This window comes from Thermodesulfobacteriota bacterium (genome assembly GCA_031082315.1).
Taxonomy (GTDB): domain Bacteria; phylum Desulfobacterota; class QYQD01; order QYQD01; family QYQD01; genus QYQD01.
Window position 1 is genome coordinate 115,343 of record JAVHLC010000001.1, and the last position, 230,686, is coordinate 346,028.

Here is a 230,686-nt window from a genome sequence, read left to right on the forward strand (position 1 = left end):
CAGGAGAAGCTTGAAATTCACGGCCTAAAGGTATGCTGTTGTTAGGCGCCTGGCTCGATGTCGTCTCCACTGATAGGAGGTAACCCTCGGTTTGCAGCGTCCATAGGCTACAGGCGTCCCGATTCCAGAAAACTGAAGTACCCGCTCCGGTTGAATATGATGTGGTCCAGCAGCGCAATACCGACGACGGAGCCTGCGGCCTTGAGCTGATTGGTGATCTCAACGTCGGATGCTGATGGCTCCAAGCTGCCCGTGGGGTGATTGTGGGCAACTATGATCGCCGAAGCACGATCCGACAGCGCGTCCGCGAACACTTCGCGCGGATGAACCGGCGTCCGGTCAATCAGCCCAATGGATACGACCCGTATGTTCAGAATCTCGTTTGCCCCATTAATGCTGGCGCACAGGAAGTGCTCTTGTTTGCGGTCCGCGTAGTGCCGCACATGGGGCAGCAGGCCGGCCGGGGTCTCGATCTTCGCTCCCTCCGGCTTGATGCGCCGTCGGGTGAACTCGATGGCCGCGAGTATCAGCGTTGCCTTTGCGACACCCACACCCTCGTACTCGATGAGATCCTCGGCACGGACGTTCAGACCCTTCTCGTCGATGATCCTCGCAAGTTTGCCCGCCAGCTTCATCACATCCATACCCGGCGTGCCTTTGCCAAGCAGCACAGCGAGCAATTCCTGGTCACTCAGGGCTGCTGCCCCCTTGCGAAGGAGTTTCTCACGCGGGCGATCCTGTTCGGGGATGTCGATGATGCGCTTGCTCACGGCGTTACGCTGCCTCCATCAGATGGGTTTTAATCACTGTCACGGCCATGATGTCAAAAATACCACCTGTGTCCGTGTACTTAGGGTCCGCCAATTCCTCGTAGCGAGCCAGCCCGTTGTAAACGTCTTGTATCTCGCCGTTCACCTGACCCCGGTAGGCGCCTTCCAGGTAAATTAAGTCGGCGCGATGGGCCTGCACGGTGCTGCGGATAGTCGGGTCGGCCACCTTCAGCTCAGTAACCTGCTTAATGTAGAGCGCCTCCTCATCGCTGATATTGAACCTGGTCCGAATCTCATTGATCATGTCCTGCACGGAGACCTTCTTCGGGGGCGGGGCCACACCCTTCTTGCCGCCGGCCGGCCGTAGCTTCACCGCGCCACCACCGCTCCGCACCTCGCCCTGGTATTCGACAGCCGCCTTAACGACCTCGGTCTGGCGGATCTGCTTCATCAATTCGGAAACGCTGCCCTGCTTGATGAGCTGAGGGCCCACATACTCGGCGAATGCCACGAATTCTTTCACCTCGTCGGGATAGGAGAAGAAGCAGGTCAGGAAGTGGAAGCTCTTTGCAAACCGTGCAAGCAGGTATACGAAGGTCTTGCGGTCCTCGGGCGACGTGAGCTTCGCCTGGAATCGCACGCGCAGGCCATTGACTGCGAATTGCACCTGGGCGTCCGTCCCCGATGCCACAAGCTTCAGGAAGTCGTGCGCGTCCATCTGTGTGAAGACTCCGGCCGCGAGGATCTCGGCGTGCAGCCTGGTGCAGAGCTCCGGGTCGGGGTCGTCGGGCACAAAGGGCGTGCCCTTTCGGTACTTGGTGAACGCCTTAAGGATGGCCGAGGCGTTGTTGGTGAAGTCAACTACGACGACATCCTTCTTGCCTTCATGACAACGGTTCAGGCGGGACACCGTCTGCACCGCGTTGCGGTCAACCACCGGCTTATCGAGAAACATGCCGGCGAGCAGGGGCTGGTCGAAGCCCGTCAGGAACTTGTTGGCTACGATCATCAGTCGATAGTCGTCGCCCTTGAAGCGGTCCTCGATCAGCTCACCGTCCTTCAGTTCGTTGACGGCATGCTCGCTGATGGCTTCATTGGTCTCGGGATGGACGAAGTCTGAGAAGGCGTACAGCACCTTGTAGTCCGCCCCGCGTTCCCTGAGCTTCTCCTTGATAATGTTGAAGTAGCGCAGGCCCGCCACTCTCGACGTGGCAACAACCAGCGCCTTGGCGCGTCCACCGACGAGCGGCTTCACGTCCTTCTCGAAGATGCGGAGCATCACTTCCGACTTGTACTGGATCAGACCGTCGTCCTGAAACGCGACGTTCTGCAGTGCCTTGGAGACAACGCCCTTGGGGTAGAGCTGCTCTTCGTCCGGCTTGGGGACGATCGGGCAGTGCAGGTTGTAGAGCGTCTTGTAGGAGATGATGCTGGCCGCCACGTCCACGATGTAACCCTCGGCGATGGCTTCAGCCTCGGTGTAAACGTCGAACGGCGCACCGAACAAGGTGACCGTGGCCGGGGCGGGCGTGGCGGTGAAGGCGACGAAAAGCTGGTTGCGGTCATGCTCGCGGATGATCTTGGCGATTTTCTCTTCTTCGTCCTTCCCCTCGTCCGCCGCATCCTCAGCGTCGGGGTCCCCGGAACTGCGGAAGGGCACGCGAATGGCCACGCCCATCCGGCCCTCCTGTGATCGGTGTGCCTCGTCGATGAGGAACGCCACGCGCAGGTTCTTCAGATCGGGGTTCTTCTCGATCTCCTCCAGCACCCAGACAAACTTCTGCTGGGTAGTGACAATGATGGGTTTGCGCCCCTTGAGATATCGCGGCAGGTCGTCGGCCTTGCGGGCCAAGCCTACCACGTCCTTCAGGTGCGTGAACTTCTCGATATCCTCACGGATGTTGGTGTCGAGCGACTTGCGGTCGGTCAAGATGAAGATGATGTCCACCAGCTTCTCGCTGGTGCCTGGTTTGAACAGGCTGTGCAGGCGGTCCGCCAGCCAGCAGATGGAGAGCGTCTTGCCGCTGCCTGCCGAATGGTGGATGAGGTACTTGCGGCCGATGTCGCCAGACGCAGCGAAATGCGCCACCGCATCGTCGGCTACCTTCCGCACCATGCGGCTCTGGTGATACCGGGGAAGGATGGTGAAAGCCGGCCGTTCCGGCTTTCCCTCCTCCGCCTCCCGTTTGGGTACCCGAATCAGGAAAAATGATAACGCCTCCAGCAATTGGTCCCTCGACAAGACCTCGCGGTACAGGAACTCGACCGGGTACTCGTTCGCCGTCTGTGGGGTGTTGGTTAGCCCGGTGTTATGCCACCGGAAGTTCTCAACTCGTCGCGGGTCGCTTCCGGCCATCACATCGCTGGTGTCAGCGGCCAGGTAGAGAAACGGATGCTGGAAGATCTTGCGGGCGTGTTCGCGACCGGCGAACTGCGCCACGGCGTCGTGAACGTTCTGGTTCTTCTCGTGCTTCACCTCCAGCGCCACGATCGGCAGGCCATTGAGGAAGAAAACGAAGTCAATTTCCTGGTTCGTCTGGCCGAAATAGAAGTGGGGGCGAAAGGTAATGCGGTTCTCCCCGTGCTTCTTGACGGCAGCACTCTCCATTGAACGTGGCTTCGGGTAGTAGAGGCGGAATTCCAGTCCGCGCACGTTCAGGCCATGGCGCAGGATCATCCAGAGTGGCGTGTGTCCAAGTTCCTTGCGCAGCGCCCGAAACACCTCTTCCCGCGCATCGGTCCCGTAGTCATCAGCCAGTTTCTTGAGCGTATCGGCCTGCGTGGCGTTGAGAAAGGCCCAGAGCTGGTCCTCGGCGATGAAATGCTCGGTGTCTGTGATGTCGGTCTGCTCGAGCACCCCATATTTGTGTTCCCGGACAAGGAACCCCGCGATGTGCTGCTGAAAGGTCAGCTCTGGGGCGTTTTTGCGCTTGGACACGGTCAATCCCCCGTACCTTTGAGCTTCTTGGGCTTCTTGCCGGCCAGCCGCTTGAAGTTTTCGGGGGAGACCACCGGCTTACCTATCTGACGTTCGATGTCCTTGCGCGTCCTGCCTGCGACCGCGCCGCCGTCTTTGGCATCTTTCTTGAGCGGTTCCATGCCCTGCGAATCCCGATCCCGGTGCAGTGTGGTGGTCGTCGCTTCGGCCAACATGGTGAGAATGAGCTCGATATCGGTCATGTGGTCGCGCAGGTTCTCCCGCTCCAGAGCTTTCACCTGCTTGTACTCATCGACTTTGAGATCAAAGGTGCCCTGCATGATCTCATTGGTCAGGATGGCGAATTCCAGGCGGGTCGCGGCGCCGCGGTCTTTCCACTCATCGGTGAGGTCCTGTCGCACGGCAATGCCTCGCAGCCGTTTGTCGATCCACTCTTTCGGATAGCCCTTCTTCTCATAGAGTTCCTGCATGCGGCCCATGGCCAGCTCGGGGTTCTCAATCTCGTCGATGCGCTCTTTGCCGACGCGGGCCAGCCAGCGCTTGAACGGTTCGGCCTTGGGGCTGGGGATGGACTGGATCAGGCGGAAGATGCCTTCGGTATTCCAGCACAGGCTTTTCTGAGGCCCTCCGGCCGTGGCAAACTCCAAGGCAAGGGGGGGGACAAACTGTCCCCCCCCTTGGAGGGCTTTGCCCAAATCCGGATCCCGTTTGCGCATCTTCTTCCAATAGTCGGAAGGATTGGCGGAATCGGTCAGGGCGGCGATGATGTCCGTGATGACAAACCACCATTCATCGTTGTGCAGCGTGCGGCGGATTTCGCGCCTCTGAAACAGGGCAACACGGGTCTCGGGATTATTACCGGATTCATTCATGCCAATTCCTCCGCGTTCATGGCCGGGGCCTCCGGCCCGCTTTGGTGTGATCGTCAAAAGCTGTCCGGTCGTCCCCACCAGCCGGTTTCAACCGTCCGATATTCTCGGACGGTTCCAGGTTCAGTTGTCCGGTCTTTTCGGACAGCTTGATGCGTGCAACATCCGCCTCGGAAATTCGCCGCTGCCCGGTAACGCATTCGTGGATCAGAGACTTGCGGTAGGCGGTCAGGATTGCAATCTGGCTCGAAAGTGTCTCCCGCAGCGAAGCAAACAGTACCGTCCTATTCTCGATGAAAGCGACAATCTTCTCTTGCTCCGTCAACTGGGGCATGCCCACGTAAGTGTTCTTGATCTGCGTGCCAGTAACCAAGGGCTGGGCGGTCTTCTTGGCCGTGTTATTGAAGTCGAGCACGCGGATCAGATGGGTGAGAAAGCGTTTGTCGTGGTTCGACTCCACGATCAGCGCGTTGTCGCTTACCCACGCACGGCCTTTCACATAGTGCGCGTTGCCGCAGTACGCACCAACGCGCCCCACCACTACGATCTCCCCGTCGACGTTGTATCCGGCTGCCCGCCCCATTTCCCCATTTCCGCCAATAACGGGATACTCGCCGTCGTCTTCAAGCTTGTCTGACGCAAAATCGCCGCTGCGAACAGAGATCTCGTAGCGTAGCTTCGTTCGTCGCCAGTGAGCGGGGATTTGCCCGAGTTCAAGAACGCCCGAGTCCTTCAACTTGACTGATTCGCCCAGGCCACGGGTAACCGCCTTGGCGATCATGACGCTCTGCAAGTCATCAAGAACGCTTATCTGCCGGCGCTTGGCCGCTACTGCCGCGTCAAGCGCCACGCAACTCGCATCCAGAAACGCGGCAATCCGCTCTTGCTCCGGGAGCGGAGGCAGCGGTATCGGAAACGAACCGAAGTCCTTGTCATCTACCGCCGGATAGCCGACGCCCTTGGCTGTTGCCTCGAAGTACTGCCGACATCCTTCTGAGACGAGCGTATAATAAACGAATTTCGGATGGAGCGTCTTCTCGTGTGCCTGCACGACATTGAATCCGGTTGAACACACTAAGTCGCTTCGACCGTCGAGAAACGCCACTGCCTGAAGATTCGGCCTGACCGATGACATTATTGTGCTGTTCTTGCCAACACGCCTGCGAGCTCTTGATGGAGCATCTTCGTAACGTAACCGTTCGATAGCGTCAGAGTCAATGACTCCGTAGTAGTTGACATTCGATATTTCAAGGTAATCGAACTCGTAGTCTGGGTCCGTGTTTGCGGGTAGCGAGACTCCGTTAATCAGCGCCACATCCTTCAACCGATCAACCTTCCAATCGCCGGTTAGGTGGTTCATCTCGCCAACCCCTCCAGCATCTTCTCCGCCTCTTTCTCCAGCTTCCAGAACTCGGCGAGCAACTCCTTTGCGGGCGTGGGCGGCTGGTAGCAGTAAAAGTACTTGTTCGGCAGGATCTCGTAGCCGAGCTGCGGGCTGTCCTTCCAGCGAATGATGGGCTTGGCAATCTCCCGTTTCAGGAAGGCTTCGATGTCCTCGCCGTGCGGGACGTACTCGTCGTCCTTCACGTAGTGGCGGTGCGTCCACTCCACCGAGACAATCTCCGGTTTGTCCTCCATCAGCGCCTTGAACTTCTTGGCGGCATTGTCCTTCGGGCCGAGCGTCAACGTCGCCGTCTTCTCACCCTCACCTCCGACCCCTCTCCCATTGAGCGAGAGCAGTGAAAGGCGCACACGGAAGGTCAGGTCGCTGTCGTAGAAGTCCTGCTCCTTCTTCAGGTTCGCGGCGGTGAATGCCTTCTCGTAGGGCTCGGTGACAGTCGCCGGCTGGTCGTGCTCGTCGAACTGCCAGAAGACGACGCTTACCTTGTGGTAGGAGAAGTCCTCGCGCCGGAAGATCTTCACCTGCTCGTCGGTGTAGCCCTTCTCCCAGCCGTCGCGGTAGCGCTCCTCGATCCATGCCCGGTGGGCATCGGTGATGCGGTTGCGCTTGTTGCCGAAGGACTTCGGCTCCTTCTCGTATTGCCGGCGGGCATCAATCAGCATCACGCGGCCATGGTGCGAAGCAGGCTTGTCGTTCCTAAGCAGCCAGACATAGGTGAAGATGCCGGTGTTGTAGAAGAGCTGGTCGGGCAACATGACAATGGCGTCTAGCCAGTCGTTCTCCAGTATCCAACGGCGGATCTCGCTCTCGCCCGACCCGCAGTCACCGTTGGAGAGCGGCGAGCCGTTGAAGATGATGGCGATGCGGCTCGCGCCCTGTCCGGCCGGTTTCATCTTGGCGAGCATAGTTTGCAGGAAAAGCAGCGCTCCGTCGTTTACGCGCGGCATGCCTGCCTGGTAGCGGGTCTTCTCCAGCTTGCGCGCTTCGGCCTCGTAGCCGTCCTTGCCGCCCCAGGTCACACCGAAGGGCGGATTGGAAAGCATGAAGTCGAAGCGGAACTTCGATTCGGGCAGTTGATCGCCTGGCTCCTTGCTGTGTGGGTCGTACGGGATGAGCGAGTTGCCGAGATGCACCTTGGCCTGCTGGTCGTTCTTGATCAGCAAGTCGGCCTGGCAGATGGCGTAGTTGGTCGGCGACAGCTCCTGTCCGTGGACGGTTACGTACTTCTCGACGTTCGCTTTCTGTTCGGGCGTGGCGGCGCGGTCGAGCAGGTGTTCCTTGGCAACGGACAGCATGCCGCCTGTCCCGCAGGCCGGGTCGTAGATGGAGCTGTGCCGGTCAGGGATGGGGATGTCGAGCAGTTCGACCATCAGCCGGATCACCTCGCGGGGCGTGAAGTGTTCTCCGGCCTCCTCGCCGCTTTGTTCCGAGAAGCGCCGCAGGATCTCCTCATAGATGTAGCCCATCTCCAGCGGCGACAGCTTGTCCGGACCGAGCTCCAATTCCTTGTACTGGTTCAGGATCGGGGCGAGGCGGTTGTTCTTCACGATCTGGCCGACGGTGGCCCGGTAGTTGAAATGCTCGATGATGTCGTCGACGTTCTTCGAGAAGCCGTTGATGTAGGCGCGGAAGTTCTCCTCGAGGAGCGTGTGGTCTTCCTCGTAGACCTTCCGCAACGTCCAGTCCGTCTTGTTGGAGAACGGGGCCGTGCTGATTTCAAGCCCCTTCACGAGCTTCGCGAGTTCCTTCGCGGTCAGTTTGGGGCGCTTGGCCAGTACCTCGGCAGCCTTGTCCTCCCGCCATTTGATCAGCACGCACTCCAAGCGGCGGATCACGATGATCGGCAGGACGACGTTCTGGTACTCGTAGGCCTTGAACTTGCCGCGCAGCCGTTCGGCAGACTTCCAGATATCACCGGCGAGATTATCGAGTTTGGGCTTGTTCAGGGCAAGGGACATTGTTTCGTGGTTCCTATGGTCTGGTCTTCGATCAGCACTCGGTCTTACAGCCGCCCAATAAGTTATTCTATAGTTTCTTAATAACTCCACAACCCAAGGGGTTCTTTTAGGGCTCTATGCAATAAAAATTTATGGTCCCAATCCAGTCCATGGTCCCCTAACATATCATATCCCATTTAACTCATTATTATAAATGACAACGCTGGGATGGAGTAATTAAAAAGCAAATTCTGATCAAACAGTTAGATGTCAAAAAATTAACCCTCGGAAAAGGTATAAAAACAGATACGGAAAATCAAGTAAAAAAGAAGGGTCTTGAGTGTTTATTTGACTTTACTTTGTCCTCCCTGGATAGATATACTCCGAAAAAGCTGAGGGAGTTTCATTCCTTAATCTATAGCGGGACATTAGTGCAGAACCTGCATAGAATAGACAAAAAGAGGCAATCTCCGAAGCCGAAAGCCTGATTCAGAAATCGGGAACTCATTGGTTTATAAGTTTCTGTTTTTCGATAAGCGAATATTAATTAAGTTTAGCGGGCTCTTCGCCTCGTTTTACCGATTGGCCCCTTGATCTCTTCTACCGGTCAGATCGCTCTGCGATCCAAACTGCGGTACTGGATAGCCTCGGAGATATGAGCAGATTTGACGGACGCCTCCCCTTCGATATCTGCAATAGTGCGGGCAATCTTTAATATGCGGCTGTAGGCCCGGGCGCTCAGGCCCAGCTTGTTGACCGCCACCTCCAGAAGCTTGTGTGATTCGGCGTCAATAGCGCAAAATTTCTTGATAAGGCGGGTATTCATCTGGGCATTACAGTGGATGGGCTTGCCCTCAAATCGTTCCTTTTGCCTCCGGCGGGCCAGATCAACCCTCTTTCTTATCTCTTCTGACGACTCGCCGGGATGGATAGAGGCCAGGTCTTTATAGTTGAGGGCGGGCACTTCTACGTGGATATCTATGCGGTCGAGAAGCGGGCCGGAGATCTTTGAGCGATATTTTTGTATATAAAGATGCGTACAACTGCACGTATGTTTAGCGCTCCCGTAATATCCGCACGGGCAGGGATTCATGGCCGCTACCAGCATAAACCGGGCCGGATAGGTAAGGGACATAGAGGCCCGCGCGATCGTAACCTGCCCATCCTCTAATGGCTGCCGCAACACCTCCAGGACGTTCTTTCTGAATTCCGGCAGTTCATCCAGAAAAAGCACACCATTGTGGGCCAGACTGACCTCTCCGGGTTTAGGAATCTGGCCGCCCCCGATCAGACCGGCATCAGAGATGGTATGATGCGGCTGACGAAACGAACGGGTAGCAATAAGGGCGCTTCCCTGGGGCATTAGTCCCATGACACTAAAGACCTTAGTCGTCTCCAGGGCCTCCTCAAAGCTCATGGCCGGTAATATGGTCGGCAGGCGCTGCGCCAGCATGGTCTTGCCTGAGCCCGGGGGGCCGATCATTAACAGATTATGACCTCCGGCCGCGGCAATTTCCAAGGCCCTTTTGACGTGTTCCTGCCCCTTAACCTCATTAAAGTCCATATCGCTTTTACCGGCGGTGCAAAAGAGGGCATCCGTATCCACATCTGCCGGGGTCGGGATTCTTTTTCCATTGAGTAATTCCACTGCCTCGGAAAGCCATTCTACCGGCAATACCTCGATGCCCTTTACGACCGCTCCTTCCAGGGCATTTTCTTTGGGCACTACGATGCCGGACAGCCCGGCGGCGCGTGCGGCCATAGCCATAGGCAGAACACCTTTCGTAGCTTTTATGCGGCCATCAAGCGAGAGTTCGCCGGATAACATATAATGGTGGAGATTATCTTTGCTTATGGTTCCGGTAGCGGCCAGAATACCAACAGCTATGGGCAGATCATATCCTGTGCCTTCCTTCTTTATATCCGCCGGGGCCAGATTAACCGTGACGCGATGGGTTGGAAACTCATAGCCTGAGTTCTTGATAGCGGATTTGACCCGGTCCTTGCTTTCTTTTACTGCGCCCTCGGGTAAGCCAACGGTGGAGAAGGCCGGCAGCCCGAAGGCAATATCCACTTCCACTTCGACTACATAGGCCTCAACACCCAGCACGGCGCTGCTCAGGATCTTTGCCAGCATGAAAAACTCTCCCGTCTTATGTCCACCTCGTATTTATCGGCGATGAAGGGTGGGAACTTAACGGAAGCACATATAATTTTAAAGGAACCCCTACGTTTCTGAGCGAAACTTGCTGGAGCAGCGGGGTACCCATCTAGGGCTAGCAGGAAGGGGAAAGCCAGCCCTTTAGTGGCTGGAAGAGGTAAGCATTCCCCACCTGCGAGCCCCGAAAGGGTCGCTGCGCAAGCCGTGAAGCGAAGAGACCAGGGGTTCCCTAAAAACTCAGGAAACTCCCGTTATGATCTGCTGTAGGTGGAGATTATCTCCATAACCAGTTGAACGGTCCGGACCATGTCTTCGAGATGAATATATTCATTTGTGGTATGAACGGACTGCATGCCTGTGCCCAGTATTACGGTGGCAATGCCGTGGGCGTTAAAGATGTTGGCATCGCTCCCGCCGCCGCTTTTTTCCGGCGTGAGCCGGCGTCCCAGATTCTTTCCTGCCTCCTGCGCCAGGACAACGACGGGATGGCTGTCAGGAATGGCCATTAATGGATACTCCTGAGTTACATCCAGGTGCAATGCGGGAAGGTCGCCATCTATCTTGCTCTTCTCTTTATAGGCTGAGACCGCTCTTTCAAGACATCCTCTTATGTGTTCGGTGTGTTCGGCCAGTTTTCGCCGGTCGTGGCTGCGCACCTCACCTTCCAGCTCTACATATTCCGGTATAATATTACGGGCCGTTCCCCCGCGAACCACCCCGATATTAGCTGTAGTCTCATGGTCGATACGGCCCAACTGCATGGCGGCCAGGGCCTCACCGGCAATCTGTATGGCGTTTATGCCTTTTTCAGGTTCGAGGCCGGCATGGGCGGCCAATCCCTGTACCTTGATGCTAAGGCTGTTGGCCTCTGGGGCCCCGCTTATGATGCGGGTAGTGGAGCTGGTATCCAGGGCATAACCCATCCGGGCCTGGAGCAGATTGTAATCAAGGGACTTGGCCCCGAAAAGCCCTATCTCTTCACAGACCGTAAAGACAAACTCCAGCGGACAATGGGCTATCTCCCCCTCCTGTAAAAGCCTTATTGCTTCAATCAAAATAGCTATGCCGGACTTATCATCTGCCCCCAGGATGGTTCGACCATCACTCCTAAACGTTTCATCCTCTTGGATTACTTTTATGCCTTTTCCCGGTTCCACCGTATCCAGATGGGCGTTGAACATAAGGGGCGGGAGGTCTCTCCGTGCGCCCGGTATGCGGACGATCAGGTTACCGCTTTCGCTGCCGATGAGCGGTCCGGCCCCGTCTTCTATTACCCCGGGGGCCAGGGATTCAAATGTCTTTCGTACATATTGCGCGATAGCGCCTTCCTGCCTCGAAGGGCTGTCAATCTGCACCAGGCGCAGAAACTCCCCGGCTAGTCGCTGTCTGTTTATCATCTTCCTGACCCTTCCGTTTAACAATAACTTCCACTTCTTCTATGCCTCTGGCCTCGGCCTTCCGTATAATAAATTGTAAATGCCTGTAAGAAAAAATATGACCTTGTTTAGGGATTAACCCCAATTCTTTTAAGATAAAACCGGCTATGGTTTCATAGTCGCCTTCCGGGATTCCCAGATGTAGCTGCTCATTGGCCTGGCTTACCTCCATACGCCCTTTGATCAAATAATGGTTTGGGCCCAGCCTGGTAAAGGGGGCGGCCTCCTTGTCAAACTCATCCGCTATTTCCCCCATTACCTCTTCGAGGATATCTTCTACGGTGACCATTCCTATGGTGCCGCCATACTCATCGACCACTATGGCTATAGTTTTGCCTTCTTTTTGTAAGTCAAGCAGCAATTCATCTACCGGTTTGGTCTCCGGTACATAGTAGGGTTTGTACATAAAACTGCTGACCGGCAGGCTTTCATCTGCCACGCCGATTAAATCAAAGGCGTTTAATATCCCGACTATCTTATCGATACGCCTGCGGTAAACAGGCAGTCGCCCGTAACCCGTTTCCCGGAACTTCCGGACGGCATCGGCCACAGGCGCGCCCTCCGGCAAGGCCGAGACCTTAACCAGCGGAATCATCACCCGGCTCACGTCTGTCTCCATGAATGAAAACATCTTTCGTATGAGCCGCTTCTCGGCCTTGTCCAGCTCGATCTCGTCTTCATCCATACGAAGGGTCAGTTTCAGCTCTTCGCGCGTGACAAAAGGCTGCTCCCTTCTTTCCGATATATTTGTCAACAAATGAGAAAAACGGGCAAAGATCCAGACCAGGGGATAAAGAACATAAGATGCCGCCGTAATGCCATAGGCGGCCTTCGGGGCGAGCTGTTGTGCTTTTTGCTGGAATATAGTCTTTGGGATAATCTCTCCAAAAATGAGGACGAAAGGCGGCATGAGCAAGACAGCCAACCATTCACTCCCATATCTCCACTGCTCTACCATCCAGGCCGTCGTCAAGACGGTATTGGTGGCCATGGCCAGATTGGTCCCAAGAAGCGTAGTGGAGAATAACCAGGTCGGCCTTCCCAGGAGTTTCAGAGCCGCAGTTGCCCCTTTATGACCGTCAGAGGCCATTTGTTGCATTTTCTTCCGGTCAGCGGCTACCAGGGCTATCTCTGAACCGGAGAAAAGTGCCTCCAGAAATAACAAGCCGATAAACCAGGAGAGCGGATAAACCATATCACTTACGGTCATAGGTCATGGAAAGCTGCCTTGCCTTCCCTCTCCACCTTCAGTTGTAAGATGCGGGTCCCTTTTATTTTGGTTACGGTAAAGCGGAGGTCGTTATAGGCGGCGCTGTCTCCCTCCCTGGGCAATTCGCCAAAAAGGTTGAGCACGAATCCACCAATGGTTTCCACCTCATCCGAAGGGATATGCGCGCCGGTTATCTCGTTGAAATCTTCTATAAGCATCCTGGGAGAGACCAAATAAACGCCTTTCCCTTTCTCTTCAAAAGCCATCCTTTTTTGGTCATATTCATCATATATTTCTCCAAAAAGTTCTTCCAGAATATCTTCCATGGTTACCAGTCCGGCTAAATCTCCGTATTCGTCCACCACCATGGCCAGATGGATGCGGCGCTTCTGAAACTCTTGAAAAAGATCCTCAACGTTTTTTGTCTCCGGGACGTAATAGACCGGCTTAAGGCGGGAACTCAAGTCAGCTACTGTGCCTCCGGCGTATTTTAACTTTATGCCCACAAGATCTTTAACGTGAAGGATCCCGACCGGCTTGTTGATCTCATGCTCATATACAGGCACCCGTGAGAACCCTCGCGTTTTGATTTTCTCTATAGCGAGAGAGAGGTCGGCATCAAGAGGCACGGCAAATATATACGGACGGGGGGTCATGATAGCCGCTACCTTTGTATCGCCGAATTCCATCGCCCTTCTTATAAAATCCCTCTCCAGGCGCTCAATAATCCCGGCGCGGTGCCCGTGTTCGACCAGACGCAGAAAGTCTTTTTCCAGTATAAACTTTGTCCTTTTCCCCCTGGGTAATCCGGCTACTCTAAGAATAACATCTACTGTGGACTGCGCAAGCCATCGTACCGGAGCAACCCATTTTACAAACAAAGACATCGGCCTTGCCGCGAAGGAGGCTATAGATACCGGGTGGGATATAGCCAGTACCTTGGGGGAGATATCACACAATATGATTATAACGCCGGTCATGATGACTATGGCTACCCACCGCCCGGACGCGCCAAAATGTTTGACGGCAAGAGGGGTAGCCAGGGCAGAGGCGACCACATTACACATATCGTTGCCGATGATAATAGATATCAGGAGACGCCGCGGCCGGGCCAACAGGCCGTCTATCAGGCTGTACTTTGGGTGACCTTCCTCCCGGAGACGAATCAAACGCCATCGCCCCAAAGAAAAAAGAGCTGTTTCTGAGCCGGAAAAAAAGGTGGAACAAAGAAGACAGAAGATGATTATTGATATATAAATGGACGGTGAAGGGTCCAAATGTCTTTCCCTATTTCTTGTTTTGCCTGCCGGATTTCGTCTTTACAAGGGCTAATTCCAGGATTTCATCAACGTTCTTAACCGGATAAAAGGTGATGCGGCGGCGGATTCGATCCGGTATTTCCTCTAAATCTTTAGTGTTTTGCTCCGGTATGATAACCTTTTTTATACCGGCCCGAAGCGCTGCCAGGGCCTTTTCTCTCAACCCCCCGATCGGTAACACCCTGCCCCGCAACGTTATTTCTCCTGTCATAGCCACTTCCCTGCTCACCGGCGCCCTGGTTAAGGCGGAAACAAGGGCAGTGGCCATAGTAACGCCGGCTGACGGGCCGTCTTTAGGAATAGCGCCGGCCGGGACGTGTATATGGATATCCAGCTCTTCGTAAAATTTCTTATCAAGCTTAAGCTCATCCGCACGGGACCGGGTATAGCTAAGAGCGGCCAGCGCAGACTCTTTCATTACCTCCCCAAGCTGTCCGGTGAGATTGAGATTCCCTTTTCCTTTCATGGTGGTGACTTCGATATGGAGGACTTCTCCGCCCTCCTGGGTCCAGGCCAGGCCGGTTGCCAGTCCTATCTGGCTGGCCTCCTGCTCCGCTTCCGGCAGGTATTTCGGGACGCCCAGGTATTTGTGCAGATTGGCGCGCGTTATGAGAAACGGCCCTTTTTCGCCTTCGGCCAGACGCCGGGCCACCTTTCGGAATACAGACCCGATTTCTCTCTCCAGGTTTCGCAGACCGGCTTCCTTTGTATATTGTGAGATAATGTGAAGGATGGCGCTGTCAGCAATCTTTATTACATCCTTGCTGATTCCATTTTCTTTGAGCTGGCGGGGAAAAAGGTATTTTCTGGCGATAACCAGTTTTTCTTCGGCCGTATATCCGGGGAGTTCTATCACCTCCATCCGGTCTTTCAGGGCGGGAGGAATAGTATCCGTTACATTGGCCGTAGTGATAAACATAACCTTTGAAAGGTCAAAAGGCACGTTCAGATAATGATCGCTAAAGGAATAGTTCTGCTCCGGGTCAAGAACCTCAAGCAGCGCCGCCGATGGGTCCCCCCTGAAGTCTGCGCCGATCTTATCTATCTCGTCCATCATGAAGATTGGATTATTAGTGCCCGCCGTGTTGATCCCCTGGATAATCCTGCCCGGGAGGGCTCCCACATACGTCCTCCTATGCCCGCGTATCTCGGCCTCATCACGCACTCCACCCAGGGAGATGCGCGCAAACTTCCGTCCCATAGCCTTGGCGATAGAACGTCCTAAGGAGGTTTTCCCGACGCCCGGCGGGCCGACAAAACAGAGGATAGGCCCCTTGCTCTCTTTGTTCAATTTGCGGACACTTAAATATTCCAGTATCCGATCCTTGACCTTATACAGACCATAATGGTCTGCATCCAGTACCTTCTGGGCTGCTTTTATATTAAGCTTATCTTTTGTTGTCTTACTCCAGGGCAGCTCGACCAGCCAGTCGAGATAAGTGCGAACTATAGAGGATTCCGCGGCATCCGGATGCATGAATTCGAAACGATTTAGTTGCTTAAGGGCCTCTTCCTCTACCCCCTGGGGCATCCCGGCCTTTTTTATCTTGGCCTTGAATTCTTCTATCTCCTTGCCCCGTTCGTCAATGTCTCCCAGCTCCTTTTTAATCGCCCGGAGCTGTTCCCGCAGAAAGTATTCCCGGTGCGTCTTGGACATTTCCTCTTTGGCCTCGGATTGTATCCTGGCCTGCACTACGGAGACCTCCAGTTCTTTGTTCAGATACTCGTTTACCTTTTGCAGTCTCTTTATCGGGTCAATAGTCTCCAGAATAATCTGCGCCGCCGCAGTCTTTAGGCGAAGATTGGATGCAACCAGGTCAGCCAGTTTGTCGGGCTCTTCTACGCTGTTTAAAATAGCCCCAATATCTGACGAAAATATCCCTTTTATAGATAAAAACTTTTCGCTTTGCTCCCGCACATTGCGCATAAGGGCCTCGAGTTCAACAGAGATTTCCGCCGGCCCTTTTTCTTCAATTACTGCCAGTTTGACCATATAATAAGGCTTTTCCCGCACATATTTTAATATCTTCGCCCGGGAAAGGGCCTGCACAAGTATCTTTTGGCGGCCGTCCGGCAGCTTAAGGGAGCGCAGGATTATGGCTACAATGCCCATTTTATATAATCCGTCCGGCCCCGGATCATCTTCCATCTGGTCTTTCTGCGTTACCAATACAATGAGGCGCTTTCCCTCCAATGCCTTATTCACGGCGTTGATCGAGGTCTCCCGTCCCACAAATAGCGGCAACATCATCGAAGGTAAAATAACCACATCCCGCACGGGCATAAGCGGCAATGAATCCGGTATCTTAATCTCTTCCTGGTCTTTGGTGTCGCCGAATCCAATCAGACTTTCGTTAATATCCACCATCAGTTTCTCCGCATTAAATCTATAATGACTGCATCTTAACAAAAAACCCCTTGAAGTCAAGCAAGGTGTCCATAACCCATTCCTGGCTTGACATTTGCAAGGCCTCCTTGCTATATTTACCACATTATGAAAAAGTCTGAACAGACGTCAACTGAAAGTCGCATGTCTCCTAAGGCAAAATTCATTTTTATTACGGGCGGAGTTTTATCTTCCCTCGGCAAGGGCCTGGCCGCTGCCTCCATCGGGGCGCTCCTTGAAAGCCGCGGCCTCAGGATAACCATCCAGAAGCTGGATCCCTATATCAACGTTGATCCCGGCACCATGAATCCCTTCCAGCATGGCGAGGTTTTCGTCACAGATGACGGAGCCGAGACAGACCTCGATCTGGGCCATTACGAACGCTACACCCGCGCCAGACTCGATCATAACAGCAACTATACCACCGGACGAATCTATTATTCAGTAATCACCAAGGAACGCCGGGGTGAGTACCTGGGCGGCACCGTACAGGTTATACCCCATATTACGGATGAGATTAAGCAAAGCATATTAGCGGTTGCCCATGACGTAGATGTGGTCATCGTCGAGATCGGAGGCACCGTAGGTGATATAGAAGGCCTGCCCTTTCTGGAGGCCATCCGGCAATTTAAGCAGGATGTGGGAAAGGAAAATGTGCTTTATATACACCTTACGTATGTCCCTTATATCAAGGCTGCCGGTGAAGTCAAGACCAAACCCACCCAGCATAGCGTAAAGGAACTGCGTGAAATAGGTATTCAACCGGACATCCTCCTCTGCCGTACCGAGCAGTTTCTAACCAGGGATCTTAAGGCCAAGATAGCCCTTTTCTGTAATGTAGAGGAAGATGCGGTAATAACCGCCAAAGATGTAGAAAGCATCTACGAGGTGCCGTGTGTCTTTCACAAGGAAGGTCTTGACGACAAGATAATAGAAAAGTTGAATATCTGGACCAGGGCCCCGCGGTTAAAAGATTGGGAGGACCTGGTCCATCGGCTAAAACACCCGGAATTTACGGTGCGCATTGCTATTGTGGGTAAATATGTCGGCCTCAAAGAGTCATACAAGAGCTTAAATGAGGCCCTGGTTCATGGCGGGCTGGCCAATCGCGCCGGCGTAGATCTGGTTTATATACGTTCGGATGAAGTAGGTGAAGACGACCTAAAAGATTCGCTGGCGGAGGTAGATGGGATATTGGTTCCGGGAGGGTTTGGCGCACGCGGCATAGAAGGTAAGATCGCCGCCATCCGTTACGCCCGGGAGAATAAGATTCCCTTTTTGGGTATATGCCTCGGGATGCAGCTTGCGGTGGTGGAATTTGCCCGCAACGCCGCCGGCCTTTCCGGGGCACACAGTACAGAATTTGATACCGAGACCCCCTATCCGGTCATCTATCTGATGAAGGAATGGTACGACTTCCGCACCCAGCAGGTTCAGGTCCGGGATGAAGGCAGTCAGAAGGGGGGGACCATGCGTCTGGGGGCCTACCCCTGCCGCCTGGCCAATGATTCTCTGGCCTTTGCCGCCTACCACACCGGGGAAATTTCCGAGCGCCATCGTCACCGTTATGAGTTCAATAATCTGTACCGGGAAGTCCTGGAAAAGACCGGCATGAGGATAACCGGCCTTTCGCCGGACGGAGAACTGGTTGAAATAATAGAGCTTTCTGACCATCCATGGTTTCTGGCCTGTCAGTTTCACCCGGAATTCAAGTCACGCCCCATGTCTCCCCACCCGCTGTTCGGGGCCTTTATCAGGGCCGCATTAGAACAGAGGCAGGTGGTGGCCGAACGACAAAGAAAAGTTGTTGGAAAATGATACCGGAACTGGCTATTGGACCGATTAAGGTAGGAGGCGTCAACCCCCCTCTGTTAATTGGAGGGCCATGTGTCTTGGAGTCAGCAGAGTCTGCCCTGCATATAGCCGATACCTTGCAAGAAAGCGCCCATCGCCATGGTTTTTCTTACATATTCAAGGCGTCTTATGATAAGGCGAACCGCACCTCGCTGCATTCTTATAGAGGGCCTGGTTTAGAAAAGGGTCTGGAAATGCTGGCCAGGATCAAAAATAGGGCGGGGGTTTTGATCCTTTCCGATGTGCATAGCCGCGCGGAAGTAGCCCCTGCTGCTGAAGTATTAGACGTCCTCCAGATTCCCGCTTTTCTCTGCCGGCAGACAGACCTGGTGCTGGAAGCGGCGGCTACCATGAAACCCCTAAATATTAAAAAGGGGCAGTTTCTGGCCCCATGGGACATCGGGCAGATAGTAGAAAAGGCTAAATCCACCGGTAACTCGCGCATCTTGCTTACAGAGAGAGGGACTTCATTCGGCTATAATAACCTGGTGGTGGATATGCGCTCTCTGGTTATCATGCATCAGTGTGGCCTGCCGGTCATCTTTGACGCCACACATAGTGTACAGCTTCCTGGCGGAAGCGGTACATGCTCCGGCGGTCAAAGGGAGTTTATTCCTCATTTGTGCCGGGCGGCCCTGGCCGTAGGGGTGGAGGGCATATTTATGGAGGTACATGCGGACCCTGACCGGGCACTGTGCGACGGCCCTAATTCCTGGCCCCTGGATAAGGTAGATGAATTACTGGCAGGGCTCATGCGGATATATAACGCTATGCGGGATCTCAGGTTTGACGGCTTCGTAAAAAGTAAAAATTACCGCAGAGGCCGCCGAGAACGCTGAGATAACCTATTGAACATGCATAGCGAGCGCATTCCTCGCTGCTTGCAGCGGGGTTAGCGAGCGGATACAATGCATTTTCCCTTGCATACGGAGATTCCCCGCAGCTTGCTGCGGGGAGCTTCAATAGTTTACAGTTTTTCTCTTCGGCCTCTGCGGGCTCAGCGGTGAAAAAGCTTTTTGATGAAAACGGAGATTTCAAAGAGGCTTTCGGCTAAGGCGAGACAGGTCAGGGTCTTGCTTCTGGATGTGGATGGCGTCTTGACCGATGGGAGGATTACCTATAATGACCGCGGTGAAGAGATAAAATCCTTCCATGTACGCGATGGTCTTGGTATAAAGTTGCTACAGCGGTGTGGAATAGAAGTGGCCATTCTGACCAGCCGAATCTCTGAGGCGCTGCTCCATCGGTGCAGGGAACTCAAGATTGAGACCGTACTGCAGGGTATGGAACCCAAATTAGCCGCCTATGAATGGCTTCTCCATAATAAAGGATTGGTGGACAGCCAGGTAGCTTATATCGGCGATGATTGGGTCGACATACAGATATTGAAGCGCGCGGGATTGCCTGTAGCAGTGAAAAATGCCGACAAAGGAGTAATGGCATACGTTGACTACGTAACTCAACAAGATGGGGGCCAGGGAGCGGTACGAGAGGTATGCGAGTTGATTTTAGAGGCTAAGGAACTTAAGAAAAAGGTGCTGGTGGCTTTTACTTAGTGTTCATCCGGAAACTACTGTTTCCGGCCTACGGTCGGCCTAAGGCCGGATTTACGCTTTTAGCTCTGGACTTTCAGCAGTCAGCATGTTTGTTATCCGTTAACCGTTGTCCGACATTTTCTTCCGGTGAACGGTGAACCGGCTTCATGCCGATAGCTGAGTGCTGAGAGCACATCTGGAATTTTTGGTATAGAGAGGTAAGAAAGCATAAAGTTGACCGCTAAAAGGCTATCATGGGCTGTGTTGGCCACTGTAATTATTCTGGCAATCGGATTTTTTTTAATGTGGCCACGGACCCGGCGAGCAGATTACCCTCCAGATATGCCTAAATGGTTTCTTAACTCGGAACAAAGGGATGCCGATCTTAAAATGGAGAACGTTGAGTATACAAATAATCGGGATGGAAGGGATGAATGGGTACTCTATGCCAGGTTTGCCCGGTACTTTAAAGGGGAAGAAGAGGTCCTGTTGGATAGCGTGCGGACAAATTTTTTCTTAAAGAGCGGCAAGACGGTAACCGTATCCGGTGAACACGGCACCTACGATACTCAATCTAAGGACATCGACCTTTGGGGCCACGTTTCAGCGATAGATTCGGACGGAGGACGTTTTTACACCAACGCTATCACTTATAATAGCAAAGAGCGTGTGCTCCGCACACCGGAAGAAGTAACCGTCCTCGGTTCAAAGATTGACCTGAAAGGTACGGGTTTGCTTTATGAACTGAATACCGGTAAGATGTCTGTGCTGAAAGAGGTACGGGTAGTTACACAAAAAAATTTAAAATAAGCGCCCGGCTTTTAATCCACCCAGGCAACTCGGTCGCTGAGTGCGAATGCCTGAACACGTACAAGAAGGGAATCCATGGATTTAAAAGGTTGTTTTCTTCTTTTTAAAATGTTTTTAGTGTGCACCCTGGCATTCTTTGCCCTGAGCACGGCTTCGTATGCCACGGAGACCCCGAATCGAAAGGCCGTACCTATACATATTAAGGCCACCCGGCTGGATTCATACAATAAAGAAAATAAAATTATATTTACCGGTGATGTTATAGCTAAAAAGGCCGAATTGACTATCTATGCCGACCAGATGACTGTCTTTTACCGCAAGGCCGAGGGAAAAGAGGGTAGCCAGGGAGAAGGTGGAGACCAGGTGGAAAAGATTTTTGCCAAGGGACATGTCAAGATTACAAAAGGCAAACGTATTGCCACTGGCGACGAAGCGGTTTATTATGAGGCCGAACAGAATGTTATCCTGACCGGTGACCCAAAGGTCTGGGAAGGTAACAGCATGATTAAGGGCAGCAAGATTACCGTCTTCCTGGACGAAGACCGCAGTATAGTAGAAAGCCGGGAAGAAAATAGGGTTGAGGCTATAGTTTACCCGGAAAAATGATGCAAAGGTTGATTTATGGGTACCCTTGTCGCTAATAACTTGGTCAAATCTTACCGCCAGCGCCGGGTCGTGGATCACATCAGTATCAGGGTCGAATCCGGCTCAATAATCGGCCTGCTTGGACCCAATGGAGCAGGGAAGACAACGACTTTCTACATGATTGCGGGTCTGATCAAGCCGGATGAAGGGCAAGTGGTCTTGAATGGCGAAGACTTGACCCAGTATCCCATGTATCAGAGGGCCCGTCGCGGCATCACCTACCTGGCACAGGAACCGTCTGTCTTTCGTAAGCTTACAGTTGAGGAAAACATATTAGCTGTGCTGGAAACGATGAAGCTGCCCCAGGAGGAAAGAAGGGCCCGCTTAAGAAGCCTGTTGGAAGAGCTAAAAATCGAACATCTGGCCAGGCACAAAGCCTACTCACTTTCCGGTGGAGAGCGGAGACGGCTTGAGATACTGCGCGCGCTGGCTATTCAGCCATCGTTTATTTTACTTGACGAACCATTCGCGGGCATAGATCCCCTGGCCGTTTCGGATTTGCAGGCCATCGTCCGGCAACTTAAAGAAAAGGGCCTGGGCATACTCATCTCTGATCACAATGTACGGGAAACATTGTCTGTTTGTGACTGGGCCTATATCCTGACCGAAGGAAGGATTCTGGAGGCCGGGGATTCGCAGCATATCGCTGCCAGTGAGGTGGCGCGCAAGATTTATCTGGGCGAACAGTTCACGCTGTGATGAATAACTTATTGCTACGACAATTAAAAAGCCTAAATCCCCTCTCGCCCCCCTTTGCTAAAGGGGGGAACATCTTTAACCTCCCTCAAAAAGGGGGATACAGGGGGATTTGGTGAATTCATGTATTTAAATGCGGTTGTAATAAAAGTCTGGCTTATCCAGGTCGGGGATCTAACGTGGGGTTAGAACTCAAACAACAGTTAAAGCTTACCCAACAATTGGTGATGACCCCGCAATTGCAGCAGGCCATCAAGATGTTGCAATTGTCCCGGTTAGAACTGTTGGATAGCATCTACCAGGAATTGGAGGCTAATCCGGTACTGGAAGAAGGACCAGAGGAGGACGCCGAGGATTCCCTCGCACCCTCCGAAGAAACTTCAAATGAGGAGATAAGTGTTCAAGACAGAGTGCTCCCTGAAGTGATGGATAGCCAGCGAGCCATGGAAGAACTTAACTGGGAAGATTATATTGATGAATATAACACCAGTAGCGGCGGCTATTCCGCCTATTCATTTGAGGAGAAAGAATCAACTTCTTTTGAGGCCACGTTAAGTCGAAAACCCTCCCTATCCTCGCACCTCATGTGGCAGTTTATTCTGTCACCTTGTACAGAGGAAGAAAAAATTGTCGGTGAGTTGATTATCGGCAACCTGGATGCTGATGGTTATCTTAATGCCTCCCTCTCAGAGATTGCGGCTACTGCACATGTCCCTGAAGAGCTGGTCTTAGAAGTCCTTAAAAAGATTCAAGGGCTTGACCCGGTCGGAGTTGCCGCCCGTGACCTTAAAGAATGTCTGTTGATACAGACCCGGCATCTGGGATTAGAGGGCACGTTAGTCGAGACCATCATATCTAACCATATCCATCAACTAGAGGTCAAAAACTACCAGGCCATCGCCAAGGAGACAGGAGCTTCTTTGGCCGATGTTATCAAGGCCGTGGAGGTGATAACCCGGCTGGAGCCAAAGCCGGGACGGGCTTACAATGGCGAAGAGACCCACTATATCAGCCCGGACATCTACGTCTATAAGGTGGGAGATGAGTTTGTTATCGTCTTAAATGACGAGGGACTGCCGAGGTTGCGGGTAAGTCCATTTTATCGGGGCATCTTGAACCAATCATCGGATGGTGCCGCCCCGGTCAAGGACTATATCCAGGGCAAATTGAGGTCCGCGGTCTGGCTGATCCGAAGCATTCATCAGAGACAGCGCACCATCTATAAGGTAACCGAGAGTATCGTCAAGTTTCAGCGGGAATTTTTGGAAAAGGGCATAGCTTATTTAAAACCGCTTATACTAAAGGACGTGGCTGAGGATGTGGAAATGCACGAGTCAACCGTAAGCAGGGTGACCACGAATAAATATGTTCATACCCCTCAGGGCTTGTTGGAGCTTAAATTCTTTTTCAATACCGGGATCAGTTGTGCACATGGAGAAGTTATGGCTTCAGAAGCGGTAAAAGATAAGATTCGACGTCTGGTCCAATCCGAGAATTCAAGTCATCCGTATAGCGATAAGGAAATTGCCAATATGCTAAATAAAAATGATATTAATATTGCGCGGCGAACAATAGCTAAGTATAGGGAAGTGATGGGAATACTCCCATCTAACCAGAGAAAAAAATTCGCACAATAGCAGTCAGCAAAAACCTCAAGGCTGATAGCTGAAAGCTAAAAGCGCGAAGCCGGAAATAGTTGTTTCCGGATGAGCGCAAAACTGGTTAATCTGTAAAAAGTCAAAATCTTGGACGGCACAGTAAAAAGTTCCAGTTGCAAGGCGCACAAATCCTGAGGAATGAGGCGTAGTTGTAGCTACGCCGCAGTGACGAAGGATGCCGCGCAACGCAGCAAATGGACTTTTTACGAAGCCGTCAAATTTGAATTCAGCCACATGGAGGATTGATCTATGCAAATTTCGGTGACTTTCAGGCACATGGAACCATCAGAGGTTTTACGCAATTACGCTATTGAACGGGTGAAAAAAGTTAAAAAGTTTTTAGAGGGATTTGCCGAGGCCAATGTAACTCTTTCTATCGAGAAGTTTAGACATATAGCCGAGGTAAATATCCTGGCCAATGGAGCAAAAATAGTAGGCCAGGAAGAAACCAACGATATGTACTCGGCCATTGATCTGGTCATGGATAAAATAGAAAAGCAGGTCAAAAGGCACCGGGAAAAGGTAAAAGATAAAAAATCTGTATCCAATACCAGGCCCCCCCGGACCGTGGGCATAAATATCTTAAGTTATGACCGCTCCGAAGGAAAAAACGCCCCCAGAATAATAAAAAGCGAGAGATACCTGGCCAAGCCCATGTACCTGGATGAAGCAGTGATGCAGCTCGACGTCTTAGATAACGAGTTTCTGGTCTTTACTAACGCCGAATCAGAAACCATTAATGTCATTTATAAACGCAAAGATGGTGACTATGGGCTTATTGAGCCGGAGCTAAAATAGATGAGCTCTCGTAAAAAGTCAAAGTTTGGACGGCACAGTAAAAAGCTCCAGTTGCAAGGCGCTCAAATCCTATTATCCGTTGTCCGTCAACAAACCATGCACTTACGGTGAACTGTGAACGGTGAACTATTTCCATAGCTACGCCGCAGTGACGAAGGATGCCGCGCAACGCAGCAAATGGACTTTTTACGAAGCCGTCAAAATAAGATTAATAGAGAAACCAATATGCAAATCAGTGAGTTAATATCTTCGGACCATATAATAACCAACCTTAGAGCCAATTCCAAGCAAGATGCCCTGGCAGAACTGGCGGAAGTGCTTGTACGTAAAAATAAGATACTGGATAAAGAGACCGTGGTCTCCATTTTGCTGGAAAGGGAAAAGTTGGGTAGCACCGGAATAGGAGATGGAGTAGCCATACCCCACGGCAAGTTAAAGGGCCTGGACCGGGTTATCATAGCCCTGGGGCGCAGTCTTTCCGGTGTGCCTTTTGATTCTGTCGATGGGAAACCCGTGCGGCTCCTTTTTCTACTTCTAGCCCCGGAGGAATCGGCCGGCCTGTATCTGCGGATTCTGGCAAAGCTTTCGCGTTTTTTAAAGAATCCCGTCTCTAAGGAAAAATTGCTGGGTGCAAAATCGGCAGAAGAAATGGCCGAGATCATTAAGAGCGAGGGCGAAGAAATTTAATGATTTGGTGTGTATGTTAAAACCGGTCCAGGTTGTTATCATTACAGGACTTTCCGGATCCGGCAAAAGCACTGCGCTTCGCGCCTTTGAGGATCTTGGTTATTATTGTGTTGATAACCTCCCGGTTGTCCTTCTTCCCCAGTTCTTGCACATCCAGGAACCCGCCCCCGGCCAAACTGTCCGGGCGGCGCTGGTAATGGATATGCGCGAACAGGATTTTCTGAAAGAGTATACTGCTATCTTTGCTGACCTTAAAAAAGAGGGCTTTAAATTAGAGATACTTTTCCTCGAGTCTTCAGACGATGTACTGTTAAGAAGATTCAGCCAGACCAGGCGACACCATCCTTTGATCCCTTCTCCGGTAACGACAGTTATGGATGCCATCGCCCTGGAACGGAGGCAATTAGCCCTTCTAAAAGAAGAGGCAGACCGGGTCTTAGATACGAGTTTCTATAATCTCCATCAACTCCGTGGGGCCATTGGCAGTCTGTATGGCTCCCGCGTTGATCTCAATCGTCTGCTCGTTAATCTCCTTTCCTTTGGCTTTAAATATGGCGTCCCCGGCGAGGCAGACATGGTCTTTGATGTGCGTTTTTTGCCTAACCCTTTCTTTGTGCCGAATTTAAAGGAGCTTGACGGGACAAGCCCGCAAGCCAAGGACTACGTCCTAAAAGACCAGACCACACAGACTTTTTTAAGCAAGGTCTCCGAGTTATTGTTTTTTCTTATCCCCTTTTTTAAAAGAGAAGGTAAAATGTACCTTACTATAGCCACCGGTTGTACTGGCGGCAGACACCGCTCGGTGACGGTCACAGAGGAATTAAAGAATATTCTTACGGAGAAGGGCTACGAGGTTGTAGTCCATCATCGGGATATTTTACTGGGCTGATTTTACGGGGGTAACGATGGTCGGTATAGTGTTGGCCACACATGGCAAGCTGGCAGAAGAATTAGTTAAGGTATCTGAATTCATCGTGGGACGGATGGAGCAGGTTACAGCCGTGTCCATAGACCCGACACAAGATGTAGAGATGTTGCGTAAGGAAATCCAAAAAGCTATTAAAAGGGTAGACAGTAGTAACGGCGTTCTCATTTTGACGGACATGTTTGGAGGAACCCCTTCCAATATTAGCCTTTCCTTTCTGGAAGAAGGGAAGATTGACGTCGTCACCGGTGTTAACCTGCCTATGCTGATGAGGTTGACCCATTCTCGTGAAAAATTAACCCTGGCTGAGGTAGCTGAACAGGCTAAATCTTACGGCCGCAAAGGCATCTCTCAAGCCAGCGAAGTACTCAAGAAATAACGGTCTCGTAGAAAGTAAAATTTTACCACAGAGGTCGCCGAGAACGCTGAGATAACACATTAAATGTTTTACAGTTTTTCTCTGCGGACTCTGCGTGCTCAGCGGTGAAAATGTCCGAGGTCACCTCTCACAAGACTTTCTGTAAGATCATCCGGATGACTGAAGATGAGTTACCTGAGATTATGCTCATTGAAAAAGCCTGCTTCCCTGCCCCTTGGACCAAACAAGCCTTCCGTGACGAATTAGTCTGTCCTTTTTCTTATCCTTACGTGGCAAAAGTCAGAAATATTCATCCCTCCCCTGTCCTGGGATATATCTGTTTTTGGATAGTCCTGGATGAACTCCATTTGCTTAACCTGGCCGTTCATCCGGCCCACCGCCGGCAAGGAATCGGCCGAGAACTACTTTCCTTTGCGCTTAAGATGGGAAAAACGGCGGGTACAAAGTTCGCCACCCTGGAGGTCAGACCATCCAATGTTGCAGCCATAACTCTTTATAAAGATGCAGGATTCATTCCGGTAGGCCAAAGGCCGGGATATTATTCAGATAGCCATGAAGATGCAGTTATCATGGAGTATGACTTTCTTAAAAAGGTGCCGGATACGAAAGATATGAGTTGACTTAACTAGTCAAATTTTCTAATATTTTTATATCAGTTCAGTTGGTTGAGAAGTATTTTAAAATCCCTCCCAACCTCCCTTTTCCAAAGGGAGGATAAACATCCCCCTTTGAAAAAGGGGGACTAAGGGGGATTTTTGAGGCGCCGTTTTTCGGACGACTACCTCTTTTCAAGCAGCTAACTGTCACATTTTTTTTATGTTCTCTGTGTGCTCTGTGGTTAATCTTTGACAATACTCTAAACATCGAAGGGGGGAAATATGCCTATTAAAGTAGCCATTAACGGATTTGGTAGAATAGGTCGATTCTTATTACGTATTATTGCCCAACGGCAGGAGAAAGACATAGAGGTAGTAGCCATAAACAGCCGGGCTGATTCTTCAGTCCTGGCTCATCTGCTAAGATACGACTCGGTACATGGCCCGTTTAGCGGCGTTGTGGAGGCAAAGGCCCATGCCCTGACCGTCAATGGCAAAGAAGTCGCTATTACCGGGATTACCGATGACCTGTCCCGTCTGCCATGGCGTGACCTTGGAGTGGATATCGTCCTTGAATCTACGGGTAAATTTAGAGATAAGGAATCGAACCTGAAACACTTACAGGCCGGAGCGCGGAAGGTCATAATTGGCGCGCCGGGCAAAAACGTAGATGCAACAATAGTCATGGGTGTAAATGAAGATAAATATCAGCCGGACAAACACCACATTATCTCTAACGCCTCCTGTACTACCAACTGCCTGGCGCCGGTGGCCAAGGTACTCCACGATGCCTTTGGCATTGAACATGGTCTAATGACTACGGTTCATTCTTATACCATGGATCAGCGCATTCTCGATGGCTCCCATAAAGATCTACGCCGGGCCCGTGCTGCCGGAATGTCTATAGTGCCGACTACCACAGGCGCGGCCGCAGCCGTAGCCAAAGTCATTCCAGAACTGGAAGGAAAGCTGGATGGCCTGTCCGTACGGGTACCCACTCCTGACGTCTCATTGGTTGATCTGGTCGCCGAGATGTCCAGAGAGGTTAAAAAGGAAGATATTAACAGTGCCTTTAAAGAAGTGGCACAGGGTAAGCTGAAGGGGATTTTGGCATATAGCACGGAACCCCTAGTTTCTATTGACTATGCCAGTAGTCCTTACTCAGCCATCGTGGATGCCCCCTTAACCAATGTTATTGGTGGGCGGATGGCCAAGGTTATCGCCTGGTATGATAATGAAAGCGGCTTTTCCTATCGCATAGTTGATCTGGCGCTTTACATGGGCAAGTATCTTAACTAGTTTCCATCCGGAAACTGTCGTTTCCGGATCAAGCTTTCAGCCCTCAGCGATCAGCTCTCAGTTAAAAACTAGGATAAACAGTATGTTAAGCTGAATGCTGATAGCTGAAAGCTGACTGCTTATATAAAACTAAGAAGGGGGTTTTGCGTGAAATACATAAATGAGGTCGATATCAGGGAAAAACGCCTTTTAATCCGCGTGGATTTCAATGTCCCCTTAGACGAGCATGGCAATATAACCGATGACGTTCGCATTCGAAGCGTCTTGCCGACTATCAATCACGCCCTGGATGAACATGCCAAAATCATCCTTACCTCACATATGGATCGGCCCAAGGGGCAGGTGATGGAAGAGTGTCGACTTACACCGGTTGCCAAGCGGCTTTCCAGATTATTACACAAGGATGTAACCATGGCGCCGGACTGTATAGGTGAAAAAGTGAAGGCGCTTATTGCCAAAATGCAGCCCGGAGACATAATACTTCTCGAAAATTTACGATTTCACCCGGGTGAAGAAAAAAACGATCCTGAATTCGCAAAACAATTGGCTGAACTGGCAGACATCTATGTAAACGATGCCTTTGCCGTGACCCATCGGGCCCATGCCTCGGTAGTCGGTGTTACGGATTATTTCAAGGAATGTGTGGCCGGTTTTCTTATGAAAACGGAGATGGACTATTTCCATCGTTCCATGGAGGATCCGGCCAGGCCCCTGGTAGCGGTCATTGGCGGGGCCAAGGTGTCCGGTAAACTAACCGCTCTGGAAAATTTACTCTATAAAGTAGATAAGATGATTATCGGCGGGGCCATGGCCAATACATTTCTTAAAAGTGTTAACTGGAACGTTGGGAAATCAAAGGTAGAAGATGCCCTCCTGGATACTGCCAAACATTTGCTCATGCTGGCCAAAGAGAAAGGGGTCAAGCTTTACCTTCCGGTTGACTGCGTAGTGGCTGAACGGCCTGACCCCAAGGCAGAGACAAAAATTACCACCGTTCAGGAGATACCCTCTGACTGGTATGTAATGGATATCGGACCGGCAACCGGGACTCTCTTTTCTGAGGCCTTACAGGGCGCCAAAACCATTATCTGGAACGGGCCTATGGGGGCCTTTGAGATGGATGCCTTTAGCCGCGGCACCATGTCCATGGTGCGGGCTATCGCCAATTCCTATGCCCTGACCATTGTCGGCGGCGGAGATACGGACGTAGCAGTGCACAGGGCCGGCGAGACAAATAATATTTCTTATATATCCACCGGCGGCGGGGCCTTCCTGGAACTCCTGGAAGGGAAAAAACTGCCGGGGATTGTCGCATTGGAGCGTTTCAACTGGAACATGGAGGACTGACAGATGGCCCGCAACCCCATAGTGGCCGGTAACTGGAAGATGTATAAGACCATCCCGGAGGCCGTAGCCCTGATCAATACGCTAATATCCGGGGCGTCCGGGATTTCGGATCGGGAAATAGTCGTGGCCCCACCCTTTACCGCCCTTGCGGCCGTAGCCAGGGCGCTCGATGGCAGTGGAATCTCCCTTTCCGGCCAGAATACCTGCTGGGAGAATGAGGGGGCCTACACGGGAGAAGTCTCTCCTGCAATGTTGAAGGATGTCGGCTGCCGGTATGTTATCATCGGGCATTCCGAGCGCCGCCATATTTTTGGGGAGAGGGATGAGACGATTGCCCGGAAAATAAGGGCTGCCCTGGATGCCGGTCTTCAGCCTATTTTCTGTATCGGAGAAATCTTGGAAGAGAGAGAAACGGGAAAAACCCTAACCGTTCTCAGAAGGCAGGTTAAGAAAGGTCTTAAACTGATACAAGGCGCGGATATGGACAAGGTAGTCATTGCCTATGAACCCGTGTGGGCTATCGGCACGGGAAAAACCGCGACCAATGAGCAGGCCCAGGAGGCGCATTCCTTCATTCGCACGCTGCTGGAAGGGCTGTTTGAGAAAAATATTGCGTCAGATTTGAGAATATTGTATGGTGGGAGCGTTAAAGCAGGGAATGTGGACGGTCTCATGGCCCAACCGGATATTGACGGTGTGTTGGTTGGGGGAGCTTCACTTGAGGCCGATTCTTTTTTACGCATCATTAAATTTGAGCGTTAGGGTCTAAAATGTATACGCTGGTTGTTGTTTTGCATATCCTGGTTTGTTTGTTTCTGATTGCCATCGTACTCTTACAGACGGGCAAGGGTGCGGATATCGGGGCGGTTTTCGGCGGGTCAAGCCAGACGCTTTTTGGGAGCGCCGGTCCAGGCACGTTTCTTAGCAAACTTACAGCCATAGCGGCAGTTATTTTCATGGTGACTTCCCTAGGGTTGGCCTATCTAATCAGTCATCGCGAGAGCGCCTCAGTTGTGAAGGGCGTACAGTCGGCGCCGGTGGCCCCGGCTCCGTTACAGACACAGCCGGCTTTTCCTGAGCCGCCCATGCCAGCACAGCCCAAGACTAAGTAAAGGGTCGTATAGAGCAGCGAGCTTTGCCGAAGTGGTGGAACTTGGTAGACACGCCATCTTGAGGGGGTGGTAGGCCATGCCTGTGCGGGTTCGAGTCCCGCCTTCGGCACCAAAGACCATAAAATCCCTGAGATTTTTAAGTCTCAGGGATTTTTTTACAACCGCATCATCTTGAACATGCATAGCGAGCACTAACCCCGCTGCAAGCTGCGGGGAGCTTCAATCCGGCAACGTTACCTCTTTATCACCCCAGGTTATCACATCCGGCACGTAGAAAAGTTTAATGGCCTTATGCGCTTTCTTGCGTAGATACTCAAAGAGGCCCTCGGCCAGTGTAACCCTGGTCATATCCGGGCCGCATTCCCAGGAAGCCAGACAGGACAATTCGACCAGATACCAGTCGCCCCTTGTTTCGTGGCGATAAATCCCCCAGAGGAGTTTGGACTTCTCTCCCCCTTCTTTATCCTTTTCATACTCATAAAGCCTGAGAATCGGCCCGTAATTGCGTTCAAATCCCTCGTCTTCAAGCGGAATAATGGCCGGGAAATGGAGAAAGGCCGAGCCATCCCGCCGGGTTTTAAGATAAAAGAGCGGCCAGACCCGGGCAACGCTTTCCTCTTCTTTTTTCTCCGGCCAGACCGTGGTTTCTGACTTGTTGATGATTAAAAAACGGTAGGTGGTCTTTTCTGCCTTGTCCTCCTCCATATTCTCCTTAGAGTACTCATAAACCGGCCAGAGGAGAGAAAACTCGTAGCTGTCCGGCTTTTGTTTCTCCGAGAAAATGGGCCAGAACTTTTTGACGTTATAATCTTCACTTTTTGCATACTGGATAAATGGCCAGGGCATATCCCATTGCGTGTAATCATTACGCCGGTCATGGTAGTAATTGAAAAAAGGCCAGAGGATTATCTTCTTATTTTCTATATCCGATGTTTCTGAGATATAAAGCGGGAACAGCATCCACTTCGTCTTTGGCGCGTCGGTATCCAGGTCTTCCCTGTAGTGAAAGAAAAAAGGCCAGAGGACAAAGGAGCGGTCATATTCACCCCCTTTTTTCTCATACCCGTAAAGCGGCCACAAGCGGAAGGCCTGCTCCTCGTCGCCTTTTGTCCAGGAAAGTATCGGCCAGAGGATGGTCGTCTTTTTGTTACCTTCCCATCTGGCTGTTGAGTAGAGAGGCCAGAGGACAAAGGTTATCTCATCTCTTCCAAACCGCTCTTTGAACCGGCCGTAGATAGGAAAAAGCCCGGCGTAGGGATCACCCGTTTTTGTCCTGCCCCAGAAGACCGGAAAGAAGCCAAAGTCTTTTTTTTGTCCGTCTTCCGGCGTTTCCTTGAGGTTCTTATGGCCGGAAATAATCGGTATGAACTGGGTGTACTTTTCCTCCGGGGTGAGCCTGTACTTGCCAAGGGGATAGAGAAACTGCCATTCTTTAGTCTCTTTTTCGCGATCGTGATGATAAGAGAGAAGGGGTCTTACGGCCCACCCTTCTTCCTTTGAACTTGAATAGGCGCTATAGAAAGGACCGACAGCATCCACTTCTTGTTTTGCCTCTTTCCGGTCGGACTGGTGAAAAAAAACAGGAGAAAAATTATCACGCCGGCCCTGCCCGTTGAAAGCGGCACAGCCCATGCCAAGCAAGCCGAATATGAGCGCTATGGCTAAGAGAAATCCGGACTTTTCCCATTTTAAATGGAACCCGATGTTTCTGAGCGAAACTTGCTCCACTAACGCAACACCGTTCCCACCACAGTCCCAAGGACGCTTACAGGCACCTGCTCCTGTATGCCGGTAGTGGCCTTGGTCACGCTTTTAACGGCCTTCTTAGTCTCATCATAAAGGCTGGGATCATTGACCAGTTTGCCGAGAGTGCCTTCGCCTTTATCCACCTTCTGAGCCACATTATGCAGTGTATCCACGGTATCTTTGGCCTTGTTATAGAGAGTTTCATCGTTGACTAATTTACCCAGTGTGCCCTCGCCTCTTTCTACCTTCTGGGCCACCTCGCTTAATGTCCCCATCGTCTCTTCCAAGTTGCTCATTGTTTTTTCCGCCTTGTTATACAAGGTCTCATCTTTGACCAGCTTGCCCAGCGTACCCTTGCCGGCCTCTACGTCGCCGGATATGTTTTTAAAAGAGGCCGAGGCATCGCGCAGATCCGCCATAAGGCCCTTAAAATTTGTCTGGTTTTCTTCATCACCCACAAACTTATTAAGGCCGGCAGCCACGGACTGGATATCATCCAGGGCCGGTTCCACCTTGACCAAAAGCTGGTCAAGGTCTGCAGCAGAAACGGTTTTGGCAATAGCGCCTTCAGGAGGGATATAAGCCTCTTCTCTCCCTTGCATTATTTCAATGAATTTGTCGCCCAGGACTCCCTTGGTGCGGATCATGGCCTTGGCATCTTTCCTGATCTTTACCTGGGGCGAAATCACCATATCCACCCTGGCCTGACCATCTTTCAGGGTAACGTCTTTAACCCGCCCGATCTCTATCCCGGCCATTTCCACCGGACTGTCCTTTACTAACCCGGAGACGGAATCAAAGACCGCGGATACATGGTAGCCCTTCTCTCTACCCAGATCAACCTTACCGAGGCGTATGCTCATGTAAGCCAAAATTATCAGACCTATCAGCACAAAGACGCCGACCTTAATCTCCGGACCAAAACCTTTTTTATCCATAAACAGTCCTCCTTACTCGGCTTCACGCTTTCAGCGATCAGCGATTAGCTGTCAGCAGAATCTAAGACAAACAAGACATTAAGCTGAATGCTGATTGCTGATTGCTCCATCCGGAATCCTTGGGTTCCGGATGGAAAATAGTCAGGAGCTAATAATTTTGTCCTCGGAAATCCCCTGCAGGAATCCCTGGACGATCGGGTTCTCAGAATTACGGAAACTCTCCGGGTCCCCGGTCTCTATAATCTTCCCCTTGTAGAGCATGGCTATCTTGCTTGCTATCTTAAACGTACTCTGAATATCATGGCTGATAACTACACAGGTGAGGCTAAGCCTTCTCTGTATGCCCAGAATAAGCTCGTCTATAGCCGCGGTCATTATGGGATCCAGACCGGTAGTCGGTTCATCAAACAAAATTATCTCCGGATCCATGGCAATAGCGCGGGCCAGCCCCACCCGCTTTTTCATACCCCCGGAAAGTTCTGAAGGATATTTGTCTTCAATCCCGGAGAGACCTACATCGGCCAGCTTGCCGGCAACTATTTGGGCTATTTCTTTTTTGCTCAGATCGGTATGCTCAGCCAGGGGGAAAGCTATATTTTGACCAACCGTCATAGAATCAAAAAGAGCTGCATCCTGGAACAACATACCAAAGCGGTGCCGAATCTTATAGAGTTCTTTCTCTTTTAGCTGCGTAATATCGACATCATCGATGAAGACATGCCCGGCATCCGGCCCGATAAGGCCGATGATGTGCTTTAAGAGGACGCTCTTGCCCCCGCCGCTCCGCCCGATGATGACCGTTATCTCTCCCTTGTTTATCTCCAGGTTGATCCCGTCGAGCACCTTAAGCTTATTGAATGACTTATGTAAATCCACCAGCTTGATCATCGTGGACGCCTTCTTAGAAAAGCAGTGAGGTCAGTATGTAGTCTCCAACCAGTATGCTGACAGAGGACACGACTACGGACTCAGTAGTAGCCCGCCCCACCCCTTCCGCGCCGCCTCTGGTATGGTAACCCTTGTAACAGCCGATTAACGTAAGAAGCAGCCCGAAACATACGGACTTGAAAAGGCCGTTAAAAATATCCGACAGCTCCACCAATTCTATCATCTTAGCCATGAAGATGCCGGGGTTGATCTTAAGCAGGCCCACACCAATTATATATCCCCCCACAATGCCGACAAAGTCATCAATAACCGTGAGGATGGGGACAACCAGAATACCGGCAATAATTCGCGGCACAACCAGATATTTGACCGGATTTATGGCCATAACCGCCAGGGCATCGATCTGTTCCGTAACCCTCATGGTCCCTAGCTCCGCGGCTATGGCCGACCCCGCCCGTCCGGTAACCATGAGTGCGGTTAAAACCGGACCCAATTCCCGTGTCATGGAAAGGGCGACAGTAGCCCCGAGGAGCGACTCGCCGCCGAATTTGCGGAAGGCATAATAACTCTGTAAGGCCAGAACCCCACCGGTAAAGAGGCCTGTAAGTATAACGATAAAAATTGATTTAACGCCTATGAACTCCATTTGCTTGAAGATATTACGTATGCGCAAGGGTGGTATGAATGCCCAGCTAAGGGCGCTTATAAGCATAATGGCTATGTCGCCCATCTGGCTAATGGCGGAGAGTGTTTTGTGGCCGATAGCAAAGAAAAATCTGCGCATAGTAATCAGTACATCGGAACAGAGGATTTTTTACCTAAATTGTTTTCATCCGGAAACTGCCGTTTCCGAATGAAAGCTCTCAGCGATCAGCTTTCAGCCGTCAGCAAAAAATAAGACAAACAACATGTTAAGCTGAACGCTGATAGCTGACTGCTGACCGCTTCATCCAGAAAACCGGGGTTTTCGGATGGAAACTAAATTGTTTTTCTACTATACCTCAAGAGGACAGTCCAACAATTTTTTAAGCAGGGCAGGCCGAAGATCCGCCCCTAGCGGTGCGGGCAGTGATAAGCTGATTTATCGCTTTCTGTATCCCGGCCTGGACGGCATCGATGACATCATGTCCATCAATCCGGCATATGAACCTATCGTTAAGACTCAGGAATATATCCTGCACTCGCCTCAGGTAATCTTCCTTTTCGAAATTATTAGGCTTTTCCCTGCGATTATTTCTGATACGTTCAACGGTTTCATCCGGCCGGGCTATGAGCAGGATGACCAGGTCGGGAACAGGCGCGAACTCCTCATTTCTCCGCCTGATATCCGGCACGGACAACCCCATCGCCCCCTGGTAGGCCATGGTAGAAAAATAATAACGGTCGGTGATAACAATCCAGCCCTCATGCAAGGCCGGTTTTATGACCTCTTTCACATGCTGCCTGCGGTCATTGATAAACAAATCCAGCTCTTCCTGAGGGGTAACCTTCTGTCTGCTCACGAAGAGTTCACGGATTTTCTGCCCATAAGGGCCATCTGTGGGTTCCCGGGTCAGAAGGACGTTATGACCCTGGTCTTTAAGATAGTTGTAAAGTAACCGCGCCTGAGTCGTCTTACCGGCGCCGTCAATCCCTTCAAAGGCAATAAGGCATCCGCCTGCGGAGGACATCTTCAAAAGGCCGTCCCTTTGCATTAGTGACGGAAAATCTTTAGCATTAGTCTCTTTGGACATGGATTATATATCTCCGTAGTCTGCTGAAGGCGGACAGGTTGCAGCCATTATATCCGAACCCTTGCCAACTTCTTAGCATTTTCTTGTGTCCCGTCCTATGGTTTTTTATCATAATCAGACTATTTTATTCATAACCATCTAAAATAATTAACTATTATTTGAATGGCCGGGCATCCCGCCTCTATTCCAACCCCCGGCCGTGCAGATAAAGCATTTAATTTTATGTTCGAAAAATTAGTAAATTATGATTTAGATAAATTTTTTGATTGACATACAATATATGGTACGTTTATCATCTCTCACATACTAAATAAAAGATGGGAAGAAAAATGGGCACTGTCGCAGAAATAAACAAGATGGCAACCACATCGGCCTCAATCAGCCAGGAGAGGGTGGTTATAAACGAAACCACAGATATGGCGCTTTTCGTGCGTACCTCCCAGGAAGATATCATGGGCTGGGACCGCAAGCGCATCGTAGAGGCCCTTCTCCGGGAGACGTTCATCGATAGAGATACGGCGGAAAACATCAGTTGCCAGGTAGAAGAGTTTATTCGTTCATCCAGCATAAAGATGGTGACCGGCCCTCTTATTCGTGAACTGGTAAACGCCAAACTCCTGGAGCTTAACCTGGAGGATACCCGGCGCATGCACACCCGCCTGGGGGCCCCGCTTTATGATGTTGACCAGCTTCTTGTCCACCCGAACAAGGAAAATGCCAACGTGCCGCATGGTCCGGAGGCCACCAATCTGACCCTGGCCGAGTGGATTAAGAAAGAGTACGCCCTCCTGCATGTCTTTACTCCTGAGGTAAGCGATGCCCACCTCAAGGGCGACATCCATTTACATGACCTTGGTTTTATTGACCGTCCTTATTGTTCAGGGCAGTCATTGGAATACATTAAAAAATTTGGGCTGAACCTTCCCAACTCCCTGGCTATGGCCAAGCCGGCCAAACATCCGGAGGTCCTCCTGGCCCACATGGTAAAATTCGCCGCCGCTCTCCAGAGCCACTTTGCCGGGGCTATAGGCTGGGATGCGGTTAACCTCTTCTTCGCTCCCTACCTGGTGGGCATGAGTGATAGAGAAGTCAAACAGATAGCCCAGATGCTGGTCTTTGAGTTTTCTCAGCAGGCCGTCGCCCGCGGAGGTCAGGCTATATTCTCGGACATCAACCTCTACTGGGAAGTCCCCAAGCACTTTGCGGACGTACCGGCCATCGGTCCGGAGGGGAAATATACCGGCAAGACCTATGGAGAATACGAAAAAGAGGCCCAGCGTTTTGTCTGGACGATATTTGACGTCTATAAAGAAGGTGACGGGGCCGGACGTCCGTTTTTCTTCCCCAAACCCCTGGTGCATATTACGGAGAAATTTTTCCAGACCCCGGGACACATGGAGTTTCTGCATCATATCTGTGACGTGGCCTCAAGTATGGGAAATACGTATTTTGTCTTCGATCGGGGCGATACGGCCAAAATATCCGAGTGTTGCCGCCTCAGCTTCAAACTGGAGGCCTCGGACCTTGAGGATGCCCGTGAGCCATGGCGCATGCGTTATTGCGCCCTGCAAAATGTGACCATTAACCTGCCGCGTATTGCCTACGAGGCGAACGGTGATGATACTAAATTCTTCACGCTTCTGAACGAAAGAATGAAGCTCGCAGTAAATGCCCATCGCCAGAAGAAGGGTTTTATTGAAAAGCTCCTCTCATACGGGGAAAAGGGTCCGCTGGCCCTTTTGATGATGGACCAGGACGGATCCCCCTACCTCCGCCTCCAGCGAGCCACCTATCTTCTGGGCATGGTAGGACTCAATGAGATGATCCAGTATCATAAGGGCGACGAACTCCATGGGTCACCCGCAGCCATGAAGTTTGGCCTTAAGATCATCGCCCATATGAAGCTCCTGGCAGACAAGTTATCAAAACAGCATAATATGCGGTTCGTTCTGGAGCAGACGCCGGCCGAGAGCACTTCTTACCGCTTTGCCAAACTGGATCAGCGGTATTATCCTTCGGCTGCACAGAAGGTAATCAAGGGAACCCTTGCCTACGGTGAGATTTACTATACCAACTCCACCCTGTTCAATGTCTCCCATCCTATGAATCCTATAGAACGCGTCCGGGCAGAGGGACTTTTCCATCCGCTCATCGAGGCCGGGTCGCTTACCCATATCTGGTTGGGCGAATCCCATCCTGATCCCAAGGCCCTAGCCGATTTTGTCATAAAGGTCTTCCGCTGGACACAAAATGATCAGATCACGTTTTCTCCTGAGTTTACTTCCTGCCGTGACTGCGGGAAGACCAGCCGGGGCCTCAAGGAAGCGTGTCCTTACTGTCAGTCGAGGAATGTGGATGGCATTACGCGCATCACCGGTTATTTCACCAAGGTATCCAGTTGGAATAAGGGCAAGCTGGGAGAACTTAAAGACCGTTACCGGAGTACGATGTAGGACAATTAATAATTTGAGATTTATTTAGGGAGGTATTCAGTATGACTCTCTTCACCAAGTCGGACTGTACCCGCTGTATGGAATTAAAAAATCAGTTTGATATGAGGGCCCTGGGCATTAAGGTCGAGAAATTAGACTCTGATAATGCCGAGGCCCTGTCGCACCTGGCCTGGCACGGGCTGGTAGAGGCCGCCCGGAAGCATCTGCCGATACTTGTCCTCGATGATTGTTCTTCGCTGACCGACTATAACGAGATCCGCAATCACCTTGCTCAGGAGGCCCAGAAAACCGGAATTGCCTGCGTCAACCTGTTCGTATAAGATCAAGGGGTTTATTGAGACCTCGTTTATCGATTGGCCGGGCCGGCTGACCGCCGTCCTGTTTCTACCGGGCTGTAATTTCAGGTGCCCTTATTGCCATAATGCCGACCTGGCCTTGGGCGGTCGAGGGCTTCCCACCTGGCCCATATCATCCATATTGGAGCGTCTCAAGCAGCTTCGGGGCTGGGTGGATGGCGTTTGTATAACCGGAGGGGAGCCTACCCTCCATTCCTGCCTTCCGGAGATCTTTGCCCTTCTTAAAAATCAGGGCCTTAAAACCAAGCTCGATACCAATGGCTCAAACCCTGAGATGCTGGAAGGGCTTATTGACGGAGGCCTGGTGGACTATGTGGCCATGGATGTCAAGGCTCCCCTCAACAGATTTGCCTATGCGCAGTGTACCGGTGTCGTCCCCCCACTGGATAATATCCGGGAAAGCATCCATATACTGATGAAAAAAGATATTCACCATCAGTTCCGCACGACCATTTTACCAAAACTGCACTCCATAGAAGATGTCCTGAGTTTAGCCTGTCAACTGCGCGGAGCTATGGATTACAAGCTTCAGAATTTCAATCCGGGAAATACCCTTGATCCTGCCTTTGAAAAAGAACCCCCTTATGACCATACGATCTTCCGCGAATTACAGCGAAGGTCTCAAGATATAATATCCCTCTCCGGCTTGTCACTGGCAGGCCGTGGCTTGGAGGCCAGCCTTCAGGCGTAGCGGAGGTCTTTGCATAATATCCACGCTGTCATTGCGAGGCAATCTCGTCCTCAGATTACTTCGTTCGCAATGACAATTTGGGAAAGGGTAACGCTTAGCCCTAACCTTTAGAAGCCCGGGGCCGCCAGCCCCATAACACTAACAAAAACAAGGAGGAAAAGGCATGGCTACTAAGACAACGACCAAAAAGACAACGACCAAAGCCAAAAGCACCACCAAAGCCAAAAGCGCTGCTAAGCCCAAAGCCAAGAAGAAGTAATGCCAACCCCCGGAATCCCCCCTCCCTCGCCCGCCTCTGGCGGGCCGAGGACGGAGGGGGGAGGGCCGGGATGGGGGTGTACGCACACTTAACGCCCCCCCGCCAAACCACAGCCTGCCCGTCCGCCTACGGTGGACCGCAGGCAAGGTCGGTGTTTTCATATCTGCCTCAGGCGGAGCACCTGGGCGGCTGCAGGCAGGGAAGGAGGCCTCGAAGGGAAAACTTCAGGAGAAAATCTAAACAAGATTGGAAACGGGTAAGTTATAAACTATTCACGGCTCCGGGCTTTTTTTTTGCTTACCCTGAATCCCCACAAGGATCGCCGATGTCTCGGAAGGACAGATTTCAGGGTATGGGGGGAGAAGTGTACGAATTGTCTTTTTTATAGGTCATTCTGACATACATAATGGCCGCCTTCTTAATATTGAGCATCATGGTAAAGGGGCATATCTACTTTTGACTCATTTTAATTTGCGTAGACTTAACCTAATGAAGAGAAATATTCCACAAGCATAAATCCCCAAAGCAGCAAGGCAGAAAAAGGAGACGGGTCTATGTCGTTAAACATTTTCATAGTCCTTTTCGCAGTTGTTGCTTTTGGCTCTGTAATCATTATTCCGAAATGGCAATCTCGGAAGGTCACAAACATCAAAGAGCGCATTGAGCTTGAAAACAAACTCCGTGCTACGCTCGCTCAGATGTTAGGTGCCGCTATCCTTCTATGTGGCCTTTTCTTTACATGGGAGGAATTAAAAGATACTCGGAATTTTTCTAACGAAACGCTGAGGATTTCTGAGCAAGGACAAATTACAGAACGCTTTTCTCAAGCCATTGAGCATCTGGGAAGCGACAAGCTTACTGTGCGTCTGGGTGGAATTTGCGCTCTTGAACGCATCGCAAATGACTCGTCCAAGGATCACTGGCAGGTTATGGAAGTTCTTACTGCCTATGTCCGGGAAAACGCTCCCTTCAAGGCTAAAAGAAAGCAATTCTCACAAACCAATGAAGTCAGCGGGCAGAAAATCGAAGAATCAGGCGAACCACCTGCCCTCGATATTCAAACGATTCTCACTGTGCTCGGAAGGCGCAAATGGCAAGGGCGAGAGGGAGAAGACCAACGCCTCGATTTGACCAATACAGACCTTAGAAATATTAATCTTGAGCACGCTAACCTGAGTAATGCGAATTTCAGGGGGGCTAATTTAATGAACGCGAGCCTCAGCGGATCCAATCTGAAGAAAGCAGAGCTTAGATTTGCCAATCTTAAAAAAGCAGATTTAAGCAAGGCGAACCTAGAAGGGGTGGATCTCTTTGGAGCAAACTTAAATGAAGCATATCTAACCGATGCTAATCTAAATAACGCGAACCTTGTTTCAGCTTATTTGATAGGTGCATATCTCACAGGAGCAAGCTTAAAAAAAGCAAGCCTCCTGAAGGCCAATTTGGAGAAAGCGGTTCTCGCGAGTGCCGATATGGAGTATGCTAAGCTCATGAGAGCTAACCTTAAGAAGGCAACTCTGACAGGAGCCAACTTGGAGGGGGCTAACCTATCAGGAGCCAACTTGGAGGGGGCTAACCTATCAGAAGCCAATTTGGAGGGATCCGTTCTTGGGCAGTACCTTTTGTTGCCCAAAGGTCTCAGTCAGGACTTTGTGAAGGGATTTAGAGAAGCGACGGGAGATCTTGGGGCTAACTTGGCGAAAGCAGATATGAGCAGCGCCAATCTCACAGGGGCGCATCTCAGAAGTGCTAACCTAAAAGGGGCGAACCTAGAGAAAGCCAGCTTGGCAGGGGCAGACCTTGTTAAAGCCAACCTTAAAGAAGCGAAAAATCTGTCTATCGACCAGCTCTGTCAAGCAGCGACTCTATTTGAGGCTGAATTAGACCCAGAACTTGAAAAAAGCATCCAAGAGGCTTGCCCTCTTGTTATGCGGGAGCCGAAGCCAGATGAGCTAAAGCCTCATAAAGCTTTTGAGGAAATCGATAAGGCATTTGAGGAAGTTGATGACGCAATTGAGAGAAAGTGGGAGAATCATTAGGTACCAGCACTGAAGCCATCCACCCAGTAGGGGACAGGTTGCAAGGGTATCACTTTAAATTGGAATACCTTTATTATAAGAAGCTCCAACGCCTCGTCAAAGTAACAAATTTCCCCTCCCCTTCATACCCTCCCGCCAGTGGAAGGGAGTTTACGGATGGGGACTAACTAGTAACTATGTCTATGCCTACTTTTGCGATGCCTTTTTCATTGACATATAAACGTCCTTATCCCTATACTCTCCAGCCAAAACCGAATCCTGCCACTTTAATATACAAATGAACTACCCGGCAGCAAGCTGCAGGGAATTATCCGGTTAAACCATGCCTCAAAACAGGTTTGGCAGTAAAAACAAGCCCTTGTGCTTGTTCTGAGGGAAGCAAAATGAAAGTTGGAGTGGGATACTGCAACGAAGAAGACGCCACTTTGTCGGGTAGGACAATAGCGGAAAATGCAAAAAAAAGCGCTATCCTGGGGAATGGATAGATTAGACTATATGAACACATGGAGGAACAGATGGAACTAAAAGGAAAGAAGGTCATCATCCTCGTGGAGGAGATGTTCAACGATCAGGAGTTCTGGTATCCCTATTACCGGCTTAAGGAGGCCGGAGTTGAAGTGGTGGTAGTTGGGTCTGGCAGCGCCAAAGAATACACCGGAAAATCAGGAACGCAGACCAGGGTAGATGCTGATGCGGACAAGATTTCATCTTCAGAATTTGACGGCATCGTCATCCCCGGCGGATACGCGCCGGATCATATGCGCCGTTATCCAGCCATGGTCAGGTTGGTGAAGGACGTCTATAAAGCAGGAAACGTTGTAGCAGCCATCTGCCATGCCGGCTGGATGCTCGCTTCCGCTGGCATACTTAAGGGCCGCACTGTGACCTCATTTTTTGCCATTAAGGACGATCTCATTCATGCCGGCGCCAACTGGGTAGATCAAGAGGTAGTTGTGGATGGGAAACTGATCACCAGCCGGAAGCCGGACGATCTCCCGGCCTTTATGAAGGCCATTCTCCATGCCTTAACGTAGGTCGGTCTTTGCGGCCCATAGCCATGGTAACATTTCGCTCCGTCACCACAGGAAGGGCGACCGAACATCCCCGCCTTACTCTTTTAGGAAGTTAAGCAACCAGCCCTCTTAATTTCTATCGGGCAAAATAATTAGTGCTCATCCGGAAACTACCGTTTCCGTCTTCACGCTTTCAGCGATCAGCGATTAGCTGTCAGCATGTTTGTTATCCGTTAACCGTTGTCCGGCATTTTCTTTCGGTAAACGGTCAACAGTGGACCGGCTTCATGCCGATAGCTGATTGCTCCATCCGGAATTTTTGGGCTTCCGGATGGAAACTAATTACCCAAGCAGAACTTCTTTAGCATATTTAACATATTGCCGATAGGACAATATGATAAGAACACTACTCTCAATCGAACCCGCCCAGGGATAAGGGGACTGAGATTGCGGTCTAATCTGGCTGGTAATGAAATGAAAGCTGAATATAAGGCAAAAGAACGGCTGATAGATGAGTTGTTGGAATTGCGCCGGCAAATCGCTCGACTGGAGGCAGCACAGAACGGGCACAAGGAGACGGAAGAGGCGCTGCGGAAAAGCGAGGAGAGATATCGGCGCATCACCAGGGCAGTAACGGATTACATCTTCACAGTCCGTATCGAGGATGGGCGCCCGGTAGAGACCATTCATAGTCCTGCCTCTGTCGCTGTGACCGGCTATACCCCTGAGGAGTATGCTTCCAACCCCTACTTATGGTTTCGCATGGTACATGAAGAAGATCGCTCCGCCGTTCAGGATCAGGCCACGCAAGTCCTTTTAGGGCAAGATACTCAGCCCATTGAGCACCGCATCTGGCGAAAGGATGGCATCCTCCGTTGGGTAAAAAACACGCTCGTTCCCCATTACGACGCACAGGGCAGGCCCCTATCCTACGATGGCCTGGTTAGCGACATCACTGAGCGTAAGCAGGCCGAGGAAGCTCTCCGCAAATCAGAAGCGCTCTTGCGTAATACCTTTGAGGCCATCCCCGACCTCCTGACCGTTCATGACAGAGATCTCCGCATTGTCTTAAGTAATTGGCATGGACATGAATTCGTGCCCATGGAACAGCGCGATAAACGGCCGCATTGCTATTGGGCTTACATGCACCGCGACACCCCCTGCGAGCCTTGCCACGCACTCGAAGTGTTTAAAACCGGCAAACCCAAGACGGTAGAATTCTTTAACCCGGAACCCGGGGTTGGATTTCTGGAAATCAACGTTTATCCTGTATTTGATGACCGTGGGAATGTCGTTATGGTAACAGAGTATGTCCGCAATATCACTGAGCACAAGCGGGCGGAGGAGGAAAAGAAGAAACTGGAAGCCCAGCTCCAGCGTGCCCAAAAGATGGAGGCCATCGGCACCCTGGCCGGAGGAATCGCCCATGATTTTAACAACCTGCTCATGAGCATCCAGGGCAATGTTTCTTTGATGCTTTTAGATATGGATCCCGAGCAGCCCCATTATGAAAGGCTGAAAAGGACTGAAGAGCAGGTGCAAAGTGGGGCGAGGCTGGCCAAACAGCTTCTCGGCTACGCCAGAAAGGGACGATATGAAGTCAGGCCAACCAGTTTAAACCAACTGATAGAAGAGACTGCGGAGACCTTTGCTATGACAAGAAAGGGAATCACTGTTTATAAAGAGCTTGCCGAGGGCTTATTTGATATAGAGATAGACCAGGGACAAATAGAGCAGGTCCTGTTGAATCTGTTTATCAATGCTGCTGATGCCATGCCTAAAGGTGGAAAGCTTATGTTAAGAACCAGAAATACGACCCACGAGGGTATAAAGAACATGGTATATGATGCCCGGCCAGGGAATTATGTCCTGTTAACAGTGACTGATACCGGCACGGGCATGGACAAAGAGACACAGGCACGCATCTTTGAGCCATTCTTTACCACCAAGGAAATGGGCCGGGGCACTGGTCTTGGCTTGGCCTCAGTCTATGGTATCATAAAAGCCCATGCAGGATATATCAACGTTGAGTCTGAAAAGGGGCATGGAACTATTTTCAGTATTTATCTGCCTGCATCAGAAAAAAAGGCCCAGAGGACGGTAAAAACGGTCGAACAATGCGTCAAAGGAACCGGAACCATCCTTATGGTGGACGATGAAGACGCGCTCCGGGAAGTAGGCCAGGAATTGTTAACGGCCATGGGCTATAGGGTACTGGTAGCCAGGGATGGAAAAGAGGCTGTCGAGGTGTATAGAAAAAATTGGCATAACATAGACCTGGTTCTTTTAGACATGATTATGCCCAACATGGGCGGTGGTGAGGCCTATGACTGCATGCAGGAGATCAATCCGGATATAAAAGTCTTGCTTTCCAGTGGTTATAGTGTTGCTGGCGAAGCCGGTGAGATATTAAAACGAGGATGCCACGGTTTTATTCAAAAGCCCTTCAAGGCCTCGGAACTCTCCAGAAAAATAGAGGAAATCCTCCAGATGTAGTCTGCCGGCTCACCCACGGGCCATGTTATTTAAACAGCCTGTCGCCTTAACTAATTCTTCAAAAGAGCTACAAAAGCTCTAAATAAACATTGACACTCGGCGGCTAATTTATGTTATAAGCTGGGCAATCACCATTTCGTTGGGTAATTTATCATCTATAACCAAAAGATCGAGAAAGGCTCCTTATGGGTGCGGAAGAACTCTTAGAGATAGTCGACAGACATGGCAATACCATAGACATTGCCCCCCGCTCTGTAATTCACGGGAATCCCTCATTGATACACAAGGTGGTCCACGTGCTGGTCTTTAACGAACGCGGCGAACTCCTCCTGCAAAAACGCTCCGCCAATAAAGACGTGGCCCCCGGGAAATGGGATACCTCCGTCGGCGGCCACGTAGCGCCGGCCGAGAGTTTGCTCGTAGCGGCCCGGCGGGAGATGCAGGAAGAAATCGGTATTATTACCGATAAAATAAGCCCCCTTTATTCCTACGTCCTTTCAAATTCCTATGAGACAGAGTTGGTCTATTCCTATGTGTGTATCCATAATGGGCCGTTTTCGTTTGACAGGGAAGAGATAGACGAAATCCGGTTCTGGGATATCCCGGAGATAAAAAAGGTAATCGGACAAAAAATCCTGAGTGATAACTTCGAGTTCGAAATAAACAGATGCCTCTCATTTTACCCTCAGATGGCCGCCGCTCCGGCCGGCGGGCCGATGCCGGACATCTTCAGGGGCACGCCTTTCCCGCAATCCAGATAGAAGACTGATCAGCTATCAGCATTCAGCTGTCAGCGCTCAGCTTTCAGATTTGAGCCTTCAGCCCCGAGCTTTGATCCCTCCCGATTTCTGCCATGAAAGACACAAAAATTAGAATCAGGTGACCGGCGGGACACCCATCCTGCCTTGCCGATGCGCGTGCTTGACAACGAATGGATAATAACATAGAGTCAGCAGCTAAAAGTCTTTAAAAGGGGTTATTTCAGGTGGCTGGCGAGGGGAGGCTCAAAAAAATACGCGATATCGGCATCATTGCCCATATTGATGCCGGCAAGACTACGGTTACCGAGCGCATCCTCTTTTACACGGGCCGCATCCATAAGATGGGCGAGGTACACAATGGTCAGGCCGTGATGGACTGGATGCCCGAAGAACAAGAACGGGGTATCACCATCACCTCGGCCGTGACTACCTGTCATTGGCTGGGGCACGAGATACATATTATCGACACACCCGGACATGTCGATTTCACTATCGAGGTAGAACGTTCCTTGCGCGTATTGGACGGGGCCATCGGTGTTTTTTGTGCCGTCAGCGGCGTCGAGCCCCAGTCTGAGACGGTATGGCATCAGGCAGATAAGTATAAAGTCCCCAAGATTGCCTTCATCAATAAGATGGACCGCATTGGCGCTAATTTCTCCGGCGCCGTGGAGATGATGCGGGAGCGGCTGGGAGTGAGGCCCGCATTACTCCAGTTACCGATAGGAGCGGAAGACAGTTTTCGCGGGATAATAGATATTATCGACCAGAAATCCCTCTACTGGGATGAGGGCACACAAGGCGCCGTCATCCGCCATGAAGAAATCCCCCCTGATTATCGGGAAGAGGCATTAAAACAGCGCAACCAGCTCTTAGAAACCTTGTCCGAAATAGACGACGTCATCCTGGAAAAGTACCTGGATGATTCAGAAATAACCAGAGATGATATCCTTCGCGCGGTGCGTCAGGGGACCGTCTCCCTCAAAATCGTGCCCGTTTTGTGCGGCTCTGCCCTGAGAAATAAAGGGATACAATCTCTGCTGGATGCCATCGTGCAGTTTCTCCCCAGTCCTCTGGACATAAAGGCCATCACCGGGGTTAATCCGAAAACCGGAGAGACAGAGGAGCGACCCGGCCGCGACGACGCCCCCCTGGCGGCGCTGGCCTTCAAAATTATGATGGAGCAGGGACGAAAAAGGACCTACGTGCGCGTCTATTCCGGTGTATTACGCGAAGGCACCGAGGTTTATAATGCTACCAAACAGATAAAACAAAGGGTAGCCCGCATACTGAACATCCATGCCAATAAGACAGAACGCCTGGATGAGGCGCGGGCGGGTAGTATTGTCGGAGTTATGGGCCTTAAGGATGCCTCTACAGGCGATACCTTATGCGATCCGGATCATCCCATTCTCCTCGAAAACATAGATACCTATGAGCCGGTCATCTCTGTGGCCGTGGAGCCCAGGACGAGGGTCGATCAAGAAAAGGTGTCGGAGGCCTTGAATAAATTGGCGGATGAAGACCCCACATTTCGGGTGCGGGTTGACGATGACACCGGCCAGACCATTATAGCGGGCATGGGAGAGCTGCACTTAGAGGTATTGGTACACCGCATCCTGCGGGAATTTGGTGTGCCGGTAAACGTGGGCAAACCCCAGGTAGTCTATCGGGAGACCATCGAACATGAAGCCACGGTAACAGAGAAGTTTGACCGGGAGATAGGCGGAAGCCGCCAGACAGCAGACATAACCATAAAAGTCTCGCCGCGTCCCCGCGGCGCCGGCAACCTCGTAGAAAATGGGCTTCCTGCGGATAAGATACCGCCGCAATTTGTACCGGCCATTGTGTCCAGTTTGAATGAATCCCTGGAAGGCGGCGTTATACAGGGTTATCCTCTATTGGATGTCGGTGTGATCTTGCTTGATTCCTCTTATATCGAAAACAGTTCCACCGAACTGGCCTACCGGGCCGCGGCCTCCGTCGCCCTAAAAAGGGCTTGTAGCGCTGCCTCGCCGGTCCTGCTGGAGCCTATCATGCGGGTGGAGGTAACCACCCCGGAAGAGTTTATGGGAGAAGTCATCGGCGACCTGAATTCCCGCGGCGGCAAAATAGAGGCCATCACGCCCAAGGGGCGGGTACAGGTGATAAAGGTGGTTGTGCCCCTTTCCAGCATGTTCGGGTACTCGACTGCATTACGCTCCGTTACGCAGGGACGGGCTACCTTTAGTATGCACTTCTCCCGTTATGACCGCGCGGGTAAGGAAAAAAGGACGCCCTGATACCGTCTATTGCCCGGCGGGAAACGCCTCTGTTGATATTTATCCCTTGCCTTAAAGCCTGCATTATGATAAGTTCATAATGACATTACCATAAAGGGCCCGCCGAATGTCAAATCCGTTTTGTTTATACACTCTTCCACCCAACGCCCCTTTCTGTAACAGAGAGCGGGAAATCAAGGAACTCCTGTCTTTTGCCAAGTCCGGAACTAATGTCGTTCTCTATTCTCCCCGGCGTTACGGAAAGACGTCGTTGGTAAACAAAATACAGTACAATTTAAAAAGGCAGGGCGCAATTACGCTGTTTGCAGACTTTTTTGGGGTTACCTCGATTGATGACGTTGCCGCCCGCCTTGCCAAGGCAACGTTTTCCGTAACTCACAAAAACCGCTCCCTTTGGAAAACGGCACTGCAAACCATAAAGTCATTTCGCCCCGTGCTCAAACCTGATCCGCAAAGCGGGGTATCTCTTAGTGTGGAGCCGGCATCCGCCGGCACGCGGGGGATAGAACTCCTCAGCGAAACCATGGAGTCGTTGGGGCGGTTTATTGAGGCCGGTGGTAAGCTGGTTCATATCGCTCTTGACGAGTTTCAGGAAATTGTCGAGCTGAAAGAGGCTTTGCAGATAGAAGCCACCATGCGAACCCATATTCAGCATCACAAGGGTTCCTATTTCTTCATCGGAAGCCGACGCCGCGTTCTACTCGGGATATTCAACGAACGGCAGCGTCCCTTTTTCCAAAGCGCCATCAATTACGAACTCGAGCTTCTTCCTGTCGATGAGATCACTTCCTTTGTAAAAGAGCAGTTTGAATCCGGCGGTCTGAAAAAATGCACGGTTGAAACGGCACGCAAAATTGCCGTAAGCGTTTCCTGTCACCCCTATTATGTGCAAAAGCTTGGTCATTTTGTCTTTGAACTGTCGGGGGAAACAGTGACCTCAGACGACATTACAGCGGCAATGGCCGGAGTCCTTCTATCAGAAAAGCCGGTTTTTGAGGCCATCCTCCAGGGCCTGTCCCTGCAACAAAAACTCGTTTTACGTACAATTGCTGTAGAACCCACCGCCACACCGCTTGCACATGCCTATATTGGGAGGCATCGATTGGGATCGACCGGAGGGGTGCAACACTCGCTAAAACAACTGACGTTATTGGATTTAATTGAAAAGGAAAAAGAGTGGCGGGTTGTAGATCCGCTTTTTGCTGCGTTCCTAAAGAAGCAGGGTGAAGATTATTTGCAGTAGTTTAGACCCCTTGGGAACACCCGTCTTAGTGAAACAAAACATACTATTTTGTTTCACATCAGAAGGAAAAAGGTAGGAAATTACCTCTTCAATTGTCCTTCCCCCCGGAAAGCCCCAAAATGAAACACTTCTCAAAATCTGTTTCACGATTACAAAAATGGCTCCAAAGAGAATCAGCTTTAATCGCTTGCAAAATTGCCTTCTGCTGAACATAACAACCCATAAAGTATAGAAGCTCCTGTGACGTTGGGATGGCGGGTGTGACCACGGATCATCCGTTTCTGGATGAAGTCCAGGAGCGTCAGATTTTTCTCGATATGTATCTGCGTTAAAAACTCGATAGCTTCGGGCCGTTTTGCGTTTATACCTTTCCTGAGGGCCATAATTTCGGTTCTGTCCCGGACGAACAGGTTAATCATGTCCTCTACTTGCTGGTGCCAGAGGAGAATTCCCCTGGTGTCTTTCAGCATCAACTCTATAACCCCGGCAGTAGCTGACCGGCCCGCACGGAAATCGCCGATTATTTCTTCCGGCTTATGGGGATAAAGATCCAAATAAAAGAGCGTCTTCTTAAAACTCCGGGGATGGTACTTTTCAATATACCGCGCAAAGGCATTTCTTTCCCGAGTCCACTCAGCCACGAAGGATGGGTTTATTAGGGTCCCGTATATGAGTTTTATCTCGCTGGTTCTTTCCGTGTAAATGCAGTAAGCATAAAATCCGTTTCCTACAGCCCAGTCCAAGGCTTCTTTAGAGAAAAACCGCCGGAGCCAGGGTCTGCTGTTCGCGGGAAATATCTCTTCTTTAAGGAAGCTCAAGGTCTCCCTGGAGACCGGGTGTTTTCCTTCGTGGATATCCCCTGCAACATCGAAATTCAAAATAGAGGCAAGGCCGCTACCTACGACAGTTCTCAAAAAGTCCCTTCTGCCCAGCATCATAAAACCCTCCCCACAGCTTTGTCAGCAGATTTACCAGCCAAAGCAAATATAATACGGGACATAGGACAGATAGCGTCCGAGGAGGAAATTGACTTAAGAAGGAGCCTCTTGCAAAACTCCATTTTTTGTCATTCCCGCAACGCTTTTGAGCGGGAATCTGGTTTTATTCAAGTAAAAACCATATCCCCGATAGAATCATTCGGGGATGACAGACAATTTTGCAAGAGCCTCGAAGGATAGGTTATTAATCCGGCACGTAAACACATAACAAATGTCATGCCGGATCAAGTTTATCCGCCGCAGGCGGGCGGGAATGACGGCATTCGGGTATTTTGTTGCCGGAGTAATAAGATCAAGACACTGAGGGGAGTGGGCCTTTTATCTTGCTAGGAAAACGCGGAAGGTATGGACAGGGCCGTTGTTCTTGTGTTGACCTGATAATTGAAAAATAAAAACGTTCTCGTGCGCTAAGGACAGCGCAGGGTATTTGCACAGAGCAGCGCTGTGCTTTCAGGCGTCATAGCCAAGTACGTACCCATGACCGTCCTACAGTTTGTGTGTCTTGGTGAAATTACTGTAAAAGAAACTGGATTACGATCCAGGTCAGGTTTGTATTTCTAAAACTCGATACCAAGTTTTATACTGCCCAGAACCGGCTTCATAATCCTTTGACGTTATTCTATTTTTGCCCCACTTTAAATAATACCACTTTACGCCAGTGTCGAAAGGAGATCGGTCTGTGTAAAAACTAATCACAGCTAGACCTTTTGTTCTCAATGTGTTCTGAGACTCGGCCAATTGTCCCAGGCCTGCTGTGATTTGTCCCGCATTAAATACGCCCCACTCTTTTTTTCCGTATTCCTTTGATCCATGAAAATGGGCGTTATCAATTACAACATTATAGAGATCACGTTCCCATTTCATCGAATCAGGATAGGTGCCCCCGCGAAAAGCACAGCCGTCCATGCAGCACAGGGGAAAAACCTTTTGACCACCAAAATGATAGGCCCTGGGGTCGTCACGATTACCAGGATTGTCCTCCGTCCTGAACTTCTTAACAAATTGCCACTCGTAGTTAGCGAGATCCATAAGATAGCTGTACTGTGATTTGTCTGGACAGTCCGCTCCCGCGCTTATCAATATTTTATGGCCCCTAAAGGTCCTCATTGCATTAGCGACTCGCTTTTTTAGTGTTTTCAAATCACTCGTATGGAATCCGGCGGGCAGAACTATAATTTCTTCAGAATCGCGCCGTTTTGTATTGATTACTTCTTGAACATAAGATACCGCCATTCGAACTCGCAAATCATCGTCAAAGCAGTTACGAATGTCTGAATGGGGGAAGACTAGATGAACCCTAAGCCGTTTTTCTGCTTTATCGAGGTGGGGTGGCTGGTAGTTAAAAACGGCCCTTTTTCTTTTTGGGGTTTGCGGTCGTGTTATTGATGTTGTTTGAACCATTGTTTACTCCTCCTGCTCTGTAGTTTTTGCCGAAAAATCTTTATGTGTAGTAGTGGGGGCACCCCTCTAGTCCTCTAGTAATTTTAATAAGATATTCGGTCTCTTATCATGGATAAAACTGTGCCGCTGTCTTCTTCACACCAAATCTTTTCATTCGACAAGAGTCTGATTGTGGGATTCAATCCAAACGAAGCGGGTAAGAGGTCTCGAAGGGTATCATACCAGGCTCTTGTTTCATCTCTATGAGCGGGATCGTTATCGTGTCTATTCAACGCTAGGCATTTCTCATGCCATGTCTTTCGCCTGTATCCAATTTTCACACCCGCCGGATACATCGATAAGGTTAACGCCCTTGGAGCCGTGAAGTGTTGCGGTTCGTCCAACTCAATCAGGCAATTTAAGGCCGGTACATAGTGATCGCACGGGGGTAGCCTGGATTTGCCGACAAAGGTATGGTATCCACGATGGCCTTGAAGCGCCATATATATTTTTTCTAATGCCTGCGCTGTTTTTCTTTTTATTGAGGAGTGACGGAGAATATCCTCAATCCGGCACGGCCAACCTGATTTCCATGGGTTTTCAACTCCACCAAATTCTTCTTCAAGGCTTTTCAGAAACGCCGACTTACACTTCGTGCAATGTGCATAATGGCCCATCGTCTGCTCCTTGTTTTTAAAAACTCATGCTATCTTATCGGGTTAAAATGGGATATGGTAAATCTTTGTGGTTAACTCATCTCCCTCAATCTCTCCAAAATCCTCACCATCCCCAGGGTATCCAGCTTGCAATAGTCGAGGAGGGCCTTGCGGATGGCTTGAATCTCCGATTGATCCTGGGACTCGCATGTCCTGAAATATGCCTGCACCGCCATGCCCCCATTGCTTATCTCCATCTCATCATAGCTCAACTGCGGCACCAGGGCCGGAAGGACGTATTTTTGCGAAGAACTTCCTTTCATCTTCCAGTGGTACACGTCCTTCTTTTTGAAAGGGACTTCCAGATCCCTTACATTTTCAACAATCCTTTGCAGCTTTTTACGGTATCGGGGCAACCAGGCCGCAAGGTCTTTCAAGACACCGATTTCAAAACTGGCGTGGTAGGCCAGCACACACGCATTATCCGGGATTTCGCTGGCGAGATTTCCTGCCAGTTCCTCTCGTGGGTCAATATTCGGCTCGGCCAGGAACGCGTGGTGCCCCAGCCGGGCCCCTTTCCGCTTCAGATAATGAAGCGAATACTGATGCGGAACATTTTGATAGGGCCTTGTGCCGCTAAAGGCGGGTATGGCACAGGAAAACGTCTCAAAATCGAGGAAGTACAGCGGATACCAGAGTGAGTCCAGAAATTGTTTCAGTCCCCCCTTGTTGACATACTTTTTCTTCTGCAGGAAGGACTCCAACTGGATATTTTGTTTTTTGGACAATATCTCCTTTGGGGCATCCCTGAGGTCCACTATTCCTTGCCGATATAGGTCGAAGGGCTTTACCCGGCCGCGGCCATCCAGGTTAAAGACAGAGTATTCCGGTATATGCTGCCAGCAATGTCCACAGAAGTCGCAATAGTAAGGGTCTTTACAATACTCACCGATGTCGATGGCCGGAACCCCTTTCCTGAGCGCCTTTCTCATTTTGGTGATCTCATCCGCCACAAAGCGTTGCTTGTCCCGGACCGCCTTGGTGACATCATCGATAACGAAGAGCGCGGATGGGTCTATGTCGCCATTTCTTACATATTGGTTGTTAATATAAACGACCGAGGCCTTGCTGATGCGGATTCCGGCCCCCTTCAACACATAGTATTGCACGGCAACATCGTTTAGGTATCTCGGTTCCAACTTGGTTGATCCCTTCACCTCATATAGTTCCCAACCCTGTCGTGCCTTGCGTAGAATATCCGTTTTTACGAATACATTGTCGTAGCTGAAAGCCGGCTCATAAAGGATTCGTGCGCCGCCCTTGATCTCTTCTTTCGTCAGATTGAGCTGTTTTTCCAGGGATAGGTCCTGGTATGGAACTTCAAACCCTCCCGGAAAGATCTGCCGGGCGTAGGTCCCGACCTCGCGACCGCTCTGGAACAGCGCTTCCTGTGATTCGGAGACCTCATCTCTGAGTTCCGGATGAAATTTATGCAGATAAAGAGCCTTGTGGCACTGAAGCCCCTTCATGACCAGCGACTTGCTGAGATACACCTTATGGATGTTTTTCAGATACATGATTTACTCTCCTTTCCCACGGTCATTAAATGGCAGTTTCCAGCCCATAGCTATTTATCGGTACAAAGCGCCGATTACTTGGCAACTGGTTTCTTACGCCAAACCGGTCTGAGACAGGCGGGCGATCACGACCAGCAAGGTTTTTAGGCATTTCTTTGCAACCTCAAATCTGTTTTCGATTGACTATCCGCCCGCCAGTTGATGAGATCTGAACAAATGATCAATCTCTAGCACTAAAGCCCTATGGCTCTTTGAAAAACCCCTCTCTTTTTCCAGAAAATCCCGGCACCTTTGAAGCAGCCGAATAAGGTCATCCGGGTTAGGTCCTGGTTTATCGTCGAAGCTGTGGGCATTCCAGCCCTCCTCCACCGTCTTCTCGCAGCCGAAGTGCTCGAAGACTGTTTCCAGGTGAAATCTGGCTTTGGAGTTACAGCAGAGTCCCCAGTCCTCATTAAACTTGCCATAGTAGGAGCAACCGCCGCACTGTTTCTCGATCCACCCGGGCTTACGGCACAGCTCGTTGTACAGATGTGCCGTAAACTGGTTTGAAAAACCGCGTGTTATGATATGGTTTCTGTTAATGTTTATCATTGACCTTGTCCTGCCCGACATTATAAAGAGGTAGGCTTCCAAACATACGCGCCTGTCTTGTCGATATAGCCAAGCCTGTCCTCAAGCCTTACCGCCGCCAGTCCGTTATCGAAGGACCAGGCACAATCAAACTTAAGGTCTATTACTGCCTCCCCGCTTTTGTTTATAAAGCCGTGCCTCCCGCCGACGGCTACGCTTGCCAGACCTTCGTGAAAAGGCCAATAAAAATCAAACTGAGGAGTTATTACAATTTCCCCGCTGGCGTCGATGAAACCTTCCTTGCCGTCAATGGACATGTCCGCCAGTCCTTCAGAGAAAGAACCTACATAAAACGGCAAAGGGGGGATGCTCACTCTGCCTGTACGGTCAATGAACCCATATCCACCCTTAAGAGATACGCGCGCCAGGCCGTCAGAAAAGGATTGCGCGTCCCGATAGTCTGCGGGTATGATTATTTTTCCCGTCTTGTCAATAAACCCCTTCAATGCTCCGATCCTAACGCAGGCCAGACCTTCAGAAAAGTTTCTGGCACGGGTGAACTGCGGATCAATCGCCACCTTGCCGAATCTGTCCAGATATCCCCAGCGACCGTCAATCATCGCAGCGACAAGCCCTTCTGCAAACCATCCCTCAATCCCTCTGTATGTTTCGTATAAAAGCTCAATAACAAATGTGCCTGTTTGATCAATGTAACCATGCTTGCCGCCGATCTCTACGCACGCACGACCTTCATTGAACTCATAAGCGTCATCAAATTGTGGTTCAATAACCATTTGTCCCATCCGGTCTATGTATCCCCATTTATTGTTAACCTGGACTCCAGCTAACCCTTCGCTGAAATCCCATGCGCGGTCAAATTGAGGTTCAATCACCAGGTTGCCGTTCCGGTCTATGAAACCGGTCTGGCCATCGACCCCGACCGCGAATAAAGGGTCTGCTCTCTCGCCATTTGTGTATAACCTGTTAGAATCTTCGGCAATGGCGCCGAATACCGTTGTGTGGGCCAAGGCCATACCCGTTCCTATCAAGCCTTTTAAGAAGTCTCTCCTGTCCAGCATAATGTAACCTCCTTTGACACCAGCGTTCTGCGAATCTCTGCACAGCATACCTGTTATTATAATACACAGGGTGGGACAGATAGCGTCCGACCTCTCTGCTACCACAGCCCGGCCTTGTGAAATTCTTCGCCGTCTTTCGGAATAGGCCGGTCTTCAGGCCAGCCCTCCATTTCCAGGTCCTGGCGGATGTGTATTTCTGCCGCAAGAGCGGCCCGATCGCCCCATAAACGCCTGACTTCTTCTATTCCCTGGCGATGGTGACGCAAATGCCGGTGCCGGGTGCCCCAGGGCGGCTTCAGGAAAAACTCATCCAGCCAGAGATGTACCTTGGGAAAGGGTTCCCCCAGAATTTCTTTGCACCGTTGACAATGTTCCTCGAAAGAAGCCATACCGGTCAGTTCCTCAAATGTAGTTACTTTTATGGCTGTTTTGGTCACAGGCAAAGGGTCTCATCGGCGAGCCTTTTAATCTGGTTGTAGTGCGGGTATTTCCCGGCCTGGGTCATGGCGACTATAGTGATGTTCATATTTCTAGCCAAAGTCTTGAGGTATCCGACTGTCTGCATAACTTCCTCAGACCCGGCCATAGGCCCCAGCGCTTGAAGATAATCAACCAATACCAGCCCAATATCCAGACCATCGAGCCTTTTGATCTCGCAGATTACATGCCGGATTTGAGCAACCTCGATCAAGGCGGCATCGTGTACATAGAGAGGACTCTCTGCCAGACCCCCCGCACTTGTCGCTATCCGGCCCCAATCAGACCCGGTCGAACTGTGATGCCCTGTCCCCTGGACTCCTGACATATAAGCCAGAAGTTCAAGGCTGAGATCTTCTTTTGCGATAGACGGGCTTAAATATGCCGTCGGGATTTTCTTCTCTATAGTAAGCTCTCTCATGGCGCTGTACGCAAATCTACTTTGCTCCACCTCGGAGCGACTACCGACCAGGACAACATAGCCTTTCTTGAACCACGTTGCAGTTCCTGTCTTATACGGCAGCGACTGACGTTCATCTCCTGCAAATACCCTGCTTATCGCTCCCAGCCCATCACCGATTAGGGTCACGAAAACACTAGCTCCCATAGTAACCTTAATGAAGTCTCTTCTGGTCAACATCTGAACCTCCGGTTCTGCATGAAGTAGGCAAATAAGAGCACGGCCCAATATAGACCCGGTCAATATCTCCGATGGACGCCGGCTAGAGCCGATCACACAAATGTAGCTAACGGTCGGTGGCCATTCACCGAACTGACTTCCCAACACGAAGGTGAATTTTGGGGTAATATAACGTGGCGGGTAGGACAAATAGCGTCCGCCTGGGGAAAACGTGGAGGTTATAACCTCAGGTTTGCAGGTTCATTTAAATGCGAGGCTGTTTATCTGAAAATTCCGGTCGCCATATACGCAAAGTAGTTTCTCTGATCACAAATGCAGACTCGGCACATAGGACAAAAATGTCTAAAGAAACAATGGACGAAGGAACCATCCGTAAGATGAGAGCTTGCTTTATCGTATTACGATGCTCGGATTTCTTTTGTTTTGTTTCACTGCATCCGATAAGAGTGTTATATCGTATGCATACATAAGTCATGGGAAGGGGGAGGATGATAAAAATGCCTTGGTTAGCGATTAGAAACTGTGGCCATGCTTTGATACTGAGCGACTGCGGTGAGGACATAAATGCAGATTTCTTAACTGATATGGTACTGGAATTTGCAAAAATTGCTACTCGATTTTATAATGCCGTTTCTGAGTTTCCTTTTGTGTACAAGGAAAAACAAATACGTTCTGTTGTTACTCCTGCATTAATGAATTCAGCAAAGGTTGTATTCGAGGAACAACCGGCATTAAGAAAGGCGAAAGGTATGAAAGGTATATCAAGGCGTAACGGCTGGATTGATTATTGGGTACTAGTCGAAAGGATGACCTATCTCGTGGAACTGAAGTATGCTGGATTTTCATCAGACAGAAACCAGCTGACCGATAAGGCCCAAAACGAATGGAGTACTGCTATAAACCAGCTGAGTATCAGTAAAAAAGAGGCTAATCAACTTGCTTTCGACGGGCAGTTAGCCACTGTGGCACTCCAAATTATGCCTATATGGCAATGCAGGGATGCTGCGGACTCGATAACGATTCCACCAAAGGAAAAAGTTCAGGAATTCTTGACCATGGCCAGAGAACAGCTTACTCCACAACCAAATTGGTCTGCAGTTTGGTACTTGCACGGGAGACTGCAAAACAGTCCACAGCAGTATGATAGAAAGTTTTTTAACTATCCAGGGGTCATGTTCTTCGCCCGACTGGAAAAGAGGGCCTAGTCCGACGGATTAAGGGGGACGTATTTGTCCAAGAAAAGCCTGCGCGCGGAATTAGATGCCTTGGTGTTTGCTAAATTACAATATACTGGTGTGATCAATGGTTGTGAGTCCTGAAATAACCATCTGTTTCCAGTAATAACGCCAAGCGAGTTTTGAAAACCTTTCTTTCCAGAAGAACTCTGCATTTTTCCAATAAGGCAAGAAACTCATGAACATCAAGTGTCAGCTGAAAACTGTGGGGACCTCATCTTCTGTACGATCTTTCCATGGCCAAAATGTCCAAACACTGTTTCCGGACGAAATTTTGCTTTCCGGGTGCAGCACAGGCCATAATTGGCGTTGGATTCGGTATTAAAGGCGCGGACGCCTCACTGCTTTTCGATCCTCCACGCTATCGGCCAGTTTACCGTACAGACCTTGAGTCATTACATCCGCTGATCGAAGTCGCTCTGTTTCATGAAGAAACAACCATGGATACCCCGTGCGGAAGCACGGGGTTCTTTACGATAGTTTCTTAATGGTGTCCAGGACTTTCGTGGAATCTATCTTCATATACCAGTAATCAATAAGCAAACTCTTATTAAGGGCTATCCACTTTTTAACTGCCTCAAGATAAGAAGGTTTTAATGGTCGTTCGGGCTTTGTGCCATCTATGGTAACATTGACTGCTCGTAGTTCATCAACTAAATCAGGATCAGTTGCGACCTTAATACGTGGTTCGGTATTCTTAAAACCAATCTGGTCTAGCCAGACCCTAGTAGGTAAGCCAGTTTGGGCAACCCTTAATCCTAAGAGGAATGTGTTTTGAAAGTCCTCCGTTTCCTCCCGACCCCACTTTTCCATACCCTCAGAATATGGACGCGCTCTAGCCTTAAGCTCTGTTAGATCGATTTTCTTGTTCCAAAAATCTAAAAGAGGCTGCTTGTTGGCTACAATCCAAGCTCGAACCGCATTGAAGATATCTGAGCTGACATTAACACTTACCTTTACATTTTGCTCCCTTTTCAGTTGTGGTTCATCACTAATTGTTATAGATACAAAGTCTTTTTGAGAGAAGTGTTTTTCCTTTAGCGTAATTTTGACCCTGGGTCCGTCTTGCCGATTTTTAACCCCCTTCTGATCTATCCAAACAACTACTGGTAACTTAGTATCCCGTCTTGGAAGATCAGCCATAGCCACTACAGTTTCAACTATACGCATAGCCTGTTCCTTTCTTACCTTAACGAGTCGCTTATTAACCGCCAGTGCCTTATGTGATCCGTGGATTTCCGCATTTTGCATTGGTCCGCAAACTGGTTTCCGAAACTCACAGGTATTATCCGCTGTTCCCGGCCCGCTGTGCGCGTCGGGAACAGCGGAGATAGCGGAAGGCAAAAAACAGTGAAACTCCCCCGGCAGGAGCCGGGGGCATCTTGGCTTACAATGTTAGTTGCAGTTGCCCTTTGTCTTCTTTTTCTTGGTGTTCCACATAGGCGAGAATTTCCTTTTCATCCAAGCCTATGCACGATACACAGTAACCACGGGACCAGATGCCTTCTTTGGCAAAATATATCTTTTGCAGAAAAGGAAATTTCGCCTTAAGCGCTTTTGCTGACCGCGTCTTGAGGTATTGAACTACACGGGCAACTGCATATTTCGGGGGAATCACGACTACCATATGAACGTGATCCTCCTGCACATTGAGCTTAACAACCTCGATATCGGGATCAAGTTCTGGGATGTGAGAGAGCAGCTTCTCCGTGTATTCCTTCACACCCTTAACGAACACTTTCCGCCGATATCGAGGGATCCAGACGAGATGGTATTCCGTCTTATAGATAGCGTGGGCACTCTTTCGAAATTTCATGCCCCATCTTATCAGAAACCCGCTCGTCTGGATAGCCGCTACATCTCCAGACAGGAGTCTGGAGTTTTATGCGGCCGAATAAACCTCCGAGCACTTGTGCGTCACCGCCCGAACCCTATCTTGGGTTTAGGGCTCTCACCCCTGTATTCGACTTCTTTCTCAATGGCCCCGATAATATCGTCGTGACTTACGTCTTTCTCCGACGAAAATCTATATCGCTGCCACACGGCCTTTATGTCTCCCGGGCGTAAGGTTGTTTAGGCCTGTGATAAGGTTTTTTTCTGCTTAGCGGTGGAGGACGTTGAAGAGAATTTATGTAAAGGCATTACTGTTACACCGCTATTACGATGGCATTTAATACATAAGCTTGCCAAATCCCCCCCATCCCCTTTTTCTAAAGGGGGGGTGAGGGGGGATTTAAGCCTTTTCATTATAAAAAAATTCGATAGTCGGTATTCAGCGCTTCTGCGAAAATTTTGGCGTTCTTTTTGCCGATCGGCCTTTTCCCGTTTTCCATTTCACTGATGTGACGCTGTGGAATGTCCGTCATCTCGGCAAGTTTTACCTGCGACATTCCTTCCTTGCCCCGTGCTCCGGCCAGAATACGACCCGGTAATTGTTCATCAGCATATTCCGGGAATGCCGCACGCCAGGGAATGGCATCACCGGGAAAAGACAACTCTGTGAAGCCCAAAGACTTCAATGCATTAACGGCCTTCTTTTTGTGTTTCACTGGCCCGCTAAAACGCAATTCAACGTTTCTGATATGGCGCTTTTTCATGAGTTCCGGCATAAACCACCTCGACTTCATGGAAATATATACCACTATTTAGTATAGGTCAAGAATTTAAATTAACTTTGACAGGGATAAAAGATGATCCACTTATCGGTTGAAGGGTGGCCTTATTAAACCCCTCGTCTTCCGGAATCGGCCAGCCTCCAGCCCCGCCCTTTACATTCTACCGCCCGAACCCTATCTTGGGTTTAGGGCTTTCCCCCCTGTATTCGACTTCTTTCTCAATGGCCCCGAGAATATCGTCGTGACTTACGTCTTTTTCGGACGAAAATCTATACCGCTGCCACACGGCCTTTATGTCTCCCGGAGTGAGGCTGTTTATGCCTATAATACGGTCTTTCTGCTTAGGCATAAGCCTCCCTCGCACTGTCCCGAAATACTTCTGATACAGACTTATCTTGCCTTCTCTGGCTAAGGGCTTGAACTCCACCTTCCACTGAAAGCGCCGCATGGCGGCCTTATCCAGGTTGTAAAGCAGATTGGTGCAGCATATCAGAATGCCCCGGTAATTCTCCATCTGGGTCAAAAGTTCATTTGTCTGGCTCACTTCCCAGGAGCGGTGGGCGCTCTCCCGGTTGATGAAAAAGGAGTCCGCCTCATCCAGAAAGAGCACGGCCTTCTCGCGTTCGGCCTCATCAAAGGCATCGCGTATGTTTTTCTCTGTCTCTCCCACCCACATACTGACGAGTTCAGAGGCCCGCTTTATAATCAGACGCATACCGAGTTCAGCCGCCAGATATTTGACAAACTCGGTCTTTCCCGTGCCGGGCCTGCCCCAGAAAAGGAGATTCAGCGAACCCCTTTCTTCCTGAGCTTTCTCACTATCCCGTCCGGCAAAGGCACGCGCGGCCTGTAACAGCAGATTGATCTCCACATCCACATTAAGAGCGCTTATGTCGTAACGATCCGTCAGTGGATTAAGCGGCCGCTTGAATCCCTGACCTATGAGTTCCTCATGCCTGGTGAGCAACTCTTCCAGCATCCCCCGGACGGCCTTTTCATTTGCGTTTTTCGGCGGCAGGATGGATTTTGCGGCATCCAGGGCAGAGGCGATACCGGCGGCATTGACCTCGTACTTTGCCGCCAGTTTGCGGATAACATCTCCGGTGAGAAACCGCCTTAAGGGATGCTTTGCTGTGAGATTGATCCAGACATTCTCCCTCTCACGGCCGGTAAACTTTTTAAAGTGGAGGCTATACGAGAAACGTCTTAGAAGGGACGTCTCCATAAAACGCCTCTCGTTCGTAATCCAGATAACCCTTGCCCTGACGTGATCAAAGAAATCATTCAGCCAGCCCTTTTCCACGGTATCACGGGTCGTTAGGAACATATACCGGGTATTGAGGAGTGTATCCGCCTCATCCACGATCAGCACGCCCCGGTCCGGCAGCACTGTCGCCGTAGCCGCATGCAGGGCCAGCCGTCTGTCAGAAACATCGCCGTCTTCTCCATACTGGACAAAAAAGGCCTGTTTTCTGCAGCCAGCAACCACTGCCCTGGCAAATTCCGTTTTTCCGGTTCCTGCCTCTCCATAAAGCAGGATATGGCACGGCTTGGTAGAAGAGAGAAGCGAACGTATGATATTTATCCTGGGTTCGGATATATTAAAGCTCCCGATAGGATACGTGGTCCCCGTATCCTTCCGGCAGTATTTTTCGGCCAGAGGCACGTCCGTCATGCCGGACAGATATTCGACAATCTCATTAGATAATGAATAGTACGGGGCATGTTTTACGCTGGTATCCTCAATCACCCCGGCCTGGATGAGTCTGCCTTTCCTTCCCAGCGCCTTAGTCACCCTCGTGAGCGGGATGCCTGTGACGGCAGAGATAAACTTAAGGTACTCAGGCAGTTTGTAGCCATCGCAAAGATTGTCAAAGGCCTCATACTGTGTATAGCAATAAAGAAGAAAAAGTATCTCGGTCTCATCTTCGTTGAGTTGGAACAGGCTCTTGAGATTCGAGACCTCCCTTGCAAAGAGATCGCCGGCAAGGTCCCCGGCGGTTCCATGTTCGTCGTCCCACAACCGGCCAAGAAATTTCTCCAAATTCCCTTCCTTGATTTTTATCTTATGGCTATCTACGTCCCTGATAATATAGGGTGCCAGGCTGCCCGCCTCGGACAAATCTTCGATACGTTCCTCGTACAAATCTGAGTGGCCTCTTGTGCACTTTTCTATATACAGGTATTCCACGAGACTGCGCCTTGCCTCTATGCTGAGCAGAGAGAGCACAAACTCCAGGAATCTCGCTGTAAGGTTATGCCTCCCCAGCAACCTGCCGGCGTATCCAATCAACTTGGCCCGGACGGGGAACCCCGATTCTATCCCGTTTTCTATTTTGATCATTGCGTCTTCTCCTGACGCCCTTCTTCTCCTGCGTCGCATAAAACGCACCTCCCCAAGTTTATTTTTTGGGCTAATATAACCGATGAGGTAGGACAGATAGTGTCTTATCAAAAAATTTTTGGGGAGGAGTGCAATCAATGACCAAATTTAAACCTCAGCACCAGAGATTACTCTTTATTGACGCGGAGGTCCGCAAAGGGGCGTATCCGAATTGCAGCACCCTGGCGGAGAGATGGGAGACGAGCACCAAGACCATTCAGAGGGACATAGACTATCTCAAATGGCAGATGGAAGCGCCTATAGCCTACGAACCGGCCAGGCGCGGTTATTACTACACGGAGAAGACTTACCGGCTGCCCGCCATAGACATAAATGAGAGCGACCTCTTTGCCATATACATCGCGGAAAAGGCGCTCAAGCAATACGAAAATACCCCGATATACCGGAAGCTCGTCTCGGTATTCGAGAAGATAGAAAATCTGCTGCCGGGAAAGGTCTCTATCCGTCCCGCCTGGGTTGACAACCGGTTCTCGGTCTTCTGCGACCAGATGACGAGGATCGATCCGGCCATCTGGGACACCGTGTTTACCGCACTCCGGGAACAAAGGGGCCTTAAGATACATCACCGCGCTCCGGGGTATGAGAAACCCCTGCCGCGGGAAATCGATCCTTATCATGTGGTAAGCTATCAGGGCGAATGGTATGTGGTTGGCTTCTGCCATTACAAGGAGGAGGTGCGCACCTTCGGTATGTCGCGTATCAAAAAGGCGGACATACTTGAGCGGCAGTTTGAAATCCCTACGGGCTTTGATTTTGAAAAACTCGCCGGAAGCCACTTCGGCATAATCTGGGGAGATACAGAGTATAAGGTCAGGATTTGGTTCTCGGCCGACCATGCGCCTTACGTCAAGGAAAGGGACTGGCATCCCACGCAGACCATCAGGGAAAATAAAGACGGCAGCATTGTCCTCTCTTTTAAAACCAACCACCTCTTTGAGGTGAAACGCTGGGCGCTCTCCTGGGGCGCCGGGGCCAGGGTGCTGGGGCCGAAGGAGTTGGTAGAGGAGATGAAGGGGGAGATTGGGTCTGCTGCGAGATATTACAAGTAAGCGCAGGACCTTTTTTGTGGGGGTCTCGGTAGAGACGTTTAGGGCACTGTATGCAGGAAAAATCCCGGCCTTAGTTATTGAGGCACGTCCTTCATGTCCTCCAGGATTTCCTGAATCACTTTTCTCTTTCCCGGTGATAGGGCCTTGTCCTGCAGGGCCTGTTTCAGGTGGGTTACAGCGCTCTGGTGTTCGCCTGTCAATTTATAGTACATCCCCAGATTATACTGGGCCAGGCCGTTTTCCTTTCGCCCTCCATAGATGAGGCCGAGATGATAATAAGACTCCGCATAATCCGGGAAGTCCTGCCCGATCCTTTCCAGGCTGCGCACGGCCTCTTCGACCTGCCCCAGCTCTTTATATGTCCTGGCCAGATATAGCCGGAATCGGGCCACGGCCGGATCATCTTCCACGGACTGTTTAAGGAGGACCAGTGCCTCCGATAGCCTGCCCTCAGCAAAGGCGTTGATGCCTCTTTCGCCTTGCAGGACGGATCCGGAGACTCCCAGAGAAGCGGCCCGGTCGAGGTAGCGGTTGGCCTGTCCGTATTGCTTTTCAGCCTGGTAAGTAAGGGCTATGCCGTAGTAGCAATAGGAATCTTCAGGATTTTTCTTGAGTTCAGCCTCCCATTTTTCCCGAAGTTGGGCCGGGCTTTTCATAGCCAGGGAGAGGTACACCTGACAGCGGCGGAGTTCTGCCGTATCTTCTTTTACCATAGGAGTCGGTCGGGCCAGGATAAGGTCTTCCAGATAGCCGATGCGTTCTTCCAGGGCCGGATGGGTAGTCATATACGATGGAATAGCGGGGGAACCCAGAAAGCGATAACGCCGGATCTTTTTAAAGGTGCTTATCATACCCCGCACGTCGTAACCCGCACTCTGAACCCACTTGAAGCCCATGCGGTCCGCCTCTTCCTCATCTTCGCGGCTGTATTTCAGGGAAAGGGCGCTCGTCGTAGCCAATGCCCCGCTGGCCACGGCCTCTGCCGCCTTGCCGCCCCCCCCTAAAAAGACACCGGCCAGGACTCCGACCATGGTGATAATGCTTAATTTCTGCGTGCGCTCTATCCGGCGGGCGATGTGCCGGGCCACTACGTGAGCGATTTCATGGGCCAGAATACCGGCCAACTCACTCTCGTCATCCATGGCCTCCAGCATGCCGCTGTGGACAAAGACCAGGCCCGAAGGCGCGGCAAAGGCATTTAATGCCTCATCGCGAATGACATAAAACTTATAATCAAAGAACTGCGGCCCGGCCTGCGCCAATATCTTTCGCCCCACTCTTTCTACGTAAGATACCACGTCCGGGTCGGAGATTAATGGCAGCTGCGATTCTACCATCAGCAGAAATTTTTTTCCCAGGGCCCTCTCTTCGTCAGGAGAGAAACCGGCTGCATTAAAAACCCCGGCATTGGCTGCGGCCGGCCACATAAGCGATTCCAGGATTAATGCTAAGACTGTGAGTATGGTAATAATGCGCAAAATGCGGCTCTTCTTTAAGGGTCTTCGCGTAATCGAGTGGGTAATTTTTTACTCTTCTCTATTCCCCTCTTTGGAAAAGAGGGGTTAGGGGAGATTTTATAAATCATAACTGTTTTAGGCTGTTATTATACGAAAGCATAGTTACTATCAAGCGTTTTCAAATCCCCCCTCGTCCCCCCTTTACTAAAGGGGGGGATAATAAGGAGCATGCCTTATTTTAAGAGGAATTTACCCACACTCTTTCACGATGAGCCTTCTTTTAGACAAGACCTTCAGCTATCAGCGGTCAGTGATCAGCCTTCCAGTTACGGGTTTCGGGTCAAAAACTCGCAACCCGAACCCCTCGTTCTTATTCACCACTCATCGCTTCTTGTAATGTTTCTTGATCGCCAAACACCGGCTATCCGGAGGCGAACAATGGCGTCCCGGTCATTTCCTCAGGAACAGGCAGCCCCTGAATGCTGAGAATAGTCGGTGCAATATCGGCCAGGATACCCCGGCGAAGGTTTTGCCCTGTCTTCTGCCCGTCGATAAGTATGAACGGCACCAGATTGGCGGTGTGGGCGGTATGCGGGCTTCCGTTTCCAGGATCGATCATCTCTTCGGCATTGCCATGATCCGCCGTGATAATCACCGCCCCGCCGCTTTCCTCCAAAAATGTGTTGACTACTTTTCCGAGGCAGAGATCAACCGCTTCACAGGCCCGGATGGCGGCCTTCAGTATGCCGGTATGTCCTACCATGTCCGGGTTGGCATAATTGAGTACAATTAAATCGTATTCTCCGGTCTTGATGCGCCTTATGACCTCTTCTGTTACCTGATGGGCGCTCATCTCCGGTTTAAAATCGTATGTAGGCACCTCTTTGGGAGAGGGAACAAGGCACCGGTCTTCGTTCTTAAACGGAGTCTCTTCCCCGCCGTTAAAAAAGTAGGTGACATGGGCATATTTTTCCGTCTCGGCTATGCGAAGCTGTCTAAGGCCATGCCGGCTTATTTCTTCGCCGAGAATGTGGAACAGGTGTTGTGGCGGGAAGGCCACGGGAAGATGAAAATGGGCATCGTATTCGGTCATGGTCACATAGCCGGCCAGTTTGGGCCTGGCTTGCACATCAAAGGCCGAAAATCCCTCCTGGGTGAAGGCGCGGGTGATTTCCCTGGCCCGGTCGGCCCGAAAGTTGAAGAATATCACCCCGTCTCCCTCGCTGATGCGCGGGAGGGGATTCCCAGCATCGGCTATCACAATAGGGAGGATAAACTCATCTGTCTCGCCCCGCTCATACGCCTCCGATACCGCCTGTACGGGATCATAGGACATGGCGCCTTCGCCCCTGACCAGGGCCCGATAGGCCTTCTCCACGCGCTCCCAGCGATTGTCCCGGTCCATGGCATAGTACCGGCCGCAGATAGTGGCTATCTTACCTACTCCTGTGCGGGAAAGAAAGTCTGTTACCCGGCCTATGTAGTCCTTACCGCTTTGGGGCGGGGTATCGCGGCCGTCCATGAAGGCATGTATATAAACGTCCTTCAGCCCGTGTCTTTTGGCCATTTCTATCAGGGCAAAAAGATGCGGCAGATCGCTGTGCACCCCCCCGTCAGAGACCAGGCCCAACAGATGCAAGGCCCCGGCATTTTTGCCCACTTTATCCATAAGGGTAATAAAAGTCTCAACCTTAAAGAAATCACCGGACCTTATGGCCCGGTTGATGCGTGTCAGCTCTTGATAAACGATGCGGCCTGCGCCGATATTCAGGTGTCCTACCTCCGAGTTTCCCATCTGGCCTTCCGGCAATCCCACGGCCTCGCCGGAAGCCTCAAGGAATGTAAGGGGGTGCCTCCTTGACCAGTCATCCATGTTTGGCGTCCTGGCCAGATAGATGGCGTTGCCTTCTGTATGTTTGCTGTAGCCCCACCCGTCCAGGATTATCAGCAAGACCGGCCGCGGCCTCATTTTGACTCCTTTAGTCCTACGATTTTGGCCTCACTCCAGAGGCTTTCCAGGTCATAAAACTCCCTGATGGGGGCATAAAACACATGTATGACCACGTCATTATAGTCCATGAGCACCCACTGGCCCGTGCCCAGGCCTTCAATGCCCTTGGGATAAATCTTCTGAGGACGGAGAGATTCTTCAATGGCCTGCACAATGCCCTGGACATGACGCGTGGAATGGCCGCTGCAGATTATAAAATAATCGGAAAAAGAGGATACGGCGCGGACGTCCAGAATCTGTAAATCCTCCGCCTTCTTGTCCAGGGCCGCCCGGGCACAGATCAGGGCCTTTTCTTTTGAGGCCATAGGGAGTTTTTTTTGCTTCTTACTTAGCATAAAGCCTTTCCTGATAAATGTATTTTTCTACTGCCGGGGGCGCCAGGAAACGAATGGAGTGTCCTTCTGCAACTGCCCGGCGGACAGCCGTAGATGAGATGCCAAAGAGTGTTGTTTTCCTATAAAAGACAGAATATTGTCCGGTGAGGAGATATTCTTTCCTGTTATCATCATAAGTATAACCGGGGAAATACTGATCCAGAACCGCTTCTAGTTCTGCCTTGCTGTAACCCGGCCTGTCCACCACTACAAAATTAGCATAGGATGGGAGTTGCCTGTATTCCTTCCACGTGGGCAGTTCAACAAAGGCGTCCAGGCCGATGATAAAGTAAAATCCTGTACCTGGCTCAAATGCGGCATGAAGACGGCGTAAGGTCTCTATCGAATAGGAATGACCCGGTATCTCCTTTTCGATATCCGAGACCAAAAAATGATCAACACCATCTATGGCCAATTGAACCATCTTGATCCGGTGGGCAAACGAGGTTATCCTCCCGGCGGTCTTATGCGGAGGCGTGGCAGTAGGAAGAAAAAAAACCCTCTCTAAGTCCAGAGATTCATAGACCTCTTCTGCCACCCGCAGGTGGCCATAATGAATGGGGTCAAAGGCCCCTCCGAATATCCCGATCCGCATCTAAGTCCGAACCTGGCCATCTCCAAAGACAATGAATTTTGTGCCGGTCAACTCTTCCAGGCCCATCGGCCCAAAGGCATGCAGTTTAGAGGTGCTGATGCCTATTTCCGCCCCGAGCCCCAGCTGTCCGCCGTCGTTAAAGCGGGTCGAGGCATTGACCAGGACTACGGATGAATCTACATCGTTTAAAAACTTCCTGGCCCGGCCATAGTCCGAGGTTATTATGGCCTCGGTATGATTGGAGCCGTAACGGGCGATGTGCCGTATGGCCTCATCCATGTCCTTTACTACCCGGACGGCCAGTATCAAATCCAGATACTCGGCCGGCCAATCCTCTTCCGTAGCAGGGACGGCCTGGGGCAATATCTTGCGGGTCTTTGGACAGCCGCGCAGCTCAACCCCGGCCTTAGCAAAGTCCCCGGCCATGGCCGGGAGAAAGTCCCGGGTTATTTTTTCATGGACCAGCATGGTCTCCATGGCGTTACAAACCCCGGGCCTCTGCACCTTGGCATTGTAGCATACTCGTCTGGCTATTTCGATGTCCGCACTCTCATCCACGAATATGTGACAGACGCCCTTGTAGTGTTTAAGCACCGGGATGCGGGAATTTTCAGCCACAAACCGAATAAGACTTTCACCGCCGCGTGGAATTATCAGATCAATATGTTCTTCCAGCAGCAGCATCTCTTTTACGGCCTCCCGGTCGGTGACCGGTATTACCTGAATAGCCTCCCCGGGGACTTTAAAATTCCCCAGCGACTTCTGTGACACCCCGGCCAGGACCAGATTGGAATGAATAGCCTCCGAACCACCCCGCAGCAGGATGGCATTTCCTGCCTTCAGGCAAAGCGCCGCCGCATCTACAGTAACGTTCGGTCTGGATTCATAGATCATACCTATCACGCCCAGGGGTATGCGCATCCGTCCCACCTGAAGCCCGTTGGGGCGCCTCCACATCCTGAGCACCTCCCCGACCGGGTCCGGCAAGGCGGCCACTTCCGCCAAGCCGTCGGCCATGGCCTTTATGACCTTGTTTGTTAAGTTCAGACGGTCGACAAAGGCGGCGGAAAGCCCTTTTTTCTTTGCCGCCCGGAGGTCCTTTTCGTTGGCTTTTTGTATCTCTTTGGTTTGTTTTACCAACTCCTCAGCCATAGAGAGAAGGATATTATTTTTGGTATCTGTGGGCAGCTTGGCCACCACCCGGCCGGCATCTCTGGCCGCTTTGGCCATATCCAGCATCAGTTTTTTGATATCCAACGCAGCCTCTCCTTTTTATATAGCTTTCAGCTATCAGCCATCATCTGTCAGAAAAAATCTAAAATAAACGTATCAGTTTAGCCTTTTGAAAAACCGGCTAAACTTCAATTCAAAATGCAAGATTCAAAGTGCAAAATTCAAAATGTTGATGGTTTTTGTCCGAAATTTTACATTTTCCATTTTGCAATGAGATTTAGCGCATTTTTAAAAGCGCTAACTTGTTACAAATAAACAACACATTAAGCTGAGTGCTGACAGCTGATCTATATCAGCTCTGCGGCAAAATAACCAGGTTATCCCGGTGTATAACCTCATCGTAGTCCTTGTGCCCTAAGATAGCGGCAATCTCCTGGGTCTTATGCCCTTTAATCTTCTCAATCTCCGCAGAGGCATAATTTACCAGGCCGGCCGCAAAGGCCGTTCCGGTTTGATCCACACAGTGGATCGGGGCCCCCACGTCAAAATTACCCTTAATCTCTGTAATTCCCGAGGGCAGCAGACTTTTACCGTTTACCGTGATAGCCTTTTTGGCCCCGTCATCGACTACTAGAATCCCCTTGGGGTTAAGGGTAAAGGCTATCCAGTACTTGCGGCTGGTCATCCTCTGCCCGTGCGGTTGGAAGAGGGTGCCATAGTCCTCACCGGCGAAGATCTTTTCCAGGATGTAGGGGACCTTGCCATTGGCGATAATAGTTGGAATACCCTGGGACGATACCATCTTTGCAGCCTTAACTTTGCTGAGCATTCCCCCGCGTCCCATAGACCCGGGGATACCGCTGGCCATTTTTTCAATCTGGCCGGTAATATTTTCTACCAGAGACAACCTTCGAGCGCCGGGATTAACGCGTGGGTCTGAGTCATACAGGGCGTCTATGTCTGTAAGACAGATCAAAAGGTCTGCCTCTACTAAACTGGCGATCAGGGCAGCCAGCATATCGTTATCGCCAAATTTTATCTCCTCCACAGCCACCGTGTCATTCTCATTTATAATAGGAATTATACCCCAGTTTAGCAAAGTAAATATAGTATTTCTGGCGTTCAGGTATCTTCTCCGGCTGGATAAATCCTCTCGTGTCAACAGTATCTGCGCCACCTTTTCTCCATAGCGATCAAAGGCCTCTTCATAGGCCAGGATCAGACTACTCTGGCCGACTGCCGCTACGGCCTGCTTCTCAGGTATTGATCGGGGCGGCAGGAGAAGGCCAATTTTTTTCAGGCCGGAGGCGATAGCCCCGGAAGAGACCAGGACAATGTCGAATTGTTCCCGTTTAAAGCGGGAAAGTTCGGCGCTCAGATTTTCGATGATCTCCCGGTTCAATCCCTCTTCAGCGGTGAGGACGGCGCTGCCGACCTTAACTACTATGCGCCGGGCCTCCCTTAGAACAGCAAGCCTGATCTGGCGAATATCCGTATCAATCTTTTCTTTCATATTCGTCTTGCTGTAGTCTTCTCGCCAGCGCCTCTTTCAATTCTTCTACTCCCTTACCAATTGCAGCAGAGATAAAATAAACAGGGCATCCCTTCTCCAGAAAGGCCGCCTTGACGGCCTTAAGTTTATCATCTTCCATTATAAGGTCAATCTTATTTAAGGTTACCACCTGTGTTTTTTCGGCCAGGGCGGGCCCATATGCGCTTAACTCGGTGTTTATCTTCTGCCAGTTTTTAATGGTCTCCTCCGGACCAAGAGAGGCATCGATAACATGCACCAACAGCTTGGTGCGTTCTATGTGGCGCAGGAAGCGCATACCAAGCCCCAGCCCGGCATGGGCTCCCTCGATTAACCCAGGGATGTCGGCGACCACAAACGGATGATAGTCTTCAGATTCGACCACACCCAAATTCGGTATCAGGGTAGTAAATGGATAATCCGCTATCTTGGGTTTAGCTGAGGTTAGTTTTGATAGAAGTGTGGATTTACCGGCGTTCGGCGCACCAATAAGCCCTACATCGGCTAAGAGTTTCAGGTCGAGGAGAATCTGCTTTTCTTCACCCGGTTGGCCGGGTTGTGCATATCTGGGAGCTTGTCGGGTCGACGAGGCAAACCGGGCATTTCCTAACCCCCCGATACCGCCACGGGCAACAACAAACCGTTCGCCGTCTGTTGTCAGGTCTGCTAGAATCTCTCGCGTTTGCAGTTCTTTGAGGATTGTCCCCACGGGGACATAAACCAGGCAATCCGCACCGTTTTTGCCGTGCTTATCACTGCCCTTGCCATGTTCCCCTTTTTTTGCCTTGAAATGTTGGTGGAATTTAAAATCGAGAAGGCTGTGCAGCCTGTTTGTGGCTATAAAGATGACGTCGCCGCCCTTGCCGCCGTCACCGCCGTTTGGACCGCCTCTAGGGATGTACTTCTCACGCCGAAAACTTACGCAACCGCGGCCTCCATCCCCTGCTTTGATGAAGATTTTAGCCTCATCGACAAATTTCATTTAGTGGGTGGTTTCTGGCAATGGATAGACGCTGACCTTTCTTTTAGTCTTGCCCAACCGTTCAAAGGTCACCAGACCATCGATCAGGGCAAAAAGTGTATAGTCCTTGCCTGTGCCTACATTTTGTCCCGGATGGATCCTGGTGCCCAACTGGCGGACAATAATGTTGCCTGCCTTCACGACCTGGCCGGCAAACCTTTTTACGCCACGCCTCTGACCGGCGCTATCACGTCCATTCCTGGAGCTTCCCCCTGCCTTTTTATGTGCCATTGTCCCTACTCCTGATTAAAATTGAATATCTTCGATCTTCAGGGCCGTATAAGGCTGACGATGCCCCTGTTTTTTGCTGTAACCCTTGCGGCGCTTCTTCTTAAAAACCATTATCTTGTCGGCCCTGGCCTGATCGACGATCTTACCCGTGACCTGTGCCCCGGCTACGGTTGGCTGTCCGATCTTTATATCACCTTCCTTAGCGACGAGAAGCACGTCCGAAAGGGTCACCGCATCTCCTACATTCCCGGCCAACTTTTCTACACGCACGGTATCGCCGGAACTGACTTTGTATTGCTTACCGCCCGTTTTTATTACTGCGTACATTAGCAGACCTCCAGTTACCTCGCAAAAGGTAAAATATGCCTCATACTTATACGAAGAGCGTTGAAATTTAACACATTTTTATGTCGTGTCAAGAGAAAATCGGCTTGTGCGCCAGATAGAGATAGACAAGCCAGCGGTACTATTGATGGAGAAAGTTCAAAGTTTAAAGTTTAAAGTTCAAATGAATGCCAAATACCAAGGCTCAAATAGAATCCGCCGTAGGCGGATCCAGGTTAGGCGTATAGGCTAAAGGGATAGCATACGGGATTACCCATAGGGGTTATCAATTTGACATATAGATTATATCTATTACAGTTGCTGTAAAAAGCCTGTCAGGTTTCGGGGGCAATGGCGCCGGGCGCCCCACGGGCTGCAAACCCGTTGGCCTCATCTAAGAAATGAGGGGTGGGTTCGACCCCCACTTGCCCCCTCCAGATTTATTGCGCTTTGGAGCCCCAAATCCACCGTCTAATTTGGCTATCAAGATTAACATCAGCAGGTTATGGGTATTCCTGAACACCGGCAAAATATTAGATGCAATACGCCGCAAGGAGGAGCGATCGAAGGCAACGCCGCAGATGATGCCTTGATGGTGGATCAGGGGAGCTAGGCCTCGCGCAGATACCGTGCGGCGTCCTCAGGAGGGATAATATTGATGTAAATACTCGTGCCTATCTCAAATCCGGCCGGGGTGGTGAGCCGCGGCGTTATCTCCAGGTACCAGTGAAAAGTATCCAGGGTGTCCGTATCATTCGGCGAGGTAATAATCATGTAGTTGTAAGGTGGATTATTGAGGCAGCGGTGAAGGCGACCCAGGACATCTTTTAATATCGCAGAAAATTGTTCTACCTCGAAACGGCTCATCCTGGCAAAACAGGACCGATGGTTTTTGGGAAGTATCCAGGTTTCAAAGGGAGAGCGGGAAGCAAAAGGGGCAATAGCAGTAAAACTTCCGTTTTCGCAGATCACGCGCTCCTGCAAATTCGTTTCCGTGGCGATGATATCGCAATAGACACATTTATCTCTGTACTCCCGGTATTGTGTCACGCCACGTACTTTACCCCATACTTTTTGTGGGATTATCGGGGTCGCCACTATCTGTGAATGGGGATGTGCCAATGAGCAGCCCGCTGTCACTCCGTGATTCCTGAAGACAAGAAAGTACTTAAGGCGGGTATCTTCGCGTAGCGCATTATAACGGTCAATATAAGACCACACTATGCGCTCGACCTGTTTATCATCCATTGTGGCCAGGGATAGATTATGCTCCGGACATTCTATGACTACTTCATGTGCCCCCACACCGTTCATATGATCATAAATATGATAGTTCTCTCTGTTTAAGTCTCCTTCGCTGATCAATGCCTGGTATTTATTGGGTGTCACTCTGAGCAGCCAGCCAGGGGAGTTCGGTCCAGAATTAACAGGACGATACGCCAGGACCTCCGTGGGTGTCTTGTCTTCATTTGCAGTGCAAAACGGGCAGCTCTTATCGTGTTCCGGTAATTCTTCCAGGGCCTTCTTGGTATGAGCAAAGTCATGCGGCCTCTTGGCCCGTTCCTTGGATATGATAACCCATTCACGGGTTACTATGTCCTTGCGTAGCTCCGGCATCTCAGCGCTCCCTTATAACCAAAATGTTATCAACATCTGATTTTTATTTTCGGCATAATGAAAATTTTTCATAAATCAGCGGGTAACAATCAGCTATTGGCCTTGGCGCTGACCGCTGAGCGCTGATAGCCGGCCCTTACTTTTTAATTGAAGATTTGCCGCCTTCATGTTAGTTTTGTACCTAAAAAGCGGGAAAGATAGATAAAATATGACTGGATTTGAATCGGTCATGGGCCTGGAAGTGCATGCCCAACTCCTGACTGATAGCAAGATTTTTTGTAATTGCTCCACGGCGTTCGGGGCCCCGCCCAATACCCACACCTGTCCGGTGTGCCTGGGGATGCCCGGCGTTTTGCCGGTCCTGAATAAAAAAGTGGTTGACTACGCCATGAAAATGGCCCTGGCCACCCACTGCCGCGTGTCGCCCTTCAGCCGCTTTGCCCGCAAGAATTATTTTTACCCGGATCTCCCCAAGGGATATCAGATCTCACAGTATGAGTTGCCCATTGCCGAACATGGCTATGCAGAGATTGGCCTGAACGAACAAACCAAACGCATCGGCATCACCCGTATCCACATGGAAGAGGATGCCGGCAAGCTGATTCATGACGCTACCGCACCAATAAGTTACGTGGACTTTAACCGAACCGGTGTGCCGCTTATTGAAATTGTCAGCGAGCCGGATATTCGCACCCCGGAGGAGGCGGTCGAATACCTGAAAATCTTACGCAACATCCTGCGTTATCTAGGTATATGTGACGGCAATATGGAAGAGGGCAGTTTCCGCTGTGATGCCAATGTGTCTATGCGACCGGAAGGCACGGAGACCTTCGGCACCAGGACGGAGATTAAGAATATGAATTCGTTCCGGCATGTACAAAAGGCGCTGGAATACGAGATTCGCCGCCAGACCGCCTTGCTCCTGGACGGGAAGGAAGTGATACAGGAAACACGTCTCTGGGATACAACAAAAGGTATTACCGTTTCTATGCGCGGCAAAGAAGAGGCCCATGATTACCGCTACTTCCCGGACCCGGATCTGGTGCCTCTGGTCATCGACGAAAAGTGGATCGAAGAGGTGCGTGCACGCCTGCCGGAGCTTCCCGACGCCAAACAGCGCCGCTTCGTGGAAGAATATGGGCTGCCGGAATATGACGCCGCAGTTCTCACGGTATCCAAATCCCTGGCCGACTATTTTGAAGACTGCGTGCGCCTCTACCAAAAACCAAAGGCCATAAGCAACTGGATGATGTCTGAGTTGCTGCGAGAGTTAAAACGTGACGAACGGGAGATAGAAGAGTGTCCGGTACCACCCGGACATCTGGCCGGAATGCTAAAGATGATGGATAACGGCGTCATCAGCGGCAAGATTGCAAAGACGGTCTTTGAAGAGATGTATGCGACGGGTAGGGACCCGGAGGCTATTGTCAAAGAAAAGGGCCTGGTCCAGGTTACAGATGCGGCTGAGATTGAGAAGGTGGTTGAAACCATACTGGCGGCTCATCCGGAAGCGGTAGAGGATTATAAAAAAGGCAAGTCAAAACTCCTCGGATTTTTCGTCGGGGAGGTAATGAAGAAGACCAAAGGCAAGGCCAATCCCGGGTTGGTAAATGAGATACTAACCGGGATGCTGCGAAAGTAAAAGAGGGGATATGCCGGCGGAGATTAAGACCATAGCCTGGGAAGACGGCCGGGTGGTGATGATCGATCAGCGCAAACTTCCCCGGAGAGAAGCCTATGTAGTTTGCCGGGATTACAGGCAGGTCATAGCGGCCATTAAGAAGATGGTTATCCGTGGGGCTCCGGCTATAGGTATTGCCGCCGCCATGGGGCTGGCTTTAGGCGCCGGGAATTTGAGGGGGAAAGGCCGTAAGGATTTTGACCAGAAATGGGCCATCATGTGCCGGGAGATGGCCGCTGCCAGGCCCACCGCCGTCAATCTCTTTTGGGCCATCGAACGTATGAACGGCGTGGTTAAACAGTCGTCTTCTGCCGGACCGGACGAGCTGGCCGGGCTGCTCCAAAAGGAGGCAGAAACCATATTAGCTGGGGACGTGGCCGCCAACCGGCGCATGGGGGCATTCGGGCAGAAGTTACTGGCAGATGGGGATGTAGTCCTTACGCATTGCAATGCAGGCGCCCTGGCCACGGGCGGCTATGGGACGGCCTTAGGGGTGATCCGGGCCGCCCATGAAGCCGGAAAAAAGGTCTCTGTCTTTGCCGACGAGACGCGCCCTTTTCTCCAGGGCGCCAGGCTTACGGCCTGGGAATTACAGAAATGTGATATCCCCGTGACGTTGATCAGTGATAATGCTGCCGGTCATCTCCTAAAAATGGGAAAGATTAATGCGGTTATTGTGGGCGCGGATCGCATTGCTGCTAACGGTGACGTGGCCAACAAAATCGGCACTTATTCTCTCTCCGTCCTGGCCAGGGAAAACGGCGTTCCTTTTTATGTAGCAGCCCCGGAGTCAACCATCGACCGCACTTTATCCGAAGGCTATAAGATACCCATAGAGGAACGTTCGCCGGATGAGGTTACCCATTGCAACGGCCGGAGGATAGCCCCGGAAGGGGTCTCTGCCCTTAATGTGGCCTTTGATGTCACACCCAACGCCTACGTTACGGCTATTATCACGGAAAAGGGGATTTATCGGGGACCCTATGAGCTATGAACCACGAACTATGAACAATGTGCCAAATAACAAATAACTGATAACGCATAACGGATTCACAAGGAGCAACCAATGGTTCAGAAGGCGGAAAAAATATGGTTAGACGGAAAATTTGTCAACTGGGACGAGGCCAATGTCCATATTCTTACCCACACCCTGCACTACGGTGTGGGAGTATTTGAGGGTATCCGCTGCTACCAATGCCACGATGGCTCATCGGCTGTATTCTGTCTGGATGAACATGTGGAACGGCTCTTTGACTCGGCGCATATTCTCCAGCTTAAGATACCGTTTTCGCAGAGTGAAATTGCCCGGGCGATCAAAGATACGCTGAAGGTTAACGGCCAGAAAGAATCTTATGTCCGGCCCATTGTTTTTATCGGGGACGGCGTGATGGGCGTCCACCCGCAGAACAATCCCATACGGGTGGCCATTATTACCTGGCCTTGGGGAGCCTATCTGGGTGAAGAAGGCCTTGCCAAAGGTATCCGGGTCAAGATATCCTCTTTTACGCGTCACCACGTCAATATCATGATGACCAAGGCCAAGGCCGTCGGCAATTATGTCAATTCCGTACTGGCCAAAAGAGAGGCAGTCCAGGATGGTTACGATGAGGCTATTCTTTTAGACCCGGAGGGCTACGTCTGCGAGGCCAGCGGTGAAAATATCTTCATCGTCAAACGGGGCATACTTAAAACACCGCCTCTTACTTCCATATTGCCGGGCGTTACGCGGCGTTGTGTGCTCACTATCGCGCGTGACCTTAATATCCCGGTGGTGGAAGAACGTTTCTCCCGGGATGAGCTTTATATTGCCGACGAGTCATTTTTCTCCGGCACTGCGGCTGAACTGACGCCTGTCCGCGAGGTGGACAACCGGGTTATCGGCCAGGGTTCTCCCGGACCAATAACTCAGGCGATCCGCTCGGTCTTTTTCGATGCCATCCGCGGTAAAAGCAAAAAATATAAACCATGGTTGTCCTATGTGGGTAAAAAAACGGCAAGCTGAAAGCTCAAGGCTGTAAGCTGATTACTGCATCAAATATCGCCTCTGCATCCCGCACCGCTGCCGATTCGGATGGCAGATCCAGGAAGGACAGCTTCTTTAATTCGTAGGTGGCGAGAAGGGTATCCTGCCTGATGGTCCCGCCCAGAACCAATCCGGATTTATTGATCTCCTCCCGTAACACCGGATCCAATCCGTCCGGGGTGCGATTCACGATGAGGACCTTCTTGCCGACGTGCACGTCCAAGTGCGTAGTGAGATCCGCAATGCGTTTGGCCGTCATTATGCCGCGCGGCCCCGGATCGGATACAGAAATCAATACGTCAATCTCGCGCAGATTGAGGCGGCTTAGATGCTCCATACCGGCCTCGTTATCTACTATAACTATCCTGTAATTCCTGGTTAATATCTCAAGATACTTGGCCAGGAGATTGTTGGCCGCGCAATAACAGCCGGGTCCCTCAGGCTGTCCCATGATCAGAAGATCAAAGCCTTTTGACTCGATTAAAGCCTCTTGCATCTTGTATTCGATATAGGTCTCCTTCGTCATACCGATAGGAACAGCCGTCTTCATCTCATCTCTTACCTGTCCCAAAGTGCGTTCTACTTTCAGGCCGAGCAGTTCATTAAGATTGGCATTGGCGTCGGCGTCCACCACCAATACAGGCAGCAGATTTTTATTCAACAAATACCTTATCAGAAGGGCAGATATGGTGGTTTTACCCGTGCCGCCCTTACCCGCCATAGCTATGACGAAAGTCCGCAAGTTATCCATTTTGCGCACCCCAACAATTTATTCGTTTCCATACCAAGGGAAAGAGCTGACGATCGGTATGGGGCAAAAAGAGGGATGATATATAATGCTCCATAAAGCGGGGATTTTCGCTTAGTTCAAAGTTGGTCATCGTATTGGCTACTTTTTCACGCTCTTCCATGACGCCCACAGAACAAATAGCGGCCTTTACCCCGAGAAGAGAGCCATTGCCCACAAAATAGAAACAATCCCTGGGCAGATCCGGGAGAAGGCCGATGGTGATCGCCTGTTCGATATCCAGAAAACTGCCAAAGGCGCCGGCGATCAAAACGCGTTCTATGTCTGAAATAGACAGACCTACCGCCTCGGCGAGGGTAAGATAACCGGCAAACATGGCCCCCTTGGCCCGGATGAGATTTTCTATATCCACCTCGGTAAGGACTATATCTTCCCCGGTAGCCGTGTTTTCACCATACACGATCACGTATTCATAGCCATCTTGGCCCTCGCGTATGCGTCCTGTACAGAGGCCACGGTTAAACTTACCTTGTTGGTCAATTATACATCCTTCCATAAGGCTGGACACCAAGCTGATTAATCCTGTACCACAAATCCCTTTGGGCTTCGCCATACCGATAGCGACTATCATGGGCTCACAGGTTTCCGGATGTACATGCACGGCCTCGATAGCGCCGGGCATGGCCCGGAGGCCGTGCCTGATGCCGCCTCCTTCGAAGGCCGGGCCGGCGGAGCAGGAGGCGCATACGAGCCATTCCCGGTTTCCCAGGACGATTTCCCCGTTCGTGCCGATATCAATATAGAGAGTGAGTTCCGGCCGTTCAAAGATCCTGGAAGCGATCACCCCGGCTACAATATCCCCGCCTACATAACTGGCGATAGAAGGAAATATATCCAGGGTAACGCAGGAAGGCACATCCAGACCGATTTCCCTGGCCCGGAGGCGGGGATAGGTCCTGGCCACCGGCGTATAAGGGGCTTCCCGCAGGTGTTTAGGATCCAGGCCCAGTAATAGATGGCTCATGGTCGTGTTACCGGCAGCGGAGATGTAGTATATGTTTTCCTTAGACACCCCGGCTTTATCCACTAATTCCTGGATAAGGGCGTTTAGTTTTTCTACCACCCTGGCTTGGAGGACCTTAAGGCCGCCTCCCTTTTGCGAGAAGACAATACGGGATATGACATCTTCGCCAAAACCGATCTGCGGATTGTAATCTGACACCTCTGCGGCAACCTCCCCACTATTTAAGTCCACCAGATAGGTGCAAAGGGTGGTCGTGCCGACATCTATGGCTACCGCGTAATCTCTGGCCCTGGTATCTCCCGGTTCTATCTCTATAATGAGCGCCGGTCTCGGCGGATCATAACGCAGAGTAGCCGTGACCGCCCAATCCTGCGCCCTTAATACATGGGGCAATCTGAGGATAAGCGAGGGGTCAATTTCTATCTCCTGCAGACCAAAACCGACCTTGAGTCCACGCTTAAGGCGGGACAAATCACTTATATTATCGCGAGATGTAGGAGGGGATAGCTGCAGGATTTTTTTTTGCGTTACCGGGGAAAAAGGCCTGGAGATGAGCAGCCCTTCACGGCCGGCATCTCTGGCCAGAGAGATACCTGTCGAAGGGATCTTCCGTGCTAACGCACCGCGATCGAGATGCGAAACGACAGGTATGGTTACCTCTACATCACCATGCACAAAGGTCTTACAGGCCTGCCAGTAACCGGCTTCGTCCTGTTCACCCGTGACATTACCGTTTTCTATCTTGACCTTACACCGTCCGCAGACTCCGGCCCCGCCACAAGAGGCATTGATGTGCACGCCCGCCATCATGGCTGCCTTTAACAGATTTTCTCCCGCGTCAACAAATACCTCTTTATTATCCGGTAAAAAACGAATGCGACTTTTTGCCATATCCCTTTTCCGCTGGTATTTATAGATGGGATATTATAACTGGAAATGCCTTGGGGTCAATGGAATAGATTTATAAGGAGCAAACGGGCGGCTTCAGACCTGCTTCATATTGAGGGAAAAAATCCGTTTAGCGCCTGGAAAAACTCCAGGCGCTAAAACTAAACCGCTTTTTACCAGCCGTAAAACGCCTTAAATCAAAACGCTTATTTCTTTTTCTTGCTCGTTTTGGCCGCTGCTTTTTTGGTAGCAGTTTTACTTGCAGAACCCTTCCTGGCTGCGGGCTTAGCCTTGGCCGCGGCCTTTTTTGCCGTTGCTTTCTTGGCAGCAGGCTTGGCCGGCTTATTCTTTTGTGCAGCTAATTTGCGGGCCTTATTGGCAACCAGCTTACCTTTGCCCATGGGCTTCTTGCAGCAAAGGATGCTCACATCGGCACAGCCACAGGGTTCGGCTACGGTCAGAATCAACCCGCAAACTTCACAACTCAAAAGATCACCCTTTTTCAATTTCGGCATGTCTAATTCCTCCTGGAACGAGATTTTAGGCGCCACGCAGTCTTGCGTTTATTGACGCCACCTACAACCGCAATAACCATCAAAATCTTTGTATATAAATTAGCTGCAAATTTCAATACATTATTTGCGGCTACGGACAGTTATTATTGTGTCTCTGTTCTTATCGGGCGTTTATGAAATCACTTAAATAGTCATTAGTTGTCAGCGATAAGTTGTAATATAAGGCTGATTAGCTATGAGACTGTAGGATTTTAAAAAGAGGATGGTTGATAAGGTGAAGTTTGCAGGTGGCGGGTTAGGTATGCGATCTCATTTTGTTTTAAAGAAAATCCATTGATCGCCGCGGGTGTGGATGAGGGCATAACGGCCGGTAAGCCTTTGGCCGCGCAGGTGAAAAACGATCTTTCCTTCTTCCCGCGATTCCAGATCAAATTGGCCTTTATCCCACAGAATGACCGTACCGGCCCCGTATAAGTCTTCCGGAATAGTGCCCTCAAAATATATGTAATCCAGCGGGTGATCTTCGGTCTGGACGGCCAGGCGTTTAACGCCCGCATCGGTCGGCGGCTCCTTGGGGATAGCCCAGCTCTTAAGTACACCATCCAGTTCCAGGCGAAGGTCATAGTGCAGGTGCGTAGCCTGATGTTCCTGGATAGAAAAGCGCCTTAGCCCCGTTTTCTGGATGCCTCCTTTTGGCTCAATGGTCCTGGAAAAGTCCCGCTTTCTCCGGTACTCTTTGAGTTTTTGGTCAGTCATTATCCGCAGATTGCGCAGCCTCTAGATAATTAATCCACAGATTACACAGATCTCGCGAATTAACTTTCAAAAATATTTGAAACAATACCTAACCAACTGACCGCGATTCCTCCTGATCCGCAAGGGGTATCCCCATTCTTTAACAGGAAACTCATTCTTTCTGTGTAATCTGCGTAATCTGCGGATTCGTTTAGATCTCCTGCGGTGTGTATTCCGGAACGATTTCCCTTAGCTTCTGTTTAATGCCTGCCGCATCCCTGGCATCGGCCAGTTTCACGAGTTCCTGGATATTTTTTTCTAAATCATTTTTTGTAAGAAGGCCGGATCCGTTCTGTTTCAGGACAAGAATTTTATCATGGCCGGTGGGAGCAACTTCCTCACCAACAACTACCAGCTCTTCATGTAGTTTTTCCCCCGGTCTAAGCCCTATGAACTCGATATCAATATCTTTTTCAGGCTCAAGTCCGGAAAGTTTGATTAAATCCCTGGCCATATCCACAATCTTAACCGGTGTCCCCATGTCCAGGATGAACACTTCGGCGCCCTTTCCCATAGTCCCGGCCTGCAATATAAGTTGCACGGCCTCCGGTATGGTCATGAAATAGCGGGTCACTTCAGGGTGAGTTACAGTAACCGGCCCGCCCTGCTCAATCTGCCTTTTAAATAACGGAATAACACTGCCGGAGCTTCCCACCACATTCCCGAACCGTACCGCCATAAACCTGGTAAGACCAGGATTAGCGTGGGTCTGGACAAGCAGTTCGGTTACCCTCTTTGAGGCCCCCATAACATTAGTTGGATTAACGGCCTTGTCAGTTGAGACCAGAACAAACCGTTCTATGCCGGAATCACAGGCTACCTCTATAACATTCTTTGATCCCAGGATGTTGTTATATATAGCTTCCCAGGGATTAATTTCTAACATGGGCACGTGCTTATATGCAGCGGCGTGGAACACTACTTCCGGGCGATATTTTTCAAAGATAGCCTTAATCTCGCCTTTATGGCGAATATCCCCCAGGACCGGAATGTATTTTATATACGAAAAGTTTCGCCACATATCCATTTCAATGTCGTAGAGATTCTTCTCCGTCCTATCGCACATTATTAGCGCTTCCGGGTTATACCGTGCAATTTGCCGGCACAATTCAGAACCAATGGAGCCCCCGGCGCCTGTAATCAAGACCCTTTTCCCTTGCAAGTATCGGCCAATCTTCTCTTTTTCCAGGCGCACGGGCTCCCGCCCCAAAAGGTCTTCATAGGATACATCTCGAATGGATTTTACGCTCACCCGGCCATCGATCAATTCACCAATTCCGGGGATTGTCTTGTATTTAACTTTCGTCTGCTTACAAAGTTCAACTATCCTCTTCATCTGATTGCCAGTAGCAGAAGGGATGGCTATCAGGATTTCTTCTATCCTTTTTTTAATTACAAATTCTTTTAGTTCGTCTATGACGCCAAGAACAGGTACTCCATGTATAGACCTACCAACCTTATTTGAGTCATTATCCAAAAAACCGATAACGTCATATTCCAAATGGGCGTTGTCCCTGATCTCACGCAACATCTTTTCTCCGGCGCCACCAGCTCCGATTATTAATAGCTTTCGACCGTTGTGGTACCCATTTTTTTTCATAAAGGGTAACGGATTGCCGTCAGCTGCTAAAACAAGGCGGACTGCCAAACGGAAACCCGAAATGAAGATAAGGGTCAGAATCGCATCAATCACAAAAACAGAACGCGGATACCCTTCAAAACGTTGGAACATAAGAATAGCGACCATTGCAACCATTGTACTGGTAAAGACCGCCTTTATAATATTCAATAGGTCAGCTATGCTCGTATAACGCCACATGCCCCTATAAAGCTTAAACCAGAAAAAGAATAAGAGCTTACTTATTACAACCGGGATGATACTCTTTTTCAAAAGACTTATGTAATCATGTGGGACATGGAATTCAAACCGGAGGGCATAGGCGAGGACGTAGGAGATTCCGAGTAAAGCAATATCCCCTGCCAACATCACCCAGAAATTTTTATTGCGTAGAAGGACTTTCATTGATTTCGCTAATATTTTAATAGCTCACCGCAGAGCACACAGAAAACGCAGAGTTTTAAAGATCATTATCTTTTAGGTCGTTTTTTGCGCCTTCGCGGTGAGACGAGCGGTTCCGCTTCGCAGACGAATGGTCAATAATACGAATCCCGCAAAATAAATCATTAAAAGCGGCAAAGCCATGATACTACCAAACGGCCTTACCAGCAAGACACTTGTACCTATTATCAGTTGGGACAAGCCATATGCAACCGAAACCTTCCAATGAGGCATTCCATATTCGTTTGCCAAAATCTGGTAGAGATGTCTGCGATGGGGACGGGTCAGGGGTTCTCTATCTTTTAGCCGCACGATCATGGTCGTCAACTCATCTGCATAAAAAGGAAAAAGGAAGGCAGAGAGGCAGATAAAATCGATAAGGCTTTTGGACAAATATACGACCATCGCTGCGAACACAAAGCCGAGCAAGATGCTACCCACATCGCCCATAAAAACTCTGGCCTTTGGCATATTGAAAGGGAGAAAGCCGAGGCACGCAAGCGACAGACAGATAGCCAGGGTTACGAAAGAAGAGGCAGATCCTGAAAGGAAAGCAGAAAGGGCGAGGAGCCCAAACGCAACTGCACCTGTGACCCCGGCGATGCCATTGATCCCATCCATAAAATTATAAAAATTTGCAGTACCCACGACGAAGACAGCCAGGAAGAAAAGCGAGAAAGCTGAAAGCTGAAGGCTAAAGGCTGAAAGCTGGACAAAGAAGAGGGCTGCTATAACCTGTATCGGCAAGCGAAACCTTGGAGAAATCGGGAACTTGTCCCCGTAAAAACTTATTAAAGCAAGGATAGTTGCCGGAAGCCAGAAACCCGCGGGGATATTGAGAGTCACAGAAGACAGAACAAAGGCTGCAAGAATACCAATTCCTCCGCCTTTTGGCGTTGGTACCGCATGGGAACTCCGTTCATTTGGATGATCAACCAGGCCCAGCTTTAAGGCAGAACGAGAAATGATCCAGGCCCCGGCTCCACCCAGAATCAGACAAGTGGTATATAAAATAAAACTTTCCACAGAAGTTATTGTCTCACGCAAAGACGCAGAAGCGCCAAGTTATTCTTTTAGGTCGTTTACGACCCTTGATATGCCGCGTCAACAATTTCCTTGGCTATTTCATTCTCAGCCATAATTTTCTATCTTTGCGTCTTAGCGCCTTTGCGTGAAATATTTAATCTGCGTTAATCTGTGGATTGAAAGATTGTCTGCAGAGAATGGCGCGGCCTGAAACCGGTTTTCAGCATTCTTTCATTATCAAAGACCAAACTTGAAGCCAGCTTGTCATAACAGGAATACAGCCATCTCTTTTTGTCAGGTAAAAGGCACCCTGCTATCCTGGTTGCAAACCGGACAACAGATAATGGCACCGAAATAACCGGCCGGTTGGGCCGGATAGCCGAGTTTTGAAATACCTGGATAAGCGTGTTAAATTCATAGGCCTCTGCATCACAAACATTAAAGATATCGATCTGCGAAAATCTGCGTAATCTACGGATTATAAAATCAATAAAGTCTACCAAATTAGGCCTGGCCAATGCAGACATCCTTTGCAGCCCTGAACCGAAACGGATATAGGTTATGGTCAGAGGTGCTAATACCCGGCGATTAAGGTTAAAACTCCATTCACGATCATACACAGGTGCCAGACGTAGGATGATTAGATCATTGAGTATGCCCTCATCAGCTAAAGCAATAAGACGCCTCTCGGCATCAAGCTTACTGCAGGCATAATCGCTGGAAGGCTGACATTCGCCATTCTCACCAATCCCATTACAATCCTCTCTTTTTTGTGCCTTTGCGCCTTTGCGTGAGGTAATCCCCGGCCCTTCACCATACACGGACACGGAAGACAAAAAAATAAAACGCACATCAGGATTAACTTGAGAAGCGGCCTTTGCCAGCTTTTCTGTGGACTCACTGTTCACGCGCATGTATGTGGAGGAATCTACCGCCCCTACCTTCTGGTGTGCAATGCCTGCACAGTGAATGACAACATCCGGAGAATATTTTTCGCAAATCGCAGTCACTGCGCTTACATCGGTCAGGTCGGTTTGTTCCCAGACAATATTCGCAAGGCTTGTAGGCTTCTTTCTATTATAAATACCAATCACTTTATTATCGGATGCCAATCGACTGCATAAGGCTTTCCCGATAAAGCCATTGGCTCCGGTTATTAAAATATTCTTCAATCCCTCATTCTCTATTCATGTCAATTGGGCCAGTTTTTCAACGATCCTTTCAGCAGCATGACCATCCCACAAATAAGGTATTTTACCTTTCTTAAAACTTCCATTCATGATTTTTTCATACTCTTCGAGTATAATATCTGGATCTGAACCCGTCAGAACGTTTGTTCCTATGTCTATGGTTACCGGCCTTTCCGTATTTTCTCTTATTGTTAGACAGGGAATACCCAGATATGTGGTTTCTTCCTGGAGTCCGCCGCTATCAGTTAAAACGAGTTTTGCTGTTTTGTTGAGTCTTAAGAATTCAAGATAACCTATAGGTCCTGTAATTATCAGGTTACGCATTCCTGAAACTTTTTCTGATAATCCAAACTGATCAATATTTTTCCTTGTTCTGGGATGCATTGGGAAGATAATAGGGATATCTCTCTGGATTTTTTCAAACGCAAATAAAATCCCTTCCAAGGCCGATAGATTATCCACATTTGAAGGTCTGTGAATGGTAAGTGTGGCGTAGTTGCTTTCAGTAATCCCATTTACAGGGAGTGGCATATCCTTTATTTTGTCAAGATAATAGGATAGCGTATCAATCATGACGTTCCCTACAAAGAAGATTTTGTCTTCCTTTACGCCCTCATTTCTGAGATTTTCGTTGGCACTTTCCTCTGTCGTAAAGAGATAGTCACATATAGAATCTGTAACCTTTCGATTGATTTCTTCGGGCATGGTCATATCAAAAGACCGCAGGCCGGCTTCTACATGAGCTGTCTTAATGCCAAGTTTAGCTGCTGTAATTGTACAGGCCATCGTGGAATTCACATCACCAACCACCAGTACAATGTCCGGCTTTTCATCCTTTATCAATTTTTCAAAGCTTATCATAATGTTAGCGGTTTGCTCTGCATGACTGCCGGACCCAACTCCAAGATTAACATTAGGCTTTGCGATATTAAGCTGTTCAAAAAAAGTTTTTGACATGGTTTCGTCATAGTGCTGGCCTGTATGGACAAGCACGGGATTGATTGAATCATTATACTGCTTATAAGCACGCATCAATGGCGCAATCTTCATGAAATTTGGCCTGGCACCCACTACGTTTATTATTTTTATCACTTTTCTACCGCTATCTTAAAAACATTGATTACTTCGCGAGACTGCCTTTCTCTTGTATGCTTTGGCGCTGCCTTATAACTTGCCTCGGCCAGCCTTTTCCGCAAAACATGATTGTTTTTTAATTCCAGAACAGTCCGCACAAAAATCTCAGGGGCTTCAGAAGGAATACACAACCCTGCTCCTTCTCCTTCAACTATTTTACTCGCCTCGCCACCTTTAGGTCCTGCCAGCAAAATGGGAAGCCCCATCCCCATGGCTTCAAAAATTTTTGATGGGATCACTGTTGCAAAAACAGGGTTATTCTTTAAATGAATCAGCGCAACATCCAATACACTCCAGAATTTCGGCATTTCCTCCTTGGGCTGAGCGGGGTAAAAAATCACATTTTTCAATCCACGTTTTTGGGATTTTGCAATCATGTTTTCTTTTGATGAACCGCTGCCAACAAAAAGAAACCTGATTTTATCATCGTTTATCAGTAATTCCGCTGCATCCAGAACTTTTTCCAGAGCATGAGCCATGCCGTGTGTACCAATATAACCAATGACAAATTTATCTGTTAATTTAAGTTCCTTTAACAGCTTGCTGTCTTTTGGCCTGGGAGAGTAGCGAGGCAGGTCAACCCCGTTGATCACAACATAAATTTTGTCTTTATCAATTCCACGGCAAACCAAATCTTTCTTGAATGCGTTGGTCAAAGCAACAATAACGGCCGATTTTCGATACAATAAAAGTTCCAGTTTTTCCACGGCTTTTAAAAGAAAATTATCCTGCATGATCCCGACAGCAGCGATAGATGCCGGCCACAAATCTCCCAATTCAAAAATAAAAGGTTTTCTTTTAAGAAGCGAAATTACCCACCCGCCGACAGCCGCAAAAAACTGAGGGGAGGTTGCCATGATTATATCTGGTTTTTTTTGAAAAAACCCCGCAGCTACGGAGGAAAACATAAAGGACACAAAATCGACTGTCCTGAGTAAAAACCCTTCATTTGCCGAAATATATGTTTTCACCCTTACAACCCGGATCCCGTCCATCTGTTCAACAAGATACCACCTGTTTTTATAACCAGGATAAACTTTACCTTCCGGAAAATTTGGCGCACAGGTAATAACCGTCACCTCATGTCCCCATTTTATCCAATAACAGGCCCTCTCATATACCCTGGTAGCTGAAGCGTTACGTTCCGGAGGAAAGTTCTCAGTGACAAACAATATATACATTTTAGTTCCGCCAAAATCTTATAAGGTATGCTTCCGTTGCCGGCCTAATAAGGCAGTTATTGGGAGCGGCCCCTCTGTGCCGATGTAAGTGAGACACTTCCCGCCTTATCTTTAATTGAAGCTCCCCGCAGCTTGCTGCGGGGAATATCCGTATGCAAGGTAAAATGCATCGTATTCGCTCGCTAACCCCGCTGCCCGCCAGTGTCGGACCTGGATGGCAAGCAGCGGGGAATGCGCTCGCTATGCATGTTCAACAGAAAAAAGCTTTTATGCGTGAGTTAACCAGTCTTATAGCCATCTTGAATCTGCGCCTTAGACCCTTGGCATTAAAAACCCATTCCCTATAAAAGCGCGGATTTAAAAAAAAATAGCGGCCAAACCTCCGTTGGAATTTTCTTCGAGCAAAAAAAGAATGTATATAATAGAAGGAATCAACTATTTCATCCTCACTAATATATTCTGTTCGCATTACCGGTCTATAGTTAGGCGTATAAGTTGGCGATGTTACATAGCGAGTCCAGTCTTCCGTATTTATCAGCCCTTTTTCTTTTGCAACACGATATAGTTCTGTACCTGGAAACGGACAAGCTATCGCAACCATAACATCATCACCTATGTCTTTAAGAAGCTCAACTGTCTTTTTTGCGGAATTCTTAGTCTCGCCTAAATTGCCCACCATTGTGAAACTGCCGGTTGATATGCCAATATCGTGAGCAATCTGATGGGCATTGCGAATCTGTACATCCGTTATGTTTTTCCTCATCAGTTTTCTAACATATTGATCGCCGGTTTCGACACCAAAATCAACTCGAATGCATCCTGCATCCTTCATAGCTTGCAACATTTCTCTATCAACGGTATTTACGCGGGCATTGGCCATCCATCTAAATGGAATATCTGATTTACCGATCAACTCACAAAGCTCTAAAATCCGCTTTTTTTGTATCGTAACCAGGTCATCGACAAAATCAAATTCGACCATACCATAGGTTTTATTTAAGTATATGATTTCATCGAATATGTTTTGAGCACTTCTTGGCCTGAATTTTCTGCCAAATATGGTATGGGAATCACAAAATGTACAAAAATTTGGACATCCCCTGCTCGACAAGAGGGCAAACACCGGCGCGTCACCCTTTCCACTAATATTGAAAACATTATATTTATTCAAATCAAGATATTTCCAGGCCGGGAAGGGAAGCCTGTCCAGGTCCCGGATGAAGGCACGATCAGGGGTCCGGATCACCCCCTCCTGTGCGCGAAAACAGAGCCCGGGGATATGCCCGAAGGCCCTTCCTTCGCTCATGGCCTCTGCGAGCTCCTTTAAAGTTTCTTCACCTTCTCCCCGGACGATGATATCCAGGGCCGGAAGTTCCTGGAGGGTCCTTTCGGGGATTGAAGACGGGTGGGGACCTCCCGCGACGAGCGGGATATCTGGCATGACTTGCTTGATTAAGGGGGCCAGTCGGGAAACCTCTCCGAACTGGTTAGTCATGAAAGAGATGCCCACTATGAGCCATTTCCTGGATCCGAGGAGGTTCATGAAGGCATCATCGGTCAGTGGGTGGGTGTTGAAATCGTGGATATACGGTCTGAAACCGGCCTCTCTTAGGTAGGCAGCGAGGTAGGCCAACCCCAGAGGCGGGCTTTTGCGGGGATAGGTGTACGCTGGGTAAATCAGTAAGATATGGGGCTCACTCATCAAAACCACCTTAGCTTGAAATAGACCTTCCATGCCTGCGACAAAATCCGGTACAGGGAATTGGATAACTGGTTTCCCCATTTCCGGGCATAGGAATCGAAGATGTCGTCACCCGTGAGTTTGTACATGGCCTGCATCTGGATCACGTGCAAGTTTTGATAGTAGAGGCTGCTCGGCATAACCGGCTGATGGCCGGCAACGGCCAGATCGTAACTCGTCCAGAAGCCCAGGTCATAACGGTGCATATTTTTTTTGAGTGTTTGGAGACAACTCCGCCAGAGATCCCAGGCGCAGGAATCCTCAAAAAAAACTGCATAATCCCGAACCCCCCAGAGCGCCCAGATGAAACCGTTAAGTACGTGATTGGGTGGTGTTACAATATATTCCTCCAGCCACAGGTAACCCCTGTCGTCATCCAGAACTCCGCCCGCATGCTCCCGTGCGAGACGACGAAAAGCGTTAAAAGCTTTATGCGTGACATGCAAATACGTCTCGTCACCCGTAAGTCTAAATGCGCGGAGGCATACGGAGATGCCCTGTCCCTGCGCGAGTGCGGACCGCCAGGGGGCATGAAGATCGTTTCGCATCTCAAAGGGAAACTCGTATTCCCAAAGCAATATATCATCCGGAACAAGTCGCATGTGATTTAGAAAGTAGGCTGCCTGGGCCAGGAATTCCCTCCGGCAATCCTCACCCTTCAAGATTCGGTCGTAGTACCCGAGTGCCAACTGGGCTATTGCGTTTGGGTTGTACTGCAGTCCAAGTTCCCCCCGATAATCGAGCATGATGACGCCGTCGGCATCCGCGGTTCCGATACGGCCGATCTTGTCCTCGTAATTCTGGGGATAGGCCCGAAGGGTGGTAAGGTCCTCCTTGGTCAGGTCATTCACCATCAGGCGCGTATGCCAGAAGGTAAGGTTCGATCCGCCTCGATGCCAGATATAGGAAGAAAGTATCCGGCGCAAGTAATGAATTTTTTTATACATTAATGGGCCGGATATCCCTCGCCGTCGAGAAAAAGGCGTGCCCATTCCTCAAGCATGTAAACAGATAGAAGCAGGTAATGAAGGTCCTGGCGATTCTCCCGGAGTTCCTGGAAGAGGCATTCGATCGCCGGAAAAGAAAACCATCCGCGGCGCTGGATGGCTTCCCTGCTGAGGACGGATCGTATCTGATCATGCAGGGGGCCGAGCATCCATTCGCGGACCGGTGCTACAAAACCGGTTTTGGGCCGGTAAATTACCTCTTTTGGCAGAAAGGGCTCCATGGCGCGCTTGAAGATGTACTTTCCCGTAAACCCTCTCTGTTTAAGCCTTCCCGGGATAGCAAATGCCAATCTCACCAAATCAATATCAATAAGGGGAACCCGGATCTCAACACCTCGTGCCATACCCATTTTATCCGTGTAGTTAAGGTTATGATCCGTCAAAAAGAAGCGTGTATCTAAAAAAAGCATCTTATTAAGGTTGTCCATCTGACAGGTGTGCTTCCCTAACGCCTCCCGCATGACCTGGAGTGGGTCGTGGTCAGCAAGGCGCTGGCTCAAGTCCCCCTGTAAGAGCTGGAGGACATATGATTTCGAGGCCCAGGTGAAGTAATGGACAAGCCGCTCCTCACGTGACCGGTCGGCATATTGAAACATACGCTTGAAGCGACGGAGAGAGGGATTCGAAGAATGGACTCTTTCGCTTAAGAGTCGCACGCTTGTGCGCAGAGTGGAGGGCATCCAGTCCCACCATCTCTCGGTCATTAAGGCGAGGTGCCTCCGGTATCCGGAGAAAATGTCGTCACCGCCTGCGCCGGAAAGGAGAACATAATCCCCCTGCTGACGAGCTGCCTCGGCGATAAGCAGAACATTCAAGGGGGCCAGATCGGCCTGAGGTTCGTCGAGATGCCAGATCATCTCACGGACACGTTCCAGGATAGTACTTTCCAGTGGTATTTCAAGGCAGGGTACGCCGAGCTGTCGGGCTACTCTACGGGCATAGTCGAGGTCATTGACCATCCCCTCCCAGTTACGGCCATCGGCATAGTTGATCGTGTAGCAGTGAGAGATTCGGCGTCCCTCGCGCTCTGCTATGGCTACAACTGCGCTGGAGTCGAGCCCACCGGAAAGGAAGGCGCCCACGGGAACATCGCTCACCAGTTGGGACTGCACGGAACGGTGGAGTTGCGACCGCACGAGTTCGAGTATCTCTGTTTCATCGGTCCCGGCGATATCTTTCCGGGGCTTGATGTCTACCTCTTCGGTTATTGACGGTGCTTCGCCGGCACGAACCGTCAACATCTGCCCTGGAAGAAGCTTTCGCACGCGGTGCAGGATAGTCCGGGGACCTGGCGTCCAGAGATAGATGAGCGTCTCCAGGAGGGCTTGCTCATCTACTTCCCGGGAGAGACCCTTCCAACACAGAAGGCTCTTGATCTCGGAAGAGAAAAGAAATTTGTTGTCCTGAAAGACAAAATAAAGTGGCTTGACGCCCAGGGGGTCCCGTGACAGATATAGAATCTCCTCTCTTGTGTCCCAGAATGCAAAGGCCCAAATGCCTTGCAGTTCTCTCAGACAGGCAGGACCCCAATCACGGAAGAGATAGAGCAACACTTCCGTATCGGTGTCTGAACGAAATCGGTATCCCCTTGACTCCAGAAACCTTCGCAGTTCCCGATAGTTGTAGATTTCCCCGTTATAAGTAATGCAATGCCGCCCTGTGTCATCCCACATGGGCTGCTTTCCTCTCTCGCTCAGGTCCAGGATTGAAAGCCGGTTGTGTCCGAGGGAGATGGGGATGGATGAGTCGCTCCAAGCCCCGGACGCGTCGGGGCCGCGATGGCGAGTGGCCCGGAGCATTTTCTCTATTAGTCCCTCTTCGTGGATTCCAATGAACCCAGCAATTCCGCACATATCACTATTGGCTCTCTCGATTTCTGAAAAGAAGCAGCATTCGCATGCGCCCTCACTTCACCGCCCGAATCAGCATAAAAAGTCCATGCTTCGGAAAGAACGTCCGGATAACCCATCGAGGCCAGACTGTGCGTGCAATTGACAGAAGAACTCCTTGATGACGCTGCCCCGCAGCGGAAGTTAGAAGGTCTCCGTGTCCCAAGACTATCTGAATATCCGTGGAGCGGAACTGCCTAAAAAGATGCTGCGCCTCCTCCTCAGAGTACGCCTTTGTGCCGGGGCTTTCCAAATACCGCCCGTATATCTCCTCCAACGTTAGCCACGGCTTTAGCGCGAGGAAGGCGTAACGACACCAAAGCATATAGCCTACAAAACTATGTTTATGGTAGATCATAATTTTTGCCTCCCCCCCAGGCTTTAGTACCCGGTACACTTCAGCCACTGCCCGGGCCGTATCGGGCGTGTGATGGAGCACCCCCCACGAGTACACAAGATCAAAGGAACTGTCCGCAAAGGATAGCTGTTCTGCATCCCCCATCATGAGGTGGGAGCGGAGACCAAACAACTCCATACGTGTGAGGGTATGGCGCAAAGCACGGGGCGTGAGGTCGATCCCGTATAAGTCTGCACCAGCCTCAGCGAAATTCAGATGGTCGGCTCCCAAACCCACACCAATCTCAAGGACTCTTTCCCCCTTGTACAGATGGAACTCAGCAAAGCCTGGAATGAACGGTTCAAGAGTGTACCGAACTTTTGCTTGAGTGAGGTAGGCCTCTCTGTCACGTCCATCCTTCAAATATAGTTCCTCCCCACAAGAAGCCCTCTCCCAAAAGTCATGGACAGCCAGTTTTTCCTTGTCCACCCAGTATCCTCTTTCCACGCTTAACTTCGTGAGGAGGCGGCGCTTTCCCCTGTCGCCAGCAATCTGTGGTATACAGACGTTAATCGCCGTGCTACCGCCGAGTATGCGTAGTGTTTACGACTCCGCTCCCTGTTAAAGCTCCCCATAGCTGCTCGCAATCTCGCATCGTCAGATAGAGTGCGTAAAGCGTAGATCATGCCGTCGATGTCTCCGGGCTCCACCAGAAAACCGCCCTCCCTATCCTCGATCATCTCCGGGATTGCACCCACCTTAGTCGAAACAACCGGCAATCCTACGGCCATAGCTTCGAGAACAACATTAGGAAATCCTTCGGCATGAGAAGGGAAAAAAAACAGGTCACTAGAGCACATTTCTTTAATTACGGATGAGTTATCCATTATGCCAAGCAATCTGATATTGTGAGGCAATGAACCCATAATTTTATTCGTATCATCTGTCTTCTCACCTATCAAATCGAAACGCATAAATGGCAACTGTTTTGCAGTTTCCACGATTTCAGCAAGACCTTTGGCAAAAGCAAGTCCTCCGACAAATAAGGCTCTCGTGTGGCCACGTGAAGCGCCTTCATAATGCACCTGATATTTGAAAATATCATCTGGGACGAAATTTGGTATCTGTTCACACCGTTGGGCCTTGACTATTTTGCTTAGGTATTCATAGGATATCCCATTAACCGCAATATTCACATGTGACAGCCTAATTAAAAGGTTCAAGGCCTTCAAACTGATATCTCCAAGGCTTTTGCCTGACAACTCTGGGATATTACCCCTAAAATGGCTTGCAAGCGGAATTCCCCACAATCTTACGATAAGCCCACAAAATACATCACGGAAAATACCTATTTTGGAAAGACTGCAATTCAAGTGCACGATATCGGGGCGATTATTTATTAGGTGGGATATCAGCGCTGTCACTATACTAAAAAATCTTTTCTGCTCACTTAGAGAGAATGTAACGCTGTCAAAAAATCCGCGCTTGCCGCGAATTCTTGTATCTACCACGCAAAGTTCATACTCAGAAGACAGTCCACTTTCCATTACCCGTTTTGTCCAGGATGCTATGCCTCCATGCGGCGGAGGAAGAGGTGAAATAAACAATATCCTTTTCACTCCCGCTTCTCCTCCTGTAAATCATGCCCCTTAACAGCTTTTTTCCATTATCAGAGATTTTAGCTCAGACCCGCCATTACATTCATGTATGAGTCTTAAAGAGCCACGCTCTTTTCTATAAAAGCTTACTGTGCTAACACCATTCGGCAAGGTCCGGCCTATCTGAAGGAAGCCGTATTCTTTTAAGGAGAGATTGACATTATCAATAGCTATTCTAATTTTACTTTTAGGGAAATATGCCAAATTCAGCAAATTCATACATCTTACAATATCAAAGCTTGCATTAAGCCTTGTCTCGAATATGTCACAATTAATGCATTCTATCTCTCCATTTGCAATCAATTGCTGCACCGGCCCAAACAACAGGTTTATCTCCTTTAATTCTTTTTCAGCCACGGCAATGCTTTCGTGAGTTAAGAAGCTTTGGAGTAATTTCCCTAACAAATTAGAAATAAAATATTTGAGGCTTATGGAAGGCATACACGCGATGCCAAATAAATCGCCACAAACGAGTTGATGATCGTTAGCTAAACACAGACTAACAGGCCCCTTCCTAAATGACCAAACCCTATTGTATTTATCTGAAATATACAATCTGAAATCGATATTGGATGTTTTCAAATATCGGTAAAGCTCAAAGGATGTAATCCCGTTTGAAACACCCATATCATGTATCTTATATTGCTTATCAGCCCTTAGAAAGCCTCTCAGCTCTTTATCTATATCATGAAATCGAGATGGACTTGTTTGCTTCGTCGGAGACTCAGGAGTCTGCAGTTCACTTACAGCTAAAGAATGAAGAACTGGATCGGTCAATTCTTCTATTTTCTGCACACTTAGTGCAAAAATCTTCGAAGAAATTTTATGCTTTTTAAAAAACTTATATAGATTTATATCGTCGATAATTATTTTTAACAACCCTCGGCACTCCTTTTCATAATTTGGACGGAGTAAGAGGTGAGGAAAGGTGGTCGCCTTCCTTGGACGGCAGGCAGTGATTGACAAGTGATAAACCTTCCAATCACTTCTGCGGTAACATAGTCCGGCATACCTTGCCCGGAGTCCTATTGCCGCGGCTCTGATATGGGGTCCGTGGTTGTAAACTCAAGATGTGCGCTGAGCTGTAGTTGCAGCAGTCCCTTCATTTATGTCGCTGCCCAGTTCTTGCAGGTCAGTCCCGCCAATGCTGCTGCCATTAAAATACCTCTCAATAAAATAGTCTTTGTAAGAGTCCCAAAGAAAATGACGGGCTGCGATTTCCTGCGCACGTTCTGCAAACAGAGCTCTCTCATGCTTGAACTGCTCAACCAAGCCTAGGATCTTCTTGACACCGCCTGCCAAATCGCCTATTTCTACGAGGCACCCTATTTTACATTCTTCTACAAGCCTTGAAATATCCCCGATCCCGGGGGTTGTAATAACCCCTAATCCTGCAGACAGGTATTCAGGAAACTTGGTAGGTGAGGCCACACGGTTTAAAACTATGTCCTGCCTGAGGAGAAAACCGAAATCCGCAGCGCTCACGAATTCAGGTATTTTCTCATACGGTATGCTCCTTATAGTGAGGCGATCCTTTGGAAGACTATCAAGAAGAGGCTTATTTTTCGGCTCGTTGCTTGTATATAGCAAAAAAAATGGACTATCAATCCGCTTAGAGATTTCTATCCATAGCAGCAGCATATAGTCCAGTTCCTGGTAGGAATCCAGCCCGCCCAGATATAGAAATACAATATCTTCCGGTTTAATTCCAAAAGATGTTCGAATGCTCTCTCGGCTGTTCCGGCAGCCTTGAAATCTATTTTTTTCGACACATGAGTTTACAACCATGGCATCATCCCTTTGAAAGCGATCGTGACTGTATTCTTTCAGAGGGTATGATACACATTGAAGATAATTCGCTCTTTGAACGGCTTTGCGCTCGAAATATCTGTAAATCCCGGCCTTAATTTTCCTTAGAGGACCCCTTCTTCTTATCGATCTAAATTCCGTTTCTTCAAGATTTGCTCCTCGCAGGTCAAAAACCACTTTAATTTTCCGGCTGGGTACAGTTAGTATATTCCAGAAGTTGCGGATGTAAATAAAATCAATCGGGTCTCTTTTATCGAGCATACGCAGTTGCCTTCTGAATGTAGCTATGGTCTGTAAATTTGCATAACCCTTCTTTGCAATAGGTATCACCTGGAATCCTTCCCGCTCAAGTTCCACGCCAAAAGAATTCCTAAATTCCTCAGGCGAGGGATCAGAACACATAATGGTTACATGGGCGCCGAGTGACAGCAGATATCTCATCTGCCCCAATGCCTGGCTCTTTAAAATAGCGCTGTCCCGTAAATAACAGATGATATCCCAAAGAACACATACTATATGTGGTTTTTTCATGGTCTATTACAGTTAAACAAACGGTGTGTGGTCAACTATGAGACTTTCATGAAATAACCCTCAGTGGATTTACACTGCCTGTGCTGATTTCAGTGATAATTGCCTTGCAAATTTCTTTTCTATTCGATCTCTTTCTAACACTCCCCATAACACTCCATAAAGACAAAAAAGTTGAACTGTCAGCATAAAACTATTAGTCAAACCCGGAAAGAAAAATGGAACTATTAATAAAGGATGCGTCTTCCAGGCTTTGCGGAGGATAAGTAAGAAAAATATACCTCCCATAATTCCACCTGCGACGAATATATAAGCCCAATCGTTGTGATACCTTATTTTAGTCTGTTCGCTGAAAATCCCGATCTCAGCACGATCAAACCCTGAACCCCAAATTGGGGAATAAGAAAAAGCTTCTAAAGCGCGCGTGAACTTGACCCTTCGGTCGCCTGGGACATCATAATCAATCTCTGGTACAATGTATTGTTCAATTATTACCGTATGTATATTTGTAAAAAGCCATAACCCATGTTTAAATACTTCAGTTCTATCCATATGTTTTATAAAAAAACTGAAAATGATCAGGCAACCAACGGTAACAAATAATATATACCTTTTGAAAAAGGCTAAATTGAAATCTTTAAGCAAAAAAATTGAGAGTACTATAAAAGTAAGCAACTCACTTTTGCTTCCCAGGGTTATTAAGGCTATAAACGCCATACACCAAAGCATTGACATATAAAAAATCATATTTCTTGAAAACAATCCCCGCCTACTGGCCAAAACAATAAATAAAAGTAATATATTAATTCCTAAGGCAGAGACATTAGGGTTTAAGAAAATGCCGGTATTTCTGTCTTTTATCCAACCCTCTTCTACTGCTCTATTTAGGTCATAAAAATCTATCAGAAAGGGCAGCTTATCCCACAATCCTCCCACAATAAGATTCATTGTTACTACCGCGAAAGCTACTAATAATATCTTATTGAGGCTTTTGGGGGTATTGAAATAGCCAAAGGTGTAACCTAAAAAACACAGTAAAATAGATGCCGTGCAGTACATTGTGAAGTCGTATGATGATGCAGGATAGAAAAGGGATTGATATACAGCACCAATCCAGCAGGCGATGATTAATCCGCAGAAGGAAAATAACAAAAACCTGGCGTGTTGCTTGTGCCACGTGAAAAGCCCGACAATGCCGACAGTGAGCAAACCAATCTTGTACGGGAATCCAAAAATATGAAACATCGGCAGCAGTGAGAGGTCTAACACTACTCCATAAAATATAAATGATCGCAAATCAATCATTATTTATCTGGAGAGAGAATAAGTTGCTTGCCTCTATGGAAGACCGTGAACTTATCGATAAGGGCAAGAAAAGCAACCGCAACCAGAGGCCAGATGATACCATGTAACGGCAGCCGATACCTGAAAGACCCGGCTACAAGGGCAGTCAAAGATAACAAGTATAAAACTGTTAAAAGAAAGAACAGGAGAATGCTTCTATTGTGATTGCTGCGCCAGGCAACAATGAATCCTGACACAGGAGCAAGTAAAAACAAAATAAAAGATGCTATTTTCTCAGACCAGACAACATATGGAGAGAATCTTGCGCCAACACCAATGGTAGATTCTGTATTAAACAACGTGGTGATTGTTTTCATAAAATTCTTAATATAAATCATGAAATACTTGACGGGATTCTCCATAATGTTTTCAATGGCCAGTTTTTTCATCAAGTCATTGACTTCATACGGAGAAAGCTCAAATTGTTTTCTAAGGGGCGTTATAAGCTTTATAGGATTTTTACCTGAAACAATCATGTCCCGAAGCCATGCCATCTGTGGCTCTCTTTTCTGCTCTTCGTATGTAGATTGTCTTGTGAGTTCGTAATTAGACCAGAGGAGCGACAACCCCTCGGCGGATTGCAATCCCCAAAAGCCGGCAACAGTATGATTCCTGTATAACCAGATACCCGTGAAAATCAGTATTCCGACAGAACATATAAAGAGGTAGCTGAGGCCCCGTTTTACCTTGTATTCGAGCAAAAATAAAGGCAGAAGGACAATCCAGAAATAATTCAGTATCGGCCGGATCATAGATGCTAAGCCGACAATCGCTCCAAACAGGAAAACCCTACACGCCATGAAATTCCTCTTGTTTTTTAAGAAATACACGGCCACAAATAAGCTAAAGTTTAAGAGAAGGCAAAACAGACTGTCCGGAAGTATCATGACGGCAATAAACTTGGACCAGGGATCAAATGCAGCAAGCAAACCGGCCACGATCCCCACACGAATATCAAAAAGATAGTAGGCAATAAGAAATGTCAGGAACACCGACATTGTTAAAAACAAGATATGAAGGCCGGCAATAACCCAGATTGTATGAGCTCCATCTCCGCATGCCTTATATATCACCGCCAAAAAGAGCGGATAGCCGGGCATTCTTTCGGTAAAAGGGATTAATTTGCCCCGTTCGTAGTCATTCTCCAGAAGCGCCCCGTGCGCCATGAAATTCTTTGCAACTCTTATATAGCCGATCGAATCAGGCTCAAGTTTTGGGCCTATCCGGTATAAAAAGACTGCATTTGTAAGGATCGAAAGAAACAAAACTACCAGACTGGCAAGCAATAAACCTTTCTTTCGTGTTAATTCCACGGATTCGAGACCATCCCGGAAGTAAGCCAAAGTTGAACCGTGATATTAGTTATCAGCGGGTATTCAGCATTACATGATTACCATGATTTGTTAAGAATACTCTTTGTAAAGTAACTAACATCAGAAAGGAGATCTCCCTTCTTAATATCACGAATAAACCTTTTCCACAGAAACCTCGGTCGAAGAAAAAACTTCCTGAAGGCTATATTGTAATAGTAATCCAATTGTTCCCATGTGAGGTTAGGGTGCTCAAACAAAGGGACCCTGGTTTGATGACAAATGTATTTTGACCAATCCTTGGTCAAAATCCTGTTTTCGGCATCCAGTTCTTTATAAAAAGGCGTACCGGGATAAGGAATGCAAATATCAAATTTGGCCAAACTTAAAGGTAATTTGGCGGCAAAATTGATCGTATCCATGATGGTTTTTTCCGTATCACCGGATAACCCGATTATGAAAAAACCCATAGTTTCCATCCCGGACTTAACAGCCATGCTAACCGAGTCTTCAATCTGCTGCAACTTCGTCTTCTTATTGATTCTATCAAGGATTTTCTGATTTCCTGATTCTATGCCAAAAGCAACCTGCCATGCTCCAGCTCTTTTGGCAAGATGAAAAAACTCCTGATCCACAAGATCAACCCTGACGCCGGAAAACATGGACCACGGGATATCATATCCAATCCTTATTAATTCCTCACATATGGACTTGGCCCTAGCCAAATCCTGAGTAAAGGAATCATCGATGATATGTACCTCTTTAAAGCCTTCTGCCTTAAGACACTTGAACTCTTCGACTACTCTTCCTACAGACTTTGCCCTGTAAAATCTTCCGAATGTATTTTTATTGCAAAAATTACATTGAAATGCGCATCCTCTTGAAGTTTCGATCAGCCCAACAGGATTGGCCCTTGCCGTAAGATGCGAATTGCGATATTTTTGAATGTTAAAGAGATCCCACCTTGGAAAAGCAACCTTCTCTATATCAACATACCTGTCGTTTTTTTTCAGAGCAAAAAAATCGTTGGCTTTTTTAACATTATGGTCAACAGAATCTGACTGACTTAAAATATTTGGCATATCAGTATTGCTATTTAAGATATGGTTTAAAGAAAAGTCCCCTTCACCTATTACCATAGAATCATAAAGATCAGTTTTACAAAGCTCTGCTGCAAATGTTGTAATATGAACGCCGCCTGCAATAATACGAATTTTGGGATAATTTTTACGTATAAAATGGGAAACTCTTTCCGAGGCATTGAAGGTTACAGTTTTAACCTCCATCGCAATAAAGTCTGGTTTAAAGGAATCAATCCTCTCCTTTAAGACGGCTATGTAGTCATTATAGAAATCCAAATCTATCAAATCGACAGTTACATCTGTCGAAAGGTTGCCGGCAATGGTAGCAAGTGACAGATTAGGATAACTAGGGGCTGCTAGTTTAACATTGGTTTTCTTATAAACTTCCAATGCAGAAGGAAGCGATACGAATAAGAGTTTTATCATTTTTTACCTCACCTTTTTCTCTTAAAGTATATCTTTTTACCTATGAGAACTACTAACCTAAAAAACATTCCGAGCGTTCTATTAGGCAAATTAATATGATGTTCGTCCGTCGTATTGCAATAACTGACCGGAATTTCTATAATACGCATCCTTCTTTCCAATAATTCTATCAGCATTTCAGTAATAAGCTCCGGCCCTTTGCTTTCTATACTGTCACGAATTTCATAAAATGTATTTTTCCATAACGCCCTGTATATGCATCCCACATCCGTTATTCTCACCTTGCGATCATACCATAATAATTCTATTGTCCTGGCCAGCAAATAGCTCACTATCCGGACAAATGTATTCATGTTGGTTCCTTGTTCAATCATTTCACGAGTCGTTCGAGTGCCGACTACCATATCTGCTTCACAGATGTAGGTAAGTAACTTCCTCAAGTCTTTCGGAGAAAAAGAGTCGTCGCTGGGCGTTATAATAAAGATGTCCCCGGTCGCATTTTCCATGCCGTATTTTATCTTTTCGCCGTATTGCGTTATAGAGGGTGGCGATGGCAAAACCACGACCTTCCCGAATTTCTCAGTAAATTCTTTTGCTGCTCCAAGGGGATTCCTTGATACCAGTACAATTTCGTCTATAATATTCTCACTGTAATAGTCCGATATAAGATGTGCCAGATTATTTTCATTCTCAACTATCATAATCAGGCTTATCTTTGAGCTATTGAAAAGATGCGTTCTTGTAATGTTATTCGCTTTATTAATTTCGTCACGCGAATTTATGTTAATATACTCACCTTTTAATTTAAAACTTTTGATTAATTTTCTCTTGCACAATTTGTCCATAATAGCGACAAGGTTCCCGTCACAGTCAACATTATCTTCAAATTCCTTTTTTAGATCATACATAAAATCCCTATGTAGAATCCAGGTTCCGCAACCTAAGATATCAGTTGCTGCATGTTCCGGTTTTTCAATCAATGCGGTCACCTTATCACCGTCCACGACAACGTTATAATTCCTTCGAATCTCCTTGATACGGCTGTTTTCCTTGACAAGACACGTTATATAGGAATTATGAAAATCTGATGCTGCCAGTTCATCGTGATTTGAGTTCAAATAGTATTCATCGGAAAGCATAACACAGCAATAGTCCTTTACGAAATCCTTGGCCAGTAAGACAGAGTACGCCAGGCCCTTTTCAAGATTATTGTTTTTTACATAGGTAAGGCGTACGTTCATATCGCTTCCATCGCCAAAATAATCCCTTATGATAGACTCCGACATCTGAGAGACTATTATGTAAATGTCGCTTATTTTTAATTTATCCCGCATAATCGAAATTGTATTGTGTAGTAACGGCTTGCCATTTATTTTCAGCATTCCTTTGGGCATGTTTTTTGTGTAAGGATAAGCTCGTGTACCTTTTCCGGCTGCAGGGATTACGCCGATCATTTATTTTTTGCCTTTTTATTCTTGGAGATTAATGTTTAGACGGTAAGAACATCTTGTAGGTTATGATAAGAAAGAAATATTTAATTGCTTCTGGGATATGTTTCATTTTCGATTGGCCCCTATTTCTCGGGCAATATTCAATAGCTATCTCATCTATTTTTATCTTATCTTTAGCTAATTTTGCAGCCAATTCCAAAACAAAATCAAACCCGCTCCTTTTAAACTCAATATGTGATATTACAGAACGCCTTATTCCCCGCATCCCTGTGTAAAGGTCGGTAAGTTCATAGCCGAAGAGAATATTGAAAATCCTTGTAATTATCTTATTGCCCCAGGAACGGAAATTTGACATCCTTTTCTCCGAAGAGTTTAAAAATCTTGAACCAAAAACCACGTCGGATTTCTCTAAATGCTTAACCATAGCAGGAATGGCTTCAGGAGGGTATTCAAGATCTGCGTCTATAATTATGATGATTTCTCCTGTAGAGTTTTTAATGCCATCATATAACGAGTTGCCATACCCCTTATTGCGCTCATGTTTTAGCAATTTAACAAACGGGAAACCTTCAATAACTTTTACGGAATTATCAGTTGATGCGTTATCAACAAATACGAGAGTTCCATCGGGACAGACGTTCCTTATCCTCCTGATTAATTCGACTATATTCTTCTCTTCATTATAAACAGGGACAATTATATCCACACCTGGCATATCACTTTCTCCAAACTCCACAATAGAATAATGATGCCGATGGGATGTTGGCAAATGGATAAAAAAGGTCCCGCTCATTTATAAGGTGTTTACTCAAAGCAGAAAGAATTTGTTTATGATTGGACAGATGGTGTACTTTTCTGTCAAATCCGATAAAAAGCTTTACAATGTCCAATATTAAATTGGAAATACCATTCTCTATTGGAAAGCCTGCTATCAAAACACCGTCTTTTTTTAAAACGCGGGCAATCTCCCTTACCGCCTTGTCAATATCTTTTATATGTTCCAATACGCTTAAAGAAACAACACAATCAAACATATCATCAGGATAGGGACATTCGCATAAGTCACCATATCCAATTCGTATTCTTGGATCGCCTTTTCTTACTACCTCATCTACAATTTTTTGTTGATTATGAATGTCTATGCCATAATAGATATTGCACCGTTGCAAGAACTCAGGGATTAATACACCGCTTCCATACCCTACTTCCAAAAGCTTGTCATAAACCTTACCTTCGGGAAACATACTATTAAGCAGTTTCAATCTCTTGATAAAAATGTGCTTTAGAGGATTCCACCGGCTCATGGCATAAAGTGGCAATCCATCAGCCTCACTGGTGGAGTGCAGCTTATCAATATCAGCCATCTTCATATTCTTGAGTTCTCTTTCTCTTGTTTCGCTTTCTTTACAACAATCTTATCTTTCTCTTTGGATGCATTGTCCTGAAAACCTGTGCTGAAATCGCACTGTGCGCAAAATTCTAATTTTTCAGGATACTTAATCCAGGCCTCTCGTATCTGCTTAATTACAGTGCCATTCCAAATTTCACCCAGTGAACTATGGTTAATATTTCCCAAAACCGGTATTCCATAATAATCATAACAACAAGGGACTACATCACCACTTGACTTCATCACAAGTGTGCACCAGAGCCAGAAACATCCTCTACGCTTCTTCCGTTTTTGTTTTTCTGCTGCATCTGACAGGTTATCTGCTAACACTAATTCTCCATCGACATTCCTGATTTCATGAGTATCGACTCTTAATCCCTTCACAAATTCCTTTATATTCCCCCTATCGTTCTTATTCTTCGGGGTGGCTATATATCTAAATATTGTCCGTGGTCGTTGTCCGCTCTTATAGGCTGTTACCTCTCTGATATTCCTACAAACCTTCTGCAAGTCTCCGCCAACATGCAAATTTCCATAATAGTCTTGGCTGGTCCCGGACACGGAAAATATTAAGACGTCCAACCCTGAATAAACAATGCGCTTACCAAAGTCTTGGATATGGTTAAAACTTCCATTTGTGGCAATTACAACAGAGATTCCTCTATCAGATGCATATTTAATTAAATCAAAAATATTCTTATGCAGAAACGGCTCGCCCCCAAGGTAAAGGAAGAGAAAGATTAAAGAATCTTTTACTTCATCTATGATCTTTTTATATGTCGCCACATCCAAATACTGTTTCTTTTTCTCTGCAGAATGCCCGCCGGGCATCTGCAACGCACAAAAGGTACATCTCAGGTTACAAATATTGGTCGGTTCTATCATCATGACACTCGGCAATGCCACACGACTTTTTACTCTGAACACGTACCCTTTTATAAAATTCACCAATAGAATATATAACTTATGAAAGGTCAGCCTTTTTCTTGAAATCAGTATATATACTATCGGCAGTAATCGTCGGAGCACTTTTAGGGCCTTTCCCTATTTATAGTAAAAAAGAAATATTCGATACCTTTCCTGTACGTCGGGCAACCAATCGGCAGCTATCCATCTTAACACCATACCGCGGACTATATAAGGCTGGTTCCACGACTACTTCACTAACACCATTGCACTGTAATTGGACGGAAATATCATCACGCAATAACATCCCACCTTTATAGGTAACCTCAGGATGAAGATTCAGCATGATCAGGCCGCCTGGCTTTTCACTTGCATCATTTATTTGCACTTCCCGCTCTTTCACTAGGAATTCTCTCTGGCATACAAAGTTGAAGCCGCTGTGTTTACCTGCAAAACGGTCATTGTCGAAATGAATAATTGCAGCCCTGGCTCTATCAGACAGTCTGAAAAGGCTGTTTGCAGGAATATCATTTTGTTCCATATCCGGAAAACCCACAGTATTGTGAGCCGCTGTGGAGCGAAAGTAATTTCTTTCATTCGGATGTGAGGTGTAGAGATATGTGCCCGGGTCTACAATAAAATCCTTGCCGCATATGGCCAGCTCAAAGGAAAGTTTATCGTTGTGTGCGTGGCCACCTTCGCCGTTTCCACCATTTCTCCCGCAGCTTATTATTAAATATATAGGCCCCTTACGGTAAACGGCAATACCGAAGTCGGGATATAAAACAGCATCCTTCCAAATCTGTTTATCCTTTCTGCAGCCGTCATAAGACCCGGCGCCGAGGCCTTTTTTATTTTTTTCAGTTCCCTTGACCAATATCCTGTCGGCAACCTTAATCAACTCTTCATGGGCATTCAGCTTCCAGTTTGCGACTCCGTTAATCAGTTCAAAAGGTACGGGCAGCCAGAACACCCTCCCGCTGTCATTGTCTCCAATCTGAGGCAGTTCATCGTCCGGCCTTGAAATATCTCTGATAAAACCAATCATCAAACGCAGGCGTTCAACAAACCAATCAGGGAAGACTTCGAAATGGTCAAAAGAAAATTCATATTCAGGTTTTGACTTGAAAGTTCTTCCGGGCAAACCATGAAACAATAAACGCTCGTTCAGCCTTTTCCTCCTCTTCTCAGGAAGGGAAACAATTATCATATAAGAGGCAAGGAACATTTCAGTGACAAGCCGGTGATAGCTGGTGGAGGCCTCAAAGTGTGTTCCGTCGGAATATACCTGTCGGCGCATCTCTTGTATCAGTTCTTGAATGCCAAAAAGGGTCCAGTCATCGCTGTCTGAAATCCATGGGGCGCTTGCACCGATAGCTATTAACCCGACCAGATTGCCAAGATAGTGATTGTTGGCCCCAAAGGAGTTCTTTTCAATGTTATGCAGTATAAAACTTGCGTGTTCGTACAGACTTTTTTGAAGCATCCAGATAAACTCCGGGGTCAGATCCCCTTTACCTCTAAAGAACCCCACGCCTAAAAGCCAGTTTGCCGCCCTAAGCCCGGCTTCCATGGCGTTCCTCCAGTTGACGCCGTAATATAACGGGTTTCCAACTATCCAGTCTATGATCTGAAGCTGAAACTCTTCAGCAAGGCCGGGTTTTCGGGTGTGCTGCCAGTAAAGTCCCATTGGGCCGGAATGATAACATCTCGAAAGCTCCCATGTCACCTTCACGTCGGCACCCGAAACGGCCCCCGGCTTGATATCTCGATACCAAATGTCCTCAGGCCATCGGTAACCCGACTTGAAATCCTTGTGCCATTCAATTGGATTGTACTCGGCCAGGTGCTCAAGCAAAGCGGCGCCGGGATTAATGCCAGATATTGACTTATGAATCATATCTTTCCTGCGTCTTCCATAGGATACCTGTATGCCGCTTACTGGATCATTATTTACACTTTCCATTGAAAGGTTGGCATTAAACCATCCCGTGCCGAGAATATCAAAGCAATGTTCCATCGCCTTTTCTACCAGGAAGTTAAGGGAGGTAGAGCATACAGCATCTTTGCCGTCCTGAAAAGCGACAGGAAACACAGCCATTTGATCTGAATAGAACTTGTCAGCGATATTTAAAGCATAATCCCGTGAGTCTCTCAGGCCGAACAACCTTACCCACTCGTCCCTCGATCTTTTTCTGTTTCTGTAGCTGTAATAGCGAGTTAGTCTATTGTGGAAGATGCCGGATGCACGGATATGCAAAATTTTAACGATATCCTCGATTGATCTGCCACGCACTCTTTCTATCAAGCCAAGAAATCCATTCCTGTCATCATATTGAAGCTCCCCGCAGCAAGCAGCGGGGAATGCGCTCGCTATGCATGTTCAATGTCCTTAAGAGGAAGGCTATTAAGAATCCAATCAGGCCAAAGCCTGATTTATCAATTGCAGCCATCTCTTTGCCTCTAATGCCTTATCAAACAGTTCTATTGCCCGCTGTCTCGCATTTTTGCCCATCTCTTCCATCAGTTGGGGATTATCCATAAGAGTACAGATCGCCTGTTCGATCTCAGCCGGCTCGATTCTATCGCGTCCATTCAGCGGTATAACAAGCCCTGTCTCTTTGTCCGATACCGCTTCCTTAATGCCCCCGGAGTCAGAAACGATCGCCGGCTTCCCCCATGCCATGGAATCCTTTATCGAGATTCCCATGCATGCCCGCAGCGCCTTGGTGGGGGCAAGCAAAATGCTGCACCTCCGGTAATACAACGGCAAAATATCATGAGGCACATCGTGGTGAATAAATACCCTGTCAGGATACTTCAATTGTAACGCCTTAGCCTGTTCGTCCAGTTCTCCTCTGGCTCCTGCCAAAAGGAAACAGACGTCTTTGTTTTTTTCCAGTACTGAAGGTATGCTCTCAAGAACAACATCCAATCCCATGTCTTTCAGAAAGCGTCCGAAAAAAAGGACAACCCTGTATTCAGACGGAATAACAACCGCATCCGGATGTTGTTTTTCAGCACCCTCCCTCGCATATTCATCAATATCTACTCCTACATAAATAACCTCAATCTGCCTGGGATCAAAACCTGTTTTCTCATACAGTCCCGCACAGTATTTACTTGAACTTATTACCCTGTCGGATGCCGATAAAACGGATTTTAAAAAATCCCGATATCTGCTGCCTGTTCCCATACCTTGGAGGATCTCCCCGAAGACCATGGTAAACAGGGCTAGTTTTGGGTCAAACTTCTTTTTTAAATAAAATCCGTAAAGGCTGTCATATAAATTATATGTAACCGCCAGTTTAATATTATGCTCTTTAACGATTTTACAGACTATATGAAACCTTATAATTGTCGATGCAATATCTCTGATACAGACTCTCTGAACTAAGAGCGATAAAAAAACAGGAATGTTTCCTAAACTGGAAAAAAGAAACCTCCAGTTTTTTTTCTTGTTTATCCTGATCACCCGAAGTCCCTCTCTTGGAAATTCGGTCTTGTCTTCGCTCTCAAATGAGAGCACGGTTATCTTAAAATCTTCTTTTAATAAAAAAGCGGTTAGATTGTATATCTGGGTTGAATATCCCCCGTAAACTGGCGGATAGGGCCCCACAAAGAGGATCTGCGGCTTCGTGTTGTCCAGATTCTCCACAAGATTTATCGTTTGGCCTTCAGGTGAATAATGTAGTAAGGATAGTCATATGTATAATACCGGTGATACTTCATAATCGGAAATTGCTTCTTGAAACAATTATGTATACATTTTAAGTTTCTGGTAATGTGTTGACCCTTATTTCTGTCGCGAAGCAGATGTCTTTTTATTATGCTGGCGAAAGTCTTTAAATGCATCATGCAAAAAACAGAAGGGGAAGCGATCAAAATATCCACTATACCTATCGACCTAATATCCTCAGAAAAGTTCTTAAGTTCATTATCACTAAAACAGGACTCCATTTGAAAAAAAAACAGCGAGTCATGCTTACCTTTCAGTTCTTCGTAATTCCCAGTTACAAGGTCAAATTTGCCTATTTTAAGATTTGGTCTCAGCAGCGATTTCTGTGCGGTTTCTATAGCTCGATTATTATTGTCAAAAACTTCTATCTTCTTATCTGGAAATCTTTCAAGAATCATATAATCCTTAATGGCATCTACCCCAAATTCCAAAATGTTAGTAAAGCCTTGCTGTCTTGATAGGTAATCACTTATATATCTGCTTATAATAAAAGTATGTGGTTTTCTTATTGCAACCTCTTTAAAAATCTTTTCTTTTTGTCCGCTTAATAATGTAGCTTTCAGTATATTTTTTTGGTTCTCATCTTTTTCAATAACATTAAAATGAAATTTCAGAGGTATAGGAAAAAACATTTTCCCTCTTAATTACCGGTTGAATATTTCACGACAGAAATCTATGCGTGTTTACCACAGATAAAAAAAGCGGTCTATAGAATCTATAATTTTTACATCCAGGGGATACTTAAAATAGCGGTGTTTCCAGCGATACCAGGCGATATGGCCCAGCATATCTCGAACAACACCCGGAATATTCAGCCTCTTAAGCCGCTGCCGGGCAGTTTTCCAACTAAACGGCACACCCCTATGGGAGCACACGGATACTGCCCAGAGATAATCAACCAGGGGGTGCCACTCCGTATGGGAACGATGCCCGATCCTGAATTGTCCCCAATCGTATAAGGTTTTCGGGGGATCGAATCCCGCCTCCACAACCTTCTTATGGAGAGGGGTTCCCGGACAAGGGGCATACAAAAATATCTTGCCCAGTTGTACTGTTTCGGGATAGCCGTTGCGTAATTTATCTATGATATCCATGCTGAGTTCTACATCTCTTTTTTCTTCCCCGGGAAAACCGCACATCAGGTTCGTCATGAACGTCAAACCGGCTTCGTTTATTTGCTCAACGCCGCTTTTTATATCCCCAATGGTGCAATCCTTTTTAATATAATCCAATATCTTCTGCGACCCGGACTCAACACCCACATAAACCTCTACAAGCCCTGATTCCTTTGCTCTTTTCCAAAAATCTACAGTGGTTCTTCTAAAATATTGAGCACGGCAGGAGGCATGCCATTTCATATCAAGCTTCATCCCTATAAGGCCTTCTATCACCGCAGTTGCACGTTTAAAGTCGGCAAAAAAACAATCATCTACCAGGATCAGCTTATCGGGCTTGTATTTATCATAAATGCCTTTCATATCCTTTAAAACCATTTCAGCGCTTTTCTTTCTGAATGTCCTTCTATGGACCACCAAGACATCGCAAAACTGACACCGGTGAGGGCATCCTCGTTCTGACTGGTACAAAAAGCGGCTGAGGTCGTAATTGTCCATATTGAGCAAACTGTAATCGAACTCTAATTGATCATTGAAAGAGAAAAAGGGTCTGTCCTGGTTATGAATTATTTCCCCATCCTTTTTATATGAAACACCATCAACTTTGGACAGGTCTCCGCCGTCTGTCAGACACTTGGCGAGTTCAGCTGCTGTATGCTCGCCCTCTCCCCGAACTACTATGTCTACAAATTCCGATGTTCTTAATGACTGCTCCGGAGTCAATGTGACGTGCACGCCTCCAAAAACTATGGGTATTTTTGGATTCACCTTCCTGACGTGCTGCGCACACTGGAGGCCAAAAAAAACACTGCTGCCGGTAAGGCAAGAAATGCCGACAAAAACCACTTTGTCGTCAAGCTCTTCATTAAGTCTCTTGATTGAATCTTCAACCCTTCCATCTATTATTACAGGTTCAAATCCGGCCTTTTGCAAATAAGGAGCAAGCGCTAGAACTGATAATGGCAGGGTCACTTTTTTCTGTAAAAGCCGGGAAAAAATATCTCTTGTTGCCTTGTAAATTAAAGGAGGCAGCTTGTCCTTAAGGTAAAGACCTATCTCTCCAGGCATTATCAATATAATCTTTTGGGCTTTATTGGAACTCATTCTCTTATTGTCTCTTTCGTATTTTTCCTGATTTGACGGCACCTTTTTTGGGCAAGTTCATCCATTCCCCTTAAGGTTTCCTTAAATTTTTTGTTGCCGCTCAGGTTATCTAACTCACCCGGATCGCTCTCTAAATCATATAACTCACTTGCGCCAGGATTATTGCCCTCGCTCCATATATATTTATATCTTTCCGTCCTGATCGCAATATTAATTTTTTTTCTTTTGAGGTCACATGGTCCTCTCCCATTGTTTTCGCTTATTATGAATTCCCTGTCTTTAGCCGTTGAGCTATATACCGGAACACCTTTGAACTGGGTTACCGGTCCGATTCCCATCAGATCCAGTATGGTAGGAGCAAGATCCAGCTGACTGCACATATTGGTTATTTTCTCCGGTTTTAGCCTGGCATTATAGAATATCATTGGCACCCTTATAAACTCGTCATAAAAAAGTGTTGCTTTGTGGCCTGACCGCTTAATACTGTTATCCTCCATTCCGTGGTCCGATGTAATTACTAATAATGTCTTATCCAACAAATCTTTTTCTTTTAAAAACCGAATCACTTTGCCCAGTTGATCATCAACGTATTTTATAGCTCTTCTTGTCGCATATTCATTATAATGTCCCTTAATCTCGTCCCTTTTTAACGTGACTCGTTTTTTCAGAAAGCTTCCGGAAATTGGAGGAAGCTGAATTTTGCCTGATGTATAATTCCCCTCGTGAATATCCAGAAAATGAGCCCATAAAAAAAAGGGGCTCTCACCCCTTTTATCAATCCAATCTATTATGCACTCTCTAAGATATTTAGCACTAACAAAATGATCGTATTTTTTCAAGATATAAGAGTAACCGAATCCAAGCTTATTTTGAAGTCTTACCATTATATCTTCGATCGTTGCATTAATGTATGCCTCCATTACTCCAAATGGGCTCTCCCCATACCTAGCAATATTAATAATCCGGTCGTATTTCAACTGCATATCAAATTGCTTTGACAGATATTCCTGCGGATTATTTTCGTATAGATCCAGCTCTCTTAATATCAGTTTTCTAAGCCTTGAATAATCATACGCATGGATAATAGGATTGTATCCAAAAGTATTTTCCTTTATCTCGCGATTTTTTTCTTCACAAAACAAAACCAGATATTTGTATGATGCCTTTACTGCTTTGCCTGTAACTTCGCAGAATTCCTCGAAATTGATTAATCCCTCTTTCATTAACTGGACGTAATAAGAAAAAAAATTCTTACTCAAGGATTTCCAGAACCTTTTTATGTTGTATATCTCGTGAAATTCGTCAAATCCCCTATCGTAATAATAAAATCTTCCCAAGAAGTTTACCGTGGCAAAGCCAGCGGTATAAAAACCGTTTCTTTTCATTACCTCCGTAAGGGTTATTTCCCTGTTCTTTATCCCCCTGTTATATCCGCCACAATCTAACGGCAAAGTGGATGTAAAAATAGATGGGAAAGCCATTTGCGTCGGCTGTCCGTTTGAAAATGCATTTGCGCAAGATATGCCTTTCTTTGACAAATCATCCAGGAAAGGCGTGAGGCTTTCGGATTCCGTTGAATTTCCCAGTCTTGTATATGAAAGCGCGTCAATCGACAGAAATATTATGTTTTGCATTGTTAACGATGTGTCCAATAGGTGCTTTTCCATATTTCACAGGGAATACTATCTAATAAAACAGCGGCCATGCACAAAGATACCCTTTCTTTACCGTCTGCTCCATATATAAAAACTGCCCACTAAGGTTATCCTAATTCCTTCTTGAAAAGAAGGCGCTGTTCGATTATTTTTTCTGCAAAAGTGGTAAAGTTGTTGGTTTCCTCGTTGTTTTCCAGTACCAAATCACTATTTATCGGTTCTTCAAAGGAAAGATCAACGCCCACAACGTTTTTCTCATCCCCTTTCATTGCTTTGCTATATAGGCTTTTCTGATCTCTCTTCAGCAGAACTTCCATTGAAACCTTGACATATATCTGGAAATAATTGTCTATGTTATTGCGGTTCCAGCATTGCACCTCATGATACAGCGACATTGTCGCGCAAACAACATTGACCCCCTGATCCGCAAGAAAGCAGCACATCCTTGAGATCCTATATGCGTTTTTTATTCTGTCTTTAGTGTTGTGCTGCAAATCGTTTCCCATTATTTCTCGCATTGCATCGCCATCCAGAAAAACTGCTTTTTCATTCCTTGCAACAAGCGCTTTGAATAAAGCCAGCGCAATGCTTGTTTTACCTGCGCCGGCAAGCCCGGTGATCCAGTAAACAGTGCCTGTCTTATCCAGCTTTATATGCATTGTCTCCGGTCGATACTAAGGGAATCGCCCACAGCCCTGCAAAAAGATTCAGCTAGGCGAAGATCGCGGAGGCTGTCTATTTCCACCCATTTTCCATTGATAGGGATCTCGTAAACAGGCATATCCTCATCAATCAGCTCCTGAAGCATATCCGTCATGTAAAGCGTGTCTATCCTCATTTTTTCTCCGCCTTCTTGAGAAGACAGAAGGGTTGCTTCCTCGCTGTATTTGCGCCGCAGGACAGACAACCCATTACCCTGAAACACCATCAGGCCTATGTACTGCCCCTGTATATTCTCCACCTTGTCAGGTTTCTGACCGATCTCAAGTATCCTTCCGTCGGAATCAAGTTTCAGACTTTCGGCATCATCCAGGACGCTTTCAAAGCGCTTTTCCCAGTAAGAACGCCAATCGTGATCAACAACAACGCCGATCTCATGCCGGCATGAGACGACTTTCTCAAGAACTTCAGGTTCATAAACAATATCTCCATAGGAAACAACGATGCCTGAATCGAAGAATTTTTCCGCGTACCACAAAGTCCGCAGCATGTTTGTCTGCGCATATCTGGGATTTATGGCTATTGTCCACTTCCCGCCTGGAATCGTTTCCGCTTTATGCCCGGCAACGATAACTATATCTTTTTCATTAACCCCGACCTTTTGTGCTGATAGTATCTGCCATTCAAGCAAATTTCTGCCGGCAAGCGGTAGCATACACTTGGGAATTTCGGTGGTAAGAGGCTGCAATCGCTGCCCCATGCCTGCTGCAAGTATAATCAGTTTCTTGCTCATGCCTGTTTGAAAATGTCAAAAAGCCAGGTATCGACTCCCCTGGCCGGATTGTTTCTTTCCGGATGCCACTGTACACCCCAGAAAGGCAGCCGTTTATGCTTAATCCCTTCCACTATTCCATTGTCATCAACCGCGAAAGGATACATGTCCGGAGCGAGTGTTTCCAGGCTGACCCCGTGGTTATGGTATGAATTGACTTCAAATCGAGCCTCCCACTCATGGGGCAATTCAATATAGTCCCTCAATAGGGTTACAGCATGCATCTTGTTTACATGGGTCCCTTTTCCTTTATCCGCCAGAAAGGGAACTATGGAGCCGCCGTAATAGCAGTTAAGTACGTGTAACCCGCGGCATACACCGACAACCGGAATGTACTTCTCTTCAGCAAAACGAATCAGGCTTTCCTCCAGCGAGTCTCTTTCAGCGGCGCTATCAGGAGATCCTTCTATTCCGTAATCATTCCCGCTTGTCAAAAGAACGCCGTCGATATTCCCAAGCGCACTAAGGAAAGACAACGGGGAAGAGATTGCATTGGGGATAAGAACGGGACAGATATTCCTCTTTTCCAAAAAACCTATCCAGTCGTGGCTTATTGCATCCCTTTTTTCAGAGTAATTCTGATTTTCTATTACCCTAAGAGTGACTGCTACTTTCACCATAATTTCTAATCTATGATATTTACTCTCTTGCTCGAACAGTCCAGCGTTATGAACCGGGAGTTGGAGACACGCTTGAAAAGAATCTCGCCGCATCCAATAGCTGCCGGCAGACCAAACTCAGCGGCCCTTATGGCCATGTGCGAGGCAACCCCGCCGTATTGCGTAATAAGTCCTGCTATACCATGTACGAATATCCAGTCGAAGCCCGGATCAGCATTTCTTATGGCAACTATCTTTCCTTTTATGTTTTTACCCCATGTTGCGTGTTCCTCAAGAAGGATCACCTCGCCGCTGACCGTTTTAGAAGTAACAAAATTTGGTTTGCATTCAAGCAGCTCGAAGCTGTCTGAATCACCCGGCGTGCGGATGAGGTGGGGAAGCTTTATCGACTGATTGAGTTCGTACCTCTTTTTCTCGAATGAAATAAGTCGCCTAAGCTTGCTGGATATGGCGCTATGCCGGCTGTTATTGGTCCAGTTCAATATATCGTGTATAGAAAGGTGGGATAACTGGTCTTTGTCCAGTCCCCAGTAGCTATTAAGTTTGGTGATCCACTCCAATGCAAGATTTACATTCTTGGTAAATTCGAACTTCGCAAATTCTCTTCCGCTGACCGCAGCGAAAATAAATTCCCGAAGCTGCGAAGGAGTGCATTTCATCCCGTTTTCATTGAGCATGTCTTCTATTTGGGAGAATTTTGTTTCCAGCAATTCCCATGCAGAAGATACCGCCTTCAGGCAGTTTCCGGAAGAGCGTTTGCCTATAGCCGGATTCAAATAAACATGTGCGGCCTCACGGTAATTGGGTGAAAGGATGTCATATGTTCCCGGCCGCAGGTGTCCGTACTTTCCAAGAAATTCCTCCCTGGACATACTGCCATTCAGCGTTAATTCCAGTGCATCTGCTATCTCGGTGGCGATAGTGGGAATATGCAAACAAGCTTCATATTCCTCCTCCGTAAGCACTTCCTTGTTCTTCAAAGAGCGGAGGATTGCAAGCGCAATAAATCCATACCTGGCCAGAATACTGAATGGCAGGGTCCCATACCGGGAGCAGTCGTCCAATAATTGTTTAATCCTTGCCGGCATGGCTACCCTGCTGTCAGATGCCCCGATAAGGAGCACCCGCCTTCTCTCCATTTCCTTCAGGGCGTCCAGTTGCCGGCCGATCGGCATTATTTCACCTTTTATTATCCTATCCGTCTGTATAAGCAATGCCCGTTTAAGCTCTTCAATCTCTGACGCCGCAAGTCCCATTGAAAACAGGCGCCTGGAGTGTTCATCGAAGTCAAATGTAAAGCAGGTAACAGCAACTTCAAATTCTATTTTGTCGTGATATTCCGGGTTTTCAGCCAGATAACCGAGGTAACCATTAACGCATTTCTCTGCCGTCGCCCCGCTCACTTCGGCGGGGATGAAAGAGTTAAAGCTGACCCTCAGATCTATATATGGCTGCCCTGAAACCACAATCATAAGAGGAGACGGATAGGTATCCCTGTAACCTATCAATTTTCTAGCCTCTCCCCACACCCTGTCCGTAATCAGGTAATGGTAAAGCGAGATCGCCAGCAACCGTGGATGGGTGCCGATCATCTCCGCCGGGTTCCAGTCTGACATGTTGCTCAGAAGAGATGATTTGCCAAGCAGGTTTGTACTTAATTGAAAGGCCTCGGCCACAATCCTCTTTGCTTCCGTTATTTCAAAATCAAAATCATCGTCCGTAGGAATAAAATGCCGGCGCTTGGCGGCAATAGGCCGCACTTGCAGTACATATATACGACCGCTTTCATGCATGGCAAACTCAATGTCCAGTGAGTCATAACCAACCAGTGTTTCCACTTCCCTTGCCATTTCTATAACTGACAAAAGCCTTTCATCGAGAGCGGAGAGGTCTCCTTTCTTATAGGCTAAAACGGTTTTAAGACCGTCGCTTGTGCCCGCAGTAACGGTGTCTGTTCGTTCCGTAACATGATAATTGATCACGTAATAGGGAGCACGTGTTTCAATGTCCCTTGTAAAAAGAACCCCACACATCACAGTAGAATCAACAAAAGGCTGTATCAGCACCTGGTTGCCATCCTCCTCGGCGCCGTTTTCTCTGTAACTTGCTATGACCTTCTCGACGGCCTGCTTAATGTGCCGGGTAGAACCCGCATCAACATCAAGCACGCTTTTAAAACGTCCGGCGTTGGATGCCAACCATGCATCTTCCACCAAAGCGGAGCTCCTTACGACCAGTCGTTCAGTCTTTAAATGTGATCCAATTTTTTCTAAGACGGGCCCTTGCGCCGTCTGCCATTCCCTGACAGTGAATCTTACCTGGTCGAGAATCACGGCTGTTTTTAATAAAGGCTGTAAACGCTCAAGAGTTTGCGCCTTGCTCCCCAGAACAAAGCGGGCCAGTTCTCCGGGCCGGGTTAAAGAGGACCAATAGCCGGTAAGATCGACAAGCTGTACATCCACACCAGCTTCCAGCAGTTCCCGGACGAGGTCATGCAATTCAAGTGTCAGGTCCTTTTTTGTCAGCTCTTTAGCCTTATCAATCAGCGCTCCTGCACCGACATATGAGCATTTAATTAGTCCGGCGAATCTTATCTTTTTTCCCGCCTTATTGGGATAAAACAATACATGTTCGGTTAACTCCCCCGTCCCTCCCTCTGTTACAGGCTCGATACCAAATACAAGATCGGCCCTTTCTTTCAACAATGCCTTGACCGCTTTTGGACGGAATACACTCCTGCCGTCAATTACCAACCCGCCTTTTCGTACAAGATATTCCGCATCAAGCAGAGCCTTGAGAGTCCCTTCCTTCTCCCAGTTAGAGTGAAAATGGTAATGCAGGTCCGGATATTGCTGAACCACCTTTTCCATGTGGTAGCCGCCTATGTATGTTATGGAAGATATCCCTTCTTTCTTTAAGGCGGCAATGTTCCAATCCAGCGCCGATTCATTGCTGCGTATCTTTTTAAGCGAAGTTGGATAACTCTTTTTTGAGTCCAGGAAGCGTACGCCGTAAGAGGAGTCAATTATTATCGTATTGATCATTGCTGCATCAGGGGCAAACGATAGCGGGTTGCCAACAGTCTAACCATTTACAAGACTTTTTGATGTCCGATAGATGCCCTGCATGGTTTTGAAAACGTTTAACCTTATAAATATTAACAGCAAAAATTCCCGCATGGGGAGATGCTTTAAGGTGTGGATATTCGCTTTTGGATATTTCCAGTAAAAGAATGGTCGAAATTGCGAAAGCGCATAGCTAAGGCAATCGATTTCCTTCTTATCCAGACTATCTTTATGTGATCCTATAGGCTCTCTGGAGATACCGTTAAATTTAATGTTTTGCTGTGAATTTCCTGACCACGGTATGCCATAGCTTGTTGGTGTTTTTAAAGAATCGTGGAAAGATATTTTTAGAAAGTCACATATCTTTTTAATATTTTCTTCCTGGCCTTCCAGCAAGTCTTCAAACCGAATGATCATTATCCTTTGGGGATTTCTTTTCTTCAACCATACAATTTTTCTACTTGATTCAAGCCACTCGTTACAGAACGAAACGGCCGTAACGACACCGCCTTTCTTCTTCATTTTTTTCCGGTACGAGGCGAAATTATCATAAGGGTCCCGCACTAAGTGTATAGCTTTTGCATTGGGATACCATTTGAAAAAAAGATCCAGATAAAGCTCGTTGCCATGGGTCTTTTCAATCCACATCTTCGGTTTTGTGCCTTTAAACCGGGACTTCTCATAAAAGCTCTTTAATAAACTCAATTGCAGGCTTTTTGCCGATTCTCCATCCCAATTCTCCTTAATACTATGACTAAACGCTTCAAAATCAAAATCGTTATAGTCACGATCCCCGCCTGCTAGAGATGCTCTTTTATGATGAAGACTGTAGATACCTGTTTCCGGCCCGGATGTTAAAAATTTTTCTATATTGAAATCATTTACAAACAAACCGTCACGTCTTATTATAGCCCGAAGGTTTGTTTCAACAGGCATAACAAGAAGTTCAGGATGGCCATCTAAAATGTTCCTCAAAAGAGTTGTTCCGGATGTAGCATGGCCGGTAATAAAAACAGGGTGGTCTAAAAATCCATACTCTGACATCATGCTTCAATTCAGCCCTGCTGATTTTCCATCGGCAACGCTTTCTATTAACTTTGCAACCCGCAAACCTGCCTTCCCATCGTTAAACGGGTTGTACTTCAGTTGCAATTCGTTTCTCTGTTTTGATTTTTCCTTTGGATGTTTCAGCGCATTTTTTATAAGCTCAACGAGATTTGACGGGGATGAAGCTATATCGGGCGCTCCTGTGGCCATCATCGGCTGATAGCAGGGATATTCAAGCTCATGCCTTCCAAACTCATCCTGCTCGCTGCCTTTCAGACCTGTCCACTCGTATATAGGCCAGATGATCGGCTTATCAAAATATACGGAGTCAAGTGTAATTGTTGATGCGTAGTTGATTATCACGTCGCTGTGCTTCAAAAGGTTTCCAAGGTGGTAAAGAGAGGACGGATCGTTCTTCCATCTGTGATCCGGCCTTATACTTGGAAAGCACGAGCTATCGGGCACATCGTATATAACATCGGGTATCGGCCCAAGAGTATGACAGTACTGAAGCCTTGTAAGACCATGTATTTCACGGATAATCAATTGTGCTTTTTCCGCAAATCCTCCGTTCTGAATAGTCTCAATAATTGATCTGATGTTTTCGCTTTCCTTGTAGTTTGAATATTTGCCGCCCCTCGATATATACGTGATGACTTTTTTTGAAGGATCCGCCCCGATGCTTTTTAAAAACGCCGAACGTTCCATAAGCCAGTCATCGTTAAGGAGGTAATCATGTTGTGGAATGCCTACCGTAAGCACGCTTTCCTCTTTTAACTGAGGATAAAGATAGAGCATCTCGCTTCTCATGATTTCATTCCAGACAGTAATATAATCGGCGGGTTCCAGTATTCTCCCTTTCGCTGTAAGGTTATCCCAGCTATGTATCATGCTTATGGTCGGAATGCGGCGATGTTTTGCGTTAATGACCAACTGCACATCGCCGTCAACGAAGGGGTGTGATGAAAACAAGGCTGAGGGCTTATATTCGTCTATCATATTTTGGTAGTAGGGGCTGATGTAAATCTTGCGGACGTAATCAACAGCCCGGCGGTTTAAGAAGGGAAACAGGATAAATATTTTTCCGAAAATGCGATTGAAAAGTTCATCACGTTTGTTAAACTTGTCTTTCAAAATCAGGTTCAGGGGAACTCCGTGAAAAGACTTCCCGTTGTAAAAGTAGTAGCGGTCTCCATAACGATAAATTCTGAAAATCAGCTTATTAAGCAAGCTTTTTTTAATTTCAAACACCGATGGTTTAATAACAACGTTTTCTCTTTTAAACTCTTTGTTAAACTCAGGATCATCTGCCATGCTTGAGAAAATAACAGTCCTGAACCTGGATGCAAGGTAGTCATAGAAGGGATTGCGGAGGAAGTTCCGGGCAGACATAGGATACGGTAACGAAAGAAATATAGTTTTCTGCCCGGACATCACCGTCGCCCTTTTGTGTCAATGGTCTGCGCCTTTACGCGACAGTCAAACCTGTTGTCCGCACATCTCATTCCGCTCACCCCTTATTTCCTCGCACGAAATCCATGAACCTTTCTTTCACTTGCACAGGGCTCAGGTTTGGTCTGCCAAGGTCGGAAGCCGCTCCGCTTTTGACTTTCACATGGACGATGTGAGGCCCGGGTGACGCGCACGCCCTTTTGATCTCTTTCTCCAGTTCCTCTCTCTCATAAACTGTTACCGCCGATGCAAAACCGCATGCTATCGCTATTTCAGGAAAATTTACGGAGCCGGACAAGGTCTGCTGGCCACCGGTAGATTCGTATGCCTCATTATCCAGCAAGAAGTGAATGTAATTGGAGGGAGCAAAATGACCTATTGAAACCCACGACTCCAGGCGCATAAGCGCCGCTCCATCACCGTCAAGAACGGCGACTCTTTTTCCCGGCTGATACATGGCAAGCCCGAGTCCGATGCTGGACGCGCATCCCATTGAGCCCACAATGTACATCTGGTTAGGGAGGTCATGCATCGCAAATAGCTCTCTTGATATCTTTCCCGTGGTAGAAACAACCATGGTCTGCATCCCCAGAAGCCCCGTGATTATCTCAATCGCTCCCGCACGGCGCAATCTGAGATCACCTCTTTTAGCACACGGGATCAGTTTCCCCCTGTAAAGGCGCTTGCCCTCATTTTTTGCAGTCTCTACTTTTTCAACCGAGTCCTTACGCATTATGAAAGAGTAGGGGAGACCGCTTTTTTCCATTGTATCCAGCGCGGCATCTATGCCCTTTTCAATGTTTTCTTCCTTGTCTGGAAAGAAATCGTTTTTCACTTTCATTATGTCCAGCATATCAACCGTTATTTTTCCCATTAGCTCATGTTGTGGTTCATCCTTTATCCCGGTTTCTCCACGCAGGGTTATAATCATCAAAATAGGAATCCGATAAACGTAATTCAGAGAGGTTAACGGGCTCACACAATTCCCCAGCCCGGAGTTCTGCATCATTACAACCGGGCGCTTTCCGGCAAGATAGGCGCCGGTTGCCACGGCAACCGCTTCTCCCTCATTGTTTACCGGGAGATATTCCAACTTTTCCGATTTAATAGCATAATTGATCAACGGTTTTATAAAGGAGCAGGGAACACCAATAAACGGATTTTGCCCTTTTGAATTAAGGAGTTCTAAAAAATTACCAGCCCTAATCAATGTAAGGCCTCCATAGGCATCGTTATCCCCATCTGTCCAAGAGTCTCCTCAAGTGCATTCAAAAAATTAATCACATCACCTTTATCTATTGCGCCCATGTTTGCAATTCTGAATGTATCCATTTTGCTTATTTTCCCGGGATAAATCGTAAAGCCACGTTGATAGAGCATATCGTGGAGTTTTTCAAAACTAAAATAAGGGCTTGCAGGGAAATAGACAGTGGTCAGTATCCGCGACTGCAGGCCTTCAGGCAACAAAAACCTGAAGCCTAACTTACGCAAGCCGTCTGTAAGGGTATGCCAGTTTTCCGAATATCGTCTATGGCGAAAAATTCCCCCCCCTTCTTCGAAATACTCTTTTAATGCCTGTCTGAGTGCATATACCAACTGTACGGGGGGTGTAAAGGTCATCTCTCTTTTTTCTTCCCAGTAGCGGTACTGCCGGTAAAGATTCAGGTAAAAAGAACGCGGCGGTATCTCTGAGAGTTTATCCAGCGGTTCTTTTCTGGCGATCACGAAAGAAAGGCCCGCCATTCCTTGAATACACTTGTTTGATGTTGACATTATGTAGTCAATTTCATGCCTTTTGACATCAATCGGGATCCCTGCATAAGAGCTTATGGCGTCAATGATAACCTCGCGTCCCAGCCTTTTTGCGATAGCGCAGACGTCTTCCAGCGGGTTGAGCATCCCGGTAGAGGTCTCATGGTGAACCATCGCTACGTGCGTAACATCTTTGTTTTCAATCAATACTTTTTCCAGCAAAAGCAGGTCCGGCGGGTCAGTCCACCTGAAAGACAGCTCAAGAAAACCTATGCCATACGCTTCGGCTATTTTCACCATCCGCTCGCCGTATGCTCCGTTGTTGATAATCAATACTCTCTTCCCCGGTTTTATTGTGGAGTTGATCGTCGCGTCCATGACGGCAGTACCCGAGCCCGAGAAAAGCACGCAAGCGTATCTTTCGTCAGCGCCTACAACTTCCAAAAGGCCACGCCGAACTTCCTCCATAATTATGGAAAAATCTTTTTCGCGGGGGCAGATATCCGGCACAACCAATGACAGCTTCACGCTGTCTGTGGTAGTGGCAGGTCCGGGATTAAGAAGTATGTTCCGTTTTATGTTTAACCCCATGGGATGATGCTCCTTTTTTTTCTGCGGCAAGGCCTTGCGCCGTTAGTACATCTTCGGGAAAATCTATCTCTACCCACTTAAGACCATCAACTGCTACATATGATATCGGGCACACATCAAACATCTCTGAAAACAAGAATTCATAACCGATATTCCTTTCTCCCTCTTCCACTTTCCGTTCCAAAAGGGAAGACATTTTGTCGGCAACTGCTGCAGAGAGCCGGGTGAATCCGACCATTTCGCCTAGGACGGTAAAATTTCCTTTTAGACCCCTTGCCTGTGCCACCGCCCTGTCTCCGTCAAAACCTACCATCACCGCTTCGCCATCGTTTATTGAAGTGGTATCAAGCAGAAAGAAATCCTTCTTAGGTGAAGAAAATATCATGTCTAATATCTCCTCCACAAAATACACATCGGCATCCATTATCAACACATCATCGTTTAGCTCTTTTCTTGCGTGCCAAAGGGAGAGTATGCTTCCTTCCTCAAAATCAGGATTTACCACTATCTTGACCCTATCCCCAAAACCTGACTCTTTAACCTCCGTTTCCAATTTTTCATGCTTATATCCCGCCACGAGAATTATATCCCTTACATTAAAGGCATCAAGAACCCTCATATAGCGTCTAAGCAAGGTCTCTCCATCGATTTGTAAAAGACATTTAGGCTCGTTTGTATATTGCCCTAACCGCTTTCCTACACCGGCAGCCAGAATAATTGCTTTCATATCCCGCCTATAACCTTCGTAAAATTCTATCTAACCCAAACTGATACATGGAATCTGAACCTGGCGTTGCCGTATTTTTCCTCTGGCCATTCAAGGATCGCGGCCCTCAAACCATACGATTTGAAGAAATCCGTAAAAAATCCCTTCGTGAAATAGAGATGGCTAAAATCCCCTTCAGATCCTGTCCGGTAGTTCTTCCCATCGCTCTCCGCCAGGGACTTGCGCCTTCCCTCGCTCTCTTCTTTTTTTTCCATGTCCGGCACATCGGATATCAGAAGCCCTCCTCCCTTTTTAAGAACACGCAGCATCTCTGCCATAACTTCCTTTGCGTAATCTTCGTGAGGAAAGTAGTGAAAAACCCCGTGCGATAATACCCTTGAAAAAGAGCCGTCGGGAAATGGTATTGAAGAGGCTTCTGAAACTTTTATCTCGGCATCCGGTACGGCTTTTTGGGCAATGCTGACAAGCGGAGCGGAGTAATCTATTCCCGCCAGATTCAGGTTCATGGCAGAAAGAGGCAACAGCATTGCGCCGGAACCACAGCCAACTTCAAGCAGTGAATCGGCTTCATAGAGTTTCAAGCTGGCCTTAATATTCTCAACTCGTTCCGTCCACATCTTCTCATCCATCTTTCCTGCCCCACCATCAAAGCCGTCAGCAGTGATCAGCTCGGAAAGGGTGATGCCTTTAGCTTCCCGCCCCTTTCTTTCCCAGACGTTTTTCCAGCTTTCAAACCTTTTTTCCCTTTTCATCTCTCCTTATCCTTTTACAGAATTCCTGATTTTATATAACCGTGCCGGGCAAAAATGCCTTTTTGTTTCTGAGGATAAATACGATTTTTTCTACTAATAGTTTCTCCAAAATAAAAAATGTTCCTATAAGCAGAAAAATATTTACCAGTCCGAAAAAAGGACCTACAACAAAAAACAGTATCGCGATATCTGCCATGTCCAAAGTAAGGTATGAGACTTTATACTTATTTGTAATCGCCTTGAATTTACCGGCGAATATCTCGAGAAAGCCCACAAGTTTCTCACCCCGAGCTGATTTATCCACTGCGACCTCTTTATTACTGTTAACCATAGCCTCTCTAAATAATATGCTCTCGTAGCTTACAAACAGGTATAAAAAGGGAAGCAACATCCCTACAACCAGCCATAATTCACGATTAACAATCACATACTGGCTGTAAATCAAGGCCGCAAGGCACAAGAAATCACCCGCAGCATCAGCAAGATAATCATAATATTTTCCCATCGGAGATTCTTCTCCCCTGACACGCGCAACCTTTCCATCCACATCATCAAGCGTAATGCTTATAAGGTAGGCAAGGGCGCCAAGAATCAGGTAATTCCTTAGCCCAAAATAGAAAAAGAGCGAGGCGCACAATTTAAGAATGAAATGTATTAAAGTTATTTTGTTGGGGGTTAATCTTGTGTAATTAACCACAAACCATGCAATCCTTACGGCCAGGAAATCAACTAAGATAAGTCCGCCGATGTAGTTATAATTTCCCCTTCGGCATCTTTTGATATCTTCAATTGTATATGACGCCATAAGTTATCGCAGTATTTTGTATTCTATCATATCTGTTTAGAAACCGGTTTTTTCGCCAAGACATAAAACAATCTATCCCCAATATAATTTAGTTTGTACTGGGGAATCCTTTTTTTCTTTTCAATGCGAAAGAGGTGCGTGATTGACTCAATCATTCTAATAAAATTAGGATCTTTTGATTCGGGTGTATGGCTTTCAAACATGAGATACCCGTCTTCCTTTAATATTCCATGAATCCTTTCCATGTGCTCTATAAAGGAAAGATTCAGGTTCTTATCCCCGGTCTGATGGTTGGCGAGCGAAAAAACTAAATCGTATTTTTTATCAAGCTTCATTTTGCTGAAATCATCGATTACAAAATTTACATTTTTAATGCCAAGAACCCTCTGCACTTCCCTTCCCATATTCACAATAAACGGGTTAAAATCCACGGCATCCACATGCCTTACCTTCAGAGCGATTTTCAGCGCTAAAAAACCGCTGTTACATCCTATGTCCAGGGCATATTTCCCCGGCGACAGGTAGTTATCTATTTCGTACTCTTTTAGCCGCTTATTCGTTTCCCGGAATCCCCGGATGCCTATATCACTCCATCCCTGATAGTAATACCCTCCGGCATAAATGTGACTTCCCCAACCCCTTCCTTGAGACTCCAGATGCCCTTTGAGTTTTTGGTGCAACGGAATCATTTTCCGCTTAAACAAAGATACGTCCAAGGAATCTCTTGTCCTTAGAAGGGGTATCAGTATCTTGTTGCGGTGTCTTTTCATAAAAAGAGTGTATCTATTGTTAATTGCCCTATGAATTCTTCGCAATAAAACTTCCTTATCTGCCTGAAGCAAGCATAAAAGGAATTTCAAAAATCCCAGTTCACGGATTAATTTACCCGCCGGCTTTTCGCCATTTAAAAACGCATTGAATTCAGACACAGCCATTTATCTATTTAATCAGCAAACATGCAAGCTTGTAGTTTTCAAATGAGTGTAGTTCCATCCACCCGGAATTCACTTCAATACACGCCACAGGATGGCCCAGGTCAATAATCTCCTGCAGCAGGTCCGCCAGGCCTGCCCTCTCAAATACAGGGGCCTCATGGAAAGGTTTTCCCGCATATTTTTTAGCAGAGACATCGTAAATTCCCCTGAATATTTTGGCTCCCTTTTTTGAAAGCACCAGCAGACCGGGAAATTCAAAATGTGCCTGATCCCTGTCAATCTTCATGCCTATTTGCTTCACCCTTTTTACGGAGGCTTCGTGTAATTTACGTTTAGCCTTTACCGGTGCGCTATCGGTGATTACAAGATCCAGAAGCTTGTCTTGTGCATAATCCTTGGAGTCGTAGCCGGAATCCGCAAGAATTGTAATATCCTCCGGGCTTTTTAAAAGGAGTTCCAGTATCACGTTCTCAAAGTAGATGTCGCCGTAGGAAATTACCGCTTTTGAGTCCATGTGTTTTCCTGCCTGCATGACGGAATGAAGAATGCCCGTATTTTTATAGTCTGTGTTCTCAAGAAGCCTTACGCCATCCACATCTATTAGTTCTCTTTTGTAACCGGTTACCACAAATATCTCGGAGATTTCTGATTTGTGCAGTGTTTCAGCCTGCCTTTGTAAAAGCGGCTTGCCATTTATGTCGAGCATGGAGATCGGTATTTCGGAAGCAATCTTGTTCATGGAATGTTCTTCCAGATGATCTCCCGCCGCCGCTATAACCGCAATTGTCTTTTCCCTGTCACCATGGAGAAACTGTTTTTCATCCTCCTTCATTTTCGGCATGCCTTGAAGCTCGAATATGTACTTCATTGTAGTAATCTTTCCCTCAACGCTCTTTGTAGAACCCGTTCTCAGAATCTCGCCATATATGGACTCGATTGCCTTCACGGAGGCCCTTATGCCATGGTTTGCATAGACCACGACACTTATCCCGGAATCTGCAAGCTCTTCGGCGCTTACTTCATAATAGGATGTCGGAACAACTACCAGCGGCAACCGATTTCCCCAGCGGCGTGCGAATTCTAATACCTCATCCGGCGTTTTTTTCTTGGAATGTATCAATATTGCATCCGCGCCTGCTTCATGGTATGCCTTTGCCCTCATGAGCGCCTCGTCCATTCCGTAGCCTGCTATTAATGCCTCCACCCTGGCAACTACCATAAAGTCCGGGTCTGTCTGCGCACTCTTGGCAGCCATTATTTTTCCAACAAATTCCGCAACAGACGCGAGTTCCTGCTTTCCTGGGATAAAACTGTTTGTTTTCGGAAATTTCTTATCCTCTATACATATTGCAGCGATACCTGCCGCCTCATATTTCTTAACCATATAGATAACATTGTTGGAATTTCCATATCCCGTATCACAGTCCGCCATAACAGGTATGGCAACTGCATCATTTATCTCGCAGGTCCTCTCCAGGTATTGACTCATTGTCAATATGTTTGCATCCGGCACACAATATGAGGTAGAAATTTCCAGTCCCGATGCCCATATCCCATCAAAGCCCTGGTTTTCACCGAGCTTGGCGGTCAATCCATCATGCGCCCCGATAAGGCGGACAATTCTTTTTTGTAATATCAGATCGCGTAAAAGTTTTGTTTTTTTCATATCTTGTGTTTCTCTATAAAGTTCTATGGTTTTATTAAAATCAGATTTCTTTACTGATCTCTAAGGTAGTGTTACATTTCAGAATTACCGTAACGGTCAGTCTGGCAACCAACGCTTTTGTTATAATTGCAAGCTCTCCTTGATCCTGAACTTCTTACTTACGTCAGAGAAAAATCTTTTGTAATGCAGATAATCAGACCCATCAAGTAACACCAGTTTTTTAAGATTTATATCAGATTCTTTCGCAAAGATTAAAGCCAAAATAAGTGTAGAAGCGGTGTATGTTATTGTTGAAGATATGGCCGCCCCCCGGATCCCCAAACGGGGAATCAGTAGCAGGTTAAGAGCAACATTCAGGACAACACTTGATGCGTAAATGTAATTGATCATCCCTACCCTGGCCTTGCCAATAAAATAGTGGTTCAATGATATGCCTGCCCCCATTGCCACGATCCCGGGTAAAAGAATCTTAAGCGAAGAAAGCAAGGGCAGAAAATCCTTCCCGTAGAAAATTTCCACGGCGACTGGAGCCAAAAAGTAGACAAACAATCCTACCACCGCCATAAGCCAAAGTGTATTACGAAAAGCTGTAGCTGTTAGGCCTTTCCCATATTTGTCTTCTCCTGAGGCGACCCTTGGCAGGACCAGGATATCAGTTGCATTCAGTAACCATATCTTCTGACCAAAACCTGCTGCCAGACTGTAAAAGGCAACCTGAGGCGGAGTTAAAAAATAAGCAATTATCCACAAGTCTATTCTGTAGTGAAGGGAGCTGATAACATTTCTGAGATATACTTTACACCCATAGCTCAGAAGAGAGCGGAAATGAACAACCTTTGATGATACAGAGGGAAATCTTCCCGTTGTAAGCCTGAATTTCCATAATGTGTATAAGGCTGCAAATATATTTATTAAAGAGTGCCCTAAAATGACCGCTCCTATGTCCAGAGAAGTGGTCAAGAATAAGATAATTCCTGTAATGCCCGGAAGAACACCGTTAATAAACCTTATTCTGTTTATTGTATGAATATCTTCTTTTGCTACAAAAATATAGGTAAAGTAATTAATTATGAAACGCGGGGGGAGGGTCACAAGTATGGCAAGAAAATACCAGGTGGCCACCCCATGCTCTTTTATAAAAGTGGTTATAAAAAGGTCACTATACGCATAAAATAGCAGTGTCGGGATGCTTCCGATTATAAATGATGCAATCAATAAGACAGCGGCGGCATCCCTTATATCCATCTCCTTCTTTGATATCTTATAGACCGAGGCTACCCCCATGCCTAAGCGTCCGAACGTCTCAAAGAATTGCGGAATGAGCATAATAATGGCTATGATTCCGAGCTTGGTAGGCCCCAAAAGCCTTGCAAGCATGATATTTGCCAGCATCCCTATCAGAAGTACAAATATCCTGTTAGAAACGATGGAAACGTATTTATTTGCGGAAGTCATCAGTTTTTAGATATCTTGCGAAGCGGCTCTATAGAGCCAGGCCTGATACGCCGGGGGCAATCGCCAATGGCAAAGTACCTTAATGTCCCTTGCCGGAGGCCGGGATTACCCTGCTGTCCTTTCCTTATATTTCTTTTGTATATATCCGGCGTCAAAATCAATTTCCCCTTTTTCCAGAAGATATTCTGCAAATCTGAAATCGACAGGATGGTCTATATTAATCTGGAAATCTTCATCCATTATGAAAGGGAGGCACTTTTCGCCATACAGATCCCCTGTTTTAAACAGGACCTCTTTTCTTACAGCATAGACCTGACCGTTCCGCCAATATACCTCCGGCAAGTCCTGTCTCCGCGTAAAATCCTTAACATTCAGGTATGGCCTTAAAAACCCGTCCTCAATCTTCCTTACCCAATGGGGATTTACATAATGAGGGGCTTTCATCACCGAGACAACGGAATCAACGCCCTTTTCAAGAAGAAGCTCTATGCATGCATCTATTGTCTTATACGTCCTGAACGGCGTTGTCGGTTGCAGTAGTACCACTACATCCGTTTTAAAACCGCTACATTTTTCGATCGCCTCAACCGCATGAATAAGACATGGCGGCGATGCAGCACTGTCGGATGCGAGTTCGGAAGGCCGCAGGATTATTTCACATTCCAGACTTGATGACAATTCAAGTATTTCCCTGTCTTCTGAAGAGAGTATCAGCCTTGTTAATCTGCGCGAACGTTGCGCCTCTATAATCGTATATGCTACAAGGGGTACGTTCGCAAGCGGTTTCATATTCTTTCTTTTCACGCCCTTAGACCCGCCCCTCGCAAGGATAACACCCAAAACGTTCATTTCTTTTCCCATGCCCTGCAGATCAAAAAAATCCCTTCCTTGACCGGTTCATCGTAAATAGGATGGAAAGAAATATTCTTAAAGTATGTCTTCAAAAAATACTCCACGCTTTTAGCAGTGTAATGAGTGACGTGGTTGAACCAGTCCCAGCGGTGTCTTCCCTCTTCCACATACTTTTTTGCCGGATACCGGTTTGGAACCGAAAAGACCACGCTTCCATTTCTTTTAAGAAATGCCAGGATCTTTTCTATAAGATTCTTATGTATGGAGTGGGGAATGTGTTCAAAGGTTTCGGTCATGTAGACGGCATCAAAGGATTCGGGTTCGAATTCGCATTCTTCTATCGGTGAGTTAATAAAACTGATGTTCTTTTGTATTTCGGCGGGCAGGTAATTTCTTAATTGTTCAGCTTCCTCGAATAGGTGTGGTACAATTTCCACACCAGTTATTATCTTTCCGTTTTCCGCCAGCTTTGTGGTAATAATGCCGCAACTGCATCCCACATCAAGACACCGCTTGCCCGTCGGTATCGAAAGCAGGGTTTCTATTCTTTGAGGAACATCTCTCGACGACCGGGATAGAATGGGATCGTGTGTTACATCCTTGCCCCAGTAGTCGCCGAGGTTGTCCTTGTACTTTATTGCCTGCTTCATTTGTTCTTCGGTTGAATAATAGAAAGATTCCTTGTCTAAGTACTCATAATATTTGGGTAAATCATCCGCAGAAGAAAGACGCACCGCCTCTTTCTCGGTTATCATAAAGGGGAAGCAGTCATGCTTGGCAAGCTCGAAATCATCAAACCCCTCAGTTATAATCAGTGCAGGGACCGCAGCTCCCGATGGCGCGTGCGTCACCAGATATGTAGCCTCTGTTTCTCTGAACCGCCGCAACCCTTCAGGAATCGTTTTCAGATTGAAAAAGGGGTAGCTCAAATCAACTGCCGCTTTTAATATGCCTCTGGAATCGCGTAAAAAGCCAAGATTGCCATCGGGGCTCTCCCACTCTACGCCGCGGTCAATGACATTGACAACCGCAGCCGGAAGCGCATCGCGTATTTCTCTGATACGCTTTTCATGGAAACCGTCAATGCCGAGAATCTCATCAACAGTCCTTTGATGGTAAATATCAACTATAATATTTTGCATGGATACCTTCAAATTCCTTCGCCCAGCAGGCCACGGTAACACTCGTATGTATTCAGCTCTTCTTTCGAGAAAGATTCCGGGTCTTCCCCTTTGATTTTTTCAAAAAACACCGCGTAATCCGCTAGTTCCCTCAGTTCCACCGGATCACATGCAAGGTGATGGCTTCTGCCCTTCATTTTCTTGTCCAGTGTAAAATGTTTTTCGATCATTACCGCTCCCATCGCAATGGCAGCCTTGGGCACATCGACCCCAAGAGTATGGTCGCTGAATCCCACATTGGGTGTTAATGTCCTAAGCCAATTCATCCGCATAAGCCTGACTTTTTCAGGCGGCGTGGGGTAAAGGGTGGTGCAGTGCAATAGAGTGAATCTGCATCCGTTTTTGGTCTTGAGCATGTCTACCGTTTTTTTGATCTCGTCCCGCGGAACACTGCCGGTTGAGAGGATCAGGTGACTGAAATTATCCGCAAGTTTGCCGACCATCTGCCTGCTTACCATGTCATAACTGGCCACTTTTATATTTTTCAGGCCGAGGGACCGCAGAAAATCTATCCGCCCGATGTCGAAGCATGTCGTATAAAATGTTATTCCAGCCTTCCTGCACTCTTCCATCAATTCAAAATGCGCTTCGTCTGAAAGGTTGACACTCATGAACCTTTCCTTATCCGGATGGTTATCCCGCACATTTGAACCCAGATACGACTGAAACTTTATCACGTCCGCACCTGCCTCTTTTGCAGCATGGATCATTTCTCTGGCAATACCGATATCCCCATTATGGTTCGAAGCCGCTTCAGCAACTATCACCGCTTTCATTTTTCCTCCAGCATATATCCGCTTCTTTTGCAACCGCCTAAAATAGACCTTATGTTGTGGAAGGCCGTCATCGCATGCTCGGTCATATTTTTCTCATCGAAAAGGAAATCCTGTGCATTCGCGGAACATAACTTGACCTGACGCCCAAGGTTTCGACCGTTATGGTCTTTTTCACCGTCCTCAAACCGGAATTCAGACAGGTCCACATCCGTATATACGGGGATAACAGCGTTAATCTCAAACCGTGAGCCTATACTCACCCATCCTTCAAACCGGCTCTCTTTTTCTTCCCAGCATATTGTGAGGGTGTCCAGGCACTCTCTGCCGAATTCCTCCTTAAATTTTTCCGGGTTAAAGAGCTGCCAACCCGGCACGATCTTATCACATTTGTAAACCACTACTTCTTCCCAGAGTTCGCGAACCATGAGGTCGGGTTCCAGTATCTCTTCCGTCGAGTCAAAGCGCCCGGTCGGGATGGTAAATTTACCAGGGTTTGTCGGCGCACTACCGGAACGCTTTATTAGAGGGAACTGACCGTATCGGTCGAACAAAACCCCCCCGCCGCCTGCAAAAAAAACAGGTATAAACTCCTTGCAGCCCTGTTTTGAATCCTTATTGAATACGGTCCATCTTTCCAGATCATTGAGATACGATGATATCTCCCAATATTTACCAAACTCCGCGATAGCTAAACGGTAGTGTCTGTCCGTTATCTTCTCCAGATACCCCTTTGCAGCCCACCATTCACCTATAAACAGTCCTCCCAAGGCGTCCACAGGAGAAGACTCCTCCCCCAACAATATTTTCCTCTTTAATTCCTGTTTTTTGTATATAGCAACTTAACTAATTGCGCATAGTTTTCTCAGAGCGCTGTTGCCGGAAGATCATTCCTCGAATTTGGTTTCGATGGCCGTAGCGATGCTATTCAGCGATGGAAAATATTCGCTATGAGTGCAGCGCCTATGTATCAACTTCCAGACCCGTTCGATAGGATTGAAGGCCGGACTATAGGGCGACCCGGGCGGTCGGCGCGGATTCAGGGCAGGTTACACCTTGTGCGGCCAGAAGGACGGCATGGAGCCGATGGTCGTAGCGCGTCTCTTGAGATCGATGAATTTCGTCTTGAAGCGCAAGTATCATAGTTTCCGGATCTGAGATGGCCGGTGTTTTCATGAAAACATAGTAATACAAACCAGCATGATACGTAATTACTTATGACATTATTAGTGAACAGCTTGGGGAAACGGAAATGAATTTTATCCACATAGTTCACGTATCTTTTTTCCTATGTACCGTATCTTCTCCGGTTCAAGCATTGTATAAAAGGGCAATAGAATACCGGATCGGGCGAAAAGCTCCGAATTCGGCATTCCACCGCCTCTGGGAAAATTCCTGTAAGGAGGCATTTTGTGCAACGGGTAGAAAAGCGGACGCGTATCAATATTTCTCTTTTTCAGTTCCACTATCAGCTCATCACGGCTAATATCCAGTATATTTTCATCTATAAATACTGGGAAAAGCCAGTCGGCAATCTCGCCGGGGCTTTCATACCGGAATTCCAATCCGGATATTCCCTGAAGTTCTTCATAGTATACAAAGCGCAGCGATTTTCTTTTTTCAAGGATCTCATCTAATCTTTCAAGCTGGGCCACTCCAATGGCAGCGCTCAAATTTGTCAGACGGTAATTATATCCTATCATGTCGTGCCAATACGTTTTTAGAGGGTTCATCCCATGATCCCGCAAAATCCTCATCTTTTCATAAAGTCGCTGGTCATCGGTCACGCATATTCCACCTTCGCCCATCGTTATTATTTTGTTCCCGTAAAAGCTGAAACATCCGATCTCGCCTATTGATCCTACCCTCTTGCCGTTTATTGAGGCCCCATGCGCCTCCGCGCAATCTTCAACTACAAAACATGAATACTCTCCGGCTATTTCGAGGATATCACCCATTAAACATGGATACCCCAGGAGGTGTACGGGCATGATAGCCTTCGTTCTGTGAGAAATGACTTTTCTCACTTCCTTCGGATCAATGTTCCAATGGGATTCCATCGAATCCACGAAGACCGGCGTGGCTCCGGCGTGAATTACGGCGTTTGCACTGGCGGCAAACGTGAGGTTCGGAACAACAACCTCATCACCCTCTCCTATTCCAAGGGCGACAAGCGCCAGGTGCAGAGCCGTCGTACCGCTTGAGACCGCTACTGCGTATTTTGCGCCTAAAAACCCCGCAAACCCTTTTTCAAACAGCTCAATATATTTTCCCTTTGAGGATATCCAGCCGCTTTGAAGAGCATCCATGAGGTAACGCTCTTCATTCCCCTCAAAGGACGGCTCCATAACCGGAATCATTTTCATGGCAATATTCCTTGATTACTTATGAATTCTTCATACCCATTAATGCTGCGGATATCCTCCGTCTACAATAACAACGTTAAAGAACGGTCAAAATCTCCCTTAATTGAGACAAATCACTGATTACATAATCTGCAAACTCTCTATCCAAAGCGCTGTCCGGGTTGCCGTTCACTATACCCACACAAATAACGCCCAGCCTGCCCACAAGTCTCATATCCGCCTTCTCGTCACCTACGAACATGATCTGATCCGTCTTGAGTCCATATTTATTCTTAATATAGCTCATATGGGCTTTCCCCTTTATGAAATCACCGGAAGCGCCGAGCATTTCCTTAAAATATTTTTTTATATCAAGAAATACAGCTAACTCACATATCTCTTCCTTTACCGCCGAGCTCGAAACGAATAATTCAAAACCCCTTGCCGCAAGCCACTGCAGAAGTTCCCTATTCTTTTCATCGAACACCCTGTTTTCCTTATAAGAAGTGGTATTCCTCAAAGTAAATTCTGAACTGAGCCTGTTAAACTCCAGAAGACTCAACTCTCTGCCCATATTTTCTATTGCAATGAGATTGAAAAGTTCCTTTCTTGAAACACCTGAATATTTCCTGTAGCTCAATGAGACATTTTCTGCATCCGCATTGTATATTTCTTCGAACATTGATGCGGCATTATTTATCTTCAACGGCATAGTATTGACAATCGTCCCGTCCCAGTCAAATACTACAGCCTTAATTCTTGCCACTTAATCCCTCGTAAACAATACCTTCTACTCTTTCTATTTCCGCACAGGGAAATAAATGCCAGCAATCAAAAAGCAAGGCCGGTTTACTCATGAGATTAGTGAGGCCGAGAATATCCATGTCCAGATATGAACGGTGGTTGTTCATTATTAAAACGCAATCAGCTCCTTTAAAACCTTCCCTCAGACTGGCTCCCACAACTCCATTACTTTCTATAACCTCTTTACCGACTACCGGATCATAGCCGGTTAATCGCCATGTTGTCTTGTCCTTAATCAGATTTACAAGGTCTATAGCTGTTGAACCCCTTGTATCGGAGGTTTCAGGTTCCCCTTTGAAGGCAAATCCGATAATAAACACCTTTACGTCGTTAGCGTTATTTTTATACCTTTTCATGAAGGACTCCACCTTCCGAACAATGAACATAGGCATATATTCATTAATTTTTCTACTCATCAATGAGATCTCAGCCTTATGTTCGACCTTTTCTGCCGAGTGTGCATACAAGTAAGGGTCTTTCTTTAAACATACTCCCCCAACTCCCGGGCTTGGTACTGGAATAGGATTCCTCGGATAACCTTCGTTAGCCGCTTTAACTATATTCACCGCGTCAAGACCCCAGCGGTCACATATGAGGGCTAATTCATTAGCAAAGCCAAAAGAGAGATCTCTGAATGAATTATTAATCAGTTTTACCATCTCGGCAGCTTCCAATGAGGGCACCCTTACAACCGTATTATTGAAGTAAGAAAAAAAGTTTACCGACTCATCCAGACTTCTCTTATTCAGTCCCCCCATAACCTGAGGAATAGACCTCAGCTCTTCCAATGCGTTACCCTCTACTGTTCTTTCAGGGGCAAATGAAAGGTAAAAATCTTCATCGGCCTTTAATCCCGATGCTTCCTCAAGAATGGGAAGGACTAAATTACGGGTTGTTCCGACAGGAACGGTAGATCTCAATATCACAGTATCTCTTTTCTTCAACACCTTACCCACTTTCCTCGTCGCTTTTCTAAGCAAATCCAGATTCGGCTTCCGATTCTTACCTATTGGTGTGCTGACACTTAAAATATAAATATCCGCCTTCCCTTCCGTCAGGTCAGAGTCGGCTCTTAAATTCCCTCTAGCCACATGAAATTTCAGGAGCGACGGGAGGCCTTTTTCATAGAAGTGAGGTCTCCCTGTATTTATATGGTTAACGACCTCTTTATTTATATCATAACCGATTACCTTAAATCCGGCATCGGCCAAAACAATGGACAAGGTAAGACCCACAAAACCCAAACCGATAACACAAACCGTCTTATTTTTTACATCAGAGCCTTTCCACAACTCAAAAAAGTTTAAAACATCATCTACCCTTCCGTCCTTATCCACTATAATTACCTGATCAACCTTTACATCTCTGATCCTTCCGCTCGTTTCCACTTTCTTCGTCACCAATTCAATCATTTTCGTTTCGGAAAGATCTTTTGGCACTGTTATCGGGTCGTTAATCATAATATTTTCAACAGCAGAATCGATATCAACATCGTTTACCAGTGCCCGTCTTATATCCCCATCGGTTACTATACCCAAAAGTTTCTTGTTATTGTTAACCACTAGCGCAATGCCGGTTGGGGCTCCTCTTGATGCAGCTCCGGTAATTATCTTCATAGTCTCACGAATCGTATATTTAGATGAAATCATTATGGATTCTATCTTTTTATTCATCAGTCACCCTTAATCCTAATTATATTTTTATATTTGCTTCAGTTTCCTGTACATTCCTGACTTTTTTAAATGATAAACTAAGCGGCTTCGGTGTGTTATCTCCTTTGGATGATTTCTTCCACCTGGAGAGCTATTTCGGTCGCCTGGATCTGTTCCCATAACTCAATAGGCCAGTGTCCACCACTTATAAGGGCGTCACAAAAAACATGCATCTCGTCAAATAAGCCCTTGTCCTGATTCTTTTTTTTAAACCCTGAAAGCTTTGAGCCATGAATATCAACAGATTTATAATCGTTAAGTTCAATTATCATTCCGTCCACATATATCTCCATTCGTTCCTTAGGCAGGTCCCGTGAGCCCATGGCCGTATATACCAGGTTAGCAACGGACCCATCTTCGAAAGTGATAGTAGCTATAAAATTATCATTTTCAAGGTAGTAGCCGTTGGCTTTAGAGATTGCAGCAGCCTGAACAGAAGTGAATTTAGAACCTACAATGTAGGTAAATAGGTCATATATGTGACACGCCTCGCCGATGTTCCGCCCCCCACCCTCAGGACCATGTACCCAACTATCGGATGGAATATATCCGGCGTTCATGCGGTAATTTATGATTAATGGATTGGTCCTCTTTTCAACTACTTCTTTTATTCTCCTTATAAAAGGAGCGAATCTCCTGTTAAAGCCTGCCATAAGGATTTGGCCGCTATTCTCTTTAGCGTTAAAGTAAGCGCATATCTCTTCCATCTCCTTACGCTTTACCGCCAGGGGTTTCTCTACAAAGACATGTTTGCCTGCCCTGAGGGCAAGCAGCGCGTACTCGGCATGAAGGTTATGCCGAGTACATATGATAACAGCATCGGTTTCCCTGTCATCAAGTATCTCATTAATATCCGTTGTCGCATAAGCCGCATCATAGCGCTTCGACACCGTGAGAACTTTGTGCCCGCTACGGCTCATAACCCCTCTCAAAATGCATCTATCCGAAAGCCTTTTGATATTCGGGAGATGATTCGATAGGGCAAAATTCCCTGCACCTATTAAAGATATGCCTATTTTTGACTTCTTAACAACCTCAGCTGTTGAATTTTTAATGACCAGAGATTCCGCGCCGTTCTTCTTCTCCGGATATTCCAAAAGCACCATCATGGCTCCGGAGCTTAATTGGGCATAAGCCTGAGGGGCTTCATCTATTATTTTACGGTCGCTTATCAAAGATGCCACGTCTATACTCTTGTTCGCCAGAAGATCAAGGTATGCCGACATATTGCGGTTTTCGGTCCATCGAACGTAACCGATCGGATAATCCATCCCATTTTCCTCATATGCCGTATCGTATCTTCCTGGCCCGTAGGATGTTGAGATAAAAAAATCCAGTTCCTTACTGTAAAAATCGCTTCGATTTAAATTTAATCCGATATCCCCGATCAAAACCACTCTTCCTTTTTTTCTGCACATATTAAAAGCTGTAGATATAACCTCATCCGAGGGAGTAGATGCACAAATCACCACGCCGTCTGCGCCATGGCCCATTGTCAATCTGTAGGTATGCTGAACGGGATCCAAAAGTTTCGAATTGAACGCCCACCGCATTCCCAACGACGCAGCAATGTTCACTCTATCATCATCAGTGTCAATACCAAGCGCTTTACACCCATTCGCTTTTAGCAGTTGTCCTACAATCTGCCCGATGGCTCCAAGCCCTATTACCACAAAAGTTTCCCCTAATGTGGGCTGCAATCTGCGTATACCCTGAAGCGCAATGGCCCCAATCGTTACTGTAGATGCAAGGTCAGCGGCCAGATTGTCCGGCACCTTAACCACAAGGTTCTTGGGGACGCAAACCAACTCGGCATGATTGGCAAACTGGCCACCAACCGCAACCAAGCCCCCTTCCGGGAATCCCTTTGCGCCTTTTGAGCCCACCACTCTACCCGCTGCAGAGTACCCCATCGGGAATTCAGCCTCGAGGGTACTACGAGCAATACTAAGCGAATTAGAAAGCCCGCGATCTTTAATGCTATGAATCACTCTGTGGGGTTGTTCGACCACGCGTTTCCAAAGCGGTTTCGCAGAATTCTTGATTCCAGCCAACTCGGTGCCGCTGGATATGCACGAGTACAGGAGCCGCACCAGCACACGTCCATCAGACAACATTGCGGCCGGCACATCTTTAACCAAAATCTGTCCTTTTTTGAGTAATACCTGTTTCATTTGTCCACAGTTTTGCCCGCCACACCGAAAATCATTATTAAAGTGCCGGGAGTCTGTCGGAGTTAGATTTCGGCCCGGCAAGCGGATTCAAGCCCACGCCTCCGATTTTTACTCATTAGCTTTTTTTCTACGGGCAAATGATTCCTGTATAAAGGCACCAAATACACCAATCATAAAACCTGAAAACGTACCTAATGATACAACGCGAAACGTTTTGGGTCTGGCAGACCCTTCGGGCAATATGGCGGGGTCTACAACCCTGGTATTTTCTGAGCGCAGTGGGCTGTTGGCTAACCGAACTTCTCCAAGCCTTTGTTTTAAGGTACCCAGGTTGTTTCCCCTATCGTTTAAGTTTGCGGTAAATAGGATTACCGCCGGGACGTCAATTTTTGGATTCCTCTGGATTTTCGCCAGGTTTTCCCTCAACACCCTGATTTCTGCTTCGGAAGCAGCTATCCGGACGTTTAAATCTGCTTCAATGTCCCTGGCTACTCTCATGGCCTCATCAAACCTTACTTTATGCCTTTCTACTACCTCGTTAGCTACGGCATTTACAATCGCCACGGCCTGTTCGGGAGATTCAGCCTCGGTCTGAACATTGATTAAGTTGGTGTTTCGCTCTACAGAGGCATTTATATTTAGATGCTTCGGTTTAAGACCATTTTTCTGTATAACCGTGGCCAGAAAAGGCCTGCTTTTAATTTGGGCTGCAACATTATTCACATCATCGATACTGCCCATATTCCCTATACATCCTACGCTCAAAATTAGCTCAGAGCGGTAACTCTTGGGGAGCAGAAGGCTTATGACGGCAGCCGATATAGCGCAGAGGAGGGTAATAGACAAAATAAGCACTTTTCTTTTCCACAGAACTCCAAGATAAGCCCACAGGTCTATTTCGTCTTCGCAGATATCGGGAAGTCTTTCGTTGGTATTCATGAAGTCTCCTTAAAAAGATGGCGGGCTGGAATGTTCTGGAGGGGGATTAAACCACCAGTCGAGAAATTTCCTTGCTACTTTAACCGCCTTTTCGCATCTCTCCTTGATTTCAAAGACAGAAGCCAGTTTGTATTTGTTAGTTCTTTCTCATTTCAAGTGGGTAATCCAAACATCCCCGATCGTTTCTTTCACAAGTTTTGAAGCTCCCCGCAGTCCGCCTTGGGCGGACGGGGAATCTCCGTATGCAAGGTAAAATGCATCGTATTCGCTCGCTATGCATGTTCAAAATATATAATTGTCTGTTTTAAGCCCTCTTCCAGGCCGATCTTCGGTTCCCAGCCGAGTGTCTCTCTGGCCAGTGTGATATCCGGTTGTCTCTGGATCGGGTCGTCCTGGGGGAGCGGTTTGAATACGATCCTGGACTTTGAGTTGGTCAGGCCGATGATTTTTTGAGCCAGCTCCAGGATAGTAAACTCTCCTGGGTTGCCCAGATTGACCGGCCCGGTAAGGTCGTCCGGGGAGTCCATGAGGCGGATAAAGGCCTCGATCATGTCATCCACATAGCAAAAAGACCGGCTCTGAGAGCCAGCGCCAAAGACAGTGATGTCCTTTCCAGAAAGGGCCTGCACTATAAAGTTGCTTACCACCCGGCCGTCGTTGGGATGCATGCGCGGGCCGTAGGTATTGAATATCCTGGCCACCTTGATGCGCAGTCTGTGCTGACGGTGGTAATCAAAAAATAAGGTCTCGGCACAGCGCTTACCCTCATCGTAGCAGGAGCGGAACCCAATGGGATTGACGTTTCCCCAGTAGCTTTCTGGTTGTGGATGAACCTTCGGGTCTCCATAAACCTCGCTGGTCGAGGCCTGAAGTATCTTGGCCTTGAGCCGTTTGGCCAGCCCCAGCATATTGATAGCGCCATGTACGCTGGTCTTGGTAGTTTGGACCGGATCATGCTGGTAGTGAATGGGGCTGGCCGGGCAGGCCAGGTTGTAGATTTCATCCACCTCGACATATAGAGGAAAGGTGATATCGTGGCGCAACACCTCAAGGCAGGAATGGTCCAGGAGAGGCTGAATATTCGCCTTTGTACCGGTAAAAAAGTTATCGACGCATATCACCTCATGGCCGTCTTTAAGCAGTCTCTCGCAGAGATGGGAACCAAGAAATCCGGCTCCGCCGGTAACCAGAATTCGCTTACGTAGGTGCATATAGATAACCTCGCTTTCTTTATTATTCAGAAAATCCTTTTAAATCCCCCCAGCCCCCCTTTGCAAAAGGGGGGCTGGGGGGATTTTCATGGTTCGCAGGTGGTGCCTCCACAACGAGCAATTGTTAGGGATTAGACGTAATTTGGTGCGGCGCCAATGAGAGTAAATCAAAAACCATCCGCTCAGAGCCGCCGTTTTCTCTTATGTCTCTTATTTTTTCATCACAGTCTTCTATAGTGGTTATAAATATCGCGGCCTCGGGTAGCGTGGAAAGGTCCTCCGGCGAACAGATCGGATGACCGAAGAAGGTACCCCCTTCGTTTTTTCTGTCAATTATACCCACCAGGGTTATGGAGCTTCCGTACAAACAGTGGTACAACAATTCCGCTGTCTCTCCGGCGCCGTAAAAAATGATTGCCCGGATGCGGTCATTCTCAAGTTCCCGGAGTCTTTTCTGAATAGCTTTTCTTATATCCCGGTAAAACCTGAAACAATAGTCGAAGTACTCTGCAACCAGGCGTGATTTTGCATCCCGGCCTTTTGGCGTCAATACGTATGTTGAATGTTTAGGCGGCAGGACACAAACCTCGAAATATCCGTCTCTGACGGCGCGTTTTATAAAGAGGTTGATGAGGCCGAGGGATATATTGAGCCTTTTTGACAACTCCCGTTGGGTCACATGGCCGTTTTGTTCAACGGCATCAAGTAGGCGCAAAAAATGACGTTTTTCTCTTTCCATTATTCAAGAGATGCGTAATGGGTCATGAGTGATTAGCAAGAAAAGGACATAGCTCCGCTTTGTCGGTTACATACGTATTACCTGGTAACCGATTAAGGGGTGATTGATGGGTAGGTTAAATCACAGCGGCGTTACATCCGCCGCATCCAGTTCTACAGAAACAGATCGTTGCAAAAGTTCAAGAGAGATAACCAGCCGGTCTTTCCCTGTATTCATACGAACCAGTAAACCCTCACACCCTTCAAATGGCCCTTTGCGGACACGCACCCTCTGGCCGACCCGGAGATAGGCAAACGGCAAGATCTGCTCACCGGATGCGATAACAGTCTTTAGTGATTCAATCTGGATATCGGGTATGTCCACCGGGCGTTGGTTGTTTTCTCCGAGAAAGCGAACCACGCCATTTATTTTTAAGACCTCAAGGGCGTGATAAGGGGTAAAATTGATTCTTATGAAGATATAGCCAGGGAATAGCGGCACCTGGATTTTTAGCTTCCGGTCTTTTCTACGACTCCACCGGGTAACACAGGGGAAGAAATTTTCAATGGATTTTTTTTGTAATTGAGACCAGATGGTAAACTCGTGATGGCATCGGGTATAGATAGCATACCAACCGGCTGAAGGCGCCAGACAGGTTTGATCCGGAACGCCTCCAAGGCATGCCGGATTCTGTCCTGAGATATCTTCGTCCCTGAAGAATGGTTGAGAGTTTGACATATCCACGCTCGATTTTCGGCGCCCAAGGCGTTCAGTTTGTGAACACTATAGGAACACGAAGAACTTGTCAAGCAAAAACGCTAACAGTTGGGATAAATCAGGGCGTGGCTAAGGCGTTACAATGGCCATATATCTGGGTGGCTACTTGGTTATGGCCTGAGAACAGGATTGGGTAAGAATTAGAATATAGTGAATTTTTCTTTAGCCACCCAGATGTCATCCCCGGCCTTTACCGAAATTTGGGCCTGGCTTTTAAGCACCCTGACCAAGAGGTCGTTTTGGCGCTCCATGATGATGCCGGCGAATACCTTATTTTCCCGGTCGGCCCAGCAGGGCTCAACCTCGGCCGGTATGAAAAATCCATATTTTTTGTAGTACGGCATGGTGTCACCTCTTGATTGAGTAATGTTTCACAATTAGATACCGCAAGGAAAAATCTTTGTCAAGTACATTTTGTGAAAAAAAGAACAACATAAATTTTGGCAAATTCGTGAAAAAGCCTTTTCACCACTGAGTACGCAGAGCCCCCAGAGAAAAATATAAACTATTCAATGCGTTATCTCAGCATTCTCCGCGATCTCTGCGGTAATTTTTTACTTTTTACGAGGCTATCAATTTTGGATGCCTCCATTATTATTTGACCATTTCCTGCAAAAAGATATAAAGTCCAACGTTAGGAAAAGAGGATCTGCCTTTGAAGACAAAGAGTGTACGAACTACATTTAATTGCCAGGTCTGTGGTTACCAGAGCATCAAGTGGCTGGGCCGTTGTCCGGACTGCGGCGAGTGGAATACCATGGTAGAGGAAAAGGTAGTGAAGGACGCCGGGCCTGGCGCCGTAGCCATGGGTCTCAGTTCAGAAGATAAGCCGACGGCGATAAACGAGATAGCCCTGACTGAAGAAAAACGTCTGTCCAGCGGCAGTACAGAACTGGATCGCGTCCTGGGAGGTGGACTGGTTTCAGGTTCCATCGTACTCATTGGCGGTGACCCGGGCATCGGGAAATCCACCCTTCTCCTTCAGACGCTCTATCATGTAGGCCGGGTAGGGGCCAGGATCTTGTACGTCTCAGGCGAGGAGTCCGTCAAACAAATCCGGTTACGTAGCGAACGGATCGGGGCCGTCCATCCGAACATGTACATTGTGACGGAAAGTTCTGTAGAAAAAATCATGGGCCTGTTTCAGGATATAAAGCCTGATCTTCTAGCCGTTGATTCCATTCAAACCCTCTATACGTCTGAAATAGGGTCTGCCCCGGGAAGTGTCAGTCAGGTACGGGAATCCGCCGCCAAACTTATGGTGCTGGCCAAGGAGACCGGCGTACCGGTCATCCTGGTCGGGCATGTGACTAAGGACGGTACCTTAGCCGGGCCGCGTGTTCTTGAACACATGGTGGATGCCGTCCTCTATTTTGAGGGAGACCGGGGGCACGCCTTTCGCATCCTGCGCACGGTTAAAAACCGATACGGCTCAACCAATGAAATCGGTGTCTTCGAGATGAAAGATCGGGGGCTGATGGAAGTAGCTAACCCCTCCGAGATCTTTCTGGCGGAACGCCCGGTGGAGGCCTCGGGATCGGTGGTCGTACCCTGTTTAGAAGGGACGCGCCCTATCCTGGTAGAGGTGCAGGCCCTGGTAAGCCCCGCCGGATTTGGTATGCCCCGCCGTACCGCCATCGGTGTCGATCCTCAGCGGGTATCACTGCTTGTGGCCGTCCTGGAGAAAAAAGTCGGCCTTATGCTGCACGACCGGGATATCTATGTGAATGTGGCGGGCGGAATCCGGATCGATGAGCCGGCGCTGGATCTGGGGGCGGTGGTGGCTATTGCCTCGAGCTTTTTGGACCGGCCGGTTGATCATAAGATGGTGGTCTTTGGTGAGGTAGGTCTGGCCGGAGAGGTGCGCGGGGTAAGCCAGGTGGATATACGACTGACAGAGGCCGCCAGATTGGGTTTTACACGTTGCCTGCTTTCCCGAAACAATCTCGATCAGGCCAGGGAAGGGCAGGCCATCAGCCTGACCGGCGTTTCCAATCTCCAGGAAGTCATGGAGAATATATTCTAGCTATCAGCCATCAGCTATCAGACGTCAGCAAAATATAAGGTAAACAACATAAGGCTGAATGCTGAGAGCTGAACGCTGACTGCTCATTGTTAAGGGGCCTGCAAAAATGCCCGGAGGGCCTTGTAAGTCATATAGAGATCACCCTTATGAGCAACCTCAAAAGGCGAGTGCATGGAGAGAAGCGGCGCGCCCATATCCACGATCTCCATACCATAAATAGCCAGGAACTTAGCCACGGTGCCTCCGCCTCCCTCATCAACCTTTCCCATCCCGGCGGCCTGCCAGACGACCTTATTTTCATTGAGAATTTTTCGGATCCAGCTCATATATTCGGCATTGGCATCGCTGGCCCCGTATTTGCCTCCGGATCCGGTGTACTTGGTCAGACACACGCCATAACCCATTTTGGCATCATTTCTCTTTTCATGGACATCCTGAAAGTCCGGATCTATGGCCGCATTAACATCGGCCGATATGGCCTTGGAGCGCATTAAACAGGCATCGATGGTGTCTGACTCGATGGGAAGTTTGGCTAACCTGGCCAGGTCAAAGACAAAGCTTTCCAGGAACCTGGACTTGGCCCCGGTACTACCGTCACTACCGATCTCTTCTTTATCCAGAAACAGGGCGATGCAGGTATAGGTCGGGTCTTTTATGGACAACATGGCCGCCAGGCTGGCATAGGCTGAGGAGCGATCGTCCTGCCCGTAAGCGCCGACCATGCTGCGATCCAAACCTATCTCCCTTGCCCGGCCGGCCGGGACCACCTCCAGCTCTGCGCTGATGAAGTCTTCTTCTACGATGCCCAAATTTTCTTTTAGATAAGCCAAAATCTGTAATTTAAAACGCTCCTTGGCCTCCTTCTCTGGAAAAGGAAGGCTTCCGATCAGGACGTTTAGTTTTTCACCGACGATTATTTCGGGTAGTTTTTTCTCATATTGCGTACGCCGGGCCAAGTGGGGCAAGAGGTCGGTTATGGTGAAGACGGGATCGCCCTCTTCTTCACCGATCACTACCTTCACCCTGGATCCATCCGTCTTGATAATGACGCCGTGCAGGGATAGCGGGCGGGTTACCCACTGGTATTTTTTAATGCCCCCATAATAGTGGGTCTTCAGAAAAACCAGGTCTACATCCTCATAGAGTGGTTTTTGTTTTAGATCGAGGCGCGGGGCATCCAGGTGCGAGGTTACGATACGCAATCCATCCGAGAGAGGACGTTGACCAATAACCGCAAGGGCCATGCATTTGCCTTTATATATCCGATATACCTTAGTCCCTTTTGCGGCCGCCTCTACCGGCATACACCCTTGGCCAGAGACCTTTTCTACTATGGTTTCTACGGCCTCCCGTTCGGTCTTGGCGGCGTCCAGAAAGGCCATGTATTCCCTGGCAAAGGAGAAGACCTCCTTTTTGTCCTCATCATCGACTGTATCCCAGACCAGCCGGGCGGAAATGGTCAGTTCTTCCTGTAGCCGCTTTATATCTTTTGCCGTCTTTTTTCGCGCCATGGTAGGTTACCTCTCCCATCCTTTCCCGTTTTCCTAACATAATCACAGGTAGGGGTCAAGATGGAAAGAGAAGTCCTGTTTCTAAAAAATCCTTGACAAGGCTGGCTTACATGGTTATTACAGGCGTACATTGCTCCTTGCCCCTGCATTAAGGCAGTGGCCAAAAGTCCATAAGGAGGTTCTAAGATGGGAGTCCCAAGGAGATACGAAACTATTTTTATTGCCAAGCCAAATCTGTCCCCTGATGATCTCAAAAATCTGGCCGACAAGATGAGAGATATCATGGTTCAGGGTGGCGGCCAGATCGTTAAGTTTGATGAGTGGGGTGTAAAGCGCCTGGCCTATGCGGTCAAGAGGCATAATCAAGGCTTTTATTTTTTCACTGACTACGCCGGCACCCCGGCTCTGGTCAAAGAACTGGAAAGAAATCTCAAGATCGACGACCGGGTGATAAAGTACCTAACGGTCAAAATAGAAGATGCCCTCCATGCGGAGTCGCTCCAGGTAGAAGCCGAAGAAGAAAAAGCGAAAGAAGAACCGGCTTCGGTGGATAACCCACCTGCGAAAGCGGCTGAGTAATCCCGTAGAGTAAAAGAATGGCATTGACGAGGAGGCATCATGGCTAATTATAATCCAAGAAAGAGAACATTTATCCGTCGTAAAATATGTCGTTTCTGCGCCGACCGTAGCTTGAAAATCGACTATAAAGATTCCCGCACCCTTAGATTCTTTATTACCGAAAGAGGCAAAATTTTACCGAAGCGTATCTCCGGTAATTGCGCCGTACACCAGCGCCAACTTACCCTGGCCATTAAGCGCGCCCGTAATATTGCCCTGTTACCATACACGATTACTATCACTAAATAGGAATACGTGGCTTGGAAGAGAGAACTGGCGGAATCCCCTGGAAAGGTATCCTCCGGGGGACAATGGTGGTTTCTTTCTTTTGTTTATCCCCGGGTACCATACCAATTTTAGGTAGTATCATTGGTATTTTTACGCCCATAGCTACCCTTTTTTATCTGGTCAAGCTAGGGTGGGGCTATGGCCTGGCAGTCCTGGGTATCGCCCTTGTCTTTTCCATCTTTTTGTGGCCCTTGTTTGGAAGTGGCTCTGAGTACTTTTTTGTAGAAATTCTCATATTGGGGCCGGTCCTCTTTAGCTTCCTCAAGAGGGGTTTTTCCATCACTAAAACAGTAGGTTACGCTACCGGCCTCTTGCTTTTATTGCTATCCGCATACCTGATCTTATGGGGCATTAAGACCGGATATAATCCTTATCAGGCAGTGGTTTCTGAAATTAACCGGGGCATGGAATCCTCCCTTCGTTTTTATGAGCCGCTAAACCTTCCAAAAACCACAGTGGGGGCTATGCGAGATGCCTTACAGGATATTAAAATACTGGTGGCCAGGCTTTGGCCGGGTTTTGCCGCAGCCTCTTTATTAGTATTGGTATGGATGAATGTCTGGCTTGGTGACCGCATCCTGGAGCGCTATGGTCTGGTGAATTTTCAATTTGGCGACCTGTCGCAATGGAGCCTTCCGGACGTTCTCGTCTGGTTGGTCATCTTGGGCGCCGGGTTGGCCCTCCTACCCTACCCTGGTCCACAGACTGTGGGCACAAATCTTCTGATTTTTTTTGCTATGGCCTATCTTTTCCAGGGCCTGGCTATAGTAAGTTTTTATCTCAAAAAATATGGATTTTCCCGTTTTAAAAGGATATTATTATACAGCTTAATATGGATTCAGACCTACATGATAATAATTGTAGCGCTGGTGGGGCTGTTTGACATCTGGGCGGACTTCCGGAGATTAAAGAAAGCAGCGGATTAACCTATTCACCGCAGAGACACAGAGGGCACAGAGAAAGAATTAAACGGCAGACAGCTATCAGCAGTCCGCTTAACGTGTTGTTTGTCTTAGTTTTTTGAGGAATTCGGGTTCCCCCTTTCACAAAGGGGGATAAGGTAGTCAATGGTCAGAAGTAAAAGCTGAAAGCTGATGGCTGAAGGCTGACAGCTAAACAAAGTGGTAAAGGGGGGTATCTTATGCAGGTCATACTAATAGAAGATATAAAGGCCATGGGCAAAGAAGGGCAAATAATAAAGGTTACCGATGGCTATGCCCGGAACTTTCTTTTGCCTCAAAGCAAGGCATTAGAGGCCACACCTAAAAATATAGCCCTCTGGGAAAAAAAGAAGGCCGAGATACGAGCCAGACTGGAGAGGGAAAAGGCTAAGGCCGTTGAACTATCTAAAAAAATAGAGTCCGGCTTATGTATCATTAAACATAAAGTAGGTAAAAATGACAAACTCTATGGCTCGGTAACTACATCCGATATAGCCGATTGTCTTGCGGCGCAGGGTATTAACATAGATCGTAAGAAGATACAGATGGCCGAACCCATAAAGAGTCTGGGGGAGTTTTCCGTATCTATAAGGCTCTATCCAGAGATTACGGCTACTGCCAGGGTACAGATTGTAAAGAATGAATGACAAATTCAAAGCTCAAAGTTCAAAAAAAGCCTAAATGACTAAATGACGAAAACTTCACGGTCTGGGTTTTGCCATTTGTCATTTATTTGAACTTTGGATTTTGGCCTTTAGATTTTCCGGCTGTTTGGCCGGAACAGGTAGTTTATGGCTAGAAAGACAAGAGAAACTATAACCCCTCCGGCCAGGGTCCCGCCGCAGAATATCGAGGCTGAGCAGTGGGTCCTAGGCGGCATCTTAATCGAAAACGGGGCGCTCTTCCGGGTCTTAGAAGTAATCTTGGGAGAAGAGTTTTACCGGGAGGCACACCGCAAGATATTTGCCGCCATGCTGGGTCTCTATGAAAAAAATGAGCCCCAGGACATCGTCACGGTATCGGATTTTCTCCGCAATAGAAATGAGCTGGAAGACGTAGGGGGTATGTCCTATTTAGCCACGTTAGCGGATACTGTACCCACTGCTGCAAACATCGTCCATTATGCAAAGATCATAAGGGAAAAAGCCATCTTACGCGCCCTGATCCAGAAAACCTCAGAGATCAGCTACCGCTGCTATGAAAAGCACGACGATGTGGATAATATCCTCGATGAGGCCGAGCAGGCCATCTTTGAAATTTCGCAGGCCAAGGTCAAGCAATCTTTTTATCCAATAAAACATATTATAAAAGATAGCTTTAAAAAAATCGAACAGCTTTATGAGCGCAAGGAGCTTATAACCGGTGTCCCCACTGGATTTGATGATATAAATAAGCTCACGGCCGGGTTTCAACCTTCAGATCTTATAATTATCGCCGGCCGTCCCAGTATGGGCAAGACCTCCCTGGCCCTGAATATTGCGCAACATGCCGCCATCAAGGCAAACATTCCAGTGGCTATCTTTTCCCTGGAGATGTCTAATGAACAATTGGCAATGCGCATGCTCTGTGCCGAGGCCACGGTTGATGCCAGAAGTGTGCGCACCGGATTTTTGACTGAAAAAGATTGGCAGAAGTTGACGCAGGCGGCCAGTCACCTTTCGACCGCGCCTATCTTCATTGATGATACCCCGGCGATTTCCATACTGGAGATGCGTGCCAAGGCCCGGAGGCTGAAATCGGAGCATGGCCTGGGATTGGTTATAATCGACTACCTGCAACTGATGCGTAGCAGAGGGCCTGTTGAACGGCGGGAACAAGAAATATCCGAGATCTCCCGCTCACTAAAAGCCATGGCCAAAGAACTCCACGTGCCCGTGGTTGCCCTTTCCCAGCTCAACCGGCGGGTGGAGGAAAGGCCGAACAAGCGGCCTCAACTGTCGGATTTGAGGGAGTCCGGCGCCATCGAACAGGACGCTGATGTCATCATGTTCATTTACCGGGACAAGGTCTATAACAAGAATAGCGATGATATGACTGCCGAAGTCATTATCGGTAAGCAGCGCAATGGGCCTACCGGCCTGGCCAAGCTGACCTTCCTCGAACAATATTCATGCTTTAAGGATCAGTCCCCTACTGATCTCGTTGTATAAACTTGAACACAGGCTTCTAGCGGGCCGCCGCGAATGCCAGCGGGCCAAAATCACCCACCCCATAAAGAGAAAAGAGGACAAAGAAGCGGCGATCTTCTCGTGTCTTGCTAAACTGGACACTGACCCCCCAGCACTGGGCCTGGTAATTAAGGCCGGCCTTTGATTCCAAATTCTTATCTAAATCCAAAGACCGTCTGTTTTCATAACTAACGGTAACGGCCGGAGTCACAACCACCGAGAGGCCTGTATTGAGTTCATGCAGACTGCCTTTTGTGTAACGATAATCAACAGAAAGGCTGTCTCTGCGCTTATCTGAAAGCCTCAACAATCCGTTATAACTCTCACAGGTGCTATCATATGTATTATAAGATGTATCATACCGGGCATATATCCTATCTGTGGGGGCAAGCTCGGCCTCCAAAGACACATTGGAAAATGGCCGCCGCCTTTCTTCGGCAGCCAATAGCCGGCGTTCCTCTCTGATATTGTAGCTCTGACTCAGTTTAAGACGGAAAATATCTTTATATACTGACCCGCCATCTTTCCTGACCTGCTTGGTGGTCAGGTAGTTCGTCAGCGAATAGGTAACGATATTTTGAGAGCTTATACGATCAACGTCATCCAGATTGGGTAGATCGTTCTGGTCCTTGACCGGCAGGTAATCATAAACCACCGATGGTTTAATGGTATGCTTGATCTTGGTTATTGATTTCCCGGCCAGCTTAAAGACCCGGCCTACTTCGGTGGAAAGGTCGGCCTGGAAGTTATGGAGGGTGCGTGTGGGCAGGTCTTTTTTTATCTGCGCGGCATAAGAGTCATCGCCATAGTTTTCCACATCATAGACCGTCTCCCTGACGCCAAAAAGACCCTGAAGATCGAGATAGGGACCGATCCTCAGCGGCCAGGAAATCTTGGGATAGATATCAAGGCGATGCATACCGATGCCCTGTTTACGCCAGTAGTGGATATAGTCGATATTTCCTTCATAATAGAGCGGCGTATCGGGTAGGGCCTGCCTGGAGGCCTGAAAATTGAGCGAAGGCAGGACTTGCAGGGTAGTCTCACGCTCGGCACGGTTAAGGTTATCATAGTACTTACACTGCCCGGATAAGTAAAAATTCGTCCACCGTCTGTTTATCTGGGCGGTCGATTCTCTGACTAGAGCGGTCTTATCCGCCAGGCTCCGGCCGAAATTATCGAGAATCGCCTGATTGGTCTTGGTAAAACCGGTGAGGCCGTCATCAAACTCATGGAGATAGTCACGATCGCTTACCAGGTCCAAATCCAGGATGGTCATAATATCCAGCGGGAGGTATTGATCTATCTTGCCCCGTATCCACCAACGGTTTCTGCTGCTGCGAAAGACCCCGTCCTTGTCGTAGTCGTCGTCTTCCAGGCGGTCATGGAGATAGTTGGCCAGCAGGATGCCCTTAGAATTTTGATCGCCGGCATAGCGATATTCCACCCCTTCCATCCACCCCCGTTTAGACAGGTAATGCTGGTAAAACGTGGCATCAGAACAGGGGTCTATGGCCCAATAAAAAGGTAGATTCAAACTCAGCCCATCCCTTTCACCGTAAGAAAGCTCCGGGAATAATAACCCGGACTGCCTCTTCGTTTTCGCCGGTAATACAAGATACGGGCTGTATATGACAGGGAGAGACCTGACCCAGAAGGCCGAATGTCGAGCCTTTGCATAACCCTCCACGGTTACGTCCAGATGACTGCAGGAAAACCTCCAGGCGGGATGTTCTCCGTCACAGGTAGTAATGACGGCCTCCTCAAGACTATATTGATCCTCAGCTACGCGCACTATCTCTGCCGCCTTCAGGTGTACATTGTTTTTCTTCAAGAACAATCCTCCGGGCTTAACCGTACCGGTTTGTCTATCCAGATTTATCTCGCCTTCTTCCCCGGTGAGGATGTCTTCTCCCATAGTGATATTCAGATGTCCCTTGGCCCAGGCCAGGCTATCCACCCGGCGATAGCGTATGTAATCGGCCCTTACCTCCATATCGCCACGGCTGAGGATAACATTACCTTCAGCTATAATTATCTTTCCGTCTTCTAACGTGGTCACCTTGTCGGCGTACATAAGCCACGGCTGGTTATCAGGGCTTGCGCCTCCTTCAATGGCAATAGCATTTGTCGGCAGGACGGTAACATAAAGCAGGCATAGGGATAAAATAATCGGGATTAAGAGAAACCTGATGGGCAATTGTGACAAACCTCTGCACCTAATAGTGAGAGGTTACTATCATATCAGAAGCTTTCTTTCAATGAAGAAATGAGGGTTGTATTATCTCGCGGGCCTCGCCGACCAGATATAGAGAACCCGCGATGCAGATGAGGTCGTTTTCTTCGGCCAGTATTTTGGCTTTGTTAATGGCCTCAGAGACCTGACTAGTCAGATAAACTGCTCCGCCAAGGAGTCCCAGTTGGGCTGAAAGCATGTCTGGATCCGCAGCCCTTCTATTCCGGGGCTTTGTAAAGATGATGGCCTGGGCCATCGGCGCAAGTTGCTTTAACATGGCCCGGTGATCTTTATCCGCCATCCCTCCCCAGATCAGGATTAACCGATTATAGACAAAATCCCTGGACAGGGCCCGGCAAAGGGTCTTTACCCCGGAAGGATTATGGGCCCCATCAATCAATATGGTAGGGCTCCCATCAAATACCTCTTGCCGTCCGGGCCAGTTAACCTTCTTTAAGCCTTCACCTATCACTTTTTCATCCACAGACAACCCTTTGCTGCCCATGAGTTCTATGACAGCCATGGCTAAAGCAGCGTTGCCAAGCTGGTGCTGCCCCTGTAATCCGACCTCGAGACCGGTCAGTTTGCGCCACATTCCTTGATAGGAGAATCCGTTCATCCCAACCCGGCGGATGCGAAAATGCTGCCCGAAGACATAAATGGAGTTATCAAAGGCCCGGCAGCTTTCTTGGATAGCGCCAAGCAATTTAGGCTGGTGAACGCCGGTAACCAGGCTAAGTCCTGGTTTGATGATCCCGGCCTTCTCTCTGGTTATAGAGAACAGAGACCTGCCCAGATGGGCCTCATGGTCACGGCCAATATTGGTGATGACCGCTAACTCCGGAGTGAGAACATTGGTGGCATCCAGCCGCCCCCCCATGCCCGTCTCCACAATAGCTAAATCCACCTTTTCCCGGGCAAAGAGTAAAAAGGCCGTGGCCGTGGTAAATTCAAAATAGGTTACCGGGATGTCCGCGGCCAGAGCGGCCTTGACCTCCGTAGTCAGCCGGTAAAAACGCTCTTCCGAAATGATACGCTCATTAATACGAAATCTTTCCCGAATACTGACCAAGTGGGGTGAGGTATAAAGACCGACTTTATATCCTGCTTCGGTAAAAATGGCCGAAAGCATGGCGCTTACAGAACCCTTGCCATTGGTTCCGGCAATATGTACAGATTTAAACTGACGGTGGGGGTTCCCCATGGCAGCAAGCAGGGTGGTGATATTCTTCAGTCCTAGCTTGATGCCGAAGAATTCCAGACTGGTTACGTAATCAACGGCTTCCTGATAATTATTCATAATAGAACCACAGGTTATATAATGATAAGGTCACCCTGTGTCAAGGGCTTTACCAGGAAGGGGGGAAGATATTTTAGCTCCTCTTGAATACGTTCCAGGTGCATGGGTTTCATATGAAAGACATAGACGGGCACATCCGGGCGATTCATTTTAGATAGTTCCTTATGCAGCAAGGCCGGGGTAAGGTGACCGCTTAGCGCCGCCAACTCACGCAACTCGTCAGGGAATGATACCTCCACGATAACCGCACGGAGGTCTTTGAGGGTTCGCGCCAGATCCCAGATGCGCTGCGTGGCGCCGGTGTCTCCGGTATAAATTATGGCGCCATTACAGTCTCTAACTATATAGCCTACCGCTTCTACCGTGTGGTCCACCTTAATTGCCTTACAGGTAATTTCATTTAGCTGAATGTCCTTTTCCTCATCCAGGTGGAGATAAATTAAAACCGGGCCTCTCTCCGGTATAACCGTAAAGTCAGGCCAGATTGAATTATTGAGTATATGTACCTTAATCTGTTCAATAATCGCGGGCAAGCTGACAATACATATAGGGTGATAATTTTGCTCGATAATGTTGTCAGCCAGGAAGAGGATGTCTTTAATGTGATCTAAATGGGAATGGGTGATGAGGATATGGGTTATCTGCAATTGCTCTTCGAGACTAAGTACGGAAGTTATAGCCCCGGCATCCAGCAGTAAGCTCTTATTGATCAAAAAAGAAGTAGGCCGAAAACCGGGCATTTCAGAGCCATAGCACCCCAGGACTCTTATTTCCATCGCTCACCGCGCTACAACTGGATTTTTACGAAAGCATTATCCCTGCCTTAGTAACCGTTCACCGTTATCAGTTCACCGTTGTCCGTGAAAAGCACGAAAAGCTTCTTTTTTGGTGAACGTTGAACGGTAAACGGTGAACATATCCCTACCTTATTATAGATAAGGTCGTATAACCAAGATGGAGGGTTTTGAGTCCGGTCCCGTCAAAGTGTACAACCACCTTCTGTCCACCCAGGACCTGTCTTACCTGGCCTGTTCCAAATATAGTATGATGTACATGCGCCCCTGCCTGTAGCATTCCATCCCTTGTCTTTAATCCGGCCTCGTCGTCTGCATCTCTTATTTTGTCTGTTGTCCGTTGTCCGTTATCAGTAGCCTGAGGCATGAAGTCTCTGGTCTCAGGTCTGCGGTCTGTAGTCTCAAACATAGATCGCGGGATATCATTTATAAAGCGGGATGGCCGGGCCATAATATGACCGTCTTTCGGGGTATAGGTAGAAATCGGATAGGAAAGGAAGAGGTTTTCTTTGGCCCTGGTCACGGCTACATACATTAATCTTCTTTCTTCTTCTATAGCCTCATCGGACTCACAGGCATAACTGGAAGGGAACCGCCCCTCGGCGAGGGATATAATAAAAACAGTGTGCCATTCCAGCCCCTTGGCCGAATGTATGGTGGATAGGGTCAATCTCTCTGTATCTCTGTCACTCATAGCGGCATCGGCCGCGCCGGCCTCCGGGGGTTCCAGGACCATATCGGTCAATAAGGTCTCCAACGATTCATAATTATTTGTAATAACGGCCAATTGTTCTAAATCCTTTAACCTTTTAGGGTAGTCGTCATAATATATGCGCCTTAAAATCGGTTCGTAGTAAGCCATTAATCGCTCCAGGCGCGCCTGGGGTTTCAATCCCGGTGTGCTGATAGCTTCCAGCGCCTTGCAAAGATCCGCAAGACCTTCTTCAATCCGGGGGCCGATGGGATATTCTCCAAGGCGGGAAATGGAAAACTCCGTATCCCTTAACCAATCCATTATGCGCTGGCAGGTTTTATGGCCGATGTTATTTATTAAAAGCAGAATACGATGCCAGCTTAAAAGATCACAGGGATTCACCACCACGCGGAGGTGCGCCAGCACGTCTTTGATATGAGCGGCTTCCATAAGCTTAAGGCCGCCATATTTAACAAAGGAAATCCCCGCCCTGGTAAGTTCAAGCTCTAAATTAAAAGAATGAAAGCCTGCCCTGAAAAGAACCGCTATCCCGGATAGAGGGACGCCGCTTCTTCTTAGGGATAGTATTCTTTCGCATATAAAACGTGATTGGGCATTTTCATCCGGGACCGGTACCAGACGGGCGCTGACTCCACTTGGCCGGCGTGTGAAAAGGCATTTAGTATATTTTTCCCTGGCCTTGGCAATAAGGGAATTGGCCAGGGACAATATCTGTTGGGTGCTACGATAGTTTTCTTCTAATTTTATGATGCGCGTCCCGGGGAAGTGGTTTGGGAACTCCATGATATTCTTAAAATTAGCCCCCCGGAAGGAATAGATAGACTGAGAGTCATCGCCTACCACCATGACATTATTGTGGGTGGCCGCCATAAGCCGGACAATATCGGCCTGGAGCCTGTTGGTGTCCTGATATTCGTCCACCATGATATACTGGAAACGCCGGGAAACCAGGTCACGGATTTCGGGCCGCTCTTCCAGGAGATTTTTCCATTTAACCAGAAGGTCGTCATAATCCATGAGTTGATGGCTATTTTTATATTCTGTATAAAGAAAATATAATTTTTTCAGGGCCTCGCTATGTTCCATGAAATGGAGAAATTCTTCCTCCAGGGCCTGTTCTATAGTTATAGCCTTATTGACTGCCTTGCTGAATATCTCGGCAATGGTATCCTTTTTGGGGAAACGCCTGGCCTTTTCATCCAGGCCAAGGCTTAAACGGAGCAAATTGATGGCGTCTGCGCTGTCGGAACGATCCAGGATGGTGAAAGAAGGGGAAAAGCCGATATGATGGCTGAATTTTCGGAGCATCTGGTTGGCCAGGGAATGAAACGTACCGCCCCTCACCTGCTGACAGGTGTCTGAAAGTATGAGGCTGGCCCGCTGCAGCATCTCCCGCGCCGCCCTGCAGGTAAAGGTCAGCAGCAAGATAGACTGGGGCGGGATGCCTTTTTCAACCAACCTGGCTACCCGATAGACCAAGGTGCGTGTCTTGCCGCTGCCCGCACCGGCTATAACCAGAGCAGGACCGGTAAGCATGCATACAGCTTCCAGCTGTTGAGGATTCAGGGCTTTTTCGTAGTCAATCCCCCCTAACCCCTCTTTCCCCAAGGGTGGAATTGCTTCTATATTCCTTTGAAACTCATAGGGCATAAGTATTCTTAAAGTTACCGGTAACGTTTCTTAAAAATCCAGATCAGGCCTGCACCGGTGATAAAGCCTCCTATGTGCGCGAACCAGGCTACGCCTCCCGCCAACGCGCGGGTGGTTATAGCCAAACTGCCACTGAAGAATTGCATAATAAACCAAAAGGCGAGAAAAAAGAAGGCGGGAATCTCTATTATCTGAAAAAAGAAAAAGATGGGAATCAATGTCAAAATACGGGCATGGGGATATAGGAAGAAGTAAGCGCCCATGACACCGGCGATGGCGCCACTGGCCCCCACCATCGGCACTCTTGCGTAGGGATTGACCCAGAATTGAGTCAGTGCCGCGGCTATCCCACAGGCCAGATAGAAGAGGATGTAACGCAGATGTCCCATGCGGTCTTCGACATTATCTCCAAATATCCACAAGATCCACATATTGGAGATAAGATGTACCCAACCGCCGTGCATGAACATGGAAGTAAAAATGGGATAGCTCCGCAGGGGAATATTTGCCGGAGCCACCTCAGAAAGGTATTGATATACCGCCGGCGTAAATCCATAATGCAAAATGAATTTTTCTATATATGGCCCCAGGGAAAGTTCATAAATGAAGACCAGGGTGTTGAGAATAATTATAGAGACATTGACCAGAGGCCAGCTACGGGAAGGGATGTTATCTCTTAGGGGGATCATTAATTATTGGAGCAGGGAAGGATGAAATAGAAATTGTTTCCCTCCGGAACCGGTTCATAGCCCACCACGCCGCCGTGTACCTCGATGACGCTCTTTATAAAGTGCAGGCCGTGTCCGGTGCCTGATTGATTTGTGGCATTAGCGCCACGGTAGCCTTCATCGAAAATACGGGCCGCCTCTTCCGGTGCAAGGTGGAGGCCGGTTGTAAATACGTTGAATTTAATCCCGCACTTACCATGGCCGAAACAATCACTGATCCGCTCCCGGCCAAAGGCCAGGCGCTTCACACGCCGGCCGTCAGCGGCTATTACGCCCTGCGTGTACTTGACGGCATTAGAGAACAGATTGGCATAGACCTGTGCTATTAAACCGGCATCGACGGTAAGTTCGATATCCTCTTCCGGTATCCCTCCCATACGGTTATCAATCTCAACTCCCCTGTCCTCTAGTTGTTTTTGATAACGTTCCAACTGGGGGGTGATAATATCCCGGTTAAAGTTGATATGACTTTTTCGCAGGGTCCATTGCCCGCGCTCGAAATGCCCGCGACGGAATAAGGTCTCCAAAAACAGGCTGGTGTTTCTGTAATGCTGATAGACCTGCTCATAGTCCTGCTTCATTTTATTTGTCAATTCATCCAGTTGATCTAAGATGCCGTCCGGGTAATCTCTATTTTCAACTAAAACCCGGGAGAGAGTCTCTCTCAATTTATTTTCAACTACCTGACATTGCGCTATCTTTTTCTGGAGGTTTTTAAAAAACACCTGGTAGTAAATGTTGGGCGTAATTACATTGTGTTCAATATCAGCCACCAGGCTGTTTATAAACTTGATGTGGTCGATATTTTGTTGCCAGACGATCTTGGCATTGATGTTATATCCGATACGGTTTGCGTATTTTTGGAAGAAAAATTTATCCTGATCGGCAAAACCTCTTGCCGGAAACACTTCAAGCATGCCGATAAGCTGGTCTTTGGCATAGAACGGTAGTCTTTCCGTCAGGAGGCGGTTGCCTTTGATAGGAAAGACGTAAGATTCATCGGCCAGGTAGGCCTGATTTTCTATACGTACGGCCGCATTGGTATCCGATTCTTCAAGATAGAGGTCTTTGGCGCTGGAACAGACCAGCCTCAAGTTATTTACAGGACTGACCAGGTAGAGCCTGCTCTCCAGGTTAAAATATTCCTTCGGGACTATAACGCAGACCCGGTAGAGATTCTGCAGGGTATCGTATTCCTGGGCCAGGTCAAAAAAAGTCTTTAAGGCATTGCTTTGTATCTCTGAAAAATTATACCGCGCGTAATCTCCCCTTTTTTCCTGGACGCGTCTTCTAACCAGGTCCATATCCGCTGAGATGGCCACTTCTCTGTCCCTACCCCTGTTAGTATTCATCCGGAACCCCAAAAATTCCGGATGAGCTGTCAGCACTCAGCTATCAGCGTTCAGTTTAATGTGTTATTTGTCTTAGGTTTTTGCTGACAGCTAATCGCTGATCGCTGAAAGCGTGAAGCCGGAAACAGTAGTTTCCGAATGAATACTGCTTATTTTTCATAATAGCATCTGTGTCCAAAAAAAGAAAGGCGCAGGTTGAGCCTGCGCCTTTCGAAATATTACTAAATCCAGGACAGTTATGCGGTCTCACCGGCCAGCTTTAGCAGCTTGTCATATTCTTCGTCCACCTGTCTCTGGATCTGGGCAATAAGGTCATCGGTCAAATGACGGAACCGGCCCTGCTTCTTCAGATACTCGGCTACGGGTTTTGGTTTTGTAATCTTACGGTTAATTATGTACTTACCTTCTATGACCTCATAAAGCGGGAAGACATTGGTCTCTACAGCTAATTTACTTATCTCAATGGCCAGGTCGCCGCCGTGTCTCCAGCCGGTGGGACAGGATGAGTAAATATGCAGATAAGCGGGCCCCTTGACCAAGGCGGCCTTTTTGGCCTTGTTCATTAAGTCCAGGAAATAGGCCGGCGAAGCCGTCGCTACGTAAGGAATATTATGAGCCACGGCAATGGCCGGAACGTTCTTTTTCTTCGTCGCCTGCCCAAAACTCTTTTTCCCCGGCGGAGAAGTGGTGGTCATGGCGCCATAGGGCGTAGAGCTTGAACGCTGTACGCCGGTGTTCATGTAGGCCTCGTTATCCAGGCAGATATAGACAAAGTCGTGGCCCCTCTCCATGGCGCCGGATAAGGACTGGAGACCGATATCGGCGGTTGCCCCATCTCCGCCTATGGCTACGATATCGATATGTTTCTGGGGAATTTTGCCCTTGCGCATAAGCACCTTCAGGGCCGCTTCCGTGCCCGAGGCCACAGCAGCCGCATTTTCAAAGGCGACATGCAGCCAGGGTACATTCCAGGCCGTTTGCGGGAAGGTGGAGGTGATAATCTCCATACAGCCCGTGGCGCTGACGACGATACTGTTCATACCGATAGCCTTCATAGCCAGTTTAAGCGCCAGGACCTCGCCACAGCCCTGACAGGCCCGGTGCCCGGAGGCCAGAGGATCTGCGAGAGGCAGCTTCTTTGCCGAAAATCCCTTGAAGTTTTCAAGCTCTTTGATCATATCTCCCTCACTCCGATCATTTCGTAAAGTTGCTTCGGTCTCTTTTTGGCATAAGTAAATGCCTTTGAAACTATCTCTTCAAAATTTTCTACCGTAACATCACGACCACCCAGGCCGGCAATAAAGTTATAGACCTTCGGCCGGCCACGTTCTGCATAGAGGGCGGCCTTGATCTCTTCGGCCACCGGGCCGCAGGCCCCACCCGGAGATAAAGCCCGATCTACTACGGCCAGTGTCTGGGCGCCGGCGATAGCCTTTTTGAACTCCGGAGCCGGGAAAGGCTTCCAAAGGCGGAAACGTACCAGACCTACCTGCATCCCTTTTTCGCGCATCTTATCAATGGCGGTCATGGCGGTCTCGGAGATGCTCCCCATCGTAATGAGAATAACTTCGGCTCCTTCGGTCTTATATGACTCCACGGGGTTGTAATAACGCCCGAAGAGGTCGCCGAATTCCTTCCAGGCCTTGAGAACGACCCTTTTAGAGTTAATCAGGGCCTCATTCGTGGCCTTTTTAGCCTCCGTATATATCTCTGGTATCCCTACCAGACCCATAGACACCGGCTTTCTCGGATCCAGGCGCACCTTCGGCTTGTATGGGGGGAGATACTTATCCACCTCGGCCTTATCCAGTATCTCAATGGGTTCAATGACGTGGCTCAAGGTAAAACCATCCAGGTTGACAATGACCGGCAACAAGACCTTAGAATCTTCGGCCACCCGGAAGGCATGCAGGACCAGGTCAAAGACCTCCTGCCCGTTCTCCGCAAAGGTCTGTATCCAGGCGATATCCTGCTCGGCCATGATGTCGCTATGATCATTCCATATACTAATTGGGCCGGAAAGCGCGCGATTGGCTACTACCATGACGATAGGCAGTCTCATGGCAGGGGCGATAAAGAGAATCTCGTGCATAAGGGCGAGGCCCTGTGAGCTTGTAGCCGTAAAGGTCCGGGCGCCTGCGGCTGAAGAGCCGATACAACAGCTCATAGCGGAATGCTCGGATTCTACCGGAACAAAAGCGGCGTCCAGTTCCCCATCTGCCACTACCTCCGAGAGGTGTTCAACAATATGTGTCTGTGGAGTGATCGGATAAGCCGCAATAAGATCGACATCCGCCAATTTGACGGCCTCACTGGCGGCTATGGAAACCTCCATCCCAATGCGTTTTGCCATATTAACTAATCCTCCTCTAAAACCATGGTAATGGCGTCTTTAGGACATTCTTTGGCACAGATGCCGCAACCCTTGCAGTAATCCAGATTGACCTTGTAATACCCCTCCTCTGCCGGGACCATAGCCAGATCAGGGCAATAAACCCAACATAACCCACACTTAATACATTTGTCCCTATCCACAACCGGCCGTTGCGACCGCCAATCTCCTGTTTTGAAGGCGCGGGAACTGCCCGGCTGCCGTATGACACAGCCCAAATCGAGTTCTTTCCAACCCATTACGGCGTCTATCTTTGCCATATTACGACTCCCTTATGATAGTTTCAGTCATGGCCCGGTTGAAGGCTGTCTTGTTCTTCTCCGCAATGCGCCCGAAGCGTTTATCAATGGCCTTTCCTAACGCATCGCTACTTACTATACCGGTAGATTTAACTAAGGCCCCAAGCATGGTCGTATTGGTTATGGGGACCCCCATGCTCTCCATGGCGATCTTGGTAGCATCCACCGTAGCAATCTTTGCCTTGACATTTAATAACCCGGCCATCTCTTCCGGTGTCTTGGAGGTATTTATAATTACCGTCCCTCCGTCTTTCAGTCCGGCAGTCACGTTGATGATTTTAAGAATGCTCGGATCGAGGACCATGACTACATTTGGTCCATAAACCTTTTCCCGCGTCCTGATGGGCTTATCGCTTACCCTTATAAAGGCCGCTACAGGCGCCCCCCGCCGTTCCGGGCCGAAACTCGGAAAGGCCTGCGCATACTTCCCGTCATCAATGGCCGCAATGGCCACCAGTTCGGCTGAAGTAACCGCTCCCTGGCCACCCCTGCCATGGATTCTGATCTCGATCATGGTTTGATTCTCCTCCACCCAGTCTGCTTCTTCTGTAAATTGGTAACCGATTTATTGCTAACAGTGAGGCCTTTGCGTAGCACGCAGCATTTTTTTTGTCAAGTCTTTTGGCTTGTTATTAATTTAACAAAGACTATTGCCTGTAGCTTTATGCCCCGGTCCTGGCTTCTAACGCCCGCCTGAGGGTCATTTCATCATTATATTTAAGGTCTGTACCCATGGGAACTCCGCAGGCAATACGGGTCACAGTTACATCTTCATTTTGAAGCAATCCGGCCAGGTAGGCAGCGGTGGCTTCTCCAGCCACAGTTGGGCTGGTCGCCAAGATTACCTCTTTCACCTGGCCGCTTTTTATACGTAAAAGAAGCTCTTTTATCTTAAGCTCGTCCGGGCCAATCCCATCCATAGGCGAAAGCACACCATGCAAGACGTGATAACGCCCCTTAAAGCCGCCGGATTTTTCTATAGCCATCATATCCCCCGGGTCTTCGACTACGCAAATCGCATCAGTGGTTCGTTTGGGGTCTGCACAGATGGCACAGGGATCAGTTTCCGTAAAACTGAAACAGGTAGAACAAAACCGTATCTTTTCCTTGACTTCATCAATACTTTGGGCCAGTTCTTTGGCCCTCACATCGGGCCAACGGAGTATAGCCAAGGCAAGACGTGTCGCCGTCTTTTCTCCAATACCAGGTAAGTTGCCCAGATTTCGGATAAGTCGTAAAAGCGCCGGTGGGAAAACGGACATGGCTATGATTACAAGAGCCCCGGGATCTTAAAGCCACCGGCGACCTGGGCCATCTCTTCCTGCATCATCTGCTGAGATTTCTTCAGGGCATCATTTACCGCAGCCAAGATCAGGTCCTGTAACATATCAAGGTCGTTAGGGTCTACGACTTCTCGTTCTATCTTTATAGATACTATTTCCTGCCGGCCATTGGCTACGACCGTTACCATCCCGCCACCCGCAGAGCTTTCCACGGTCTTGTCGGCCAGTTCCTCCTGTATCTTGGCCATCTTAGCCTGTATTTTTTGTGCCTGTTTAACTAATCCTCCCAGATCTTTCACCATATACTCCTTATACTCCTTAGAAACGTTTTTACGGGCGTTCGGCTATCAGCAGTCAGCGATCGGCTCTTTTTTCTATCTTGATCTCCTCAATATGTCCGCCTAAGATGCTTAACGCCTCTTGAACCAGGGGATGTTTTACTATCTCCTCCCGGGCGGTGCGTTCCCGGCCGGTCTCCTCTGCTGTTTCACGACCAGGGGTTGCCACTGATTCTGAAAGTATGTCTATTCTTATGTCTCGCTGGTAATATTCCCGACAAATCTCGCGCAGCCGTGCGTTATAAAAAGGATCTTTTAAGAGATCGGAGAGGGAATGATCGGCAAACACAATAACCAGTGTATCATTTTTTACCGTCAACCTCTGACATTGCTGTAGAATCGAGGCCAGAGGGAGGCTCTTGATTTTAACGAAACCTAAAAAGTCCTCCGGTCTGCCAGATACAAAGGGGGCTTCTGGTTCTTTCCCTTCGTGCCTGCAGCTATCCAGGCCTGACCCCGGAGGATAGGCCGTGGGTTGATCCTGGATGGGTAACGGACCCTCATTCTCTTTAATGCCAGAGGCCAGAATGGAAATCTTTTCCAGTATCTTTTCCACTGGAATAACATCCTGTAACAGGCTCGCTCGCATCAGTATCATCTCAAGGGTCAATCTGGGCTGTGAAGATCTTCTCAATTCCTCCCACCCCTGGATCAGCAGCTGGAGATACAGGTAAATGGTCTCGGTACTTTTTGCCTGCCCCAGTCTATCCAGTTCTTCTTTTTCATCGTCTGCAACATTTATTAACGGACCTGGTTTCCGGCAGGTCTTAATAATGACCAGATTTCGAAGGGCCTCTACCAGGTCGGCATAAAACCGCTTTAGGTCCTGACCATGGGTATAAATCTGATCTATCAGGTCGATACTTCGCTCAAGGTTATGTTCAAATATGGCCACTATCATCTCTATAACCAGCCTCTGGTCAACAAGGCCAAAGACAGCGGCTATCTCTTCGTCCCCAATTTCATCCCCACCATAGGAGATAATCCGATCCAGGAGGCTCAGGGCATCACGCATACTCCCCTCGGCCTCCCGGACAATAAAGCGCAGTCCTCCTGCGCTCAGCTTTATACCTTCCTGATCGATGATGGCCTTAAGGTGGCCTGTAATCACTGACGCGGGAAGCCGTTTAAAGTCATAGCGCTGGCAGCGCGAAAGGATGGTAATGGGAATCTTGTGCGGTTCTGTAGTAGCAAAAATAAAGATGACATGTGCCGGCGGCTCCTCTAAGGTCTTGAGAAGGGCATTAAAGGCTGGTTCGGTGAGCATGTGCACTTCATCGATAATGTATATCTTATACCGGCATTTGGCGGGAAGGTACCTGGCGTTTTCTCTTAACTCGCGGATCTCGTCAATACCGCGGTTAGAAGCCCCGTCTATCTCATAGATATCTACAGATGAACTATTTGTGATCTCCCGGCAGACAGGACATTGATTGCAAGGTGTTTCCGTAGGACCGCTTTCGCATTCTAAAGCCTTGGCCAGGATGCGCGCCACTGAGGTCTTCCCGACACCACGGGCTCCCGCAAAGAGGTAGGCATGGGCCACCCGTCCCTGCCGGATGGCATTTCGCAGGGCCTGGACCACATGACTCTGACCCATGACTTCAGAAAAATTTTGCGGCCGCCACTTTCTGGCCAGGACGAGGTAGGCCATTTTCTTTGATCCTCGTTTCGTAAGCGCTCCGGTATCAGCGTTCAGACCCTCTGTAGGCAGACTGATTACTGAACGCTGATAGCCAATAGCTAAAATTAATGATAGCCAGGCGCCCCTGCGGCACACGAAAGTTCTTGCTGCCGTTGCTTCCTTCCGGACCTAGCGGGGTTCGCAAGTTTCCGTTGCGCAGGACCCGGCTATCAAATTGTTTAGTGTTCACCCGGAAACTACCGTTTCCGACTTCACGCTTTCAGCCATCAGCTATTAGCTATAAACAAGACAAACGACATCTGAGCTGAAAGCTGATAGCTGACCGCTGATTGCTATTTAAAACTGGCGGAGAGAGTGGGATTTGAACCCACGGTCCCGCTTTTGGCGGAACACACGATTTCCAGTCGTGCTCCTTCGGCCGCTCGGACATCTCTCCGCGGGTTACCTAATAAGTGTTCATCAGGAAACTACCGTTTCCGACTTCACGCTTTCAGCCATCAGCTATTAGCTATAAGCAAGACAAACGACATCTGAGCTGAAAGCTGATAGCTGATAGCTGACTGCTGATTGCTATTTAAAACTGGCGGAGAGGGTGGGATTCGAACCCACGTAGGGGTGATTAGCCCCTAAGTCGATTTCGAGTCGACCCCGTTACGGCCACTTCGGTACCTCTCCCCCGATCGTTTATGCCGGAAAAAGGCCTGCATTATGGACTGGGCTTCACCAGCCAGAATACCTGAAATGACCTCGATGCGATGGTTTAGCCTGTGGTCTTGAGCCAGATTATACAGCGAACCGAACACCCCTCCCTTAGGATCATACGCACCAAAGACCAATTTCTTGACTCGGGCCTGCAAGATAGCGCCGGCACACATCAAACAAGGCTCGATAGTGACGTAAAGAGTTGTTCCCGGTAATCTGTAGTTAACATGAGTTTTCGCTGCCTGGCGGAGAGCCAGTATCTCCGCATGGGCCGTGGGATCACTCAGTGCGATGACCTGGTTGTAGCCCACCCCTAAAATCTGGTCATCTTCTCCCACAAGAACCGCCCCCACCGGAACCTCCCCTGTCTTTTGGGCCTGGCTGGCGGCCTCGAGGGCCTTACGCATAAAGCTTTCGTGATACCCCGGGCTTTCGTCTTCTTTTAACATTTCAAACAGCAATTTTGATTCTATAAAGGCTCTTGCAAAACTCCGTTTTTTGTCATTTCCGCAACGCTTGAGCGGGAATCTGGTTTTATTCAAGTAAAAACAATATCCCTGATAGAATCATTCGGGGATGACAGACAATTTTGCAAGAGGCTCTGTTAAAGTTAGAATCCTTATATTACCGAGTGAGGCCGACTTGTCAAGGTGAATCAGAAAAGCACGCTTATACCTAATCTAGGCGGCAGTATAACTGATTGACTTTGCTTGCGCAACTGTGGTAACCATTAACAAATGGGCACATACTCCATTAGCGGGAGGACGCTATGCCTGGATTTTTGGAAGAAAAAGAAAAACTTACTAAGGATCGGGTTAAAGAAATTATTATAAATAAGGAATACTCATATCTTGAGGAGAAGGTCTCTCTGGAGGGCATAGAAGGCGACAACTTGATATTTAAGATATCCCTCCTGCTTGACTATAAGAAGCAAATGATATTCATTGAAGAAAAAGATAAGATCGTTATCCCATATAAAGAATTCAAGGTAGAAAACTGGGGGGAAGGCATTCGTAAGATCGAGGATATTGCCTGAGGGCCTCAGCCCCCAATTTGCGACATCTGACGGCGGCACTGATGTATTAACCGGCCATATCCCGCATGCTCAAGGGGTTTTTGTTTAACCGCTTTTAGTATTAATCCTGCCAATTCTGCATCCTGCATGCCAGAGCGTAGATATTTTTTTACATCCAGTTCGTCATCTGAAAAAAGGCACATCCTCAGTTGTCCATCCGGTGTGATACGCATCCTGTTACAGAAAGCACAAAAACTCTGACTAATAGAGTTTATAAAGCCTATTTCACCTGCCGCCCCGGCAAACGTGTAAACTACGGCCGGCCCTGCATCCTCTTTATGCCTCAGAGGCAACAGGTCCCCCACTTTCCTTACCCGCTCCATGCACTCAGCCCCGGGCATATAGACATCACCACTCCATCGGCTTCCACAGCCAACCGGCATAAACTCTATGAACCGCACCTGCAAGGGATATTTATAGGCCAGACGGGCAAAGGCCTCTATTTCGTCATCGTTTATGCCCTTCATAACTACCACATTAAGCTTAACCTCGACATCACCGAATGACAGGGCCTTTTCAATAGCTTCCCAGACCTTATGCCAGAAAGGGCGGGTGGTTATCACATGATATTTCTGCGCGTCTAAGGTGTCCAGGCTTATGTTTATCCTATTAATACCGGCCGCATACAGTTCATCAATTTTTTCCCCCAGAAGGGTACCGTTCGTAGTGAGACAGACTGCCCGGAGCCCATCGATGCGCCTGAGTGACCGGATAAATTCGGTAATGCCGCGGCGAACCAAGGGTTCTCCTCCCGTCAGCCGAACCTTCTTTATGCCCAATGGGATTAAAACCCGCACCAGGCGTAAAAATTCCTCATAGCGCAATATCTCTTCACGGGCAATCTTCCGGACACCACCGGGGGGCATGCAGTATTGACAACGCAGGTTGCAATGATCTGTAACCGATAAGCGAAGGTAGGTAATGGTCCGGTTATAATTATCGACGAGCATCTCTGTCAAGACCTGTCCTCTGCGCTGCGCGGCAAGGTGATATAAACACGTACCCCGGCATCTAACCCGCTGGAAATATCCATTTTGCCTTTGTGCGCCCTGACAATCTGTTCCGCTATATTCAATCCCAGACCAACGCCGTAAGTTTTGGTTGTAAAAAAGGGTTGTCGGGCCCTATCCAGCATCTCTCCGTGCATGCCCGTTCCAGTATCACTAATCTCAACCTCTATATTCTGGGGGATAACTCGGGTGTTGACCCTGAGCCTGCCACCTGAAGGCATAGCCTCGACAGAATTTTTGCATATATTAATAATAGCCTGTCTCATCTGATTACCATCAAGCTCTGAATCAGGCATATCCGGGGCAAAAGCTGTTTCCACCTCGATGTGAAATTTCTCAAACGAAGGGCTGAGGGCGCCAAGGGAAGAAGACACTATATCGTTCAAATTTTGCCGGCTCAGCGTCAATTGCGGAGATTGAATGAATTTAAATACCTGGGCCAGAATCTCTTCCATTTTCTCCGTCTCTTTCACGATACTATCCAGATGTTTTTGGTGCTTATCCTCCTTCGTATGCCTCTGTATAAACCGGGCCAGGCCTCCGATCGAGGCCAACGGATTCCTCATCTCATGGGCTATCTGGGCAGCCATCTCGCCTATGGCCGAAAGCCGCTCGGCCCGGATCAACATATCCCGGCTTTCCTGTAAGTCCTTATTAGCAGTCTCCAGCATAGCCAGTTTGCCAGCCAATTCCGAGTAAAGTCTGCTCTTTTCTATGGCCATACTGGCCTGGTTGGCAAAGAGTTCAATGGCGGCAATATCCTCTTCCTTGATCGGCTTGCCGGTGATAAAGTTATCGGCAATAATAATGCCCTGTACCCGATACGGGGAACAGAGTGGAACAACCGCAAACTCGTCAACACCAAAGAGATTTACAATATCGTCTCTCACCGGCCGGCCGTCAATACGTCTCCCCAGCACATGAAATGCACGCCGTTCCTGTGCCGCCCGTATAAAAACATGATCCGTGTCCGTGCCGGGCACCATTATCCCGCGGACAATCCGGTTAACCCTTGCGTCCTGAGGCTGACAGGCCCGACCGCATTTCTCAAGTGCCTCGGCCAGTGTATATTTCGTCTCCTGCAATGCCGACCATATCCTTCCGGCCTCTTCCGGGCTGTCCGGCCCAACGGCCATTTTCCCCCGCAACACGCCGCCATCATCATCAAATAATGCCAAAAAGGCACGGTTAAACCCTAATCCCACGCCTGCAGTGATACCAACCAGTATGGTCCTGAAGATGTCTTCCAGTTCGACTGTGCTTAAAAGGTAATAAGCCACCTTTACGGAGAGGTCATGCAATATCTCCAGCCTAAGGTTCTTTTCTTCTATGCTTCGCTGGTACTCTTTATTTTCAATCTCTAAACGTCTCTTATTAAGGGCCCTCGCTACCACAACATGCAGCTCGTCCACTGTGAACGGCTTGATAATGTAATCAAAGGCCCCGCTCCGGATGGCAGAGACTGCGGTTCGAATATCCACTACACCGGTCATCATAACTGCACAGATATCTTCATCTCGTTCCATTATCTGTGGCAAGAGGCTCAATCCGTCCTGATCAGGAAGCTTAATGTCTAATAATATGAGCGAAATCCGGTGCTCAGCCATTAGAGCAACAACCTCCCGGGCCATCGAGGCCTCAAGACACTCATAACCGCTGCCTGTCAGGGCATCATTTATAAAACCCCTGACCACTGCATCGTCATCTACAATCAGTATTTTCTCAACCGTAGGCATAATTTTCGCTCATATCAGTGTCCAAAATAGATATTGCCCCTGGAACTTCCTGCTTTTATTATTAGTCTCAGCTCCCCTGCTGGGGTATAATCTCCATCTCTACGCGACGGTTCTTCTGTCGGCCGGCGGCCGTACGGTTATCCGCTACAGGGAATGACTCTCCGTAACCAACGCCGGTTACACGCTCTGGCCCGACCCCCGCTCCTACTAGAAAATTTCTAACCATTAAAGCCCGGCGCTCCGAGAGCTTAAAATTGTATTCTTCACGGCCGACATCATCTGTGTAGCCTTTAACGATTATGCGGCTCTCCGGATATCTCTTTAGAATATCGGCCGTCTTTCCCAGTGTCACCGCAGAATCCTTACTCAATTCTGCCGAATCTGTCTGGAAAAGGATATTGTTCTGCATGGTCACCAACAAACGGTCCTCTTTCCTATCTACCTGGACACCGGGTACCTGCTCAAACTCTTTAGCCTGCTGGTCAAGATAGTAACCGATGCCTGTCCCAGCCAACCCACCAATAACGCCACCTACTACCGCGCCCTTACCCTTGCCGACGATGGCGCCGGTTACTGCCCCTACGCCAACCCCAATCGCCGCCCCTTGGGCGGTCTTGGTCTTAGTCCATTCCGGGGCTGTAGCGCAGGATACAATACAGGAGACAAGACCAAGGACAAAAACAGTTTTCAGTGGCTTCATTTTTTTATTCCTCCTGAAACGCTGCTTGTTGCTAAAAGATTAACCACTGAGCTCTGTGATTGTCTTTTTTTCATTTTAGCAAATCAAGACGTAATAGCAATCCCAAAATAAACGATCATATCTCTTTTACCTGAGTATGAGCCTTTTCCACCATGCCCTGAATGGTTTCAATAAATGGCGACAGGGTGTCAGGGTTCATGGCCGAAATGGCCAGGGCATTATAGGCCCGGCTTTGGGCAGCGACATACTCCGGCGATACCCGGTCTATTTTATTGAAGACTTTAATAGCAGGGATGTGATGCAGTTCCAGGGTCTCCAGAATATGTTCAACTGCCTCTATATGTTCCCGAAAGTTTTTATTACTTATGTCTATGAGATGAATAATAATATCGGCATGCTGAAGTTCTTCCAGTGTGGCCCGGAAGGCCTCGAATAAGGCCTGGGGCAGATCACGAATAAAGCCTACCGTATCGGTTATTATAGCCTCGGCCTCCCGGGGGAAGCGAATCCTCCGGCTGGCCGGGTCAAGGGTGGCAAACAGACGGTCCTCGGCCAGAAATTGACTTTTGGTAAGGGCATTCAGCAGCGTAGATTTTCCGGCATTGGTGTAACCAACAATGGATATTATTGGTATATCTTTCCGCTTACGGCCTTCGCGTCTTAGCTCTCTCTGCTTGCTGATGGATTTGAGTTCTTTGGTAAGGCGCACGATGCGCTCGCGCACCCGGCGGCGATCTATCTCCAGCCTGGTCTCACCGGGGCCGCGTCCGCCGATGCCTCCGGTAAGCCTGGAAAGCGCATCGTCTCTGGTAACCAGCCGCGGCAAAAGATAGTTCAACTGGGCCATTTCTACCTGTATCTTGCCTTCCCGGCTCCGGGCGCGCCGGGCAAAAATATCCAGGATAAGCTGGGTGCGGTCAATAACCCGCATATCTGTAAAGTCGGTAATGGAACGTATCTGGGAAGGATTTAACTCATGATCAAACATCAGCAGATTGGCGCCCCTCTGCAGTGTCTTTATCAGTAAGTCGCCGAGTTTTCCCTTACCCATTATGTACTTAGGGTGTATCTTATCTCGCCGCTGAATAATGGAATCAAGCACCTCAACCCCGGCGGTTCGTGCCAACTCCCTCAGCTCCTCCAGAGACTCCTCCGCCGCTTCACGGGAGGTGGTAGTGACATCGATAAGGAAGGCGCGGTCTTTTTTCCCGCCTACTGTTTGTACGGCCTGCTCACGGGCAATTTCGTCCTCAAGAGACTGAATCAAGCCCTGAAAATCAATATCCAACTGTGCCGGTATCCTGGGCTCTAGAAAAGAAATGTTTTCTCCTCTTACCGGCTTGGGCAGGAGGTGGGCGGCATGTACCAATCCCGGAAGGCCATCCGGCCGGGTAATTATGCCGGCCATGATATCCAGACGAAGGATGGCCAAATCCGTCAAATCATCTTGGGTAAGGGGCTCATCCTCCAGATGGGTGTGAATGCACCTCAGACCCCGTAAACGGCTGCTCCCTGCACGGTAATCCGATAAAGTCGGGATGGTAATACTCCGGTGGTCGCCGACTATGACATATTCTATATCGCCGGACCGCTTCACCAATATGCCTATCTGACGATTGATCTCCCGCGACAACTCGGTAATATATCTGGCTAGTTCAGGGGTAATTATGTCTTTAGGTGGGATCCTACGACGATAGATATTTTCCAGTTTTTTTACCTGGTTAACCTTAAGGCCAATTACGTTTCCGGATATCTTTCTAATAGATTCAGCCCCCTTTTTTCTACAGGTCACGTCGAATGGACTTTAAGACAGTTGGACATGTTCTTAATTATTCTTCCAGGTTTTCCACATCGGCCAAGTCCTGTAAGCGACCGGTAGCCCGCTTGTTTTTCTTTAAGCTATCAATATCAATGAAATTAATATGAACACCTTGAATTTCGATTTCAACTCTTGATTTGTAGCAATCCTCAAACGTCAAATCTTTTAAGGTTGTCAATATATCAATTCGATTAGGAGGATAACCTAACTGAACTATTTGATCACCCTCAAGAAAATCGTCTGCCTTGAGATCGAGAGAACCAAAACCAAACTTTTCGAGCGCTTTTAAAATCCTGCCCGCGTTGTCAAGCGATAGCTCAACCCAAACATCAAGGTTTTTCGTGTAACGTGGGTATCCGTGAAGCGCTACAGCATACCCGCCAACAACCAGATATTTAACATTATTTTCGTTTAACAATTGTATAAATTCTTTGAAATCCTTGCTCAGCATTATATCTCCATGAATTGTATTCCTTTCGTATTTGCTCTAAGGCCTCGAGACGCTGCTCATAAGATTTTGATTGCCAAAAGGAAAAATCCTTGGGTTGCTCATTTATTTTATATTTATTGATTACTTTACTGATTCCCATAACAACCTCAAAAATCGAACCCCGTTCCACGGAATCCGGTCGAATGATATGTTAGCCCAGAAGTTTCTCATAATCTGGATGATTTCCAATCCAGAAGCAAAGTATGCCACCGGGAGCGTCAACCCCAAGGGCACGATAGAAACGGCCGATTCGGACTGACCAAAGGCGACCGATTTTCTTCAAATGTAATGAAGGGCGCTGTGGGTCGTCTTTGAGAAGCTTGAAATTCTTTTCGGGAAGCCTCTGGTTAGCCACCGATAATTTCATTTAGACCTTCGATGACGAGATCAATTTCTTCCGGCGATACTTTCGCAATTCGCTTTCCGAGACGTTCCTGCGATAGGGTACGTATCTGGCTGATCTTTACCCACGATTGCTTTGGAAGAGCTCGACCGGAGAGTGGAAGGGTAAGAGGAAATCCTGCTTTTGGCGGTTGACTTGTGAGGGCAACGGCAATTACGACGCCCGATCGATCATTGAAAACATCCTGGCTGAGGACAAGCACCGGCCTCTGGCCGGATTGTTCGTGCCCTTTTATCGGATCCAGATTCGCCCAGTAGATATCGCCCCTCAGTATTCTGGCCATTTTTCGATTTCCCGCGAGAACCCTTCCTCGGCGATAGTCTTTTCAAGGTCCGGATCGAGCTTGGCGCACTCTCTTGCTAAACGACTCCTATTGACACGAGCGAGCTTTTCTTCGATGGCTTCCTGTATTGCCTTGCTCCTGTTGGGGAAGACTTTGGAAGAAACCAACCTGTCCAGCTTCCCAAGCACTTCTTCTTCGATAGTGATGGCAATCTTAGCAGTGCCCATATTTTCACCTCTGGTATTACAATATATCATACCGCCAGGTTTTTCAAGTCCTTTTGTGGCGTTTTGCTGTCCGCGTTGATGGCGTGGTTAGCCGTCATGTTTTGCAGTACCGCCATATGAACTCCCCCGAGAAATCAACAAACCACAAGAAAATCTGGTGGACACGGTTTGCGATTTTGTCAGCCTCCACTCGCAAATCTGCACTTCGTGGAATCTTCCATATCTGCCTTACAACTATGCTATCAACGACGTCATCAGCAACCTTGAAGTGCCATAAGTGCGCGGTGCTTCCCCTAGTCACTGACGACTGCCGTGCTTCCGCGCGTGCAGCCCTGTCGCGGATCGCATTCTCGATGAGTTTGCCACTTTGATCGTAGTGGAACGTCAAATTGTGTCGTACTCGCCCAATTAGCTGTTCAAATTCAAAGCGATTTGATTCTCCAGGAAGAAATGGCACTAACTTCTGAAAGGACCGCTGCGTTTCTTGATCACATGCTGCAACGTGAGCCATCAGCGTTGGATCAGCGCGAATTTCTTCAATTACTTTGAGCCCCTCATGAAGATGTGCGAGCTGTGTCCTGACAAAATACATTCCGGCACCAAGTTGCCGGGACTTCTTCATCTTGGGTTGTTCTTTTTTCCATTCGGTCAGCCCTTGATTCGCAAGCGACATGTCGTTGCAGGCCATCATTAATTTAACGACCGTGATAGCACTGGGACCACGCATCTCCAGTGTCTCAAAGCTGATATATCTGGTAGAGGTATGCGACATTCTCTATGCGATGATTATGACGGCTAATATTATATTTAGCTATCAACTGTCTTTTTTCATAGTCATAGAGAAAAAAGAGGGTAGCGTCAAGAACAAAAGGGGGGTTTTGGGGGTAAAAGGGGAAATCCCCAAAGGGCTGGCTGAAAGAAGACCAGGTATTGCGTTTTTCGATGCCGCTGATTAAAGTAACGGTTGAGTGATTAGCGATACCCATTACCTAACCGACCTGAAAAAATCCATTGCTCGTGGAGGCCTTGTAGATGTTACCGGGCTGAAAGGCTCATCCCTGGCCTTTGCCTTGGCCGAAATCGAAAAAACACTCTCCGGCCCTGTCATATGTGTAACCCTTGGCTTAAAGGAGGCAGAACTCTATGCCACGGAGTTTGCCTTTTTCTGTAAACGTCCGGTCTTTGTCTTCCCGCCGTATGAAGTCTTCCCTTTCAGCGAACTATCCCCCCACAAGACCACGGTAAGCCGCCGTATTGAGACCCTTTACCACATGGTCTCCGGTGATCCCAACTTTATCGTCGTGGTTCCGGTGGAGGCCCTATTACAAAAGTTGCTGCCCAAAAAGGCGCTGACCGACTTTGTCGATTATATCGTCACCCATGAGGATATCGACCGTCAGACCTTAAGAGAAAAGCTGATAGCCGGCGGCTATACCGCTACCTCGCTCGTGCAGGAAGTGGGAGACTTCAGCATCCGGGGTGGCATTATAGACGTTTTTCCCCCCCTGCACACCAATCCCGTCCGTATAGACTGTCTTGGAGATTGGGTGGAATCCATCCGTGAGTTTGATCGCCTCACCCAGAGGTCTCTCCGCGAGATCAATGAGATCATACTCCTTCCGGTACATGAGGTTATTTTGGGAGAGCAAGAAGCCGCCTATGCCCTGAAACATATCCGCCAATATGCTATGGAGCGGGATATTGCCCTCGACGGGATAAAGGAAATCGAGGCCCAGATAGAACAGCGCATTCACTTCACCGGCTCTGAATTCCTCCTGCCTTTATTCTATCCCGAACTTTCCGCCTGGCACGATTACCTCCCGGCCGCCATGCCTGCCGGCAGGCAGGAGGGTCTCCTGGTGAGTATAGATCCTGCAAGAATAGGAGAAGAACAGGCCCGTTTTCAGAACAAGATCAAAGAAATTAATATAACTGCCCGTGCTGACTCCCGTTTTTGCCCGGAGCCGCAGGATCTTTATCAAATTGACCAGGACTGGGCAGATTTGATCCCGGCTGCCTCCCATGTACGCATCATATCCTTACCCATAGAAGATGAACCGGACGCCGGCGAAAAATTGCGCCTGGCTACGCTGGGCAATGAAGATATAAGGGCTGAATCACAGCCTGGTCATGAGCAGGAAGACCTTTTCACGGCCTTACCCCGGAGGATAACCGCCTGGCTGGACGAAGGAGAATCTGTTTACCTCATCTGCCGCACGATTCATACTGCAGAACAGGTTAAGGGGCTTATGGCCGATTGCCACATCCAGGCCGAGGTCCTGGATACACCCTTCCATTTTGCCCTGGAATCATCGAATCAAAAGGTGCGCATCCATACCGGAGATATCTCGCGCGGCTTCCGCTTTCCCGCCTACAGGCTTATTCTGATGACTGAGAGCGAGCTGTTCGGTGAAAGGGTAAAAAAACCGGCTGCGGCCATAAAGAAAAAGTTTTCCCCCATTTTAGACTTTAGCGAGCTTAAGCCTGACGACCTGATCGTTCATCGCGACCACGGCATTGGCATGTATCGTAATCTGGTCCGGCTGGAGGTAGATAACACCGCCAACGACTATCTGTTATTGGAATACCGGGATGGAGATAAACTCTATCTGCCTGTATATAGACTCAATGTGTTGCAGAAATATATAGGTGTAGAAGGTTATAACCCGCAAATCAACAAATTAGGCGGTAAATCCTGGCAACTCGCCCGGAAACGGGTCAAGGAAGCCATCTGGAAGGTAGCCCTGGAGCTGCTGGATATCTACGCCCGGCGGAAGGTGGAAAAGGGCTTTGCCTTTTCACCACCCGATAGTCTTTATAAGGAGTTCGAGCTATCCTTTGAACATGAAGAGACCCCGGACCAGATAGCCGCCATAGAAGATACCATAGGAGATATGACTTCACCCCGGCCTATGGATCGATTGGTATGCGGGGACGTAGGTTATGGAAAGACCGAGGTAGCCTTGCGGGCGGCATTTAAGGCCGTAATGGATGGCCGGCAGGTGGCCATACTGGTACCCACAACTGTCCTTGCCGAACAACATTCCCAGACCTTCAGCCGCCGTCTTTCTCCCTTCCCGGTAGTTGTGGCCTGTCTCAGCCGCTTCCGCACCGCCAAGGAGCAAAAACAGATCCTGTCCAGGCTGGCGGAGGGCAAGGTAGACATCGTTATCGGCACGCACCGCCTGTTGCAAAAAGATATTAAATTTCACGACCCGGGACTACTTATTATAGATGAAGAACACCGTTTTGGCGTCAGTCATAAAGAACAACTGAAAAAAATGAAGAAGACCTTAGATGTCCTCACCCTGACGGCAACACCTATTCCCCGCACCCTTCAGATGTCCCTCCTCAGTGTGCGCGATCTTAGCGTAATAAGTACACCTCCCCAGGATCGTATCCCGGTTAAGACTTACGTAACCAAGTTCGATGATAATGTAATACGGGAGGCCATCATCCGGGAATATCAACGCGGCGGTCAGGTCTTCTTTGTGCATAATCGGGTGGCCGGCATTGAGGTGGTGGCCGAGCGTTTGCGGAGGCTGGTCCCGGAGGTGCGCATAGCCGTGGCCCACGGACAGCTTTCCAGCAGGGCGCTGGAAGAGATCATGGTGAGATTTGTACGCCGGGAGATAGACGTATTGGTCTGCACTACTATTATCGAGTCCGGCCTGGACATTCCCTCGGCTAATACCATAATCATCAACCGGGCTGATTGCCTTGGTCTGGCCGAGATCTACCAGCTCCGCGGCCGTGTGGGGCGCGCTAAAGAGCAGGCCTATGCCTACCTGTTGGTCCCGTCACCGGCCCACCTTACCAGGGATGCCCAAAAAAGGCTCGAGGCCTTATTGGATCTCAGCGAATTGGGATCCAGTTTTAAATTGGCCATGAGCGATCTCCAGATCAGAGGCGCCGGCAATATACTTGGAACCAGCCAGACCGGACATATTGCGGTAGTGGGTTATGACCTGTATCTGGATCTCCTCGAAAAGACCGTAAACGAACTTAAGGGTACCCCGGTTGAAGAAGAGTTTGAGCCGGAAATTAATCTTAAGGTCTCCGCCTACATACCGGAAAACTATCTGCCGGAGCCGGATCAGCGTCTCATTACCTACCGCCGCTTAACTATGGCAGATACGGTTACGGCGCTCTCAGACATAAAGGATGAACTAACCGACCGCTATGGCCCCATACCCCCCGAGGTCGAAGACCTCATGTCTATCATGGAAATCAAACAGGATCTCAAGAAACTCAGGGTGCACCGCCTGGACAGCGCTAATGGTCATTTTATCTTGAGCTTCAGCGATGAGACCAGACTTCCTCCGGAAACAATTCTATCGTTAATCCGTCGTAACCAGGGTAAGTACCGCTTTACTCCTGAGAATAAACTCTATGCGGCCCTACCCGGTGATGAAGGGGTACAGATACTTGAGGAAGTCAAAAAAGTCTTGCAAGCCCTTTTGTAAGGTGCTAATGTCCAACTACAAGTAAAGATTACATTTTATGTTCTCACGTGAACTTTGATCAATTCCTAAAAAATCTTTTCACCGCTGAGCACGCAGAGTCCGCAGAGAAAAACTTATTTTTCGTTATTGGTTATTAGTTATTTGTTACTCGAATAACGAATAACTTCAATCCTTATCTCAGCGTCCTCGGCGATCTCTGCGGTAAATTTTACTTTTTACGAGTTCATCAACTTTTAACCATGAAACTACTCAATTTCTTTTTTCTTCTTATCCTTGCGTTTATCTTTATCATGCCTGCGACAGGTTCTGCCGAAATTGTCGATCGTATTGTAGCCATCGTCAATGAAGACGTCATAACCCTGGCGGATTTAGGCAAAGAAGAACAGCGTGTTATCAGTCAACTCCAGCAGGAGGCTTCAGCCGCCGCCATAGAAAAAGAAAAAGGGAAAATACGAACCGAGGTGCTTAATCACCTTATTGAGCGAAAGCTGGCTGAGCAGGAAGCAAAAAGGCTTGGATTGTCTGTGTCTGAGGCAGAGGTCGATGCGGCCGTCGAAAAAATTATTCGTGATCATGGGATAACCAGGGAACAACTGACGGCCCGCCTGGAACAGGACGGCCTCTCCATGGAAGAGTACCGCCAGAAACTTAAGGAACAAATAGAACGCTTCAAATTGATCAGCCAGGCAGTCAATGCCAAGATTGTTATAACTGAAGACAAACTCAGAGAGTATTATAAGGATAACCAATACAGTTATACCGGCCAACAAGAATATGGGGTCCAGCATATTGTCTTTAGCATACCCGGTAGTTGTAGTGAGGAAGAAAAACACTCTATCCTTAAAAAGGCCGAAGCTATCCGCCAGCGGGCTAAGGATGGGGCTGATTTTGAAGGCCTGGCCAGGCAGTTTTCCGGATATCCCACCGCATCTGAGGGCGGCAATCTGGGCTATCTGGATAAAAATGAGCTGGCGCCATATATGAAGGACGTTATTACCTCTCTTAAGACCGGGGAGGTCAGTCCCGTAGTTGAAACTCCTATCGGCTATCAAATCTTTAAAGTTATAGATATTAAGGAATCAAAAGAAAAAACATTTGAAGAGGCAAAGGAAGAAATATATCAAGTGCTGTTTGAGCAAGATGTGAACAAGCGTTTTATGGTCTGGATAAAAGAGCTTCGCGACAGGTCATATATAGAGGTCTTACTTTGAGCGCCAACGGTACGGGAACCAAAAATAAAGGTTCCTGCCCCTTATTTTTTAATCGGAAAGATATGCCGATCTATATATAAAAACCAAAAACCGGGGGGCACATGGAGTCTATCGGCGATTATCTAAAACGCGAGAGGGAACTCAGAAACATAACCCTGGAAGAGGTTGCCAATGCTACCAGAATTAATATCGGCATTCTAAGAAACATAGAAGATGGGCAAGCGGAAAGGCTTCCGGCAGAGGTATTTGTTCGGGGCTTTATCCGTTGCTATGCTCAATATGTTGGGTTAGATCCTAACGACGTCCTCCTCCGCTATCAGCCTCAGACTACATCATCCGAACATCAAGAAGAAACTAGCCCTCCTCCCCAAAAACCCGAAAAAAAGATATGGCTGTTCTTTTCCAGGCATAAAAAACTCCTTAAGATATCTATCTCAATCATTATCGTTGCCTTTCTCTTGAGTCTCGTGGTTGATATCGGCAAAAAGGAACCCCTCAAAAAAGAACAACCGCCCTTGTCCAAAAGCTCCGCCCCGGCGCATCCACGACCGGTCGAGACCAATCGTGTTCTTGACCAGGCCCAAACATATCCTCCCGAACAAACAAACATTCCTCCTGCTCCTCAAGCGAAAGCACAGGAGGCGCCTCAACTCCAAAATATCACGCCCCGGAGCATCTACGAAAAGCAACATGAGTTACGGGCCGTTTTTAAAGAAAATACGTGGGTACAGGCGGTGATTGACGAACAGAACCTGCAGGAGTACTCCTTTAAGGCAGGTGAAACCATCACCTGGACGATGGGTAACAAAATAAGGCTAATTATAGGCAACGCCGGCGGCATGGATCTTTATCTGGATGGCGAGCAAATGAAGCCCCTTGGGGATAGCGGGCAGGTAGTGGATATTACTCTGCCACTGCCAAACCCCAAGGTAATGTGATCTATCCCGAATCAAGGAATTTAACCAATAATTCAAGAAAATCTGCGTAATCTGTGGATTAAAGTCTATGCCTCTCCTCAAAACACCCGCCATCATACTTAACCATAAGGACTTTGGTGAATCTGACAAGATTATTACCTTCTTTACATATTCTTTAGGTAAAATAACAAGCATTGCCAAGGGCGCTAAAAGGAGCCGCAGGCGCTTTGCCAACCAGTTGGATCTATTTTCCTTCGTCCGGCCTATTCTCTGGGAAAAACAGCGTTCATCTCTAACCAGAATCGACCAATGTGACCTGCTGCAATCGTTTCCTTCCATACGAAAGGCGCCCGAAAGATTTGCTTATGCCGCTTATTTCTGTGAACTGGTAGATGCATGGGTAAGGGATCGTGATCCCCATGCCGAACTTTTCTATCTTTTACTATGGGCCCTTCGCATGGTCGATCAAGGTGCCTCTTTAGCCTCTCTATCTGTAATTTTTCACCTGCGCCTCCTCACCATAGTTGGTTATGCCCCTAATTTTATCGCTTGTGTTAACTGTAATCTATGGAAGGGTGGACAGGTTTCTTATAGTTTTAATTATGAAAAGGGGGGCATTGTCTGTTCTGACTGCGCCTTTAATCTTCCCTTAAAAAATCGCCTTTCGCCAGGCACTGTAAAACTCCTCTCGTTAGCCCAAAAAACGTCTCTGGCCAAGCTTTCCCGACTACATTTTAGCGCTCAACCATTGGCCGAAAGTATTCCTATACTGGAAAATTTTGTACACAGCCTTCTGGGCAAAGAAATAAAATCCTATCGATTCTTATCTACGGTTCCCAAAAGTGCATTCGGTAATGGATAAGACTGCTACCGGGGTTAACTTACAGGTTCTTCAGACTATTCTTTAGTTGGTTTTCATCCGAAAACTATCGTTTTCGGATTCAAGCTTTCAGCGATCAGCTGTCGGCCCTCAGCAAAAAAATAAGATAAACATCATGATAGGCCGCGCTTCGCGCGGGCTGTCAATCCGTCCTCATCCGGCCCGTTAAGCTGAACGCTGATAGCTGAGTGCTGACGGCTCATCCGGAATTTTTGGGTTTCCGGATGGAAACTAGCTAACGATATTCGGTGGCCTGTCCGACCTGATTAAGTCTGGAAAATTTTTTAAGTAACATCACTATCGCGCTCCGCATCTTTTCCCACTGCACGATGGGATCTGCGGTATTCTTCAGGGTCTCATTTTCACGTAGTTGACTGGCGGCTAGTTGGCCGGCCAGGCGGTAAAGCTGCCGCTCCTCCATAGCATAAAGCCGATTTAAAATTTCAGGAGGGATATGTTTAATCAGATCTTCTATCTCTGGCCATGTTTGTCCTTCGTCCTCAGCATCCGGTCGTAGTTGCGCCGGGGTGCGCTCCCCGGTTTGGACGGGCCTCTCTGCATCAGTCTCTACTGTGGCGGTGTGTTCTGCAGTGACAGGCTCCTTTTCCTCGCTGCTCGCCTGGGTCGAAGATGCGCCTTGGCGTGAAAACTCAGCCGCTAAAGGTTCCGATGATGAGGAATCGTCTTTTAATGTCGCGGCCTTATATACAGCACCCGGCTCCAGAGAAGGTATGTTTTCTTCCTCCTGTGTTTCAGGTATTACTCCTTCTGACCTTTTGTTGTCAGCACTCTCCTCTTGTAGATATACCGGGGCGTGAGCCTCCGGCTCTGTAGGCCGTTCTTTCCTGGCGTTCGCCTTGTCTTTCTTAAAAAAGCCCTTTTTAAACATATAGGCAAGGTTTTCTACCATGGTTTCATCTATGAATTGAAGCTGATTGGTCTCACCGGCCTTAAGACATAATTTACATATCTTGTTGACCATCCGCGGCACGCCACGGGAATGTTTCCATATAGCCCTGACTGCCTGTTCAGTAAATATCTCTCTGGTGCATCCATTCGCTGACGCGCCCTGGCGCGCCTGGTTCAACCGATGAGCTATATACCCCGCAACTAGTTCCGGGGAGTCTAGCCCCCTTACCTTACAATAAACCCCGATGCGCTGGTAGAGATTTTCCATCGACGGTCTTTCCAGCTTTTGCGCCAACTCTTTCTGGCCGGCAAGTACAAAAGTCACCAGATTCTGGCGGTCATCCTGCATATTGGTGAGAAGCCGCAGCCCCTGCAAGCTGGCCGGATTCAGGACGTTGGCTTCATCGATAAATATAACTACGTGCTTACCTTCGTCGGCTGTTCGATAAAGGATCTGATTAATTTCTTCCTGTAAATGGTCTTTCCACTTCGTAACTACCTTCTTATTTTCCAACTGGCCGATGATCTCGCGCATTATCTGTGTGAAAGACAGCGTGGGATTAGTAAGAAAGGCTATCCTGTATTTATCCGGGCCTAATTCGTTCAAGAGAATACGTAAGGCCAATGTCTTTCCTGTTCCAATATCCCCTACTATTACCGCCAGACACTCATTCCCCTCTTTAATGGCAAATAAAATCTCTGATATGGCGTCTTCCAAACCGGGATTCTGCGGCCAATACATCTTCGGATCAGGCACATTATCAAACGGCGGCCGATTCAATCCCCAATATCTGTAATAGGTCATATTAATCCCTCCCAGGCTTCCCCGTCCAATCCGGGCCTAAACACACGCCACTGCCGCCCTATCTTAATCCCGACCAATTTTCCGGCTAAGAGTTCCTTGTAAACCGTAGCCATGCTTACCTTGAGAGACCGGGCCGTCTCTTCTACGGTAAGCCATTGTTTGTCAGTCTGCGGCTGGGCAGGTGTGACATACACCGCAACCTTGATAGGGGAAAGCGATTCATATCTAACTTCCAGGTCAAATTTCTTCACTGTGACCCTGGACTCGCCATAGTCTTTGTTGCCGATAGCGATCAAAGACTTAACTAAAGAATTAATTACCTCATTGGGTTCGATGGTAATGCCCGGTTCAGATGGAGCCGGCAAGGCTACCGGCGGCTGTAAGTCTCTTTCCTCAACCTTATTACCTTCCCATCTCCTCCGGGCCAGACAGATTTTCTCCATATCTAACTTACCTCAATAGATATACGTTTTCTGCGCATCTGTATAAGCACGAGCAAGACCTCAACAAACCCCTGCTTTATGTTATCGGAATTAATACGTAATTCTTTAATGTCAGACAGTTGCAAAAACTGTACCCTGCCGGGTCGATAATTTTTTATAATATATTCAAGTTGTTATAAAAAGGGGTGGGGGTGGGGGCAACGCGATTACAAAAATTGTTAATACCCCTTGATAAAAAATTTGTGGATGCTCACCATAGGGCATGCAGTATATCGAGCATGCAGCCTGTCTTAGACCGATTATATTTTAAGCAATAATATCAAATAATTAGCGCCCACGGATTGGGTTGTTTCACGTGAAACAACCCAATATCCTGGGACATAAATGTCCTTTGCAAGAAAAACGTTTTGTGGTAACTTCACCGCATCATGGGAAAGATTATCTGTCTGACCAATCAAAAAGGCGGTGTTGGTAAAACCACAACGGCCGTAAACCTGGCCGCGTCTCTGGCCTTCTCGGGCTGTGAGATTCTTCTGGTGGATTGCGATCCACAGGGCAATGCCACGGGTGGGATGGGCCTCGAAAAGAAAAATATAGGAAAAAGTCTCTACGACTTGCTTATTAATGAGGTCTCGTTTGATGAGGTGGTGCGGCCTACAGAAGTGCCCCACCTTTCTATTCTACCGGCCAGCATAGACCTGGTTGGTGCAGAAATTGAGCTTGTACAAACTGTTTCACGTGAAACAGTTTTATCTAAGGTCTTGGCGCCGGTTACATCCCGATTTGACTATATTTTTTTAGATTGTCCGCCATCCCTGGGCCTGCTTACAGTCAATGCCCTTACGGCCGCGGATGCCGTCCTGATACCACTACAGTGTGAATATTATGCCTTGGAGGGCTTGAGCCAACTCGTACAGACCATACGCCTTATCAAGCAGTCTCTAAACCCCAGACTTGTGGTTGCCGGACTGGTTCTTACCATGTTTGATGCCCGGAACAATCTTTCCCACCAGGTGGTTAGCGAAGTACACAAGCACTTCCAGGCAAAGGTTTTCGATACTATTATTCCTCGAAACGTCCGTCTCAGCGAGGCCCCCAGTCACGGCAAGCCTGTGCTGCTGTATGATAAATATTCAAAGGGAACGCAGTCCTATCTGGCCTTGGCCCGGGAGTTTCTGGCCAGAGAGGAAAGGAAGGTTATATGATTAAAAAAACCGGCTTAGGAAAAGGTCTGGAGGCGTTGCTGCCCAAGGGGACGCAAGAGGAAAAAGAGCCGGCGATTTTTTCCTGTGCCATTGAAGAGGTAAGACCCAATCCTTACCAGCCGCGCAGGGTGATAAAGAACGATCGAATAGAAGAGCTGGCCGCTTCGATAAAAGAAAAAGGCGTTATTCAGCCCATAATCGTGCGGCGTGTCGATTCAGGCTACGAACTTATCGCCGGAGAACGAAGGTGGCACGCCGCCCAGAAAGCAGGCTTGAAGAGCATACCAATCATCGTCAAGGATGTCTCTCCTGCGGAGGTCTTAGAGCTGGCCCTGATTGAAAATATCCAACGCGAGGATTTGAATCCCCTGGAGGAGGCCGAGGCCTATAACCGACTCACGCAGGAGTTTGGCCTGACGCAGGAAGAGTTGGCCTCTCGTGTAGGAAAAGAGCGCTCCACCGTGGCCAATTTTCTCCGTTTGCTCAAACTGCCGGATTACATAAAGGAAAATATGTGGGCGGAGGCCCTCAGTATGGGACATGCTCGGGTGCTGGCTGGGATTGAGGACCCGGAAGGCCAGCGGATGGTCAGAGATACGATCATAAAGAAGGGCCTTTCCGTGCGGGAAACCGAGGCTCTGGTGCGAAGATTGAAAAAACCGCACCGGCCAACGGGCAAAAGACAACCAGATAGTCATACCCTTTCGCTGGCCGAGGAGATAATGCGCCATCTGGGAACCAGGGTTCGTATTTCGAGGCGTGGTAAACGGGGAAAAATCGAGATCGATTTTTATTCAGAAGAGGATCTGGCGCGTATTGTCGATTATATCTCTGGCCTGGAACAGGGTGTCTGACCATTGGCTCTGCACTTAATTATAGATGGCTATAACCTGATAAGACAATCGCCGCGCCTGAGTTCTATAGAGCTACAGGATTTCCAGAAGGGGCGTGAGGCCCTGATCGGGAATCTTGCCCGCTATAAGACCATAAAGGGCCATCCTATTACCGTGATTTTCGATGGGTGGAAAGGCGGAGATTGCAAAGAAAGTCATGACCGGGTGAGTGGAATTCGTGTCATCTATTCACGGCTAGGGGAAACCGCCGATGAGGTTATAAAGAGAATTGTGCGTGAAGAGGGGGAAAGGGCCGTTGTAATTACTGCAGATTCAGACATTGCTTCCTTTGCCTTGAAGGAAAACGCTGCCGTAATACCCCCGTATGAATTTGAGGAGAAGATGGTGGAGGCCCTGTACTGCGCTACCAAAGGCCTGGAAAGCGAAGACGAAGATTATAATAGTACGACGAAAAGAAAAGGGGCGGCCCGCCGCCCCTCCCGCACTCAAAGAAGATGTCAGGGCAAGCTAAAAAAGCTCTAGCCTTTGCGCCAGGACTTTTCACTTCCGTTTAACATCCGCCGGATGTTGTCTTTGTGTTTTATCCAGATAAGTGCGGCCATGACCGCAGCCAGCAGTGTATATATCTTTGAATGGCTAAAAAGCCAGGCCAGTAAAGGCATGGCCGCGGCCGCAGTAAGCGACCCCACCGATACATATCCGGAGATCCAGGTAGCAGCTATAAATACCGAAAAGGCCGAAAACGCAGCCCACGGTATGAGGACAATAAAAACACCCAGGGCCGTGGCTACTCCTTTGCCGCCTTTAAATTTCAGATAAATAGGGTAGAGGTGGCCAATAAAGACGGCCAGGGCGATAAGACTGACCCATAGCTCCATCTTTGCCATCCCGCGAAGGCCGTAGAGAGCAAGCCCTAAAGGGATGACGGCCTTATTTATGTCACAAAGGAGGGTTAAGATACCCCATTTTTTGCCTAATAGCCGGCCAACGTTAGTGGCGCCGATATTGCCGCTGCCGGCCTTACGGATATCCATCAGCCCTGCCCTCTTACCGATAATCAGGCCAAAGGGGACAGAGCCAAGGGCATAACCTAATAAGATTAGTAAGATTACAACCGGTGGTATCGACATCTCTTTTTCAGGGTAAGGTGCTAATCTTTCTGTCTCTTGCTGCTCCAGAGGGGATCCTGACCGAATCTATCCATCCACCAGTTCTCATCTGTATCTTCTTCCTTTGGCTCAAGACAATATCGGTAGTTCTGGCAGTAAGCCAGGAGAACCTGGTAGGCCTCATTTATAGCCTGCATCTTCTGGTTATGTTTTTCCAGGTCTTTCCCCCGGGCAGTATCCGGATGCCAGCGTTGACATTTTTTACGATAGGCCTTCTTTATTTCCGTAAGGGTGGCGAAGGCTGGAAGACCAAGAACTTCCCGGGCATTATTTATCTCTTTGACGGTTGGTTTTCTATCGTGCATGGTTACATACGTGCTGCCGCCGGGCACTTGGCCTCTTCAGCCAAAATCCTTTCGGCTATCTTCTCAAAGGCGTTTGCCGCCGCACTCTGACCTTCCGCGGCCTGGTTCATGAATGGCTTGCCGTCGTCGCTGGCCACAACAATCTTTGGCTCCAATGGGATCCGACCAAGAAAGGAAACACTCATTTCGCGGGCCAGCCTCTCCCCGCCGCCGATTTTAAATAATGGTATCTCCTTCCCGCAATGCGGACAACTGAGACCGCTCATATTCTCGACAAGCCCCAGGATAGCCATATTGGTCTTGCGACAGAAACGGATAGATTTACGCACATCAGAAAGGGACACCTCCTGCGGCGTGGTTACGATGAGCGCCCTGGTATCCTTTATGGTTTGCGCAATGGTCAAGGGTTCGTCGCCGGTGCCGGGGGGGGCGTCTATTATTAAATAATCCAGTTCTCCCCATCGCACTTCGCCCAAAAAAGTCCTTATAGCCTTGTATTTCAGCGGGCCGCGCCATATCACGGCCGAATCTTTATCCGCCAACAGGTATTCTATGGACATGAATTTGAGGTTTTCAGAGAAGGAAACCGGCTCAACCGCACTCTTCCGGTCGGATGGAGACAGATCCCGCATTCCCAGGAGCAGCGCTATATCCGGGCCGTGCAGATCAATATCCAGCAGCCCGACCTTACGCCCCTTCCGTGATAAGGTGAGAGCTATATTGGTTGAAATCGTGCTCTTACCCACGCCGCCCTTGCCGCTCATCACCAGTATCTTGTTTTTAATCCTGGCCAGGGATTCCTGGATCATCAGGTCTTCAATGTCCCGGGCCGGGCTATGTCCGGAAGACGGGCAACTGGAACTATGGCTGTTTGCGCTCATTTGGGCCTCCATTTATCTATTACTGGGAAAACACTATTGTGTCAAAAAATAATGTATGCTTTGGGTATTGTCAAATTTAATCTCGGACCTACCCTAAATAGGTATAGACCTGCTTACCGGCTTAGGGATAGTAATTTGAGAGATAAGGCGACGGAACCCGAATAGTATTGTATTAGTGATTTTTTGCACGATGTTTTTTTATAACTATGCATTATCACAATACATTTTTGTCTTGCAAGTGACAAGGGATTCGTTCTATACTTTCGCCGATGACTCAAAAGCAGACCGCATTCTTTCACAAAACCCTGGTGCAGGATAAGCCAAGGATTTTGATAGTTGATGACGACGGATCTCTGTGCAAATGCGTAGAAGAGGCTCTAGCCGGAGATGGACTTTCTTGCACATCAGTACAAGACCCTATAAAGGCATTAAAAACAATACACAGCGACCAACATGAAATTGCCATTTTGGACATCAACATGCCCAAAATGGACGGCATATCCCTGGCCAAAGAAATCAAAAAAACGCGTCCCCACGTCGGCATAATAATCATTACTGGATATGGAAGCCTCCATAATGCTGTGGAGGCAATAAAAGCCGGGGTTTACGACTTTATCCAAAAGCCGTTTAAGATAGATGAACTATTGTTGAGCGTAAAACGTCTGGGGAAACTTCTGGAGCTGGAACGCGAAGTCGCTTCCAAGACAGAAGACCTGAAAAAATCGGAAAACCGCTACCGGACATTGATTGAAAATACAGCCGACGGCGTAGCCCTGATACAGAAAGACAAAATAGTCTTTCACAACAAGGCGTTAAGGAAAATACTCGGTTATGACCAGAGAACATTAAACAAGGGCAAACTGCAGGACTTGATATATGTAGATGACCGGGAAACGGCTGACCGATACATGAAGGACATCCTCGGCGGATCCGACCATGGGCCGACCCAGTATCGGCTGAAAAAGAAAGATGGTTCGGTCTGCTGGGCCTCGGTAAACACCACCATTATTGAGTATCAGGGACAACCGACGCCCCTTTCCTCTTTCCGCGACATTACACCCTCGGTAGAAATGGACAATATGAGAAAGGATATGGAGCGCATGCTCAGGCATGATATGCGTTCCCAATTGATCGGCATTCTGGGATTTATAAACAGGCTGATTAATCATACACCGTTAACAGAACCCCAGTTAGAGTATTGCCGGAACATCCAGCGGTGCGGTGTGCAACTGGAAAACATGATCGAAACCTACCTCGACATCTCGCGCCTGGAACAAGGCTTCTTTGTACTCAAAAAAGACCGCCTCAATCTTCTGGATGTAGTGAAACAATCCCGCGATGCCCTGCGAGAACTGGCAGACAGGAAAAATATCAATATAGCCATAATATTCAATCACAAGATGTACTCCATAGAAGATAGCCTTTCCTTCTTCGGTGACAGAATCTACCTGCAAAATGCCTTCAATAACCTCCTTAAAAACGCCATAGAGGCATCCCCGCCGGATATGGGCGTTAAGATCAAGGTCCAGGAAAAAGAAACCCATATTAAAGTTAGCATCAGCAACTGGGGCATAGTTTCCGAAGAAATACGCGCCAGGTTCTTTGAAAAATATGCCTCATTTGGGAAAAAAGACGGCCTGGGCCTCGGTGCATACATGGCCCGCCTGGTCGTCCAAGGCCATGGCGGCAATATAGATCTTCTCTCTTCCAAAGAAGACGGTACCACCGTAATAATGGAACTTCCCCATACCGGTTCTTAGCCGTTTATATATCCTTCTCCCAGTGTGGCGTTGCTTCCTCGATAACCTAATCATCCTGTCCCGGCTTAATCATGTCCCAAATCAGGGTCGGGGGACGGACGGGAATCCACTTCGGCAAAGATATCGAATTTTCCAATTTGTACGGCAGTCGGCATAATAACCTCTGTTCAACCACGGAATACACGGACAAAACGGAAAAAGCTCTCACTTTTTTCCACATTTCCGTGCCTTCCGTGTGTTTCGTGGTTTGCTCTTTTCCAGCTTTTTCACTTCCTTCACTGCTTCGATGAAGTGCCGTTCCACCGGGGATGGCTCTTCCAGCATCTGCTTTCGGTACCTTTCATATTCGATCCGCGCTTTTTCGATGGCTGCCTCGTGGCTGACTTTCCCCGCATGTTTGAGGATATCCCGTTCGCTGACTTTCAGAAACTCATCCAGCTTGGCAATCCAGTTCTTCATGTACATGGGCTTACGGCTCAACGCCTGAAGTTCGGCAAAGTCGAGGTAAATGGTTACGATCCGATTGAGGGTATCCAACTCCTCTGTGGTCAGGTAATTTTTGGCGATCTCGCTGTCAGCCTGTCTGGGCTTGGCTCCCGTCCATAAGGTCAGGCCCATATTCGGTTTGGCGGCGTCCGCGCGGGCGGCGATGATCTCGGCGGCAGTGTGGCCGTGGGCGGCCCAGTGCATCTTGTTTTGCACCACTTGGAAAAACTTTCTAGACATGTCTGTATTGGAGTCGTAGTCGATGCTGGTGGCGTAGATGTCGAGCACCTTGCGCCAGAAAACCTTTTCAGAGGAGCGGATGTCCCGGATGCGGGCGAGCAGTTCATCGAAGTAGTTGCCGCCGCCTGCCTGCTTGAGCCGGTCGTCGTCCAGGGTGAAACCTTTGATTATATATTCCCGCAGGCGTTGTGTCGCCCACTGCCGGAAGCGGGTGGCCACGTGGCTTTTGATCCGGTATCCCACGGAAATGATCGCGTCCAGGTTGTAGAATCTCCGGGTCCGTTGGACTTGCCGGGGCCCTTCAGTTTGAACCTGTAAGAAATCCTTACAAGTTGCCTTCTCGGCTAACTCCCCTTCCTGATAGATGTTCTTCAAGTGCAACGTGATATTTTGCGGGGTGGTCTGGAATAGCTGCGCCATGTCCGCTTGGGTCAGCCAAACCGTCTCGTTCTCAAGACGGACCTGAATGCGAGTGCGGCCATCCTCAGTATGGTAGAAGAGGATCTCCGAACGAGGCGATCTTTCCGGCAGGTTGATCATAAATTTCCCTCCATATTTTTAACCACGAAGTACCAGTCTGCGTGCAACGCACAGGCAAACACAAAACACTCGAAAACGGCTTTCATTTTTTCCCTTTCGTGTCGTTCGTGTATTTCTGCTTTGATTTCCCCGATCTGTTCGCGCAGTAGATGAGCGATTGAATAAGCTTATTAAAATCTTAAGGACGTTAACGAGTTGCATATAAGCGGCGGCCACTGGGGTTCCCAAAAAACCAACAACGTTCCACGCCCGTACGCTTGACCGCAGTGTTGGGCTATTTTCCATGCTATGCTTTGTCGACTATTTCCTTTTTTGGAAAAATACCCAGGAGGTCCCAACGGCCCTTCCACTGTTCAATTCGTTTTGCTGTTATTCCGTGGTGTTTCGATTTGCTATTATGAGCTCTCGACTCGCCATGCCTAGCTAAATAGGTTTGGTGGACCTCATATATATCGTTGCGCATCCACGAATCGGGAACGATATAGTAAACGGGTGGTGAGTCAAGCTTCTCGATATCGACAAAAATCCAAAAACTGATTTCGTCAGCGAGAGGCGTACCTTTCTTGCCTTCGTCAATTGAGGTCTGCCAAGTTCCACAACGCCTTGTTTTAACCTGAATATTAATCGTGCGCGTCTGGTCCGAATTGCTGGCCAGGATGTCGGTTCTCGGCATATTACCAGCTAAAGTTACCGCGTAAGCTCCCTGTCAATTAAGCTCTGCAGCGACGAAATACTCTCCGGCTCTGGCAGTCTGTTGATTTCTGATTCCCGTTGCCATATTTATCTCCAAATATACCGTTTCGTTTCAGCTTAATGGCACGGCTTACCTTCTGGCGAAAGCACGCTAGCGCTGGAATAGCTTGTTGGGCGTCTTATCCAAGGTGGTCCTTGAATATGCACAAGATATCTTCAACCTCTGCTGGGGAAAGGGCTTTCAATGCCACTGGTAGTTCGTGCATTTCTAGATATGGAAAATTGGGCTTATAGCCCAAACGTTTAGCTCCGTCTCTGGTTCCTCGATGCAGATACACCATTTCCGGATAGATTCTGAGTTTACTACCTATTCGAAGTGTGGTGTCGTATATATAGAGTTCGCCAAGACCGGGGATTGCAGATGCGATACCACTGACTATGCCTATGAGTTCATCAAAAGTCCGACATGCACCTATTCTGCTTTCATGCTAAAGAAGCTCATTTTTAGCCTTTTGCAGTGCCTCCTTCGGAATCCTCCTCTGGTGATCAAACCGCTTCCCATATGCGTCCCTAGTCGCCATCGCCGCAAATGAGATTGCTGTCTTCAGGGTGGGCTGCCCAGCAAACCATACCCTTTCCCTTTCGTGATTTGGGTAATGTTTGGCCTTATAGCGGCGAATGATGGCTTGCCAATTCATGAAGAAACAACCCTGGATACCCCGTGCGGAAGCACGGGGTTCTTTACTGTTCCTCCTCGCCCAACATTATATTTTAGCTGGCGACTGTCTTTTTCATAGTCATAGAGAAAAAAGGTAGTGGCGTCAAGCAAAAAGGGGGGTTTAGTGGAACCTTAAAGTTGTCCATATTTTTGTCACTAATAATTTCTTAAATTACAATGGGTTACTTGATGTAAGCTCGTATTTTTGTCAACATATTTGTCACTCAACATGGCATGCGGCTGATTAAACGGCAACCCACACCCACGGGGATTATCCGGTCTCCATTCTGAGACCGGATACCAACTCTAAAACTGTCGCCAGATTGCGGCGGTCATCCATATCTGATTTTTTCGGGGTCTCCAGAATCCAGGGAAGACCATTAAAAAGGGGGTGACTAAGAAGAGTAGCAAAACCTCCCAACCCGATATGTCCTTCACCGATATGCTCATGCCGGTCCAGGTGAGAACCAAGCGCCCCCTTGCAATCGTTCAGGTGTATAATTTTTAAGCGCTCCAGGCCGATCTCTCTTTCTATCTCATCTTGCAGATGATCCAGCGCCGCCTTGGTGCGCAGTTCGTATCCGCCGGCAAAGGCGTGACAGGTATCCAGACAAAAACCAAGTTTCGGTGGGTTACCGGCATCACGGACAAGTTGTCCTATGTGCCCTATTTGCCCCCCTATCAACTGCCCATGACCGGCAGTATTTTCCAGAAGCAATACCACTCCACTATCTTCTGTCTCCGTAAGTATCCTGTCCAGGGCTGAACTTACCCTGGCCATGCCTTTTTGCAGAGAATGCCCCCGCGCACTCCCGATATGAGTTACTACATATTCTATCCCCAGGGCATCTGCCCGCCGCATATCCTCCACCAATGCCCCTACCGACTTCTCAAATAGCGCCTTGTCAAAAGAGGCCAGGTTGACCAGGTAAGGCGTATGAATAACCGCAGGGCTGATGTCAACACGCTGCCGTTTTCCCCGGAAAACAGCCCGGCTATCTCCGGCGAAAGGGCCTGGACATGCCATCTCCTTGGATTCCGGGCAAAAATCTGCATGGTGGTGCAGCCTAAATCCATAGCCCGGTCAACCGCCCGATCCAGTGACCCGGCAATAGACACGTGGAAGCCCAGACGCATCATAGGGTTAACATCCCCCGCCAGCAAAACATCGGTCGAGACCATCTATAGAACCCCCGTAATTGAAATTGACACCCTTTCAATCAAATGATATTTGACATTAAAAGCCAAACCCAAATAGACTGTAGCCCGGAAAGGAACCTGCATGAACAAAAACCTTCCCCCGACCTGTGTCACACCCGCAGGTGAGTTTGTTTACGGCATCCACAAGCCGAAATACACGGCCCCTAATCTACGACAAAACAATTATATCATAAACTTGGGCCATGGCCCTGACCATACCAAGATCGATAACGCAGACAATTTCCCGGCGGATAATGTGCATGTTGCCGCCTCTGCCTGGGTCTTCGAGATCCCCAACGCCTTTCCCTTTATGGGCGCCACGTTCGTACTCAAGACCTACGCGGACGGCGCGGCGGGGCACGCTAACCCCTTCAAACGCAAAGATGAGACTAGCCCGGTCCGTTCTTTAGAGAAATATGAACCCGCCAGTGACCTATCCATTAAAAATCTACCGCACCCCTTGCTTCTGGCCCTGGCCAAAACGTCCAGCAACCCGCAAAACCTGGTCAAACTGGCCAAGTTATCCTGTCGCCTTGAATTTGACCCAAAAACCGGCCTGCCTATGGGCATCAGTTACGTAAGGACGAAAAGGGGCGATCTGCGCCCGGCCATCTTGGATGAGCAGCTTTTTGATCTCGTATCCAACAATCCCTTCCTCCCGGATATATACAAACAGCGCATGGTGTTGATTCCTGGCGCACAAGGAAAAAGTCCAATCGTTGGTGAATATGCAGGGGCCGGCGCACATATTTGGGAATACCTACGAGAGAACAGCTATATTCCCTGGGGGCATTATGCCGCCAATATGGCTCACGATTCTATCCGCTACAAAATTGGAACCCTTACAGAGCAAGATATAATAGGCCTCCGCCATCTTTATTACCAAAGGATATACGTCCAACTGGCAATAGAATTAGACATCATCGTACCGGCAAAAAGGCGGCCTTTATCCAGAGATGAGTTGGAAGACCTGCGACACTGCCTGCTCGTTAAGATACGGAAAACTGAAAAACAAGGCGGAAAATTACCATTCAATGCCACCATCTGGGGCCAAAACTTTGGTTTTGACCTCTCCCCTTCTGGCTACCGACTCAATGCCTCACACCAGCAGATACACCAGCAGTTTGCCCTGGTGCCCCCGTGCTTGCCGGCATTTAAGGGCGGAGAAAATGAAACCAGTCAGTGCTCGTTCAGCACCTATACCCAGGGAGACCTGGTGGCCCGGTTCTGTGAGGAGTATAAGGGAAAGACCGGGCGGGGTTTCTTTGAGACCTACCTACACGCCATTCAAAACAATAAGAGGATGGATGGCCGTACCGACAAAGAAAATGCCCTGATCTTCTATCAAGATGAAAATGTCCTGGCCTTTGTGCCTAAGGCCCAACGCTCCCAGGGAGAAGTCCAGATCATGCCTAGGGGAAGATACGGAAATATCCTCGAGACAGATACCCCGGTGCGCAGTTCCCTCGACCGCGCCATCCTGATCGCCATGAAGGTATTAGAGAATCTGGGGGCAGAGATGATTACGATATACGAGATATCCAAGAGATTCGACCATCCGGACAAAGACCAGCGCCTCATCTACTGCCTTCTCCCCAAGCACCCACAGTCTCCGGGCGGCCTTAGCGAGGGTATGCAGCGGTGGATTATCGGCCATTATCCTGAAGATTTTGCCCTGGCCTGCCGGGATGAAGTAAAAAAGATTATTTAGTTCCCAACCGGAACCCCGGGTTTTTCCGGTTGGAGCAGTCAGCGCTCAGCTATCAGCATTCAGCTTAACATATTGTTTGTCTTGGATTTTTTTGTCCCGGCGAATCTGTTCGCCAAAACAAATCTGCCTATGGCATGGCCTGCGGCACAAGCTGATGGCTGACCGCTGATAGCTGAAGGCCCGAAATTCGGTAACGCTAGTTTCCGGATAAGCGCTGATTAGAAAATCCTTTGTAAGGCCCGTATCACTCGACTTCCGCCCGTTCTATCTTTGGAAGTTCTGTATATCTGTAGGGCAAGGATTCTCTTATGTTCTCAGGGATGCTGCCATACTTTCCTTCAAATTCTTCCAGGTATTCCTCACGTCCTTTTAAAAAATGCCTGAGCTTCTTCTCAAGCAGGGCCTTATCCTCAAATAACCTGTAGGCATTCATCTGATCCAGATTGGCGCGGTCGCACTTTATCGGAAAATAATACCCCAGATAGTCCGGCTCAAAACTGAAACGCAGTTGCATACGCAGAAGGTCATTATAAGCGGCTAGGGATTGCCTCAGGGTCACCTTTTGCTCGTGGGGGCCAATGGTCCCGGTATTGGCCAGATAACACTTGATGCGGTTTCGCTTGATAATATCATTAAAAATCATGGCATGCTCAAGCCGGTTACCCGCTATAAACGGATCCAGGAAACACACCCGTTTAAACTTTCCCGCCTGCTCCGGATCCCCACCGGTGCTCTCTATCGATTCCCCATAAATAAATTGCATGGCGGCCTGCTCCGGTGTCAGCTTACAAATAGTGTTCACCAGTGGATTCCGTGTCAGAATAATTATATAATCGATCTTGTCGGCCCTTAGAGTTTTACTGGCTATCTCCAGGTTCTCACGGGTGACAATCGCCCGTCCATTACCCGTCTTGGAAATATCTTTGAAGTCAGGCATATACGGATACTTGCTGATGGCCACATTTTCCAGAAAGGCATCTCGTGATTGCGCTGCCCGTAATATCTCCGGCTGGCTTTCATCCAGCCCTTCGGTCTTTACATAGAGCCCGCCTACCTCAAAGGCGGCGTAACTGGCATCAAAGCCCATTGTGCCCCCGTCATCACCGATCATCTCGGAACGTTCTCTAGGTAGTTTCCCGAACTTCCGGCATAGCGTAGTGGTCTTGCCGGTGGCCGTGAGACCGGAAACGGCGGTGACCACCTCTTGTAATTCCGGGCGCTCGGTCTCCAGGTCATATATCCATAAAAAGTCCCGCCTGGCTCCGGTATGCAGGAAAATCCCTGTCTTATCGATAGCCTTGACCCGCCAGTTTTCAAACTGAAAAATCCCTTTTTTGCCTTCGCCAAGATAAATGGTGTTGCGACATATCTTAACCTGGTCACCCCTCTTTTCACCCATCATGAGACGGACCATGATATCCTTTTCTGCCAGCTTCTTTGATTTGTTGGATTCAAAGGCCTCGTCGGTAAAGAATATAATGGTATAGGTCGGCTCTTCCACCACACGGGCCGGGGGATAATCCAAAAGCAATTTAAGGCCATAAGCAAGCTGGGCATATTGTTCCGGTACTATAAAACGGGCGGTGACACCTTCACGGCCGTCGCCAACAATGGTATCAAGGGAAATAATCCTATCCTTATTCAATACCTCTACGGCCTTGCGGGCCAGGGCCTCTTCTTCCTCGCCAAACTGATGATCGACACTGTTCCGGGTATGGGGAGCGGACCTGGACATCGGTTCAGAATCTGCGGCTACCGATCCGATCTGTGTCTGTATGACCCCCTCCTGCCGTAAGGCCAGTTGCTTTAGTTCCTCTAAAGAGCGCCCCTCTATCAGACGCCCCTCTGCTTTGGCCTTTTGGTATATTTGCCCCGCCGCTAATTTGAAAGAGTTCATCTTTATTCTCCATTTCTGCCTAGCCGTATTGTCAATACTTCGCCGTCTAATGTTTTTTCCTGTTTTTCATATTAAGCTACACGACCTAATAACTCAACACCATAATTACATAAGGATAATGCAGACAAAAGCGCCGACGGCGACCGCATAACTATTGAGGGTAAAAACCGTCTGGATTTTTCTATTGACAAGATACCTAAAATTTAGCATTAAACCACTGTCGGGTTTTTTACATTGGCGGCGTAGCTCAGTTGGTCAGAGCACGCGGCTCATATCCGCGGAGTCCGGGGTTCAAATCCCTGCGCCGCCACCAATGTCCGTTATTTTCATGCCTGCGCATCCACATATATTTCCCAGGTAACCTATATCCCTTCGCTGCCTGATGGATAACCTGTGTCAAAAACCACACTTTATTCGTGGTTATTTATCATAGAAGTAGGCCATCCGAGCCAAAAAATTAGATTTATACGCAAAAATAGGCCAAAACTAGCCGATCAACCCTTGGTATGTTATTTGCATTATCCTAAAGAGCAAGGAGGCAAATACTATGGTAACTTATATATGTGAACATTGGAGACAGGTTGCAAGTCTATCTGCCTTTGTACTGTTGTTCTATTTTTCGGTATGCGGTGTTCTCCACCTGCAGGCTGAAACGGACACGAAGTACAAAAGATGTTTTGTCTCAGAGCGCTACGCCTTAGATTAATTAGTTAGCGCCTCCCCTTTTTTCTTCCGGCCAATAATGAACGGTTAAACCTTTCGGCAGGTCAGGCATTATCTTCATCCACAGCTTCCAGAAGCAGATCAAAAAAATCCGGCAGGGCGGAAACAACCCGGCTCCAGTTGGGAATCAGGGGGATACCCAAGGGGTCCTCCAAGGTCTGTTCGCCTGCTATCTTAATACTATCTGCAAAGGCCTCCACGGCTACAGCCTCTTCATGGCGGTCAAACGATAGGGAATTTATAATGGCATCATCATGGTAGCGCTTGATGGCATCCTGGGCCTGTCGCACATAGGTAGTGCGAAGAGACTTGAAAAAACCCTCGGAAAACACCACCCCCTCACCGGCCAGGGTTCGGAAAAGGCTCTTGGCAATGTCGGTGGTCATCTTCATCAATCCCTTAGAGACGTCTTCCGCGGAAAGCTCCTGATGCTTATGCTCGTAATTATCGGCCAGATCCGCCTGGCAGACGCCGGCAAGCGTACAATTCCGGTAAACCTCGGCTAATACGCCTACTTCCAGCCCCCAGTCGCTGGGGATGCGGTTCCGCCAGGCCAAGTCGGCGACCATGGCGAACTCACCGGCCAGAGGATAGCGGAAGCTATCTAAATAAACCAGAAAGGCCGTAGAACCCAGCATCTGTATAAGGGCGCGAATGAGGGGGGTGACAAAGAGGCGGGTCACCCGTCCGTGCAGCCGGTCTGTCACCCGGCTATAATAGCCTTTGCAAAATTCATAGTTGAGCCTGGTGCTGGCAACAGGAAAACAGAGTCGGGCCAGCATCTCTGTATCATAGGTCAGGATGTCGCAGTCGTGCAGGGCAATAACCTGAGACTTCCGGGAGGCCAATACATAACCGTAGGCCATCCAGGCGGAAAGCCCCTTGCCTTTATCGAACCGGCTGAATTCCTGTTCTACGGCCTTATAAAGCGGTTCCAGGCGCGGGCCATCATTCCAGATAATTACCTTCTCCTGGGGAAGCTGAGAGAAAAACTCCCTGGCATACCTGAACTGTTCTGCGTCTGTTCGTCCCATAGTAATCACGATCTGCCTGAGATAGGGTACGGTCCTCAATGCCTCTACAATTTTGGGCAGGGCCTCCCCTTCCAACTCCGAAAACAGGGCCGGCAGCACCAGGGCAATCGGCCGGGCCTTTGTATAACGCATTAATTCCCGCTCTAACGCCGCCTTGTTTTCGCGATTCAGTCGATGCAGTGTGGTAATAACCCCATTTTGAAAAAAATCACTCACGACTACCTCCTTATTTTTCTGCTTCCTGGCCTATTTTCAAGCCTTGTTACTAACCCCGACCAATTATGGTTTATCGATTTTCAAGCAAAATGCTTAACTCATGCCACAGCAGATCTATCCTGTCTAAAGCTGATGGCAGCCGCATGTCTATATCTGCCCTGGCTTGACTAAGGATAGCTACCGCTTCGTCGATCGATTTCTTCCGGTCCGCCGGCGCCAGATCCTTGGCCTTGACCAGCCATGGTTCAACCAGGCCCAGTTCTTCTTTGGCCTTTCCCATATTTTTAACATTAAGGTCTGCCTTTGCCTTGAGGATATGGGTCATGGCATTGGTCACCGCAGCTTTATAGGTCAGCCTCTGGTTTTCAGAGGCCATACTCCGGGACAATTTATCGAGGGCCTCTTTTTGCTCTTTGAGTCCCTTCTCAATATCTGTCCTCTGTTTTGTCAGGCTCTCCTCAATATTTTTCTTTTCTTTTTTAAAATCCTCGTCCCTGGTGGCAAAGCCTTTTTTCATGTCCTCCCCAAGGCCGGCCAGACGTCTGGAAAAGCTATTTACAGACTTGATTATTCCGGACAAATCGGTGTCCGGAGGTAGTTCAGCCACTTTCCGCGCCTCTTTTTCCTCTCTTACAAATGCCTCCAGGGGTTCCATCCGTTTTTTCAAGTCTTGCATGTCAGTCTTAATAGTACCCGTTTCATTCCGTACCATAACAGTCACTACAAAATATCCGGCAACGACCAAAACAATACATAAAATCAAGCTGATTATACCGGTCTTCATATCTTTACCCCGTATTTACTATATAAAAAGCCTATTACAGATCGGTGAGGATGTCAAGGTAGGCGACCGGATTCCCCATCCCCCGGCGGGGGATAGTGCAAAGAAGTATTTGACTATGCAAAAATTATCCCGCAAAATTGTTAAAATATAAAAATGAAAACACCTTGACCGTTAGATGTTAATAATGGATGACTATGAAATTTATCTCCAGATTTGGCGGCGCTAAGGCAGGGATATTAGCCGCTATTCTTATTCTCGGGTTGACCTACCTGGGATTGTTTGCCGATTTGTTGCAACGCCTGGACTATTGGGCGTTAGACTATGGATTTCACCTGGCAGGCAAAGGTATAGAGACCCCTGAGGTAGTTATAGTAGCTGTTGACGACGAATCTATTCGAAAACTGGGCAGATGGCCCTGGCCCCGTTCTTACCACGCCAAATTGATAGATACTCTTAATCAGGCCAAGGCCAGGGTTATCGGCCTGAATATCATTTTGTCCACACCTGATCCTCCAGAGGATCATCAATTAATCAGAGCTATCAAAAAGGCAAAAAATGTGATTATGGCCGCACATCCCATGATACCTACCCATATCTCTTTCCCCAGGGACATCATGACCGTCGAGCATATTCAGGGCCCCGTTGAGGAGATGGCAAAAGGGGCAAAGGGGCTGGGGCATATAGCCGTGGTTTATGACCGGGATGGAACCGTCAGAAGGATCCCGGCCTTGCTAAGAACCAGGGATAAGACATTATTAGCCTTTGGTATAGAAATTGCTTTAGCATGTCAGGGAGAGTCACACAGAAGCATAATCCTGGATAAAAGGTTGCTCCAAGTCAATTCTACCAGAATCCCCTTGGACAGCCAGGGGAATATGCTAGTGAACTACAGGGGTGGGCCGCATACATTCACAGAGATACCATATCACAGGGTAATAGGTGGAGAGGTCCCTCTGGATATTTTCAAAGATCGGGTGGTCCTGGTTGGAGTCACCGCCAGCGGTCTCTCAGACTCATGGGCCACACCTTTTCTCGATCAGGGAGAGATGTCCGGAGTAGAGATCCATGCCAACACAGTACATACGATTCTGAATAAAGAATTCTTCCGGTATCCAGGCAGCCACCATAGTGCATTTTTACTCCTGGGGTTGGGAATTATCTCGGGTCTCGTCTTCCACAGATTCTCACGTCTGGGCTCGGCTTTTCTGATTTTTATGATATTCTTCATCCCCTCGGCATCCTTTTATCTGTTCCTGAAGGAGCGAATAATATTGAAGGCCATCCCGCTGTTAGGTGTGGTGGTGGCCACATATATCTCCGTCACTCTGATAAAGAGCAGGGCATATAAGATGGCGATGGGGAAGAGGGATTTGGAGATGTCTGCCGTGTTAAAAGCCCGTGAGGCAGTTAAGAATCCAGCGGACAAAGAGGAATTCATGGGGTCTTTCTGCCGCATTATAAAGGAAATGACCCGGGTGGATGCCTGCTATGCCATACTCAAAGGGAAAGATGGCAACATACTAATATATGGTAATAATCATCAAGAGACAGCGGGGCATTTTATAAATCTGGAGATGGTGGAAGGCGTCCTCCATACTGGAAAGTCGGCATGTGAAGATATGAATCAAAAGATATCCGGGGCCACCGGGATCATGTACGTACCCATTAAATCCAGCGAACAGGTCTATGGCGTTCTGGCCCTGAAAGGTAAGACGTTATCTGACACCCAAGACATGCAGTTGGCCTCTATCGTTACGGATTACCTGGCTTTTATCCTCGAAAAGGAAACTATCTTGGACAGGAGCCGGGATGCTTATATGCGGGCCGTCGAGGCCCTAGTCCATGTTATAGAGTTGGGGTATCCAAAACTACACGAATATTCGAGCCAGGTCCTGAATCTATCTGAGAAGATAGCGCTCGTTTTAAACATCCCAAAAGACGAGATAGAGGTTATCAAGTATGCCGCTATTCTCCATGACCTCGGGATGGCCGGAATACCGGAAGACCTGCTTAATAAATCTGACTCCTTGACCGCCGAGCAAAGACTTTACATCGAGACCCATCCGGAGATGAGCGTAGAAATAATCAGGCCGTTGCCATTTTTTAAGACGGCTATACCCATCATCAGGCATCACCACGAGAGGTATGACGGCAAGGGGTACCCGGATGGCCTGGCCAGCGACGAGATTCCCCGGGGCGCCCAGATACTGGCAGTTGCTGATAGCTTTGTGGCTATGCTATCTGACCGTCCTTACCGGAAAGCCCGGGAGCAAAAAGAGGCTATTTCCGAAATGAAAAGGCAATCAGGCGCCCAGTTTAATCCCCGGGTAGTGGACGCCTTGCTTCAGTCATGGCCGGAGGTTAACCTGTGGCAACAAGGCTAATTCTTAGCCTATGCGGGCTTATCATATTTCTTTCTCTGTGCCCCTGGGCCCAGGGGCAGAATCTTGAGAGACAGACCGCCCGTATCATAAGGATAAAGGGAACGGTCACTGTTTACCAACACCAGGTTCAAAAGTGGTCGGCAGCCAGAAAAGGGATGACGGTTTTTCAAAAAGATAAAATGAAGACCCTCCCGGGTTCGGAGGTTGACTTGCTCATGCCGGACCTGGCCGTAATAAGGCTGAAGGAAAACAGTCTGTTAGATCTGGACGAGATTAAAAAGGCGTCCGTAAAACCGGTGGCTTCTCCCAGGGTATTACGGGTGGAGAAAACGCCCCCGTATGCCAAAGAAAGGAATATTCTCAGGTTATGGAAGGGGAATTTGCTCCTCTGGGTCAAACATATTCTTGCGGGCTCCACCTTTGAGGTTCATACGCCTATCGGGGTGGCCGGGGTAAGGGGAACCGGCTTTATGGTCACCATCCCTGACCAGGATACGACCATAGTGGCGACATTAGAAGGAGTCGTAGCAGTCAGAAACATTGCCAGGTTGGATAAAATCGTCCTGGTCAGGGAACTGGAAATTACCACCATCCGTAGAGAGACCGACCCCGGTAAACCTCGAAAGGTCAGCGAGCAGGAGTACGCTGAGCTTAAAGAAATCTTAGAGCTAAAGTTGCTAGAGACAGGAGAGGAACCGGAAAAAAAATCCGACCGCGGGCATAGAGACGTCCCTTCGGGCATGGAAGATCACCGGCCTATGCCCAGCAGACCCATGACTCCCAGTATGATGGACCGAAGTGGACGCTGTAGGTAGTAAGAATAATCCTTAAAGACAAAGAGACTAATGGCTAAAAATGGCTTAGAGGAGCGGGTTGCGCTCATTTCCCTGCCGCTACTGATATTGTGGCTTCTGGTATCCCTGGTTGTCGTCTTTTATGAGGTTAAAGGGTCTATTACCTCTCAGATAGAAAGAGAGGTAAGGCGGCTGACGGCCGTATTGACTGCTGTCAGATATAAATCGCTGCCGGATGTGGTAAACAATGCCCGGAATAACTTCGATAAATCGCCATGGTTTTCTGTCTATGATAGGGAATTAAACCTTATAGCCGGTACGGGGAAACAAGGAATTGGCGGGGGTGAGGACCTGCGCATTGCCTTGCAAACAGGCTCTCAGGTGGAAGGCATTATAAGAGCAGGTAAGGAAGACATATACCATATTGTTGTCCCTCTGTTTTCGGATAAGGGTAAGCCCCATATCGATGGCTTGTTAGAGGTTGGAACATCTCAGCAGGGTATAAATAAATCCATTCTCTCTATCTGCCGGGATATATGCCTGGTTCTGATCCTGGGAGTTGGCATACTAGGTGCAGTATTCCACCTTAGTTTCCGAAGATATATAAGTACCCCCATTCAGAAATTGACGAGCTGGACAACCTCTCCGGAAGGAGAGATCGGGCTAAATGCTACCGGAGAGATAAGCGCCCTTGCCCATGCGCTAGGCAGGACAGTCCAAGACATGAAGGAAAAGATAAGCAACCTCGAACGCTCCCATACAGAACTGAACGAGGAGATAGCCGGGAAGGTAAGGGAAGTACGGAAGATGAGACAGGATCTGGAAGAGGCTCAGTTCCATCTGGTGAGGGCGGGAACGCTCTCCGCCTTAGGTGAGTTTGCGGCCGGAATATCCCACGAACTCAATAATCCATTAGGCATCATTCTGGGATTTTCCCATCTTTTGCTCGATGAAATAGATCCCCAACACCCTAATTTCAAAAACCTGAAAAGGATAGAGGTAGAATCTTCGAGGTGTAAAAAGATCGTAGAAGATCTTCTAAATTTCGCCAGGCCGGCCGAGCCTCATTTAGAAAAGGTGCAACTCCATGAAATTTTGGACGAAACCCTCCAGTTGACCGGTTATCATATGTCCTCTGATGCCATAAGGATTATAAAGAAATACCTCGTGCCCTTACCTACGGTATTTGTGGACCCCGATCAAATGGAACAGGTATTTATGAATATCATAACCAATGCCATGCAGGCCATGCCCCAAGGGGGTGATCTGACCATAACCACCTCCGTGTGTGAATTAACCGGCGAGGAGTGCCGACAATTTGCCGCATCCTTCATGGACTACCGGGCCACCTTGGTGGGAGAGCAAGATTATGCCGGGGTATCCAGGAGGGTGTGGAGCAAAAAAGACATATACAAACCGGGTGATCCGGCTGTCGAGATTGCCATCTCGGATACCGGCTGCGGGATTTCAAGGGAAAACCTGGCCAAAATTTTTAACCCTTTCTTTACCACCAAGAAAGGAGGAACGGGACTGGGCCTCTCCATCTGTTGGAAGTTAGTGGAAAAGCAAGGTGGAATAATAAGTGTAACGAGTGCAGAGGAAAAGGGCACCATATTTTCTATCAAGATTCCCCTGAGGAAGAATGAAAATGGAACGGACGGCAAATATACTGATCGTTGATGATGAGTTGGGATTTTGTGAACTCATCCAGGGTATATTAGTCAGGGAAGGGTATAAGGCAGACACGGCTACCAGTGGTGAGGAGGGCCTGAATCTCCTCCACCAAAATACATATGACATCGTATATGTGGATTTAAAGATGCCGGATATGGACGGCCTGACCCTACTTAAGACCATTAAAGAGATGGATGAAAACATGATGGTAATTGTGATAACCGCTTATGGGACCATAGAAACCGCCGTGGAGGCCATGAAGTACGGGGCCTATGACTATATCACCAAACCTTTTCAAAAAGACGAGATAAAGAAAGTTACCAGAAAGGCCTGGGAGAAAAAGCAACTGATAGATGAGATGCTCTATCTGCGTCAGGAGATAGACAGACGGTATTGCTTCGAAAATATAATCGGTAAGAGTAAGGTGGTACAGGACCTTTTCGAGATGATAAAGAGGGCGGCAGAGACAAAAAGCACCGTCCTTATTACGGGGGAAAGCGGCACAGGTAAGGAACTGATCGCCAAGGCCATACATTATAATAGTCCGAGAAAGAGAAAGCGCCTAGTCGCTATCAACACCAGTGCCCTCCAGGATACCCTTTTGGAAAGCGAACTGTTTGGGCACCTGAAGGGGGCATTTACCGGCGCCTATATGACGAAGAAGGGACTCTTAGAGGCAGCAGATGGAGGTACACTATTTTTAGATGAGATCGGCGACACCAGCCCCAATATACAAATAAAGTTACTGCGGGTGCTGGAGGAAAATGAATTCATACCAGTGGGTGGGGTCACACCCGTCAAGGTGGATGTAAGATTAATCGCTGCTACCAATAAGGATCTATACAAGGCCGTAAAGGATGAAACATTTCGTAACGACCTCTTCTACCGCTTAAAGGTAATTACCATAAATATTCTTCCCTTGAGAGAAAGAAAGGAAGATATCCCCCTGCTGGCCGCTCATTTCCTGAAAAAATATGGCCGGGAGCCCGGGAAAGAGATCGACACCATATCTCCACAGGCCCTGGAATTACTGATGCAGTTCGACTGGCCCGGGAATGTAAGAGAACTGGAGAATACGATTAAGGCCGCAGTCGATCTGGAGACGGGTAAGACGATCACTACCAAGTATCTTGGCCTTAATAGGTGGAGGGGCTGTTCCGGGCCATCTCTTTATACAGGAAAAAATATAGTCGGCTTTCAGGAAGCAAAGCGGCTATTTGAGAGCGAGTTTATTGCCGAGGCCCTGAGGCGCTGTAAGGGAAATATTGCACAGGCCGCAAGGGAAACAGGGATAATCCGTCCCAATCTTTACGAAAAAATTAAACGATACGGTATAAAAATTGAAGATTATAAGCCGTAGGATGTACCAAAAAAGTAAATATGTATTAAAAATGATACATGGCTTAGGAGGTAGGTATAACTACAGTGTTCCGGACGATATTTTCTCATTTTAAAAAGACCCGGTGTAGTAAAAAGATACACCCATAGATACTGCAAACGCCACAGCACGTACCAAAGTCCTCTTTTTTTCTCCCTCCATGTGCAGTCGGACCGCAAGGCCTTACCTGCCGCCGTTAATAGAACCAGCTATTGATATTGGCACAGTTAGTGCAAACTTCAAGACATGAACACAGGGCGGCGTAGCCAAGTGGTAAGGCAAGGGTCTGCAAAATCCTTTCGCAGTGGTTCGATTCCACTCGCCGCCTCCAAATTTTAACTAAGCCAACTGCGGTCCCTCCCCTTGGCAAAGGGAAGAAAGGAGGATTAACATGGGACAAGATAAGGTCTTTGGCTATCTGCTTACCATGGACTTATACGGAATTGATCAAGGCCTATGCGAGGATCTTAACCTCGGTTATGACTTTTTGGATAAACTACCTGGCCATATCGGGATGCATAAGCAAAGCCTTCCACATATCTATGTCACGCCCCCGGAGTGGGTAGGAAAGGGTGGTTTGTCCGGATGGGTGGGCCTGGTCGAATCGGGAATTCAGCTCCATACCCTGTCCGAAAAGGGGTTTATAAGTATAGACCTCTATACCTGTTCGTATATTAATCAAACTATCATCCCGGAAATCCTGGCCTTTGTTAACAGATATTACCCATATAAAGACATCGAGACGAATTTTATAGAAAGAGGCCTGAAATATTATAAATATGCGGTAAGCTTTTGATGTATCCGAAAGATATCCCTGATTTTCCCGAACTCAGGCCGCTGGAATTAAAGGACAGGGATATATTGCAGCCCCGCCTATGGGAGTTGCAACCGGATATCTCCGACTGTTGTTTTACGAATCTTTTCATATGGCAGGACTTTTATAACATACAGATCAGCCAGTTTAAGGGCAATATCTGTCTTTTCAGCAGCGCCAATACGACCCCGGAAAAAGAGTTCTTTTTTCCGCCTCTGGGGCAGGGCCATATACTGGAGACCCTGGATGCCTGCTTCGATTTTATGCTGTCTCGAAATATACAGCCCATTATCCGGCGGGGCCCCGAAAAATTTGTGCGCGCCCATCTGGGCAATCAGAGCAGATACGTACTCAGAGAGGATTTAGACATCGCTGACTATATCTATCGGACCGAAGATATGATCACCCTTCGGGGCAGACGATACCATGGCCAGAGAAATTTCATCAAAAGGTTTAAGCAGAGTTATCCTGACTACTCTACCGAGTTTTTACATGATGAGGAAAATATCCCGGAATGTCTTCAGTTCAATAATGAATGGCTTGAGAATAAACTGCAGGCATTATCGCAACAACTTGATATCCATTCCGATCCACCGCCGGATATGGTTGTATTCTTAAGGGCAGAGTCGGAGACGGCCCGGAAGATCCTGATGAACTTTGAAAGCCTGGACCTTACCGGTCTGGCCGTGCGCATAGACAGAAAGATCCGTGCCTTCACCGTGGGCCAGAAACTGAATACGCGAACTGCCTTGGTGCATATTGAGAAGGCCGATCACAGTTACCTGGGGCTGAGCCAATTTTTGAGTCAGGCCTTCTGCGAACAGGCCTGGGCCGACTGTGAATATATTAATAGAATGGAAGACTTGGGGATTGAGGGCTTACGAAAGGCCAAGCTGGCATTAGGCCCACACCACCTCGCAAAAAAATATACCATCCTTCCTGGGGACTCTGCTTAATATTTCCTCCTCATTAGTACCTTAATGAATATCCAGGGTTGGCATGAAATGGCTATCGATCCGGCTAAGCATCAGCGCTGGTGTCTATTCTCCTGAATATCTCAATAACGGATACAAAAGTGGCCAGCACCAACGGCCCCATGATAAACCCTATTAGCCCAAAGAGTTTTATCCCGCCCAGGACGCTGAAAAAAAGGGGAAGAAAAGGCATTTTTGTCCTTTTACCGATGATAAGGGGTTTTAATATATTATCGACCAGGCTGATCCCGAAGGTCCCGATAAAGACCAGGGCTATCCCTTTCCATATCAGGCCTTCAATAAATAGATAAACGGCGGCCGGGGCCCATATAGCAAAAGGACCAACCAAAGGAACGAAGGAGGCAATAGCCATAGCCAACCCCCACATAACCGGAGAGGATATACCAAGTACGGCAAAGGCAATGCCGCCCATAGTTCCCTGGACTATGGCTACAATTACGCCTCCATACATGGTGGATATCAGAATATCCTCTATTTGTTTGACCAGCCCGTTTTTCTGTTCCTCAGAAAAAGGAATATAATCACGGATCTTTTCAAGAAAGCCCGGGCCGTCCCTCAAGAGGAAAAATATGGAGATAGCCATCAAGATAAAGTCCAGGGTGATAGTTATGATGCCGCCGGCCCCCTTGGTAATTCCGCCCACCAACTCTTTACCCAGTCGCGAGATATTATCCATGATGGCCTTGTTTATTTCATTCTCGGGGATGTTAAACAAAGACACCAGCTTATCTATCACCACCCTTATTATCGGATGCCCGGTTATATTTTTTAGGGCCTCAATCTTTCCGCTTTCCGCATACTCGGTCAGTGCGCTAAATTCCTTTACCAGCAAAAAAAACAGGTATGAGAAAGGGCCGATAATTATTAACAGGATGACAATGAGGATAATAAGGGATGTAATGGACTTCGATTTTATATATCTGAGGGTAAAGGCATAAGCCGGGTAAAACAAAACGGAAAATACAACCGCCCAGGCTATGGGCAATAAAAACGGCCTCAATATATGGTAACTAAGATAACCAAGAACCAATACGACAGATATCAAGGCAATAAAATAAAACCTGTTAAACATAAACAGCCTCGCAACTATTACGTCTATTCTTTGAAGAGATATTAGCGCCTAATCAGAAATAAGCCTTAAGCACGTATTGCTGCATCATCCTCTGGGTATTAAAAAATGATCCGTTAAGGGTAATGCAATAACGCATTACATCAATAAAGCGATCTCGTTCATGATAAAACACAGGGATAATAGTCTTCTCCAGTTTTTCGTAAAGAGCTGCGGCGTCTTGGGAGGGGTCACGGCTCTTTTCTCCTTCTTTTATATTCTCCCCGATAGACCATCCGGTCACTCTCTCAATATGTCCCTCTATCCACCAACCGTCCAGGATGCTCAGGCTGGGCACCCCGTTAAGAGCAGCCTTCATCCCGCTTGTCCCGGAGGCCTCCAGGGGCGGCTTTGGAGTATTAAGCCACACATCAACCCCTGAGATAATCATCTTCGCGAGTTTCATGTCATAATTTTCAAGGTAAACGATCTTGACGTCTTTCTTAAGAGCTTCTTTCATCCGAAAAATCTGATTGATGATCTCCTTGCCGCCTTGATCTTGTGGATGTGCTTTTCCTGCATAGATTACCTGAAGGCTACCGGCTTCCTGTGATATCCGCCTAAGCCTCTCGGTATCCTGAAAAAGAAGGTCGCCTCTTTTGTACGTAGTGGCTCGCCTTGCAAAGCCGAGAGTAAAAATATCTGTGTCCATCTTAACATCTGTTCGACTATTTACATACTGCATCAACTGCTTTTTTGCCTGAATATGCGCTCGCCACACTTCCTGCCTTGGAATGCTTATAGCATATCGCAGGCTGAAGTTGTCCTCTCTCCAGCCCGGTATATACCGGTCATAAAGCCCCTGAAAGGGTTTTGTCACCCAGGTGGCAGCATGGACCCCGTTGGTTATGGCGTCAATAGAATAACCGGCAAACATCAGTCTTGAAACTTCAGTGTGTTTTTTAGCCACGCCATTGATATAGCGGCTCAGGTTAAGGGCCAGGTAGGTCATATTGAGCATGCCCTCGCTGTGGAGGAGGGCCTTCATATCAAAGAAATCCTCGTGGTTTCCAAGGATACGCCTGATCAAATTCAGCGTGGAACTATCCGTCATGTCAAAAAAATCTTCCCGGGGTCCAATGACGCGCCTCACCAAATCAAGGGGAAACTGATCATGTCCGGCCGGAACAGGGGTATGGGTAGTGAATATGCACTTTTCTCTGACCGATTCGATATCATCACTGGTGATCGATCCTCTGCCGGCGCTCTTTGCCTCCTCGTCTAAAAGCGCCAGTGTAAGAAGACTGGCGTGTCCTTCATTCATGTGAAAACGCCTGATGTTGTACCCAAGGGCACGCAGCATCCTTACGCCGCCGATGCCCAGGATTACCTCCTGACAAAGACGGTAATGCTGGTCCCCTCCATAAAGAAAATGGGACAGCGTCCTGTCCCATTCAGAATTCTCCCCAAGATCAGCATCTAAAAAATAAACCGGCACCACAAAACCTCCGGCACCGTTGACTTCATATTTCCAGGAGCGGAGATGAACAACCCTTCCCTCTATGTTAACAGAGGCTCGCTGCGGCATCTCTTCCAGAAAATCCTCAACGTCCCATTCCACAGGCCCTTCTCTCTGCCATCCACTTGAGTCAATGCTCTGGTGAAAGAAACCCTTACGATGAAGCAGCGTTACCGCGACCATCGGTACCTTGAGATCGGCCGCAGACCGGATCGTGTCTCCCGCCAGTACACCCAGGCCGCCACTATAAGTCGGCATTTCTGCTGCCAGACCCACTTCCATAGAAAAATAGGCAATGGTGCGCCGCTCATCCATATTGTCCTCCTCAGCCGCGGCCTCTACCTTACCAGGTCCAGAACGGCCCTGTTCCACCCTTTTGGTCCCACATCCGGCGCGAGAATAACCTTCTTGACCTTTGACCACGGAGCATATTGCCCGTCCTTTTTCTTGACCAAGACCGGAATATCCACATGTTCCAGCATCGGGAAATCGTTGGGGCTGTCTCCGAGGCCGATACTGACCAGCACCCGGCCCCCCGGTTCATATAACCTTTTTAGTATCTGTACGGCCTTGCCTTTATCATTATCACCTGTCAGATGATAAAACCGCCCTCCCCTCGTAACCTTAAGCCCTCGTTTTTCCGCCGCTCGTTCTAAATCGGCAAGCCTGGCCTCTTCCTCTAAAACGCACCACGGCGCATCTTCGAAAAGAAACGGCTCAGAGTAGTCGCGCTGCTGCGCTAAGGCGGCCATATCTCTACCCAGCCCGGTAAGTTCAACCACCTGGTCCACAGACATCTCAGAAAATCCAGAAAGCTTAAGGCCTGTTTCCGCCTTGATGGCGGCAAAAATATCTTTAATTCTGCTATACCGCGTTCCTAATTCTATGACCTTATAATCTCCATATTCAACAAAGGCCATATCCCCGGTATCCAGTATCCCCTTCGGGATAAAGATGGTTGCGCCATTTTCCACAATAAAGGGGTCTTCCAGCCCCAGTTCTTTCCTGTAATACTCGATCTCCGCTCTTGTCTTGCTGGAGCAAAGGATAAGGGGAATTCTCTGATGCCTTATATAATTCAGGGCCTCGAGGGCATCCCGGTATTCGTAAGTGTCATGGTCAAGGAGCGTCCCGTCGAGATCGGTAAAAATAATATACCGGCATTTATCAGGTGGATGGTTACACTCCTGTATTGGGGATGACAAGGACATACGCTTAATCACCCCAGAGTAATTTCCCATGTATCCAGCCGGTAAGGCCGTTATCATGTCTGACCTTGGCCCAGTCTCCTTTCTTCTCCAGCAACCTGAAAACCACTCCATGCTCGGCCTGTCCCTTTACTTTATATCTGCTTCCCGGACCGGAACGAACGTTGATATTACCGCCCTTCTTGGACACTATAACCATGCGTGCCTTTGAGAGAAGGGGCCGATAGATCCAGCCTATGTCACCTTCAAAGTCAACCACCCTGGCCCATTTCCCCTTTTCCCTGAGCACCTTGAGCGGATAGCCGGCAAATACCTCATAGAGAACAGAATAACCTGTCCCCGGGCCGGACCTGATGCGGGCATTGTCTGATTTGATGCTGGCCATTTTCGCCCAAGAAACACCCGTAAAAGAAAAGAATATTGCGATTAACATCAGCATCAAAATATTACGTCTCATCAATTTATCCTCCCATGGTTTTTCGTACTGTCAAAACTTTTGCCACAGAGTCCACAGAGAAAATTCTCTTTTCATGCCACAGGTCGTGCCAGAGGCAGATTCGCCTTTGGCGAACAGATTTGCACACCTTCGGCGCATCTTCGACCGGGGCAAACCTCAGTGTGCTCTGTGGTTCGCTTTTTCAATATGCCGCCAAGACTTATAGGTAACGTTACGGTGGCCTTCTACATCATAACCTAACGAAATGGCGTGGCCACGTCAACCCCTTTAACTGAAAAAACGCCTTTAGTGAGTTGACATTCAGTGCGAAGCCGTGCTATAGAACCTTAACCCCGATTCCTTGAGAATCCATTCCATCAGGCCTCTGCTACAAGACAGCGGGTTAAGGCCCGGCTTCCTATAAGGTATCTCTAGTATGATAAAAAAGATATTTGCAGCAGCCGTTCTGTGCCTGTGGGTTATGGTACTAGGTGTGCTATTTGTATCGCTCAACTACCTAAAAACAGCGGTCCTCCCTTCCGGGGGGCAGAATTCTCCGGACTGTGAAATAGTCTCTAATATTATATCAGGCGCCTTGAGGGGGACGGAGACGTTTTACGACTCTCTGAGGAGACACCGTGTACCGGCCGAGGCAATAAATACCGTTATTGGTTACTTGTCTGAGTTGGTTGACTTTCGAAGGTGTAAACCCGGCGTGCAGTATAAAATTGAACTTTCCCCGGCCGGCGATGTAGTCCGGTGCCGTTATTACGTCAGCCCCGTGGAAGTCTACACCCTAAAAAAAGAAAAGGATAATTACAGTATCTATACGGAAGATGTTGAGATTGAAAGACACATTGTGAAACTTTCCGGTGAAATAACCTCTTCTCTCTTTGCGTCCTTCGGGGAGTCAGGTGAAGATGACCGCCTGATCCTGGCCTTTGCAGATATATTCGCCTCCGACATCGATTTTAACACTGAACCGCAGCCTGGAGACCGCTTCACCATGATTTTTGAAAAGTATTTCAAGGACGGCCAATTGGTCGGCTATGGCCATATACTGGCAGCGCGATATGAAACAGTGTCAGACGCTTACGAGGCTTATTATCATGCACGCCCCGGAGAAAAAGGCGCTTACTACGACGCGCAGGGCAAGTCCCTTGGCAAGCATTTCCTGCGCTCTCCGGTGCCCTTTAGCCGCCTGACATCGGGTTTTAGCCGAAGCAGAAGACATCCTATCCTGGGAATAAACAGACCGCACCTGGGGATAGACCTGGCCGCCCCTACCGGGACGCCGGTTCTGGCGGCAGCCGACGGTGTGGTTGTTTCTCGCGGACAGCGCGGTGGGTACGGAAAGCAGGTCGTTCTTAAACATCCCGGCGGGTACGAGACTTATTACGGTCACCTGTCCCGTTTTACGCGAGAGATAAAACCCGGGGCAAGCGTAAAACAAGGAGAGACCATAGGCTTTGTTGGCGCTACCGGATTAGCGACCGGCCCCCATCTCGATTACCGGATAAAGGCAAGGGGCGTTTTCCGCAATCCATTTTCTTTGCGTTTCAGGCCAAAGATGGTTTTAAGGGAACGATCGCTTGGCCGCTTTTTGGCCAGGAAAGAAGAAATGTCGGATATAATGGGCATAGCCGCCCCTCGCTATGAGAAAAGGCTCGGTAGCTGCAAGGCCAGTCAGGTCTCTCTCATTTAACGACAGGGTAATGAAGGATTTGTGCTGAAACCAGGCCGGTCTTCGGGTATCCTTTCTCCTCTGCTGAGGATCTTCTCACCAATCATTATTTCCCGGTATCCCCCTCACCTTTATGTCTCCAGGTAATAAAAAATAGACTTTCCCCGATCGAAAAGCCAATGTTGTTCTTTGTCTTATCGCCCCTATCTCTCTAATATTTAAATAGATTTTATCTTATTGTGTTATTTTGCAAGTTTTTATACGATTACCCCTGAACGCAGATTTCTACGAAAAAAATCGAGTCGATATAATCTATAATGTTATGCGCATGAACATACATAGGCTATGTAGGCTATAAATGGAGATGATGGATGGGCGATAAGTACCCAAATACTATGGAGAAAAGAACTTGGTTAAGGAAGCGGTCGGAAGATAACAACATTTACGTATATCTCGTAGAATCACCGCTGACATTTGGGCATTCACAGTTGATCCTTAAAACGGAAAATGTAATTCCTGAGGAAGACATGTTTGGGATGGCCGCGCCCGTATTAGTGGAGAGCATACGCATTCTTAAGGAAAAAATACCTGGAGCCATGGAAGATCTTGTTTGGAAAAAACTTCGCGACTATACACAAGCAAGTGGAAGACTCATTAAGATATTAATATTAAAGGTCAGTGCTAACGAAAAGGAAAAACAATACAAAGTCCACATAGTACCTTATTTCGAATCGCATTTATGCCTAACCACAATATTATTTCAAAAGGGGAGAGACATAGATAAAGGTAAAACCGGAGGAATGATTAGATGGTTAGGAGAGCAAGAAAAACGGGTCGACGATCAGATTGAAATATGGAGGGACACCTGTCATTTTCCAGTGGCCTTGGTAGAGTCCTTTGAATTGATAAAACTTGCTGACCACCTTAGAGGAAAAGAATACGCGGAAACGTTGGAAAAATAAAGATAAAAATTGTTTGCATAATCGGGTAGCCGGGGGTGTTTAGCCCCCAGCCCCCACACCACCTGGCATGCGGGTCCGCACCAGGCGGTTCATGAAGCCTATCGGGCCGTAGCCGGACAGTAGATGTTCACCTACGAGTCTGGTGTTGATCCGGGTCGGGTACTTCAATGACGCGCCCCATGTCCACTCCTCCGGTCGGATTCATCGTGTCATGAAAGCTCATTGCTACTCCTTCCCTGCTTCATGTTCGGCCCTTCGGCGGTTCACGCCTACTATGGCCTCTGCTGACTTCTGCTCAATCACCCCATGGGTTACCCCTTGGGACGCTTCCTGGGCTGCCTTAGGGTACGGTGGCTTATCCATTCCTTTCGAAATGGGCCTCAGTCCGGCTCCCGTAGCAATCCAAGGACGCTCGTTGAGCAGATCTCCCCGGATAAGGACGTGGACTTTCGCTACACAACCGCGGCATTTACCATATCTCCCGAACCCGGGGCTTCGTCATGTTGTGCTGACTTGCCCGGAAACTTGGCCTTGTATGCCGTTTACTCGCCACGTCCTGTGGCTCGCCCTTCGGGCCAGCAAAGCTGTTCAAAATCGTTCATCCTGACGATTTTGTCTGTTCGTCGGCTCATAGCTTTGCACTCCGGGTTACCGCTCCCTACGGTCGCTCTCGCCGTTGGCTCGTGGTCTCCGCTGCGCTTCGAACCCTTCAGACGGTCTCTCACGATTCCGCCCTTGCCTTCGGCTGGTACTTCTGCTAACGTATCACTACGTGGGCAGGGTTCACGTACAGGGGACTTGCACCCCTTAAGCTCACGCCCATGCCGGGCGTACACCAGGCGGTGCACCGGATCGCCGATAAAGCTGGCTCCCGGTGACCTCCGTGTAGCGGCAAAATATTCAATAGTAAGGAGGTGATGACCATGAAGAACGAATATACCGCTGTTGTAAAAAAGGAAGACGACTGGTGGGTTGGGTGGATAGAAGAAGTGCCCGGAGTTAATTGCCAGGAAAGAACATACGAAGAATTGAAAGAAACACTGGAGATTACGCTAAGGGAAGCGCTGGAATTCAATCGCCAGGATGCCCTGACCGCCGCTGGCAGCGATTACAAGGAAGAAAAAATTGCCATATGAAAAGAAATGAACTTCTAAAGTATCTGCGCAGTCAAGGATGCGATCTTTTGAGGGAAGGCGGAAGACATTCATGGTGGCACAATCCTGCCTTGAACAAGCGGTCGGCAATTCCACGACATTCCGAGATCAAGGATATCTTGGTAAAGAAGATATGCAGAGACCTTGGTGTAGAGCCCATCAAATAGCCGCTAACACAGCGCTACAGCCGACCGCTCAACCGCTACGCGGTTTCGGGTCGGCTGAGCTTGGCTGCCCGTTGGCTAGGCAAATCGGGATTAACTGAACTTGTTGAATAGAACTGGTAAGGTAATTTTTTCGCGTTGGGAAATTGGAGGCGTCTGAGGTATCTGATTATCATGGATGCTATGAATCAGCAAACTATATGGTTTTTGATAACCCTATGAGCTGTTCAAGGAACACCCTTACCTCTTCCTGTCTTTTTAAATAATAATCTGCCTCCGGGGTTCCCCCGATGCAGATGGATACGCCTCGTCCCTTTATGGCTTTGAAGGCATCCTCGTCCGTGGTGTCATCACCCACGTAGATCGGCATTTTTCTTTATCTGGTCCCTTTCTTCCTTAAGATAAACGGTGCGGTGCGGGAATGGAATCTCGATCCCCTCTTCTTTAAATCGTTTGAATATCCTCTTTCTAAGTTCGTGCTGGGCGAGATACTGGTCAACAAACTCTTGCACCTGGCATATCAGGGTAAAATCGAGGGAGCTGTCACCAAATCCGGGGATAAATCTGACCAAAGGCTCCGGGTCGGCCAGCAGGCCGGGTATCTCGCCGGCAGCCTTTTTTGTCTCTTCGACAAGGACTCTTTCCACCTTTTCGGGATCGGAGCTATAGCTTACCGAGACCGGAATCTGTAAAGACATCCTTTTCTCCGGCAGGTAATAGTTAGTCACTATGCTCTGGGACAGTTTGCTGTTCGGAATTACCACCATATTGTTAGGCAACATCCTTATCCGGGTAGTCCTCCAGGTGATATCCTCGACATAGCCCTCCTGGCCGTTTTCAAGCCTTACGAAATCTCCGATCCTTACGGACTTCTCCAGGAGTATGTGCACGCCGGCAAAGAGGTTGGAGAGGGTGTCTTGCAAGGCCAGGGCCACGGCCAACCCGCCCACGCCCAGGGCGGTGAGAAGAGGGGCTATTGATATACCGAGGGTGGTAAGTATTATCAAAAAACCTACGATCAAGATAGTACCATTTAAGATACCATGGACGAGACCGGTGGTGGGTATGGGAATAGCCGACTTCTCAATATAATTTCTAAATGCCTGTCCGGCCAGGTTAGCAGCGGCTATAGTGGCCGAAAGGATTAAAATGACGTGAATGGCTTTGCTTATATAAGATACGTATTTGGCCGGAAGTTCGGATATACCAAAACCAAGGTATAGTCCGATGGCAATGCACCAGTAAATAGACGGGGTCCGGAGAGAGTGTACTATAAGGTCATCGATTTTTGTATGGCTCCTTTCCGCCCACTTGTGAAGAACTCTAAAGGCCATGCTCCTTACAAAAAATAGGACTGTTACAGAAAAAAGGCTTACTAAAATCGGAATGGTCATGCCTTTAATTGTCAAATTCGCACCTCCGGGACACACTTTTTAGGGAAAATCTGAGAGCTTAAAAGGACATCTTGGTGAACCTGTTATAAGGTAACACAGGACCGGCCAAAGATACAAGCCCTGCCCGGCTACTACTGCACCGCTTTTCTCTACACGATAAATTCTTTTGAGCCGCCTGCCCCGAGCCTATTCCTTTTCATGCTGTAGCTATTGACATTTGCAGCCTGGATTTCTATAACCAGTATGAGATAATCTTAAATACACATTGAATAACACCAAGCTAAACTTGAAAATCGATAAAGCGCAATTCTTTGCCTTGGGCAAATGGTTTTTAAATTATGTCCTGATCGGTGTTATCGCCGGTTGCGGAGCTATCATATTTTATTTCTTATGCCAGGTTGGGCTACATTATTTTCTGGATTTCTTGGCTGGTTACCGCCCGCCCCATCCCGCTGGTGAAGCCCCTTTATTCAAGGAATTCTCAACTCCTTTCCGGCGGTGGGCGCTGTTGCTGGTGCCGGCCCTGGGCGGGCTTGTCAGCGGCTGGCTGGTTTATACTTTTGCCCCGGAGGCAGAAGGCCACGGCACTGACGCCGCCATTGAGGCGTATCACAAAAAGGGAGGGTTCATAAGATCCAGAGTCCCCGTTATTAAGACCCTGGCCTCTTTTATAACTTTAGGTACGGGAGGCTCAGGAGGACGGGAGGGCCCCATTGCCCAGATTGGAGCCGGCTTTGGCTCATTTCTGGCTACTCGTTTGAGGCTATCGGACCGGGAGCGCCGGATCATGCTGGCCGCAGGTATGGCGGCCGGCGTAGGAAGCATATTCCGGGCGCCGTTGGCTGGTGCATTATTTGCGGCTGAGGTTTTATACAAGGAAGCCGAGTTTGAATCTGAAGTCCTTATCCCGGCCGGCATTTCTTCCGTGGTCGCCTATTGTATCTTTTGTCTGGTTTTTGGCTGGGGGTCGCTTTTCAGCACCCACGATTTTGTTTTTAATGATCCACGCCAGCTCTTCCCATATTCGGTTCTTGCCCTAATACTGGCCGGCGCCGCCTTCCTTTATGTCAAAATTTTCTACGGCGTCCACGATATCTTCAAAAGCATAAACCTCCCTAATTATATCAAACCGGCAATAGGTGGCTTTTTGACCGGCTGCATAGGCTTTTTTTTGCCTCAAACACTGGCCTTCGGGTATGGCTTTATACAGATGACCCTGAACAATCTGGTGGCCATCCCCGTTTTAGTTGCGGTGGGACTGGGCAAGATATTGACCACTTCCCTCTCTATAGGTTCCGGTGGCAGTGGAGGGGTCTTTGGTCCGGCCATGGTTATAGGAGCTTCTTTAGGCGCAGCCGTGGGGCAGGCCTTTCATTATCTGATGCCCGATATAGTCCAGCAACCGGCAGCATTTGCCATTGTGGGTATGGCTGGTTTCTTTTCTGCGGCCTCCAAGGCCCCGTTTTCTACCATCATCATGGTAAGTGAAATGACCGGTTCCTATCATCTGCTTCTTCCGGCCCTCCTGGTCTGTACCCTGGCCTTTATCTTTTCGCGGAAATGGACCATTTATCATAAACAGGTTTCTTCACGCATTGATTCACCCGCCCATGCCGGGGACTTCCTAACGGATCTTTTGGAGGGACTAACCGTCCGCAGCCTGGAAAACAAGATAAGAAAAATAGTTACCGTACAAGAAAATGTTAAGTTCAAAGATTTCTTATATACCTTCTCTCATGCAGAGCAACACTACTTTCCGGTAATAAACAGCCGGAATCAGTTGACCGGCATCTTCTCCATTAATGATATCCGACACCATCTCTTTGAGCATGACCTCGATGACCTGGTCATCATGAAAGACATCGCCTGGTCAGAAGTCATAACCACGCATCTCGCCGAAGATCTGCATACGGTCCTGAAAAAATTCACGGCGAAAAATATTGACATGCTCCCCGTGGTAAGGGAAGACAACCCCAGGGAACTGATCGGCATGTTATCCCGCCGGGACGTGATCGAATTGTATAATCAGAAGGTCTCTGACTTGCAACGTCTGAAGGGGTCTTGAAAAGACACTCACAGCTCCAAAACGTTCTTTCCCTTGTTCTCTAACGCATACCAGACCGAAAGATAGTCTCTTGTCTGCCTGGTTATAAGGAAATTAATCCGCACATATTCCCTGCCTTTTTCACCCATCTGCGCCGCCATTTCCGGATTATTCAAAAACTGCCTTATCCTGAAGGCGGCGCCTTCCACAGAATGTACAAGAAAGCCGGTTACGCCGTGGACTATTTGCAGAGGGATACCGCCCACGGCCCCACCTATGACCGGCTTTCCCTTCCACATGGCCTCGGAAACGGTAAGGCCGAAACCTTCCCGCGTGGACTTTTGCAGAATAACATCCGCCATCCTCTGCAGGGCGTTTATGTCCCTGTCGCTGAATGCCGGTAACAAGAGAATAAATATGTCGGGATCATCGGCCGCATATTCTCTTACCTCTTTTAAAACCTCCTCCCCTTCCGGATCATCCGCCGCCGGGCTCCCTGCCAAAACAAGAATACAATCATTATATTTCTTGACTACCTTATAAGCCCTTATTACCCCTGTCGGATCCTTAAACCGGTCAAATCTTGAGACCTGTAAGATTATCGGCCTGTCTCTTGGTATCTGAAGTCGTTCCGAAACCTCTCCTATTTCCTGTTCGGTAAGTTCCCGGTTCTTTTCACTCAGGGGGTCGATAGATGGAGCGATGATAAATTCGTCTATAGGCATGGACCGTGCGAATCTGGCCACAGAAAAGATGGCGGCGTCATATTTTTCCCAATAACGCCTCAGATAATCGCTCACTTTTTTCAAAGGGTTCGCGGCATCGATGTGACATCTCCATATCCATTTTCCGGTTTTCCTGAACTCGATGAGAGGGGCCGGCTGGGGATCGTGGATTAAAACCGCATCTGCATCCAGGTTGAGCTTTCCTGCGTTTCTTTTGTTTACCTCATAATGGTATTCCCACATTTCCTTGCTGATATGGTCAAGATTCCCCTGAATCGTGTTGTGGATTTTTTTGGTTATATCAAAAAACTTGTCATCTCCCTCAATGACTTCCCACCTTGCATTTATGTCCAATTCCCGAAGCAGGGGGATCATTCTCTGGAGTATCTCGGCCACTCCACCACCGGCCCGGGTAGAGTTTATGTGGAGAAAAGACCTGTTCCTTAATTTCTCGCCGAGCTTCTGTAGTAGTTGCAAGTCTCCTTTGGGCACAATGCCTGAGTAATCTGAGATCATCGCCTACATAACCTCCATGTCGCGCCTGGCCTCTTTCTCAACCACGTTGGTTATATGGTTCCTGATCTCCTCTATGCTATGCATAAAAGGGTCTATGGCCCTTATCTTTTCTCCTAGATCTTTCTTTTCCAGAGAGCTCTCTATCCACGCAGAAAAATCATCTATGCCGCCGCCCAGACGCATCCTTGCCTCGTAGAAATGATAATATATCGACCCGGCATCCACATATTTTATAGCCATTAAGAATTCGGCAAGATTCTTTGCCCTTATCCCGACCGGAAATATGAGGGTTATGGTCTCATTAAAATGGAATTCATCTCCAGGCATAGCCTCTCTTGGCTCAGGAAAATCTATTAAATAATGATCGATTACCGCCACCAGCGCACTGCGCAAAGCCTCTATAGTCTTAAATTCGTATGGGTCTAGAACTGATAGATGCTCGGCAAGCGCCTCTTCTTCCAGACTTTATCCGGCCCATTGGGCAAAATCGTTGGTATATTGATAGATATGACCCTTCAAGAAATATTGGTAGGTGTGATGAAATATGGCTTCATCACTGACACGAGCAATTATGTCTCTGAGTTCCCGGAGATTTTTTGCCTTTTCACCTGTGGATTTTAGTATGCTCGCACACTGTCTGAACTCGAAGGGTGGTATGGGTTTTTCCATAGAGCGTCTGAAGCGTTCGTTTCTTTCCTATCTTCCTTATCGGTAAGAGCTGCTGCCCCTACCTTTTTGTATAGAGTAACATAAGGTTAACAAGATAAACAAGCACTATCCCAACCGAGTCCCAGGCCAAAAACAGCCTTTTTCTGCCTGCCCGATAGGTCAGACCGATGATAGCAATAGCGGTCATCGCTATAGCAGAAAGGGCCGAGATCAGGTGATTCTGTTGCACAAAAGATAGAAGGGGGCCTTCTACAAAAAATATGTCGTCTAAGGCCAGAATGGCTATATTAAAAAGATTGCTTCCAAAAAGATTTCCGATAGCCAAGTCTATAGCGTTCATCTTTACCGCAGAGACAGAGACCACTACCTCCGGGAGCGACGTGGCCGCAGCAATGAAAATATTTCCTACAAAGGTCTGACCGAGGCCCGTAGTTTCAGCAATACCCTTGCCAATACCGGGGAGACACGCACCCGCAATTATAACCAGGACAGCGTGAATAGAATACCCCAGGTAAGCAGTCCTCTTCTGGATCTCCCCATATTTCAATCCTATAACCTTTTCTCTCGCAGCCGATCTCTGCTGCTTCTCATAAAAGAAGATAAGCCGCATAGCCACCAGGTAGATAAGAATAAACAGAATACTATAAAGACTGATCCAGCCAACGGTTACGGCCATACTATTAAAGCAGGCACTGAGGGCCACCAAAGAAAGGAGAAGGATCCCGAAGCCTGCGGCCAAGGTCTGCCCTTGGTGGGCCCTCGAAGATAAGGGGATGCGCCCGACAACAGCATCCAGTGCCGCCAGTATCAGCATGTTAAGGGCGCAGCTACCAAGAATGTCTCCGGCAGCGATGTCTGGGGTATGGGTGTAGATTACGGAGCTCAGCCCGGTAGCCAGTTCAGGCAGCGAAGTCACCGAGGCCATCAGAACCACTCCTACCCAGGTCCTTCCCAGGCCCGACTTCTCGGCTATGATATCGCCATAAACGGAAAGTCTGGCGCCTGAATAAAGGATAGCCAGTGTAGCGATTACAAATTTAAGCCAGAGGATTGCCATTGTCCCCGGAGATTGTCTTTTCGTGTGGTCTTGAACCTGAACTAACTAGTGTTCATCCGGAAACTACTGTTTCCGGCTTCACGCTTTCAGCGATCAGCAATTAGCTGTCAGCAAAAACCTAAGACAAACAACATATTAAGCTGAACGCTGATGGCTGAGTGCTGATAGCTCATCCGGAATTTTTTGGTTTCCGGATGAAAACTAACTATTTGATATATCCGTGCCATCATATTAATATAAAGCTTATCATACCTCTCCAAAACAGGCAATCTTATGGACGACCTTCGCCTTACCGCCAGAAAAATCTTCCAGGCCGGTCTTTCGGCTGTAGATCCGTATGAAGCCGTGCATAAACATCTTGTGGTCAAAAACGATATGCTTATCCTCGGCGGTGAACTGCAAAAAGGCCGTGAGTATGACCTGAGGCGGTTCCGGCGGGTCTTTGTCCTTGGCGCCGGCAAGGCTTCTGTGCCCATGGCCGCCGCTTGTGAAGAAATACTGCAAAAAAGAATCCGTAAGGGCATCGTAGTTACCAGGTATGGCCACTCTGGCCCACTCAAGTACATAATGGCCTTGGAAGCCGGACATCCTGTACCGGATAAGGCCGGACTCCAGGCAGCACAAAAGATATTAGCACTTCTCAAAGGGTCTGAAGCCGACGACCTTATAATATTTCTTACCTCCGGCGGGTGCTCGGCCCTATCGCCCCTGCCCGTACCTCCCATCACGTTATCTGAGAAAAAGAGACTGACCAATCTCCTTCTCAAGTCGGGGGCCACCATTAAAGAGATAAACGCCGTGCGCAAGCATATCTCCATGACCAAGGGAGGGGGTCTGGCCAAACAGGCCCACCCTTCCACGGTGATCAACCTGATACTCTCCGACGTCGTGGGAGACGATCTGGATGTTATAGGCTCAGGGCCTTTTGTCCCTGACTCTTCCACCTTCCAGAACGCCTGGGATGTACTGGAAAAATATAACCTTACGTCCAGGTTGCCCGAGGGTATTATCAAACATCTCCGGGCCGGGCTGGAAGGGAAGGTACAAGAGACGCCAAGACCCGGTCATCTCTGCTTTTGTAAGGTTTACAACCTTATTATTGGAGGTAATTTAGTAGCCTTGAAAGCCGCAGAGAACAAGGCCAAATCCCTGGGCTTTAAAACCCTGATCCTCTCGTCACAAATCCAGGGTGAGGCCAGAGAACTGGCCAGGTTTTATGCGGCCATAGCGAAAGAGATTCTCCGGTCGGGACATCCGTCATCGCCCCCTCTCTGTATTCTCGCCGGAGGTGAACCCACCGTTACGGTCAAAGGCAAGGGCTTTGGGGGAAGGAATACCGAGCTGGCCCTGTCTTTTGCTATTGAAATACAAGAGTTAAACGGTGTAACGTTTGTGAGTGGCGGGACAGACGGGACAGACGGCTCCACAGATGCCGCCGGGGCCATAGTAAGCGGCAGTACCTATAGAAAGGCACTTAAAAAGGGCCTGAAGCCTGAAAACTATCTTACAAACAATGATTCCTATACCCTTTTTAAAGAGACTGGAGAGCTACTTATAACCGGCCCCACAAGAACCAATGTTATGGACATCCATATTATGTTGATAAGATAGCTAAACCCTTTCACTCAGTTTTTCATATACCTTTCTTTTCTTATCCCACATCTTAAGCAGATAACCCTTCTGTTGTTCGAAGGCCTCGGCGTTTTTCTCTACAATCTCTTCGGCCTTAGAAGAATCCATATCCCACGTTTCGCGGACAAAGGAGGCGACTCGTGCATAATAGAGGGGGGTCATGAGATCTACCAGTTTGTTTCGGTTCATCGGCCAATAGTGGAAGGTGGCCGCTAATTCGTAGAGAATCCGGACCCAGGTCTCTACCGGCAACGAGAAGTCCTTCGCACTCATTTTGGAGGCTTTTTTGAGATCACTGTAACTATCAGAATCTAATATGTCCTTCCAAAACGACTTGAATTGTTTAAAACCAACCTGAAAATTATAAATGAGTCCATCTAAATCGACCTTAATAGGCTCCGGTTCCGAACATTTCTCAGCGCCGAAGGTCTCCACCGGCGTACTTTTTTTTGTCTTTTTCCAATAAGATTCATTTTGTTCCATGAGATAAAAGATAGTCCACACCACTTGGCGGAACATAGGCCCCAGGTGTGCAGCCGGGTCCTTGGCGTCGTGCACTTTGACCCCCAGGTTGGCCTGACAAATCTTAAATCCTTGCACAACGGCCTGTGTAGTCATCCAGATATCTATACCAAAACGGGCGATTTCCGTATCCCATACCGGTTGATCAATATAGTAAGCGGCTACTTCCCGGGAAAAGGCAAAATCACCACCTATGGGCTGGCGGATGCGCCTTCCATAAAGAGCCCGGGTCAGATTATAGACTATATTGTTGGTTATAGTGCCATCGTACTTATGACGACAATAAACCGGTGTAACATATTGATAGCCTTTCTCCAAAACCGGAGAAAGCAGATGCTGCACCCAGTCCGAGGTAATGCTCCTGATATCTGAATCCACCACGATACAGGCCTTGACGTCCAGCCTTACTGCCGCTTCAAATATGGAACGAAAGGCCGTGCCCTTCCCGCCCGGTCCGCGGTAGATGGAAAGGAGTTTTTCCTGCCAGGGCTTAAGCTGAAATTCTTTAACCATCTCCCGGGTGTCGTCGGTAGAGCCCCCGTCGGCTATCATAATTACGTTCTTGTGTTCCTTGTAATACTTGTCCAGGCCGTGGGAAACCATCTGGATCACGTGGGCTATAGTCCGTTCGTTGTTATAGGCAGGAATACCCACCAGGATATCGGCCCGGCCTATCTCCTCCAGTCTCTTCAAGGTATATGGTCTTAATGCGGTGTAGTACACCCTGGCCTCCGTTTATTTATAATGGGATACAGTTTGGGTTAGTGGGGTGGAGCAGAAATATCTGGCGGAAATCAAGAGGCAAAAATAAAATGGAGCGGGAAACGGGATTTGAACCCGCGACTTCAACCTTGGCAAGGTTGCACTCTACCACTGAGTTATTCCCGCTCACTCAGCAATTTTTATACCGCAAACCGCCTGCTTTGTCAACACCGTAACGAATCATTGACACAACCGGTAACAGATGTTAAAAATGTTGTCCGTTGGAGGGATGGCCGAGAGGCTTAAGGCGGCGGTCTTGAAAACCGCTTTCGCTCACGCGAACGTGGGTTCGAATCCTACTCCCTCCGCCAAAGATATCTCAAATCTGAAATCTTAGATTTTACCGGGCTACGGAGAGATGACCGAGTAGGCCGAAGGTGCTCGCCTGCTAAGCGAGTGTAGGGGGAAACCTCTACCGAGGGTTCGAATCCCTCTCTCTCCGCCATTTCTTCACTCACCCTACTGGAAAAAGGACACCTCCCCTTCCTCTTTCAAATCTCTAGACATCAAGTCCTTAACTGCCCCGAGCGGGTCTTTATCCTCGTAGAGTACTTTATACACCTGTTCAATTATCGGCATTTCTACCCGGCATTTTCGGGCCAGAAAATAGGCCGATCGGGTGGTCTTTACCCCTTCAGCCACCATTTTCATCCCGTCCAGGATTTCTTTCAGTTTCATTCCCTGCCCGAGCCTGAGACCTACCGTCCGATTCCGGCTCAGATCTCCCGTACAGGTCAGGACCAGATCACCCAGGCCGGCCAGGCCAGCAAAGGTAAGGGGTTTTGCCCCGATTTTTAGCCCTAAGCGACTTATCTCGGCCAACCCACGCGTAATCAGGGCTGCCCGGGTATTGGTCCCAAAACCAAGCCCGTCACAGATACCGGCCGCAATAGCAATAACATTTTTAAGGGCGCCTCCTAATTCTACGCCCCTGACATCAGAGGAACGATAGACACGAAAGTATGGTGTGGCGAATAATTCCTGTACCGCTCTGGCTACATCTTCACTCGCCGAGGCAGCGGTCACCGCTGTAGGAACCTTTTGGCTTACCTCACGGGCAAAACTGGGACCGGAAAGGACGGCCAATTTATCGTGCTGTTCTCCAGGCAATAATTCTTCCAAAACTTCTGTCATGGTGAGAAGTGTTTCATTCTCTATACCCTTGCTGACCGTGACCACGATACTGGCAGGAGAAAGAAAAGGGATTAGCCGGCTTACTACGGCTCGCAAGACATGCGATGGAACCGCCATCACTATAAACTCTTTGGACTCGACGGCCTCTTTCAGGGAAGATGTAATTCCAAGCCGGGCGTCCAGCTTTATGCCCGGCAGATAAGTCTTGTTTTCCCTGGTCTCCGCCATATCTCCGGCCAGGGCCTCTCTACGGACCCACAAGGTCGCCTCATCACACCCTTTTTCAGCAAGAAGGTTGGCTAGGGTTGTACCCCAGCTCCCTCCTCCTATAACACCTATAGAACTACGTCTGGACATCGGCCTCTTCTTCCCTCTCCGCCAGTCGGGCGATGCTCACGACCTTTTCCGCTGGCTCCATTTGGAAGAGTTTGACGCCCTGCGTGTTGCGTCCATGTGTGGGAACGCCGCTTACCTTAATCCGAATAATCTTTCCGCTACTAGCCAGAAGCAGCACTTCTTCGTCTTTAATAACCTGTAACGCCCCCACTACCGGCCCATTGCGCTCACTTGTCTTGATCGTAATAACGCCCTTCCCTCCGCGGCCTTGTGGGCGATAATCTTCCAGGTTGGTCCTCTTTCCATACCCGTTTTCCGTAACAGTAAGAACGGTTGCGCCTTCCCCCACGACCTCCATACCGACCACCTCGTCACCTTCTCCTAACGAGATGCCCTTCACACCCATCGCCACACGTCCAACCTCCCGGATGTCATCCTCATTAAAGCGAATAGATAGTCCGTGACGGGTTACCAAAAAGATGTCCTTCTTCCCATCTGTAAGCGCTACGCTTACCAGTTCATCTCCTTCGCGTATATTTACCGCATTAATACCCCCGGCGCGCGGATTGGAATAGGCCATCAAGTCCGTCTTTTTCACCAGTCCTTTCTTTGTGGACATAACTAGATACCGGTCTGGTTCAAAAGTACGCACGGGTAATATGGTCTTTATCGTCTCTTCTGCCTGCAAATTCAGCAGATTCACGATGGCTTTCCCTCTGGCCAGCCGCCCCGCTTGAGGAATCTGATAGACCTTAAGCCAGTGGAGCCGGCCAAGGTTTGTGAAGAAAAGAAAATAATCGTGTGTGGATGCAATGTAAAGATTCTCCACAAAATCTTCTTCCCGCGTTTCTGCCCCGGTTATACCTTTCCCACCCCGGCGCTGGCTCCGGTAGAGGTTGACCGAATTGCGTTTAATGTAGCCGCGATGTGAGACTGTAACCACCACATCCTCTTCAGCAATAAGGTCTTCTACATTGATCTCTCCCGCGTCTTCTACAATCTCGGTGCGGCGCTCATCACCATAGGCAGCCCTTACGGCCTGCAACTCCTCTTTTATGATGCTACGAACCAGCTCATCGCTCGCCAGTATCGCCTTATAACGCTCTATGTCCGCCAGGGTCGCCCTATAATCCTCTAATATCTTCTCTCTTTCCAGACCGGTCAGCCTTTGCAGACGCATATCCAGGATGGCCTGGGCCTGTACTTCAGACAGATGGAGGGTGGCGACCAATCTCGCCTTGGCCTCTTTGGGTGTGGCCGAGGACTTGATTAAATCAACGACCAAATCCAGATTGTCAAGGGCGATCTTCAATCCCTCAAGGAGGTGCGCCTTTTCCTCTGCCTTTTTCAGGTCAAATCGCGTCCTCCTGATAATGACCTCTTGCCGGTGCTCCAAAAAATGGCCCAGGAGGTCCTTTAAGGTCAAAACCTCCGGCCTGTTGTTTACGATGGCCAGCATATTGATCCCAAAGGAGGATTCCATGGGGGTCTGCGTATAAAGTTGATTCAAAACAACATCCGCCACCTCATCCTTCTTCAGTTCGACAACGATCCTCATGCCTTCCCGGTCTGATTCATCCCTTACCGCTTGAATACCCTCTATCTTTTTATCTCTGACCAGTTCCGCAATCCGCTCGATTAACCGGGCCTTGTTCACCTGAAAAGGAAGTTCATTTATTACAATACTCACCCGCCCGGTGATTCTGGCCTTCTCAATAGCGGCCCGGGCACGCATCTTGATACTGGCCCGCCCCGTCCGGTAAGCCTCTTTTATACCGGACCGTCCACAGATAAAACCACCAGTTGGAAAATCCGGGCCCTGGATACAGGACAAAAGGTCATCTGTAGTAACATCCGGTTTATCTATGTGAAGAAGAAGCCCGTCAACGACCTCTGTTAAGTTGTGCGGTGGTATATTTGTGGCCATCCCCACGGCTATTCCGGCGGAACCGTTGAGGAGCAGATTTGGCAATCGGGAGGGAAGAACCTCTGGTTCCATCAGGGAGTCATCGTAATTTGGGGAAAAATTGACGGTATCTTTTTCAATGTCAACAAGAAGTTCCTGGGTGATCTTTGCCATACGAACTTCTGTATATCGCATAGCCGCAGGAGAGTCCCCGTCAATCGATCCAAAATTCCCCTGCCCGTCCACCAGGGGGTATCTCATATTGAAATCCTGCGCCATGCGAACGAGCGTGTCATATACAGCGACGTCTCCATGCGGATGATACTTACCGATGACGTCACCGACTATACGCGCCGATTTCTTATACGGCTTATTCCATTCGTTCTTTAAATCGTGCATGGCGTATAAAATACGCCTGTGCACCGGCTTAAGCCCGTCGCGCACATCCGGCAAGGCTCGGCCGATGATTACACTCATGGCATAATCAAGGTATGATTTTTTTATCTCTTTTTCGATGCTGACCTGGCCAATACTTTCCGTGGAATACATAATAACCCCTATTACTAATCAACAGTCTGCAGTTGACAGCCGATAATCAACTAACCGCCCTCTGTATTCGCTCTTAGGACTGCTGACACTTGTATTCTGTCTTCTGAATTCTTTCTTTTTATATGTCAAGGAATGTGACTTCGAGGGCGTTTGTTTGGATAAACTCTCTTCTGGGCTCTACTTTGTCCCCCATAAGAACCGTAAATATCTCATCAGCAGTAAAGACGTCCTCTATTTGCACCTGAAGGAGTGTGCGCCGTGAGGGGTCCATAGTGGTGGACCAGAGTTGCTCGGGATTCATCTCTCCTAATCCTTTATAACGCTGGATAAAAAATCCCTTCTTTCCTTCTTCCATCACCCTTTCCAGAAGCTCACCCCTGGATTTAACCTCGTACTCATAGTTATCCATGGACAGCACAAAAGGAGGGTTACCCGGTTGAGAAACATTTCTTCCCAGTTCACACAGGTTCTGAAACTCCGGGGAAACCACGAATTCCAGTGTAATAGCCTTTTCAGGCCGGCCTTTTGTTTTAGAAGGGCAATATATCTCTTCCTTTCCATCCCGGACGGTTACTGTTACGTTTTTATAGCCATTCCGGTTCAACACCTCCCGGAAGGCCCCGGTATTTATGACCCCCTGAGAAAGGTATTTTTGATCTCCCTGGTTGAGGGCCAGTGTTTCTATGACATCTGCCGCATATCCTTTCCTTGCCAGACTATTGAGACGGGCCTGATAACGAACCAGGCCCTCCATAAGGGTCACCAAATCCTGTCCGGAAAATATTCTTTCCGTTCCTTTTACAGAGATATTCTTTTCCTGTACGGCCCTCTTTAAAAAACGGCTGCTCATCCGAACTTCATCTTTTATAAATTCTTCTTCCTTACCTCTTGCCACCCGATATAACGGCGGCTGGGCTATGTAAAGAAAACCGTTTTCAATCAACTCAGGCATTTGACGATAGAAAAAGGTTAACAGGAGGGTCCTTATATGGGAACCATCTATATCTGCGTCAGTCATTATAATAACTTTATGGTAGCGCAGCTTGTTAATATCATAGTCTGCCTTTCCCACGCCTGTTCCCAAGGCAGCAATTAGAGTCCTTATCTCCTGGCTTTCCAGCATCTTATCAAAGCGTGCCTTTTCTACATTAAGTATCTTCCCTTTAAGCGGG

At 48.3% G+C, this 230,686-nt stretch carries 201 protein-coding genes, 9 tRNA genes, 1 other RNA gene and 1 pseudogene (1 of these 212 only partly in view); 66 read left to right on the forward strand and 146 right to left on the reverse strand.

Annotated features, from left to right (window positions below; all coding sequences use genetic code 11):
• Window positions 1-107 precede the first annotated feature (107 nt).
• From radC to lon, 10 genes are all read right to left on the reverse strand, one after another.
• Complete coding sequence (gene radC / locus RDU59_00550; GenBank protein ID MDQ7836972.1) at window positions 108-770, reverse strand: DNA repair protein RadC; 663 nt, start codon at window positions 768-770, stop codon at window positions 108-110.
• A gap of 4 nt (window positions 771-774) precedes the next feature.
• A complete protein-coding gene (locus RDU59_00555) occupies window positions 775-3,708 on the reverse strand; it encodes a DEAD/DEAH box helicase family protein (GenBank protein ID MDQ7836973.1) in 2,934 nt (977 codons plus the stop codon).
• A gap of 2 nt (window positions 3,709-3,710) precedes the next feature.
• Complete coding sequence (locus RDU59_00560; GenBank protein ID MDQ7836974.1) at window positions 3,711-4,580, reverse strand: Bro-N domain-containing protein; 870 nt, start codon at window positions 4,578-4,580, stop codon at window positions 3,711-3,713.
• 16 nt (window positions 4,581-4,596) lie between these two features.
• Window positions 4,597-5,937, reverse strand: coding sequence for a restriction endonuclease subunit S (locus RDU59_00565; GenBank protein ID MDQ7836975.1), 1,341 nt, complete (start codon window positions 5,935-5,937; stop codon window positions 4,597-4,599).
• Window positions 5,934-7,937, reverse strand: a complete 2,004-nt coding sequence (locus RDU59_00570; GenBank protein MDQ7836976.1) for a class I SAM-dependent DNA methyltransferase — start codon at window positions 7,935-7,937, stop codon at window positions 5,934-5,936. Before RDU59_00570 ends, RDU59_00565 begins: the two co-directional genes overlap by 4 nt.
• A 586-nt stretch (window positions 7,938-8,523) precedes the next feature.
• Window positions 8,524-10,053 carry a YifB family Mg chelatase-like AAA ATPase gene (locus tag RDU59_00575; protein ID MDQ7836977.1) on the reverse strand — a complete coding sequence of 510 codons (1,530 nt, stop codon included), beginning with the start codon at window positions 10,051-10,053 and terminating at the stop codon, window positions 8,524-8,526.
• A 275-nt stretch (window positions 10,054-10,328) separates the two neighbouring features.
• Window positions 10,329-11,474, reverse strand: coding sequence for a M20/M25/M40 family metallo-hydrolase (locus tag RDU59_00580; protein MDQ7836978.1), 1,146 nt, complete (start codon window positions 11,472-11,474; stop codon window positions 10,329-10,331).
• Window positions 11,422-12,723: a hemolysin family protein gene (locus RDU59_00585; GenBank protein MDQ7836979.1), complete on the reverse strand. Its 1,302-nt coding sequence runs from the start codon at window positions 12,721-12,723 to the stop codon at window positions 11,422-11,424. The genes RDU59_00580 and RDU59_00585 overlap by 53 nt, the downstream gene beginning before the upstream one ends.
• Window positions 12,720-14,000: a hemolysin family protein gene (locus RDU59_00590; protein ID MDQ7836980.1), complete on the reverse strand. Its 1,281-nt coding sequence runs from the start codon at window positions 13,998-14,000 to the stop codon at window positions 12,720-12,722. The genes RDU59_00585 and RDU59_00590 overlap by 4 nt, the downstream gene beginning before the upstream one ends.
• Before the next feature lie 10 nt (window positions 14,001-14,010).
• Complete coding sequence (gene lon, locus RDU59_00595) at window positions 14,011-16,410, reverse strand: endopeptidase La (protein ID MDQ7836981.1); 2,400 nt, start codon at window positions 16,408-16,410, stop codon at window positions 14,011-14,013.
• A gap of 162 nt (window positions 16,411-16,572) precedes the next feature.
• Here lon and RDU59_00600 point away from each other — a divergent pair, with 162 nt between their 5' ends.
• The 17 genes from RDU59_00600 to RDU59_00680 all read left to right on the forward strand — a co-directional run bounded on the left by RDU59_00600 (window position 16,573) and on the right by RDU59_00680 (window position 30,881).
• On the forward strand, window positions 16,573-18,246 hold the full coding sequence (locus RDU59_00600; protein MDQ7836982.1) for a CTP synthase: 1,674 nt from the start codon (window positions 16,573-16,575) through the stop codon (window positions 18,244-18,246).
• A complete protein-coding gene (gene kdsA, locus RDU59_00605) occupies window positions 18,243-19,121 on the forward strand; it encodes a 3-deoxy-8-phosphooctulonate synthase (GenBank protein MDQ7836983.1) in 879 nt (292 codons plus the stop codon). Before RDU59_00600 ends, kdsA begins: the two co-directional genes overlap by 4 nt.
• 180 nt (window positions 19,122-19,301) lie before the next feature.
• Window positions 19,302-19,838: an HAD-IIIA family hydrolase gene (locus RDU59_00610; protein ID MDQ7836984.1), complete on the forward strand. Its 537-nt coding sequence runs from the start codon at window positions 19,302-19,304 to the stop codon at window positions 19,836-19,838.
• A 240-nt stretch (window positions 19,839-20,078) separates the two neighbouring features.
• Window positions 20,079-20,627, forward strand: a complete 549-nt coding sequence (gene lptC / locus RDU59_00615) for an LPS export ABC transporter periplasmic protein LptC (protein MDQ7836985.1) — start codon at window positions 20,079-20,081, stop codon at window positions 20,625-20,627.
• Between the two features lie 75 nt (window positions 20,628-20,702).
• Window positions 20,703-21,233, forward strand: coding sequence for a lipopolysaccharide transport periplasmic protein LptA (gene lptA, locus RDU59_00620; GenBank protein MDQ7836986.1), 531 nt, complete (start codon window positions 20,703-20,705; stop codon window positions 21,231-21,233).
• A gap of 15 nt (window positions 21,234-21,248) precedes the next feature.
• Window positions 21,249-21,971, forward strand: a complete 723-nt coding sequence (gene lptB / locus RDU59_00625; protein MDQ7836987.1) for an LPS export ABC transporter ATP-binding protein — start codon at window positions 21,249-21,251, stop codon at window positions 21,969-21,971.
• Window positions 21,972-22,147: 176 nt separating this feature from the next.
• Window positions 22,148-23,605, forward strand: a complete 1,458-nt coding sequence (rpoN, locus tag RDU59_00630) for an RNA polymerase factor sigma-54 (GenBank protein ID MDQ7836988.1) — start codon at window positions 22,148-22,150, stop codon at window positions 23,603-23,605.
• 270 nt (window positions 23,606-23,875) lie between these two features.
• A complete protein-coding gene (gene raiA / locus RDU59_00635; GenBank protein MDQ7836989.1) occupies window positions 23,876-24,424 on the forward strand; it encodes a ribosome-associated translation inhibitor RaiA in 549 nt (182 codons plus the stop codon).
• Between the two features lie 225 nt (window positions 24,425-24,649).
• Window positions 24,650-25,111 carry a PTS sugar transporter subunit IIA gene (locus RDU59_00640; GenBank protein ID MDQ7836990.1) on the forward strand — a complete coding sequence of 154 codons (462 nt, stop codon included), beginning with the start codon at window positions 24,650-24,652 and terminating at the stop codon, window positions 25,109-25,111.
• 13 nt (window positions 25,112-25,124) lie between these two features.
• A complete protein-coding gene (gene rapZ / locus RDU59_00645; protein ID MDQ7836991.1) occupies window positions 25,125-26,000 on the forward strand; it encodes an RNase adapter RapZ in 876 nt (291 codons plus the stop codon).
• Between the two features lie 16 nt (window positions 26,001-26,016).
• Window positions 26,017-26,415 carry a PTS sugar transporter subunit IIA gene (locus tag RDU59_00650; protein MDQ7836992.1) on the forward strand — a complete coding sequence of 133 codons (399 nt, stop codon included), beginning with the start codon at window positions 26,017-26,019 and terminating at the stop codon, window positions 26,413-26,415.
• A gap of 110 nt (window positions 26,416-26,525) precedes the next feature.
• Complete coding sequence (gene rimI / locus RDU59_00655; GenBank protein ID MDQ7836993.1) at window positions 26,526-27,035, forward strand: ribosomal protein S18-alanine N-acetyltransferase; 510 nt, start codon at window positions 26,526-26,528, stop codon at window positions 27,033-27,035.
• Window positions 27,036-27,293: 258 nt separating this feature from the next.
• Window positions 27,294-28,310, forward strand: a complete 1,017-nt coding sequence (gene gap, locus RDU59_00660) for a type I glyceraldehyde-3-phosphate dehydrogenase (protein MDQ7836994.1) — start codon at window positions 27,294-27,296, stop codon at window positions 28,308-28,310.
• Window positions 28,311-28,457: 147 nt separating this feature from the next.
• Window positions 28,458-29,657, forward strand: a complete 1,200-nt coding sequence (locus RDU59_00665; GenBank protein MDQ7836995.1) for a phosphoglycerate kinase — start codon at window positions 28,458-28,460, stop codon at window positions 29,655-29,657.
• Between the two features lie 3 nt (window positions 29,658-29,660).
• On the forward strand, window positions 29,661-30,419 hold the full coding sequence (gene tpiA / locus RDU59_00670) for a triose-phosphate isomerase (GenBank protein ID MDQ7836996.1): 759 nt from the start codon (window positions 29,661-29,663) through the stop codon (window positions 30,417-30,419).
• Window positions 30,420-30,427: 8 nt separating this feature from the next.
• Entirely contained in the window at window positions 30,428-30,769 is a 342-nt protein-coding gene (gene secG, locus RDU59_00675; protein ID MDQ7836997.1) for a preprotein translocase subunit SecG, read from the forward strand.
• Window positions 30,770-30,794: 25 nt separating this feature from the next.
• A tRNA-Leu gene (locus tag RDU59_00680) sits at window positions 30,795-30,881 on the forward strand.
• A gap of 107 nt (window positions 30,882-30,988) precedes the next feature.
• Here RDU59_00680 and RDU59_00685 read toward each other — a convergent pair.
• From RDU59_00685 to tmk, 5 genes are all read right to left on the reverse strand, one after another.
• Window positions 30,989-32,497, reverse strand: coding sequence for a hypothetical protein (locus tag RDU59_00685; GenBank protein ID MDQ7836998.1), 1,509 nt, complete (start codon window positions 32,495-32,497; stop codon window positions 30,989-30,991).
• Complete coding sequence (locus RDU59_00690) at window positions 32,497-33,453, reverse strand: MlaD family protein (GenBank protein MDQ7836999.1); 957 nt, start codon at window positions 33,451-33,453, stop codon at window positions 32,497-32,499. The genes RDU59_00685 and RDU59_00690 overlap by 1 nt, the downstream gene beginning before the upstream one ends.
• A 141-nt stretch (window positions 33,454-33,594) precedes the next feature.
• A complete protein-coding gene (locus tag RDU59_00695) occupies window positions 33,595-34,341 on the reverse strand; it encodes an ABC transporter ATP-binding protein (protein ID MDQ7837000.1) in 747 nt (248 codons plus the stop codon).
• A gap of 13 nt (window positions 34,342-34,354) precedes the next feature.
• The gene (locus RDU59_00700) at window positions 34,355-35,125 is read right to left on the reverse strand and encodes an ABC transporter permease (protein MDQ7837001.1); all 771 of its coding nucleotides are present in this window, start codon (window positions 35,123-35,125) and stop codon (window positions 34,355-34,357) included.
• 241 nt (window positions 35,126-35,366) lie between these two features.
• The gene (gene tmk, locus RDU59_00705; protein ID MDQ7837002.1) at window positions 35,367-36,074 is read right to left on the reverse strand and encodes a dTMP kinase; all 708 of its coding nucleotides are present in this window, start codon (window positions 36,072-36,074) and stop codon (window positions 35,367-35,369) included.
• Window positions 36,075-36,403: 329 nt separating this feature from the next.
• On the opposite strand from tmk, the gene nrdD reads away from it, so the two are divergent.
• The 9 genes from nrdD to RDU59_00750 all read left to right on the forward strand — a co-directional run bounded on the left by nrdD (window position 36,404) and on the right by RDU59_00750 (window position 49,664).
• Window positions 36,404-38,527: an anaerobic ribonucleoside-triphosphate reductase gene (nrdD, locus tag RDU59_00710; GenBank protein ID MDQ7837003.1), complete on the forward strand. Its 2,124-nt coding sequence runs from the start codon at window positions 36,404-36,406 to the stop codon at window positions 38,525-38,527.
• Between the two features lie 41 nt (window positions 38,528-38,568).
• Window positions 38,569-38,847 (forward strand): hypothetical protein, encoded by a 279-nt coding sequence (locus RDU59_00715; GenBank protein MDQ7837004.1) that lies wholly within the window; start codon window positions 38,569-38,571, stop codon window positions 38,845-38,847.
• Window positions 38,822-39,574 carry an anaerobic ribonucleoside-triphosphate reductase activating protein gene (locus RDU59_00720; GenBank protein ID MDQ7837005.1) on the forward strand — a complete coding sequence of 251 codons (753 nt, stop codon included), beginning with the start codon at window positions 38,822-38,824 and terminating at the stop codon, window positions 39,572-39,574. Before RDU59_00715 ends, RDU59_00720 begins: the two co-directional genes overlap by 26 nt.
• Before the next feature lie 813 nt (window positions 39,575-40,387).
• Window positions 40,388-41,872 (forward strand): pentapeptide repeat-containing protein, encoded by a 1,485-nt coding sequence (locus RDU59_00725; GenBank protein MDQ7837006.1) that lies wholly within the window; start codon window positions 40,388-40,390, stop codon window positions 41,870-41,872.
• Between the two features lie 515 nt (window positions 41,873-42,387).
• Complete coding sequence (locus RDU59_00730) at window positions 42,388-42,906, forward strand: type 1 glutamine amidotransferase domain-containing protein (protein ID MDQ7837007.1); 519 nt, start codon at window positions 42,388-42,390, stop codon at window positions 42,904-42,906.
• A gap of 453 nt (window positions 42,907-43,359) precedes the next feature.
• Window positions 43,360-45,381, forward strand: coding sequence for a PAS domain S-box protein (locus tag RDU59_00735; GenBank protein ID MDQ7837008.1), 2,022 nt, complete (start codon window positions 43,360-43,362; stop codon window positions 45,379-45,381).
• A gap of 185 nt (window positions 45,382-45,566) precedes the next feature.
• Window positions 45,567-46,142 (forward strand): NUDIX domain-containing protein, encoded by a 576-nt coding sequence (locus RDU59_00740; protein ID MDQ7837009.1) that lies wholly within the window; start codon window positions 45,567-45,569, stop codon window positions 46,140-46,142.
• A 224-nt stretch (window positions 46,143-46,366) separates the two neighbouring features.
• Window positions 46,367-48,421, forward strand: coding sequence for an elongation factor G (gene fusA / locus RDU59_00745; GenBank protein ID MDQ7837010.1), 2,055 nt, complete (start codon window positions 46,367-46,369; stop codon window positions 48,419-48,421).
• Between the two features lie 106 nt (window positions 48,422-48,527).
• Entirely contained in the window at window positions 48,528-49,664 is a 1,137-nt protein-coding gene (locus tag RDU59_00750; protein MDQ7837011.1) for an ATP-binding protein, read from the forward strand.
• Between the two features lie 179 nt (window positions 49,665-49,843).
• Here RDU59_00750 and RDU59_00755 read toward each other — a convergent pair whose 3' ends face one another.
• The 8 genes from RDU59_00755 to RDU59_00790 form a co-directional block, all read right to left on the reverse strand.
• Window positions 49,844-50,602 carry a hypothetical protein gene (locus tag RDU59_00755; protein MDQ7837012.1) on the reverse strand — a complete coding sequence of 253 codons (759 nt, stop codon included), beginning with the start codon at window positions 50,600-50,602 and terminating at the stop codon, window positions 49,844-49,846.
• Window positions 50,603-51,205: 603 nt separating this feature from the next.
• The gene (locus RDU59_00760) at window positions 51,206-52,063 is read right to left on the reverse strand and encodes a hypothetical protein (GenBank protein ID MDQ7837013.1); all 858 of its coding nucleotides are present in this window, start codon (window positions 52,061-52,063) and stop codon (window positions 51,206-51,208) included.
• An 83-nt stretch (window positions 52,064-52,146) separates the two neighbouring features.
• Window positions 52,147-52,719, reverse strand: a complete 573-nt coding sequence (locus tag RDU59_00765) for a hypothetical protein (protein MDQ7837014.1) — start codon at window positions 52,717-52,719, stop codon at window positions 52,147-52,149.
• Window positions 52,720-52,790: 71 nt separating this feature from the next.
• Window positions 52,791-54,275, reverse strand: a complete 1,485-nt coding sequence (locus RDU59_00770; GenBank protein MDQ7837015.1) for a DUF2779 domain-containing protein — start codon at window positions 54,273-54,275, stop codon at window positions 52,791-52,793.
• A gap of 183 nt (window positions 54,276-54,458) precedes the next feature.
• Window positions 54,459-54,908: a hypothetical protein gene (locus RDU59_00775; protein ID MDQ7837016.1), complete on the reverse strand. Its 450-nt coding sequence runs from the start codon at window positions 54,906-54,908 to the stop codon at window positions 54,459-54,461.
• On the reverse strand, window positions 54,887-55,924 hold the full coding sequence (locus RDU59_00780) for a WG repeat-containing protein (GenBank protein ID MDQ7837017.1): 1,038 nt from the start codon (window positions 55,922-55,924) through the stop codon (window positions 54,887-54,889). Before RDU59_00780 ends, RDU59_00775 begins: the two co-directional genes overlap by 22 nt.
• Before the next feature lie 98 nt (window positions 55,925-56,022).
• Window positions 56,023-56,361, reverse strand: coding sequence for a hypothetical protein (locus RDU59_00785; GenBank protein MDQ7837018.1), 339 nt, complete (start codon window positions 56,359-56,361; stop codon window positions 56,023-56,025).
• Window positions 56,358-57,041: a DnaB-like helicase C-terminal domain-containing protein gene (locus RDU59_00790; protein MDQ7837019.1), complete on the reverse strand. Its 684-nt coding sequence runs from the start codon at window positions 57,039-57,041 to the stop codon at window positions 56,358-56,360. Before RDU59_00790 ends, RDU59_00785 begins: the two co-directional genes overlap by 4 nt.
• A gap of 497 nt (window positions 57,042-57,538) precedes the next feature.
• Between RDU59_00790 and RDU59_00795 the strand changes: the two genes are divergently transcribed.
• Entirely contained in the window at window positions 57,539-58,246 is a 708-nt protein-coding gene (locus tag RDU59_00795) for a hypothetical protein (GenBank protein MDQ7837020.1), read from the forward strand.
• A gap of 501 nt (window positions 58,247-58,747) precedes the next feature.
• Here RDU59_00795 and RDU59_00800 read toward each other — a convergent pair.
• The 5 genes from RDU59_00800 to RDU59_00820 form a co-directional block, all read right to left on the reverse strand.
• Entirely contained in the window at window positions 58,748-59,620 is an 873-nt protein-coding gene (locus RDU59_00800; protein ID MDQ7837021.1) for a hypothetical protein, read from the reverse strand.
• 43 nt (window positions 59,621-59,663) lie between these two features.
• Window positions 59,664-60,092, reverse strand: a complete 429-nt coding sequence (tnpA, locus tag RDU59_00805) for an IS200/IS605 family transposase (GenBank protein MDQ7837022.1) — start codon at window positions 60,090-60,092, stop codon at window positions 59,664-59,666.
• A 101-nt stretch (window positions 60,093-60,193) separates the two neighbouring features.
• On the reverse strand, window positions 60,194-60,319 hold the full coding sequence (locus RDU59_00810) for a hypothetical protein (GenBank protein ID MDQ7837023.1): 126 nt from the start codon (window positions 60,317-60,319) through the stop codon (window positions 60,194-60,196).
• Between the two features lie 203 nt (window positions 60,320-60,522).
• Window positions 60,523-60,885, reverse strand: a complete 363-nt coding sequence (locus tag RDU59_00815; protein ID MDQ7837024.1) for a helix-turn-helix transcriptional regulator — start codon at window positions 60,883-60,885, stop codon at window positions 60,523-60,525.
• 166 nt (window positions 60,886-61,051) lie between these two features.
• Entirely contained in the window at window positions 61,052-63,235 is a 2,184-nt protein-coding gene (locus tag RDU59_00820; GenBank protein ID MDQ7837025.1) for an AAA family ATPase, read from the reverse strand.
• A gap of 137 nt (window positions 63,236-63,372) precedes the next feature.
• Here RDU59_00820 and RDU59_00825 point away from each other — a divergent pair, with 137 nt between their 5' ends.
• Window positions 63,373-64,344 carry a WYL domain-containing protein gene (locus tag RDU59_00825; protein ID MDQ7837026.1) on the forward strand — a complete coding sequence of 324 codons (972 nt, stop codon included), beginning with the start codon at window positions 63,373-63,375 and terminating at the stop codon, window positions 64,342-64,344.
• A gap of 74 nt (window positions 64,345-64,418) precedes the next feature.
• Here RDU59_00825 and RDU59_00830 read toward each other — a convergent pair whose 3' ends face one another.
• The 9 genes from RDU59_00830 to rplU all read right to left on the reverse strand — a co-directional run bounded on the left by RDU59_00830 (window position 64,419) and on the right by rplU (window position 73,064).
• Complete coding sequence (locus RDU59_00830; GenBank protein MDQ7837027.1) at window positions 64,419-65,822, reverse strand: M48 family metalloprotease; 1,404 nt, start codon at window positions 65,820-65,822, stop codon at window positions 64,419-64,421.
• A 400-nt stretch (window positions 65,823-66,222) separates the two neighbouring features.
• Complete coding sequence (gpmI, locus tag RDU59_00835; GenBank protein ID MDQ7837028.1) at window positions 66,223-67,770, reverse strand: 2,3-bisphosphoglycerate-independent phosphoglycerate mutase; 1,548 nt, start codon at window positions 67,768-67,770, stop codon at window positions 66,223-66,225.
• On the reverse strand, window positions 67,767-68,147 hold the full coding sequence (rsfS, locus tag RDU59_00840; protein MDQ7837029.1) for a ribosome silencing factor: 381 nt from the start codon (window positions 68,145-68,147) through the stop codon (window positions 67,767-67,769). Before rsfS ends, gpmI begins: the two co-directional genes overlap by 4 nt.
• A complete protein-coding gene (nadD, locus tag RDU59_00845; protein MDQ7837030.1) occupies window positions 68,137-68,781 on the reverse strand; it encodes a nicotinate-nucleotide adenylyltransferase in 645 nt (214 codons plus the stop codon). The genes rsfS and nadD overlap by 11 nt, the downstream gene beginning before the upstream one ends.
• The gene (locus tag RDU59_00850; GenBank protein MDQ7837031.1) at window positions 68,782-70,038 is read right to left on the reverse strand and encodes a glutamate-5-semialdehyde dehydrogenase; all 1,257 of its coding nucleotides are present in this window, start codon (window positions 70,036-70,038) and stop codon (window positions 68,782-68,784) included.
• 268 nt (window positions 70,039-70,306) lie between these two features.
• Window positions 70,307-71,434 carry a glutamate 5-kinase gene (proB, locus tag RDU59_00855; GenBank protein ID MDQ7837032.1) on the reverse strand — a complete coding sequence of 376 codons (1,128 nt, stop codon included), beginning with the start codon at window positions 71,432-71,434 and terminating at the stop codon, window positions 70,307-70,309.
• 16 nt (window positions 71,435-71,450) lie between these two features.
• Entirely contained in the window at window positions 71,451-72,467 is a 1,017-nt protein-coding gene (gene obgE, locus RDU59_00860) for a GTPase ObgE (protein MDQ7837033.1), read from the reverse strand.
• Complete coding sequence (gene rpmA, locus RDU59_00865; GenBank protein MDQ7837034.1) at window positions 72,468-72,737, reverse strand: 50S ribosomal protein L27; 270 nt, start codon at window positions 72,735-72,737, stop codon at window positions 72,468-72,470.
• A gap of 15 nt (window positions 72,738-72,752) precedes the next feature.
• Entirely contained in the window at window positions 72,753-73,064 is a 312-nt protein-coding gene (gene rplU / locus RDU59_00870) for a 50S ribosomal protein L21 (GenBank protein MDQ7837035.1), read from the reverse strand.
• Between the two features lie 342 nt (window positions 73,065-73,406).
• Between rplU and RDU59_00875 the strand changes: the two genes are divergently transcribed.
• Window positions 73,407-73,494 (forward strand) — tRNA-Cys (locus tag RDU59_00875).
• A gap of 176 nt (window positions 73,495-73,670) precedes the next feature.
• Here the strand turns inward: RDU59_00875 and galT are convergent.
• Window positions 73,671-74,678: a galactose-1-phosphate uridylyltransferase gene (gene galT, locus RDU59_00880; GenBank protein ID MDQ7837036.1), complete on the reverse strand. Its 1,008-nt coding sequence runs from the start codon at window positions 74,676-74,678 to the stop codon at window positions 73,671-73,673.
• A 208-nt stretch (window positions 74,679-74,886) separates the two neighbouring features.
• Here galT and gatB point away from each other — a divergent pair, with 208 nt between their 5' ends.
• The 3 genes from gatB (at window position 74,887) to RDU59_00895 (ending at window position 78,361) form a co-directional block, all read left to right on the forward strand.
• Entirely contained in the window at window positions 74,887-76,320 is a 1,434-nt protein-coding gene (gene gatB, locus RDU59_00885) for an Asp-tRNA(Asn)/Glu-tRNA(Gln) amidotransferase subunit GatB (protein ID MDQ7837037.1), read from the forward strand.
• A gap of 10 nt (window positions 76,321-76,330) precedes the next feature.
• Window positions 76,331-77,353, forward strand: coding sequence for an S-methyl-5-thioribose-1-phosphate isomerase (gene mtnA, locus RDU59_00890; protein MDQ7837038.1), 1,023 nt, complete (start codon window positions 76,331-76,333; stop codon window positions 77,351-77,353).
• A 72-nt stretch (window positions 77,354-77,425) separates the two neighbouring features.
• A complete protein-coding gene (locus RDU59_00895) occupies window positions 77,426-78,361 on the forward strand; it encodes a branched-chain amino acid transaminase (protein MDQ7837039.1) in 936 nt (311 codons plus the stop codon).
• A 4-nt stretch (window positions 78,362-78,365) separates the two neighbouring features.
• Here RDU59_00895 and RDU59_00900 read toward each other — a convergent pair whose 3' ends face one another.
• The 56 genes from RDU59_00900 to RDU59_01175 form a co-directional block, all read right to left on the reverse strand.
• Window positions 78,366-79,133, reverse strand: a complete 768-nt coding sequence (locus RDU59_00900; protein MDQ7837040.1) for an AAA family ATPase — start codon at window positions 79,131-79,133, stop codon at window positions 78,366-78,368.
• Window positions 79,126-81,045: an ASKHA domain-containing protein gene (locus RDU59_00905; protein ID MDQ7837041.1), complete on the reverse strand. Its 1,920-nt coding sequence runs from the start codon at window positions 81,043-81,045 to the stop codon at window positions 79,126-79,128. The genes RDU59_00900 and RDU59_00905 overlap by 8 nt, the downstream gene beginning before the upstream one ends.
• 203 nt (window positions 81,046-81,248) lie before the next feature.
• Window positions 81,249-81,557, reverse strand: coding sequence for a hypothetical protein (locus RDU59_00910; GenBank protein ID MDQ7837042.1), 309 nt, complete (start codon window positions 81,555-81,557; stop codon window positions 81,249-81,251).
• Window positions 81,558-81,866: 309 nt separating this feature from the next.
• Window positions 81,867-82,313 (reverse strand): DNA polymerase ligase N-terminal domain-containing protein, encoded by a 447-nt coding sequence (locus tag RDU59_00915; protein ID MDQ7837043.1) that lies wholly within the window; start codon window positions 82,311-82,313, stop codon window positions 81,867-81,869.
• Between the two features lie 190 nt (window positions 82,314-82,503).
• Window positions 82,504-84,375, reverse strand: a complete 1,872-nt coding sequence (locus RDU59_00920; protein ID MDQ7837044.1) for a nucleoside-diphosphate sugar epimerase/dehydratase — start codon at window positions 84,373-84,375, stop codon at window positions 82,504-82,506.
• A 72-nt stretch (window positions 84,376-84,447) separates the two neighbouring features.
• Entirely contained in the window at window positions 84,448-85,437 is a 990-nt protein-coding gene (locus RDU59_00925; GenBank protein MDQ7837045.1) for a glycosyltransferase family 4 protein, read from the reverse strand.
• A 164-nt stretch (window positions 85,438-85,601) separates the two neighbouring features.
• On the reverse strand, window positions 85,602-86,609 hold the full coding sequence (locus tag RDU59_00930; protein ID MDQ7837046.1) for an NAD-dependent epimerase/dehydratase family protein: 1,008 nt from the start codon (window positions 86,607-86,609) through the stop codon (window positions 85,602-85,604).
• 15 nt (window positions 86,610-86,624) lie between these two features.
• Window positions 86,625-87,719 carry a UDP-N-acetylglucosamine 2-epimerase (non-hydrolyzing) gene (wecB, locus tag RDU59_00935; protein ID MDQ7837047.1) on the reverse strand — a complete coding sequence of 365 codons (1,095 nt, stop codon included), beginning with the start codon at window positions 87,717-87,719 and terminating at the stop codon, window positions 86,625-86,627.
• The gene (locus RDU59_00940; protein MDQ7837048.1) at window positions 87,716-88,942 is read right to left on the reverse strand and encodes a glycosyltransferase family 4 protein; all 1,227 of its coding nucleotides are present in this window, start codon (window positions 88,940-88,942) and stop codon (window positions 87,716-87,718) included. Before RDU59_00940 ends, wecB begins: the two co-directional genes overlap by 4 nt.
• Window positions 88,943-89,192: 250 nt before the next feature.
• Window positions 89,193-90,644, reverse strand: a complete 1,452-nt coding sequence (locus RDU59_00945; protein ID MDQ7837049.1) for a radical SAM protein — start codon at window positions 90,642-90,644, stop codon at window positions 89,193-89,195.
• Window positions 90,644-91,630 carry a D-glucuronyl C5-epimerase family protein gene (locus RDU59_00950; protein MDQ7837050.1) on the reverse strand — a complete coding sequence of 329 codons (987 nt, stop codon included), beginning with the start codon at window positions 91,628-91,630 and terminating at the stop codon, window positions 90,644-90,646. Before RDU59_00950 ends, RDU59_00945 begins: the two co-directional genes overlap by 1 nt.
• Window positions 91,630-93,543, reverse strand: coding sequence for an asparagine synthase (glutamine-hydrolyzing) (asnB, locus tag RDU59_00955; GenBank protein ID MDQ7837051.1), 1,914 nt, complete (start codon window positions 93,541-93,543; stop codon window positions 91,630-91,632). The genes RDU59_00950 and asnB overlap by 1 nt, the downstream gene beginning before the upstream one ends.
• Before the next feature lie 52 nt (window positions 93,544-93,595).
• Window positions 93,596-94,405: a class I SAM-dependent methyltransferase gene (locus tag RDU59_00960; GenBank protein ID MDQ7837052.1), complete on the reverse strand. Its 810-nt coding sequence runs from the start codon at window positions 94,403-94,405 to the stop codon at window positions 93,596-93,598.
• Between the two features lie 20 nt (window positions 94,406-94,425).
• Entirely contained in the window at window positions 94,426-95,535 is a 1,110-nt protein-coding gene (locus RDU59_00965; protein MDQ7837053.1) for a glycosyltransferase family 4 protein, read from the reverse strand.
• A gap of 30 nt (window positions 95,536-95,565) precedes the next feature.
• Window positions 95,566-96,453, reverse strand: a complete 888-nt coding sequence (locus RDU59_00970) for a hypothetical protein (protein MDQ7837054.1) — start codon at window positions 96,451-96,453, stop codon at window positions 95,566-95,568.
• A 186-nt stretch (window positions 96,454-96,639) separates the two neighbouring features.
• Window positions 96,640-97,824, reverse strand: a complete 1,185-nt coding sequence (locus RDU59_00975; protein MDQ7837055.1) for a glycosyltransferase — start codon at window positions 97,822-97,824, stop codon at window positions 96,640-96,642.
• 159 nt (window positions 97,825-97,983) lie between these two features.
• A complete protein-coding gene (locus tag RDU59_00980) occupies window positions 97,984-99,216 on the reverse strand; it encodes a hypothetical protein (protein ID MDQ7837056.1) in 1,233 nt (410 codons plus the stop codon).
• Window positions 99,216-100,568 (reverse strand): hypothetical protein, encoded by a 1,353-nt coding sequence (locus RDU59_00985; GenBank protein ID MDQ7837057.1) that lies wholly within the window; start codon window positions 100,566-100,568, stop codon window positions 99,216-99,218. The genes RDU59_00980 and RDU59_00985 overlap by 1 nt, the downstream gene beginning before the upstream one ends.
• 77 nt (window positions 100,569-100,645) lie before the next feature.
• On the reverse strand, window positions 100,646-102,073 hold the full coding sequence (locus tag RDU59_00990) for a radical SAM protein (protein ID MDQ7837058.1): 1,428 nt from the start codon (window positions 102,071-102,073) through the stop codon (window positions 100,646-100,648).
• Window positions 102,074-102,081: 8 nt separating this feature from the next.
• Window positions 102,082-103,527: a sugar phosphate nucleotidyltransferase gene (locus RDU59_00995; protein MDQ7837059.1), complete on the reverse strand. Its 1,446-nt coding sequence runs from the start codon at window positions 103,525-103,527 to the stop codon at window positions 102,082-102,084.
• Between the two features lie 28 nt (window positions 103,528-103,555).
• A complete protein-coding gene (locus RDU59_01000) occupies window positions 103,556-104,239 on the reverse strand; it encodes a glycosyltransferase family 2 protein (GenBank protein ID MDQ7837060.1) in 684 nt (227 codons plus the stop codon).
• A 1-nt stretch (window position 104,240) separates the two neighbouring features.
• A complete protein-coding gene (locus tag RDU59_01005) occupies window positions 104,241-104,894 on the reverse strand; it encodes a class I SAM-dependent methyltransferase (GenBank protein ID MDQ7837061.1) in 654 nt (217 codons plus the stop codon).
• Window positions 104,891-105,802 carry a radical SAM protein gene (locus RDU59_01010; GenBank protein MDQ7837062.1) on the reverse strand — a complete coding sequence of 304 codons (912 nt, stop codon included), beginning with the start codon at window positions 105,800-105,802 and terminating at the stop codon, window positions 104,891-104,893. Before RDU59_01010 ends, RDU59_01005 begins: the two co-directional genes overlap by 4 nt.
• Before the next feature lie 160 nt (window positions 105,803-105,962).
• Complete coding sequence (locus RDU59_01015) at window positions 105,963-107,921, reverse strand: alginate lyase family protein (GenBank protein MDQ7837063.1); 1,959 nt, start codon at window positions 107,919-107,921, stop codon at window positions 105,963-105,965.
• A 318-nt stretch (window positions 107,922-108,239) separates the two neighbouring features.
• Window positions 108,240-109,478 carry a glycosyltransferase family 4 protein gene (locus RDU59_01020; protein MDQ7837064.1) on the reverse strand — a complete coding sequence of 413 codons (1,239 nt, stop codon included), beginning with the start codon at window positions 109,476-109,478 and terminating at the stop codon, window positions 108,240-108,242.
• A gap of 5 nt (window positions 109,479-109,483) precedes the next feature.
• Window positions 109,484-110,191, reverse strand: coding sequence for a hypothetical protein (locus tag RDU59_01025; protein MDQ7837065.1), 708 nt, complete (start codon window positions 110,189-110,191; stop codon window positions 109,484-109,486).
• Between the two features lie 51 nt (window positions 110,192-110,242).
• On the reverse strand, window positions 110,243-111,778 hold the full coding sequence (locus tag RDU59_01030) for a radical SAM protein (GenBank protein ID MDQ7837066.1): 1,536 nt from the start codon (window positions 111,776-111,778) through the stop codon (window positions 110,243-110,245).
• Complete coding sequence (locus RDU59_01035) at window positions 111,775-113,412, reverse strand: sulfatase-like hydrolase/transferase (protein ID MDQ7837067.1); 1,638 nt, start codon at window positions 113,410-113,412, stop codon at window positions 111,775-111,777. The genes RDU59_01030 and RDU59_01035 overlap by 4 nt, the downstream gene beginning before the upstream one ends.
• A 128-nt stretch (window positions 113,413-113,540) precedes the next feature.
• Window positions 113,541-114,092: an adenylyl-sulfate kinase gene (locus RDU59_01040; GenBank protein MDQ7837068.1), complete on the reverse strand. Its 552-nt coding sequence runs from the start codon at window positions 114,090-114,092 to the stop codon at window positions 113,541-113,543.
• Complete coding sequence (locus tag RDU59_01045) at window positions 114,083-114,886, reverse strand: phosphocholine cytidylyltransferase family protein (GenBank protein ID MDQ7837069.1); 804 nt, start codon at window positions 114,884-114,886, stop codon at window positions 114,083-114,085. Before RDU59_01045 ends, RDU59_01040 begins: the two co-directional genes overlap by 10 nt.
• Window positions 114,883-115,545 (reverse strand): gamma-glutamyl-gamma-aminobutyrate hydrolase family protein, encoded by a 663-nt coding sequence (locus tag RDU59_01050; GenBank protein ID MDQ7837070.1) that lies wholly within the window; start codon window positions 115,543-115,545, stop codon window positions 114,883-114,885. The genes RDU59_01045 and RDU59_01050 overlap by 4 nt, the downstream gene beginning before the upstream one ends.
• 5 nt (window positions 115,546-115,550) lie before the next feature.
• On the reverse strand, window positions 115,551-118,589 hold the full coding sequence (locus RDU59_01055; protein ID MDQ7837071.1) for a PEP-utilizing enzyme: 3,039 nt from the start codon (window positions 118,587-118,589) through the stop codon (window positions 115,551-115,553).
• Between the two features lie 39 nt (window positions 118,590-118,628).
• Complete coding sequence (locus tag RDU59_01060) at window positions 118,629-119,657, reverse strand: sulfotransferase (GenBank protein MDQ7837072.1); 1,029 nt, start codon at window positions 119,655-119,657, stop codon at window positions 118,629-118,631.
• A gap of 3 nt (window positions 119,658-119,660) precedes the next feature.
• Window positions 119,661-121,049, reverse strand: a complete 1,389-nt coding sequence (locus tag RDU59_01065; protein ID MDQ7837073.1) for a CDP-glycerol glycerophosphotransferase family protein — start codon at window positions 121,047-121,049, stop codon at window positions 119,661-119,663.
• 118 nt (window positions 121,050-121,167) lie between these two features.
• A complete protein-coding gene (gene aepY / locus RDU59_01070; protein MDQ7837074.1) occupies window positions 121,168-122,319 on the reverse strand; it encodes a phosphonopyruvate decarboxylase in 1,152 nt (383 codons plus the stop codon).
• Window positions 122,316-123,452 (reverse strand): 2-aminoethylphosphonate--pyruvate transaminase, encoded by a 1,137-nt coding sequence (locus RDU59_01075; protein MDQ7837075.1) that lies wholly within the window; start codon window positions 123,450-123,452, stop codon window positions 122,316-122,318. The genes aepY and RDU59_01075 overlap by 4 nt, the downstream gene beginning before the upstream one ends.
• Window positions 123,418-124,179 (reverse strand): phosphocholine cytidylyltransferase family protein, encoded by a 762-nt coding sequence (locus RDU59_01080; protein MDQ7837076.1) that lies wholly within the window; start codon window positions 124,177-124,179, stop codon window positions 123,418-123,420. Before RDU59_01080 ends, RDU59_01075 begins: the two co-directional genes overlap by 35 nt.
• Before the next feature lie 26 nt (window positions 124,180-124,205).
• Entirely contained in the window at window positions 124,206-124,931 is a 726-nt protein-coding gene (locus RDU59_01085; protein MDQ7837077.1) for a class I SAM-dependent methyltransferase, read from the reverse strand.
• A gap of 31 nt (window positions 124,932-124,962) precedes the next feature.
• Entirely contained in the window at window positions 124,963-125,736 is a 774-nt protein-coding gene (locus RDU59_01090; GenBank protein ID MDQ7837078.1) for a CDP-alcohol phosphatidyltransferase family protein, read from the reverse strand.
• A 26-nt stretch (window positions 125,737-125,762) separates the two neighbouring features.
• A complete protein-coding gene (locus tag RDU59_01095) occupies window positions 125,763-126,425 on the reverse strand; it encodes a methyltransferase domain-containing protein (protein MDQ7837079.1) in 663 nt (220 codons plus the stop codon).
• A gap of 250 nt (window positions 126,426-126,675) precedes the next feature.
• Window positions 126,676-128,337: a phosphoenolpyruvate mutase gene (gene aepX, locus RDU59_01100; GenBank protein ID MDQ7837080.1), complete on the reverse strand. Its 1,662-nt coding sequence runs from the start codon at window positions 128,335-128,337 to the stop codon at window positions 126,676-126,678.
• A gap of 120 nt (window positions 128,338-128,457) precedes the next feature.
• Window positions 128,458-129,792, reverse strand: a complete 1,335-nt coding sequence (locus RDU59_01105) for an oligosaccharide flippase family protein (protein ID MDQ7837081.1) — start codon at window positions 129,790-129,792, stop codon at window positions 128,458-128,460.
• A gap of 105 nt (window positions 129,793-129,897) precedes the next feature.
• Entirely contained in the window at window positions 129,898-130,641 is a 744-nt protein-coding gene (locus RDU59_01110; GenBank protein MDQ7837082.1) for an acylneuraminate cytidylyltransferase family protein, read from the reverse strand.
• Window positions 130,638-131,786 (reverse strand): class I SAM-dependent methyltransferase, encoded by a 1,149-nt coding sequence (locus tag RDU59_01115; protein ID MDQ7837083.1) that lies wholly within the window; start codon window positions 131,784-131,786, stop codon window positions 130,638-130,640. Before RDU59_01115 ends, RDU59_01110 begins: the two co-directional genes overlap by 4 nt.
• Window positions 131,787-131,794: 8 nt before the next feature.
• Window positions 131,795-132,601 carry an N-acetylneuraminate synthase family protein gene (locus tag RDU59_01120; protein ID MDQ7837084.1) on the reverse strand — a complete coding sequence of 269 codons (807 nt, stop codon included), beginning with the start codon at window positions 132,599-132,601 and terminating at the stop codon, window positions 131,795-131,797.
• On the reverse strand, window positions 132,598-133,377 hold the full coding sequence (locus RDU59_01125) for a hypothetical protein (GenBank protein ID MDQ7837085.1): 780 nt from the start codon (window positions 133,375-133,377) through the stop codon (window positions 132,598-132,600). Before RDU59_01125 ends, RDU59_01120 begins: the two co-directional genes overlap by 4 nt.
• Window positions 133,378-133,606: 229 nt before the next feature.
• Entirely contained in the window at window positions 133,607-133,792 is a 186-nt protein-coding gene (locus RDU59_01130) for a hypothetical protein (GenBank protein ID MDQ7837086.1), read from the reverse strand.
• A 65-nt stretch (window positions 133,793-133,857) separates the two neighbouring features.
• On the reverse strand, window positions 133,858-134,964 hold the full coding sequence (locus RDU59_01135; GenBank protein ID MDQ7837087.1) for a DegT/DnrJ/EryC1/StrS family aminotransferase: 1,107 nt from the start codon (window positions 134,962-134,964) through the stop codon (window positions 133,858-133,860).
• 76 nt (window positions 134,965-135,040) lie between these two features.
• Window positions 135,041-135,709 carry an HAD family hydrolase gene (locus RDU59_01140; GenBank protein MDQ7837088.1) on the reverse strand — a complete coding sequence of 223 codons (669 nt, stop codon included), beginning with the start codon at window positions 135,707-135,709 and terminating at the stop codon, window positions 135,041-135,043.
• Window positions 135,696-137,420, reverse strand: a complete 1,725-nt coding sequence (locus RDU59_01145; protein MDQ7837089.1) for a nucleotide sugar dehydrogenase — start codon at window positions 137,418-137,420, stop codon at window positions 135,696-135,698. Before RDU59_01145 ends, RDU59_01140 begins: the two co-directional genes overlap by 14 nt.
• A 95-nt stretch (window positions 137,421-137,515) precedes the next feature.
• Window positions 137,516-139,600, reverse strand: a complete 2,085-nt coding sequence (locus tag RDU59_01150; GenBank protein MDQ7837090.1) for a bi-domain-containing oxidoreductase — start codon at window positions 139,598-139,600, stop codon at window positions 137,516-137,518.
• Window positions 139,601-139,741: 141 nt separating this feature from the next.
• Entirely contained in the window at window positions 139,742-140,572 is an 831-nt protein-coding gene (locus RDU59_01155; GenBank protein MDQ7837091.1) for a Wzz/FepE/Etk N-terminal domain-containing protein, read from the reverse strand.
• 272 nt (window positions 140,573-140,844) lie between these two features.
• Window positions 140,845-141,783 carry an SDR family oxidoreductase gene (locus RDU59_01160; protein ID MDQ7837092.1) on the reverse strand — a complete coding sequence of 313 codons (939 nt, stop codon included), beginning with the start codon at window positions 141,781-141,783 and terminating at the stop codon, window positions 140,845-140,847.
• A gap of 124 nt (window positions 141,784-141,907) precedes the next feature.
• Window positions 141,908-142,498, reverse strand: coding sequence for a winged helix-turn-helix transcriptional regulator (locus RDU59_01165; GenBank protein MDQ7837093.1), 591 nt, complete (start codon window positions 142,496-142,498; stop codon window positions 141,908-141,910).
• 144 nt (window positions 142,499-142,642) lie between these two features.
• Window positions 142,643-143,239: a UpxY family transcription antiterminator gene (locus RDU59_01170; GenBank protein ID MDQ7837094.1), complete on the reverse strand. Its 597-nt coding sequence runs from the start codon at window positions 143,237-143,239 to the stop codon at window positions 142,643-142,645.
• Window positions 143,240-143,418: 179 nt separating this feature from the next.
• Window positions 143,419-143,622 (reverse strand): hypothetical protein, encoded by a 204-nt coding sequence (locus RDU59_01175; protein ID MDQ7837095.1) that lies wholly within the window; start codon window positions 143,620-143,622, stop codon window positions 143,419-143,421.
• Between the two features lie 311 nt (window positions 143,623-143,933).
• Between RDU59_01175 and radA the strand changes: the two genes are divergently transcribed.
• A complete protein-coding gene (gene radA, locus RDU59_01180; protein MDQ7837096.1) occupies window positions 143,934-145,304 on the forward strand; it encodes a DNA repair protein RadA in 1,371 nt (456 codons plus the stop codon).
• Between the two features lie 89 nt (window positions 145,305-145,393).
• Here the strand turns inward: radA and RDU59_01185 are convergent, their stop codons facing one another.
• Entirely contained in the window at window positions 145,394-146,815 is a 1,422-nt protein-coding gene (locus RDU59_01185; protein MDQ7837097.1) for an aminopeptidase, read from the reverse strand.
• A 186-nt stretch (window positions 146,816-147,001) separates the two neighbouring features.
• On the opposite strand from RDU59_01185, the gene rpsF reads away from it, so the two are divergent.
• From rpsF to dnaB, 5 genes are all read left to right on the forward strand, one after another.
• Complete coding sequence (gene rpsF / locus RDU59_01190) at window positions 147,002-147,394, forward strand: 30S ribosomal protein S6 (protein ID MDQ7837098.1); 393 nt, start codon at window positions 147,002-147,004, stop codon at window positions 147,392-147,394.
• Window positions 147,395-147,433: 39 nt separating this feature from the next.
• Window positions 147,434-147,682: a 30S ribosomal protein S18 gene (rpsR, locus tag RDU59_01195; GenBank protein MDQ7837099.1), complete on the forward strand. Its 249-nt coding sequence runs from the start codon at window positions 147,434-147,436 to the stop codon at window positions 147,680-147,682.
• An 11-nt stretch (window positions 147,683-147,693) separates the two neighbouring features.
• The gene (locus RDU59_01200; protein MDQ7837100.1) at window positions 147,694-148,647 is read left to right on the forward strand and encodes a DUF2232 domain-containing protein; all 954 of its coding nucleotides are present in this window, start codon (window positions 147,694-147,696) and stop codon (window positions 148,645-148,647) included.
• Between the two features lie 215 nt (window positions 148,648-148,862).
• Window positions 148,863-149,309, forward strand: coding sequence for a 50S ribosomal protein L9 (rplI, locus tag RDU59_01205; protein ID MDQ7837101.1), 447 nt, complete (start codon window positions 148,863-148,865; stop codon window positions 149,307-149,309).
• A 144-nt stretch (window positions 149,310-149,453) separates the two neighbouring features.
• On the forward strand, window positions 149,454-150,812 hold the full coding sequence (dnaB, locus tag RDU59_01210) for a replicative DNA helicase (protein ID MDQ7837102.1): 1,359 nt from the start codon (window positions 149,454-149,456) through the stop codon (window positions 150,810-150,812).
• A gap of 16 nt (window positions 150,813-150,828) precedes the next feature.
• Here the strand turns inward: dnaB and lptD are convergent, their stop codons facing one another.
• The 17 genes from lptD to tadA form a co-directional block, all read right to left on the reverse strand.
• Window positions 150,829-153,030, reverse strand: coding sequence for an LPS assembly protein LptD (gene lptD / locus RDU59_01215; GenBank protein MDQ7837103.1), 2,202 nt, complete (start codon window positions 153,028-153,030; stop codon window positions 150,829-150,831).
• A 58-nt stretch (window positions 153,031-153,088) separates the two neighbouring features.
• Window positions 153,089-154,366 (reverse strand): folylpolyglutamate synthase/dihydrofolate synthase family protein, encoded by a 1,278-nt coding sequence (locus RDU59_01220; GenBank protein ID MDQ7837104.1) that lies wholly within the window; start codon window positions 154,364-154,366, stop codon window positions 153,089-153,091.
• Between the two features lie 14 nt (window positions 154,367-154,380).
• On the reverse strand, window positions 154,381-155,142 hold the full coding sequence (locus RDU59_01225) for a 3',5'-cyclic-nucleotide phosphodiesterase (protein MDQ7837105.1): 762 nt from the start codon (window positions 155,140-155,142) through the stop codon (window positions 154,381-154,383).
• A gap of 145 nt (window positions 155,143-155,287) precedes the next feature.
• Complete coding sequence (locus RDU59_01230; protein ID MDQ7837106.1) at window positions 155,288-157,525, reverse strand: ATP-dependent helicase; 2,238 nt, start codon at window positions 157,523-157,525, stop codon at window positions 155,288-155,290.
• Window positions 157,526-157,539: 14 nt separating this feature from the next.
• Window positions 157,540-158,214, reverse strand: coding sequence for a rhomboid family intramembrane serine protease (locus RDU59_01235; GenBank protein MDQ7837107.1), 675 nt, complete (start codon window positions 158,212-158,214; stop codon window positions 157,540-157,542).
• Window positions 158,214-159,605, reverse strand: coding sequence for an ATP-binding protein (locus RDU59_01240; protein ID MDQ7837108.1), 1,392 nt, complete (start codon window positions 159,603-159,605; stop codon window positions 158,214-158,216). Before RDU59_01240 ends, RDU59_01235 begins: the two co-directional genes overlap by 1 nt.
• 236 nt (window positions 159,606-159,841) lie before the next feature.
• Window positions 159,842-160,783 (reverse strand): pyruvate synthase subunit PorB, encoded by a 942-nt coding sequence (porB, locus tag RDU59_01245; protein ID MDQ7837109.1) that lies wholly within the window; start codon window positions 160,781-160,783, stop codon window positions 159,842-159,844.
• Window positions 160,780-161,958, reverse strand: a complete 1,179-nt coding sequence (locus tag RDU59_01250) for a transketolase C-terminal domain-containing protein (protein MDQ7837110.1) — start codon at window positions 161,956-161,958, stop codon at window positions 160,780-160,782. The genes porB and RDU59_01250 overlap by 4 nt, the downstream gene beginning before the upstream one ends.
• A 5-nt stretch (window positions 161,959-161,963) precedes the next feature.
• Window positions 161,964-162,257 (reverse strand): pyruvate synthase subunit PorD, encoded by a 294-nt coding sequence (porD, locus tag RDU59_01255; protein ID MDQ7837111.1) that lies wholly within the window; start codon window positions 162,255-162,257, stop codon window positions 161,964-161,966.
• Window position 162,258: 1 nt separating this feature from the next.
• Window positions 162,259-162,810 (reverse strand): pyruvate ferredoxin oxidoreductase subunit gamma, encoded by a 552-nt coding sequence (locus tag RDU59_01260; GenBank protein ID MDQ7837112.1) that lies wholly within the window; start codon window positions 162,808-162,810, stop codon window positions 162,259-162,261.
• A 148-nt stretch (window positions 162,811-162,958) separates the two neighbouring features.
• Window positions 162,959-163,558, reverse strand: coding sequence for a recombination mediator RecR (gene recR / locus RDU59_01265; protein ID MDQ7837113.1), 600 nt, complete (start codon window positions 163,556-163,558; stop codon window positions 162,959-162,961).
• Between the two features lie 8 nt (window positions 163,559-163,566).
• Window positions 163,567-163,878, reverse strand: coding sequence for a YbaB/EbfC family nucleoid-associated protein (locus RDU59_01270; GenBank protein ID MDQ7837114.1), 312 nt, complete (start codon window positions 163,876-163,878; stop codon window positions 163,567-163,569).
• 55 nt (window positions 163,879-163,933) lie between these two features.
• Window positions 163,934-165,571 (reverse strand): DNA polymerase III subunit gamma/tau, encoded by a 1,638-nt coding sequence (dnaX, locus tag RDU59_01275; GenBank protein ID MDQ7837115.1) that lies wholly within the window; start codon window positions 165,569-165,571, stop codon window positions 163,934-163,936.
• 100 nt (window positions 165,572-165,671) lie between these two features.
• Window positions 165,672-165,770, reverse strand: an RNA gene (gene ffs / locus RDU59_01280) — signal recognition particle sRNA small type.
• Between the two features lie 135 nt (window positions 165,771-165,905).
• A tRNA-Ser gene (locus RDU59_01285) sits at window positions 165,906-165,998 on the reverse strand.
• Between the two features lie 145 nt (window positions 165,999-166,143).
• Window positions 166,144-166,237, reverse strand: a tRNA-Ser gene (locus tag RDU59_01290).
• Entirely contained in the window at window positions 166,189-166,713 is a 525-nt protein-coding gene (gene tadA, locus RDU59_01295) for a tRNA adenosine(34) deaminase TadA (protein MDQ7837116.1), read from the reverse strand. The genes RDU59_01290 and tadA overlap by 49 nt, the downstream gene beginning before the upstream one ends.
• A 320-nt stretch (window positions 166,714-167,033) precedes the next feature.
• Here tadA and RDU59_01300 point away from each other — a divergent pair, with 320 nt between their 5' ends.
• Complete coding sequence (locus RDU59_01300; protein MDQ7837117.1) at window positions 167,034-167,300, forward strand: hypothetical protein; 267 nt, start codon at window positions 167,034-167,036, stop codon at window positions 167,298-167,300.
• A 5-nt stretch (window positions 167,301-167,305) separates the two neighbouring features.
• Here the strand turns inward: RDU59_01300 and moaA are convergent, their stop codons facing one another.
• From moaA to RDU59_01325, 5 genes are all read right to left on the reverse strand, one after another.
• Entirely contained in the window at window positions 167,306-168,289 is a 984-nt protein-coding gene (gene moaA, locus RDU59_01305; GenBank protein ID MDQ7837118.1) for a GTP 3',8-cyclase MoaA, read from the reverse strand.
• A gap of 5 nt (window positions 168,290-168,294) precedes the next feature.
• Window positions 168,295-170,085, reverse strand: coding sequence for a response regulator (locus tag RDU59_01310; protein MDQ7837119.1), 1,791 nt, complete (start codon window positions 170,083-170,085; stop codon window positions 168,295-168,297).
• A gap of 67 nt (window positions 170,086-170,152) precedes the next feature.
• Complete coding sequence (locus RDU59_01315; GenBank protein ID MDQ7837120.1) at window positions 170,153-170,785, reverse strand: OmpA family protein; 633 nt, start codon at window positions 170,783-170,785, stop codon at window positions 170,153-170,155.
• Window positions 170,786-170,900: 115 nt separating this feature from the next.
• Window positions 170,901-172,577 carry a GTPase HflX gene (gene hflX / locus RDU59_01320; GenBank protein ID MDQ7837121.1) on the reverse strand — a complete coding sequence of 559 codons (1,677 nt, stop codon included), beginning with the start codon at window positions 172,575-172,577 and terminating at the stop codon, window positions 170,901-170,903.
• Between the two features lie 37 nt (window positions 172,578-172,614).
• Complete coding sequence (locus RDU59_01325) at window positions 172,615-173,055, reverse strand: hypothetical protein (protein MDQ7837122.1); 441 nt, start codon at window positions 173,053-173,055, stop codon at window positions 172,615-172,617.
• Between the two features lie 70 nt (window positions 173,056-173,125).
• Here RDU59_01325 and RDU59_01330 point away from each other — a divergent pair, with 70 nt between their 5' ends.
• Window positions 173,126-173,353, forward strand: a complete 228-nt coding sequence (locus RDU59_01330) for a hypothetical protein (protein MDQ7837123.1) — start codon at window positions 173,126-173,128, stop codon at window positions 173,351-173,353.
• Window positions 173,354-173,441: 88 nt separating this feature from the next.
• On the opposite strand, the gene RDU59_01335 is transcribed toward RDU59_01330, so the two are convergent.
• From RDU59_01335 to RDU59_01345, 3 genes are all read right to left on the reverse strand, one after another.
• The gene (locus RDU59_01335; GenBank protein ID MDQ7837124.1) at window positions 173,442-173,780 is read right to left on the reverse strand and encodes a type II toxin-antitoxin system PemK/MazF family toxin; all 339 of its coding nucleotides are present in this window, start codon (window positions 173,778-173,780) and stop codon (window positions 173,442-173,444) included.
• Window positions 173,765-174,007, reverse strand: a complete 243-nt coding sequence (locus tag RDU59_01340) for a ribbon-helix-helix domain-containing protein (GenBank protein ID MDQ7837125.1) — start codon at window positions 174,005-174,007, stop codon at window positions 173,765-173,767. Before RDU59_01340 ends, RDU59_01335 begins: the two co-directional genes overlap by 16 nt.
• A gap of 94 nt (window positions 174,008-174,101) precedes the next feature.
• On the reverse strand, window positions 174,102-174,698 hold the full coding sequence (locus tag RDU59_01345; GenBank protein MDQ7837126.1) for a hypothetical protein: 597 nt from the start codon (window positions 174,696-174,698) through the stop codon (window positions 174,102-174,104).
• Here RDU59_01345 and RDU59_01350 point away from each other — a divergent pair.
• From RDU59_01350 to recO, 5 genes are all read left to right on the forward strand, one after another.
• Window positions 174,685-174,963 carry a hypothetical protein gene (locus RDU59_01350; GenBank protein MDQ7837127.1) on the forward strand — a complete coding sequence of 93 codons (279 nt, stop codon included), beginning with the start codon at window positions 174,685-174,687 and terminating at the stop codon, window positions 174,961-174,963. The two genes, RDU59_01345 and RDU59_01350, sit on opposite strands and share 14 nt — an antisense overlap.
• Before the next feature lie 12 nt (window positions 174,964-174,975).
• A complete protein-coding gene (gene mfd / locus RDU59_01355) occupies window positions 174,976-178,473 on the forward strand; it encodes a transcription-repair coupling factor (GenBank protein ID MDQ7837128.1) in 3,498 nt (1,165 codons plus the stop codon).
• Window positions 178,474-178,712: 239 nt separating this feature from the next.
• Window positions 178,713-179,684: a SurA N-terminal domain-containing protein gene (locus tag RDU59_01360; protein ID MDQ7837129.1), complete on the forward strand. Its 972-nt coding sequence runs from the start codon at window positions 178,713-178,715 to the stop codon at window positions 179,682-179,684.
• A 101-nt stretch (window positions 179,685-179,785) separates the two neighbouring features.
• Window positions 179,786-180,622 (forward strand): DUF4115 domain-containing protein, encoded by an 837-nt coding sequence (locus tag RDU59_01365; protein ID MDQ7837130.1) that lies wholly within the window; start codon window positions 179,786-179,788, stop codon window positions 180,620-180,622.
• Between the two features lie 67 nt (window positions 180,623-180,689).
• The gene (gene recO, locus RDU59_01370) at window positions 180,690-181,463 is read left to right on the forward strand and encodes a DNA repair protein RecO (protein ID MDQ7837131.1); all 774 of its coding nucleotides are present in this window, start codon (window positions 180,690-180,692) and stop codon (window positions 181,461-181,463) included.
• Window positions 181,464-181,716: 253 nt separating this feature from the next.
• Here the strand turns inward: recO and RDU59_01375 are convergent, their stop codons facing one another.
• Both RDU59_01375 and RDU59_01380 read right to left on the reverse strand, forming a co-directional pair.
• Window positions 181,717-183,195, reverse strand: a complete 1,479-nt coding sequence (locus RDU59_01375) for an AAA family ATPase (GenBank protein ID MDQ7837132.1) — start codon at window positions 183,193-183,195, stop codon at window positions 181,717-181,719.
• On the reverse strand, window positions 183,192-183,638 hold the full coding sequence (locus tag RDU59_01380) for a helix-turn-helix domain-containing protein (GenBank protein MDQ7837133.1): 447 nt from the start codon (window positions 183,636-183,638) through the stop codon (window positions 183,192-183,194). The genes RDU59_01375 and RDU59_01380 overlap by 4 nt, the downstream gene beginning before the upstream one ends.
• Window positions 183,639-184,066: 428 nt before the next feature.
• Here RDU59_01380 and RDU59_01385 point away from each other — a divergent pair, with 428 nt between their 5' ends.
• Genes RDU59_01385 through RDU59_01395 form a run of 3 tightly spaced genes read left to right on the forward strand, consistent with a single transcriptional unit; the run spans window position 184,067 to window position 186,219 of the window.
• Window positions 184,067-184,843, forward strand: coding sequence for an AAA family ATPase (locus RDU59_01385; GenBank protein MDQ7837134.1), 777 nt, complete (start codon window positions 184,067-184,069; stop codon window positions 184,841-184,843).
• Window positions 184,840-185,697 (forward strand): ParB/RepB/Spo0J family partition protein, encoded by an 858-nt coding sequence (locus RDU59_01390; protein ID MDQ7837135.1) that lies wholly within the window; start codon window positions 184,840-184,842, stop codon window positions 185,695-185,697. The genes RDU59_01385 and RDU59_01390 overlap by 4 nt, the downstream gene beginning before the upstream one ends.
• A 3-nt stretch (window positions 185,698-185,700) precedes the next feature.
• Complete coding sequence (locus RDU59_01395) at window positions 185,701-186,219, forward strand: NYN domain-containing protein (GenBank protein ID MDQ7837136.1); 519 nt, start codon at window positions 185,701-185,703, stop codon at window positions 186,217-186,219.
• Here the strand turns inward: RDU59_01395 and plsY are convergent.
• From plsY to RDU59_01410, 3 genes are read right to left on the reverse strand one after another with little or no spacing between them, the layout of a single operon-like run.
• Window positions 186,216-186,827 (reverse strand): glycerol-3-phosphate 1-O-acyltransferase PlsY, encoded by a 612-nt coding sequence (gene plsY / locus RDU59_01400; GenBank protein ID MDQ7837137.1) that lies wholly within the window; start codon window positions 186,825-186,827, stop codon window positions 186,216-186,218. The genes RDU59_01395 and plsY overlap by 4 nt on opposite strands.
• A gap of 20 nt (window positions 186,828-186,847) precedes the next feature.
• Window positions 186,848-187,198 carry a J domain-containing protein gene (locus tag RDU59_01405; GenBank protein ID MDQ7837138.1) on the reverse strand — a complete coding sequence of 117 codons (351 nt, stop codon included), beginning with the start codon at window positions 187,196-187,198 and terminating at the stop codon, window positions 186,848-186,850.
• Complete coding sequence (locus RDU59_01410) at window positions 187,174-188,052, reverse strand: Mrp/NBP35 family ATP-binding protein (GenBank protein ID MDQ7837139.1); 879 nt, start codon at window positions 188,050-188,052, stop codon at window positions 187,174-187,176. The genes RDU59_01405 and RDU59_01410 overlap by 25 nt, the downstream gene beginning before the upstream one ends.
• A 329-nt stretch (window positions 188,053-188,381) precedes the next feature.
• Here RDU59_01410 and RDU59_01415 point away from each other — a divergent pair, with 329 nt between their 5' ends.
• Entirely contained in the window at window positions 188,382-189,812 is a 1,431-nt protein-coding gene (locus RDU59_01415; GenBank protein ID MDQ7837140.1) for a response regulator, read from the forward strand.
• Between the two features lie 204 nt (window positions 189,813-190,016).
• Here the strand turns inward: RDU59_01415 and RDU59_01420 are convergent, their stop codons facing one another.
• The 3 genes from RDU59_01420 to RDU59_01430 form a co-directional block, all read right to left on the reverse strand.
• Window positions 190,017-191,078, reverse strand: a complete 1,062-nt coding sequence (locus RDU59_01420; GenBank protein MDQ7837141.1) for a virulence RhuM family protein — start codon at window positions 191,076-191,078, stop codon at window positions 190,017-190,019.
• A gap of 286 nt (window positions 191,079-191,364) precedes the next feature.
• Window positions 191,365-191,751 (reverse strand): hypothetical protein, encoded by a 387-nt coding sequence (locus tag RDU59_01425; GenBank protein MDQ7837142.1) that lies wholly within the window; start codon window positions 191,749-191,751, stop codon window positions 191,365-191,367.
• A 1,009-nt stretch (window positions 191,752-192,760) separates the two neighbouring features.
• Window positions 192,761-193,516: a deoxyribonuclease IV gene (locus RDU59_01430; GenBank protein MDQ7837143.1), complete on the reverse strand. Its 756-nt coding sequence runs from the start codon at window positions 193,514-193,516 to the stop codon at window positions 192,761-192,763.
• Window positions 193,517-193,771: 255 nt separating this feature from the next.
• Here RDU59_01430 and RDU59_01435 point away from each other — a divergent pair, with 255 nt between their 5' ends.
• On the forward strand, window positions 193,772-195,400 hold the full coding sequence (locus RDU59_01435) for a hypothetical protein (GenBank protein MDQ7837144.1): 1,629 nt from the start codon (window positions 193,772-193,774) through the stop codon (window positions 195,398-195,400).
• A 244-nt stretch (window positions 195,401-195,644) separates the two neighbouring features.
• Here RDU59_01435 and RDU59_01440 read toward each other — a convergent pair whose 3' ends face one another.
• Window positions 195,645-197,297, reverse strand: a complete 1,653-nt coding sequence (locus RDU59_01440) for a phosphoenolpyruvate carboxykinase (GenBank protein MDQ7837145.1) — start codon at window positions 197,295-197,297, stop codon at window positions 195,645-195,647.
• Between the two features lie 236 nt (window positions 197,298-197,533).
• Here RDU59_01440 and RDU59_01445 point away from each other — a divergent pair.
• A tRNA-Met gene (locus RDU59_01445) sits at window positions 197,534-197,610 on the forward strand.
• Window positions 197,611-198,064: 454 nt separating this feature from the next.
• Here the strand turns inward: RDU59_01445 and RDU59_01450 are convergent.
• Both RDU59_01450 and RDU59_01455 read right to left on the reverse strand, forming a co-directional pair.
• Window positions 198,065-199,270: a glycosyl transferase gene (locus RDU59_01450; protein ID MDQ7837146.1), complete on the reverse strand. Its 1,206-nt coding sequence runs from the start codon at window positions 199,268-199,270 to the stop codon at window positions 198,065-198,067.
• A gap of 70 nt (window positions 199,271-199,340) precedes the next feature.
• Window positions 199,341-200,054 carry a hypothetical protein gene (locus RDU59_01455; protein ID MDQ7837147.1) on the reverse strand — a complete coding sequence of 238 codons (714 nt, stop codon included), beginning with the start codon at window positions 200,052-200,054 and terminating at the stop codon, window positions 199,341-199,343.
• 188 nt (window positions 200,055-200,242) lie between these two features.
• On the opposite strand from RDU59_01455, the gene RDU59_01460 reads away from it, so the two are divergent.
• The 7 genes from RDU59_01460 (at window position 200,243) to RDU59_01490 (ending at window position 208,054) form a co-directional block, all read left to right on the forward strand.
• On the forward strand, window positions 200,243-202,438 hold the full coding sequence (locus tag RDU59_01460; protein MDQ7837148.1) for a CHASE2 domain-containing protein: 2,196 nt from the start codon (window positions 200,243-200,245) through the stop codon (window positions 202,436-202,438).
• Entirely contained in the window at window positions 202,423-203,253 is an 831-nt protein-coding gene (locus RDU59_01465; protein ID MDQ7837149.1) for a FecR family protein, read from the forward strand. Before RDU59_01460 ends, RDU59_01465 begins: the two co-directional genes overlap by 16 nt.
• Window positions 203,254-203,283: 30 nt before the next feature.
• The gene (locus RDU59_01470) at window positions 203,284-204,912 is read left to right on the forward strand and encodes an ATP-binding protein (GenBank protein MDQ7837150.1); all 1,629 of its coding nucleotides are present in this window, start codon (window positions 203,284-203,286) and stop codon (window positions 204,910-204,912) included.
• On the forward strand, window positions 204,881-206,266 hold the full coding sequence (locus tag RDU59_01475) for a sigma-54 dependent transcriptional regulator (GenBank protein ID MDQ7837151.1): 1,386 nt from the start codon (window positions 204,881-204,883) through the stop codon (window positions 206,264-206,266). Before RDU59_01470 ends, RDU59_01475 begins: the two co-directional genes overlap by 32 nt.
• A 274-nt stretch (window positions 206,267-206,540) precedes the next feature.
• Window positions 206,541-206,615, forward strand: a tRNA-Cys gene (locus RDU59_01480).
• 60 nt (window positions 206,616-206,675) lie between these two features.
• Window positions 206,676-207,080, forward strand: a complete 405-nt coding sequence (locus RDU59_01485; GenBank protein ID MDQ7837152.1) for an S-adenosylmethionine decarboxylase — start codon at window positions 206,676-206,678, stop codon at window positions 207,078-207,080.
• Window positions 207,080-208,054 carry a phosphatidylglycerol lysyltransferase domain-containing protein gene (locus RDU59_01490; protein ID MDQ7837153.1) on the forward strand — a complete coding sequence of 325 codons (975 nt, stop codon included), beginning with the start codon at window positions 207,080-207,082 and terminating at the stop codon, window positions 208,052-208,054. The genes RDU59_01485 and RDU59_01490 overlap by 1 nt, the downstream gene beginning before the upstream one ends.
• 64 nt (window positions 208,055-208,118) lie before the next feature.
• On the opposite strand, the gene RDU59_01495 is transcribed toward RDU59_01490, so the two are convergent.
• Genes RDU59_01495 through RDU59_01510 form a run of 4 tightly spaced genes read right to left on the reverse strand, consistent with a single transcriptional unit; the run spans window position 208,119 to window position 212,325 of the window.
• Window positions 208,119-209,165, reverse strand: a complete 1,047-nt coding sequence (locus RDU59_01495; GenBank protein ID MDQ7837154.1) for an AI-2E family transporter — start codon at window positions 209,163-209,165, stop codon at window positions 208,119-208,121.
• A gap of 52 nt (window positions 209,166-209,217) precedes the next feature.
• On the reverse strand, window positions 209,218-210,975 hold the full coding sequence (gene glgP, locus RDU59_01500) for an alpha-glucan family phosphorylase (GenBank protein ID MDQ7837155.1): 1,758 nt from the start codon (window positions 210,973-210,975) through the stop codon (window positions 209,218-209,220).
• A gap of 23 nt (window positions 210,976-210,998) precedes the next feature.
• Window positions 210,999-211,871: an HAD-IIB family hydrolase gene (locus RDU59_01505; GenBank protein MDQ7837156.1), complete on the reverse strand. Its 873-nt coding sequence runs from the start codon at window positions 211,869-211,871 to the stop codon at window positions 210,999-211,001.
• Between the two features lie 4 nt (window positions 211,872-211,875).
• A complete protein-coding gene (locus tag RDU59_01510) occupies window positions 211,876-212,325 on the reverse strand; it encodes an SH3 domain-containing protein (GenBank protein ID MDQ7837157.1) in 450 nt (149 codons plus the stop codon).
• A gap of 415 nt (window positions 212,326-212,740) precedes the next feature.
• Between RDU59_01510 and RDU59_01515 the strand changes: the two genes are divergently transcribed.
• Both RDU59_01515 and RDU59_01520 read left to right on the forward strand, forming a co-directional pair.
• Entirely contained in the window at window positions 212,741-214,009 is a 1,269-nt protein-coding gene (locus RDU59_01515) for a M23 family metallopeptidase (protein MDQ7837158.1), read from the forward strand.
• Between the two features lie 350 nt (window positions 214,010-214,359).
• Complete coding sequence (locus RDU59_01520; protein ID MDQ7837159.1) at window positions 214,360-214,950, forward strand: hypothetical protein; 591 nt, start codon at window positions 214,360-214,362, stop codon at window positions 214,948-214,950.
• Window positions 214,951-215,175: 225 nt separating this feature from the next.
• Here the strand turns inward: RDU59_01520 and RDU59_01525 are convergent, their stop codons facing one another.
• The gene (locus RDU59_01525; protein MDQ7837160.1) at window positions 215,176-215,313 is read right to left on the reverse strand and encodes a hypothetical protein; all 138 of its coding nucleotides are present in this window, start codon (window positions 215,311-215,313) and stop codon (window positions 215,176-215,178) included.
• 560 nt (window positions 215,314-215,873) lie between these two features.
• On the opposite strand from RDU59_01525, the gene RDU59_01530 reads away from it, so the two are divergent.
• Together RDU59_01530 and RDU59_01535 are read left to right on the forward strand one after the other, a co-directional pair.
• Complete coding sequence (locus RDU59_01530; protein ID MDQ7837161.1) at window positions 215,874-216,086, forward strand: type II toxin-antitoxin system HicB family antitoxin; 213 nt, start codon at window positions 215,874-215,876, stop codon at window positions 216,084-216,086.
• Window positions 216,083-216,271 (forward strand): type II toxin-antitoxin system HicA family toxin, encoded by a 189-nt coding sequence (locus tag RDU59_01535; GenBank protein MDQ7837162.1) that lies wholly within the window; start codon window positions 216,083-216,085, stop codon window positions 216,269-216,271. Before RDU59_01530 ends, RDU59_01535 begins: the two co-directional genes overlap by 4 nt.
• A 193-nt stretch (window positions 216,272-216,464) precedes the next feature.
• Here RDU59_01535 and RDU59_01540 read toward each other — a convergent pair whose 3' ends face one another.
• The gene (locus RDU59_01540) at window positions 216,465-216,638 is read right to left on the reverse strand and encodes a hypothetical protein (protein ID MDQ7837163.1); all 174 of its coding nucleotides are present in this window, start codon (window positions 216,636-216,638) and stop codon (window positions 216,465-216,467) included.
• Complete coding sequence (locus RDU59_01545) at window positions 216,619-217,677, reverse strand: mechanosensitive ion channel family protein (GenBank protein MDQ7837164.1); 1,059 nt, start codon at window positions 217,675-217,677, stop codon at window positions 216,619-216,621. The genes RDU59_01540 and RDU59_01545 overlap by 20 nt, the downstream gene beginning before the upstream one ends.
• A gap of 271 nt (window positions 217,678-217,948) precedes the next feature.
• Here RDU59_01545 and RDU59_01550 point away from each other — a divergent pair, with 271 nt between their 5' ends.
• Window positions 217,949-219,727 (forward strand): chloride channel protein, encoded by a 1,779-nt coding sequence (locus tag RDU59_01550; protein ID MDQ7837165.1) that lies wholly within the window; start codon window positions 217,949-217,951, stop codon window positions 219,725-219,727.
• 8 nt (window positions 219,728-219,735) lie between these two features.
• On the opposite strand, the gene RDU59_01555 is transcribed toward RDU59_01550, so the two are convergent.
• The 3 genes and pseudogenes from RDU59_01555 to RDU59_01565 all read right to left on the reverse strand — a co-directional run bounded on the left by RDU59_01555 (window position 219,736) and on the right by RDU59_01565 (window position 222,673).
• Window positions 219,736-220,947 (reverse strand): glycosyltransferase, encoded by a 1,212-nt coding sequence (locus RDU59_01555; GenBank protein MDQ7837166.1) that lies wholly within the window; start codon window positions 220,945-220,947, stop codon window positions 219,736-219,738.
• A gap of 3 nt (window positions 220,948-220,950) precedes the next feature.
• Window positions 220,951-221,616, reverse strand: a pseudogene (locus RDU59_01560) (DUF5752 family protein).
• A gap of 58 nt (window positions 221,617-221,674) precedes the next feature.
• On the reverse strand, window positions 221,675-222,673 hold the full coding sequence (locus RDU59_01565) for a sodium:calcium antiporter (GenBank protein MDQ7837167.1): 999 nt from the start codon (window positions 222,671-222,673) through the stop codon (window positions 221,675-221,677).
• A 273-nt stretch (window positions 222,674-222,946) separates the two neighbouring features.
• On the opposite strand from RDU59_01565, the gene RDU59_01570 reads away from it, so the two are divergent.
• Window positions 222,947-224,284 (forward strand): glycerate kinase, encoded by a 1,338-nt coding sequence (locus RDU59_01570; GenBank protein MDQ7837168.1) that lies wholly within the window; start codon window positions 222,947-222,949, stop codon window positions 224,282-224,284.
• On the opposite strand, the gene RDU59_01575 is transcribed toward RDU59_01570, so the two are convergent.
• Both RDU59_01575 and RDU59_01580 read right to left on the reverse strand, forming a co-directional pair.
• Window positions 224,285-225,550 (reverse strand): glycosyltransferase, encoded by a 1,266-nt coding sequence (locus RDU59_01575; protein MDQ7837169.1) that lies wholly within the window; start codon window positions 225,548-225,550, stop codon window positions 224,285-224,287.
• A 90-nt stretch (window positions 225,551-225,640) separates the two neighbouring features.
• Window positions 225,641-225,715 (reverse strand) — tRNA-Gly (locus RDU59_01580).
• A 97-nt stretch (window positions 225,716-225,812) separates the two neighbouring features.
• On the opposite strand from RDU59_01580, the gene RDU59_01585 reads away from it, so the two are divergent.
• Window positions 225,813-225,900 (forward strand) — tRNA-Ser (locus tag RDU59_01585).
• A 41-nt stretch (window positions 225,901-225,941) separates the two neighbouring features.
• A tRNA-Ser gene (locus tag RDU59_01590) sits at window positions 225,942-226,034 on the forward strand.
• A gap of 14 nt (window positions 226,035-226,048) precedes the next feature.
• On the opposite strand, the gene RDU59_01595 is transcribed toward RDU59_01590, so the two are convergent.
• The 3 genes from RDU59_01595 to gyrB all read right to left on the reverse strand — a co-directional run.
• Window positions 226,049-227,080, reverse strand: coding sequence for an NAD(P)H-dependent glycerol-3-phosphate dehydrogenase (locus tag RDU59_01595; GenBank protein MDQ7837170.1), 1,032 nt, complete (start codon window positions 227,078-227,080; stop codon window positions 226,049-226,051).
• Window positions 227,067-229,514, reverse strand: coding sequence for a DNA gyrase subunit A (gene gyrA, locus RDU59_01600; GenBank protein MDQ7837171.1), 2,448 nt, complete (start codon window positions 229,512-229,514; stop codon window positions 227,067-227,069). Before gyrA ends, RDU59_01595 begins: the two co-directional genes overlap by 14 nt.
• A gap of 118 nt (window positions 229,515-229,632) precedes the next feature.
• On the reverse strand, window positions 229,633-230,686 hold the 3' portion of the coding sequence (gene gyrB / locus RDU59_01605; protein MDQ7837172.1) for a DNA topoisomerase (ATP-hydrolyzing) subunit B. 1,361 nt of this gene lie beyond the right edge of the window; only the last 1,054 of its 2,415 coding nucleotides appear in the window; the start codon falls outside the window, past its right edge; it ends in the stop codon at window positions 229,633-229,635.

Bases quoted from the DNA above. Each gene is read 5' to 3' on its own strand.
- RDU59_01240 (MDQ7837108.1), bottom strand. From the start codon at position 159,605: ATGAATACTAACAGGGGTAGGGACAGAGAAGTGGCCATCTCAGCGGAT.
- RDU59_01040 (MDQ7837068.1), bottom strand. From the start codon at position 114,092: ATGCATATAAAGCTGGATAAGACAGGCACTGTTTACTGGATCACCGGG.
- RDU59_00735 (MDQ7837008.1), top strand. From the start codon at position 43,360: ATGAAAGCTGAATATAAGGCAAAAGAACGGCTGATAGATGAGTTGTTG.
- RDU59_01175 (MDQ7837095.1), bottom strand. From the start codon at position 143,622: ATGCCGTACTACAAAAAATATGGATTTTTCATACCGGCCGAGGTTGAG.
- RDU59_01365 (MDQ7837130.1), top strand. From the start codon at position 179,786: ATGGAGTCTATCGGCGATTATCTAAAACGCGAGAGGGAACTCAGAAAC.
- raiA (MDQ7836989.1), top strand. From the start codon at position 23,876: ATGCAAATTTCGGTGACTTTCAGGCACATGGAACCATCAGAGGTTTTA.
- RDU59_01135 (MDQ7837087.1), bottom strand. From the start codon at position 134,964: ATGAAAATGATTCCGGTTATGGAGCCGTCCTTTGAGGGGAATGAAGAG.
- RDU59_00750 (MDQ7837011.1), top strand. From the start codon at position 48,528: ATGTCAAATCCGTTTTGTTTATACACTCTTCCACCCAACGCCCCTTTC.
- galT (MDQ7837036.1), bottom strand. From the start codon at position 74,678: ATGCCGGAGCTACGCAAGGACATAGTAACCCGTGAATGGGTTATCATA.
- tmk (MDQ7837002.1), bottom strand. From the start codon at position 36,074: ATGTCCAAAGAGACTAATGCTAAAGATTTTCCGTCACTAATGCAAAGG.
- RDU59_01110 (MDQ7837082.1), bottom strand. From the start codon at position 130,641: ATGAACGTTTTGGGTGTTATCCTTGCGAGGGGCGGGTCTAAGGGCGTG.
- RDU59_01525 (MDQ7837160.1), bottom strand. From the start codon at position 215,313: ATGGATAAGCCACCGTACCCTAAGGCAGCCCAGGAAGCGTCCCAAGGG.
- asnB (MDQ7837051.1), bottom strand. From the start codon at position 93,543: ATGTGCGGAATTGCTGGGTTCATTGGAATCCACGAAGAGGGACTAATA.
- RDU59_01390 (MDQ7837135.1), top strand. From the start codon at position 184,840: ATGATTAAAAAAACCGGCTTAGGAAAAGGTCTGGAGGCGTTGCTGCCC.
- RDU59_00910 (MDQ7837042.1), bottom strand. From the start codon at position 81,557: ATGCCGAAATTGAAAAAGGGTGATCTTTTGAGTTGTGAAGTTTGCGGG.
- rplI (MDQ7837101.1), top strand. From the start codon at position 148,863: ATGCAGGTCATACTAATAGAAGATATAAAGGCCATGGGCAAAGAAGGG.
- RDU59_01055 (MDQ7837071.1), bottom strand. From the start codon at position 118,589: ATGATCAATACGATAATAATTGACTCCTCTTACGGCGTACGCTTCCTG.
- RDU59_01230 (MDQ7837106.1), bottom strand. From the start codon at position 157,525: ATGCCCTATGAGTTTCAAAGGAATATAGAAGCAATTCCACCCTTGGGG.
- RDU59_01475 (MDQ7837151.1), top strand. From the start codon at position 204,881: ATGGAACGGACGGCAAATATACTGATCGTTGATGATGAGTTGGGATTT.
- rpsR (MDQ7837099.1), top strand. From the start codon at position 147,434: ATGGCTAATTATAATCCAAGAAAGAGAACATTTATCCGTCGTAAAATA.
- RDU59_00825 (MDQ7837026.1), top strand. From the start codon at position 63,373: ATGACCAAATTTAAACCTCAGCACCAGAGATTACTCTTTATTGACGCG.
- RDU59_01385 (MDQ7837134.1), top strand. From the start codon at position 184,067: ATGGGAAAGATTATCTGTCTGACCAATCAAAAAGGCGGTGTTGGTAAA.
- RDU59_01375 (MDQ7837132.1), bottom strand. From the start codon at position 183,195: ATGACCTATTACAGATATTGGGGATTGAATCGGCCGCCGTTTGATAAT.
- lptB (MDQ7836987.1), top strand. From the start codon at position 21,249: ATGGGTACCCTTGTCGCTAATAACTTGGTCAAATCTTACCGCCAGCGC.
- rpsF (MDQ7837098.1), top strand. From the start codon at position 147,002: ATGGGAGTCCCAAGGAGATACGAAACTATTTTTATTGCCAAGCCAAAT.
- RDU59_00900 (MDQ7837040.1), bottom strand. From the start codon at position 79,133: ATGGATAACTTGCGGACTTTCGTCATAGCTATGGCGGGTAAGGGCGGC.
- rpmA (MDQ7837034.1), bottom strand. From the start codon at position 72,737: ATGGCACATAAAAAGGCAGGGGGAAGCTCCAGGAATGGACGTGATAGC.
- RDU59_01035 (MDQ7837067.1), bottom strand. From the start codon at position 113,412: ATGCAAAACATAATATTTCTGTCGATTGACGCGCTTTCATATACAAGA.
- RDU59_01360 (MDQ7837129.1), top strand. From the start codon at position 178,713: ATGAAACTACTCAATTTCTTTTTTCTTCTTATCCTTGCGTTTATCTTT.
- obgE (MDQ7837033.1), bottom strand. From the start codon at position 72,467: ATGAAATTTGTCGATGAGGCTAAAATCTTCATCAAAGCAGGGGATGGA.
- lon (MDQ7836981.1), bottom strand. From the start codon at position 16,410: ATGGTGGATATTAACGAAAGTCTGATTGGATTCGGCGACACCAAAGAC.
- RDU59_00990 (MDQ7837058.1), bottom strand. From the start codon at position 102,073: ATGATAAAACTCTTATTCGTATCGCTTCCTTCTGCATTGGAAGTTTAT.
- RDU59_01520 (MDQ7837159.1), top strand. From the start codon at position 214,360: ATGGGCGATAAGTACCCAAATACTATGGAGAAAAGAACTTGGTTAAGG.
- RDU59_01315 (MDQ7837120.1), bottom strand. From the start codon at position 170,785: ATGAAGCCACTGAAAACTGTTTTTGTCCTTGGTCTTGTCTCCTGTATT.
- RDU59_00730 (MDQ7837007.1), top strand. From the start codon at position 42,388: ATGGAACTAAAAGGAAAGAAGGTCATCATCCTCGTGGAGGAGATGTTC.
- RDU59_00905 (MDQ7837041.1), bottom strand. From the start codon at position 81,045: ATGGCAAAAAGTCGCATTCGTTTTTTACCGGATAATAAAGAGGTATTT.
- RDU59_00915 (MDQ7837043.1), bottom strand. From the start codon at position 82,313: ATGACTGACCAAAAACTCAAAGAGTACCGGAGAAAGCGGGACTTTTCC.
- RDU59_01530 (MDQ7837161.1), top strand. From the start codon at position 215,874: ATGAAGAACGAATATACCGCTGTTGTAAAAAAGGAAGACGACTGGTGG.
- RDU59_01310 (MDQ7837119.1), bottom strand. From the start codon at position 170,085: ATGCCTACGGTTGAGAAAATACTGATTGTAGATGACGATGCAGTGGTC.
- RDU59_00760 (MDQ7837013.1), bottom strand. From the start codon at position 52,063: ATGGTTCAAACAACATCAATAACACGACCGCAAACCCCAAAAAGAAAA.
- RDU59_01485 (MDQ7837152.1), top strand. From the start codon at position 206,676: ATGGGACAAGATAAGGTCTTTGGCTATCTGCTTACCATGGACTTATAC.
- mtnA (MDQ7837038.1), top strand. From the start codon at position 76,331: ATGCCGGCGGAGATTAAGACCATAGCCTGGGAAGACGGCCGGGTGGTG.
- gpmI (MDQ7837028.1), bottom strand. From the start codon at position 67,770: ATGAGGCCGCGGCCGGTCTTGCTGATAATCCTGGACGGGTGGGGCTAC.
- RDU59_00755 (MDQ7837012.1), bottom strand. From the start codon at position 50,602: ATGATGCTGGGCAGAAGGGACTTTTTGAGAACTGTCGTAGGTAGCGGC.
- rsfS (MDQ7837029.1), bottom strand. From the start codon at position 68,147: ATGCTAAGTAAGAAGCAAAAAAAACTCCCTATGGCCTCAAAAGAAAAG.
- RDU59_01435 (MDQ7837144.1), top strand. From the start codon at position 193,772: ATGAACAAAAACCTTCCCCCGACCTGTGTCACACCCGCAGGTGAGTTT.
- RDU59_01340 (MDQ7837125.1), bottom strand. From the start codon at position 174,007: ATGGGCACTGCTAAGATTGCCATCACTATCGAAGAAGAAGTGCTTGGG.
- RDU59_00695 (MDQ7837000.1), bottom strand. From the start codon at position 34,341: ATGATCAAGCTGGTGGATTTACATAAGTCATTCAATAAGCTTAAGGTG.
- RDU59_01335 (MDQ7837124.1), bottom strand. From the start codon at position 173,780: ATGGCCAGAATACTGAGGGGCGATATCTACTGGGCGAATCTGGATCCG.
- gatB (MDQ7837037.1), top strand. From the start codon at position 74,887: ATGACTGGATTTGAATCGGTCATGGGCCTGGAAGTGCATGCCCAACTC.
- RDU59_00610 (MDQ7836984.1), top strand. From the start codon at position 19,302: ATGAAAACGGAGATTTCAAAGAGGCTTTCGGCTAAGGCGAGACAGGTC.
- nadD (MDQ7837030.1), bottom strand. From the start codon at position 68,781: ATGCGGATCGGGATATTCGGAGGGGCCTTTGACCCCATTCATTATGGC.
- gyrA (MDQ7837171.1), bottom strand. From the start codon at position 229,514: ATGTATTCCACGGAAAGTATTGGCCAGGTCAGCATCGAAAAAGAGATA.
- RDU59_01345 (MDQ7837126.1), bottom strand. From the start codon at position 174,698: ATGATGGCCTGCAACGACATGTCGCTTGCGAATCAAGGGCTGACCGAA.
- RDU59_00920 (MDQ7837044.1), bottom strand. From the start codon at position 84,375: ATGAAAGTCCTTCTACGCAATAAAAATTTCTGGGTGATGTTGGCAGGG.
- RDU59_00975 (MDQ7837055.1), bottom strand. From the start codon at position 97,824: ATGAGATATCTGCTGTCACTCGGCGCCCATGTAACCATTATGTGTTCT.
- RDU59_01490 (MDQ7837153.1), top strand. From the start codon at position 207,080: ATGTATCCGAAAGATATCCCTGATTTTCCCGAACTCAGGCCGCTGGAA.
- RDU59_00580 (MDQ7836978.1), bottom strand. From the start codon at position 11,474: ATGATAAACAGACAGCGACTAGCCGGGGAGTTTCTGCGCCTGGTGCAG.
- dnaX (MDQ7837115.1), bottom strand. From the start codon at position 165,571: ATGGCCTACCTCGTCCTGGCCAGAAAGTGGCGGCCGCAAAATTTTTCT.
- secG (MDQ7836997.1), top strand. From the start codon at position 30,428: ATGTATACGCTGGTTGTTGTTTTGCATATCCTGGTTTGTTTGTTTCTG.
- lptA (MDQ7836986.1), top strand. From the start codon at position 20,703: ATGGATTTAAAAGGTTGTTTTCTTCTTTTTAAAATGTTTTTAGTGTGC.
- RDU59_00980 (MDQ7837056.1), bottom strand. From the start codon at position 99,216: ATGATTGATTTGCGATCATTTATATTTTATGGAGTAGTGTTAGACCTC.
- RDU59_01030 (MDQ7837066.1), bottom strand. From the start codon at position 111,778: ATGAGTTCCAATAAAGCCCAAAAGATTATATTGATAATGCCTGGAGAG.
- RDU59_01010 (MDQ7837062.1), bottom strand. From the start codon at position 105,802: ATGATGATAGAACCGACCAATATTTGTAACCTGAGATGTACCTTTTGT.
- RDU59_01105 (MDQ7837081.1), bottom strand. From the start codon at position 129,792: ATGACTTCCGCAAATAAATACGTTTCCATCGTTTCTAACAGGATATTT.
- nrdD (MDQ7837003.1), top strand. From the start codon at position 36,404: ATGGGCACTGTCGCAGAAATAAACAAGATGGCAACCACATCGGCCTCA.
- RDU59_01155 (MDQ7837091.1), bottom strand. From the start codon at position 140,572: ATGAATACCAACGAAAGACTTCCCGATATCTGCGAAGACGAAATAGAC.
- RDU59_01425 (MDQ7837142.1), bottom strand. From the start codon at position 191,751: ATGCCGAGAACCGACATCCTGGCCAGCAATTCGGACCAGACGCGCACG.
- RDU59_01075 (MDQ7837075.1), bottom strand. From the start codon at position 123,452: ATGGGGTTAAACATAAAACGGAACATACTTCTTAATCCCGGACCTGCC.
- RDU59_00895 (MDQ7837039.1), top strand. From the start codon at position 77,426: ATGGTTCAGAAGGCGGAAAAAATATGGTTAGACGGAAAATTTGTCAAC.
- RDU59_00700 (MDQ7837001.1), bottom strand. From the start codon at position 35,125: ATGCGCAGATTTTTCTTTGCTATCGGCCACAAAACACTCTCCGCCATT.
- RDU59_01420 (MDQ7837141.1), bottom strand. From the start codon at position 191,078: ATGATCAACCTGCCGGAAAGATCGCCTCGTTCGGAGATCCTCTTCTAC.
- plsY (MDQ7837137.1), bottom strand. From the start codon at position 186,827: ATGTCGATACCACCGGTTGTAATCTTACTAATCTTATTAGGTTATGCC.
- kdsA (MDQ7836983.1), top strand. From the start codon at position 18,243: ATGATACCGGAACTGGCTATTGGACCGATTAAGGTAGGAGGCGTCAAC.
- rapZ (MDQ7836991.1), top strand. From the start codon at position 25,125: ATGTTAAAACCGGTCCAGGTTGTTATCATTACAGGACTTTCCGGATCC.
- RDU59_00565 (MDQ7836975.1), bottom strand. From the start codon at position 5,937: ATGAACCACCTAACCGGCGATTGGAAGGTTGATCGGTTGAAGGATGTG.
- RDU59_00795 (MDQ7837020.1), top strand. From the start codon at position 57,539: ATGCCTTGGTTAGCGATTAGAAACTGTGGCCATGCTTTGATACTGAGC.
- RDU59_01430 (MDQ7837143.1), bottom strand. From the start codon at position 193,516: ATGGCATGTCCAGGCCCTTTCGCCGGAGATAGCCGGGCTGTTTTCCGG.
- RDU59_00945 (MDQ7837049.1), bottom strand. From the start codon at position 90,644: ATGAGTGAGCCCCATATCTTACTGATTTACCCAGCGTACACCTATCCC.
- RDU59_01510 (MDQ7837157.1), bottom strand. From the start codon at position 212,325: ATGAGACGTAATATTTTGATGCTGATGTTAATCGCAATATTCTTTTCT.
- RDU59_01000 (MDQ7837060.1), bottom strand. From the start codon at position 104,239: ATGCCAGGTGTGGATATAATTGTCCCTGTTTATAATGAAGAGAAGAAT.
- RDU59_01090 (MDQ7837078.1), bottom strand. From the start codon at position 125,736: ATGGCGTCATATACAATTGAAGATATCAAAAGATGCCGAAGGGGAAAT.
- RDU59_01160 (MDQ7837092.1), bottom strand. From the start codon at position 141,783: ATGCACCTACGTAAGCGAATTCTGGTTACCGGCGGAGCCGGATTTCTT.
- RDU59_00950 (MDQ7837050.1), bottom strand. From the start codon at position 91,630: ATGTATAAAAAAATTCATTACTTGCGCCGGATACTTTCTTCCTATATC.
- RDU59_00585 (MDQ7836979.1), bottom strand. From the start codon at position 12,723: ATGACCGTAAGTGATATGGTTTATCCGCTCTCCTGGTTTATCGGCTTG.
- rplU (MDQ7837035.1), bottom strand. From the start codon at position 73,064: ATGTACGCAGTAATAAAAACGGGCGGTAAGCAATACAAAGTCAGTTCC.
- RDU59_01570 (MDQ7837168.1), top strand. From the start codon at position 222,947: ATGGACGACCTTCGCCTTACCGCCAGAAAAATCTTCCAGGCCGGTCTT.
- RDU59_01185 (MDQ7837097.1), bottom strand. From the start codon at position 146,815: ATGGCGCGAAAAAAGACGGCAAAAGATATAAAGCGGCTACAGGAAGAA.
- RDU59_00650 (MDQ7836992.1), top strand. From the start codon at position 26,017: ATGGTCGGTATAGTGTTGGCCACACATGGCAAGCTGGCAGAAGAATTA.
- RDU59_01460 (MDQ7837148.1), top strand. From the start codon at position 200,243: ATGACTATGAAATTTATCTCCAGATTTGGCGGCGCTAAGGCAGGGATA.
- RDU59_00995 (MDQ7837059.1), bottom strand. From the start codon at position 103,527: ATGATCGGCGTAATCCCTGCAGCCGGAAAAGGTACACGAGCTTATCCT.
- RDU59_00570 (MDQ7836976.1), bottom strand. From the start codon at position 7,937: ATGTCCCTTGCCCTGAACAAGCCCAAACTCGATAATCTCGCCGGTGAT.
- RDU59_01220 (MDQ7837104.1), bottom strand. From the start codon at position 154,366: ATGAATAATTATCAGGAAGCCGTTGATTACGTAACCAGTCTGGAATTC.
- RDU59_01225 (MDQ7837105.1), bottom strand. From the start codon at position 155,142: ATGGAAATAAGAGTCCTGGGGTGCTATGGCTCTGAAATGCCCGGTTTT.
- RDU59_01565 (MDQ7837167.1), bottom strand. From the start codon at position 222,673: ATGGCAATCCTCTGGCTTAAATTTGTAATCGCTACACTGGCTATCCTT.
- RDU59_01235 (MDQ7837107.1), bottom strand. From the start codon at position 158,214: ATGATCCCCCTAAGAGATAACATCCCTTCCCGTAGCTGGCCTCTGGTC.
- RDU59_01080 (MDQ7837076.1), bottom strand. From the start codon at position 124,179: ATGAAAGCAATTATTCTGGCTGCCGGTGTAGGAAAGCGGTTAGGGCAA.
- RDU59_01170 (MDQ7837094.1), bottom strand. From the start codon at position 143,239: ATGTCAAACTCTCAACCATTCTTCAGGGACGAAGATATCTCAGGACAG.
- RDU59_01115 (MDQ7837083.1), bottom strand. From the start codon at position 131,786: ATGCAAAATATTATAGTTGATATTTACCATCAAAGGACTGTTGATGAG.
- recR (MDQ7837113.1), bottom strand. From the start codon at position 163,558: ATGTCCGTTTTCCCACCGGCGCTTTTACGACTTATCCGAAATCTGGGC.
- RDU59_01540 (MDQ7837163.1), bottom strand. From the start codon at position 216,638: ATGCCGATCTACGTGGGTGATGACACCACGGACGAGGATGCCTTCAAA.
- RDU59_00575 (MDQ7836977.1), bottom strand. From the start codon at position 10,053: ATGCTGGCAAAGATCCTGAGCAGCGCCGTGCTGGGTGTTGAGGCCTAT.
- rimI (MDQ7836993.1), top strand. From the start codon at position 26,526: ATGTCCGAGGTCACCTCTCACAAGACTTTCTGTAAGATCATCCGGATG.
- RDU59_00690 (MDQ7836999.1), bottom strand. From the start codon at position 33,453: ATGGATAAAAAAGGTTTTGGTCCGGAGATTAAGGTCGGCGTCTTTGTG.
- RDU59_00600 (MDQ7836982.1), top strand. From the start codon at position 16,573: ATGTCTCCTAAGGCAAAATTCATTTTTATTACGGGCGGAGTTTTATCT.
- glgP (MDQ7837155.1), bottom strand. From the start codon at position 210,975: ATGGATGAGCGGCGCACCATTGCCTATTTTTCTATGGAAGTGGGTCTG.
- RDU59_01250 (MDQ7837110.1), bottom strand. From the start codon at position 161,958: ATGGCAAAACGCATTGGGATGGAGGTTTCCATAGCCGCCAGTGAGGCC.
- RDU59_01325 (MDQ7837122.1), bottom strand. From the start codon at position 173,055: ATGCTGAGCAAGGATTTCAAAGAATTTATACAATTGTTAAACGAAAAT.
- RDU59_00560 (MDQ7836974.1), bottom strand. From the start codon at position 4,580: ATGAATGAATCCGGTAATAATCCCGAGACCCGTGTTGCCCTGTTTCAG.
- RDU59_01120 (MDQ7837084.1), bottom strand. From the start codon at position 132,601: ATGAAAGCGGTGATAGTTGCTGAAGCGGCTTCGAACCATAATGGGGAT.
- moaA (MDQ7837118.1), bottom strand. From the start codon at position 168,289: ATGCTCGTCGATAATTATAACCGGACCATTACCTACCTTCGCTTATCG.
- RDU59_01015 (MDQ7837063.1), bottom strand. From the start codon at position 107,921: ATGGCTGTGTTTCCTGTCGCTTTTCAGGACGGCAAAGATGCTGTATGC.
- RDU59_01300 (MDQ7837117.1), top strand. From the start codon at position 167,034: ATGCCTGGATTTTTGGAAGAAAAAGAAAAACTTACTAAGGATCGGGTT.
- RDU59_01065 (MDQ7837073.1), bottom strand. From the start codon at position 121,049: ATGTCTGCCCGGAACTTCCTCCGCAATCCCTTCTATGACTACCTTGCA.
- dnaB (MDQ7837102.1), top strand. From the start codon at position 149,454: ATGGCTAGAAAGACAAGAGAAACTATAACCCCTCCGGCCAGGGTCCCG.
- recO (MDQ7837131.1), top strand. From the start codon at position 180,690: ATGCCTCTCCTCAAAACACCCGCCATCATACTTAACCATAAGGACTTT.
- tpiA (MDQ7836996.1), top strand. From the start codon at position 29,661: ATGGCCCGCAACCCCATAGTGGCCGGTAACTGGAAGATGTATAAGACC.
- RDU59_00820 (MDQ7837025.1), bottom strand. From the start codon at position 63,235: ATGATCAAAATAGAAAACGGGATAGAATCGGGGTTCCCCGTCCGGGCC.
- RDU59_00765 (MDQ7837014.1), bottom strand. From the start codon at position 52,719: ATGGGCCATTATGCACATTGCACGAAGTGTAAGTCGGCGTTTCTGAAA.
- RDU59_01260 (MDQ7837112.1), bottom strand. From the start codon at position 162,810: ATGATCGAGATCAGAATCCATGGCAGGGGTGGCCAGGGAGCGGTTACT.
- gap (MDQ7836994.1), top strand. From the start codon at position 27,294: ATGCCTATTAAAGTAGCCATTAACGGATTTGGTAGAATAGGTCGATTC.
- RDU59_01005 (MDQ7837061.1), bottom strand. From the start codon at position 104,894: ATGAAGATGGCTGATATTGATAAGCTGCACTCCACCAGTGAGGCTGAT.
- porD (MDQ7837111.1), bottom strand. From the start codon at position 162,257: ATGGCAAAGATAGACGCCGTAATGGGTTGGAAAGAACTCGATTTGGGC.
- tnpA (MDQ7837022.1), bottom strand. From the start codon at position 60,092: ATGAAATTTCGAAAGAGTGCCCACGCTATCTATAAGACGGAATACCAT.
- RDU59_00740 (MDQ7837009.1), top strand. From the start codon at position 45,567: ATGGGTGCGGAAGAACTCTTAGAGATAGTCGACAGACATGGCAATACC.
- RDU59_01555 (MDQ7837166.1), bottom strand. From the start codon at position 220,947: ATGATCTCAGATTACTCAGGCATTGTGCCCAAAGGAGACTTGCAACTA.
- RDU59_01050 (MDQ7837070.1), bottom strand. From the start codon at position 115,545: ATGGTGAAAGTAGCAGTCACTCTTAGGGTAATAGAAAATCAGAATTAC.
- RDU59_01505 (MDQ7837156.1), bottom strand. From the start codon at position 211,871: ATGTCCTTGTCATCCCCAATACAGGAGTGTAACCATCCACCTGATAAA.
- RDU59_01380 (MDQ7837133.1), bottom strand. From the start codon at position 183,638: ATGGAGAAAATCTGTCTGGCCCGGAGGAGATGGGAAGGTAATAAGGTT.
- RDU59_01470 (MDQ7837150.1), top strand. From the start codon at position 203,284: ATGGCTAAAAATGGCTTAGAGGAGCGGGTTGCGCTCATTTCCCTGCCG.
- RDU59_01060 (MDQ7837072.1), bottom strand. From the start codon at position 119,657: ATGATGTCAGAGTATGGATTTTTAGACCACCCTGTTTTTATTACCGGC.
- RDU59_00640 (MDQ7836990.1), top strand. From the start codon at position 24,650: ATGCAAATCAGTGAGTTAATATCTTCGGACCATATAATAACCAACCTT.
- RDU59_01595 (MDQ7837170.1), bottom strand. From the start codon at position 227,080: ATGTCCAGACGTAGTTCTATAGGTGTTATAGGAGGAGGGAGCTGGGGT.
- RDU59_01455 (MDQ7837147.1), bottom strand. From the start codon at position 200,054: ATGAAGACCGGTATAATCAGCTTGATTTTATGTATTGTTTTGGTCGTT.
- RDU59_01095 (MDQ7837079.1), bottom strand. From the start codon at position 126,425: ATGATTCCGTTGCACCAAAAACTCAAAGGGCATCTGGAGTCTCAAGGA.
- RDU59_01410 (MDQ7837139.1), bottom strand. From the start codon at position 188,052: ATGAGCGCAAACAGCCATAGTTCCAGTTGCCCGTCTTCCGGACATAGC.
- RDU59_00940 (MDQ7837048.1), bottom strand. From the start codon at position 88,942: ATGTATATATTGTTTGTCACTGAGAACTTTCCTCCGGAACGTAACGCT.
- RDU59_01535 (MDQ7837162.1), top strand. From the start codon at position 216,083: ATGAAAAGAAATGAACTTCTAAAGTATCTGCGCAGTCAAGGATGCGAT.
- RDU59_01515 (MDQ7837158.1), top strand. From the start codon at position 212,741: ATGATAAAAAAGATATTTGCAGCAGCCGTTCTGTGCCTGTGGGTTATG.
- RDU59_00715 (MDQ7837004.1), top strand. From the start codon at position 38,569: ATGACTCTCTTCACCAAGTCGGACTGTACCCGCTGTATGGAATTAAAA.
- RDU59_00790 (MDQ7837019.1), bottom strand. From the start codon at position 57,041: ATGTTGACCAGAAGAGACTTCATTAAGGTTACTATGGGAGCTAGTGTT.
- RDU59_01145 (MDQ7837089.1), bottom strand. From the start codon at position 137,420: ATGAATAAAAAGATAGAATCCATAATGATTTCATCTAAATATACGATT.
- RDU59_01025 (MDQ7837065.1), bottom strand. From the start codon at position 110,191: ATGTTTTTTCCTATACCTCTGAAATTTCATTTTAATGTTATTGAAAAA.
- RDU59_00725 (MDQ7837006.1), top strand. From the start codon at position 40,388: ATGTCGTTAAACATTTTCATAGTCCTTTTCGCAGTTGTTGCTTTTGGC.
- RDU59_01045 (MDQ7837069.1), bottom strand. From the start codon at position 114,886: ATGAGCAAGAAACTGATTATACTTGCAGCAGGCATGGGGCAGCGATTG.
- RDU59_01495 (MDQ7837154.1), bottom strand. From the start codon at position 209,165: ATGTTTAACAGGTTTTATTTTATTGCCTTGATATCTGTCGTATTGGTT.
- tadA (MDQ7837116.1), bottom strand. From the start codon at position 166,713: ATGTTAAAAGAAGACGAAAGCCCGGGGTATCACGAAAGCTTTATGCGT.
- RDU59_00780 (MDQ7837017.1), bottom strand. From the start codon at position 55,924: ATGCTGGACAGGAGAGACTTCTTAAAAGGCTTGATAGGAACGGGTATG.
- RDU59_01440 (MDQ7837145.1), bottom strand. From the start codon at position 197,297: ATGAACTCTTTCAAATTAGCGGCGGGGCAAATATACCAAAAGGCCAAA.
- porB (MDQ7837109.1), bottom strand. From the start codon at position 160,783: ATGATCAAAGAGCTTGAAAACTTCAAGGGATTTTCGGCAAAGAAGCTG.
- RDU59_00770 (MDQ7837015.1), bottom strand. From the start codon at position 54,275: ATGTATCTGAAAAACATCCATAAGGTGTATCTCAGCAAGTCGCTGGTC.
- RDU59_01085 (MDQ7837077.1), bottom strand. From the start codon at position 124,931: ATGAAAAGGGAAAAAAGGTTTGAAAGCTGGAAAAACGTCTGGGAAAGA.
- RDU59_00815 (MDQ7837024.1), bottom strand. From the start codon at position 60,885: ATGCCGGAACTCATGAAAAAGCGCCATATCAGAAACGTTGAATTGCGT.
- aepX (MDQ7837080.1), bottom strand. From the start codon at position 128,337: ATGAAAAAAACAAAACTTTTACGCGATCTGATATTACAAAAAAGAATT.